The sequence below is a fragment of the Mesorhizobium sp. M2A.F.Ca.ET.046.03.2.1 genome, assembly GCF_003952425.1.
Lineage (GTDB): Bacteria > Pseudomonadota > Alphaproteobacteria > Rhizobiales > Rhizobiaceae > Mesorhizobium.
This window is the reverse complement of sequence record NZ_CP034449.1, coordinates 2,109,632-2,340,317: the sequence shown is the minus strand read 5'-3', so window position 1 is coordinate 2,340,317 and position 230,686 is coordinate 2,109,632. Positions and strand designations below refer to the sequence as shown.

The 230,686-nt window shown below is 62.2% G+C and carries 207 protein-coding genes, 1 tRNA gene and 5 pseudogenes (2 of these 213 cut by a window edge); 126 read left to right on the top strand and 87 right to left on the bottom strand.

Translation table 11 applies throughout. The features are described 5' to 3' along the window. Positions 1-189 precede the first annotated feature (189 nt). Positions 190-1,182: an adenosine kinase gene (locus EJ072_RS11110; protein ID WP_126079739.1), complete on the bottom strand. Its 993-nt coding sequence runs from the start codon at positions 1,180-1,182 to the stop codon at positions 190-192. Between the two features lie 270 nt (positions 1,183-1,452). Between EJ072_RS11110 and EJ072_RS11105 the strand changes: the two genes are divergently transcribed. Together EJ072_RS11105 and EJ072_RS11100 are read left to right on the top strand one after the other, a co-directional pair. After that, positions 1,453-2,364, top strand: a complete 912-nt coding sequence (locus tag EJ072_RS11105) for an EamA family transporter (RefSeq protein WP_126079738.1) — start codon at positions 1,453-1,455, stop codon at positions 2,362-2,364. 94 nt (positions 2,365-2,458) lie between these two features. Further along, positions 2,459-3,154, top strand: a complete 696-nt coding sequence (locus EJ072_RS11100; protein ID WP_126079737.1) for a sulfate transporter family protein — start codon at positions 2,459-2,461, stop codon at positions 3,152-3,154. Here EJ072_RS11100 and EJ072_RS11095 read toward each other — a convergent pair. The 5 genes from EJ072_RS11095 to EJ072_RS11075 form a co-directional block, all read right to left on the bottom strand. Next, positions 3,151-3,960, bottom strand: coding sequence for an oxaloacetate decarboxylase (locus EJ072_RS11095; protein ID WP_126079736.1), 810 nt, complete (start codon positions 3,958-3,960; stop codon positions 3,151-3,153). The two genes, EJ072_RS11100 and EJ072_RS11095, sit on opposite strands and share 4 nt — an antisense overlap. A 79-nt stretch (positions 3,961-4,039) precedes the next feature. Then, on the bottom strand, positions 4,040-4,894 hold the full coding sequence (locus EJ072_RS11090; RefSeq protein WP_126079735.1) for a hypothetical protein: 855 nt from the start codon (positions 4,892-4,894) through the stop codon (positions 4,040-4,042). Positions 4,895-4,948: 54 nt separating this feature from the next. Continuing rightward, complete coding sequence (locus EJ072_RS11085; RefSeq protein ID WP_126079734.1) at positions 4,949-5,608, bottom strand: HAD family phosphatase; 660 nt, start codon at positions 5,606-5,608, stop codon at positions 4,949-4,951. Further along, positions 5,608-6,093 carry a dUTP diphosphatase gene (dut, locus tag EJ072_RS11080; protein WP_126079733.1) on the bottom strand — a complete coding sequence of 162 codons (486 nt, stop codon included), beginning with the start codon at positions 6,091-6,093 and terminating at the stop codon, positions 5,608-5,610. The genes EJ072_RS11085 and dut overlap by 1 nt, the downstream gene beginning before the upstream one ends. Positions 6,094-6,414: 321 nt before the next feature. Then, entirely contained in the window at positions 6,415-6,885 is a 471-nt protein-coding gene (locus tag EJ072_RS11075) for an Lrp/AsnC family transcriptional regulator (protein WP_126079732.1), read from the bottom strand. Between the two features lie 115 nt (positions 6,886-7,000). Between EJ072_RS11075 and EJ072_RS11070 the strand changes: the two genes are divergently transcribed. From EJ072_RS11070 to EJ072_RS11060, 3 genes are all read left to right on the top strand, one after another. After that, positions 7,001-7,255, top strand: coding sequence for a DUF6356 family protein (locus EJ072_RS11070; RefSeq protein WP_126079731.1), 255 nt, complete (start codon positions 7,001-7,003; stop codon positions 7,253-7,255). Between the two features lie 15 nt (positions 7,256-7,270). Beyond that, positions 7,271-8,071 (top strand): class II glutamine amidotransferase, encoded by an 801-nt coding sequence (locus EJ072_RS11065; protein ID WP_126079730.1) that lies wholly within the window; start codon positions 7,271-7,273, stop codon positions 8,069-8,071. A gap of 151 nt (positions 8,072-8,222) precedes the next feature. Next, complete coding sequence (locus EJ072_RS11060) at positions 8,223-9,023, top strand: class II glutamine amidotransferase (RefSeq protein ID WP_126079729.1); 801 nt, start codon at positions 8,223-8,225, stop codon at positions 9,021-9,023. Between the two features lie 48 nt (positions 9,024-9,071). Here the strand turns inward: EJ072_RS11060 and EJ072_RS11055 are convergent, their stop codons facing one another. Both EJ072_RS11055 and EJ072_RS11050 read right to left on the bottom strand, forming a co-directional pair. Beyond that, the gene (locus EJ072_RS11055; protein WP_126079728.1) at positions 9,072-10,145 is read right to left on the bottom strand and encodes an FAD-binding oxidoreductase; all 1,074 of its coding nucleotides are present in this window, start codon (positions 10,143-10,145) and stop codon (positions 9,072-9,074) included. 67 nt (positions 10,146-10,212) lie between these two features. Further along, on the bottom strand, positions 10,213-12,027 hold the full coding sequence (locus EJ072_RS11050; RefSeq protein ID WP_126079727.1) for a winged helix-turn-helix domain-containing protein: 1,815 nt from the start codon (positions 12,025-12,027) through the stop codon (positions 10,213-10,215). 204 nt (positions 12,028-12,231) lie between these two features. On the opposite strand from EJ072_RS11050, the gene EJ072_RS11045 reads away from it, so the two are divergent. The 4 genes from EJ072_RS11045 to EJ072_RS11030 all read left to right on the top strand — a co-directional run bounded on the left by EJ072_RS11045 (position 12,232) and on the right by EJ072_RS11030 (position 15,074). Beyond that, the gene (locus tag EJ072_RS11045) at positions 12,232-12,513 is read left to right on the top strand and encodes a DUF4242 domain-containing protein (RefSeq protein ID WP_126079726.1); all 282 of its coding nucleotides are present in this window, start codon (positions 12,232-12,234) and stop codon (positions 12,511-12,513) included. Between the two features lie 16 nt (positions 12,514-12,529). Then, complete coding sequence (locus EJ072_RS11040; RefSeq protein WP_126079725.1) at positions 12,530-13,045, top strand: hypothetical protein; 516 nt, start codon at positions 12,530-12,532, stop codon at positions 13,043-13,045. Positions 13,046-13,124: 79 nt separating this feature from the next. Beyond that, complete coding sequence (locus tag EJ072_RS11035; RefSeq protein WP_126079724.1) at positions 13,125-13,361, top strand: DUF1127 domain-containing protein; 237 nt, start codon at positions 13,125-13,127, stop codon at positions 13,359-13,361. 120 nt (positions 13,362-13,481) lie between these two features. Further along, positions 13,482-15,074: a peptide chain release factor 3 gene (locus EJ072_RS11030; protein WP_126079723.1), complete on the top strand. Its 1,593-nt coding sequence runs from the start codon at positions 13,482-13,484 to the stop codon at positions 15,072-15,074. Positions 15,075-15,119: 45 nt separating this feature from the next. On the opposite strand, the gene EJ072_RS11025 is transcribed toward EJ072_RS11030, so the two are convergent. Then, positions 15,120-15,587, bottom strand: a complete 468-nt coding sequence (locus EJ072_RS11025) for a VOC family protein (RefSeq protein ID WP_126079722.1) — start codon at positions 15,585-15,587, stop codon at positions 15,120-15,122. A gap of 248 nt (positions 15,588-15,835) precedes the next feature. On the opposite strand from EJ072_RS11025, the gene ilvD reads away from it, so the two are divergent. Next, entirely contained in the window at positions 15,836-17,680 is a 1,845-nt protein-coding gene (gene ilvD, locus EJ072_RS11020) for a dihydroxy-acid dehydratase (RefSeq protein WP_126079721.1), read from the top strand. Positions 17,681-17,873: 193 nt separating this feature from the next. Here ilvD and EJ072_RS11015 read toward each other — a convergent pair whose 3' ends face one another. Then, positions 17,874-19,628, bottom strand: coding sequence for an ABC transporter ATP-binding protein (locus EJ072_RS11015; protein ID WP_126079720.1), 1,755 nt, complete (start codon positions 19,626-19,628; stop codon positions 17,874-17,876). A 176-nt stretch (positions 19,629-19,804) separates the two neighbouring features. On the opposite strand from EJ072_RS11015, the gene EJ072_RS11010 reads away from it, so the two are divergent. The 3 genes from EJ072_RS11010 (at position 19,805) to EJ072_RS11000 (ending at position 22,704) form a co-directional block, all read left to right on the top strand. After that, complete coding sequence (locus EJ072_RS11010) at positions 19,805-21,085, top strand: amidohydrolase family protein (protein WP_126079719.1); 1,281 nt, start codon at positions 19,805-19,807, stop codon at positions 21,083-21,085. Between the two features lie 81 nt (positions 21,086-21,166). Continuing rightward, the gene (locus EJ072_RS11005) at positions 21,167-22,090 is read left to right on the top strand and encodes a DMT family transporter (protein ID WP_126079718.1); all 924 of its coding nucleotides are present in this window, start codon (positions 21,167-21,169) and stop codon (positions 22,088-22,090) included. Between the two features lie 140 nt (positions 22,091-22,230). Continuing rightward, positions 22,231-22,704 carry a DUF805 domain-containing protein gene (locus EJ072_RS11000; protein WP_126079717.1) on the top strand — a complete coding sequence of 158 codons (474 nt, stop codon included), beginning with the start codon at positions 22,231-22,233 and terminating at the stop codon, positions 22,702-22,704. A 15-nt stretch (positions 22,705-22,719) separates the two neighbouring features. On the opposite strand, the gene EJ072_RS10995 is transcribed toward EJ072_RS11000, so the two are convergent. Then, on the bottom strand, positions 22,720-23,619 hold the full coding sequence (locus EJ072_RS10995; protein WP_126079716.1) for a phosphotransferase family protein: 900 nt from the start codon (positions 23,617-23,619) through the stop codon (positions 22,720-22,722). 100 nt (positions 23,620-23,719) lie between these two features. Between EJ072_RS10995 and EJ072_RS10990 the strand changes: the two genes are divergently transcribed. Then, positions 23,720-24,352, top strand: a complete 633-nt coding sequence (locus EJ072_RS10990) for a class I SAM-dependent methyltransferase (RefSeq protein WP_126079715.1) — start codon at positions 23,720-23,722, stop codon at positions 24,350-24,352. Positions 24,353-24,364: 12 nt separating this feature from the next. Here the strand turns inward: EJ072_RS10990 and EJ072_RS10985 are convergent, their stop codons facing one another. Both EJ072_RS10985 and EJ072_RS10980 read right to left on the bottom strand, forming a co-directional pair. Next, a complete protein-coding gene (locus EJ072_RS10985) occupies positions 24,365-26,818 on the bottom strand; it encodes an FAD-dependent oxidoreductase (protein WP_126079714.1) in 2,454 nt (817 codons plus the stop codon). Further along, entirely contained in the window at positions 26,815-27,699 is an 885-nt protein-coding gene (locus tag EJ072_RS10980; protein WP_126079713.1) for a phosphotransferase family protein, read from the bottom strand. The genes EJ072_RS10985 and EJ072_RS10980 overlap by 4 nt, the downstream gene beginning before the upstream one ends. 390 nt (positions 27,700-28,089) lie before the next feature. Between EJ072_RS10980 and EJ072_RS10975 the strand changes: the two genes are divergently transcribed. From EJ072_RS10975 to EJ072_RS10940, 7 genes are all read left to right on the top strand, one after another. Then, entirely contained in the window at positions 28,090-28,854 is a 765-nt protein-coding gene (locus tag EJ072_RS10975) for a DeoR/GlpR family DNA-binding transcription regulator (protein ID WP_126079712.1), read from the top strand. Between the two features lie 55 nt (positions 28,855-28,909). Next, a complete protein-coding gene (locus tag EJ072_RS10970; protein WP_126079711.1) occupies positions 28,910-29,821 on the top strand; it encodes a LysR substrate-binding domain-containing protein in 912 nt (303 codons plus the stop codon). Between the two features lie 259 nt (positions 29,822-30,080). Further along, positions 30,081-31,235: an ABC transporter substrate-binding protein gene (locus tag EJ072_RS10965; protein ID WP_126083593.1), complete on the top strand. Its 1,155-nt coding sequence runs from the start codon at positions 30,081-30,083 to the stop codon at positions 31,233-31,235. A 177-nt stretch (positions 31,236-31,412) separates the two neighbouring features. Further along, positions 31,413-32,411, top strand: coding sequence for an ABC transporter ATP-binding protein (locus EJ072_RS10960; RefSeq protein ID WP_126079710.1), 999 nt, complete (start codon positions 31,413-31,415; stop codon positions 32,409-32,411). A gap of 281 nt (positions 32,412-32,692) precedes the next feature. Further along, complete coding sequence (locus EJ072_RS10950) at positions 32,693-33,598, top strand: ABC transporter permease (RefSeq protein ID WP_189343344.1); 906 nt, start codon at positions 32,693-32,695, stop codon at positions 33,596-33,598. After that, the gene (locus tag EJ072_RS10945; protein WP_126079707.1) at positions 33,588-34,403 is read left to right on the top strand and encodes an ABC transporter permease; all 816 of its coding nucleotides are present in this window, start codon (positions 33,588-33,590) and stop codon (positions 34,401-34,403) included. Before EJ072_RS10950 ends, EJ072_RS10945 begins: the two co-directional genes overlap by 11 nt. Before the next feature lie 96 nt (positions 34,404-34,499). After that, positions 34,500-35,927: a gamma-aminobutyraldehyde dehydrogenase gene (locus EJ072_RS10940; RefSeq protein WP_126079706.1), complete on the top strand. Its 1,428-nt coding sequence runs from the start codon at positions 34,500-34,502 to the stop codon at positions 35,925-35,927. Between the two features lie 197 nt (positions 35,928-36,124). On the opposite strand, the gene EJ072_RS10930 is transcribed toward EJ072_RS10940, so the two are convergent. The 10 genes from EJ072_RS10930 to EJ072_RS10885 form a co-directional block, all read right to left on the bottom strand. Continuing rightward, positions 36,125-37,534: an FAD-binding oxidoreductase gene (locus tag EJ072_RS10930; RefSeq protein WP_126079705.1), complete on the bottom strand. Its 1,410-nt coding sequence runs from the start codon at positions 37,532-37,534 to the stop codon at positions 36,125-36,127. Positions 37,535-37,870: 336 nt separating this feature from the next. After that, positions 37,871-38,185, bottom strand: coding sequence for a hypothetical protein (locus EJ072_RS10925; RefSeq protein WP_040993821.1), 315 nt, complete (start codon positions 38,183-38,185; stop codon positions 37,871-37,873). 55 nt (positions 38,186-38,240) lie between these two features. After that, positions 38,241-38,603 (bottom strand): nuclear transport factor 2 family protein, encoded by a 363-nt coding sequence (locus EJ072_RS10920; RefSeq protein ID WP_126079704.1) that lies wholly within the window; start codon positions 38,601-38,603, stop codon positions 38,241-38,243. A gap of 102 nt (positions 38,604-38,705) precedes the next feature. Then, a complete protein-coding gene (locus EJ072_RS10915) occupies positions 38,706-40,259 on the bottom strand; it encodes an alpha/beta fold hydrolase (RefSeq protein WP_126079703.1) in 1,554 nt (517 codons plus the stop codon). A gap of 114 nt (positions 40,260-40,373) precedes the next feature. After that, the gene (locus EJ072_RS10910) at positions 40,374-40,685 is read right to left on the bottom strand and encodes a formate dehydrogenase subunit delta (RefSeq protein WP_126079702.1); all 312 of its coding nucleotides are present in this window, start codon (positions 40,683-40,685) and stop codon (positions 40,374-40,376) included. Continuing rightward, positions 40,675-41,505, bottom strand: coding sequence for a formate dehydrogenase accessory sulfurtransferase FdhD (gene fdhD / locus EJ072_RS10905; protein ID WP_126079701.1), 831 nt, complete (start codon positions 41,503-41,505; stop codon positions 40,675-40,677). The genes EJ072_RS10910 and fdhD overlap by 11 nt, the downstream gene beginning before the upstream one ends. 3 nt (positions 41,506-41,508) lie before the next feature. After that, a complete protein-coding gene (gene fdhF / locus EJ072_RS10900; RefSeq protein ID WP_126079700.1) occupies positions 41,509-44,421 on the bottom strand; it encodes a formate dehydrogenase subunit alpha in 2,913 nt (970 codons plus the stop codon). A 10-nt stretch (positions 44,422-44,431) separates the two neighbouring features. Then, positions 44,432-45,988 carry an NADH-quinone oxidoreductase subunit NuoF gene (locus EJ072_RS10895; protein WP_126079699.1) on the bottom strand — a complete coding sequence of 519 codons (1,557 nt, stop codon included), beginning with the start codon at positions 45,986-45,988 and terminating at the stop codon, positions 44,432-44,434. Then, the gene (locus tag EJ072_RS10890; RefSeq protein ID WP_126079698.1) at positions 45,985-46,464 is read right to left on the bottom strand and encodes a formate dehydrogenase subunit gamma; all 480 of its coding nucleotides are present in this window, start codon (positions 46,462-46,464) and stop codon (positions 45,985-45,987) included. Before EJ072_RS10890 ends, EJ072_RS10895 begins: the two co-directional genes overlap by 4 nt. Before the next feature lie 193 nt (positions 46,465-46,657). Continuing rightward, positions 46,658-47,557 carry a LysR family transcriptional regulator gene (locus EJ072_RS10885; protein WP_126079697.1) on the bottom strand — a complete coding sequence of 300 codons (900 nt, stop codon included), beginning with the start codon at positions 47,555-47,557 and terminating at the stop codon, positions 46,658-46,660. Between the two features lie 161 nt (positions 47,558-47,718). On the opposite strand from EJ072_RS10885, the gene EJ072_RS10880 reads away from it, so the two are divergent. Continuing rightward, positions 47,719-48,360, top strand: coding sequence for a DUF47 domain-containing protein (locus tag EJ072_RS10880; protein WP_126079696.1), 642 nt, complete (start codon positions 47,719-47,721; stop codon positions 48,358-48,360). A 3-nt stretch (positions 48,361-48,363) separates the two neighbouring features. After that, positions 48,364-49,368 (top strand): inorganic phosphate transporter, encoded by a 1,005-nt coding sequence (locus EJ072_RS10875; protein WP_126079695.1) that lies wholly within the window; start codon positions 48,364-48,366, stop codon positions 49,366-49,368. A 22-nt stretch (positions 49,369-49,390) separates the two neighbouring features. Here the strand turns inward: EJ072_RS10875 and EJ072_RS10870 are convergent, their stop codons facing one another. Beyond that, positions 49,391-49,768 carry a VOC family protein gene (locus tag EJ072_RS10870; RefSeq protein ID WP_126083591.1) on the bottom strand — a complete coding sequence of 126 codons (378 nt, stop codon included), beginning with the start codon at positions 49,766-49,768 and terminating at the stop codon, positions 49,391-49,393. Between the two features lie 201 nt (positions 49,769-49,969). Here EJ072_RS10870 and EJ072_RS10865 point away from each other — a divergent pair, with 201 nt between their 5' ends. Then, a complete protein-coding gene (locus EJ072_RS10865; RefSeq protein WP_126079694.1) occupies positions 49,970-51,142 on the top strand; it encodes an Mrp/NBP35 family ATP-binding protein in 1,173 nt (390 codons plus the stop codon). Positions 51,143-51,158: 16 nt separating this feature from the next. Here EJ072_RS10865 and EJ072_RS10860 read toward each other — a convergent pair whose 3' ends face one another. Continuing rightward, on the bottom strand, positions 51,159-51,608 hold the full coding sequence (locus tag EJ072_RS10860; RefSeq protein ID WP_042647051.1) for a carbon monoxide dehydrogenase subunit G: 450 nt from the start codon (positions 51,606-51,608) through the stop codon (positions 51,159-51,161). Between the two features lie 151 nt (positions 51,609-51,759). On the opposite strand from EJ072_RS10860, the gene EJ072_RS10855 reads away from it, so the two are divergent. Together EJ072_RS10855 and EJ072_RS10850 are read left to right on the top strand one after the other, a co-directional pair. Next, positions 51,760-53,565, top strand: coding sequence for an IlvD/Edd family dehydratase (locus EJ072_RS10855; RefSeq protein ID WP_126079693.1), 1,806 nt, complete (start codon positions 51,760-51,762; stop codon positions 53,563-53,565). 124 nt (positions 53,566-53,689) lie between these two features. After that, positions 53,690-54,088: a hypothetical protein gene (locus tag EJ072_RS10850; protein ID WP_126079692.1), complete on the top strand. Its 399-nt coding sequence runs from the start codon at positions 53,690-53,692 to the stop codon at positions 54,086-54,088. 59 nt (positions 54,089-54,147) lie between these two features. On the opposite strand, the gene EJ072_RS10845 is transcribed toward EJ072_RS10850, so the two are convergent. The 3 genes from EJ072_RS10845 to EJ072_RS10835 all read right to left on the bottom strand — a co-directional run bounded on the left by EJ072_RS10845 (position 54,148) and on the right by EJ072_RS10835 (position 57,786). Further along, positions 54,148-55,737, bottom strand: coding sequence for a trimethylamine methyltransferase family protein (locus tag EJ072_RS10845; protein WP_126079691.1), 1,590 nt, complete (start codon positions 55,735-55,737; stop codon positions 54,148-54,150). 222 nt (positions 55,738-55,959) lie between these two features. After that, positions 55,960-57,453 (bottom strand): PLP-dependent aminotransferase family protein, encoded by a 1,494-nt coding sequence (locus tag EJ072_RS10840; RefSeq protein WP_040986066.1) that lies wholly within the window; start codon positions 57,451-57,453, stop codon positions 55,960-55,962. 138 nt (positions 57,454-57,591) lie between these two features. Beyond that, a complete protein-coding gene (locus tag EJ072_RS10835) occupies positions 57,592-57,786 on the bottom strand; it encodes a hypothetical protein (protein WP_126079690.1) in 195 nt (64 codons plus the stop codon). Here EJ072_RS10835 and pgi point away from each other — a divergent pair. Beyond that, complete coding sequence (gene pgi / locus EJ072_RS10830) at positions 57,774-59,417, top strand: glucose-6-phosphate isomerase (RefSeq protein ID WP_126079689.1); 1,644 nt, start codon at positions 57,774-57,776, stop codon at positions 59,415-59,417. The two genes, EJ072_RS10835 and pgi, sit on opposite strands and share 13 nt — an antisense overlap. A gap of 5 nt (positions 59,418-59,422) precedes the next feature. Beyond that, positions 59,423-60,148, top strand: coding sequence for an HAD family hydrolase (locus tag EJ072_RS10825; RefSeq protein ID WP_126079688.1), 726 nt, complete (start codon positions 59,423-59,425; stop codon positions 60,146-60,148). Here EJ072_RS10825 and EJ072_RS10820 read toward each other — a convergent pair. Both EJ072_RS10820 and EJ072_RS10815 read right to left on the bottom strand, forming a co-directional pair. Beyond that, entirely contained in the window at positions 60,145-60,777 is a 633-nt protein-coding gene (locus EJ072_RS10820) for a 50S ribosomal protein L11 methyltransferase (protein WP_126083590.1), read from the bottom strand. The genes EJ072_RS10825 and EJ072_RS10820 overlap by 4 nt on opposite strands. A 71-nt stretch (positions 60,778-60,848) precedes the next feature. Then, on the bottom strand, positions 60,849-62,789 hold the full coding sequence (locus EJ072_RS10815) for a long-chain fatty acid--CoA ligase (protein ID WP_126079687.1): 1,941 nt from the start codon (positions 62,787-62,789) through the stop codon (positions 60,849-60,851). A 459-nt stretch (positions 62,790-63,248) separates the two neighbouring features. On the opposite strand from EJ072_RS10815, the gene EJ072_RS10810 reads away from it, so the two are divergent. The 5 genes from EJ072_RS10810 to EJ072_RS10790 are packed head-to-tail and all read left to right on the top strand — an operon-like array spanning position 63,249 to position 68,487. Beyond that, positions 63,249-64,847, top strand: coding sequence for an ABC transporter substrate-binding protein (locus EJ072_RS10810; RefSeq protein ID WP_126079686.1), 1,599 nt, complete (start codon positions 63,249-63,251; stop codon positions 64,845-64,847). Between the two features lie 51 nt (positions 64,848-64,898). Continuing rightward, positions 64,899-65,906: an ABC transporter permease subunit gene (locus EJ072_RS10805; protein ID WP_126079685.1), complete on the top strand. Its 1,008-nt coding sequence runs from the start codon at positions 64,899-64,901 to the stop codon at positions 65,904-65,906. After that, complete coding sequence (locus EJ072_RS10800; protein WP_126079684.1) at positions 65,907-66,815, top strand: ABC transporter permease subunit; 909 nt, start codon at positions 65,907-65,909, stop codon at positions 66,813-66,815. Next, on the top strand, positions 66,815-67,666 hold the full coding sequence (locus tag EJ072_RS10795; protein ID WP_126079683.1) for an ABC transporter ATP-binding protein: 852 nt from the start codon (positions 66,815-66,817) through the stop codon (positions 67,664-67,666). The genes EJ072_RS10800 and EJ072_RS10795 overlap by 1 nt, the downstream gene beginning before the upstream one ends. Further along, positions 67,663-68,487 carry a dipeptide ABC transporter ATP-binding protein gene (locus EJ072_RS10790; protein WP_126079682.1) on the top strand — a complete coding sequence of 275 codons (825 nt, stop codon included), beginning with the start codon at positions 67,663-67,665 and terminating at the stop codon, positions 68,485-68,487. Before EJ072_RS10795 ends, EJ072_RS10790 begins: the two co-directional genes overlap by 4 nt. 224 nt (positions 68,488-68,711) lie before the next feature. Here the strand turns inward: EJ072_RS10790 and EJ072_RS10785 are convergent, their stop codons facing one another. The 5 genes from EJ072_RS10785 to EJ072_RS10765 form a co-directional block, all read right to left on the bottom strand. Further along, on the bottom strand, positions 68,712-69,998 hold the full coding sequence (locus EJ072_RS10785; protein WP_126079681.1) for a cysteine desulfurase-like protein: 1,287 nt from the start codon (positions 69,996-69,998) through the stop codon (positions 68,712-68,714). Between the two features lie 51 nt (positions 69,999-70,049). Then, positions 70,050-70,724, bottom strand: a complete 675-nt coding sequence (locus tag EJ072_RS10780) for an amino acid ABC transporter permease (protein WP_126079680.1) — start codon at positions 70,722-70,724, stop codon at positions 70,050-70,052. Positions 70,725-70,884: 160 nt separating this feature from the next. Then, positions 70,885-71,682, bottom strand: a complete 798-nt coding sequence (locus EJ072_RS10775) for an ABC transporter substrate-binding protein (RefSeq protein WP_042647023.1) — start codon at positions 71,680-71,682, stop codon at positions 70,885-70,887. A gap of 88 nt (positions 71,683-71,770) precedes the next feature. After that, a complete protein-coding gene (locus tag EJ072_RS10770; RefSeq protein ID WP_245467354.1) occupies positions 71,771-72,961 on the bottom strand; it encodes a pyridoxal phosphate-dependent aminotransferase in 1,191 nt (396 codons plus the stop codon). A gap of 173 nt (positions 72,962-73,134) precedes the next feature. Continuing rightward, entirely contained in the window at positions 73,135-73,896 is a 762-nt protein-coding gene (locus EJ072_RS10765) for an HpcH/HpaI aldolase/citrate lyase family protein (protein WP_126079678.1), read from the bottom strand. A gap of 122 nt (positions 73,897-74,018) precedes the next feature. On the opposite strand from EJ072_RS10765, the gene EJ072_RS10760 reads away from it, so the two are divergent. Next, on the top strand, positions 74,019-75,110 hold the full coding sequence (locus EJ072_RS10760; protein WP_126079677.1) for an LLM class flavin-dependent oxidoreductase: 1,092 nt from the start codon (positions 74,019-74,021) through the stop codon (positions 75,108-75,110). On the opposite strand, the gene EJ072_RS10755 is transcribed toward EJ072_RS10760, so the two are convergent. The 13 genes from EJ072_RS10755 to EJ072_RS10690 all read right to left on the bottom strand — a co-directional run bounded on the left by EJ072_RS10755 (position 75,111) and on the right by EJ072_RS10690 (position 89,060). Then, positions 75,111-75,506, bottom strand: a complete 396-nt coding sequence (locus EJ072_RS10755; protein WP_126079676.1) for a RidA family protein — start codon at positions 75,504-75,506, stop codon at positions 75,111-75,113. A 35-nt stretch (positions 75,507-75,541) separates the two neighbouring features. Next, positions 75,542-76,690 carry an acyl-CoA dehydrogenase family protein gene (locus EJ072_RS10750; RefSeq protein ID WP_126079675.1) on the bottom strand — a complete coding sequence of 383 codons (1,149 nt, stop codon included), beginning with the start codon at positions 76,688-76,690 and terminating at the stop codon, positions 75,542-75,544. Positions 76,691-76,921: 231 nt separating this feature from the next. Continuing rightward, a complete protein-coding gene (locus EJ072_RS10740) occupies positions 76,922-77,734 on the bottom strand; it encodes an enoyl-CoA hydratase family protein (protein ID WP_126079674.1) in 813 nt (270 codons plus the stop codon). Next, entirely contained in the window at positions 77,731-78,195 is a 465-nt protein-coding gene (locus EJ072_RS10735; RefSeq protein WP_126079673.1) for a MarR family transcriptional regulator, read from the bottom strand. The genes EJ072_RS10740 and EJ072_RS10735 overlap by 4 nt, the downstream gene beginning before the upstream one ends. Further along, positions 78,189-78,962 (bottom strand): SDR family NAD(P)-dependent oxidoreductase, encoded by a 774-nt coding sequence (locus EJ072_RS10730; RefSeq protein ID WP_126079672.1) that lies wholly within the window; start codon positions 78,960-78,962, stop codon positions 78,189-78,191. The genes EJ072_RS10735 and EJ072_RS10730 overlap by 7 nt, the downstream gene beginning before the upstream one ends. Next, positions 78,959-81,253 (bottom strand): bifunctional salicylyl-CoA 5-hydroxylase/oxidoreductase, encoded by a 2,295-nt coding sequence (locus EJ072_RS10725; RefSeq protein ID WP_126079671.1) that lies wholly within the window; start codon positions 81,251-81,253, stop codon positions 78,959-78,961. The genes EJ072_RS10730 and EJ072_RS10725 overlap by 4 nt, the downstream gene beginning before the upstream one ends. A 196-nt stretch (positions 81,254-81,449) precedes the next feature. Next, a complete protein-coding gene (locus tag EJ072_RS10720) occupies positions 81,450-82,049 on the bottom strand; it encodes a VOC family protein (RefSeq protein WP_126079670.1) in 600 nt (199 codons plus the stop codon). An 80-nt stretch (positions 82,050-82,129) separates the two neighbouring features. Beyond that, the gene (locus tag EJ072_RS10715; RefSeq protein ID WP_126079669.1) at positions 82,130-82,954 is read right to left on the bottom strand and encodes an ATP-binding cassette domain-containing protein; all 825 of its coding nucleotides are present in this window, start codon (positions 82,952-82,954) and stop codon (positions 82,130-82,132) included. Further along, positions 82,947-83,825 (bottom strand): ABC transporter ATP-binding protein, encoded by an 879-nt coding sequence (locus EJ072_RS10710; RefSeq protein ID WP_126079668.1) that lies wholly within the window; start codon positions 83,823-83,825, stop codon positions 82,947-82,949. Before EJ072_RS10710 ends, EJ072_RS10715 begins: the two co-directional genes overlap by 8 nt. Beyond that, positions 83,822-84,670 carry an ABC transporter permease gene (locus tag EJ072_RS10705; protein ID WP_126079667.1) on the bottom strand — a complete coding sequence of 283 codons (849 nt, stop codon included), beginning with the start codon at positions 84,668-84,670 and terminating at the stop codon, positions 83,822-83,824. The genes EJ072_RS10710 and EJ072_RS10705 overlap by 4 nt, the downstream gene beginning before the upstream one ends. After that, positions 84,663-85,670, bottom strand: a complete 1,008-nt coding sequence (locus EJ072_RS10700; protein WP_126079666.1) for an ABC transporter permease — start codon at positions 85,668-85,670, stop codon at positions 84,663-84,665. The genes EJ072_RS10705 and EJ072_RS10700 overlap by 8 nt, the downstream gene beginning before the upstream one ends. A 190-nt stretch (positions 85,671-85,860) precedes the next feature. Then, entirely contained in the window at positions 85,861-87,390 is a 1,530-nt protein-coding gene (locus EJ072_RS10695; protein WP_126079665.1) for an ABC transporter substrate-binding protein, read from the bottom strand. 95 nt (positions 87,391-87,485) lie between these two features. Continuing rightward, positions 87,486-89,060 carry an NAD(P)/FAD-dependent oxidoreductase gene (locus EJ072_RS10690; protein WP_126079664.1) on the bottom strand — a complete coding sequence of 525 codons (1,575 nt, stop codon included), beginning with the start codon at positions 89,058-89,060 and terminating at the stop codon, positions 87,486-87,488. Between the two features lie 119 nt (positions 89,061-89,179). On the opposite strand from EJ072_RS10690, the gene EJ072_RS10685 reads away from it, so the two are divergent. The 5 genes from EJ072_RS10685 to EJ072_RS10660 all read left to right on the top strand — a co-directional run bounded on the left by EJ072_RS10685 (position 89,180) and on the right by EJ072_RS10660 (position 96,092). Beyond that, positions 89,180-89,971 carry a cyclase family protein gene (locus EJ072_RS10685; RefSeq protein WP_126079663.1) on the top strand — a complete coding sequence of 264 codons (792 nt, stop codon included), beginning with the start codon at positions 89,180-89,182 and terminating at the stop codon, positions 89,969-89,971. A 307-nt stretch (positions 89,972-90,278) separates the two neighbouring features. Next, on the top strand, positions 90,279-91,850 hold the full coding sequence (locus EJ072_RS10675; RefSeq protein WP_126079662.1) for an NAD(P)/FAD-dependent oxidoreductase: 1,572 nt from the start codon (positions 90,279-90,281) through the stop codon (positions 91,848-91,850). After that, positions 91,850-92,332, top strand: a complete 483-nt coding sequence (locus EJ072_RS10670; protein ID WP_126079661.1) for a MarR family transcriptional regulator — start codon at positions 91,850-91,852, stop codon at positions 92,330-92,332. Before EJ072_RS10675 ends, EJ072_RS10670 begins: the two co-directional genes overlap by 1 nt. A 45-nt stretch (positions 92,333-92,377) precedes the next feature. Then, positions 92,378-94,531, top strand: a complete 2,154-nt coding sequence (locus EJ072_RS10665) for an indolepyruvate ferredoxin oxidoreductase subunit alpha (RefSeq protein ID WP_126079660.1) — start codon at positions 92,378-92,380, stop codon at positions 94,529-94,531. Next, positions 94,524-96,092: an indolepyruvate oxidoreductase subunit beta family protein gene (locus tag EJ072_RS10660; RefSeq protein WP_126079659.1), complete on the top strand. Its 1,569-nt coding sequence runs from the start codon at positions 94,524-94,526 to the stop codon at positions 96,090-96,092. Before EJ072_RS10665 ends, EJ072_RS10660 begins: the two co-directional genes overlap by 8 nt. 96 nt (positions 96,093-96,188) lie before the next feature. Here EJ072_RS10660 and EJ072_RS10655 read toward each other — a convergent pair whose 3' ends face one another. Beyond that, positions 96,189-96,635, bottom strand: coding sequence for a pyridoxamine 5'-phosphate oxidase family protein (locus EJ072_RS10655; RefSeq protein WP_126079658.1), 447 nt, complete (start codon positions 96,633-96,635; stop codon positions 96,189-96,191). A gap of 290 nt (positions 96,636-96,925) precedes the next feature. Here EJ072_RS10655 and EJ072_RS10650 point away from each other — a divergent pair, with 290 nt between their 5' ends. Beyond that, positions 96,926-97,195, top strand: a complete 270-nt coding sequence (locus EJ072_RS10650) for a hypothetical protein (protein WP_126079657.1) — start codon at positions 96,926-96,928, stop codon at positions 97,193-97,195. Positions 97,196-97,544: 349 nt separating this feature from the next. Here the strand turns inward: EJ072_RS10650 and EJ072_RS10645 are convergent. The 8 genes and pseudogenes from EJ072_RS10645 to EJ072_RS10610 form a co-directional block, all read right to left on the bottom strand. Then, positions 97,545-98,773, bottom strand: a pseudogene (locus EJ072_RS10645) (DUF1501 domain-containing protein). Between the two features lie 19 nt (positions 98,774-98,792). After that, positions 98,793-100,249, bottom strand: a pseudogene (locus EJ072_RS10640) (DUF1800 family protein). A gap of 106 nt (positions 100,250-100,355) precedes the next feature. Beyond that, a complete protein-coding gene (locus tag EJ072_RS10635) occupies positions 100,356-100,646 on the bottom strand; it encodes a hypothetical protein (RefSeq protein WP_126079656.1) in 291 nt (96 codons plus the stop codon). Between the two features lie 112 nt (positions 100,647-100,758). Further along, a complete protein-coding gene (locus EJ072_RS10630; RefSeq protein ID WP_245467281.1) occupies positions 100,759-101,172 on the bottom strand; it encodes a periplasmic heavy metal sensor in 414 nt (137 codons plus the stop codon). Positions 101,173-101,198: 26 nt separating this feature from the next. Next, positions 101,199-101,648 (bottom strand): hypothetical protein, encoded by a 450-nt coding sequence (locus EJ072_RS10625; protein ID WP_126079654.1) that lies wholly within the window; start codon positions 101,646-101,648, stop codon positions 101,199-101,201. Positions 101,649-101,721: 73 nt separating this feature from the next. Beyond that, the gene (locus EJ072_RS10620) at positions 101,722-102,264 is read right to left on the bottom strand and encodes an RNA polymerase sigma factor (protein WP_126079653.1); all 543 of its coding nucleotides are present in this window, start codon (positions 102,262-102,264) and stop codon (positions 101,722-101,724) included. Positions 102,265-102,309: 45 nt separating this feature from the next. Continuing rightward, on the bottom strand, positions 102,310-102,738 hold the full coding sequence (locus tag EJ072_RS10615; protein WP_126079652.1) for an acid-shock protein: 429 nt from the start codon (positions 102,736-102,738) through the stop codon (positions 102,310-102,312). 149 nt (positions 102,739-102,887) lie between these two features. Next, positions 102,888-103,076, bottom strand: a complete 189-nt coding sequence (locus tag EJ072_RS10610; RefSeq protein ID WP_126079651.1) for a DUF2158 domain-containing protein — start codon at positions 103,074-103,076, stop codon at positions 102,888-102,890. Between the two features lie 1,077 nt (positions 103,077-104,153). Here EJ072_RS10610 and EJ072_RS10605 point away from each other — a divergent pair. Further along, a tRNA-Ile gene (locus EJ072_RS10605) sits at positions 104,154-104,229 on the top strand. A gap of 191 nt (positions 104,230-104,420) precedes the next feature. Here EJ072_RS10605 and EJ072_RS36705 read toward each other — a convergent pair. The 3 genes and pseudogenes from EJ072_RS36705 to EJ072_RS10590 form a co-directional block, all read right to left on the bottom strand. Next, positions 104,421-104,861, bottom strand: a pseudogene (locus tag EJ072_RS36705) (tyrosine-type recombinase/integrase); the annotation flags it as partial. A gap of 564 nt (positions 104,862-105,425) precedes the next feature. Next, positions 105,426-105,674, bottom strand: coding sequence for a hypothetical protein (locus EJ072_RS10595; RefSeq protein WP_126079650.1), 249 nt, complete (start codon positions 105,672-105,674; stop codon positions 105,426-105,428). A 239-nt stretch (positions 105,675-105,913) separates the two neighbouring features. Beyond that, positions 105,914-106,834, bottom strand: coding sequence for a LysR substrate-binding domain-containing protein (locus tag EJ072_RS10590; protein WP_126079649.1), 921 nt, complete (start codon positions 106,832-106,834; stop codon positions 105,914-105,916). A 222-nt stretch (positions 106,835-107,056) separates the two neighbouring features. Between EJ072_RS10590 and EJ072_RS10585 the strand changes: the two genes are divergently transcribed. The 10 genes from EJ072_RS10585 to EJ072_RS10545 all read left to right on the top strand — a co-directional run bounded on the left by EJ072_RS10585 (position 107,057) and on the right by EJ072_RS10545 (position 115,360). Next, a complete protein-coding gene (locus tag EJ072_RS10585) occupies positions 107,057-107,833 on the top strand; it encodes an ABC transporter ATP-binding protein (RefSeq protein ID WP_126079648.1) in 777 nt (258 codons plus the stop codon). After that, complete coding sequence (locus EJ072_RS10580) at positions 107,830-108,621, top strand: ABC transporter permease (protein ID WP_126079647.1); 792 nt, start codon at positions 107,830-107,832, stop codon at positions 108,619-108,621. The genes EJ072_RS10585 and EJ072_RS10580 overlap by 4 nt, the downstream gene beginning before the upstream one ends. Before the next feature lie 52 nt (positions 108,622-108,673). Continuing rightward, positions 108,674-109,651 (top strand): ABC transporter substrate-binding protein, encoded by a 978-nt coding sequence (locus tag EJ072_RS10575; protein WP_126079646.1) that lies wholly within the window; start codon positions 108,674-108,676, stop codon positions 109,649-109,651. A gap of 142 nt (positions 109,652-109,793) precedes the next feature. Next, positions 109,794-110,762: an ABC transporter substrate-binding protein gene (locus EJ072_RS10570; protein WP_126079645.1), complete on the top strand. Its 969-nt coding sequence runs from the start codon at positions 109,794-109,796 to the stop codon at positions 110,760-110,762. Positions 110,763-110,827: 65 nt separating this feature from the next. Then, entirely contained in the window at positions 110,828-111,745 is a 918-nt protein-coding gene (locus EJ072_RS10565; protein ID WP_126079644.1) for a nucleoside hydrolase, read from the top strand. A 265-nt stretch (positions 111,746-112,010) separates the two neighbouring features. Continuing rightward, positions 112,011-112,904: a ribokinase gene (locus EJ072_RS10560; protein WP_126079643.1), complete on the top strand. Its 894-nt coding sequence runs from the start codon at positions 112,011-112,013 to the stop codon at positions 112,902-112,904. A 157-nt stretch (positions 112,905-113,061) separates the two neighbouring features. Next, positions 113,062-113,790: a LuxR family transcriptional regulator gene (locus tag EJ072_RS10555; RefSeq protein ID WP_126079642.1), complete on the top strand. Its 729-nt coding sequence runs from the start codon at positions 113,062-113,064 to the stop codon at positions 113,788-113,790. Between the two features lie 93 nt (positions 113,791-113,883). Further along, on the top strand, positions 113,884-114,510 hold the full coding sequence (locus EJ072_RS10550; RefSeq protein WP_126079641.1) for an acyl-homoserine-lactone synthase: 627 nt from the start codon (positions 113,884-113,886) through the stop codon (positions 114,508-114,510). A gap of 39 nt (positions 114,511-114,549) precedes the next feature. Continuing rightward, positions 114,550-114,801 carry a DUF6499 domain-containing protein gene (locus tag EJ072_RS36700; protein ID WP_245467280.1) on the top strand — a complete coding sequence of 84 codons (252 nt, stop codon included), beginning with the start codon at positions 114,550-114,552 and terminating at the stop codon, positions 114,799-114,801. Beyond that, entirely contained in the window at positions 114,758-115,360 is a 603-nt protein-coding gene (locus EJ072_RS10545; protein ID WP_245467279.1) for a DUF2285 domain-containing protein, read from the top strand. The genes EJ072_RS36700 and EJ072_RS10545 overlap by 44 nt, the downstream gene beginning before the upstream one ends. A gap of 17 nt (positions 115,361-115,377) precedes the next feature. Here EJ072_RS10545 and EJ072_RS10540 read toward each other — a convergent pair whose 3' ends face one another. Next, a complete protein-coding gene (locus EJ072_RS10540) occupies positions 115,378-115,629 on the bottom strand; it encodes a DUF2285 domain-containing protein (RefSeq protein WP_126079639.1) in 252 nt (83 codons plus the stop codon). 124 nt (positions 115,630-115,753) lie between these two features. Here EJ072_RS10540 and EJ072_RS10535 point away from each other — a divergent pair, with 124 nt between their 5' ends. From EJ072_RS10535 to EJ072_RS10480, 12 genes are all read left to right on the top strand, one after another. Continuing rightward, positions 115,754-115,960, top strand: a complete 207-nt coding sequence (locus tag EJ072_RS10535) for a helix-turn-helix transcriptional regulator (RefSeq protein WP_126079638.1) — start codon at positions 115,754-115,756, stop codon at positions 115,958-115,960. A 407-nt stretch (positions 115,961-116,367) separates the two neighbouring features. Continuing rightward, on the top strand, positions 116,368-117,330 hold the full coding sequence (locus EJ072_RS10530) for a zincin-like metallopeptidase domain-containing protein (RefSeq protein WP_126079637.1): 963 nt from the start codon (positions 116,368-116,370) through the stop codon (positions 117,328-117,330). Next, a complete protein-coding gene (locus EJ072_RS10525; protein WP_126079636.1) occupies positions 117,327-117,548 on the top strand; it encodes a hypothetical protein in 222 nt (73 codons plus the stop codon). The genes EJ072_RS10530 and EJ072_RS10525 overlap by 4 nt, the downstream gene beginning before the upstream one ends. Continuing rightward, a complete protein-coding gene (locus tag EJ072_RS10520) occupies positions 117,545-117,964 on the top strand; it encodes a DUF2958 domain-containing protein (RefSeq protein ID WP_126079635.1) in 420 nt (139 codons plus the stop codon). Before EJ072_RS10525 ends, EJ072_RS10520 begins: the two co-directional genes overlap by 4 nt. 77 nt (positions 117,965-118,041) lie before the next feature. Next, on the top strand, positions 118,042-119,772 hold the full coding sequence (locus EJ072_RS10515; protein ID WP_126079634.1) for a ParB/RepB/Spo0J family partition protein: 1,731 nt from the start codon (positions 118,042-118,044) through the stop codon (positions 119,770-119,772). A gap of 540 nt (positions 119,773-120,312) precedes the next feature. Further along, on the top strand, positions 120,313-120,636 hold the full coding sequence (locus tag EJ072_RS10510) for a DUF736 domain-containing protein (RefSeq protein ID WP_126079633.1): 324 nt from the start codon (positions 120,313-120,315) through the stop codon (positions 120,634-120,636). Between the two features lie 181 nt (positions 120,637-120,817). Next, on the top strand, positions 120,818-121,057 hold the full coding sequence (locus EJ072_RS10505) for a helix-turn-helix domain-containing protein (protein ID WP_126079632.1): 240 nt from the start codon (positions 120,818-120,820) through the stop codon (positions 121,055-121,057). Continuing rightward, complete coding sequence (locus tag EJ072_RS10500) at positions 121,054-121,602, top strand: S26 family signal peptidase (protein WP_126079631.1); 549 nt, start codon at positions 121,054-121,056, stop codon at positions 121,600-121,602. Before EJ072_RS10505 ends, EJ072_RS10500 begins: the two co-directional genes overlap by 4 nt. After that, positions 121,590-122,276, top strand: coding sequence for a lytic transglycosylase domain-containing protein (locus EJ072_RS10495; RefSeq protein ID WP_126079630.1), 687 nt, complete (start codon positions 121,590-121,592; stop codon positions 122,274-122,276). Before EJ072_RS10500 ends, EJ072_RS10495 begins: the two co-directional genes overlap by 13 nt. Before the next feature lie 187 nt (positions 122,277-122,463). Further along, a complete protein-coding gene (gene rlxS / locus EJ072_RS10490; protein WP_126079629.1) occupies positions 122,464-124,431 on the top strand; it encodes a relaxase/mobilization nuclease RlxS in 1,968 nt (655 codons plus the stop codon). Between the two features lie 207 nt (positions 124,432-124,638). After that, the gene (locus EJ072_RS10485) at positions 124,639-126,228 is read left to right on the top strand and encodes a DUF6119 family protein (RefSeq protein ID WP_189343289.1); all 1,590 of its coding nucleotides are present in this window, start codon (positions 124,639-124,641) and stop codon (positions 126,226-126,228) included. Positions 126,229-126,800: 572 nt separating this feature from the next. Continuing rightward, complete coding sequence (locus EJ072_RS10480) at positions 126,801-127,619, top strand: HNH endonuclease signature motif containing protein (RefSeq protein WP_126079627.1); 819 nt, start codon at positions 126,801-126,803, stop codon at positions 127,617-127,619. 364 nt (positions 127,620-127,983) lie between these two features. Here EJ072_RS10480 and EJ072_RS10475 read toward each other — a convergent pair whose 3' ends face one another. The 3 genes from EJ072_RS10475 to EJ072_RS10465 all read right to left on the bottom strand — a co-directional run bounded on the left by EJ072_RS10475 (position 127,984) and on the right by EJ072_RS10465 (position 137,135). After that, the gene (locus EJ072_RS10475) at positions 127,984-131,274 is read right to left on the bottom strand and encodes a UvrD-helicase domain-containing protein (RefSeq protein WP_126079626.1); all 3,291 of its coding nucleotides are present in this window, start codon (positions 131,272-131,274) and stop codon (positions 127,984-127,986) included. Beyond that, positions 131,271-133,856 carry a PD-(D/E)XK nuclease family protein gene (locus tag EJ072_RS10470; protein WP_189343288.1) on the bottom strand — a complete coding sequence of 862 codons (2,586 nt, stop codon included), beginning with the start codon at positions 133,854-133,856 and terminating at the stop codon, positions 131,271-131,273. The genes EJ072_RS10475 and EJ072_RS10470 overlap by 4 nt, the downstream gene beginning before the upstream one ends. Positions 133,857-134,015: 159 nt before the next feature. Continuing rightward, positions 134,016-137,135: a hypothetical protein gene (locus EJ072_RS10465; protein WP_126079624.1), complete on the bottom strand. Its 3,120-nt coding sequence runs from the start codon at positions 137,133-137,135 to the stop codon at positions 134,016-134,018. 541 nt (positions 137,136-137,676) lie between these two features. On the opposite strand from EJ072_RS10465, the gene EJ072_RS10460 reads away from it, so the two are divergent. From EJ072_RS10460 to EJ072_RS10380, 17 genes are all read left to right on the top strand, one after another. Next, positions 137,677-139,269, top strand: a complete 1,593-nt coding sequence (locus EJ072_RS10460) for a hypothetical protein (protein ID WP_126079623.1) — start codon at positions 137,677-137,679, stop codon at positions 139,267-139,269. Beyond that, positions 139,253-140,464: a PAN domain-containing protein gene (locus tag EJ072_RS10455; RefSeq protein ID WP_126079622.1), complete on the top strand. Its 1,212-nt coding sequence runs from the start codon at positions 139,253-139,255 to the stop codon at positions 140,462-140,464. The genes EJ072_RS10460 and EJ072_RS10455 overlap by 17 nt, the downstream gene beginning before the upstream one ends. Positions 140,465-140,487: 23 nt before the next feature. Continuing rightward, a complete protein-coding gene (locus EJ072_RS10450) occupies positions 140,488-140,904 on the top strand; it encodes an excalibur calcium-binding domain-containing protein (RefSeq protein WP_245467278.1) in 417 nt (138 codons plus the stop codon). A 138-nt stretch (positions 140,905-141,042) separates the two neighbouring features. After that, entirely contained in the window at positions 141,043-141,744 is a 702-nt protein-coding gene (locus EJ072_RS10445; protein ID WP_245467277.1) for a thermonuclease family protein, read from the top strand. 632 nt (positions 141,745-142,376) lie between these two features. Then, positions 142,377-148,565 carry a hypothetical protein gene (locus tag EJ072_RS10440; RefSeq protein WP_126079621.1) on the top strand — a complete coding sequence of 2,063 codons (6,189 nt, stop codon included), beginning with the start codon at positions 142,377-142,379 and terminating at the stop codon, positions 148,563-148,565. A gap of 271 nt (positions 148,566-148,836) precedes the next feature. Further along, positions 148,837-150,867, top strand: coding sequence for a conjugal transfer protein TraG (locus EJ072_RS10435; RefSeq protein WP_126079620.1), 2,031 nt, complete (start codon positions 148,837-148,839; stop codon positions 150,865-150,867). A gap of 118 nt (positions 150,868-150,985) precedes the next feature. Further along, positions 150,986-151,399 (top strand): CopG family transcriptional regulator, encoded by a 414-nt coding sequence (locus tag EJ072_RS10430; protein WP_126079619.1) that lies wholly within the window; start codon positions 150,986-150,988, stop codon positions 151,397-151,399. Further along, a complete protein-coding gene (gene trbB / locus EJ072_RS10425) occupies positions 151,396-152,364 on the top strand; it encodes a P-type conjugative transfer ATPase TrbB (protein ID WP_126079618.1) in 969 nt (322 codons plus the stop codon). Before EJ072_RS10430 ends, trbB begins: the two co-directional genes overlap by 4 nt. A gap of 11 nt (positions 152,365-152,375) precedes the next feature. Next, complete coding sequence (locus tag EJ072_RS10420) at positions 152,376-152,684, top strand: TrbC/VirB2 family protein (RefSeq protein ID WP_126079617.1); 309 nt, start codon at positions 152,376-152,378, stop codon at positions 152,682-152,684. Next, positions 152,684-152,956, top strand: coding sequence for a VirB3 family type IV secretion system protein (locus tag EJ072_RS10415; protein ID WP_126079616.1), 273 nt, complete (start codon positions 152,684-152,686; stop codon positions 152,954-152,956). Before EJ072_RS10420 ends, EJ072_RS10415 begins: the two co-directional genes overlap by 1 nt. Continuing rightward, a complete protein-coding gene (gene trbE, locus EJ072_RS10410) occupies positions 152,950-155,400 on the top strand; it encodes a conjugal transfer protein TrbE (RefSeq protein ID WP_126079615.1) in 2,451 nt (816 codons plus the stop codon). The genes EJ072_RS10415 and trbE overlap by 7 nt, the downstream gene beginning before the upstream one ends. Next, positions 155,397-156,122: a P-type conjugative transfer protein TrbJ gene (gene trbJ / locus EJ072_RS10405; RefSeq protein WP_126079614.1), complete on the top strand. Its 726-nt coding sequence runs from the start codon at positions 155,397-155,399 to the stop codon at positions 156,120-156,122. The genes trbE and trbJ overlap by 4 nt, the downstream gene beginning before the upstream one ends. A 33-nt stretch (positions 156,123-156,155) precedes the next feature. Beyond that, positions 156,156-157,478: a P-type conjugative transfer protein TrbL gene (gene trbL, locus EJ072_RS10400; RefSeq protein ID WP_126079613.1), complete on the top strand. Its 1,323-nt coding sequence runs from the start codon at positions 156,156-156,158 to the stop codon at positions 157,476-157,478. Continuing rightward, entirely contained in the window at positions 157,479-158,201 is a 723-nt protein-coding gene (gene trbF, locus EJ072_RS10395; RefSeq protein ID WP_126079612.1) for a conjugal transfer protein TrbF, read from the top strand. Next, positions 158,201-159,229: a P-type conjugative transfer protein TrbG gene (gene trbG / locus EJ072_RS10390; RefSeq protein ID WP_126079611.1), complete on the top strand. Its 1,029-nt coding sequence runs from the start codon at positions 158,201-158,203 to the stop codon at positions 159,227-159,229. Before trbF ends, trbG begins: the two co-directional genes overlap by 1 nt. 11 nt (positions 159,230-159,240) lie before the next feature. Then, complete coding sequence (locus tag EJ072_RS10385) at positions 159,241-160,455, top strand: TrbI/VirB10 family protein (RefSeq protein ID WP_126079610.1); 1,215 nt, start codon at positions 159,241-159,243, stop codon at positions 160,453-160,455. Positions 160,456-160,467: 12 nt separating this feature from the next. Then, positions 160,468-160,737, top strand: a complete 270-nt coding sequence (locus EJ072_RS10380) for a DUF2274 domain-containing protein (protein WP_126079609.1) — start codon at positions 160,468-160,470, stop codon at positions 160,735-160,737. An 80-nt stretch (positions 160,738-160,817) separates the two neighbouring features. Here the strand turns inward: EJ072_RS10380 and EJ072_RS10375 are convergent, their stop codons facing one another. Next, complete coding sequence (locus tag EJ072_RS10375) at positions 160,818-161,255, bottom strand: MucR family transcriptional regulator (RefSeq protein ID WP_126079608.1); 438 nt, start codon at positions 161,253-161,255, stop codon at positions 160,818-160,820. A 310-nt stretch (positions 161,256-161,565) separates the two neighbouring features. Further along, a pseudogene (locus EJ072_RS36365) lies at positions 161,566-161,713 on the bottom strand (dihydrodipicolinate synthase family protein); the annotation flags it as partial. A gap of 93 nt (positions 161,714-161,806) precedes the next feature. On the opposite strand from EJ072_RS36365, the gene EJ072_RS10365 reads away from it, so the two are divergent. Continuing rightward, positions 161,807-162,214, top strand: a complete 408-nt coding sequence (locus tag EJ072_RS10365; RefSeq protein WP_126079607.1) for a hypothetical protein — start codon at positions 161,807-161,809, stop codon at positions 162,212-162,214. A gap of 65 nt (positions 162,215-162,279) precedes the next feature. Further along, positions 162,280-163,740 carry a hypothetical protein gene (locus EJ072_RS10360; protein ID WP_126079606.1) on the top strand — a complete coding sequence of 487 codons (1,461 nt, stop codon included), beginning with the start codon at positions 162,280-162,282 and terminating at the stop codon, positions 163,738-163,740. 167 nt (positions 163,741-163,907) lie between these two features. Here the strand turns inward: EJ072_RS10360 and EJ072_RS10355 are convergent, their stop codons facing one another. Continuing rightward, entirely contained in the window at positions 163,908-164,150 is a 243-nt protein-coding gene (locus EJ072_RS10355; protein WP_126079605.1) for a hypothetical protein, read from the bottom strand. Positions 164,151-164,565: 415 nt separating this feature from the next. Here EJ072_RS10355 and EJ072_RS10350 point away from each other — a divergent pair, with 415 nt between their 5' ends. The 5 genes from EJ072_RS10350 to EJ072_RS10330 all read left to right on the top strand — a co-directional run bounded on the left by EJ072_RS10350 (position 164,566) and on the right by EJ072_RS10330 (position 168,422). Then, positions 164,566-165,309 (top strand): aldo/keto reductase, encoded by a 744-nt coding sequence (locus tag EJ072_RS10350; protein WP_126079604.1) that lies wholly within the window; start codon positions 164,566-164,568, stop codon positions 165,307-165,309. Between the two features lie 126 nt (positions 165,310-165,435). Continuing rightward, positions 165,436-166,026: a TetR/AcrR family transcriptional regulator gene (locus tag EJ072_RS10345; protein WP_126079603.1), complete on the top strand. Its 591-nt coding sequence runs from the start codon at positions 165,436-165,438 to the stop codon at positions 166,024-166,026. 140 nt (positions 166,027-166,166) lie between these two features. Further along, entirely contained in the window at positions 166,167-167,186 is a 1,020-nt protein-coding gene (locus EJ072_RS10340; protein WP_245467275.1) for a sugar ABC transporter substrate-binding protein, read from the top strand. A gap of 138 nt (positions 167,187-167,324) precedes the next feature. Next, complete coding sequence (locus EJ072_RS10335) at positions 167,325-167,759, top strand: nuclear transport factor 2 family protein (protein ID WP_126079601.1); 435 nt, start codon at positions 167,325-167,327, stop codon at positions 167,757-167,759. A gap of 72 nt (positions 167,760-167,831) precedes the next feature. Further along, positions 167,832-168,422: a CGNR zinc finger domain-containing protein gene (locus tag EJ072_RS10330; protein ID WP_126079600.1), complete on the top strand. Its 591-nt coding sequence runs from the start codon at positions 167,832-167,834 to the stop codon at positions 168,420-168,422. 14 nt (positions 168,423-168,436) lie between these two features. Here the strand turns inward: EJ072_RS10330 and EJ072_RS10325 are convergent, their stop codons facing one another. Then, positions 168,437-169,090, bottom strand: coding sequence for a GntR family transcriptional regulator (locus tag EJ072_RS10325; protein ID WP_189343286.1), 654 nt, complete (start codon positions 169,088-169,090; stop codon positions 168,437-168,439). Between the two features lie 130 nt (positions 169,091-169,220). Between EJ072_RS10325 and EJ072_RS10320 the strand changes: the two genes are divergently transcribed. The 16 genes from EJ072_RS10320 to EJ072_RS10245 all read left to right on the top strand — a co-directional run bounded on the left by EJ072_RS10320 (position 169,221) and on the right by EJ072_RS10245 (position 184,772). Further along, complete coding sequence (locus EJ072_RS10320; protein ID WP_126079598.1) at positions 169,221-170,102, top strand: fumarylacetoacetate hydrolase family protein; 882 nt, start codon at positions 169,221-169,223, stop codon at positions 170,100-170,102. 29 nt (positions 170,103-170,131) lie between these two features. Continuing rightward, a complete protein-coding gene (locus EJ072_RS10315; RefSeq protein WP_126079597.1) occupies positions 170,132-171,094 on the top strand; it encodes a VOC family protein in 963 nt (320 codons plus the stop codon). Positions 171,095-171,096: 2 nt separating this feature from the next. Then, positions 171,097-171,858 (top strand): SDR family NAD(P)-dependent oxidoreductase, encoded by a 762-nt coding sequence (locus tag EJ072_RS10310; protein ID WP_126083587.1) that lies wholly within the window; start codon positions 171,097-171,099, stop codon positions 171,856-171,858. A 56-nt stretch (positions 171,859-171,914) separates the two neighbouring features. Then, positions 171,915-172,952: a sugar ABC transporter substrate-binding protein gene (locus tag EJ072_RS10305; protein WP_126079596.1), complete on the top strand. Its 1,038-nt coding sequence runs from the start codon at positions 171,915-171,917 to the stop codon at positions 172,950-172,952. Positions 172,953-172,985: 33 nt separating this feature from the next. Further along, a complete protein-coding gene (locus tag EJ072_RS10300; RefSeq protein ID WP_126079595.1) occupies positions 172,986-173,435 on the top strand; it encodes a nuclear transport factor 2 family protein in 450 nt (149 codons plus the stop codon). Beyond that, positions 173,425-174,222 (top strand): SDR family oxidoreductase, encoded by a 798-nt coding sequence (locus tag EJ072_RS10295; RefSeq protein WP_126079594.1) that lies wholly within the window; start codon positions 173,425-173,427, stop codon positions 174,220-174,222. Before EJ072_RS10300 ends, EJ072_RS10295 begins: the two co-directional genes overlap by 11 nt. Continuing rightward, positions 174,219-174,980, top strand: a complete 762-nt coding sequence (locus EJ072_RS10290; protein WP_126079593.1) for an SDR family oxidoreductase — start codon at positions 174,219-174,221, stop codon at positions 174,978-174,980. The genes EJ072_RS10295 and EJ072_RS10290 overlap by 4 nt, the downstream gene beginning before the upstream one ends. 21 nt (positions 174,981-175,001) lie before the next feature. Then, positions 175,002-176,063: a sugar ABC transporter substrate-binding protein gene (locus tag EJ072_RS10285; RefSeq protein WP_245467274.1), complete on the top strand. Its 1,062-nt coding sequence runs from the start codon at positions 175,002-175,004 to the stop codon at positions 176,061-176,063. 53 nt (positions 176,064-176,116) lie between these two features. Next, positions 176,117-177,154: a sugar ABC transporter substrate-binding protein gene (locus EJ072_RS10280; RefSeq protein WP_126079592.1), complete on the top strand. Its 1,038-nt coding sequence runs from the start codon at positions 176,117-176,119 to the stop codon at positions 177,152-177,154. 59 nt (positions 177,155-177,213) lie between these two features. Continuing rightward, the gene (locus EJ072_RS10275) at positions 177,214-178,740 is read left to right on the top strand and encodes a sugar ABC transporter ATP-binding protein (RefSeq protein WP_245467273.1); all 1,527 of its coding nucleotides are present in this window, start codon (positions 177,214-177,216) and stop codon (positions 178,738-178,740) included. Next, the gene (locus EJ072_RS10270; RefSeq protein WP_126079590.1) at positions 178,727-179,731 is read left to right on the top strand and encodes an ABC transporter permease; all 1,005 of its coding nucleotides are present in this window, start codon (positions 178,727-178,729) and stop codon (positions 179,729-179,731) included. Before EJ072_RS10275 ends, EJ072_RS10270 begins: the two co-directional genes overlap by 14 nt. Positions 179,732-179,743: 12 nt before the next feature. Next, positions 179,744-180,136, top strand: coding sequence for a VOC family protein (locus tag EJ072_RS10265; RefSeq protein ID WP_126079589.1), 393 nt, complete (start codon positions 179,744-179,746; stop codon positions 180,134-180,136). Between the two features lie 101 nt (positions 180,137-180,237). Continuing rightward, entirely contained in the window at positions 180,238-181,545 is a 1,308-nt protein-coding gene (hisD, locus tag EJ072_RS10260; RefSeq protein WP_126079588.1) for a histidinol dehydrogenase, read from the top strand. A gap of 152 nt (positions 181,546-181,697) precedes the next feature. Further along, positions 181,698-182,951, top strand: a complete 1,254-nt coding sequence (locus tag EJ072_RS10255; RefSeq protein WP_126079587.1) for a Re/Si-specific NAD(P)(+) transhydrogenase subunit alpha — start codon at positions 181,698-181,700, stop codon at positions 182,949-182,951. Beyond that, entirely contained in the window at positions 182,951-183,373 is a 423-nt protein-coding gene (locus EJ072_RS10250) for a proton-translocating transhydrogenase family protein (RefSeq protein WP_126079586.1), read from the top strand. The genes EJ072_RS10255 and EJ072_RS10250 overlap by 1 nt, the downstream gene beginning before the upstream one ends. A gap of 1 nt (position 183,374) precedes the next feature. Next, entirely contained in the window at positions 183,375-184,772 is a 1,398-nt protein-coding gene (locus EJ072_RS10245) for an NAD(P)(+) transhydrogenase (Re/Si-specific) subunit beta (RefSeq protein WP_126079585.1), read from the top strand. 137 nt (positions 184,773-184,909) lie between these two features. Here EJ072_RS10245 and EJ072_RS10240 read toward each other — a convergent pair whose 3' ends face one another. Together EJ072_RS10240 and EJ072_RS10235 are read right to left on the bottom strand one after the other, a co-directional pair. Then, positions 184,910-185,983: an Ldh family oxidoreductase gene (locus EJ072_RS10240; RefSeq protein WP_126079584.1), complete on the bottom strand. Its 1,074-nt coding sequence runs from the start codon at positions 185,981-185,983 to the stop codon at positions 184,910-184,912. Positions 185,984-186,172: 189 nt separating this feature from the next. Further along, complete coding sequence (locus EJ072_RS10235; protein ID WP_126079583.1) at positions 186,173-186,964, bottom strand: aspartate/glutamate racemase family protein; 792 nt, start codon at positions 186,962-186,964, stop codon at positions 186,173-186,175. Between the two features lie 290 nt (positions 186,965-187,254). Between EJ072_RS10235 and EJ072_RS10230 the strand changes: the two genes are divergently transcribed. The 6 genes from EJ072_RS10230 to EJ072_RS10205 all read left to right on the top strand — a co-directional run bounded on the left by EJ072_RS10230 (position 187,255) and on the right by EJ072_RS10205 (position 195,082). Continuing rightward, positions 187,255-188,217 (top strand): ABC transporter substrate-binding protein, encoded by a 963-nt coding sequence (locus tag EJ072_RS10230; protein WP_126079582.1) that lies wholly within the window; start codon positions 187,255-187,257, stop codon positions 188,215-188,217. After that, positions 188,214-189,281 (top strand): betaine/proline/choline family ABC transporter ATP-binding protein, encoded by a 1,068-nt coding sequence (locus tag EJ072_RS10225; RefSeq protein ID WP_126079581.1) that lies wholly within the window; start codon positions 188,214-188,216, stop codon positions 189,279-189,281. Before EJ072_RS10230 ends, EJ072_RS10225 begins: the two co-directional genes overlap by 4 nt. A gap of 140 nt (positions 189,282-189,421) precedes the next feature. After that, complete coding sequence (locus EJ072_RS10220) at positions 189,422-191,293, top strand: ABC transporter permease subunit (protein ID WP_189343285.1); 1,872 nt, start codon at positions 189,422-189,424, stop codon at positions 191,291-191,293. Continuing rightward, positions 191,294-192,907, top strand: a complete 1,614-nt coding sequence (locus tag EJ072_RS10215; RefSeq protein ID WP_126079579.1) for a GMC family oxidoreductase N-terminal domain-containing protein — start codon at positions 191,294-191,296, stop codon at positions 192,905-192,907. 158 nt (positions 192,908-193,065) lie between these two features. Next, positions 193,066-194,469 carry an amidase gene (locus EJ072_RS10210; protein ID WP_126079578.1) on the top strand — a complete coding sequence of 468 codons (1,404 nt, stop codon included), beginning with the start codon at positions 193,066-193,068 and terminating at the stop codon, positions 194,467-194,469. A gap of 55 nt (positions 194,470-194,524) precedes the next feature. Continuing rightward, positions 194,525-195,082, top strand: a complete 558-nt coding sequence (locus EJ072_RS10205; protein ID WP_189343284.1) for an ureidoglycolate lyase — start codon at positions 194,525-194,527, stop codon at positions 195,080-195,082. A 243-nt stretch (positions 195,083-195,325) separates the two neighbouring features. On the opposite strand, the gene speB (EJ072_RS10200) is transcribed toward EJ072_RS10205, so the two are convergent. Further along, positions 195,326-196,348 (bottom strand): agmatinase, encoded by a 1,023-nt coding sequence (speB, locus tag EJ072_RS10200; RefSeq protein ID WP_126079576.1) that lies wholly within the window; start codon positions 196,346-196,348, stop codon positions 195,326-195,328. Between the two features lie 2 nt (positions 196,349-196,350). Continuing rightward, complete coding sequence (locus EJ072_RS10195) at positions 196,351-197,130, bottom strand: creatininase (RefSeq protein WP_126079575.1); 780 nt, start codon at positions 197,128-197,130, stop codon at positions 196,351-196,353. 382 nt (positions 197,131-197,512) lie between these two features. Between EJ072_RS10195 and EJ072_RS10190 the strand changes: the two genes are divergently transcribed. The 5 genes from EJ072_RS10190 to EJ072_RS10170 are packed head-to-tail and all read left to right on the top strand — an operon-like array spanning position 197,513 to position 203,026. Next, complete coding sequence (locus EJ072_RS10190; RefSeq protein ID WP_245467272.1) at positions 197,513-198,751, top strand: branched-chain amino acid ABC transporter substrate-binding protein; 1,239 nt, start codon at positions 197,513-197,515, stop codon at positions 198,749-198,751. Next, a complete protein-coding gene (locus tag EJ072_RS10185; protein WP_245467271.1) occupies positions 198,751-199,893 on the top strand; it encodes a branched-chain amino acid ABC transporter permease in 1,143 nt (380 codons plus the stop codon). Before EJ072_RS10190 ends, EJ072_RS10185 begins: the two co-directional genes overlap by 1 nt. Positions 199,894-199,897: 4 nt before the next feature. After that, a complete protein-coding gene (locus EJ072_RS10180) occupies positions 199,898-201,511 on the top strand; it encodes a branched-chain amino acid ABC transporter permease (protein WP_126079574.1) in 1,614 nt (537 codons plus the stop codon). Beyond that, the gene (locus EJ072_RS10175; RefSeq protein WP_126079573.1) at positions 201,504-202,310 is read left to right on the top strand and encodes an ABC transporter ATP-binding protein; all 807 of its coding nucleotides are present in this window, start codon (positions 201,504-201,506) and stop codon (positions 202,308-202,310) included. The genes EJ072_RS10180 and EJ072_RS10175 overlap by 8 nt, the downstream gene beginning before the upstream one ends. After that, positions 202,307-203,026 (top strand): ABC transporter ATP-binding protein, encoded by a 720-nt coding sequence (locus EJ072_RS10170; protein WP_126079572.1) that lies wholly within the window; start codon positions 202,307-202,309, stop codon positions 203,024-203,026. Before EJ072_RS10175 ends, EJ072_RS10170 begins: the two co-directional genes overlap by 4 nt. 15 nt (positions 203,027-203,041) lie before the next feature. Here EJ072_RS10170 and EJ072_RS10165 read toward each other — a convergent pair whose 3' ends face one another. Then, on the bottom strand, positions 203,042-204,034 hold the full coding sequence (locus tag EJ072_RS10165; protein ID WP_126083583.1) for a LysR family transcriptional regulator: 993 nt from the start codon (positions 204,032-204,034) through the stop codon (positions 203,042-203,044). Between the two features lie 43 nt (positions 204,035-204,077). Between EJ072_RS10165 and EJ072_RS10160 the strand changes: the two genes are divergently transcribed. Next, complete coding sequence (locus EJ072_RS10160) at positions 204,078-204,293, top strand: hypothetical protein (RefSeq protein ID WP_126079571.1); 216 nt, start codon at positions 204,078-204,080, stop codon at positions 204,291-204,293. A 273-nt stretch (positions 204,294-204,566) separates the two neighbouring features. Here EJ072_RS10160 and EJ072_RS10155 read toward each other — a convergent pair whose 3' ends face one another. Next, positions 204,567-205,238: a DUF2848 family protein gene (locus EJ072_RS10155; RefSeq protein WP_126079570.1), complete on the bottom strand. Its 672-nt coding sequence runs from the start codon at positions 205,236-205,238 to the stop codon at positions 204,567-204,569. Between the two features lie 269 nt (positions 205,239-205,507). Between EJ072_RS10155 and speB (EJ072_RS10150) the strand changes: the two genes are divergently transcribed. The 3 genes from speB (EJ072_RS10150) to EJ072_RS10140 all read left to right on the top strand — a co-directional run bounded on the left by speB (EJ072_RS10150) (position 205,508) and on the right by EJ072_RS10140 (position 208,040). Continuing rightward, entirely contained in the window at positions 205,508-206,461 is a 954-nt protein-coding gene (speB, locus tag EJ072_RS10150) for an agmatinase (protein ID WP_126083582.1), read from the top strand. Between the two features lies 1 nt (position 206,462). After that, positions 206,463-207,401 carry a glyoxylate/hydroxypyruvate reductase A gene (locus EJ072_RS10145; RefSeq protein WP_126079569.1) on the top strand — a complete coding sequence of 313 codons (939 nt, stop codon included), beginning with the start codon at positions 206,463-206,465 and terminating at the stop codon, positions 207,399-207,401. Between the two features lie 162 nt (positions 207,402-207,563). Then, positions 207,564-208,040, top strand: a complete 477-nt coding sequence (locus tag EJ072_RS10140; protein WP_126083581.1) for an Lrp/AsnC family transcriptional regulator — start codon at positions 207,564-207,566, stop codon at positions 208,038-208,040. Positions 208,041-208,053: 13 nt separating this feature from the next. Here the strand turns inward: EJ072_RS10140 and EJ072_RS10135 are convergent, their stop codons facing one another. The 5 genes and pseudogenes from EJ072_RS10135 to EJ072_RS10115 form a co-directional block, all read right to left on the bottom strand. Further along, positions 208,054-209,430 carry an aspartate aminotransferase family protein gene (locus tag EJ072_RS10135; RefSeq protein WP_126079568.1) on the bottom strand — a complete coding sequence of 459 codons (1,377 nt, stop codon included), beginning with the start codon at positions 209,428-209,430 and terminating at the stop codon, positions 208,054-208,056. A gap of 235 nt (positions 209,431-209,665) precedes the next feature. After that, positions 209,666-211,123, bottom strand: coding sequence for an NAD-dependent succinate-semialdehyde dehydrogenase (locus EJ072_RS10130; RefSeq protein WP_126079567.1), 1,458 nt, complete (start codon positions 211,121-211,123; stop codon positions 209,666-209,668). A gap of 14 nt (positions 211,124-211,137) precedes the next feature. Further along, positions 211,138-212,181 (bottom strand): annotated as a pseudogene (locus EJ072_RS10125) (tartrate dehydrogenase). A 188-nt stretch (positions 212,182-212,369) separates the two neighbouring features. Further along, a complete protein-coding gene (locus EJ072_RS10120; RefSeq protein WP_126079566.1) occupies positions 212,370-213,614 on the bottom strand; it encodes a Zn-dependent hydrolase in 1,245 nt (414 codons plus the stop codon). A 1-nt stretch (position 213,615) separates the two neighbouring features. Further along, positions 213,616-214,899 (bottom strand): Xaa-Pro peptidase family protein, encoded by a 1,284-nt coding sequence (locus EJ072_RS10115; protein WP_126079565.1) that lies wholly within the window; start codon positions 214,897-214,899, stop codon positions 213,616-213,618. A 134-nt stretch (positions 214,900-215,033) separates the two neighbouring features. On the opposite strand from EJ072_RS10115, the gene EJ072_RS10110 reads away from it, so the two are divergent. Both EJ072_RS10110 and EJ072_RS10105 read left to right on the top strand, forming a co-directional pair. Then, complete coding sequence (locus EJ072_RS10110) at positions 215,034-215,936, top strand: LysR family transcriptional regulator (protein ID WP_189343283.1); 903 nt, start codon at positions 215,034-215,036, stop codon at positions 215,934-215,936. 173 nt (positions 215,937-216,109) lie between these two features. After that, positions 216,110-216,331 (top strand): hypothetical protein, encoded by a 222-nt coding sequence (locus tag EJ072_RS10105; RefSeq protein WP_126079563.1) that lies wholly within the window; start codon positions 216,110-216,112, stop codon positions 216,329-216,331. Between the two features lie 229 nt (positions 216,332-216,560). Here the strand turns inward: EJ072_RS10105 and EJ072_RS10100 are convergent, their stop codons facing one another. Further along, on the bottom strand, positions 216,561-217,232 hold the full coding sequence (locus EJ072_RS10100; protein WP_126079562.1) for an FCD domain-containing protein: 672 nt from the start codon (positions 217,230-217,232) through the stop codon (positions 216,561-216,563). A gap of 169 nt (positions 217,233-217,401) precedes the next feature. Between EJ072_RS10100 and EJ072_RS10095 the strand changes: the two genes are divergently transcribed. The 6 genes from EJ072_RS10095 (at position 217,402) to EJ072_RS10070 (ending at position 224,179) form a co-directional block, all read left to right on the top strand. Beyond that, positions 217,402-218,211 (top strand): ABC transporter substrate-binding protein, encoded by an 810-nt coding sequence (locus EJ072_RS10095; RefSeq protein WP_126079561.1) that lies wholly within the window; start codon positions 217,402-217,404, stop codon positions 218,209-218,211. Positions 218,212-218,220: 9 nt separating this feature from the next. After that, the gene (locus EJ072_RS10090; RefSeq protein WP_126079560.1) at positions 218,221-219,000 is read left to right on the top strand and encodes an amino acid ABC transporter permease; all 780 of its coding nucleotides are present in this window, start codon (positions 218,221-218,223) and stop codon (positions 218,998-219,000) included. Beyond that, positions 218,997-219,791, top strand: coding sequence for an amino acid ABC transporter ATP-binding protein (locus EJ072_RS10085; RefSeq protein WP_126079559.1), 795 nt, complete (start codon positions 218,997-218,999; stop codon positions 219,789-219,791). The genes EJ072_RS10090 and EJ072_RS10085 overlap by 4 nt, the downstream gene beginning before the upstream one ends. Positions 219,792-219,802: 11 nt before the next feature. Then, positions 219,803-221,311, top strand: a complete 1,509-nt coding sequence (locus tag EJ072_RS10080; protein ID WP_126079558.1) for an acyl--CoA ligase — start codon at positions 219,803-219,805, stop codon at positions 221,309-221,311. 201 nt (positions 221,312-221,512) lie between these two features. Continuing rightward, the gene (ggt, locus tag EJ072_RS10075; RefSeq protein ID WP_126079557.1) at positions 221,513-223,096 is read left to right on the top strand and encodes a gamma-glutamyltransferase; all 1,584 of its coding nucleotides are present in this window, start codon (positions 221,513-221,515) and stop codon (positions 223,094-223,096) included. 105 nt (positions 223,097-223,201) lie between these two features. After that, positions 223,202-224,179, top strand: a complete 978-nt coding sequence (locus tag EJ072_RS10070) for a 2-dehydropantoate 2-reductase (protein WP_126083580.1) — start codon at positions 223,202-223,204, stop codon at positions 224,177-224,179. A 116-nt stretch (positions 224,180-224,295) separates the two neighbouring features. On the opposite strand, the gene EJ072_RS10065 is transcribed toward EJ072_RS10070, so the two are convergent. Next, positions 224,296-224,661 carry a hypothetical protein gene (locus EJ072_RS10065; RefSeq protein WP_126079556.1) on the bottom strand — a complete coding sequence of 122 codons (366 nt, stop codon included), beginning with the start codon at positions 224,659-224,661 and terminating at the stop codon, positions 224,296-224,298. Positions 224,662-224,736: 75 nt separating this feature from the next. Then, entirely contained in the window at positions 224,737-225,231 is a 495-nt protein-coding gene (locus tag EJ072_RS10060; protein WP_126079555.1) for a VOC family protein, read from the bottom strand. 169 nt (positions 225,232-225,400) lie between these two features. Beyond that, positions 225,401-226,423 (bottom strand): histone deacetylase family protein, encoded by a 1,023-nt coding sequence (locus EJ072_RS10055; RefSeq protein ID WP_126079554.1) that lies wholly within the window; start codon positions 226,421-226,423, stop codon positions 225,401-225,403. 19 nt (positions 226,424-226,442) lie between these two features. Continuing rightward, on the bottom strand, positions 226,443-228,863 hold the full coding sequence (locus EJ072_RS10050; protein ID WP_126079553.1) for an aminotransferase class III-fold pyridoxal phosphate-dependent enzyme: 2,421 nt from the start codon (positions 228,861-228,863) through the stop codon (positions 226,443-226,445). A 36-nt stretch (positions 228,864-228,899) separates the two neighbouring features. Beyond that, positions 228,900-229,913: an ATP-binding cassette domain-containing protein gene (locus EJ072_RS10045; RefSeq protein ID WP_126079552.1), complete on the bottom strand. Its 1,014-nt coding sequence runs from the start codon at positions 229,911-229,913 to the stop codon at positions 228,900-228,902. Positions 229,914-229,930: 17 nt separating this feature from the next. After that, positions 229,931-230,686: the 3' portion of an SDR family oxidoreductase gene (locus tag EJ072_RS10040; RefSeq protein WP_126079551.1), read on the bottom strand. The gene runs 9 nt beyond the window's last position; only the last 756 of its 765 coding nucleotides appear in the window; its start codon lies off the right edge, out of view; the stop codon is at positions 229,931-229,933. After that, a protein-coding gene (locus EJ072_RS10035; RefSeq protein WP_189343282.1) for a GntR family transcriptional regulator crosses the window boundary here: on the bottom strand, positions 230,679-230,686 show its final stretch. 871 nt of this gene lie beyond the right edge of the window; the window shows 8 of its 879 coding nt (coding positions 872-879); its start codon lies off the right edge, out of view; it ends in the stop codon at positions 230,679-230,681. The genes EJ072_RS10040 and EJ072_RS10035 overlap by 17 nt, the downstream gene beginning before the upstream one ends.

Here is a 230,686-nt window from a genome sequence, read left to right as displayed (position 1 = left end):
GCGGCCCGGCAGGTTGCTGGCTTGCATCTTCACACCCCTAGTCTGGCGTGCCGAAATGTCAGTCGCGGAACGCTCTATCTTTGCGTGTAGGAGCGCTCTGTGACAGGGGCGCGACAGACAGGCCGGTTCCGAGCCTGTCCGCGATGACGCAACGGTACGGCGTTCTTATGCAATTTGCCTCGCCGGTGTTTAGAGCAGCCCCGCCTGCTCTGCCTCGCGGCGGAGATTCTGGCGCGGGCGCGGGCCGATCTGCTGGATCACCAAGCCGGCGGCCAGCGAGCCGAGGTCGCCGCAATCCTTGAGGCTGCGTCCGGTCGTGTAGCCATAAAGGAAGCCGGCGGCATAGAGGTCGCCGGCGCCGGTCGTATCGACCAGTTCCTTGATCTTCGTCGCCTCGATGGTGACGGTCTCGTCGCCCCGCACGATCACCGAGCCTTTCTCGGAACGGGTGACGGCAGCTATCTTGCAGTCCTTGCGGATGGCGTCGAGCGCCTCCTCGAAGGAAGCGGTCTGGTAGAGCGACTTGATCTCGTGGCTGTTGGCAAAGACGATGTCCACGGTACCCGAGCGCATCAACTCGAGGAACTCGTCGCGGTAGCGGTCGACGCAAAAGGAATCCGACAGCGTCATCGACACTTCGCGGCCCGCGGCATGCGCCAGCTTCGCCGTCTGGCGGATGGCCTCCTTGGCGCGCGGCGGATCCCACAGATAGCCCTCGAAATAGGTCACCCTGGCGCCGGACGCCTTGTCGGCCTCGACATCCTCGGGCCCAAGCTCGACGCAGGCGCCGAGATAGGTGTTCATCGAACGCTCGCCGTCCGGCGTGACGAAGATCATTGAGCGTGCGGTCGGCGGCTCGCCCGCGAGCGGCCTGGTGTCGAAGGCCACGCCCTGGGCGTGGATGTCGTGCGTGTAGATTTCGCCCAGCGCGTCGTTCGACACCTTGCCGAAGAAGGCGGCCCGTCCGCCGAGGCTGGCGACACCGGCCGCCGTGTTGCCGGCGCTGCCGCCTGAAGCCTCGATCGCCGGCCCCATGCGGCTGTAGAGCAGTTCGGCGCGCCTGGCGTCGATAAGGTTCATCGCGCCCTTGATGATGCCGTTGGTCTCGAGAAAAGCCTCGTCGCATTGCGCGATGATGTCGACAATGGCATTGCCGATGCAAAGCACGTCATATTCCGGCATCAAAATCTCCGCCAAGAACCCACCCGGCTATCTGGCATGCCGGCCGGGCGCGGGTCTAGCGAGTTGCCGCTGCTTTGCCTACCCCGAAAATCGCCATCGCCTTCCATGACGCCGAACTCGCCGCCGATTGTTCACCGGCTGCGGCAGCGTTCGCATCGAACTGGCTCATATCGGCCGCCGCCCTCGCCGCTATGGTTTCACAGCGATCGAAACATTTCCGCGCCGCTATCGGCTAGAAGCGGATTGTTTCCGCAGACGGAAGGCGCAGAAATGTCCGAAAAGACCGAAATGCCCACCGACCTCGCGCTGCTCGGCGCTCTGGCGGTGCTGTGGGGCGCTTCCTACACCTTCATCAAGATCGGCGTCGAGACGATCCCGCCTGTCACCTTCATCGCCGCTCGGACCATGATCGCCGGGGCCATTCTGCTCAGCGTCATCCGCTGGCGCGGCCTTGCCATGCCTGCCGACGCGGCAATGTGGCGCCGGTTCGCTTTCCAGGCCTGCCTCAACAGCGTCGTGCCCTTCACCCTGATCGCCGCCGCCGAACGATCGGTGGATGCCGGTCTTGCCACCATCCTCAACGCGACATCGCCTATCTTCACCTTCCTGCTGACGGCCTTGATCACGCGCCATGAGCCCGTCACGGCGCGCAAGCTCGTCGGCGTCGGGGCTGGCATCGTCGGCATCTGCCTCATCATCGGCACCGAGGCGCTTGGCGGGCTTGGCCGTCAAATGTGGGCGCAGCTTGCGATCGTCATCGCGACGGTCTCCTATGCCGGCGCGGCGATCTTCGGCCGCGGCTTCAAGGGCTTCGATCCGATGATACCCGCCGCGGGTTCGATGCTTTGCGGCGCGGTGATGCTTGTGCCGCTCAGCCTGATCGTCGACCGGCCATGGACGCTTGCGCCGTCGGCGGCTTCGATCCTGGCCCTGCTCGGCCTGTCGGTCTTCTCGACGGCGCTGGCCTTCGTCATCTATTTTCGCCTGATCCATACGCTGGGCTCGGTCGGCACCACCTCGCAGGCCTATCTGCGCGTGCCGATCGGCGTCGGCATCGGCGCCGTCTTCCTGGGCGAAAGCCTGGGGCCGGCCGCCTGGGTCGGCATGGGTTTTGTCGTCGCCGGCGTTGCGGCAATGACCATTCCGGCCGGCCGGGCGGGAGCGATCCCGGGAAAAGCGTGAACGGTCGGGCGACGATCTCGCCTTGCAGTTGCGCCGTTCTTCCTCGCCGCCTATCTCGGGGGCGTCGCTTCTCGATGAGGGGTCTGCACCCGCCGTGATCCTAGATGCTGCCCGCGCCGCCGCCAGCCGGCTGTTCTCGCCTGAATTCCGTTTCGTCTTCCTCAAGACGCTGGGGCTGACGCTGCTCGCTCTGCTGGCGCTGTGGGTCGGCGCCGAGAGCCTGCTCGAATGGCTGGCCTGGCCGTGGCTGCAGACGCTGCTGCCGGGCCTGCCGTCCTGGGCCGGGTGGCTGGGCGGCATCATCGCCGGCATTGTCCTGGCGGTGGGGATGGCCTTGCTCATCGCGCCTGTGACGGCGATCGTTGCCGGCCTGTTCCTCGACGATATCGCCGAAGTCGTCGAGCGCACCGACTATCCCGACGATCCGCCCGGCCGCGCCGTGCCGGCGCTGCATTCGCTGGCGCTGGCGATCAAATTCTTCGGCGTGGTGGTTCTCGGCAACATCGTCGCGTTGCTCTTGCTGCTGGTGCCGGGCGTCAACATTGCCGCCTTCTTCATCGTCAACGGCTATCTGCTCGGCCGCGAATTCTTCGAATTCGCCGCCATGCGTTTTCGCCCTGAAGCCGAGGCCAAGGCGCTGCGCCGCAAATATGCCGGCACGGTGTTTCTGGCCGGACTGGTCATTGCCCTGTTCCTCGCCGTGCCGCTGCTCAACCTTCTGACGCCGCTTTTCGCGGCCGCCATGATGGTGCATCTGCACAAGGCGGTTTCGGCGCGGGGCCCGGTCTAGTCCTGCTCCTTGCCCTCCCGGAACAGCGCCTGCAGCTTGCCGAACGGCATTGCCGCCCGGGTGAAGCCGAAAGTGCCGTCCTGTTGGATCTCGCGCGCCGCCGTCTCCAGCATGCCATAGGCGAAACTGGTCAGCCACGGCCCGAGCGAGATGCGCTTGACGCCGGCCATGGCGAGGTCGGCGACGGTGAAACCGGGGCGGGCCATCACATTGACCGGCCGGCTCACCGACGAGCAGATCGTGCGCACCATGTCGACGTCGCTGATGCCTGGCGCATAAAGCACATCGGCGCCGGCCTTCTCGAAGGCCTGCAGCCGCTTGATCGTGTCGTCGAGGTCCGTCTTGCCCCAGAGGAAATTCTCGGCCCGCGCGGTGAAGACGAAATCGTGCTTGAGCGCCCGGGCCGCCTCGACGGCGGCGGCGACGCGTTCGGTCGCATGAGAGAAATCGTAGATCGGGTTGGCGGGGTCGCCCGTGTGGTCCTCGATCGAGCAGCCGGCGAGCCCGGCGGCTTCCGCCGCGAAGATGGTTTCGGCGGCCTGCTCGGGGCTGTCGCCCTTGCCGCGTTCGAGATCGGCCGAAACCGGCAGGTCGGTTGCCGCGGTCACGTCGCGGCAATGGTGGATCATGGCTTCGAAGGTCACGGCGCCGTCCGGCAGGCCGCGCGAGAAGGCGAAGCCGGCGCTGGTGGTCGCCAGCGCTTTGAAACCGAAGGAAGCCAGAAGCTTGGTCGTGCCTATGTCCCACGGGTTGGGCATAACGAAGGTGGAGGCATGCAGATCGCGAAAAATCTTGCCCTTGTCCATGGCGGATCCTCAATCATGAGCGGGGTTATGCGGGGAATTTATCGCGGCCGTTCCCCCCGGGCAAACGAATGCGGCTGGCTCAGAAGCGTTTCTCGTTCTCTGCTGACAATTTCTCGAATGCGTCGGAATTCCGAACGTATCGCGATCCGGTCTTGTCCCAGTGATAGGTGACGGAAATGTCGTGCGAGACTGCCTTGGGCGCCGGCTCCTCGCAGCTTTCACCGCTGGGCTTGGTGGCGTCGGTCACGGTCACCCTGATCGCGGCATAGGGCTTTTCACTTCCGCGCGTCTGGAAGGAAAGGTCCTGGGTGCGTTTGTAGGCGCAGACATTCTCGTCGAATGTGTTGATCTGGTCGATCGGTTCGAACCGATCGTTGCGGACCAGGATCAGGATCGTGCCGACATAGCCCTGGTTCGAATTGAAATGCGTGCTCATGGTAATGAGCGCGTCGTCGCCGGGACCGATCGCGAGCTTTCCCGGATCGCGAAAATAAGTGCCCTGGTCGGTTCCGACATTGACGGCGTCGAGCAGCTTCGGCTTGCCGGTGAGGTCGTAGAGCGCCAGCACGGCAAATCCCTCGGCGCTGTCTTGCGCCTGGCCGAGGTCGAGAAGCATCGCCAGCCGCTCCTTGCCGCCGGCCTTGATGGCCAGCACCGCAGCATTCGGCAGGTTGATGGTTTCGGGCGCCGATCCGCCATCGTTGCCGCCGAGGATGTCACGCATCTCGATCGGTGCGCTGCCGTTATAGAAACCGTTATCGCCGGCCTGGAGGTCAGGCACGATCATTTTGGCAAGGTCGAAATAGGTGGCGTCCTGATGTCCGGGAATGGTGCTGCTGAGTTCCGGAAAACTGACGGCTTCGGCGCGCGCGACCGTCCATATGGAAGGCAGCAGCAGGCAGGCGAGCATGAGACGGGATAGAATGGAAATCATCGAAAAACACCCCCGGGCCGCACGCTAGCACGGAGTCCTGAAGTGTACAGCCGATCAGCGGATCGGCACCAGCTTTGCCAGTTCCCGCATGTCGTCGAATAATATGCCGCCGGCCGCCGCGAGGCCGTCACGGTCGGTGAACGGATCGGCGTGGTAGGAGAAAACGCGCATGCCGGCGGCTATGCCGGCTTGCGTTCCCGCGACGCTGTCCTCGATGACGATGCAGTCGACCGGCGCGAAGCCCGTCGTCTTGGCCGCATGCAGGAAGAGGTCCGGGAACGGCTTGCCGCGCCCGACCATGGTGGAGGAGAACATGGCGTGCGCGAACAGCGGCAAAAGCCCGGTTTGGCCGAGCGTGATATGCATTTTCGAGACCCGAGCCGAGGAGGCGACGCAATAGGCGATGCCGGCCGCGCGGACGGCTTCGACGAACTCACGCACATAAGGGATCGCCTCGACGCCGTGCGAAAAAAGATCCGGCAGGCCGGCATTCCAGCGCTCGACGAAGTCGGCGCCGAGTCTGACCTCGGTCGCCTCTTCGATCTCTTTTTGCACCGAGACCATGCTGCGGCCGGAGAAGTGCTTTCGGCAATATTCGAAGTTCGTCGCAAAGCCGGCGGCGCTCAGCCATTCGGCGAGGCGCCGATTGGCAAGGTTTTCCGTGTCGACCAGGATCCCGTCGCAGTCGAAAATGACCAGTTTTGGAACTTGCATTAGGCGGTGCCGGTCGACCCGAAACCGCCCGCGCCGCGCGTCGTGCCGCCGGCCAGCGCGCGCTCCTCGACCGTGACCTGGGTCACGGCGGCGAAGACGATCTGGGCGATGCGCATGCCGCGCGTCACCGCGAAATCCTCATCGCCGAGATTGACCAGCAGCACTTTCACCTCGCCGCGATAGTCGCTGTCGACGGTGCCGGGCGAGTTGAGGACCGTGAGGCCATGCTTGAAGGCAAGGCCCGAGCGCGGCCGCACCTGGCCTTCCATGCCTTCCGGAATTTCCAGGACGAGCCCGGTCGGCACCAAAGCGCGTTTTCCCGGTAGGATGAGCAGCGGCCGGTCTTCCGGCACCGCGGCCCGCAAATCCATGCCGGCGGCGCCCGCGCTCTCATAGGCCGGCAGAGGCAGGCCTTCGCCATGCGGAAGCCTGACGAAACCGACGGTGGGGCCGATGACGGAGGAAGGATGGACAGCCGTGCGCATGAGCCCATTCCTATGGGAGCGAATGCCGATTCGGTCAACTCGAGATCAGAGCCTATCAACGGCTTTCTTTCTGGCGTGACTATGACCTCGCCATTAACTTTGGCGATTGGCGAGAACGCCCATCACGTCGTCATCCACGGGCGGAGCGACGCGTAGCGGAGCGCAGACCCGAGGATCCATTCCGTTACCTCGACCGTGGAAAGCGGCGGAGCAGAATTCTGCACCGTAGCGGTGCGTCGAAGTCACGGAATGGATCCTCGGGTCTACGCGCGTCGCTTCGCTCCTTGCTCCGCCCGTGGATGACGAAGAGGCCTTGGCTACCTACCGCAGTTCCACCGGCACCACGGTCGTCTCCTTGATCTCCTCCATGACGAAGGAGGCCGAGACGTCCGACAATGCCACCTTGGCGATCAGCCGCTGGTAGAGGCGGTCATAGGCCTTCACGTCGGCGACGCGGGCTCTCAGCACATAATCGAGGTCGCCCGACATGCGGTAGACGCCGGTGATCTCGGGAAAGCCGGTCACGGCCGCGCGGAATTTCTGCAGCCAGTCCGGGTCATGATTGGAGGTGCGGATCAGGATGAAGACGGGGAGGCCGAGGCCCAGCTTCTCGGCATCGACCAGCGCGACCCGGCCGGTGATGATGCCGTCCTCCTCGAGCCGTTTGACGCGCCGCCAGCAGGCGTTGCGCGACAGCGCCACGCGCTCCGACAACTGGTCGACGGAAAGCGTGCCGTCGCGCTGCAGTTCAGCCAGCAATCTTCGATCGATTGCATCAAGTTCCATCGACATATTGGGATGAATGTCCCACAAAATAACAAAAAGCAAGGACGAAATGGGACAGATGAACCAAAGCCCCGTGGCACGATACTCATCATCGGGGCTCATCCCGGCAGGAGGGATCACCATGACGACCAGGCTTACGGCACTCTTCACCTCGCACCCGGCCAAGGTCGGCGAGAGCTATTTCGGCCACATGGCCTTTGCCGCCTGGTTCTGCTCGCGCCTGTCGATGGCCGCGTGCGCCGCGCTCGTTCACGCTTTCTTGCCATTTCTGTTCGAAACTACTGCGAGCCGAATCGTTCGCGAGCTCTATGAGCGCACGCACAACAGAGGTTCGCACGCGGTCAAGGAGCCCCAGGCTCTGATGGATCGCGCCTAGGAATGGTGGAAAGCGATGTGCCGGTGGGCGGCCTATCTGGGTGAAGCGGTCTTCCTCGAAGACATCATCACCGCGCCCTGTCATTCGCTGATCGCCCAGAGCCATTGCGCCCAGGAAGCCAAGTCGCCGACCAATGGCGACGGTTTTGGTCTCGCCTGGTATGGCGACCGGCCCGAGCCCGGGCTCTACCGCGACATCCTGCCGGCCTGGTCCGACCCCAATCTGAAGAGCCTTTGCCGGCAGATCAAATCCGGCCTGTTCCTCGCCCATGTCCGTGCTTCGACCGGCGGCGCCACCAGCCGCATGAACTGCCACCCGTTCATCTCCGGCCGCTGGTCGTTCATGCATAACGGCCAGATCGGCGGCTTCGAAAAGATCCGTCGCGCGCTGGAGAATTCGCTCTCCGACGAGGTCTTCGACCAGCGCGAGGGCACGACCGATTCCGAGCTCTTCTTTCTCCTGATGATCGACCAGGGGCTGGCGGCGGACCCGCAAGGCGCCGTGTCGCGGGCAACCGGTCGCGTCGTCGAAGCCTCGCGCCGTGCCGGCATCGAGCCGGCCCTAAAGCTGACGGCCGCCTTTTCCGATGGTGAAACGCTCTACGCCGTTCGCTATGCCACCGACAACCATGCGCCGACGCTCTATACCGGCGCCTTCGCCAGGCGCGCCGGCCATTGCATCGTCTCCGAACCCTTCGACCGCGACGGCGGCGACTGGCACGCGATCCCGCCCTCGAGCTTCGTCGCCATGACGAGGGACGGCACCAGCATCCGGCCGTTCGCGCCCGCACCGGCCAGGCTGGCATTGGTCGGCTGAAGCAGACCTGCCGAGACGCCCTCCGGGCAGAGATCAGCAAAACGTAAGCGCGGCGTAAGGACGCCAAAGCGCCATCCTGCCATCTGTGGCGCCAGACGAGCGCCGAATTCATCCGCGCGCCCGAAAACGCATCGACAAGGGATGACAGACAATGTGCAGGTGGGCAGCCTGTCTCGGCAACGCGATCTTCCTGGAGGACGTCATTGCGGCGCCCTCCCATTCGCTGGTCATTCAGAGCCGGCAGGCGCGGGAGGCGAAATCCCCGACCAATGCTGACGGCTTCGGAGTGGCTTGGTACGGCGATCGGCCAGAACCCGGCCTCTACCGCGACATTCTGCCGGCCTGGTCCGACCCCAATCTCAAAAGCCTTGGCCGCCAGATCAAGTCCGGCCTGTTCCTCGCCCATGTGCGCGCCTCGACCGGCGGCGCCACCAGCCGCATGAACTGCCATCCCTTCGTCTCGGGCCGCTGGTCGTTCATCCATAACGGCCAGATCGGCGGCTTCGAGAAGATCCGGCGCGCGCTCGAGAACTCGCTCGCCGACGACTTGTTCGATGAACTCGAGGGGAGCACCGATTCCGAATTGTTCTTTCGGCTGATGGTCGGCGATCGGCTCGCCGACGATCCGTATGGCGCGGTATCGCGGGCCGCCGGCCGCGTGCTCGAGGTTTCGCGCCGCGCCGGGATCGAACCGTCACTGAAGCTGACCGCCGCCTTCAGCGACGGCCAGGCACTTCACGCGGTGCGTTATGCCACCGACGACCAGGCGCCGACGCTCTACACCGGCGCTTTCGCCAAGGGGGTAGGTCGCTGCATCGTCTCCGAGCCGTTCGATCGCGACGGCCGCATCTGGCACGAGATACCGCAGTCGAGCTTCGTTACCATGACCCGCGGCGGCACCAGCATCAGGCCTTTCGCGCCGGCCGTCGCGCGTTTGGCGATGGCGGGTTAAGGCAATCGGTCCCTGCTGGTCCCGAGACTATTTTCGCCGACCTTCGGGCTACCGGGCGAAGCGCTCCAGCCCATAAGGCGTCAGCAGCACATCGCGCTCGCCCTCCAGGATCTCGCGGGCGGCAAACAATCCCAGGACTGGCGCCAGCGTGATGCCCGAATGCGTGACGGCGACATAGAGGCCGCCGGCGCCTTCCGCGCGGCCGACGATCGGAAAGCCGTCGACCGGGGTCGGCCGGTAGCCGACGGTGTGGAAATCGAGCTCCAGCCCGTCCGCGCCGCGCAGCATCGCTTTCATTGCCGCAAATAGCTCGCGCGCGGCTGTGTCCGGATGCTCGCCCGGATCGCCGCCGCCGAAATCGGAGCCGGCGATGATGCGGCCCTCGGCCGTCTGGCGCATATGCAGCCTGTCGGCCAGCACCAGCCCATTGAGCAGCTTGTCGTAAGGGCGCGAATGCACGATCAGGCCGGGTGGGGTCTCGATCGGCAGCTCGATACCGGCCGTTGCCGCGATCGCCGGAGCCCCGGCGCCGGCGGCGATCACCACGTCGTCCGCCCCGATGATTTCGCCCGAAACGACGACGCCCGTGACGTTCCCGTTGACCAGCGCCAGCCTGTCGACGGTTCCTGCGGCGATCCGCGCGCCTCGCCGTTCGGCATCGGCCAGCAGCGCCTTCGTGGTCGCCACAGGCTCGGCCACGCCCTCCTCGGCAACGCGAAGGGCAAAATCGGGAAGCTCGGCGAGGTTGGGCTCGATTTGCCCCGCCCGCCTAGCGTCGACGCGCTCGATGCCATAACCCCATGACGAGTGTTCGGCCGCATAGGCTTCGAGCCTGTCCGGCGGCAGGTCGAAGCAAAGGCCGCCGCACCAGACGAGCGGCAACCTGGGCAAATCGCTCGCCATACGCTTCCATTCGGCCATGGCGCGGATGCGCAGCTGGAAATAGATCTCGGGATTGCCCCAGCTTGCATTGATCCAGGCAAAGGAATTGGGGGTCGCGACACCGCCAGCGCCACTCTCGGAAACCACCGTCACCCGCGCGCCGGCTTTCGTCAGGTGCCAGGCGATAGAAGCGCCGATGATTCCGGCGCCGATCACGATGACTTGCTTTGGACTGCTCATGCTGGGCCTCGGGGAGAATTTTCCCCGTCATGCCACCGCGCCGTCCTGACCTCAAGCAAAGAAGCAGCTACGCGCTGTCCGCTATTGCCTTCTGGCCCCCGGCGAGCAGGCTCGCCAGCTCTTCACAGCGCCGCATGAGACGTGACGAATCGACCTTCTTCGCGACCGCCAGCGCCGTGCCGAGCTCCAACTCCGCGCCAGTACGATCGCCGAGTTGGATGAGAAGCGCCGCGAGCGAAAGCCTGGCGTCCGCGCAATTGGTCGGCGAACCGATCTCGGCCCAGCGCGAGCATGCGGTCTGCAGCTCCCGCACCGCTTCGGTGAAGCGATTTTCCCGCATCGACAGTTCCGCCTTGGCCTCGGCGGTCAATGCCCGGATCGAGGCCATCGGCCAGCGCTGCGGTTCGCTTTCCAGTTCGGCGATCACCGCTTTCGCGCGCTCCAGCCGATCGGTCCGCGCCGCTGCCTTGGCAAGCGTGGCGAGAACCATGCCCCGACGCTGCAGCGTCGGCCAGCCGTTCCCGACAAGCGACCGCTCAAGGGCGCTGAATGCGGCTTCCGCCTGGCCGAGCTCCATCTGCAGCAGCGCAAAGCCTGGCTGCGGATCCCAGCCAGCGGCATGGGACGCGCGATAGGCTGCATCCGCCTCGACGAAATCGCCTGCGGCGAGATGAATGTCGCCCAGCACACGTAAGGCATCGCCTTTCGCCCAGGGCGCATCGAGCGTAAGCTGATCGAGCGCCGCGCGCACCAGAGCCTCAGCCTCCCTCAGCGTGCCATGGACGCCGAGCACCTCGGCCCGATGCAGCCGACACGAGCCCGTAAGTTCCTCCAGCCCATGCCCTCTGCACCAGCCCTCGTAGCTGAGGCTCCATTGGTTGGCTCGCGCCCAGTCGCCGAAATTGCGGCAGGCCCAAAGGATGTTGCAGTAGAGGATGCCGCCGACGATCGGGTCGACATCGCTGGAGAGGCCGAGCGCGGCGGCAAAATCCTGGTCCTCCTGACCGGCTTTTGTTTCCCCAAGGCAAAGCTTGAAAAAGCCGCGATAGATAAGGCCGAGCGATTCCACGACTGGGTCTTCGAGATTTTTGCCGACCTCGAAAGCTTGCTCGGCAAGAGCGAGCGCATGCTCCGGCTCGGCCTCCGCGCCCTTGATGCGCGCGCCCATCCAGCACCAGAGGCCATGTTCCCTGCTCTCGGTTGCTTTGTCGATCAGCTGCGCGGCACGCTTGTGCCAGCCCTTGGCCGCAGCAAGCTCTCCTCTCTCGAGATGGATCATGGCAAGGGTGATTGCCGGGGAAGCCGCCCGCAGGCGTTCGCCGGCCATGCCGTATTCCGTTGCCGCGCGCGTCAGGAGCGGGATCGCTTCTGAGGGCCGCCCCATGCATTCCAGCGCCAGCGCCCATTCTTCGAGGTCGGCCGTCAGCAACTCGTCGGCGGCATCTGCTTCCCTGAAAGCGGCCGCGGCCTCGTGCCATTTTCGCGCCGCGACGGCCGCGCGTGCGGCCAGGATTTGCGTACCTGGGCTGGAACGCCTGCTGCCCGTATCGGCCGGCGCCGGCCCCTTTTCCGAAGCGGCTGCCTGGTCGAGGCAAATACGGTAGCCGAAGCGGGGCAGGTTGCGCAGCGCCGTCTCCATGCCGCCTTGGCGCAGAACGCTTCGGGCTAGGCTCGCGACACGCTGCAGCGAAGCCTCGGTCACCGTCACGCCCGGCCAGAGCGTTTCAAGCAACTCGTCCTTGCTCAAGGCGCGGTCCTGGTGGCGCAGCAGGATGGCGAGGAAATCGAAGACGAGGGGCTGCACCTCGATCTCGTTTCCGGCGAGACGAATGGCGCGGGAGCTCTCGTTAAGCTCGAAGTCGCCGAAGCAATGAATTCCCATCGGCAGCAATCCCGGTAACGGCAATAGGCAAAGGATCAGAACAAGATAAGGACGGCGTAAGGACTGTCGGCCGCCGGTTCCGTAATTCTCCGTCTGCCTGGCGGGCCAAGCGAGAGTTTACCTCAGCTGCCCCAGGGATGTCACCGGCACCGATTTGGTCGAGTGCCCGGCGGCATTTGAACCTCAGATGAAGGAGTTTGTGACATGCAGAAATACATCATCGAGCGCGAGATCCCGAAGGTCGGCACCTTCGAGCGCGAGCAGCTTCGCGATGCGTCCAAGGCCTCGAACGCAGTCCTTGCCGAGCTCGGCCCGGACATCCAGTGGGTGGAATCCTTCGTGGCGGACGACAAGACTTTCTGCGTCTACCTCGCCAAGGACGAAGCGATCATCCAGCGCCACGCCAAGATGAGCGGCTTCCCGGCGACCAAGATCACCCAGATCAAGCGCCTGTTCGATCCGACGACGGCCTACGCCGCCGCCTGATGGGAGGGGATCGATCGTGAAGCGCTTTACGGAAATCGTCCTTGCTGTCGGCGTCTCGGCGCTGCTTTGCGGCGCCGCGGTCGCCCATGACATGCCCGATCCGGTGCTCAACCGGTCTCGGGACATGGCGGCCAAGTACCTCGACATCAAGGTCGCCAAGGCGGACGGCTACCAGCAGCTGTTCGAATGCACGACGCATGACGAGCACGGCACGATGGGGGTCCATTTCATCCATCCTGGCCGCGCAGGCGACGGCAGGCTGGTGCTCGGCGAACCCGACGTGCTGACCTACGAGCCGGAAGCCGATGGCTCGATGCAGCTTGTCGGCATGGAATACATCGTCTTCGAGAAGGACTGGAAGGGCAAGGGCGTTCCTGAATTCCTCGGCCGCACGCTGCAGCGCAAGACGACGGTGGGTATTCACCCGGTGGATCCCTACTACGAGCTCCATGTCTGGCACTGGCGGCACAACCCGGCCGGCATGTTCGCCGACTGGAACCCGTATGTGAGCTGCGAACACGATCGGTCCTGACGACCCGTCGGCACAGCCTCCGGGAGGGCCGTGGACGGCCCTCCCGCTTTCATCATTCAACCGCAAGGGAGATACGACCATGTCCATCCTTGGGCAGGAATTGATCACCGACCGGACGGTTCTCAGGCGCCTCTTTGCCGCAGCCGTCGAAACCTGCCACTCCGGCATAGTGCTCGTGGCGCGCATCGTGCGCATTCGCAGGGACCGGGCCAGGCTGGACGAGCTGCCGGATTATCTGCTGCGCGACATCGGCGTCGGTCGCTCGGAGATACGATCGATCACCAGGTTCGGCCGCAGGGAGCATGGCGAGGCCTGACTATGTGCAGGGCCCTGCCGTGGCGGCGAACGCGCCCCCTGCGAACCGATCCGCCCGAAACTGTCGACAGGCCGGCCATGCGCTGCTAGAAGCCCGCGCCACAGACAGGATTCCAAAAAATTGGCAGAAGACATCGAACAGGCGGTATCGCGCCGCCGCACTTTCGCGATCATCGCCCACCCTGACGCCGGCAAGACCACGCTCACCGAAAAGCTGCTGCTGTTCGGCGGCGCCATCCAGCTTGCCGGCGAGGTCAAGGCCAAGAAGGACCGCATCCAGACGCGGTCCGACTGGATGAAGATCGAGCGCGAGCGCGGCATCTCGGTCGTCACCTCGGTGATGACCTTCGAATATGACGACAACGTCTTCAACCTGCTCGACACGCCCGGCCACGAGGATTTCGCCGACGACACCTACCGCACGCTGTCTGCGGTCGACTCCGCCGTCATGGTCATCGACGCCGCCAAGGGCATCGAGCCGCGCACGCTGAAACTGTTCGAGGTTTGCCGGCTGCGCGACATCCCGATCATCACCTTCGTCAACAAGATGGACCGCGAGAGCCGCGATCCGTTCGAGATTTTGGATGAGATCGAGCAGAAGCTGGCGCTCGACACCGCGCCCGTCACCTGGCCGATCGGCCGCGGCAAGACCTTCTCGGGCACCTATCATCTGGCGCAGAACGCGGTGCGCAGGAGCGACGACGAGAAGGAACGCACGCCCGTCAACGGTCCGGATTCCAACCGCGTCGCCGGGCTTTTGCCGGAGAACGAGCGCAACGACTTCATCGAGGAACTGGAGTTGGCGCGCGAGGCCTGCCGGCCGCTCGATATCGACGCTTTCCGCGAAGGTCATCTGACGCCCGTCTATTTCGGCTCGGCGCTGCGCAATTATGGCGTGCGCGACCTGATCGAGGCGCTCGGCGCCTATGGCCCGCCGCCGCGCGCTCAGGAGGCCGATGAGCGTACGGTCGAGGCGACGGAGGACAAGATGACGTCCTTCGTCTTCAAGATCCAGGCCAACATGGATCCAAACCACCGCGACCGCATCGCTTTCGTCCGCGTCTGCTCCGGCAAGCTGGAGCGCGGCATGAAGGCCAAGCTGGTGCGCACCGGCAAGCCGATGAGCCTGTCCGCGCCGCAATTCTTCTTCGCCCGCACCCGCGTCACCGCCGACGAGGCCTTTGCCGGCGACGTCGTCGGCATCCCCAACCACGGCACGCTGCGCATCGGCGATACGCTGACCGAGGGCGAGGAGATCCTGTTCCGCGGCGTGCCGAACTTCGCCCCGGAAATCCTGCGCCGCGTGCGCCTCGGCGACGCCATGAAGGCCAAGAAGCTGAAGGAAGCGCTGCACCAGATGGCCGAGGAGGGCGTGGTGCAGCTCTTCTCGCCGGAGGACGGTTCGCCGGCCATCGTCGGCGTCGTCGGCGCCCTGCAGCTTGACGTGCTGAAGGAACGGCTGAACATCGAATACACGCTGCCGGTGGATTTCGAGATGTCGCGCTTCTCGGTCTGCCGCTGGATCGCGGCCGACGACAAGGCGGAGGTGCAGCGTTTCATCGAATCGCATCGCGGCGACATCGCCCGCGACCTCGACAACGATCCGGTGTTTCTGGCCCAGCACGCCTTCTCGCTGAACTATGAGGCCGAGCGCTGGAAGGCGATCCGCTTCACCGCCGTCAAGGACTACCAGGTCCGCGATAAGGCGGCGTGAGCGCTGCCTTGCCTTCTCCCACAAGGGGAGAAGGGAAAGTCGCGCTCACCCCTTCGCCGCTTCCTCGATCTTGGCGATATCGATCTTGCCCATCTGCATCATCGCCGACATCACGCGCCCGGCCTTCGCTCTGTCCGGATCCAGAAGCAGTTTCGGCAACTGCTCCGGCACGACCTGCCAGGAGACGCCGAATTTGTCTTTCAGCCAGCTGCACTGGCCGGGCTCGCCGCCCTCGGTGAGCTTCTCCCAGAAATAGTCGACCTCTTCCTGCGTCTTGCAGTCGATCGACTGCGACATTGCCTCGTTGAACTTGAAGTAGGGACCGCCATTGAGCGCCTGGAACGGCACGCCATCGAGCTCGAACGTGGTCATCAGTACCTTGCCCTCATCGGGGTGACCCTCGGGCCAGCGCAAAACGCTCAGCACTTTCGAGTTCCTGAAGATGGATATGTAGTGGTTCATCGCCTCCTCGGCCTGGCCGTCGAACCACAGGCAGGTGGTGATCTTTTGCATGTCGTGCTCCTCGGACTTATGTTGCTTACATCGTCAACGGCGGGTCGGCGATTTGTGCCGTTCATACCGTCTGCCTCAAGGACGGATCGATATGGCGCGATCCGACAGCGATTTCAGATTTTCCTGAAGAATCCTGGCGCAGCGCAAAATTGTGGCAAGGCCGGATCATGGTCGCTATAACCGCTGCCGACCAAAATTTGAGCGCCGCCCGCCGCGCATCGGCGTGGCCAGCCAGCAAGGACAATGCAATGCCTGCCTATCGTTCCCGTACCACCACCCATGGCCGCAACATGGCCGGCGCCCGCGGCCTGTGGCGCGCCACCGGCATGAAGGACAGTGATTTCGGCAAACCGATCATCGCGGTGGTCAATTCCTTCACTCAGTTCGTGCCCGGCCACGTGCACCTGAAGGATCTCGGCCAGCTGGTCGCGCGCGAGATAGAGAAGGCAGGCGGCGTCGCCAAGGAGTTCAACACCATCGCCGTCGACGACGGCATCGCCATGGGCCATGACGGCATGCTCTATTCGCTGCCGTCGCGCGAGCTGATCGCCGATTCCGTCGAATACATGGTCAACGCGCATTGCGCCGACGCCATGGTCTGCATCTCCAATTGCGACAAGATCACCCCCGGCATGCTGATGGCCTCGCTACGCCTCAACATCCCGACCGTCTTTGTCTCCGGCGGCCCGATGGAGGCCGGCAAGGTGGTGTTGGCCGGCAAGGCGCAGGCGCTCGACCTTGTCGACGCCATGGTCGCTGCCGCCGACGACAAGATATCCGACGAGGACGTCAAGGTCATCGAGCGCTCGGCCTGCCCGACCTGCGGCTCGTGCTCGGGCATGTTCACCGCCAATTCGATGAACTGCCTGACCGAGGCGCTAGGCCTGTCGCTGCCGGGAAATGGCTCCACCTTGGCCACCCATGCCGATCGCAAGCGCCTATTCGTCGAGGCCGGCCATCTCGCCGTCGATCTCGCCCAGCGCTATTACGAGCAGGACGATGAAAGCGCGCTGCCGCGCAGCATCGCCTCCAAGGGCGCTTTCGAGAACGCCATGGCGCTCGACATCGCCATGGGCGGCTCGACGAACACGGTGCTCCACATCCTCGCCGCCGCGCATGAGGGCGAGGTCGACTTCACCATGGAAGACATCGACCGGCTGTCGCGGAAAGTGCCGGTGCTCTGCAAGGTGGCGCCGGCCAAGTCCGACGTGCATATGGAGGACGTCCACCGCGCCGGCGGCATCATGGCGATCCTCGGCCAGCTCGACCAGGCGGGCCTGATCAACCGCGACCTGCCGACGGTGCACACCGCTACGCTCGGCGAGGCGCTCGACCATTGGGACATCGCCCGCACTTCGGCCGAGAATGTCCGCGACTTCTTCCGCGCCGCCCCCGGCGGCGTGCCGACCCAGGTCGCCTTCAGCCAGGACCGCCGCTGGGACGAGCTCGACCTCGACCGGGAGAAGGGCGTGATCCGCTCGGCCAAGACGCCGTTCTCGAAGGATGGCGGCCTTGCTGTGCTGAAGGGAAATCTGGCGCTCGACGGCTGCATCGTGAAGACCGCCGGCGTCGACGAGTCGATCCTGAAATTTACCGGCCCGGCCCGCGTCTTCGAAAGCCAGGATGCGTCCGTCAAGGCGATCCTAGGCAACGAGATCAAGGCCGGCGACATCGTCGTCATCCGCTATGAGGGGCCGCGCGGCGGTCCAGGCATGCAGGAGATGCTCTACCCGACCAGCTACCTGAAGTCGAAAGGCCTCGGCAAAGCCTGCGCATTGATCACCGACGGCCGCTTCTCCGGCGGCACGTCGGGCCTGTCGATCGGCCACGTCTCGCCGGAAGCCGCCGAGGGCGGCGCGATCGGCCTGGTCCAGGAAGGCGATACGATCGAGATCGACATCCCCAACCGCACCATCCGGCTCGCCGTCAGCGATGCCGAGCTCGAAGCGCGCCGCGCGGCGATGAACGCCAAGGGCCCGGACGCCTGGAAGCCGGCCGAAAAGCGCAAGCGCAAGGTGACGACGGCCCTGCGCGCTTACGCCGCCTTCGCCACCAGCGCCGACAAGGGCGCGGTGCGGAAAGTGCCGGAGTGAGGAGCGCTTCTCCTTCTCCCCTTGCGGGAGAAGGTGGATCGGCGCGCAGCGCCGAGACGGATGAGGGGTGTTCCAGCGGAGTGAGACGCTGGCGAATTCCGACTGGATAAACGGCGCCGCCAAGCTGGAACACCCCTCATCCGGCCGCTTCGCGGCCAACTTCTCCCGCAAGGGGAGAAGGTGGGCGCCGCGCCTACGGCATCAGCTGATATTCATAAAGCTTCTGATAGAGCCCGCCTTGCTTGAGCAGGGTCTTGTGCGGGCCGCTCTCCTGCACCTTGCCCTTTTCCAGCACCACGATGGTGTCGGCCTGGTGCACCGTCGACAGCCGGTGCGCGATGACGATCGTCGTGCGTCCGACGGTCAGTTGCTGCAGCGCGTCGCGGAACAGCGCTTCCGATTCGGCGTCGAGCGCGCTGGTCGCCTCGTCGAGCAGCAGTATCTCGGCATTGCGCAGCATGGCGCGCGCAATCGAGATGCGCTGGCGCTGGCCGCCGGACAAAAGCGAACCGTTTTCGCCGACCTCCGTCTCGTAGCCCTTGGCCATGGCGCTGATGAAGTCATGCGCGTTGGCGGCCTTGGCTGCGGCGATCACCTCTTCATCGGTCGCGTCCTCGCGGCCGAGGCGGATATTGTGCATGATCGTGCCGGCGAACAGGAACGTGTCCTGGCTGACATAGGCGATCTTCTTCCGGAGCGAATCGAGCGTCGCGAAGGAGATGTCCTGGCCGTCGAACATCACCCTGCCGGTCTGCGGGTCGTACATGCGCATGATCAGGTTCAGGATCGTCGACTTGCCGCTGCCCGACGGCCCGACCAGCGCCGTCATCTTGCCGGCCGCGAGCGTCAGGTTGAAGCCCTCGAACACCGGCGGGCTTTCCGGATAGGCGAAGCTGACATCGTCGAAGCGGATTTCGCCCGGTCCAGGTTGCAGCGGCCTCGCGCCAGGCTTTTCCGCGAGCGTCAGCGGCCGGTCGGCGAGCTGGAACATCATGCGCACGCCGACGATGCCGGTCTCGAGCGAGATGCGAACGCGGGCCAGGCGCTTAGCCGGCTCATAGGCGAGCAGCAGCGATGCGATGAAGGCCATGATGTTGCCCGGCATCTGCCCGCCCTGCAGTACCAGGAATCCGCTGATGAAGACCGCGCCGGCGATTGCCAGGCCGGCAATGGTTTCCATCACCGGGCTGGTGGCCGCCTCCAGCGTGGCGATGTTGTTGGCGCGGTTCTCGACGTCGGAGACGGCCTGGTACATGCGTTTGCGCATCGCGCCTTCAAGGTTGAAGGATTTGACGACGCGTACGCCGATCGCCGTTTCCTGCATGACATGAACGATCTGCCCAAGCGAGCGGAACTCCATGGCGGCGATGTTGCGGACGCGCTTCAGGATGCGGTTGACGCCGTAGATCGCCACCGGCCCGACGACGAAGCAGATCAGCGACAGCGCCGGCTGTTGCCAGATCATGACACCGACGAGCACGGCCAGCGTCACCAGGTCGCGCACATAGGACGTTACGACGAGATCGAGCACGCTGCGCGCCGCCTGCGCGTTGTTGGTCATGCGGGCGATCAGATCGGCCGACGAGGTCGAATGGTAGAACTCGATGCCTTGCTCCAGGATGCGATCGTAGATCTTGCGCTGCCGGTCGGCGATGATGGCGTTGCCGACGCGGCTCATGAAATAGGCTTGGACGAAGGTGGCGAGGCCCTTCACCAGGAAGATCCCCGCGACCCCGGCAGCGATCAAATTGACGCGGTCGAGCCTCTTGAAGACGACGAATTCGTTGGTGATCTCACGCAGGATCCAGGCACTGGCGCCGGTCATGGCGGCCACCACCAGCATCGACACGATGGCGGCGCCATAGCCGAATTTGTGCTCTTGGAAGGATTCCCTCACGAGCCTCGCGACAAGGCGCTGGTTCTCCGTGGAGCGGAAGAAGCGAAACAACGGCCGATCCTGTGTCTGACTGGCAAAGAATTTCGGATTCGCCACGAGGGCGCGAGGCGGCTTATAGAGCGAGTTGCGGCGCGATGGAACCTTTCGGCTGCCGGGGAAAGAAAAGGCTGCGTAAGGCTGTCTTTTCGGCCACGATGATCGCCAGGTCTTGAGAGGGGTGACGACAGATGGATTTCGACCTCATCATGCGCGGCGGCACCCTGCCGGACGGCAGGATTGCCGATATCGGCATTGCCGGCGAAACCATCCGCGCGATCGAGCAGAAGCTGACAGGGTCGGCGCCGACCGAGATCGACGCGCGGGGCAATCTTGTTTCACCGCCCTTCGTCGATCCGCATTTCCACATGGACGCCACCCTCTCCTACGGCATTCCGCGCATCAACGCGTCTGGCACGCTGCTCGAGGGCATCGCGCTTTGGGGCGAGCTGAAGCCGCTGCTGACGCATGAGGCCGTGCGCGAGCGTGCGCTCGCCTATTGCGACTGGGCCGTGTCGATGGGCCTGCTCGCCATTCGCAGCCATGTCGATGTCTGCGACGACCGGCTGCTCGCGGTGGAAGCCCTGCTCGACGTCAAGAAAACCGTCGCGCCCTATATCGACCTGCAGCTGGTGGCGTTTCCGCAGGACGGCCTCTATCGCTCGCCGACGGCGCTCAAGAACACTGTCCGGGCGCTCGATATGGGCGTCGACATCGTCGGCGGCATTCCGCATTTCGAGCGCACCATGGCCGACGGCACGCGCTCGGTGACGGAGCTTTGCGAGATCGCGGCGAAACGCGGCCTGATGGTCGACATGCACTGCGACGAGACCGACGATCCGCTGTCGCGCCATATCGAGCAGCTCGCTTATGAAACGCAGCGTCTCGGCCTGCAGGGCAGGGTGGCCGGCTCGCATCTCACCTCCATGCATTCGATGGACAATTACTACGTCTCGAAGCTCCTGCCGCTGATCGCTGAAGCCGGTGTCTCTGCCATCCCCAACCCGCTGATCAACATCATGCTGCAGGGGCGTCATGACACTTTTCCGAAGCGGCGCGGCCTGACCAGGGTGAAGGAGATGCTGGCGCTCGGCATCCGCGTCGGCTGGGGGCAGGATTGCGTGCTTGACCCCTGGTATTCGCTGGGCACCGCCGACATGCTCGACGTCGCCTTCATGGGTCTGCATGTCGCGCAGATGTCGAGCCCGGCCGATATGGCGCGCTGCTTCGACATGGTCACCAGTGTCAACGCCGCGATCATGGGGCTCGACCACCTTGGCCTCGCCGTCGGCAAGCGGGCCAGCCTTGTCGTGCTCGACGCCGGCAACGTAATCGAGGCCGTTCGCCTGCGCCCCGAGCGCCTCTGCGTCATCGCCAGGGGCAAGGTCGTCGCTGAGCGGACCAGGCAGGAGACGCGGTTGTCGATTTCCGGACGTCCGGCGCAGGTGAACCGGCGGCACAAGGCGGGTTAGAACCAGCCGATTTCCGCCGCTGGTCTTACCGGCTGGCCGATTTTCCCTCGTCAAACCGGCGGCCTGCGGCTAGGGAGCGCCATGGCTCAGACCATCGCTCGCAATTTCACGATCCGGAACGTGTTGCTCGCCGGCATCCTTTTGATGCTGGCTGGCGACTTCATGTTCGCGCTGAACGATGCGATGGGCAAATGGCTGGTCGCCAGTTTTTCCGTCGGCCAGGTTGTGCTGATCCGCTCGATCGGCGCCTTCATCGTGCTGGGGCCGATGATCGCCAACCAGGGCGCGGGCAAGCTGTTCCAGATGGACAGGCCGGTGCTACAACTCTTGCGCGTCGTGGCGACGACGCTCGACACCGGACTTTTCTACGCCGCCGTCGTCCACCTGCCGCTCGCCGACGTCATGAGCTTCTACATGGCCGGGCCTATCTATGTCGCCGCGCTTTCGCACCTCTTGCTCGGTGAAAAGGTCGGCTGGCGCCGCTGGCTGGCGATCCTCGTCGGCTTCTGCGGCGTGCTGATCATCCTGAAGCCGTCCTCGGCGGCTTTCTCGCTGTCGTCGAGCTATGCGCTGATTGGCAGCGTGGCCTTCGGCTTCGCCATCATCCTTGGCCGGCTCCTCCGCGGCACCAGCGACACGACCTTGGTCACCTGGCAGACCATCGGCACGCTGATCGTCGGCGGCGCGCTGACCATCGGCGCATGGAATACGCCCTCGGCGCTCGACTTCGGCGCCATGCTCTTGCTTGGCGTCGTGTCCTGCGCGGCCCATCTGATGATCACAAGGGCGCTGAAGCTGGCGCCGGCCTCGACGCTGGCGCCGCTGCATTACAGCCTGCTTCTGTGGGCCATTGTCTTTGGCCTAGTTTTCTTCGGTGATGTGCCGAGCCCGCGCATCCTGGCCGGCTCGGCGATCGTCGTGCTTGCCGGCATCTTCATTTTCCATCGCCAGAAGGTGGTGGAAACCGCGGTGCCGCCCGAAAACGTGCCGAAGGGCGTGAATTAGACTCGGGCCACCTCGCCCTGCCCTTGCGGCCGGAAAGTATTTGCGGTGAAAACCGCCTATCGGGTGCAATCTCCAATTGATTCCGGCCCGACGGGCGGGATAATCATAGCTCCGAGGATTGGAGTATTGGGGGGAAAGTAATGGGCAGTTTCTCGATATGGCATTGGCTCATAATTCTGATCATTATCGGCTTGCCATTGTTGTTTGTCTTGAGGGCACCGCCGGCCGGCGTCAATCGCTTCGGTGACACGCCGCCGTCGATGAACTTTGGTGAAGCGATTGCAAGCTTTTTCCGAAATTATGTGAACTTTTCCGGCAGGGCCAGTCGCTCGGAGTTCTGGTATTCCTACCTCTTCATAATCATCGTCGCCGTTCTTATGGGGATAGTCGATATCTTTGTGGGAAACGAAGCCGTTTCGTCGCTTTGGAATCTTGCCGTTCTTCTGCCGACACTTGCCATGACCGCGCGCCGGCTGCATGACATCAACAGAAGCGGCTGGCATCAGCTGCTTGCGGGGTTCTTCCCCATCGGCACCATCGCGCTGCTCATCTGGTATTGCAAAAAGTCCGACGAAACAGGGTCGTTGAACGAGATACAAAGGGTTTTCAGGTAACTCGCTGGGATGGGTCTAGTCCAGGCGCACGGCGGCGAGGTGCCGCGAAAACTCCGCCGTCTCCATCAGCGCCTTGCAGCGGGCGAAGCGGCCGTCGGCATAGGCGCGGAAATCGTCGGCCGGATTGTCGTTGGCGAGCTGGATCAGGCCCCACAGCGTCCACAAAAGGTCGCACATCGCCTTGTAGATGACGACGCGGCCCCGCTCGGCCGGCCGCGCCTCGCCGCCGAAATAAGCGCGCATCAGTTCCTCGTCCTGCGCGGCATCGAACCTGCCCTCGACCGAGAGGTCGCCGAGGTCCCATAGCGGATCGTTCATGCCGGAATATTCCCAGTCGACGATCCACATCCGCTCGCCCGTATCGAGGAAGTTCTCGCACAGCGGATCGCAATGGCAGGCGGCAAGCGGGATGGCCTGCGCGGCAAGCGCCGCGCGCACCGCGCCTGCCTCGCGCACCACGTCGTGATAGCCGGCCGGCAGCGCCACGTCCTTGGTCGACAGGACCTTGAGATAGTCGTCGATCATCGCGAACAGCTCGAACCGGAAGGGAAACACCGCACCCGAAGAGTGGAGCTTTCGGAAGGCCTCGCCAGCCCGCGCCGGGCTGCCCGGCCGCGCCTTGAATTTTTCGGGCGACATCGTCTCGGCGCCGGCGATGAAGCGCGTCGCCATCACACCGGACGCCGGATCGGCATAAAGCACCAGCGGGCTGACGCCGGCGCTGGCCGCCTCACGCGCCGCCACCGCCTCGTTGGCGCGGTTGATGTACTCCTCGGTGCCCTTGCCGGGGATGCGCAGGCACACGTCACCCGCCCTGTAGACCCTGTTGGTCAGACCGCCGAGCCGCTCCAGCGGCCCATCATAGCTCGCCAGCACCGGAATGGCCGCCAGCGCAGCGCGCAGCTCGTCGGTCATGTCGTGTCCCCTTCACGCCATTGTTGTCGCTCGGACGGTTCCACAGTTTTGGCGGCTTGGCTATGATCCTTTGCACATGAATCGGCTTCGAGGGGCGACGATGACGGACGGCAAGCATAGCGGCTCGCTAAGCGCGGCCTACGCGGCGAAGCGGCCGGATGAGGTCGCCGCGATCTATGACCGCTGGTCCGAGACCTACGATGCCGACATGTCGGCCGCCGGCTATCGCCATCCGACGATCTGTCTGGCGCTGCTTGCCCGCCACCTGCCGCGCGGCGCCGAACCCTTGCTCGATGCCGGCGCCGGCACCGGCCTGATCGGCGAGTGGCTCGCCATCACCGGCTATCCGCGGGTCGAGGCGCTCGACATCTCGCAAGGCATGCTGGACAAGGCCGGCGCCAAGGGCGTCTACACGGCGCTGCATCGCCTGGCGATGGGCGACACGCTGCCTTTCGCCGACGGCGCCTATGCCGGCATCATTTCGGCGGGCGTCTTCACCTCGGGCCATGTCGGCGTCGAAGGCCTGGACGAGCTGATCCGCATCTGCCGTCCAGGTGGCGTCATCGTGCTGACCGTCAAGAACACGCTGTGGGATGCCGGCTTTGAGGAGCGCATCGCTGGGCTGGAAGCGCGCGGCACCCTAAGCCGCCTCGAAGAGACGCGGCCCTACGCCTCGATGCCTGGCGAAACCGATACCGTGCCGAGCCGGGGCTTGGTGCTGCGCGTCAACTGACCGGCCCGGCGGTCAAGCCTTTACCCTCTTCCCGGCCGGGTCGTACATCGCCTCGAGATGGATCTTTGCCGGCGTGCGTTCCATCGCCACCACCAGCTCGTAGTCGCCGGAGGCGAGGAACTCGTCGCCGACGCCGTCGGCATTGCGCACATAGCCGTAGCCGATGTTCTTCTCGACCGTGTAGCCGTAGCCGCCGCTGGTGAGGTAGCCGACAGCTTCGCCATTGCGCAGGATCGTCTCCCGCCCGACCAGCACGACCTCTGGCTCATCCACCGTGAAGCCGGCAAAGCGTTTCGTCGGCGGCTTGCCGGTCGCGTTCTCCAGCGCCTTGCGTCCGACGAAGTCGGTGTTCTTGCGAAGCTTCACCGCCCAGCCAAGCCCCGCCTCCAGCGGCGTGTCGTTCGGCGTGATGTCGGAACCCCAGGCGCGATAACCTTTTTCCAGTCGCAGCGACTCCAGCGCCCGGTAGCCGACCGGGCGAATGCCGTGTGCCTTGCCCGCCGCCATCAGTACATCAAAAACCTCGCCGGTGGCGGCGATCGGCACATGCAGCTCCCAGCCGAGCTCGCCGACATAGGTGATGCGCAGCGCCTTCACGGTGTGCCCGGCGATTGCGATCTCGCGGGCATGGCCGAAGGGGAAGGCGGCGTTCGAAACGTCGGCATCGGTCACCGCCGACAGCACGTCGCGGGCGCGCGGTCCCATCAGCGAGAGCGTGCCGTACTCCTCCGTGACGTCGGTCAGCCTGGCGTCGAGGCCGGAGCCGATATGGTCGCTTATCCAGGACAGGTCATGCGTGCGGAAGCCGGTGCCGGTGACGATGTAGAACCGCTCCTCGCCGAGCCGCGACACGGTGAGGTCGGCCTCGATGCCGCCGCGCGTGTTGAGAAGCTGCGTGTAGGTCAGCCGTCCGACCGGCTTGTTGACGTCGTTGGCGCAGATCCAGTCGAGCGCCTTCAGCGCGTCGCTTCCGGTCAGCTCGTATTTGGCAAAGGAGGATTGGTCGAAAAGGCCGACCTTCTCGCGCACATGCCGGTGCTCGTCGCCGACCGGGCCGAACCAGTTCTGGCGGCCCATCGAATAGACGTCCTCGGCGGCTGTGCCGTCGGGCGCAAACCAGTTCGGCCGCTCCCAGCCAAGCTTGGAGCCGAACACCGCGCGATGCGTCTTCAGCCGCTCATAGAGCGGCGAGACGATGCGTGGCCGTCCCGAGAGATACTCTTCGTGCGGGAAACCGATCGTGTAATGCTTGCCATAGGCCTCCAGCGTGCGGTCGCGGACCCAGTCGCGGTCGCGGTGCAGGCTGGAGAAACGTCTGATGTCGACCACCCACAAATCGAGCGGCGCCTCGCCGTCGACCACCCATTGCGCCAGCACCCAGCCGGCGCCGCCGCCCGACGCGATGCCGAAGGCGTTGAAGCCCGCGCCGACGAACATATTGGCGCATTCCGGCGCCACGCCGAGGATGAAGTTGCCGTCCGGCGTGAAGCTTTCCGGCCCGTTGATCATCTGTTTGACGCCGACATGGGCGAGCGCCGGCACGCGCTCGATTGCCTGGCTCATATGCTGTTCGAAATGATCGTAATCGTCGTCGAACAGGCGGAACTCCCAGTCGTTGGGCACGTCGCCGCCGGGAAGCCCGGTTGCCCAGGCCTGCGGGTTGGGCTCATAGCCGCCCATCACCAGTCCGCCGACCTCCTCCTTGAAATAGGTGCGGCGGTCGGGGTCGCGGATCGTCGGCGCGTCGTTCGCCAGCCCTTCGATCCTCTCGGTGATGATATACTGATGCTTGACCGGCTGCAGCGGCACGTTGATGCCGGCCATCGCGCCGACCTGCCTTGCCCACTGCCCGGCGCAGTTCACCACCTTGTCGCAGGCGATGTCGCCCTTGGAAGTCTTCACCGCCGTGATGCGGCCGTCCTTCATCGTAAAGCCGGTGACGCGCAGGTCCTCGAACAGTTTCGCGCCATGCATTCGCGCGCCCTTGGCGAGCGACTGGGCGATGTCGGAGGGGCTTGCCTGCCCGTCGGTTGGCAGCCACGAGGCGCCGACCAGGTCGCCCGTTTCCATCAGCGGCCACATGCGCTTCACTTCCGCCGGCGACAGAAGCTGCATGTCCATGCCGAAGCTTTTGGCCGTCGTTGCCAGCCGCTTGAACTCGGTCCAGCGGTCGGCATTGGTCGCGAGCCTCAGGCAGCCGGTCATCTTCCAGCCGGTCGCCAGGCCGGTCTCGGCCTCGAGGCCCTTGTAGAGCTCGACCGAATATTTGAGCACGCGCGTGATCGAGGCCGACGAGCGCAACTGCCCGACCAGGCCGGCGGCGTGCCAGGTCGAGCCCGAGGTCAGCTTGCCCTGCTCGAGCAGCACCACATCGGCCTTGTGGTCGCGCGCCAGATGATAGGCGGTGGAACAGCCGATGATGCCGCCGCCGATGACGACGATTTCGGCATGGCTGGGCAAGGTCATGGCTTGGTCCCGTATTTCGTCCGGTAGTTCTCCAGCGCGGCGTCGAGCCGGACGAGGTTTTCCTCGGTATAGGCGACATAGTCGATGCCGGGCGCGTCGAGATAAAGCTCGGAGACCATGCTCCACATCGCCTCGCGCAGCAGCGAGGCGCATTGCATGGCGGCGTGCGAGCGGCGGATCTCGCTGTCCGGCTCCTTCATGAAATAGGCGGTCAGGAAGGCGAAGGATTCATCGTCGCTCAGGCCGGCATTGGAGGCGGCGCCCGCGAGATCGAACATCGCCGTGTTGAAGCCGGCATATTCGAAATCGATTAGCCACAGCCGCTTGCCGTCGTCCAGGATATTGGCCGGCAAAAGATCGTTGTGGCCGAAGACGATCGGCAGCAGTTTTTGCGCCCGCTCGAGCTCGTCGGCCAGCGCTAGATAGCGCGGCAACTGATCCGTCTTGCGGCTGCCGCCTTCGTCAAGCGTGCGCGCATAGTCGCGGATGACGTGGAACACCCAGAACATGAAGCCGGCGCCGGAGACATGGCTCGGCATCTCGCGATGGAAGCCGCGCAGCAGCGCCGCCACGCGGCCAAGATTGGCCCGCACATCCTCGGCGAGAAAGGTCTTTGCCCCGAGAAACGCCGTCACCAGGATGCCGGGCTCGGCATAATGCACGGCCGGCGCGAATCCAGCAGCATGCGCGGCCCGCGCCGTCATCACCTCGCGCTCGCGAAAGACGTGGTGGAACGGAAAGTCCTGGCCGAAGCGCACGACATGCCGCCCCGCGGCATCCGTGACGACAAAATTGGCGTTGCTGAGGCCGCCCGGCAGCGGCTCGATCTCGATACTGCCGTTCCAGCACGGCAGGGCGCGGATGCGGTCTTCGGCGCTCACGGCTTCGCTCCGGCCTCAACCGGTCCCACGGAAAACGACGATGGGACAAAATAGAAAAGCCTCGTCGGTGCGAGACGCCAGGATCGGTATCCCGCACCGCACCGACGAGCCCCTTGGCCAGGTTCAGGATCCCGGCATCCGCCCCCGCGGATTCGATAAAAGCGCAAATCTGGCTGGTTCCAGATGAACTGGTCACTAAGTTGCGGCTCTGCCATCACCCTCCCTTAGCAGTTCCGAGCCCTTGTGACTTGCAACCACTCTCATGCCCAGGTGGCAGAGCTGTCAATCAAAAGCTGTGACTTTTTTTGGGTGTTTTGCCCGAAAATATAAGCAACTCCTTTCAAAGCGTTGTCAAAGCCTTAAATTCGGTCAAAATCTCGGGCATTCCACATGATCCACTCGAAACGGCATGGCGAAATCCTGCGGCTCCTCGGCGAGGAGGGCACGATCAGCATAGCCAGCCTTGCCGAACGACTCGGCGTCTCGCAGGAAACGGTGCGGCGCGACGTCAAGCCGCTCGCCGATGACGGGTCGGTGCTGAAGATGCACGGCGCCGTCGGCCTTGCCTCGATGGTGGGCGAGGCGCCGTTCGAGCGGCGCATGCGCGAGAATGCCGAAGCCAAGTGCCTGATCGCCAGGATGGTCGCAGCCACCATCCGCGATGGCGAGGCGATCATGCTCGACACCGGCACGACCACATCCTTCCTGGCGCGCGAGCTGCTCGGCCATCGCCGGTTGACGGTGGTCACCAATTCCTCCGACATTGCCCGCACGCTGGCGACGGTGAACGGCAACAAGGTCTATATGGCCGGCGGCGAGCTGCGCAGCGATTCAGGCGCTGCTTTCGGCATTTCGGCGATCGAGTTTGTCAGCCGCTTTTCGGTCGATCATGCGGTGATCTCGATCGGCGCCGTCGATGCTGAAGCCGGCCTCACCGACTATGAGCTGGAGGAGGCGGAGTTCGCCCGCATGGTGCTGTCGCGCGGCCAGCGCTCGCTGGTCGTCACCGACCATACCAAGTTCGGCCGCCAGGGGCTGGTCAGGGTGTGCGGCTTCGACGGCTTTTCCGAGCTTGCCACCGACCAGCCGCCGCCGCCCGACATAGCCGCCGCGCTGAGCCGGGCAGGGGCGCGGCTGACCATTGCGGCGGCCTGACCACCGCGGACAAAGCCCGCTTTCTTTCCCGCACGCGGCAGTGTTTAGTCCGGCCATGGCTTTCACAATCCGCCAGCTCCAGTTCTTTGTCGCCGTCGCCGAGCAGGGCACCGTCTCGGGCGCCGCGCAGAACCTGTCGATCTCGCAGTCCTCGGTCACCGAGGCGATCAAGGAGCTGGAGAGCGATCTCGGCGTCGAGCTCTTCGAGCGCCATCCGCGCGGCTTGAACATCACCCACAAGGGCCACCAGTTCCTGCGCCACGCGACCAAGATCCTGGCCGATGTCTCGGATGCGCGCCGTTCCTTCTCCAGCGAGCAGGCCGTCGCCGGCGGGCGCCTGCAGCTCGGCGTCACCTCGCTGGTCGCCGGCTATGTTTTGTCCGATCTGCTTGCCCGCTACCGCCGCGCCTATCCCGGCGTCGAGGTCTCCGCCATCGAGGACAATGGCGACTATCTCGAGCACCTTCTGGTCGGCGGCAAGCTCGATATCGCCGTCATGGTCACGTCCAACCTGCGCGACCGCACGGCGCTGCAGTCGGAAATCCTGGAAGTCTCGGCTTACCGGCTGTGGATCCCGCTCAGCCACAGGCTGGCCAGCGCCGACATCATCTCGATCGGCGACATCGCGTCCGAGCCGCTGATCATGCTCACCGTCGACGAGATCGAGGAGAACACCGGCAAGCTGCTGTCTGCGATCGGCGCGAGGCCCCATGTCGCCTTCCGCACGCGTTCGGTGGAAGCGGTGCGCAGCCTTGTCGCCACCGGCGCCGGCGTGGCGCTGCTGCCCGACCTCGTCTATCGGCCCTGGTCGCTGGAAGGCGACCGCATCGAATCGCGCGACATTTCCGGCTCGCTGCCGGTAGTCCAGGTCGGCACCGTCTGGCGCCGCGGCTCCGGCCTGCCGCAGGCCGCGCGCGATTTCATCGGCCTCGCCCAGTCGCAACGCATGGTGCGTCAGAGGCTTTGATCAGAGCAATTCCAGGAAAAGTGCGAAGCGGTTTTCCGTCCGGAGCGTCCAAAATAACTATCGGAAAAACCGATATCGGCTTTCTGATAAATGAATTTGCGAAACCGGATTTTTCACAGCACTTTTCGCTCAGGGAACAAAGCCGCGCCTTGAGAGCGCTGCCGTCGGAGCATGAAGCTCCGACCCTTGTAGTTTGCGCATGGTCCTTTCCGAAAGCCGAACTGGTTTCGGGGTCATGGGCCAAAATGGGAGATCGATGATGAATGCATTCCTGAAGTCGTGCACGGCGCTGACTGTCGCGCTGACTTTTTCCGCTCAGGCCATGGCCCAGGTCAAGGAACTCGGCAAGGGCGAGGGCGAGCTAAACATCGTTGCCTGGCCGGGCTATATCGAGCGCGGCGAGACCGACAAGGGTTATGACTGGGTGACGGCTTTCGAGAAGGAAAGCGGCTGCAAGGTTAACGTCAAGACCGCCAACACCTCCGACGAGATGGTCTCGCTGATGAACGAGGGCGGCTTCGATCTGGTCACCGCTTCGGGCGATGCCTCGCTGCGCCTCGTGGCCGGCAAGCGCGTGCAGCCGATCAACACCGATCTGATCCCGAGTTGGAAGACCGTCGACGACCGCCTGAAGGACGCGCCCTGGTTCACCGTCGACAAGGTGCATTACGGCGTTCCCTACCAGTGGGGCCCGAACATCCTGATGTACAACACCGATGTCTTCAAGGAAGCGCCCAAGAGCTGGAACGTCGTCTTCGAGGAAATGAAGCTGCCCGACGGCAAGTCGAACAAGGGCAGCGTCCAGGCCTATGACGGCCCGATCCACATCGCGGACGCCGCCAACTATCTGAAGTTCCACAAGCCTGAGCTCGGCATCAAGGATCCATACGAGCTGAACGAAGACCAGTACAAGGCGGCGCTCGACCTGTTGCGCACGCAGCGCACGCTGGTCGGCCGCTATTGGCACGATGCCGCGATCCAGGTCGACGACTTCCAGAACGAAGGCGTGGTCGCTTCCGGCTCCTGGCCCTATCAGGTCAACACGCTGGTCGCCGCCAAGAAACCGGTCGCCTCGACCGTGCCGGAGGAAGGCGTCACCGGCTGGGCCGACACCACCATGATGGAAGCCGACGCCGCCCATCCGAACTGCGCCTATATGTGGCTCGAGCATTCCCTGTCGCCCAAGGTCCAGGGCGACGTCTCGGCCTGGTTCGGCTCGCTGCCGGTCGTGCCCGCCGCCTGCAAGGGCAATGAGCTTTTGACCGACGAAGGCTGCAAGACCAACGGCTACGACAATTTCGACAAGATCAAGTTCTGGAAGACGCCGGTTTCGAAATGCGCCAGCCAGAACGACCAGTGCGTGCCCTATTACCGCTGGGTGTCGGACTATATCGGCGTCATCGGCGGACGGTAACGCTCTTTACCCTCCCCTTGTGGGGCGGGTCGACGCTTGAGCGTCAGGGTGGGGCTGTCTGATGGTTCGCGCTGTCACCCCCACCCGCGGCTTCGCCGCGACCTCCCCCATCGAAGGGGGAGGTAGAGCGCCGCGCGAACTCGCCTTCGTTCAACCGGAACTGAACTGACGGGGCCCATGACCTCTGCCGTTTCCTTCAAACAAGTCTCACGCCATTTCGGCAGCGTGCGCGCGGTCGATGCGGTCGATCTGGAGATCGCGCCGGGCGAGTTTTTCGCCATGCTCGGGCCGTCCGGTTCCGGCAAGACGACGTGTCTACGGCTGATCGCCGGTTTCGAGCAGCCGACGGCTGGCTCGATCTCCATCTTCGGCGAGCGCGCCGAAGGCGTTCCGCCCTATCGTCGCAACGTCAACACCGTCTTCCAGGACTATGCGCTGTTCCCGCATCTCAACGTGCTCGACAACGTCGCCTACGGCCTGATGGTCAAGGGCGTCGGCAAGGCCGAGCGGCTGAAGGCTGCGGAGGAAGCGCTGTCGCTGGTGCGCCTGCCGGGCTATGGCGCGCGCCGCCCAGGCCAGCTTTCCGGCGGCCAGCGCCAGCGCGTCGCGCTCGCCCGGGCGCTGGTCAACCAGCCCAAGGTGCTGTTGCTCGACGAGCCGCTCGGCGCGCTCGACCTCAAGCTGCGCGAGAACATGCAGGAGGAATTGAAGTCGCTGCAGAAGGCGCTCGGCATCACCTTCGTCTTCGTCACCCACGACCAGGGCGAAGCGCTGTCCATGGCCGACCGCGTCGCCGTCTTCAACGACGGCAGGATCATGCAGGTCGGCACGCCGGAAGATATCTATCAGCGGCCGAACACGCGCTTCGTCGCCGATTTCGTCGGCTCGTCCAACGTGCTGCCGCCGGATTTCGTTCAGCGCTATTCCGGCCAGCATCGCTGGGGGAGCCTGCGCCCGGAATCCATCCGCGTTTCAAGCGCGACCAGTGGCGACGGCGTCGCCGCGCGCCTGGTCGGCACCAACTATCTCGGCGCCACGACAAGGCTGGCGCTCGATGCCGAGGGGTTGAGGCTGCACGCGGTGGTGCCGGCGGGAACGGCGCTGCCGGCCGAAGGCGAGGCGGTGACGCTCACCTTCAACCGCGATAGCCTGCATCTGATGGATGAGCCGGCGTGATGAAGGCTTGTGCGAGGCCCCCTCTCTGTCCTGCCGGACATCTCCCCCTCAGGGGGGGAGATTGGCTGTCCCTTCGGGTTTCGCCAATCTCCAACGTGTCAGAATTGGCGAGGCCGAGAAACTGCTGATCTCCCCCTTGAGGGGGAGATGTCCGGCAGGACAGAGAGGGGGGCGAAGGATCGCGGCCTCTCCCACGATCGCCCTCAACACGCGGTGGCGCCATGACCATCGCCGCTGTTCAGTCCAACCCCACTCCCGCCATCCTGCCAGGCAGCGGCGGCATGCGCGGCGCGCTTTCCGACCTCTTCTGGCGCCGCCCGAAATTCCTGCTCACCCTGATACTCGCCCCGCCGCTTTTGTGGCTCGGCATCGTCTATATCGGCTCGCTCTTCGCCCTGCTGGCACAGAGCTTCTTCTCGATCGACGAGTTCTCCGGCCTCATCAACCGCGAGTTCACGCTAAAGACTTATGGCGATCTGCTGCAGGCCGCCAATCTCGACATCATCCTGCGTACGGTGACGATGGCGGCACTCGTCACGCTTGCCTCGGCGGTCATCGCCTTCCCCATCGCCTATTACGCGGCGCGCTATGCGCGCGGCCGCTGGAAGGCGCTGTTCTATCTCGGCGTCATGCTGCCGTTGTGGTCCAGCTACCTGGTCAAGATCTACGCCTGGAAGCTGATCCTCGCCAAGGAAGGCATCCTCACCTGGCTGCTCGCCAAGCTGAACCTGCTCTGGCTGCTCGACGCCTGGCTGTCGCTGCCGATCGTCGGCGGCAACTCGCTGTCGGTCTCCTTCACCGGCACCTTCATCGTCTTCGTCTATGTCTGGCTGCCCTTCATGATCCTCCCTGTGCAGGCCGCGCTCGAGCGCGTGCCCGGCAACCTGGTCGAGGCCTCGTCCGATCTCGGCGCCTCGCCCGGCCAGACCTTCCGCAACGTGCTGTTCCCGCTGGCGCTGCCCGGCATCGTCGCCGGCTCGATCTTCACCTTCTCGCTGACCTTGGGCGACTACATCATCCCGCAGATTATCGGCACGTCACGCCTCTTCATCGGCCAGGCCGTCTATTCGCAGCAGGGCACCGCCGGCAACATCCCGTTGGCCGCCGCCTTCACCGTGGTGCCCATCGTCATCATGGGCTTCTATCTCTGGGGCGCCAAGCGCATGGGGGCTTTCGATGCGCTCTGACCGTGGCCAACGTGCTCCGCTCGGCCTGAAGATCGCCGCCGCCTGCGGCCTGCTGTTCCTGCACCTGCCGATCCTGCTGATCTTCGTCTACGCCTTCACGACGGAAGAGAAGAGTTTCGTCTGGCCGCCGCCGGGGCTCACCACGCAATGGTTCGCCGTTACCTGGAACCGGCCGGACGTATGGGATGCGCTAACGCTGTCGGTCCGCGTCGCCGCCATCTCGACGGCGATCGCGCTGGTGCTCGGCACGCTCTGCGCCGCCGCCGTCTCGCAGACCCACTTCTTCGGCCGCGAGGCCATCTCGCTCTTGGTCATCCTGCCGATCGCGCTGCCCGGCATCATCACCGGCATCGCGCTGCGCTCGGCCTTTTCGCTGGCCGACATTCCCTTTTCGTTCTGGACGATCGTGCTCGGCCACGCCACCTTCTGCGTGGTCGTCGTCTACAACAACGCCGTCGCCCGCTTCCGCCGCACCTCGGGATCGATGATCGAAGCCTCGATGGATCTCGGCGCCGACGGTTTCCAGACCTTCCGGCATGTCGTGCTGCCGAACATCGCAACCGCCCTGCTCGCCGGCGGCATGCTTGCCTTCGCGCTCTCCTTCGACGAGGTCATCGTCACCACCTTCACCGCCGGCCAGCAGCAGACGGTGCCGATCTGGATGCTGGAGGAGCTGATCCGTCCGCGCCAGCGCCCGGTCACCAATGTCGTTGCTATGGTCGTCGTGCTGGTGACGCTGCTGCCGATCCTCGTTGCCTATTACCTGACCCGCGACGGCGACCAGATCGCGGGGAGTGGGAAATGAAAACAGCGAGTAGCGAATAGCGAGTAGCGAATAGGGTTCGGCTGTCGATCTCCCTATTCGCTACTCCCTATTCGCTCCTAATCAGGGAGAAACCCAATGGACACCCAGATGCTCATCGGCTCGAAATTCGAGAAGGGCACCGAAACCGAGGAGCCGATCCTCAATCCAAAGACCGGGGCAACCATCCTCAACCTGCCTGAAGCAAGCCCGGCGCAGATCGAAGCGGCCGTGACAGCCGCCGAGCGAGCGTTCGTCAGTTGGTCGCGTACCACGCCGGCGCAGCGCTCCGGCTATCTGCTTAAGATCGCCGATCGGATCGAGGCGGAAGCCAAGGAGTTCGCGGCGCTCGAGGCGCTGAATTGCGGCAAGCCGATCAATGCCGTGCTCAACGACGAGATCCCGGCGATCGTCGACTGCTACCGCTTCTTCGCCGGCGCGGTGCGCTCGATGCCCGGTCAGGTGGCCGGCGAATATATTGCTGGCCACACCTCGATGGTGCGGCGCGACCCTATCGGCATCGTCGCTTCGATCGCGCCCTGGAATTATCCGCTGATGATGATGGCGTGGAAGCTGGCGCCGGCGGTCGGCGGCGGCAACACGGTCGTCTTCAAACCTTCGGAGCAGACGCCGCTGACATCGCTGAAGCTGGCGAAGATCCTCGCCGAGATCCTGCCCGAAGGCGTCGTCAACGTCGTGCTCGGCCGTGGCGACAGCGTCGGCAACACGCTGATCAACCATCCGAAGGTCAACATGATCTCGATCACCGGCGACGTCGCCACCGGCAAGAAGGTGCTGCAGGCGGCCGCCAAATCGGTCAAGCGCACGCATCTGGAGCTTGGCGGCAAGGCGCCGGTTATCGTCTTCGACGACGCCGATCTTGGCGCCGTGGTCAATGGCCTGCGCGCCTTCGGCTATTACAATGCCGGTCAGGACTGCACCGCCGCCTGCCGCATCTATGCCGGCAAGAAGATCTACGACAAGCTGGTCGCCGATCTCTCTTCCGCTGTCTCGACCATCAAATACAACCAGCCTGACGACACTGAGAACGAGATCGGCCCGCTGATCTCGCGCCGCCAGCGCGACCGCGTGTCGAGCTTCGTCGAGCGCGCCTCGGAGCTGAAGCACATCGAGATCACCACCGGCGGCAAGCCGGGGGAGGGCTCCGGCTTCTACTACCAGCCGACGGTGGTCGCCGGCGCGCTGCAGGAAGACGAGATCGTGCGCCGCGAGGTGTTCGGCCCGGTCGTCTCGATCACCCGCTTCTCGGATGTCGACGAGGCGGTGAATTGGGCGAATGACAGCGACTACGGCCTTGCCTCGTCGGTGTGGACCAAGGACGTCGCGCGCGCCATGGCGACCGCCGCTCGTCTGCAATATGGCTGCACCTGGATCAACACGCACTTCATGCTGACCAACGAGATGCCGCATGGCGGCCTGAAACAGTCAGGCTACGGCAAGGACATGTCGCTCTACGCGCTGGAGGATTACACGGCTGTCCGCCACGTCATGGTGGCGCACGGCTAGTCCCTTGCGAGAGAGGCCGGATTGCCAATTGCCCGTAGCAAATCCGATGGCAATCCGGCCTCTATCCCCTACATGGGCGGAGGCGGCGTAAGAACTAATGCATGTCGCCCAGAAGTGTGCGCGGTTCTGGGACAACGACATGCATCAAAACAAAGACTTAAACCGCGTCGCCTGAGCCCGGCTCAGCGCGACGCGGTTTAAGCGGCCGTCCTCCCTTGCATCTCCGATGCTGCGGGCTTGATGTTCTGGTTGACTCTAAAGATGTTGAACGGGTCGTAGATGCGCTTCACCTGGCTAAGCCGCTCGTAGTTCGCGCCATAGCTCGCCTGCACGCGCGCTTCTCCTTCGTCCTCCATCATGAAATTCACGTAGCCGCCTTCGCCGTTATGGGGATGGATGCTCGCCCAGTAGGTCTTGGCCCATTTGGTGAGGTCGGCGGCCTTGGCCGGATCCGGATCGATGGCGGCGATGACCATCGACCAGGTCGCGTCGCGCGCATTCCATGCCGTCTCGTTCTTGCCGACGCGGCGAACGGCGCCGTCGATGGGGTAAAGATGCATGAGCGACAATTCGCTCGGCGCTGCGGCGGCCTGCGCGATATGGGTCGCGATGGCTTCGTCGGGAAGCGACTTGACGAAATCGCCCTTCCAGTACCATTGCAGGCCTTTCGGAAGCAGCGGGTCGAACATCGCCTGCAAGGCCGGGAACGGCATCACACCCATCCAGTTGAAGATAGGCGGCGGCAGATTGTCGAGCAGCGGCGCCATGGCCTTGCGCCCCTCCTCCTCGGTGCCGTTGTAGCAGGAGATGATGGCGCAGGCGCGCTTGCCCCAATATTCGCGCGGGAATGGGTCGGTCGACGGAATGGTCTTCAAGCCGACAAAGGTGCCGAGATCCTCCGGCGCCTCCGGCAGATAGTCGCGATAGGTCTGCATGACGGCCATGGCATCCTTGGCCTCCCAGAACACCGGGCCGCCGAAGATCATGTTCACGGGATGGGCCTGGAACAGGAAACTGGTCACGACGCCGAAATTGCCGCCACCGCCGCGGAGCGCCCAGAACAGGTCGGGGTTCTCGGCTTTGCTGGCGGTCACCACGCTGCCGTCGGCCAGCACCAGATCGGCTTCGACCAGATTGTCGATGGTGAGACCGTATCTGCGCGTGAGATAGCCTGTACCGCCGCCGAGGGTCAGGCCGGCAACGCCGGTGGTCGAGACGATGCCCGCCGGAACAGCGAGCCCGAAGGGATGGGTGGCATGGTCCACGTCGCCCGAATTGCAGCCGGGCCCGACCCTGACGGTGCGCGTTTTCGGATCGACATGGACACCCTTCATCATCGACAGGTCGATGACGAGACCGTTGTCGCAGATCCCCAATCCGGCGCCGTTGTGGCCTCCGCCGCGCACGGCGGCCAAAAGGTCGTTGTCGCGGGCGTATTTCACGGCGGTAATCACGTCGGCGACGTCGGCGCAGCGCGCAATCAGCAGCGGGCGTTTATCGATCATGCCGTTATAGACCTTGCGGGCCTCGTCATAGCCGGCATCGTCGCGCAGGATCACCTCCCCGCGCAGGCTTTCACGCAGTCTTGCATGGGCTTCGTCGGTCATTGGTTTGCTCCCTTGCTTGCGCCAGCGCCATGGCGCGCCGACGCGACGCATGTGTTGCTTCGTTTGCTCGCCTCATCGGGCGAATGCGTTGGATGTTGCAGGAAGAGCACATTGCACCAATCCGGCCCCTGCCGCTTCGCCCGAAAGGACCAGCGGGGCATGGCTCGGGAGAGCCATGACACGACAGCCAAAGCGGCTGCAGTGGATGGCCGAGCGGAGGGTGCCCGGTTACCGATTTGGGTCGATCCGGTGACGTCGAGTGGCCGCCTGCCTCGCAGCCACTCTTCCCGTCATGTTCGCCGCTGCCTCTTCGGCCTTCGGCTATTTCGCAATCAACTATTCCACGATCCGGAAGATTTGCCACTGGCTGGTGCCCGACACCACATAGGGCTCCAGTTCCTTGCCCCATTTGGCGTGCGCGTCGATCTTCGCGATCTTGGCAAAGAACGCTTCCAGCTGGGCCAGGCTTTCGACTTCGTGGTGGGATTCGATCGTCGCTTCGCGGGCGCCGATCGAACCCGTCATGAGCCGGAAATTCAGGTCGGCCAAACCGACCTGCGAGCCGATCTCGCGCTCCCATTTCCGCATCAGCTCAAGTGCGGTCTGCTTGTGGCCGAACTTCGCGTCGATCTGCCATCTGGCGCTGAACATCTCGATTCTCCCTCACCATTGCGGCCGAGGCCGCTGTTGATTTGTCCGCGGTTGATTATTCGTCCCAGGCCTGCACGACGGTCTGCCGCGCGATCAGGCCGTTCCTCAGCTCCAGCATCGCCGCGCAAACCACCTTGGTGCCGTCCGGATAGGCGCAGGCTTGCATGAAGGCGAGGTTGTCGCCCTCTGCGATGGTGGCGTCGACCTTGTGGGTCATCGCCCGGCTGCAGATATCGTCCCAGAAGATGCTGATCGCCGCGCGGCCGCGGATTTCGCGCGGCTTGCTCGGCGGGTTGTTGCGGTCGACGACGCGCACCAGCGCATCGTCGGTGTAGAAGCTCGACAGCAACTTACCGTCACGGCCCTCGATCGCCTTCTTGATCGCCGCGCCGTCCACCGTCTTTGTCTTGGTCAACATCTTGTCTCTCCATGGCCCCGCAGTGCCTTCCTGGCTGCCTGCATTGGGATAATTGATACCTCCTACGCGTCCCGACCGCTTCGCCCGAAAGCGCCATGGCTCTCATGGCCCGTCCGGGCCAGCATGCCTGGCCGAGAATGCCGCCGCCGCCGCCCGCGACGGCAGGTCGAGCTTGAGCAATATGTTGGCGACATGGCGCTTGACCGTGTGCTCGCTGAGGTCGAGCTCGGCTGCGATCGCGGCATTGCTCTTGCCGTCGGCGATCAGGCTCACCACCTCGCTCTCGCGAGCCGTCAGCGTTGCCGGTTCGGCCGGCTTGGGCTTGGGACGGCAGGCCGGCTCCAGATGCTGTTCGGCCGTCACCTGCACCAGCGCCAGCGGCTCGTCCAATTCGTCGAGGCTGATGCGGCCGGCATCGGTGAAATGCAGCCCGGAACCCGCGGCCAGGTCGGCGACCAGCCTTGAGCAGAGGATGTGCCCGCGCTCGGCATGGGCGGCAAGCTGCATGGCCACACGCGCTGTCAGCCCCGTCGGCGGTCCGCGTATTTCGATCTCGCCGACATGCACCCCTTGCGCGCTTGCCACGCCGATTTCCTGGGCCGCCTCGCGCAGCAGCGCCGCGCAGCGCACGGCACGCGCTGGGCCATCGAAGCGCGAGATCATCAGCTCGCCATGCGTGCCGGCGACGCGCCCGCCATGGCGGCCGACCAGCATGTGCCAGTTCTCCTGGAAGCGCAGGCTGCGTTCGCTCCACAAGCGGTCGCCGAGCCGCGCGGTGTCGTAGATGCGTGTCACCAGAAGTGCTGCGAGCACGCGTTCCACAACGGCCACCGTCGGCTCCCCGGTCAGGAATTCCTCGATCAGGTCGGCCACGCGGTCGACGTCGCCGGTCCAGATCGGGTGGTCGCGCCCCGAAATCTCGACCAGGCGGGCGCCTGGGATCTTTCTGGCCAGGAAGCGGCTGGCGTCGGGATCGACTCGGGCGTCGTTGCGGCGATGGATCAGGTAAGTAGGCACGCTGATCGTCCCGAGCATGTCGCGCACGTCTATGCCGGCATTCATGCGGGCAAGCGCCGTAGCGGCCGTCGGGCTGGCCGACAGCCGCTCGAACCGGCCCCACCACTGAGTGAAGTGGGTATCGTCGACCCGGCCCGGCGCGAAATTGGGCAAGGTCGCGCCGGTGCCCCAGGATGTTTCCGCCGTCTCGATGAATGCTTCCAGCCGTTCCGGCGGCATCACCCATTTGTGGAAATGCGCATAGCCGCCGTAGAGCACCAGCGCCCGCGTCCGCTCCGGATAGGTGGCGGCGAACAGCATCGCCATCGGCGCGCCTTCCGAGGCGCCGAGGATAGCGGCACGGCCGCTGCCTGTGGCGTCCATCACCGCTCGGACATCGTCCATGCGCGTCTCGAGGCTGGGCAGGTGGCGGGTGTCGACGCGGTCGGATAGCCCGGTGCCGCGCTTGTCGAACAGGATCAGCCGCGAGAAGGCGGAGAGCCGTTTCAAGAGGCGGCTGTAGCCCTCGTCTTCCCAATGCAGGTCGAGATTGGAGATGAAGCCCGGTACGAAGACGAGATCGAAAGAGCCCTGGCCGATCACCTGATAGGCGATCCGCACATCCCCGCTACGGGCGTATCTGGTCTCGATCGGCCTCACGCGAACTACCCCGCCCGGCCAGACGACTTTCTGCCGCCAACCATAGCAGAGCCGTGCCGATAGCGGCACCTTAAACTTTAGCGGAAAGGAATATAACGCCGTCCGGTCGCTACATCATTCCTGCGAAGCGGCGATATCGGCCGGAAAGGCTGTGACCCCAAGCTTCCTGTCGGCCTCCGCAGGGGAGATCGGCCGCTTGATCTTGTCCGAGGCCGCGATCACCAACGCGTCGAAATCCTCAGCGTCGCCGTCGAGCAGCTCGAAGAGCTGCCGCCGCATCCGGGGTTCCCAGAATTTGTTGATGTGCTCCGCCAGCCCGGCAATGCCTTCCTCGCGCGGCTTCGAGTGGAAGAAGGTGGCGATCTGGTTGGCCATGCGCACCAGCTTTTCCCTGGTGCTGGCGATGTGGTCTTCGTCATGCGACATGCTTGGCAACTCCGGAAGCCACCCGTTCGGGGTGGGTGAAAATATCGAAATCGTCGCCGCGCACCAGCGCCACCAGCGTCATGCCGGCGGCATCCGCCGTGCGGATGGCAAGCGCCGTCGGCGCCGAAACCGCCATGATGATCGAAGCGCCGATGGCAGCCGTCTTCTGCACCATCTCGACCGAGACGCGCGAGGTCACCACGACCGCGCCGCTTGCGCCATCGATGCCTGCCTTGGCCAGCGCGCCGGCGAGCTTGTCCAGCGCATTGTGCCGCCCGACATCCTCGCGCGCCATCACGACGCCCTTGCCGGGCACGTAGAAGCCGGCCGCATGCACCGCGCCGGTCTCGGCATGCAGCGGCTGAACCTTCGACAGCAACTGGACGGCGCTGGTGATGTCTTCTGCTTGAAGCGTAAGTTTTGACGCACCAACTGCCTCGACCGAGCGCATCGCCTCCTCGATGGACTCAATGCCACACAAGCCGCAGCCGACCGGTCCGGCCAGCCGGCGCCGCCGCGCCTGGAAGCGCGTGTTGGCCTGGTCCTTCAGCCTGATCTGGATGTCGATGCCGGCGCCGAGATCCTCGACCTCGATCGCCTCGATCTCTTTCTGATCGGCGATGATGCCCTCGGTCAGCGAGAAGCCGAGCGCGAAATCCTCGAAATCGGCTGGGCTTGCCATCATCACCGCATGCGTGGTGCCGGCAAAGGAGAACGCCACCGGCGTCTCTTCCGGCACCATGCGGTTCGCGGCCGCGGTGCCGCCGGCGCGATGCGCGAGCCGCGTAATTTGCGTCGTCGCTTTGCGGCGCGCGCCCAAGGACTACTCCGCTGCCGCCAGCGGGGCGATACGCCGGCTCTGCTTGGCCTGCTCGTTATAGTCCTTCTGCCAGTCGGTCGGGCCGTTGGACGGCGCCACCTGCACGGCGGTGACCTTGTATTCCGGACAGTTGGTCGCCCAGTCCGAGAAGTCGGTGGTGATCACGTTGGCCTGCGTGTCCGTATGGTGGAAGGTCGTGTAGACGACACCGGGCGAGACGCGGTCGGTGATCAGAGCGCGAAGCGTGGTTTCGCCGGAGCGGCTCGCCAGCCGCACCCAGTCGCCTTCGCGCACGCCGCGAACCTCGGCGTCATGCGGATGGATCTCCAGCCGGTCCTCGGCATGCCAAGCAACGTTCTCCGTGCGCCTGGTCTGCGCGCCGACATTGTACTGCGACAGGATGCGGCCGGTGGTGAGCAGCAGCGGATAGCGCGGGCCTGTCCGCTCGTCCGTCGCCACATATTCGGTGCGGATGAACTTGCCCTTGCCGCGCACGAAGCCGTCGACATGCATGATCGGCGTGCCGAGCGGCGCCTTCTCGTTGCAGGGCCACTGCACCGAGCCGACACGGTCAAGCAGCTCGAACGAGACGCCGGCGAAGCTCGGCGTCGTCTTGGCGATCTCGTCCATGATCTCAGACGGATGGGTATAGTTCCAGTCGAGCCCGATGGCGCGGGCAAGCTCCTGCGTCGCCTCCCAGTCGGCGTAGCGCGCCTTCGGCTCGATGACCTTGCGCACCATGTTGATGCGGCGCTCGGCATTGGTGAAGGTGCCGTCCTTCTCGAGGAAGGTCGAACCCGGCAGGAAGACATGCGCGTAGTTGGCCGTCTCGTTGAGGAAGAGGTCGTGCACCACGACGCATTCCATAGCGGCGAGACCGCCGGCGACATGCTTGGTGTCGGGATCGGACTGCAGGATGTCCTCGCCCTGGATGTAGATGCCCTTGAACGAGCCGTCGACGGCGGCGTCCAGCATGTTGGGGATACGCAGGCCGGGCTCGTCGTCCAGCTTCACACCCCACAGGCTCTCATAGATGTCGCGCACCGCTTCGCCCGAGATGTGGCGGTAGCCCGGCAGCTCATGCGGGAAGGAACCCATGTCGCAGGAGCCCTGCACATTGTTCTGGCCGCGCAGCGGATTCACGCCGACGCCCGGACGGCCGATATTGCCGGTTGCCATGGCGAGGTTGGCGATCGCCATCACCGTGGTCGAGCCCTGGCTGTGTTCGGTGACGCCGAGGCCGTAATAGATCGCGCCATTGCCCCCCTTGGCGTAAAGGCGCGCGGCACCCCGGATGGCTTCAGGGTCGACGCCGGACAGCTTGCCGACCGTCTCCGGGCTGTTCTCCGGCAGGGCGACGAAGGACGCCCAGTCCTGAAACTCGGCCCAGTCGCAGCGCTCGCGCACGAAGGCTTCGTTGTAGAGGCCCTCGGTGACTATGACATGCGCCAGCGCCGTCAGCACCGCCACATTGGTGCCGGGCTTCAGCGGCAGGTGATAGTCGGCCTCGATATGCGCCGATTTCACCATCTCGGTGCGGCGCGGATCGAGCACGATCAGCTTGGCGCCCTGGCGAAGCCGCTTCTTCAGCCGCGAGGCGAACACCGGATGGGCGGACGCCGGATTGGCGCCGATGATGACGGCGACGTCGGTGAACTCGACCGAATCGAAATCCTGCGTACCGGCCGAGGTGCCATAGGTCTGGCCGAGCCCGTAGCCGGTCGGCGAATGGCAGACGCGCGCGCAGGTGTCGACATTGTTGTTGCGGAAGCCCTGCCGCACCAGCTTCTGGACGAGATAGGTCTCCTCGTTGGTGCAGCGCGAGGAGGTGATGCCGCCGATCGCGGTGCGTCCATACTGATACTGGATGCGGCGGAATTCCTTCGCCGTGTGGGCGATCGCCTCTTCCCAGCTCACTTCGCGCCACGGATCGGTGATCTTCTCGCGGATCATCGGCGACAGGATGCGGTCCTTGTGCGTGGCGTAGCCATAGGCAAACCGGCCTTTCACGCAGGAATGGCCGTGGTTCGCCTTGCCGTCCTTGTAGGGCATCATGCGGATGACCTCGTCATCCTTCACTTCGGCCTTGAACGAGCAGCCGACGCCGCAATAGGCACAGGTGGTGACAGCCGAGCGCTCCGGCATGCCTTTTTCCAGCACCGTCTTCTCGCGCAGCGCATCGGTCGGGCAGGCCTGCACGCAGGCGCCGCAGGAGACGCATTCCGAAGCGATGAAATCCTCATGCATGCCGGCGACCATGCGCGATTCGAAGCCGCGGCCCTCGATGGTCAGCGCGAAGGTGCCCTGCACCTCTTCGCAGGCGCGCACGCAGCGCGAGCAGACGATGCACTGCGCCGGGTCATAGGTGAAATAGGGGTTGGATTCGTCACGCGCGATATAGTCCACCGCCAGCGAGCCATGGCCGGGCGCCACGCCGCCTTCTTCCTTGACGTGGTTGCGGCCTTCGACGCCGTAACGGTTCTCGGCGAGGCCGACCGACTTCGCCACCGCGTCGAACTCGCTGGCGCCGGTTCCGGCCTTCTCGTTCCAGCCCATCGGATGGTCGGAGACATAGAGTTCCATGACGCCGCGGCGGATGGCGTCGAGCCGGTCCGACTGCGTGCGCACCACCATGCCTTCGCCGACCGGCGTCGTGCAGGAGGCGGGCGTGCCGCCGCGGCCCTCGATCTCGACCAGGCAGACGCGGCAGGAGCCGAAGGAATCCAGCATGTCGGTGGCGCAAAGCTTCGGGATCTCGACCCCGCCTTCCATCGCCGCGCGCATGATCGAGGTGCCTTCCGGCACGGTGATGCTTTGCCCGTCGACGGTCAGGGTGACCTGCTTCGTCGCTTTCGACTCCGGCGTTCCGTAGTCGATCTCCTGGATGAGTGTCGGGAAGTCGGCCTTGATGTTCATCTGCCAGCTCCTATTCAGCCGCCACGCGCGCCGGCGCGGGCTTGAAATCCTCAGGGAAATGCGTGATAGAGCTCATCACCGGATAGGGCGTGAAGCCGCCCAGCGCGCAGAGCGATCCGAACTTCATCGTGTTGCAGAGGTCGGTGACCAGAGCGAGGTTCTTCTCCGCTTCGATGCCAGCCGCGACCTTGTCCAGAACCTCCACGCCGCGCGTCGAGCCGATGCGGCAGGGCGTGCACTTCCCGCAGCTTTCCACGGCGCAGAACTCCATGGCGAAGCGCGCCTGCTTCAGCATGTCGGCGGTGTCGTCGAAAACGGTGATGCCGGCATGGCCGATCAGGCCGTCGCGCTTGGCGAATTCCTCATAGTCGAACGGCGTGTCGAACAAAGTGCGCGGGAAATAGGCGCCGAGCGGTCCGCCGACCTGCACCGCCTTCACGGGACGCCCGGAAGCCGTGCCGCCGCCGATCTCGTCGACGATTTCGCCGAGCGTCAGGCCGAAGGCCGTCTCGAACAGGCCACCATGCTTGACGTTGCCGGCGATCTGGATCGGGATCGTGCCGCGCGAGCGGCCCATGCCGAAATCCTTGTAGAAGGCGGCGCCCTTGTCCATGATTACAGGCACCGAGGCCAGGCTGATCACGTTGTTGATCACCGTCGGCTTGCTGAACAAGCCTTGGATGGCCGGCAGCGGCGGCTTGGCGCGCACCACCCCGCGTTTGCCCTCCAGGCTGTTCAAGAGCGAGGTTTCCTCGCCGCAGACATAGGCGCCGGCGCCGACGCGGATCTCCATGTCGAAGGCGTTGGGCGAGCCCAGCACGTTGAGGCCCAGCACGCCGGCCTTGCGGGCGATCGCGACGGCCTTGTTCATCGTCGCCACCGCATGCGGATATTCCGAGCGGATATAAACGAAACCCTTGGTCGCGCCGGTGGCGATGCCGGCGATCGCCATGCCTTCGATCAGCACGAAGGGATCGCCTTCCATGATCATGCGGTCGGCGAAGGTGGCGCTGTCGCCTTCGTCGGCGTTGCAGACGATGTATTTCTGCGCGCCAGCCGTATCCAGCACCGTCTTCCACTTGATGCCGGTCGGGAAGCCGGCGCCGCCGCGGCCGCGCAGGCCCGACTCGGTAACCTGCTTGACGACGTCGGCCGGCGCCATGGCGACGGCGTTCTGCAGGCCGCGCAAGCCGCCTAGCGACTTGTAGGCATCGAGCGACAGCGGATCGTTGATGCCGCAGCGCGCGAAGGTCAGCCGCGTCTGCTTGGCGAAGAAGGGGATCTTGTCGGGCGCGCCTAGCCAGCGCTTGTGGTGGCCGCCGGTGAGGAAGCCGCTGTCGAACAGGCTCTTGACGTCGGACGGCTTGACCGGCCCGTATGCGACGCGACCCTTGTCGGTCGCCACTTCGACCATTGGCTCGAGGAAATAGGCGCCGCGCGAGCCGTTGCGCACGATCTTGGCCTCGACGCCGCGCTCCTTGAGCTCCTTCTCGATCGCCCTGGCGACCTTCTCGGCACCGAGCGCCAGCGCGCCGGAATCTGCGGGGATATAGATGCGCGGGATCATGAACGCACCTCCGCGACGATCTCTTCGATCTTCTCGTCATCGAGCCGGCCGATGACTTCGCCGTCGAGCATCGCCGACGGCGAGCAGGCGCAAAGCCCGAGGCAGTAGACCGGCTCCAGTGTAACCGATCCGTCGCGCGTGGTCTCGTGGAAATCGATGCCGAGCAGCTGCTTGACCTTGGCCGCGACCGCATCCGACCCCATCGACTGGCAGGCTTCCGCCTGGCAGAGCTTGAGCACATGCCGTCCGGCGGGCTTGGCGCGGAAATCGTGATAGAAGCTCACCACGCCATGCACTTCGGCGCGGGAAAGGTTCAGCCCGTCGGCGATCACCGGCAGCGCGTCCTTCGGAACGTATCCGAACTCTTCCTGTATGCTGTGCAGGATCGGCAGCAGCGGGCCCTCGAGGCCCTTCATCTCATCAATGATCGCCGCCGTGCGCGACGCGATCTCGGTACTTGCGGCCTGCATGGTCACGCAGCGCCCTCCCTGGTCGTGGCGGCCAATGTATGTCACCCCAGGATATAGAGCGTTTTCGGGGCAACGACATGCATAGGGCGCAATATCGCTAAGTCCTTACGAAATCAGAGGAAACCTCCGAAATCAATAAAGCGCTCCCGTCGATCGATAGAAATTTCCTATCGAACAGCGGTGGCCCGCATTCTCTAACCTAGCGATGACGGCGGAAATCGTCTGCCAGCGCCATCGCCTCGTCCAGCAGCGCCTGCACCAGAGGCGTGTGCGGCTCGCGGGGTGCTGCCACCAGACCGACCGTGTGACTGGCGTCCGGCTCGACGATCGGAATGGCCCGGATCGGCTCCGAAAAGCCGAACGTTTCCGCGAGGTTGAGCGGCATGATCGACGACCATTTGCCTGTACGGATATGCGAGAACAGCACGATCATCGAGTTGGATTCCAGCGTCGGCCGGACCTGCACGCCGGCCTCCGCCAGATGCTGGTCGATGATGCGGCGGTTCTGCATGTCAGGCGTCAGCAGGCAGAGCGGCAGCTGGCTGATCTCGGCCCACGTCACTTTGTCGCGATCGGAATAGGGGTTCCCGACCGCGGTGATCAACTGGTAGCGCTCGTCATAGAGCGGCACGCTGATGACGCGCCCGAGCGGCTCGTTGTCGAGATAGGTGATGCCGGCATCGACGTCGAAATTGCCGAGCAGCGACAGCACCTCGATCGAGGTCCGCGACAGGATGGAGAAGGTTACGCCCGGATGCTTTTCGCGAAACGGCGTCGTCAGCCGTGCCACCATTGCCAGCGCCGTCGGAACGGCGGCGATGCGGATACGGCCGGCAAGGCCGTGGCGCGCCGCCCGCATCTCCTCGCGCATCGTCCTTGTGTCGCCGACGATGCGTCGCGCCCAGCCCAGCACCTGCCTGCCTTCCGGCGTCAGGCCCTGGAAGCGCGAGCCGCGCAGCACCAGCATGACGCCGAGCTGCTCCTCGAGCTGCTTGATGCCGGCCGACAGCGTCGGCTGGGTGACGCCGCACACCTCCGCCGCCCGGCCGAAATGCTCCTCCTTGGCCAGCGCCAGGAAGAACTCCAGTTTGTCGATCATGCCATCCGATCCAACGCGGTTTAGCTCAAGGTCGGGGAAATCGCATCGCTCCGCAAGACGCACGCACAATCGGACGTCGTCCACATTTTTGAGCCGGCTATCTGTTTTCCCGCGCCGCACATGTGCGCTATGTGGGGGGTGGGCGGATTGAGGAGGACGACATGCTGGCCTGGTTTCGCAAGCTGTTGCCGCGCGAGGATCGCTTCTTCGATCTGTTCGAGCGGCATTCGCGCACTGTGGTCGGCGGCGCCGAAGCCCTTCAGCATCTTCTCAACGGCGAGGACATCGACGGCTGGTGCCAGACGATCGTCGATCTCGAAAACGAGGCCGACGGCATCACCGCCGAGGTCCTGCTTGCGGTCAGGCGCTCCTTCATCACCCCTTTCGATCGCGGCGACATCAAGGATCTGATCCAGTCGATGGATGACGCCATCGACATGATGCACAAGACCGTCAAGACGGTGAAGCTGTTCGAGGTGAGGGAGTTCGACCCGCTGATGCGGGAAATGGGCGGCGTCATCGTCCAGGCAGCCCGGCTGGTCGCGGAGGCGATCCCGCTGCTCGGCAAGGTCGGCGCCAACGCAGCGCGCCTCAACGCCATCGCCGAGGAGGTCATGCGCGTCGAAGGCCGCGCCGACGACCTGCACGAGCAGGGCCTCAAGGATCTGTTCAGGCATCACGGCCGCAGCGACCCGATGGCTTACCTGATCGGCTCGGAGATCTACGGCCAACTGGAAAAGGTGGTCGACCGCTTCGAGGACGTCGCCAACGAGATCAGCGGCATCGTGATCGAGAACGTTTAGGCGATGGAGGCCACGATCGCTTTTCCGCTGCTGATCGGCCTCGTCGCCGTGGCCCTGTTCTTCGATTTCCTGAACGGCCTGCACGACGCCGCCAATTCGATCGCCACCATCGTTTCCACCCGGGTGCTCAGGCCGCATTACGCAGTGTTCTGGGCGGCTTTCTTCAATTTCATCGCCTTCCTGTTCTTCGGCCTGCATGTGGCCGAGACGGTCGGGAAAGGCATTGTCGACGCCAGCATCGTCACGCCGGCGGTGATCTTCTCGGCACTTGTCGGCGCCATCGTCTGGAACATCGTCACCTGGGTCGCCGGCATTCCGTCGAGCAGTTCGCACGCGCTGATCGGCGGGCTGGTCGGCGCCGGCGTCGCCAAGGCCGGGACCGGCGCCATCGTCTGGTCCGGGCTCGGCAAGACGGTCGCGGCGATCGTGCTCTCGCCGGCGACCGGATTCGTGCTGGCGCTCGTCCTGGTTCTCGTCGTCTCCTGGCTGTTCGTGCGCCAGACGCCGTTTGCCGTCGACAACACGTTCCGCGTGCTGCAGTTCTTTTCCGCCTCGCTTTATTCGCTGGGGCATGGCGGCAACGACGCGCAAAAGACCATGGGCATCATCGCCGTGCTGCTCTATTCGCAAGGTATGCTCGGCCAGAGCTTCTACGTGCCGCTGTGGGTGGTCCTCACCTGCCAGTCGGCGCTGGCCCTGGGCACGCTGCTCGGCGGCTGGCGCATCGTGCACACGATGGGATCGAAGATCACGCGGCTGAACCCAATGCAGGGTTTTTGCGCTGAGACCGGCGGCGCCATCACGCTTTTCGCCGCCACCTGGCTCGGTGTTCCGGTCTCGACCACCCACACCATCACCGGCGCCATCATCGGCGTGGGCGCCGCCCGCCGCGTCTCTGCCGTGCGCTGGGGCATTGCCGGCAACATCGTCGTCGCCTGGGTGATCACCCTGCCGGCGACAGCGGCTATCTCGGCGTTGACCTACCTCGTCACACGGTTGGCCGGATGATCGGCCTCAACTCGTAGCGGGGCTACTTGTACACCAGGTTCAGGATGTTGCCATCAGGATCCCTGAACCAGGCGACTTTCATCCCGTAGCCGATATGGATGTCGCCCTCCAGCGTCAGCCCGGGCATATCGTAGTGCTCGAAGCTGACGCCTTTCGCCCGCAGCGACTTGACGATCGGCTCGATCCGGTCGCCGACCGTCCACGTCACCGCCGTTGCCTTGTTGGTGCCGGCAAATTGCGAATGGTAGACGTTGATGAGCGTGTCTCCGCTTTTATAGACGACGAGTTCGCCGCCCATGTCGTCGACCTGTTTGAGGCCGAGCATTCCCTCGTAGAACGCCTTGGCCTTTTCCAGGTCTTTCACCGCGAGATTGGCTGTCGCATTGCTGTTTTCGAGCATGACGATCTCCTTCACGCTTGTCGTGATGGCAAGGGAGATAGCGCGGGCGGCTCGTTTGGCCATGACAGGGCTCGAATGCCGATTGGCAGATCCGACATCATCCGTCGCTTTCCGGGGCACGCCGGCTGAGCGATTGCGCCACGGCTTGGTTCTGGCGGGAAACTGCACTATCTGGAACGCCAAAGTCCCGAGGAAAGATCAATGACCGTCACCAAGGAATCCGTCGTCGAGCGCCTGAAGACGGTGAACGGGCCGGACTTCACCGGCAACATCGTCGACCTGGGCATGGTTTCGGAGATCTTCATCGCCGATTCCAAAGTGTTCTTCTCGATCACCGTTCCCGCCGCCCGGGCCCAGGAGCTGGAGCCGCTGCGCGCCGCGGCCGAGCGCGCGGTAAAGGCCATCCCCGGCGTCGCCAGCGCCGTCGTCGCGCTCACGGCGGAGAAGAAGGGCGGCGGCATGGAAGCGCCGGTTCCGGCGCGCCCGGCAGCGCCGAGGCCCGCAGCCCCGCAGCCGTCACAGCGTCCCGCGCCACAGGCGCCGGCTTCGCACAGCCACGGCAGGCGCGGCGTGCCCGGCATCGACGCCATCATCGCCGTCGCTTCCGGCAAGGGCGGCGTCGGCAAGTCGACCACCGCCGTCAACCTGGCGCTTGGCCTCGCCGCCAATGGGCTGAAGGTCGGCGTGCTCGATGCCGATATCTACGGCCCGTCTATGCCCAGGCTGCTCAACATCCATGGCCGGCCGCAGACGGTCGACGGCAAGATCCTGAAGCCGATGCAGAATTATGGGCTGAAGGTCATGTCGATGGGCTTCCTCGTCGATGAGGAGACGCCGATGATCTGGCGCGGCCCGATGGTGATGTCGGCGCTGACGCAGATGCTGCGCGAGGTCGAATGGGGTCCGCTCGACGTGCTGGTGGTCGACATGCCGCCCGGCACCGGCGACGCCCAGCTCACCATGGCGCAGCAGGTGCCGCTTGCCGGCGCCGTCATCGTCTCCACTCCGCAGGACCTGGCGCTGATCGACGCGCGCAAGGGCCTCAACATGTTCAAGAAGGTCGACGTGCCGCTGCTCGGCATCGTCGAGAACATGAGCTACTTCCTCGCACCCGACACCGGCAAGCGCTACGACATTTTCGGCCATGGCGGGGCGCGCCGCGAGGCCGAGCGCCTCGGCGTCACCTTCCTCGGCGAGGTGCCTCTGGAAATGGGCATCCGCGAAAGCTCGGACGCCGGCGCGCCGGTGGTCGCCTCCAAGCCCGAGGGCGCCGAGGCGAAGATTTATCGCGACATCGCCTCGAAGGTCTGGGATCGGGTCCAGGAAGAGCGCGGCGCGGCCGAAGCCGCCGTGCCGAGCATCGTGTTCGAGTAGCCCTCCAGGGCAGGGGTCAGGCGCCGACCTTCTCGCCAAACGTCGAGAAGAACTGCCCCGCGAGCTTCTTCGATGTCGACTGGATCAGCCGGCTGCCGAGCTGCGCGATCTTGCCGCCGACCTCGGCCTTGGCGGCGTATTTGAGCACCGTCGCATCCGGCCCGTCCTCGGTCAGCGTCACGTCGGCGCCGCCCTTGGCGAAACCGGCAATGCCGCCCTTGCCTTCGCCCTGGATGGTGTAGGAATGCGGTGGCTTGAGGTTCTTCAGCGTCACTTCGCCGTTGAAGGTCGCCTTGATCGGCCCGATCTTCAGCACCACGGTCGCCGCCATCTCGGTGTCCGAATTCTTCTCGAGGCTCTGGCAGCCCGGAATGGCTTCTTTCAGGATCTCCGGGTCGTTGAGGGCTTCCCACACTTTTTTGACGGGTGCGGCGATCCGCTCCTCGCCTTCGATCACCAAAGCCATCAAACCCCTCCCGGATTGCTGTTATCGATTGGTCGTAGCGCGCGGCCCGTAACAAGTCTATCGCACCAAAGTCCGGGTCCCGGCTGCGTCTACCTCTTGCTTGCGCTCGCGCGTTGTCCTATCGATTTGTCATACAAATACGGAGACCACCATGGCAGGCGCCCCCACCAGGAAGAAGAAATTTCGCTCGCAGGAGTGGTTCGACAACCCCGACAATCCAGGCATGACGGCGCTCTATCTCGAGCGTTATCTGAACTATGGCCTGACCCGCGCCGAGCTGATGTCGGGCAAGCCGCTGATCGGCATCGCGCAGACCGGTTCTGATCTTTCGCCCTGCAACCGCCACCACCTCGAGCTTGCCAAGCGCGTGCGTGAAGGCATCGTCTCGATGGGCGGCATCCCCTTCGAGTTCCCGTGCCATCCGATCCAGGAGACCGGCAAGCGCCCGACCGCCGCGCTCGACCGCAACCTTGCCTATCTCAGCCTCGTCGAGGTTCTTTACGGCTATCCCCTCGACGGCGTCGTGCTCACCATCGGCTGCGACAAGACCACGCCGGCGTTGCTGATGGCGGCGGCCACCGTCAACATTCCGGCGATAGCGCTGTCGGTCGGTCCGATGCTCAATGGCTGGCACAAGGGCAAGCGCACCGGCTCCGGCACCATCGTCTGGGAGTCACGCCAGCGCCTGTCTGCCGGCGAGATCAACTATGACGAGTTCATGGACATCGTCGCCTCCTCGGCGCCGTCGACCGGCTATTGCAACACCATGGGCACCGCCACCACCATGAACTCGCTGGCCGAGGCGCTCGGCATGCAGCTCCCCGGTTCGGCCGCCATTCCGGCGCCCTATCGCGAGCGCGGCCAGATCGCCTACGAGACCGGCAAGCGCATCGTCGACATGGTGCATGAGGACCTGAAGCCCTCCGACATCATGACGCGCCAGGCCTTCGAAAACGCCATTGTCGTCAACTCGGCCATCGGCGGCTCCACCAATGCGCCGATCCACCTCAACGCGATCGCCCGCCATCTCGGCGTGCCGCTCGACAATGACGACTGGCAGAAGATCGGCCTCAACGTGCCGCTCCTCGTCAACCTGCAGCCGACCGGCGAATATCTTGGCGAAGACTATCACCATGCCGGCGGCGTGCCGGCGGTCGTCGCCGAATTGATGAAGGCGGGGCTCCTGCCGCATCCCGATGCGATCACCGCCAACGGCAAGTCGATGGGCGACAATTGCCGGGATGCCGTCAACGAGAACCACGAGGTCATCCGCAGCGCCGACCAGCCGCTCAAGGCCAATGCCGGCTTCATCAATCTCAAGGGCAATCTGTTCGATTCCGCCATCATGAAGACGAGCGGCATCTCGCCCGAGTTCCGTGAGCGTTATCTCTCCAATCCCAACGATCCGGAGGCTTTCGAGGGCAACGCCATGGTCTTCGACGGGCCGGAGGACTACCACGCCCGCATCGACGATCCGGCGCAGGGCATCGACGAGCACACGATCCTGTTCATGCGCGGCGCCGGTCCGGTCGGCTATCCGGGCGGCGCCGAGGTGGTCAACATGCAGCCGCCAGCCTACCTGATCAAGAAGGGCATCCATTCACTGGCCTGTATCGGTGACGGCCGCCAGTCCGGCACGTCCGGTTCGCCGTCGATCCTCAACGCCTCACCGGAAGCCGCGATCGGCGGCGGCCTCGCCCTGCTCAAGACCGGCGACCGCGTCCGCATCGACCTGAAGAAGGGCACGGCCAACATTCTCGTCAGCGACGAGGAGATCGCCAAGCGGCGCGCCGCGCTGCAGGCCAATGGCGGCTATCACTATCCCAAGCACCAGACGCCCTGGCAGGAGATCCAGCGCGGCATGGTCGACCAGTTCTCGGCCGGCATGGTGCTCAAGCCGGCGGTAAAGTACCAGGACGTCGCCCACACCAGCGGCGTGCCGCGCGACAATCACTGATTGTCGACTAAATCATGAGGACGGCTCGCCTCCGGCGAGTCGTCCTTTTTCGTGCCCTTGTTTCGGCCACGCCCAGCGCACAGATAAGGTTGATCTCGGCAGGCCGCGAAGGGGGGAGATTATCGTGGCAAGACGGCGTTCTTCCCTGGGCTTCCTCGGCATGTTCGGCCGCTCGGGCGACCTGCGGCAGCTGGATGAGGCGTTGCGCAAGGCCGACCTGCATCCGGCCCTGGTTCCCGAAGGCGTGAAACTCACCATCGTCAATCTGATGAACGACCGCTGGCCGGACGAGCCGCCGGCCGACGCGTATAGCTCGGTGGCGCAGCTTTGCGGCTATTGCGTCGCCGGGCCGGACGTGTTCGAGCAGGCCAACGGCCGGGAGCCGACCTTGGCGGTCGAGCGCCGCATCGAGGCGGCGCTGGAGGCCGGCGACAGTTTCGACGCTCAGATCGTGCTGATGACGCTGCACGCCAAGCTGATCAATCCAGAAGTGGTTGAGCGCTATGGACTCAGCGCGGAGTGATTTGGGTAGGACGCGTTGAGATTCCGGTCAGGCCGGCCTCACCTAAATATCAACGTGTCCTAGCCGCCCATGCCGCTGCGCGGCAGCTTGATCATCTCGCCGAAGCGGGCGCGCAATTTGTCGTCGAGCAGGCGCGAGACATGGCGCGGGAAACGCTCCGCAAGCACGCGCTTCTTCTCCGCGATCGCCCGCGACAGGATGTCGGGCCGGCCCTTTTCGTTCCATTCCTTGGGCGAGAAACGGTCGCCGACGGCGGGATAGAAATACTCGGTCTGCATCAGCTTCAATGTCTGATCGTTGCCGAGATAGTGCCCGGGGCCTTTGAGGCAGACCTCGGCGATGGTGTCGATCGACAGCGCATCGTCGGTCACCTCGATGCCGCGCACGCAGCGCAGGCAATGTCCCAGCATGTCGTTGTCGATGATCAGGCTTTCGAGGCAGAAGCCGAGCAGTGAGGCATGCATGCCGGCCGACTCATAGACCAGGTTGAGGCCGGACAGCCCCGCCATCACATTGGTGATGCCCTTCTCGTAACCGGCCTGTATGTCGGGCAGCTTGGAGTCCGACATGCCGGCGGCCGAGCCGCCGGGCAGGTCGTAATATTGCGCCATCTGCGCGCAGGCCGCGGTCAGCACCGCCTGCTCGGCCGAGCCGCCGGACATGGCGCCTGTCCTGAGGTCGGAGACGAACGGCCATGTGCCGAAAATCGCCGGATGCCCAGGCTTGATTGCGTTGACATAGACCAGGCCCATCAGCACTTCCGCCACTGCCTGGACCACGGCGCCGGCAATCGCGGCGGGTGCTGTGGCGCCGGCCTGACCGGCCGAAAGAAGAAGGATCGGAATACCGCCCTCGACGCAGGCCTCGAGCACGCCGCAGGCGTCCTCGGCGAACTTCATCGGCGGCACGACGAAGCAGTTCGAGTTCGACACGAAAGGTCGCGCCCGGAAATTTTCTTCGCCGCCGGCGATCGTATAGAGCATCTCCAGCGCCGGCTTGACGTTCTCGCGCACGGTGAACGAGGTGCCGACATGCTTCGATGTCCCCATCACGCAGGCATAGAGCGTGTTGAAATCCATATCGAGCGGGTCGGGAATATCGCGCGGCACCATGGTGCGCTGGAAGAAATGGATGTTGTCCAGCCCCTCGACGAGACGGGCGGCGTCATAGAGGTCCTGCAGCAGCGATTCGCGATATTCGCGCTTCTCGACATCGACCAAATGCACCGCCGCGCCCGCCGTGCCGAAATGCACGCGTTTGCCCTGGATCAGCATGTCGTGCTTGGGATCCTGGCCGTAGAGGATGAAGTTGCGCGCCGCCCTTTTGATCTTGTCCAGCACCAGCGCGCGCGGCAGCCGGATGCGGCCGTCGTCGCCATAAATGCCGCCGACCCGGGTCAGCGCTTCGATGCAGGACGGGATGGCATTGGCGAAGCCGACCGTCTCCAGCAGCGTCAGCACCGCTTCGTGGATGCGTTCCTGGTCGTTCCGGCTCAACGGCCCGTAGCTGCCGCCTTCAAGCCCCGGCCGCACCGGGCGGATGTCGTCGGCCAAGGGCGCCGCCCGCATCGCGCGGCGCGCTTCGCGCCCGCCGGAACGCCGCGAACGCTGGTCCGACGACGCTTCCTGCTTCTCGAGAGCCACTGACATGGAAGCACTCCACCTTTTGTCTTTATTTGCGACGCGGTCCGCGGCGGTTGGTCCACCATCGGCCTGCCTCGTCCCCTTATGTCCCCGACTATGCCGCCGGCATTGGTACAGCCTATGAGCCAAGCAATCCCGTCGAATATGCCAGAGTGATAAAGCGGCTAGCGTGCGCCCAAGCAAAAAGAGCCGGCGGCTGCCGGCTCTTTTTTGGAAAGTCCGTGGGGATCAGGCCGCCGCGGGCCTGCGCCCGGCAGCGGTGGCGAGTTCGCGGATGCCGGGCTCGATATGCTGCAGCGAGATCGAGGAGATGCCCAAGCGCATGAAACGCGAGGGCTTTTCGCTGCGGTCGAAGAACCGGTCGCCGGGCTCGATGATGACGCTGCGCGAAGCGGCGGCTTCGGCCAGGCCGCGCGAATCGGTGCCGCGCGGCCCTTCCAGCCAGAGCGATGTGCCGCCCGCCGAGTCGGTCGAGCGCCATTCTGGCAGGAAAGCGGAAATCGCATGGACCAGCCGCTTGCGCCGCTCGTCGAAGGCGGCGGAGAGCCTGCGCACCAGCGCCTCGTGATGGCCGAGCGACAGGAACAGCGCGACAGCGCGCTGGTTGTTCGCCGGCGGGTGCCTGAGCATGAAGCGGCGCAGCGCGCGAAGCTCGGCGATCAGCCCGGCCGAGGCCACGATGTAGCCAAGCCTGAGGCCCGGAGCCAGCGTCTTCGACATCGAGCCGACATAGATGACGCGGCCCGAGCGGTCGAGGCTCTTCAGCGCCTGCTGCGGCGCCTCGTCGAGCAGCTGGCTGTCATAGCCGTCCTCGATGATGATCTGGTTGTTGCGGTTGGCGCGCGCCAGAAGATCCTGCCGGCGTTCCGCCGACAGCGGCACCATGGTCGGGCAGTGATGGCTCGGCGTGACGAAGACGAAGCCGGAATCGCTGGGGATCGACGAGGTCACGATGCCCGACTGGTCGACCGGAACCGGCTGGATATCGGCACCGGCCAGCCGGAAGATCGAGCGGGCGTCGGGATAGCCTGGATCCTCCATCGCCACCTTCGAACCCTTGGTCATCAAGAGCGAGGCCAGCATATAGAGCGCGTTCTGCGCGCCCAGCGTCACGATGATCTCGTCCGGATTGGCAAAGATGCCGCGGCGCGGCAGCAGCCTGGCCTGGATCTGCTCGATCAGCAGCGGATCGTCGCGATCCACCATGTCGGACGCCCAATTGCGGATCTCGAGCACGGCCAGCGCCATGCGGTTGCACTCGCGCCATTCGGCGGTCGGGAACAGCGCCGGGTCGAACTGGCCGTAGACGAATGGATAGGAGGACTTGATCCAGTTGTCGTGCTTGGCCGGCGGCGGCATATCGCTTGCGGCGATCTGCCGGCGCGCCTTCCAGTCGATCTCGTTCTGCTGGTCGGGCGCCTTCTGATGCGGCTTGGCCGGGGTAGCCAGCACGTCAGGGTTGACGAAATGGCCGCGCCGCTCGCGCGCCACCAGGAAGCCCTGGTCGACCAGCTGCTGGAAGGCGAGCACCACCGTGCCACGGGCAACCCCGAGTTTTTCCGCCAGAATCCGGCAAGACGGCAGCGGCATCGAAGCGGCGATCTGTCGGTCGAGAATCGCCGCGACGATCGCCTGGCGGATCTGTGCCTGGAGGGTTTGGCCGGATTCAGCCGAAATCCGGAACAGGCCGGACCATATGGCCGTGTCATTGCGCTGTGGCATGGGAAATCATCCTCGGATGGCCAGCTGTTTTCACTTGGCTGGACCAGTGGAGTGTATGGGTGGCATAAGGGGTTGCGCCAATCAATTTTTCTGATCGCTGGGATTTATGCCAGTGATCTATCGGCCCGCGTTAGCGGTTCATTTAGCGATCGGTAAAACAATGCCGCAGTGCATCATAAAAGCGTGATGCACTGCGGCAATGCCGCGCTTGAATGAAATGGAAATCGGCTCAATAGAATGATGCGAAAATGACGCGACGACACGCGCCGGAAACATCCGGCCTGTTAAGATAAATCTAAAAACCCGCCAGGAGCCCGCCAGTGGATCAGTCATCTTTCGACAAGCAACTTGCCGAGCTGCGTGATCAGCGCGCGGCGGCCAAGGGCACGATGCGCGAGGCCTTCGCTGCCGATCCCAAACGTTTCGAGACGTTCTCCGCCACCGACGGCGACCTTCTCCTCGACTGGTCGAAATGCGCGGTCGACGCAAACACCATGACGATGCTGGAGAAGCTCGCCGGCGCCGCCGACCTCGCGGGACGCCGCGCGGCCATGTTCGAAGGCAAGAAGATCAACATCACCGAGAACCGCGCCGTTCTGCACACCGCGCTGCGCAACCTGACCGGCAAGAGCGTGATCGTCGATGGGCAGGATACCAAGGCTGATGTGATTGCCGTGCTCGATGCCATGGGCGCTTTCGCCGACGCCATCCGCTCCGGCAAGGCTGCGGGCGCCACCGGCAAGAAGATCACCGACATCGTCAACATCGGCATCGGCGGCTCGGACCTCGGCCCGGCGATGGTGACGCTGGCGCTGGCGCCCTACCATGACGGACCGCGTGCGCATTACGTCTCCAATGTCGACGGCGCCCATATCCACGACACGCTGAAGGGCCTGTCCGCCGAGACGACTTTGTTCATCGTCGCCTCCAAGACCTTCACCACGGTCGAGACGATGACGAATGCTGAGACGGCGCGCGACTGGGTGCAGAAGGCGCTTGGCAAGGAGGCGGTTGGCAAGAATTTCGCCGCCGTGTCGACCGCGCTCGACCTGGTGGCGAAGTTCGGCATAGAGCAGGACCGCGTCTTCGGCTTCTGGGACTGGGTCGGCGGCCGCTACTCGGTCTGGAGCGCCATCGGCCTGCCGGTGATGATTTCCGTCGGTCCGCGCAACTTCCGCGCCTTCCTCGACGGCGCGCATGAGATGGACGAGCATTTCCGCTCAGCACCCGTGCAGAAGAACCTGCCGGTGCTGCTGGGGCTGATCGGCTGGTGGCACCGGGTCGTCTGCAAATATCCGGCCCGCGCCGTCATCCCTTACGACCAGCGCCTGTCGCGATTGCCGGCTTATCTGCAGCAGCTCGACATGGAATCGAACGGCAAGAGCGTCACGCTGGACGGCACCGCGGTCGCCACGCCGACCGGCCCGCTGGTCTGGGGCGAACCCGGCACCAACGGCCAGCACGCCTTCTTCCAGCTTCTGCACCAGGGCACCGACTTCATCCCGGTCGAATTCCTTGCCGCTGCCGTCGGCCACGAGCCCGAACTGAAGCACCAGCACGACCTCCTGCTCGCCAACTGCCTGGCGCAATCGGAGGCCTTCATGAAGGGCCGCACGCTGGAAGAAGCGCGCGCGCAGATGCTGGCCAAGGGCATGAAACCGGCCGATGTCGACCGCATCGCGCCGCACCGCGTCTTCTCAGGCAACCGCCCCTCGCTCACCATCCTCTACCGCAAGCTCGATCCGCGCACGTTGGGCCGTATAATCGCGCTCTACGAGCATCGCGTCTTCGCCGAGGGCACGCTTTTCAACATCAATTCCTTCGATCAATGGGGCGTCGAGCTCGGCAAGGAACTGGCGACAGGCCTGCTGCCTGTCGTTGAGGGCAAGGAGACTGCCGCAAACCGCGACGCCTCGACTGCCGGTCTGGTGGGACACATCCACCACTTGCGCGGTTCGGAGTAAAAGGATTGGCAGACATCAAGGGAATTCTCTTCGACAAGGACGGCACGCTTGTCGACTTCAATGCAACCTGGCTCGGTGTCGCGGACTTCATGGCGATGGATGCCGCCGAAGGCGATCGCTGGAAGGCCGATCGCCTGCTCGCCGCCGCCGGCTTCGACTTCGTCACGAAACGCTTCAAGCCCGATTCGATCTTTGCCTCGGGTTCGAACATGGACGTCGTCGAACTGTGGTTTCCGCGCCTGTCCGACGAAGACCAGATGCATGCCGTTTCGCGCTTCAACGAGATCACCTCCGTGCAGGGCTCCTCGATGGCGGTGGCGCTTCCCGGCGTTCTCGATTCGCTGCGGGCGCTGCACACGCGATCCTACCGCATGGGCGTCGCCACCAATGATTCCACCAGCGGCGCCGAGAAGACACTCGCCACGCTCGGTGTCGCGCAGCTTTTCGACGCCGCCTTCGGCTATGATGCCGTGGCCAACCCGAAGCCGGCGCCGGACACCGTCATTGCCTTTTGCGATCTGACCGGGCTGAAGCCGGGCGAGATCGCCATGGTCGGCGACAATCGCCATGACCTGGAGATGGCGCGCGCCGGCGGCTGCGGCCTGGCGGTGGGCGTGCTTTCCGGCACCGGCACGCGCGACTCGTTGGCGCCGATGGCGGATGTCATCCTGGACTCGGTCGCCGACCTGCCGGATTTCCTTGCCGCGCGGATGAGCGTGCCTGCGGGCTAACCGGGTTCGGCCACAAGCGCGAACACCGCGCTTGGCTTCGGCTCGCCGCCGCCGTTTCCGCCGACATCCGGCACATGGTATTCGCCGAGCAGGCAGAGCCGCGACCTCGGCAGCCAGGCACGGCCGGGGTCACCGACCAGCACGTCGATGCCGGCGGCCAGGCAGCGTTCGAGGAACGGCATCATCCGCTGCCCCACATCCTGCGCGTAAAAGACATCGCCCGCGAGCACCAAGTCGACCGCCGGCGGCGGACCGTCGGTGACATCCCCCTCGCATATCTGGATGGCGACGCCATTGGCTTCCGCGTTGAGGCTCAGCGCCACGATCCCGTTGCGGTCGATCTCCGCTGCGATCACCGCGCGCGTCCCGGCTTTTGCCGCCGCGATGCCGACCAGCCCCGAGCCGGCGCCGAGATCGAGCACGCGTTTGCCGGCCACGATCGACGGGCGGTCCAGCACATAGCGGGCCAGAACCGCGCCGCCGGCCCAGGCGTAGGCCCAGTAGGGCGGCTGTGGCTCTGCCTCGCCTTCGTCACCGTCCTCCGGTTCGAGCAGCCGCCGCAGGCCGCTGCCCGGATGCGCCTGATAAAGCCGGACCTCCGGCACTGACGGCACCGGCGCCAGCCGCATGTTCGCCTTGATGAACTCCGCCCGATCGAGCGCTTTCGCCGGCTCTCGCCTCAGGCTGGCCGCACTATCGCTCAAGCCTGGTCCCGCAGCGCGCGACGCAGGATCTTGCCGACCGGCGTCTTCGGCAGTTCGGTGCGGAATTCGATGTATCTCGGCCGCTTGTAGCCGGTCAGGTTCTCGCGGCAATAAGCCATCAGCGCCTCGACGGTCAGCGCCGGATCCTTCTTGACCACGAACAATTTAGGCACTTCGCCGGAATGCTCGTCCGGCACGCCGATCGCGGCCGCTTCCAGCACGCCAGGGTGATGCGCCACCACCTCTTCCAGTTCGTTCGGATAGACGTTGAAGCCGGAGACCAGGATCATGTCCTTCTTGCGGTCGACGACCTTGGTGTAGCCGCGCTCGTCCATGAAGCCCATGTCGCCGGATTTGAAGAAGCCGTCCTTGGTCATCACCTTGGCGGTCTCGTCGGGCCGGTTCCAGTAGCCGGCCATCACCTGCGGGCCGCGGATGCATATCTCGCCCACCTCGCCAAGCGGCACATTGTTGCCGTCGTCATCGCGGATGGCGATCTCGGTCGAAGGCAGCGGCAGGCCGATCGTGCCGGTGAAGTCGCTGGAGCTGAATTTGTTGGCGGTGGCCACCGGCGATGTTTCGGACAGTCCGTAGCCTTCGCTCACCGGGCAGCCGGTCAGCGCCTTCCAGCGTTCGGCGACGCCCTTCTGCACCGCCATGCCGCCGCCCAGCGTCAGGATCAGCGGCTTGAAGTCCAGCTTGCGGAACTCCTCATTGTTGAGCAGCGCGTTGAACAGGGTGTTGAGGCCCGGGAAGATGTGCATCGGGTATTTCGCCAGTTCCTTGACGAAGCCCGGAATGTCGCGCGGGTTGGGGATCAGCACGTTCTGCGCGCCCTGCTGCATGCCCATCAGTGCATTCACCGTCAGCGCGAAGATATGATAAAGCGGCAGCGCGCAGATGAAGTTTTGATGCGCCGGCTTGGGCTTCACCGTATAGGCGTCCTCCACCCATAGCGAGTTCTGCGCGACGTTCGAAAGCACGTTGCGATGCAGCAGCACGGCGCCCTTCGAGACGCCGGTGGTGCCGCCCGTATATTGCAGGAAGGCGATGTCGTCGCCGGAGACCGTGGGCGGCTTGAAGGCGATGGTCGCGCCGGTCTTGAGCACGGCGTTGAACTTGACGTGGCCGGGCAGCGACCATGCCGGAACCATCTTCTTCACCCGCCGCACGACGAGGTTGACGATGGCGCCCTTGAGGCCGCCCAGCATGTCGCCCATCGATGCGACGATGACATGCTTCACAGGCGTCCTGGCGATGACCGCCTGCAGCGTGCCGGCGAAGTTTTCCAGGATGACGATCGCCTGCGCGCCGGAATCCTTCAACTGATGTTCCAGTTCGCGCGGCGTGTAGAGCGGGTTGATATTCACCACCGTGTAGCCGGCGCGGAGCACCGCCATCATCGCCACCGGATATTGCAGCACGTTCGGCATCATCAGCGCCACGCGCGCGCCCTTTTCCAGGCCTCTTGCCTGCAGGTAGGCGCCGAACGCGGCCGACAGCCGCTCGAGCTCCGCATAAGTGATTGACTTGCCCATGCACACGAAGGCCGGCTGCCTGGCGAATTGCTTGCAGGCGCCGACCAGGAACTCGCCGATGGACTTGTAGGGCAGGGCGCCGATCTCTGCCGGCATGTTCTTCGGATAGCTTTTCAACCACGGCTTCTCCGGCAGGCCAACCGTGAGTTCGGTGATCGCCTTCGGCAAGCCCTTCGAGGCAGATTTGGCGGTGGCCGGCTCTGTGGATTTCGCGGCTGCCGCCTTGGCCTTTGGCGCTGCGGGTTTGGCGGCGGCCGGCCTTGCCGCCTTGGCGGGCGCTGCCTTCGCGGCCGTCTTCACCTTCGGCGCGGCGGCAGCCTTGGCAGCCTTGGGCGCATCGCTTTCAGCGGCCTTGGCTTTTGCTTTCGCCGGCCCTGTCGTCTTGGCTGCTTTTGCCACCTGTCTCTCCCTGTCGCCTTCGATATGGGCGCCCGCTTCCGCAAGAAGCGTCCTCCACGCCGGTTCGGATTTTCCGGGAAATCCCGCCCATCATCTATGTATTGCCTCTATCTGCGACCGTGCAAGCCTTGCCCCAGCGGCAGGGCGGGGAAAGATTTGCCGTCGAAATCCGCTCCTCGATGGCCTCCCGCGTCAGCCTGGAGGGCAGGCGGACGTCCGGCGGCGCGGCCTCACGGGCTCGTTCCCCAAGACAGCCGATCAATAAAAAAATGCCGTCGTTAATAATGTTGTGAGCGGAAAAGAATGCTTATTTTTTCTATTATTGGAGCATAATCTAGATTCTTTTCCTGCTTCCCATGGGGTACGCACACGAGGTGTTCCAAAGGCGAAGAAACGGTGCTTATATGCGCCCTTCGCGAGCCTGATAGAGGGGCTTGAGAGAACATCAGGGAGTGCTCAATGAAAAAGACAATGACTTTTGCAGCCGCGTTGCTGGCTGCAAGCGTCCTCAGCGGCATGGCCAGTGCCAAGACGCTCGTTTATTGCTCGGAAGCGTCGCCGGCCAATTTCGACCCCGGCACGACGACCGGCGGCAACGACTTCGACGCTTCGTCGCGCACGGTCTATTCGCGACTGGTCGAGTTCAAGCATGGCGGCACGGAGATCGAGCCCGGTCTTGCCGACAAATGGGAAATTTCCGACGACGGCCTTGTCTACACTTTCCATCTGCATCCGGGTGTGAAGTTCCAGACCACCGATTATTTCAAGCCGACGCGCGACCTCAACGCCGATGACGTCGTCTTCTCCTTCGATCGCCAGTTCAACAAGCAGAACCCGTGGAACGGCGACAAGTATCTGCCGAACCTCACCTGGGACTATTACACCGGCATGGACATGCCGAAATATGTCGCCAAGTGGGAGAAGGTCGACGACCTCACCGTCAAGCTGACGCTGACCGAGCCGAACGCGCCGATGCTGGCCAATCTCGGCATGGACTTCGCCTCGATCGTGTCGAAGGAATATGCCGATCAGCTCGAGAAGGACGGCAAGATGGCCGACTTCTCGACCAAGCCGATCGGCACCGGTCCGTTTCAGTTCGTCGACTACCAGCTCGACGCCGTCATCCGCTATGCGGCCAATCCGGATTATTTCAAGGGCAAGGAAAAGATCGACGATCTGGTCTTCGCCATCACGCCTGACGCGACCGCCCGCATCCAGAAGGTGCTGGCCGGCGAGTGCGACGTGGCTCCGTATCCGAATCCGGCCGACATCGCCACCATCAAGGCCAACAAGGACGTGACCTTGATGGATCAGGCCGGCCTCAACATCGGCTATATGAGCTACAACACCACGATCCCGCCGCTCGACAAGCCGGAAGTGCGCCACGCGCTCAACCAGGCGATCGACCGGGAGGCGCTGATCAAGTCGCTGTTCCAGGATGCCGGCGCCACACCGGCCGAAAACCTCATCCCGCCGACCATGTGGTCGTGGGACAAGGACGTGAAGACCGACGCCTACAATCCGGATGAGGCCAAGAAGGTGCTCGAGGCTGCCGGCTTGAAGGAAATCCAGCTCTGGGCTTCCGACCGCGTTCGCCCGTATAACCCGAACTTCCAACGCGCCGCCGAGCTGATCCAGGCCGACTGGGCCAAGGTCGGCGTCAAGGCGACCATCGTCAACTACGAATGGACGAAGTATCGCGAGGAAGGCAAGAAGAAGGACCGTCCGGGCGCCTTCCAGATCGGCTGGACCGGCGACAATGGCGATCCGGACAACTTCTTCGCCACTCTCTTCGCCTGCTCCGCCGTCGGCGTCTCGAACTACTCCAGCTGGTGCGACAAGGACTTCGAGGACCTGATCCAGAAGGCCAAGAAGACCAGCGACCAGGCCGAGCGCACCAAGCTCTATGAGCAGGCGCAGGTGATCTTCGCCAAGCAGGCTCCGGCTTTCCTGCTGGCTCACAGCCAGGTCTACGCGGTCGTTCGCAACAATGTCAGCGGCTTTAAGATGGACCCGCTCGGCATTCACCGCTTCGACGGCGTTGACAAGGCCGAATAATATTGCGAACGGGGCGGCGCTAATTCCAGCGCCGCCCCGCTCCATTTGACGATGCTCCGATATCTTCTCAACAAAATCGCCCTCCTGATCCCGACTTTGGTCGGTATCACCATCTGTGCCTTCGCCTTTGTCCGGCTGCTGCCCGGCGATCCGATCCTGGCCATGGCCGGCGAGCATGGCGTCGCCCCCGCCCGCTATGAAGAGCTCAAGCAACAGTTCGGCTACAATCTGCCGATCTGGGAGCAGTATGCGCGCTATGTCGGTGAGGTCGCCACCGGCGATTTCGGCGTTTCCATCTCGTCCAAGCGCCCAGTGCTCGAGGAGTTCAAGACGCTCTTCCCGGCGACGCTGGAACTCTCCTTCTTCGCCATGATCTTCGCCATGGTGATCGGCATCCCCGCCGGCATCTTCGCCGCCGTCAAGCGCGGCTCATGGTTCGACCAGTCGCTGATGGGCACGGCCCTTGTCGGCTATTCGATGCCGATCTTTTGGTGGGGCCTTTTGCTCATCATCTTCTTTTCCGGCTATCTCGGCTGGACGCCGGTCTCGGGCCGCATCGGCCTGCAGTTTTTCTTCAAGCCGATCACCGGCTTCATGACCATCGACAGCCTGCTCCACGGCAAGTGGGACGCGTTCCGCTCCGCGCTTAGCCACCTCGTCCTGCCGGCGATCGTGCTCGGCACCATTCCGCTGGCGGTGATCGCGCGCCAGACGCGCTCGGCGATGCTCGAGGTGCTGGGCGAGGACTATGTCCGCACCGCCCGCGCCAAAGGCCTTTCGGGGGCGCGCGTCATCGGCGTGCATGCGCTGCGCAACGCGCTGATCCCGGTCGTCACCACCATCGGCCTGCAGGTCGGCACGCTGCTGGCCGGCGCCATCCTCACCGAGACCATCTTCGCCTGGCCGGGCATCGGCAAATGGATGGTCGATTCCATCTTCAAGCGCGACTATGTCGTCGTGCAGTCGGGCCTGCTTTTGATCGCGCTCATCGTCATGGCGGTGAACCTCATCGTCGATGTGCTCTATGCCGTCATCAACCCACGCATCAGGGCGGCATAAATGACCCAGACCGAAATCGCTCCGATGGCCGCCGGAAGTCCGGATCGCCTCACCGGGCTAAAAACCTTCTGGCACTATTTCTCGGTGAACCGCGGCGCCGTCATCGGCCTGTTCGTGTTCATCCTTTTGGTGCTGGCGGCCCTCTTCGCACCGCTGCTCGCGCCCTATGCGCCCGACGTGCAGGACAAGACCGCGTTCCTCAGGCCGCCCGCCTGGCAGGCAGGCGGCTCGACGCAATATCTGCTCGGCACCGATCCGGTCGGCCGCGACATCCTCTCGCGCCTGCTCTATGGCGCACGCTTCTCGCTGCTGATCGGCGCGGTGGTGGTCACGCTGGCGCTCACTGGCGGCATCACGCTCGGCCTGCTCGCCGGCTATTTCCGCGGCTGGGTCGACGTCGCGATCATGCGCGTCATGGACCTGATCCTGGCCTTCCCGTCGCTGCTGCTGGCGCTGGTGCTGGTGACGATCCTCGGGCCCGGCCTGTTCAACGCCATGCTGGCGATCGCGCTCGTCCTGCAGCCGCATTTCGCCCGCCTGGTGCGCGCCGCCGTGATGGCTGAGAAGAGCCGAGAATATGTCGTGGCGGCGAAAGTCGCCGGCGCCGGCCATCTCAGGCTGATGCTCGCCACCATATTGCCCAACTGCCTGGCGCCGCTGATCGTCCAGGGCACGCTGTCCTTCTCCAACGCCATCCTCGAAGCGGCCGCGCTCGGCTTCCTCGGTCTCGGCGCGCAGCCGCCGACGCCGGAATGGGGCACCATGCTTGCCTCGGCGCGCGAGTTCATCCTGCGCGCCTGGTGGGTGGTCACCTTCCCCGGCCTCGCCATCCTCATCACCGTGCTTGCCATCAACCTGATCGGCGACGGCCTGCGCGATGCGCTTGATCCCAAGCTCAGGAGGTCGTGATGGCGCTGCTCGACATCCAGAACCTCGTCGTCGAATTCCAGACCGCGTCGGGTCCGTTCCGCGCCGTCGACGGCGTCTCGCTCCATGTCGACGAGCGCGAGGTGCTCGCCATCGTCGGCGAATCCGGCTCCGGCAAATCGGTGTCGATGCTGGCCGTGATGGGCCTCCTACCATGGACGGCGACCGTCACCGCCGACCGCATGAATTTCAACGGCCGCGACCTGTTGAAGATCAGCCCGGCCGACCGCCGCAAGATCATCGGCAAGGACGTCGCCATGATCTTCCAGGAGCCGGTTGCCAGCCTCAATCCCTGCTTCACCGTCGGCTTCCAGATCGAGGAAGTGCTGCGCTTCCATATGGGCATGGACAAGGCCCAGCGCCGGGCACGCGCCATCGAGCTCTTCAAGCAGGTCGGCATCCCGGATCCCGCCGACCGGCTGAACTCCTTCCCGCACCAGATGTCGGGCGGCCAGTGCCAGCGCGTCATGATCGCGATGGCGATCGCCTGCAATCCGAAGCTCCTGATCGCCGACGAGCCGACCACCGCGCTCGACGTCACCATCCAGAAACAGATCCTCGATCTGCTGGTCTCGCTGCAGGCCAAATACAGCATGGGCCTGATCATGATTACTCACAATATGGGCGTGGTGGCCGAAACCGCCGACCGCGTCATCGTCCAGTACAAGGGCCGCAAGATGGAAGAGGCCGACGTGCTGTCGCTGTTTGAATCGCCGAAGAGCAACTACACGCGCGCGCTGCTCTCGGCGCTGCCGGAAAACGCCGTCGGCGACCGGCTGCCGACCGTCACGGACATGCTGTTCGAGGCCGCGCCTTCAGGAGCCGGCGCATGACCAAGGTCGTCGAGGGCAAGGACATCAAGCGCGACTACCATGTCGGCGGCGGCCTGTTCCGCGGCGCGCGCACCGTGCATGCGGTGAAGGGCGTTTCCTTCAGCGTCGAGAAGGGCAAGACGCTGGCGATCGTCGGCGAGAGCGGTTGCGGCAAGTCCACGCTCGCCCGCATCATCACGCTCATCGATCCGGCGACGTCAGGCGAGCTGTTCATCGACGGCAACAAGGTCGACATCGCCAGGGACGGGCTCACCAAGGAGATGCGCCGCAAGGTGCAGATCGTGTTCCAGAACCCTTACGGCTCGCTCAACCCGCGCCAGAAGATCGGCGACGTGCTTGGCGAGCCGCTCCTCATCAACACTGACAAGCCGGCCGAGGAACGGCGCGACCTGGCGATGAAAATGCTTAAGAAGGTCGGCCTCGGACCCGAGCACTACAACCGCTATCCGCACATGTTCTCGGGCGGCCAGCGCCAGCGCATCGCCATCGCCCGCGCGCTGATGCTGAACCCGAGCCTCCTGGTGCTGGACGAGCCGGTCTCGGCGCTCGACCTTTCAGTGCAGGCGCAGGTGCTCAACCTGCTCGCCGACCTGCAGGACGAGTTCCAACTGACCTACGTCTTCATCAGCCACGACCTCTCGGTGGTGCGCTACATCGCCGACGATGTGATGGTGATGTATTTCGGCGAAGCGGTCGAATACGGTCCGCGCGACGAGGTCTTCTCCGACCCCAAGCATGCCTATACCAAGACGCTGTTCGCCGCGACGCCCCGCGCCGACATCGCCAGCATCAAGGCGAGGCTTGCGAAGAAAGCGGCTTAGGGCCACAGGTCGCTGTCCCAGAGGGCGGTGACCCCAGAGGTCGTCATCCTAGGGCGGAGCGCTGCGAAGCAGCGCGCAGACCCTAGAATCCATGCCGTTACCCAGGTCACAAACGCAGCGGAGCAGAGTTCTGCACCGTGGCAACGCATCGACGTCACGGAATGGATCCTCGGGTCTGCGCGCGTCGCTTCGCTCCTTGGATGACGACGCGGAGGTGGTCGGGATCACGACAACTTCGCGATGATCGCCCGCAGCGCCTCACCGAATTTGTGCACTTCCTCCACCGTGTTGTAGTGCACAAGCGAGGCGCGGATCGCGCCGCTGTCCATCGACAGGTTGAGCCGCTTCATCAGCCGCGGCGCATACATGTGGCCGTCGCGGATGCCGATCTGCATGGCCGCCATCTCCTCGACGATCCGCTGCGGCGAAAGCTTGCCGATATTGAAGCAGAAGGTCGGCACGCGCTCGGTGATGCGCGCCTCGTCGGCGACGCCGTAGATCGTGGCATTGCCGTCCTTCAGCACCTTCATCATCTCGCGCGCCAGCACCAGCTCGTAGTCACGGATGGCGTTCATGCCGGCGACGATGTTGTCGCGGCGCGAGCGGTTGTTCTCGGGCAGGAAATTGCGGCCGATCGATTCCAGGTAGCGCACCGCCGCGTCCATGCCCGACACGTTCTCGTAGATGAAGGTGCCGGCCTCGACCTTGTAGGGCGGTTCGTCGGGAATGAAATCCTCGCGGAAGGTCGGCAGCCGCTTCAGCGTGTCGAAGTGGCCCCACAGGAAGCCCATATGCGGCGAGAAATTCTTGTAGCCGGAGCACACGAGATAGTCGCAGTCCCAGGCCTGCACGTCCATCAGCCCGTGCGGTCCGTAATGCACGCAGTCGAGGAACACTTCGGCGCCCGCCGCATGCGCGATCCTGGCCACCGAGGCGACGTCGACGATCGAGCCGATCGAATGCGCCGTCACCGTGCAGGCGACGAGGCGGGTGCGCTCCGACACCAGCGGCTTGAGGTCATCGACATGCAGATTGCCGTCCTCGCGCATGCGCCACCATTTGAACTTCGCGCCGGCCGGCTCCAGCGCCAACCAGGTGGCGATGTTGGCGTCGTGATCCATGTCGGTGACGATGATCTCGTCGCGTCCCCCATCCGCGTCCTTGGCGAGCATCTGGCCGATGCCGAGGCTGACCAGGCGGATGAACGAGGTCGCGTTCATGCCGAAGCAGATTTCGGACGGGCTGTAGGCGTTGATCAGGAGCGCGACGCTCTCGCGCGCCGTCGCGACCGACTGGTCGACGGTGACGCTGCGGCCATAGCGGCCGCCGCGCTGCACATTGTGCGACACCAGATGGTTGGTCACCGCATCGAGCACGCTTTGCGGGATCTGGGCGCCCGCGGCATTGTCCATGAAGATGAAATCGCCGGCCCGCTGCAAGGCGGGAAACATGGCGCGGATCTTTTCGACCGGGAAGGCGGCGCTGGTGCTGTCGGTCTGATGCTTGTTCACGGGGCAGGCTCCTGCGAGGGACTTGGGCGGGGGGACGGGTATCGATGGCGGTCAGCGCGCTTTCTCGTCCTTGAAGCGGCGCTCGAGCAGGCTGACGAGGCGCACCATCGGCCAGAGGAAGATGAGGTAGACCAACGCGGCCCCGATCAGCGGCGAGGGGTTGGCGTAGAGCGATTGCGCGTTGGTCGCTTCCTTCAGAAGTTCCGGCAGCGCCACCGTCGAGGCGAGCGAGGTATCCTTGAACATCGAGACGCAGTTGCTGGTCATCGGCGGGATGACCACGCGGATCGCCTGCGGCAGCACCACCTTGCGCAAGGTGAGCATGAAGGGGAGGCCGAGCGCCTGCGCCGCCTCGAACTGGCCCTTCGGAATGCTTTCGATGCCGGAGCGGAAAACCTCGGCCGAATAGGCCGACATGATGATGGCGAACGCAGTCACGGCCGATGCCCAGGATGACAGGCGGATGCCGAGGAAGGGCAGGGCGTAATAGATCAGGATCAGCACCACCAGCACCGGCAGGGCGCGGAAGATGTCGGTATAGCCGATGGCCAGCCACCGCAGCGGCTTCGGTCCGTAGAGCCGCAGCAGGCTGATCGCCAGCCCCACCGCGATGCCGATGACGATGCTCATGATCCCCAGCAGCAGCGTGTTGAGGAAGCCGCGCAGCAGCGCCGGCAAACTCGACGCAATGACCTCGGGATTGAAGAAGGTGTCGATCAGCGACATGGGAGCGTTCCCGGACCGTGTTGCGTCATGCGATGCCCTGACAGGACCCGGACTATCGAAATCGGATTGGCCGAAAGCGTGGTGGTCCGGGGACGTCACGCGTCAAACAAGACGTGCCGGCCTTTGGAGCCGGCACGTCGCTCGTTTTGCCGGTGGCCGCTCAGGCCTTGGGCAGCGGCATTTCCTTGACCGTCGAGGAATCGGCCGGCGCGTCGGTGCCGAACCACTTCTTGTGGATGGCGGCCAGCGTGCCGTCCTTCTTCATCGCCGTCAGCGCGTCGTTGAGCTTGCCGAGCAGCGGATGGTCCTTGCTCATCATCAAGCCGTACTGCTCGCCGGTCTTGATGCGTTCCTTGACGACGAGGTCCTTCATCTTCTGGAACGAATACTGCATGCCGGGGATGTCGCTGACGGCGGCATCGACGCGGCCGGCGCTGAGGTCGAGCAGCAGGTTCTGCTGCGTGTCGTAGCCCTTGACGTCGCTGAAGCCGTCGGCTGCCTGATGGTCCTTGACCCAGGTCTCGCCGGTCGAGCCGGAGAGCACGCCGACGACCTTGCCCTTGAGGTCGGCTTCCTTGCTGATCGCGCTGTCGGTCTTGGTGGCGATGCCCATGTCGGAATCATAGTAGGGCTGGGTGAAGGAGAGCGTCTTCAACCGCTCCGGTGTGATGGTGATCGACGAGATTGCGACATCGATGCGGTTGGAACTGACAGCCGCGAACAGCGCCTGGAAGCCGAGATCGGCGATATCGGTGGTCATGCCGATGCGCTTGGCCGCTTCGTTGACAATGTCGACCTCGAAGCCCTCGAAAGTGCCGCTCTCGTTCTTGTATTCGAAAGGCGGATTGGTCGGGTAGGCGCCTACATTGAGCACATCGGCGGCATAGGCGGTGGCGGGGCCGGCGGCGATGCCGATGGCGGCGGCCAGAACAAGCAGATTGCGACGCGTAAAGCTCATTGGTTTTCCCTCTGGGTCTTCCCTCTGTTGTCGATCGGGCGGGGCTCGCCCCGCACGGTTTGTTGCCGTCCCGCCTCCCAGCGGGGCGTCAATTCATGGCGGCGACCATGCGCTCGAGCGCCGTTTCTATCTGAACGCTGTCGCGGCACACACACATGCGCAGGAATGCCGCCGCCGAATTTCCAAACAGGTGACCGGGCGCCAGCCCGACGCGCGCCGTCTCCAGGATCCTGGCGCAGACCTGCCGCGCATCGGCTTCGCCCTCCATGGCGAAGAATGCGTACATGCCGCCGCGCGGTTTTCTCGGCAGGATGACGCCGGGGATCCGGGCCAGCCGGTCATAAGCGAGGTCGAGGCCGGTCCTGATCCGTTGCCTGATGTCTTCGACCAGCGGCTCGCCCTGGCGGATCGCCGCCACGGCGCCGGCCTGGATCGGCGCGGCGGTGCCGCTGTTGATGTATTGCGTCATGGCGCCGAGCTGGTCGGCCACGCCCGACGGATGCGCCAGCCAGCCTATGCGCCAGCCGGTCATCGCCCAGGCTTTCGAGAAACTGTTGACCGACAGCACCCGGTCGCCGTCCTCGGCGATCTGCAGGATCGAGGGCGCGACGTCGCCGTCGAAATAGAGCCGGCCATAGACCTCGTCGGAAATGATCCAGATGCCGGTGCGCCGGCTGAAGTCCAGCAGCGCCTGCATCTCCTCGCGTGACGCGGTCCAGCCGGTCGGGTTCGACGGCGTCGACAGGAAGATCGCGCGGGTGCGCGCGTCGCAGGTGGCGAACAGCCGGTCGAGGTCGAGCCGCCAATCATCCTTGAAGTCGAGGGCGAACGGCCGCGGCTCGCCGCCGATCAGGTGGATGGAGTTGTGGATGTTGGGCCATTGCGGCGCGACATAGACGACATTGGTGCCGGTATCGACGAGCAGCTCCAGGGCAAGATACAGCGCCTGCATGCCGCCCGGCGTTACCGTGGTGCGTGCGATCGGGATCGGGCGGCCATGGATGCGCGTCTGGTATTCCGACAGCGCTTCGTTCAGCGGGCCATGCCCGCGCATGTTGGGGACGTAGAAGGTCAGGCCTTCGTCGAAGGCCGCTTTTGCCGCGTCGCGGATGAAGGCCGGCGTCACCACATCGCCTTCGCCGTACCAGAGCGCGATGACGTCGCCGAGCTCCCGCGCGCGGACCGCGAGGTTGGCGATGTTTTCCGTGTGCAGGTCGCGAATCTGGGCGCGAACGCCATCGAAGGCATAGCGCGCACTGGACGACGACTGGGGCAACACAAACGACAAGGACTGAAACCCCTTCCACCCGGGCGGCGACGGACTGACAGGAAAACCTGCCGTGGCAGCCGCCATCAGGATGCTATCCAAAGTGCCGCGCTTTTCAAGGCAAAAGTTTTAAGCTTAAAAAATTTGGCGCCCCTGCTGCCCAACGGATGCGGGTCGCGTCCCTTTTACGCCAGCTCGTCGCGCGCCGCGGCAAAATTGGCCGCCGCGCCGGCGCCAAGAAACATCGTGTCGCTGGCCAGCATGAAGAAGCTCGCGCCGAGGGCGCCCCATCGGCCGACATTCTGCGGGCTGGCGCAGAATATGCCGGCGGTCCTGCCCTGTGCCAGCGCTGCGCCGATGATGCTCTTGATCGCCGCATTGAGCTTGTCTGTGCCGGCAGGCCCGACTGCGTCGATCGACACCGAGAGATCGCCCGCGCCGACGAAGATCAGGTCGATGCCGTCGACGGCCGCGATCGCCTCGATGCTGGCGAGACCTTCCGCTGTCTCGACCTGGACCGCGACGACGATCCGCCCATTGGCGACGGCAAGATATTCGGGGATGCGATAGCCATAGCCGGCGGCGCGTCCGGGGCCGACGCCGCGCTCGCCGAGCGGCGGATAGCGCGAGGCCTTGACGGCCATCGCCGCCTGCTCTGCGGTGGAGACACGCGGCACGAGCACGCCCTGCGCGCCGCTGTCCAGCGCCGCCTGGATCGCCTCCGGCGCATGGCCGGGAACGCGCACCATGGCCGGCACGCGATGCACGTCGGCCGCCCGCACCATGGCTTCGATCGTCTCGCGCGAAATCTGCGCATGTTCCCAGTCGATGCAGAGGAAATCGAGGCCGGACGATGCCATCACCTCGACGGCGACCGGATGGGGAATGGCGGCAAAGGACCCGACGAGGTTGGTCCTGCTGATGCATTTCTGGCGGAACTCGCTCATGCCGATCCCCTTTTCATGTTGCCCAATCCATATCCACAAACGACGACGAGGCGAAGCTATTTCATGCTTGAAATATTTTCACGCCGGCCTAGCGTGTGGCGTTCCGCCCGAGAGTTTCCAAGATGATCAAAGCGCATCCCCTGCATGGCCCGAACAGACTGAAGCTTGGCGTCTTCTCGACCAATGCGGATGGCGGGCTTGCCATTACCGACGTGCCGGAGCGCTGGACGGCAAGCTGGCAGGACAATCTGACGGCGGCCCAGATCGCCGACCGCGCCGGGTTGGAGTTCATGCTGCCGATCGCGCGCTGGCGTGGCTTCGGCGGCCGCAACAAGGTGCGCGAATTCTCCTTCGAGACCTTCACCTGGGCGGCAGCCCTTGCCGCGGCGACCGAGCAGATCGGCCTGTTCATGACGGTGCATGTGCCGCTGGTACACCCGCTCTACGCCGCCAAGGCGCTTGCCACCGTCGACCATATCAGCCAGGGCCGCGCGGGGCTCAACATCGTCTGCGGCTGGAACCCGAAGGAATTCGGGATGTTCGGCACGCCGCTGGTCGAGAAGGGGTACGACCAGGCGGCCGAATGGATCGAGATCCTGGAGCGGCTTTACGCTTCGAGCGAGCCGCTCGATTATGAGGGCGCCTACTATCGCCTGAAGGAGGCGGTGAGCCGGCCGGCCAGCCTGCAGGTGCCGCGTCCAGTGACCATGAATGCCGCTTTCGGAGGCCCCGGCCGCGACTTCGCCGCCGCCCGATGCGATTATCTGTTCACGACCTTCTCCGAGATGAGTGATGCCGGCAAGCATGTCACCGACATCAGCGAACGTGCCGACAAGGTCGGCCGCAACGTCGGCGTCTATACGGTCGCGCATGTCGTCTGCCGCCCGACGATGGAAGAGGCGCAGGCCTATTACACGCGCTATGCCGTCACGATGGCCGACCACGAGGCGGTCGACGCGCATATGACCGGCAAGAAGGAATTCTCGCAGTCGCATGACCAGCACGCCTATGACCGCTACCGCCAGCGCTTCGCCGGCGGCGCCGGAACCTACCCGCTGATCGGCACCCCTGAAACGATCGCCGCCGACATGGCTTCCATCGCCGCGCATGGCTATCAGGGCATCGCGCTGTCCTTCGTCAACTACATGCAGGAGCTGCCCTATTTCTGCGATCGCGTTCTGCCGCTCCTGAAGCAGGCCGGGCTGCGTCAGTAGTCAGTCAGGTATGACCGCGGTCGCCTGGATCTCGACCTTGGCGCGGTCCTCGACCAGCGCCACCACCTGCATGGCCGCCATCGCCGGAAAATGCCGGCCAATCAAGGCGCGATAGGCCTCGCCGATGCCTTTGAGGTTGCCGACATATTCGGCCTTGTCGGTGAAGTACCAGGTCATCGAGGTGATGTGCCGCGGCTCGCCGCCGGCTTCGGCCAGCACGGCGACGACGTTGGCGAGCGTCTGGCGCACCTGGCCGACGAAGTCGTCGGTCTCGAATTTGCACTCGGCGTTCCAGCCGACCTGGCCGCCGATAAAGACAAGCCGGCCACGCGCGGCCACGCCATTGGCATAGCCGACCGGTTTGGCCCAGCCCTCAGGCTGCAGGATGGTGTGCATGTCTCCCCCTATTTCAGATGCGGTTGGCAAAGGTTTCACGCCGCGCCCATGACCTGTCTGGCGATCACCACCTTCTGCACGTCCGAGGCGCCCTCATAGATGCGCAGCGCCCGGATCTCGCGATAGAGGCTCTCGACGATATGGCCCTTGCGCACGCCGTCGCCGCCATGCAGTTGCACCGCCTTGTCGATTACCTCCTGCGCCTTGTCGGTGGCGAAGAGCTTCGCCATGGCCGCCTCGCGCGTCACCCTCGCGGCGCCCATGTCCTTGGTCCATGCTGCGCGATAGATGAGCAGCGCGGCGGCGTCGACATCCAGCGCCATGTCGGCGATGTGGCCCTGCACCATCTGCAACTCCGCCATCGGCGCACCGAAGATTTTGCGTTCCGCGGCGCGCTTGACGCTCTCGTCCAGCGCGCGTCGCGCGAAGCCAAGCGCTGCCGCGCCAACAGTCGAGCGGAACACGTCGAGCACCGACATGGCGATGCGGAAACCGTCGCCGGCCTTGCCGATCAGGGCGGAAGTTGGGATGCGGACATTGTCGAAGGACAGCCGCGCCAGCGGGTGAGGGGCAATGACCTCGAGCCGTTCGGCGATGCCGAGACCCTTCGCGTCGCCAGGCACGATGAAGGCCGAAATCCCCTTGGCGCCCGGCGCGTCGCCGGTGCGGGCGAAGACGACAAAGAGGTCGGCGATGCCGCCGTTGGAGATCCAGGTCTTTTCGCCTGAAAGGATGTATTTGTCGCCGTCGCGCGTGGCGGTCATTTCCATGTTGGCGACGTCCGATCCCGAGCGCGGCTCCGACAGCGCGAAGGCCGAGATCGCCTCGCCGGCTCGCGTCTTTTCCAGCCAGCGCTGCTGCTCCGGCGTGCCGAACAGCGAGATCGCGCCGGTGCCCAGGCCCTGCATGGCGAAGGCGAAGTCGGCGAGGCCATCGTGGCGGGCGAGCGTCTCACGGGTGATGCAGAGCGTGCGCACGTCGAGCGGTCCGGGGTTGGCCAGGTCGAGCGCCGTCGGCTTCAGCCAGCCATCGCGGCCGAGCTTGGCGACGAGGTCGCGGCATGCGGCATCGACGTCGTGGTGATCGACCGGCAGGTTCTTCGCGCACCAGGCGTCGAGGGTTTCGGCGAGGTTCCGGTGGCGGTCCTCGAAGAAGGGCCAGTTGAGGAAGGAACGGTCAGGCATAGGTGCCTCCGCTGTGCTTCAATCGTCGAGCTCCACGGCGCCCCCCTCTGTCCTGCCGGACATCTCCCCCACAAGGGGGGAGATTGGCAGCTCGGGCGCCGGCGCCATCCTTGCAACGTTGAAAACTGGCGAAAGCGGACGCGACGGCTGATCTCCCCCCAAGTGGGGGAGATGTCCGGCAGGACAGAGGGGGGCGCTGTCCCGCCAGCGTTGCCAATAACGCACCCATCGCTAATTCCCCTCGAACACCGGCTTTTCCTTCGCCACGAACGCCTTGTAGGCCCGCTCGAAATCGCCGGTCTGCATGCAGATCGCCTGCGCTTGCGCTTCCGCCTCGATCGCCTGGTCGAGGCCAATCGACCATTCCTGGTTGAGCTGCGTCTTGGTGATGCCATGCGCGAAGGTCGGGCCGGAAACGATGCGCGCCGCCATGTCGAGCGCGTCGGCTTCGAGCGCTGCCGCGTCGACCAGCCGGTTGTAGAATCCCCAGCGCTCGCCCTCGGTGGCGCTCATGGTGCGGCCGGTGTAGAGCAGCTCGGCGGCGCGGCCCTGGCCGATGATGCGCGGCAGGATCGCGCAGGCGCCCATGTCGCAGCCGGCGAGCCCGACGCGGGTGAACAGGAAGGCGGTCTTTGCCTCCGGCGTCGCAATGCGGATGTCCGAGGCCATGGCGATGATCGCGCCGGCGCCGACAGCCACGCCGTCGACGGCGGAGATGATGGGTTTGCCGCAATTCAGCATCGCCTTGACGAAATCGCCCGTCATGCGCGTGAAGGCCAGCAGCTGCTTCATGTCCATCTTAATCAACGGTCCGATGATGTCGTGGACATCGCCGCCCGAGCAGAAATTACCGCCATTGGGCAGGAACACGACCGCATCGACATCCTCGGCATAGACCAGGTCGCGAAACGTGTCGCGCAGCTCGGCATAGCTGTCGAAGGTCAGCGGGTTCTTGCGCTCAGGGCGGTCGAGCCGGATTTTCGCGACTTTGCGTTCGACCTCCCAGAGAAAATGCTTCGGCTTGAGCTTTGCCATGGCGCTCATTCGCGTCCCTCCCAATTGCTGCGAAACGATTTCAGCATTCCGGTGAGCCGCTTCGCTTCTTCCTCGCTGACATCGCCGAGCAGCTCGCCGACCCAGCCCTCATGCACGGCCGCGATCCTCGCGAAAGCTTTGCTGCCTTCCTCGGTCAGCCGCACCATCGAGGTGCGGCGGTCGCCGTTGCGGCGCGCGCGCGTCACCAGCCCTTCCGAAACCAGCCGGTCGACGATGCCCGTCACATTGCCGTTCGAGACCAGAAGGAAGCGCGACAGGTCGCTCATCAGCATCCCTTCCGGCACGCGATAGAGCGCCGCCATCACGTCGAAGCGCGGCAGCGTGGTGTCGAATTCCTTCTTCAGCCGTTCGCGCAGCTCCGCCTCGATGGTGCGCGAGGCGCGCAGCAGTCGGATCCACAACCGCAGCCTCTCCTTGCCCGGCCCGGTGGAGGTCGGTCCCGCTACCATGTCTCGCCTCCGGAAATGGAGATTGCCTGTCCGGTGATCGATCGCGCCGCATCGCTGCACAGCCACAGCACCGTGTCTGCGACCTCGTCCGGCTGGATGAAGCGTCCCTGCGGGTTCGTCGCCGACAGGCTCTGCCTTGCTTCCGCTGCCGACCGCCCGGTCTTTTCGACGATGCGTTGGACGGATTCTTCCAGCATGTCGGTTTCGACAAAACCGGGACAGACGGCGTTGACCGTCATGCCCGACTTGGCGGTCTCGGCGGCCAAGGCGCGCATCAGCCCGACGACGCCATGCTTGGCGGCCACATAGGGCGCGACATAGGCATAGCCTTTCAGCCCGGCGGTCGAGGCGACGAAGACGATACGGCCTGCCTTCCGCGCGAGCATGCCGGCCAGCGCCGGCTTGACCGTCAGGAAGGCGCCAGTGAGGTTGACGTCGAGCGTGCGCTGCCAGCCGGCCAAAGACGTCTTGTGCGCCGGCGCGCTGCCGGCCATGCCCGCATTGGCGACGACGATGTCGAACGGTCCGCGCGTGGCTTGCGCCTTCTCGTGGAGGGCCGTCATCTCGGCTTCATTCGTGACATCCGCCACGATGGCGAAGATGCGGTCGCTTCCCTTCGAAACATCGGCCAGCGCCGCTTCGCGCCGGCCGCAGATGGTAACCGCCACACCGGCTTCCGCCAGCGCCAGCGCGATGGCTTTGCCGACGCCGGAGCCGCCGCCGGTGACCAGCGCGTGCTTGCCCTCGATTGCCCGCGCGGCGCTCATACCTTCAGCCCCGCTGCCGCTTCGCGCTCCGCCAGCCGGTAGATCTGGTCGCGTCCCGGCAGATAGGGATCGGGCCATTTGACGCCGCGGTCGCCGAGCGTCACCGCCGCATGCAGCGTCCAGTAGGGATCGGCAAGATGCGGCCTTGCCAGCGCCACAAGATCGGCGCGGCCGGCCATCAGGATCGAGTTGGCATGGTCCGGCTCGTAAATGTTGCCGACCGCCATCGTCGCCATGCCTACCTCGTTGCGGATGCGGTCGGAGAACGGCGTCTGGAACATGCGGCCATAGACCGGCTTGGCGGCGATGGACGTCTGTCCGGCCGAGACGTCGCAGAGATCGACGCCGGCTTCACGCAGCAGCTTTGCGATCTCGACGGCGTCCGCCGGCGTCACGCCTTCGATGCCGACCCAGTCATTGGCCGAGATGCGCATCGAGATCGGTTTTTCCGACGGCCACACCGCGCGCACCGCGCGGAAGATCTCCAGCGGATAGCGCATGCGGTTTTCCAGCGAGCCGCCATACTCGTCGGTGCGCCGATTGGTCAGCGGCGTGATGAAGGCCGACAGCAGATAGCCATGCGCGGCATGGATCTCCAGCATGTCGAAGCCGCAACGCCCGGCCATCTGAGCCGAAGCGACGAATTGGTCGCGGACCATGTCCATGTCGGCGCGGTCCATCGCCTTCGGCACCTGGTTCTGCGGCGACCATGCCACGGCCGACGGCGCCATCACCGGCCAGTTGCCGGAAGGCAACGGCACGTCGGTTCCTTCCCAGCCGACGCGGGTCGAGCCCTTGGCGCCGGAATGGCCGATCTGGGCGCAAATCTTGGCCTCCGTTTCGGCATGGACGAAATCGACCAGCCGTTTCCAGGCGACCTCATGCTCCGGCTTGTAGAAGCCCGGGCATCCAGGCGTGATGCGCCCTTCCGGGCTAACGCAGGTCATCTCGATATAGAGCAGCCCGGCGCCACCTTTGGCGCGCTCGGCATAGTGAGCAAAATGCCAGTCGGTCGGGCAGCCGTCGACCGCCTTGTACTGCGCCATCGGCGAAACAACGATGCGGTTGGCGAGCGTCATGTCGCGCAGTTTGAACGGCGCGAACATCGGCGCGCGGCGCAGCATGTTGCCGCCGGCGCCGGCCTTGCGCTGGAACCATTCCTCGGCGCCCGCCAGCCATTCGGCGTCGCGCATCCGAAGGTTCTCGTGGCTGATGCGCTGCGAGCGGGTGAGCAGCGAATAGTTGAACTGAACTGGATCCAAACCGAGATATCGTTCGACTTCCTCGAACCATTCGAGCGAGTTGCGCGCCGCCGATTGCAGCTTGAGCACTTCGGTGCGCCGCGCATCCTCATATTTGCGAAAGGCCGCTTCCAGGTCCGGCTCGGACTCGACATAGTCCGCCAGCGCCACGGCGCTTTCCAGCGCCAGCTTGGTGCCGGAGCCGATCGAGAAATGCGCCGACGCCGCTGCATCGCCCATCAGCGCCAGGTTCCTGTAAGACCAGCGCTCGCACAGCACGCGCGGGAAATTGATCCAGGCCGAACCACGGATGTGGTTGGCGTTGGTCATCAGCGGATGGCCGCCGAGATGCTTTGCAAAAATGCGTTTGCAGGCCGCGATCGATTCCTGCTGCGTCATCTGGCCGAAGCCGAAGGCGTTCCAGGTCTGCTCGCTACATTCGACGATGAAGGTCGCGGTCTCGCTGTCGAACTGGTAGGCATGCGCCCACACCCAGCCATGCTCCGTCTTCTCGAAGATGAAGGTGAAGGCATCGTCGAATTTCTGCGTCGTGCCCAGCCACACGAACTTGCATTTGCGTGTGTCGACGTCAGGCTTGAACACATCGGCGAAAGTGGCGCGGGATTTGGAGTTCAGCCCATCCGAAGCAACCACCAGGTCATGCGTTTCCATGAAGGGCCGGGGATCGGAAATCTCGGTCTCGAACTGCAGCTTGATGCCGAGCTCACGAGCGCGGCGCTGCAGGAGGATCAGCAGCCGCTTGCGGCCGATGCCGCAGAAGCCGTGGCCGGAGGAAACGGTGCGCACGCCGTCATGGATCACCGCGATGTCGTCCCAATAGGCGAAATGTTTCTTGATCCAGACGGCGCTGACCGGGTCGTTCCTGGTCAGGTTCTCCAGCGTCTCCGCCGACAGCACCACGCCCCACCCGAACGTGTCGTCCGGGCGGTTGCGCTCATAGACCGTCACCTCATGCGCGGCATCGCGCAGCTTCAGCGAGATGGCAAAGTAGAGGCCGGCCGGTCCGCCGCCGAGAACCGCAACCTTCATGTCTTGCGATCTCCTCTAGAGCAATTCCAGGAAAAGTGCGTAGCGGTTTTCCGTCCGGAATTGCGTGAACTCTATAAGATGTCCGGAACCGCCGGATGGGACCAGCGGTTCCGGCTGTCAGTATTGCGCCAGGGGCCAATTATTTCAAGCTTAAAGTTTTATAATTGAACCATGGTTTGGGCGCGGGCGGTTGAGGTCATTTGCTCGGATCCTTGGGGCTCCACAACACGGTCTCCGCCCCCTTCTCATAGGCCATGCCCTGCGGGTAGCTGATCGCTTCCAGCTGCAGGCCCCAGGGCGCCTGGAAATAGAGGATGGTCTGGCCGGCCGCGGGGCCTTCCTTCACCGGCAGCGGTCCCAGTCTGGTCTTCACGCCCTTGCCGTCGAGATAAGCCTTCGCGGCGGCGACGTCGTCGACATAGAAGGCGATGTGGAAGCCGCCGATATCGCTGTTCTTCGGCGTCAAATCCTTCTGGTCGGGCGCGGTGTATTTGAACAATTCGATGTTCGACCCGGTGCCGCAGCGCACCATGGTGATCTCCTCGATCACCGCCTTCGGATCGACGCCGAGCAGATCCTGCATGAAGGTGCCTTTGTCGTCGGCAAACGGTCCGAACGACATCGCCTTCTTGCAGCCGACGACATCGGTGAAGAAGTCGACGGCCTGTTTCATGTCGGGCACGGTGATGCCGGTATGGTCGTGCCCGCGCATGCCGGGGATCGTATCCGCCGATGCGGCTGCCATTGCGCCGGACAAGGAGGCCGCGAGGACCGCTGCCTGGACTGCGTATTTCATGTCACCCTCCATTGGCGAGCCTGCTTGTCCTAGCGCACATCCGAGGCCCGCTGGTCGGCGTGCGGATTTTAAAACTCAATTCATGCCGGCGCCTTGAGCCGCAGCCAGTCCGGATCGATCTCCGGCAGCGGAATGGCGGCGAGCAGGTCGCGCGTGTAGGTCTCCTTGGGATTGTCGAACAGCGCGTCGGTGGCGCTGGCTTCGACGATCCTTCCCTCGCGCATGACGACGACCTGCTGGCAGAGCCGCCGGATCACCGACAGATCATGGCTGATGAAAGCGACCGTCAGCCCCATCTCGGCCGCCAGCTTTTCCAGCAGCGTCAGGATCTGCGCTTGCGTCGAAACGTCAAGGCCGGAGACGATCTCGTCGGCCACCACGAATTTCGGCGAGAGAGCGAGCGCCCGTGCAATACCGACGCGCTGCCGCTGGCCTCCGGACAATTCGTGGCGGTAGCGGCTGGCAAAATTCTGCGGCAGGCCGACGCGCTGCAGCGCTTCCGCGACGCGTTCCTTCAGCCGGTCGCCGAGGCCGTTCTGCCTCAAGGGCGCCGCGATGATGTTGAAGATCGTGTGGCGCGGATTGAGCGACGACATCGGGTCCTGGAAGATCATCTGCAAGTCGCGGCGCAGCGGCCTGAGCTCAGCCTCCGAAAGTTGGCTGATGTCGCGCCCCTCGAAGCCGATCGAGCCGGCGCTGGGTTCGAGCAGTCTGACCAGCGCGCGCCCCAGCGTCGACTTGCCGGAGCCGGACTCGCCGACGATGCCGGTCACCGATCCCCTGGGCAGATCGAAGTCGAGCCCTTTCAGAATCTCGGCCAGCGGCGCTCGGCCGATCAATGGCTTGCGCGTCATGTCCAGCAGCGCCACTTTCAGCCCGCGCACGGAAAACAGCGGCTCAGCCATGGCTGGGCCTCCAATCCTTGTCGGCGGCTGCGATTTCGGCCGTTAGCCCGGCAAGCACGCTTTCATCCACTGGCTTCAGCGAGGCGTAGGGATCGGTGTAGCGCGGCGTCGCCGCGATCAGCGCCCGTGTGTAGGCGTGCTGCGGAGCGGCGAAGAGCTGCGCGGTCTCGGCCTCCTCCACCACCTTGCCGGCGTAGAGCACCGACACTTTCTGGCTGATCTTGGCAACGACGCCGAGATCGTGGGTGACGAACAGGATCGCGGTGCCATGGTCGCGCTGCAGCTGCGCGATCAGCCGCAGGATCTGCTTCTGCACGGTCACGTCCAGCGCCGTCGTCGGCTCGTCGGCAACGATCAGCCTGGGCTCCGCCGCGAAGGCCGCCGCGATCAGCACGCGCTGGCGCATGCCGCCGGACAATTCGTGCGGATAGCTTTTCAGCACGCGTTCAGGATCTCGGATCTGTACCTCGTCGAGCAACTGGCGGATACGCTTGTCGGCCCGCTCGCCGCTCCAGCCGAGGATGCGGACCAGCCGGTCGGTCATCTGCGCGCCGATGCGGCGCGAAGGGTTGAGCGCGGTCAGCGGATCCTGCGGGATCAGAGCCGTGCGCGCGCCGATCAGGGTCCGCCGCGCCTTGGCATCGAGGCGTCCGAGGTCCTCGCCCTCGATTAGCATCTCGCCTTCGACGATGCGCACGCTTTTCGGCAGCACGCCGAGCACCGCCTTGCCGATCATCGTCTTGCCGGCACCGCTCTCGCCGACCAGCGCGCGCACCTCGCCCGGCTGCACGGCGAGCGACACCGAGCGCAGCACGCGCTGGCCGTTGGGCAGCACGGCGCTCAAGGAGCGGATGTCCAGACACGCGCTCATCGCAGCACCGGATCGAAGCGCGCCTTCAGCGCTTCGCCGAACTGGCTGAAGGAAAGCACAGTGAGGATCAGCGTGATCAGCGGGAACACCAGCACCCACCACGCCTGGTGGATCGACAGACGGCCCTCGGCGATGATGCTCCCCCAGGTCGGGTCGTCGGTCGAGATCGACAGATTGACGAAGGACAGGATCGCCTCGACGATGACGGCGATGCCCATCTCCAGCGATAGCAACGCCACCACCGACGGCAGCACATTGGGCAGCACTTCGCGAAGCATGATGCCGATGCGGCCATAGCCGGCGATGCGCGCGCTCTCGACATAATCCATGCGCGCCTGGCTCATCGCCTCGGCGCGGATCACCCGGCAGAAGCGCGTCCAGTCGATGATGGCGATGGCGAGGATGACGGAGCTGAGCCCCGTGCCCAACACCGCCACCAGCAGGATCGCGAACAGCACCGGCGGGAACGCCATCCACACATCGACGATGCGCGAGATGATGCGGTCGGCCCAGTTGCCGAAATAGCCGGCGATCAGCCCCAGCGCCGAACCGATGAGGCAGGCGGATGTCGCTGCGGCGAAGGCGACGATGAAGGCGATGCGGCCGCCGAAGATCAGCCGCGACAACAGATCGCGTCCCAGGCTGTCAGTGCCCAGCCAATAGCCGGGCTCGGCGCCGTCCAGCCAGAAGGGCGGCAGGCGCTCCAGCATCAAATCCTGCGCCAGCGGGTCCTGCGGCGCGAGCAGCGGCGCGAAGATGGCCGCGAGCATCGCCAGCACAAGCCAACCGCCGGCCAGCCACAGCCTCGGGCTCAAACGGCGCCGGGCAACGCGCGCCTCATCCATGGCGCAGCCTCGGATTGAGCAGAGCATACATCATATCGACGGCGAGGTTGATCAGCACGAAGAGCAGCGCGAAGACCAGCACGATGCCCTGGATCAGTGGCAGGTCTCGGTTGATGACGGCGTCGATCGCCATATTGCCGAGACCTTCATAGGAAAACAGCCGCTCGACGATGACGGTGCCGCCGATGAGGAAGGTGAATTGCACGCCGACCAGCGTCAGCGTCGGCAGGGCCGCGTTCTTCAGCGCCTCGCGCAGGATGACCTGCGTCTCGGAAAAGCCTTTGACACGCGCCAGCACGACATAGTCGAGGTCGAGCACCTCCTTCAGCGACTGTTTGAGCAACTGCGCGATAATCGCCGCCAGCGGCAGCGCCAAGGCCACGGCCGGCATCAGCATGTGTTTCAGCAGGTCCCAGGTGAGGTCGAAGCGCAGCCTGAGAATGCTCTCGACCAGATAGAACTGGGTGACGAAAGGCAGATCGAGCTGCGGCGACACCCGGCCGGAAATGTCGAACACCGGCACCAGCACGCCGAACAAAAGGATCAGCACAAGGCCCCACAGGAAATCGGGAATGGAGAGCGTCGCGCCGCTCACGATGTCGATGCCGGCCTCGATGGCCGTGCCGCGCGAGCGCGCGCCGAGGATCGCGGCGGTGGCGCCGAGCGCGATCGCCATCAGCAGCGCCACGGTCGCCAGCTCCAGCGTCGCCGGCAGCCGGTCGAAGACCAGGCCGAGCACGTCCTGGCGCAGCGAGATCGAGGTGCCGAAATCGCCATGCAGCACGCCGCCGAGCCAGATGAAGAATTGCTGCACGATTGACTTGTCGAGCCCGTAGAGCGCGCGCAGCCGGGCGATGTCGTCATCGCTGGCGCCGGGCGGCAGCATCATGGCGATCGGATCGCCTGGCGCGACCCGGATGACGACGAAGACGACGATGGCGACGCCAAACAGCGTCACCAGCATCGTCAACAGACGAACGAGGAATCTCTGCAGCAGCATGCGTGCGTAATCACTCTGAACGGACTCCCCCTCATCCGGCCGCTTCGCGGCCACCTTCTCCCCGGTGGGGAGAAGAGGCTGGCTCAGCCGTCGGCGGCCTCTTCTCCCCTGGGGGAGAAGGTGGCCCGAAGGGCCGGATAAGGGGGCTGCGTCGTTGAAGGAGGCACGCTATCGCGCCTCCTCATTTCGATCAGGCGGCCGGGGTCATCAGCGCCGGCAGCAACGCGCCGGACACATGCTGCACGACATTGACCTTCTTCGAATGCACGATCGGCTGCGCATACTGGATCAGCGGCAGCACATAGGCCTGCTCGGCGATGTATTTGTCGACCGCCTTCCAGCCGGCGATGCGCTTGGCCTCGTCCTTCTCGCCCCAGAGCGGGTTGATCATGTCGATCAGGTCCTTGCTGTCCCAAACCGAATGCGGGCTCGGGCCGTACATGGCGAAGCCGGTCGAGGTGGTCGGGTCGCCGATGGAGTTGCCCCAATTGTAGAAGGCGGCCGGCGCCAGCTTGTCGGCGGCGCGCAGCTCGTAATGCTTGGCGATCTCATAGACCTCGATCTTGGCCTCGATGCCGACCTTGCGCCACATGCCGACGATCGCCTGGATCATCTCATAGTCCTTGGGCTTGAAGCCCTTGGTGGTCTGGATGGTGAACTTGACCGGCTTCTTGGTCGAATAGCCCGAGGCGGCTAGCAATTCCTTGGCTTTCTCCGGGTTGTGCTCGACCTTGATCGAGGGATCGAAGGCCGTGTATTCCGGCGTCTCCAGCGTCGCGATCGGCTGGCCGTAGCCGCGCAGCAGGCGCTTGACCAGAAGCTCCTTGTCGACCGCCATCACGGCCGCCTGGCGGACGTTCTTGTCCAGCATCGCCTCGATGTCGTTGAAGAAGATCATGCCGATGTCGGAGACGTTCTTGATCGAGCCGGCAAGCCCGTCCTTGGCGATCAGCCGGTCATACTCCTCATAGGGGATTTCGAGCGTCACCTGCGAGGAGCCCGACTCGATCTCGGCGACACGGCTCGCCGCATCGGTGACGAACTTGATCGTCACATTCTCGAAGGCCGGCTTCGTGCCCCAATAATGCGGATTGGCCTTCAGGCGCAGGAAGGCGTTGCGCTCGAACTTGTCGACCATATACGGCCCGGTGCCGATCGGGGCCTTCTCGAAGCCTTCGGCCCCGACCTTCTCGTAATAGGCTTTCGGCAGGATGTAGCCGGTCAGGAACGACATCCACTTGAAATAGACCGGATCGAACTGGACGACGTCGCCGGTGATCTTGTTGCCGTCGATCTTGAAATTGTTGACGTTCTTCCAGACGAACTGGATCGGGTTGCCGGTCTTCTCGTCGCCGGCCCGGGTCAGCGACCACACCACGTCTTCCGGCGTGAAGGGCGAGCCATCATGCCATTTGACGCCTTCGCGCACCGTCATCGTCACCTTGGTGCGGTCGTCGTTCCAGCCCCATTCGGTGAGCAGTCCCGGCGTGAAGGAGAGGTCCGGCTTCTGGCCGATGATCTGGTCGAACACCGACTGGTAGAGGCCCTGAATGGTCGGGTTCACCGCGGAAGGGCCGGTCGTCGGATCCCAGGAGGGCAGGTTGACGTTGTAGGCGATGGTGAGCTCGTCGGCCGCCTTGGCCGCCCTCGGCAGGCCAAGCGTCGCCGCGCCGATCGCGGCGGCGCCATATCCAAGCAAGTCGCGTCTGTTGATGGTCATGGTCGTTCCCCTTGTTGGTTGTCTTTAATTTGCGCGGCGTCATCGATCCGTCTGTTCAGGCACCCGGGCAACCGCGCGCTTCCCGTCCCGGAATTCTAGTTTCCTCCCAGCTGTTGGGCGAGCATGAAGCCGGAGGCCGCGCCCGTGCCGGCGCCGGGCCATGTCGCGGCTCCGGTGAGGTACAGGTTGGCGACGGGCGTGTTCCAGCGCGCGAAGCCGCGCGCCGGGCGGAAGAGGAAATTCTGCGCCAGATGGTGGCTGCCGCAGATCTGGTCGCCACCGACCAGGTTCGGGTTTTCGCGCTCGAGGTCGAGTGGCGAGAAAATCGCGCGGCAAAGGATTTTCTGTCGCAGGTCGGGCGCGTAGCTCTCGATGATGTCGAGCACGCGCTCGGCATAGGCGTCCTTGACGGCATCCCACTGCGCCGGCGCGATCTTGCCCGCGGCATCGCCGAGGATCTCCGCCGGCAGCATGCGCACCTGCACCCACAGCACATGCTTGCCTTGCGGCGCCCGCGAAGGGTCGACGGCCGTCGGCTGGCCGACCACGAGCACGGGCTGGTCGGGCAACTGGCCGGCGATCGCCTGCTGGTAGGTGCGCGACATGGCATCGAGCGACGGCGCCAGATGCACATAGGCGAACTGGCGAAGCTCGGCGCCGGCGCTCCAGTCCGGCAGATCGTCCATCGCCAGATGGATCATCATCGTGCCCGGCGCATGACGGAATGTCTGCATCGCAGCGTCAAAACCGGCGTCGCCCGAGCCATTGGGCAGCAGCTTGCCCGGCAGCGCTTTCGGTGCGACACCGGCAATGAGGGCCTTGGTCGCAACATGCGTTTCGCCGGATGCCAGCCGCACCCCGGTCGCCCTGCCGCCGGAAACCATGATCTCGGCGACATCGGCGCCGGTCGTGATCTGGCCACGGGCCGCCTTCACCATGCCGGCCAGGGCATGGATGATGGTGTCGGCACCGCCTTTGCCCAGCACCATGCCGAAACTCTGGTTGGCCATCGATTCCAGGTAGGGGAAGACGGCGCCCCCGGCGATGTCGGGCGCGAAGTCGAGATGCATGCCCCAGGCCGCGAGCGTGGTGCGGACATGCGGCGTCTCGAAATTTTCCTCCAGCCACCCGCGCGGCGATGAGAGCAGCAGCCGGCCGGTATCGAGCGCGCCGGCAAGACCCTTCTTGCGCCAGAGTTTCCAGCCCGTGCCGGCCAGCGCCCTTGCGCTCATCGGCGATCCGAGCAGCCGGAACAGATGCTCAGCTTCGCCCGGGAAGGCGCCTACCAGTTTCCGCCATGTGGCCGCGTCCGCCGCCGAGAAGGCGGCCAGCCGCGATGCGGTCTTTTCCAGGTCGTTGCTGACGCCGAACCATTTCCCATCGGGGAAGGCGCTGGCGAAACAATCGGCCACCGGCGCGAACTCCAGCCCGTGGCTATTCAATTCATTTGCATATTTCCGGTGAAAGGCGGAGCCTGCAAAGAGGCTCAAATTCATCGCGCCGAAATCGTGCCGGAAGCCGGGAAGCGTGTATTCGGCGGTCCGCACTGCCCCGCCGATCTTTTCGCTGCGTTCGAAAACCGCTATTTTCCAGCCTTTGAGCGCCAGATGCGCGGCGCATGCCAGACTGTTGTGGCCCGCCCCGACAAAGATGGCGTCGAACTCGCTCACGCCCCGCCCCAAAATGCTTTATGCTTAAAGATAATTGCAGATGCATATGTTTTCGTCTAGTAGGTATATTAAGGGCCGCAACGAGCCTTGATCATCAGAGACAAGAGGGAACAAAGACCATGGACACGCAGAAACTCCTCGGCGAGGTCGCCGGCCAGCTGCTCTCGGGCGCCATCAAGGTGGTCGACCTGACGGCGCCGCTCGGGCCGAACACGCCGCTGATCAAGCTGCCGCCGGAGCTCGCCGTCGACACGCCGAAGATCGAGATCCACGAGATTTCCAAATACGACAAGAACGGTCCGTGGTGGGCCTGGAACTGGCTGAAGCTCGGCGAGCATTCGGGCACGCATTTCGACGCGCCGCAGCACTGGATTACCGGCAAGGATTATCCGGACGGCGCCACCGACACCATTCCGGCGCAGAATTTCATCGGTCCGGTCAACGTCATCGACTGCTCAGTGGAAGCGGCTGAAGACCACGATTTCCTGCTCACCGTCGACCATATCAAGGCCTGGGAGGCCAAGCACGGCGCCATCAATCCCGGCGAGTGGGTGGTGATGCGCACCGACTGGTACAAGCGCAACGGCTCGGAAGCCGAGTTCCTCAATGCCAACGAGACCGGCCCTCACACGCCCGGCCCGACGGCCGAAGCCATCCAGTTCCTGATCAGCAAGGATATCAAGGGCTGGGGCTCGGAGACGATCGGTACCGATGCCGGCAAGGCCGGCGGCATGGAGCCGCCATTCCCGGCCCACACGCTGATGCACAAGGCCAACCGCTATGGCCTCGCCAGCCTCTGCAATCTCGACCAGCTGCCGCCGAAGGGCGCTATCCTGATCGCGGCCCCGCTCAAGATCGAGCGCGGCACCGGCAGCCCGATCCGCGCGCTGGCGCTGGTGCCAGGCAAATAGGGCGAGGCGGCGGTCTTCGGGAGAAGATCATGCTCGAGGGCAATGGAGTGATGGAGTCGATGTGGTCGTCTTGGAGCGTCAGCGCTCTACGGCGCCCCCCTCTGTCCTGCCGGACATCTCCCCCACAAGGGGGGAGATCAGACGTCACGCGTGCTTTCGCCAATCTCCAACGCCGCAGGATTGAGCAAGGCGCCGAGGCTGCCAATCTCCCCCCTTGTGGGGCAGATGTCCGGCAGGACAGAGGGGGGCGCGAAGGAACTCGGCTTTGCGCGATTGACGTCCATTTCTTGACCGCGAGCACCCCTCAATGACCGCCGCCGATCACACCATCGTCGGCAGCGGCATCAACGCCCTGGTCTGCGCGGCAATGCTTGGCGCCAAGGGCGCCAAGGTGCTGGTGCTCGAGCGCAACGACCGCATCGGCGGCTGCATGCGCACCGAGGAGATCACCGCGCCGGGCTTCGTCCATGACGTGATGGCGACGACCTTCGTGCTGTTCATCACCTCGCCGGCCTTTGCCGCGCTTGGCAAGGACCTTGCGCGGCATGGGCTGGAGTTCTGCCACACGGCGACTCCCACAGGCGTTCTCATGCCGGACGGCAGCCATGCCGTGCTCACCACCGACCGCGCCACCAACATCGCGGCGCTCAACCGGATCGCCGCCGGCGACGGCGACCGCCACGGCGGCGACGTCGGCGGCATCGAGCGCGATGCGGGGCTGCTGTTCGGTCTGCTCGGCGGCGCGCTCTGGTCCTATCCGACAACCAAGCTGCTGGCCGGCGAGGCCTGGCGGCGCGGCCCGCGCAACCTCGCCGCCTTCATGGGCGAGGCGCTGGTGCCCGCGCGCGGCTGGCTTGAGACGACCTACTCATCCGACACGGTCCGCGCGCTCTGGGCACCCTGGGTGCTGCATGCCGGGCTTGGGCCCGAAGACGCCTTCTCCGGCCAGATCGCCAAGGTCATCGCCTTCGCCCTGGAGGCCGCCGGCGCGCCGGTCGTCAAGGGCGGCGCGAAAAACCTGCTCGCCGCCTTCGAGGCGCTGATCAAGGAGCGCGGCGGCGAGATCCGCGTCGACGCCGATGTCGCCTCGATCGTCCAGAGCGGCGGCCGTGCCACCGGCGTGCGGCTCGCCTCCGGCGAGACGTTGAGCGCTGCGAAAGGCGTCATCTGCTCGGTCACGCCGACGCAGCTCTACGGCCGCCTGCTCGGCAAGGATGCGCCTGAGGCGGCAACCAAGGCCACGCAGGCCTATCGCTACGGCAAGGGCAATTTCCAGATCCACTATGCGCTGGACAAGCCGCCTGCATGGCGCGGCGGGGGCCTCGACAAGGTGGCGCTGCTGCATCTGACGCCGGGTTTGGACGGCGTTTCGAAAGCCTGCAACGAGGCGGTGCGCGGCCTGCTGCCGGAAGTGCCGACCATCTGCGTCGGCCAGCCGCACGCGCTCGATCCCTCGCGCTGTCCTGAAGGCAAGGCGATCCTCTGGCTGCAACTGCCCGAGGCGCCGCGCCACATCAAGGGCGATGCCGCCGGCAAGCTGAATGCCCCGGCTGACGGGCGCTGGACCGGGGCACTGCGCGAAGCCTATGCCGACCGCGTCGAGGCGATCCTCGCCAACCATATCGACGGGTTTCGCGAGACCGTCATTGCGCGCCGCGCCTATTCGCCGGCCGACCTCGAAGCGATGAACATCAACCTTGTCGGCGGAGATCCCTATGGTGGCTCGTCGACCATCGACCAGTCCTTCCTGTGGCGGCCGTTCAAGGCAAGCCGCAACCACGAGACCGGCGTCAAAGGCCTCTACCATATCGGCGCTTCGACCCATCCGGGAGCCGGCCTAGGCGGCGGCTCCGGCTTCCTTCTGGCGGGGAGGCTCTGATGGAACAAAAGCTCGCCGAAAAACGCCAGCGCATCTCGACCCTCGGCCAGATCGGGCTGCAGCAATTCGCGCCCTATCTGATGAACCGCATCATGGGCCGCTACAACGCCACTTTGCGCGAGGATTTCCGTAAGCAAGGTCTTACCATTCCGCAGGTGCGGACGCTCGCCGTGCTCTCGGTCACCGACGGCGTCACCGTCAACGACCTCTCGGTTTATACGGTGATCGAGCAGTCGACCTTGAGCCGCACGCTCGACACGCTGGAAAGCCAGGGCCTGGTACGGCGCGAGCAGGGCGTCACCGACAGCCGCATCCGCCATGTGTTCCTGACCGATGACGGACGCGCGCTGTTCACCCGCGCCTGGCCGGCCATGCATGACGCGTTCGAGGCGATGTTCGACGGTGTCGACGATGCCGAGTATGCCGCGCTGATCGCGATCCTGCAGAAGATGCTGAAGAACATCCGCAAGCACGACATCTGAGTTGACGAACGCGCCGCCTGGTTGCGGCAACGGAAGGAGGCAGACATGGCCGAACGGTCTTTTGCCAAGGAAGTCGAAAAGCTGAGGTTAGGGGCCGGCGAGGAATTCGCGGGCGAGGGCATCCTCGCAATCACCAAGGCGCTGTTGCAATGCGGCGTCGGCTATGTCGGCGGCTACCAGGGCGCGCCGATCAGCCACCTGATGGATGTGCTGGCCGATGCGCAGGACATCCTGGGCGAGCTCGGCGTGCATTTCGAGGCGAGCGCCTCGGAGGCGACCGCCACAGCCATGCTTGCCGCTTCGGTGCATTACCCGATCCGTGGTGCGGCCACCTTCAAGTCGACAGTCGGCACCAATGTCGCGTCCGACGCGCTCGCAAATCTGGCGTCCGGCGGCGTCACCGGCGGCGCGCTGATCATCGTCGGCGAGGATTATGGCGAAGGCTCCTCCATCATGCAGGAGCGCAGCCACGCCTTTGCCATGAAGAGCCAGGTCTGGCTGCTCGATCCGCGCCCGAACCTGCCCTCGATCGTCAAGGCGGTCGAGGACGGCTTCGAACTGTCCGAGACGTCGAACACACCCGTGATGCTGCAAGTGCGCATCCGCTGCTGCCATGTCCACGGCCATTTCATTGCCAAGGACAACAAGCGCCCGCCAATGTCGGTCGCCGACGCGCTGTCGGCGCCGCGCCGCGACACCGGCCGCATCGTGCTGCCGCCCGCTTCCTTCCTGCATGAAAAGGAGAAGGTCGCCAAGCGCTGGCCGGCGGCGGTCGATTTCATCAAGAGCCGCAAGATCAACGAGATGTTCGGGCCGGACCACGGCTCGGTCGGCATCGTCATGCAGGGCGGCATGTACAACTCCGTAATCCGCGCGCTGCAGCGGCTTGGGCTTGCCGACACCTATGGCGACACCGAAGTGCCGCTCTACGTGCTGAACGCCGTCTATCCGCTGGTGGACGACGAGTTCCTGTCCTTCTGCGAAGGCAAGCAGGCGGTGCTGGTCGTCGAGGAAGGCCAGCCCAACTATATCGAGCAGGCCTTTGCCGCGATGCTGCACAAGGCCGGGCGCGGCACCAGGCTGGTCGGTAAGGAGCATCTGCCGATGGCCGGCGAATATACTGGGCAGGTGATGCTCGACGGCATCGGCTCCTTCCTGCGCGCCAACGCCCCGCATCTTTTGCCGGGCGAGGTGCGCGCGCCGAACAAGCTGGGCGAAGGCATCGACACCGCCGATCTCATCAATGTCGTTCCGGGCCGGCCCCCGGGCTTCTGCGTCGGCTGCCCGGAGCGGCCGATCTTCGCCGCGACCAAGCTGGTCGAGCAGGAGCTCGGTAAGCACCACATCGCTTCCGACATCGGCTGCCATCTGTTCTCGATCATGCCGCCCTTCGAGCTCGGCGCCACCACCATGGGCTACGGGCTGGGGCCCGCCTCGGCCTCCGCCTTCAACTCGCCGGAAGCAAAACGCCGCTCAATTTCCTTCGTCGGCGACGGCGGGTTTTGGCACAACGGCCTCACCTCCTCGATCGGCAATGCCGTCTTCAACCGGAATGACGGCGTCATCGTCATCGTCGACAATTTCTACTCGGCCGCCACCGGGGGGCAGGACATCCTGTCGTCGCGCGCCAACAACCGCACCAAGTCGACGAAGCATCCGATCGACGAAGCGGTGAAGGGCATGGGGGTCAAATGGCTGCGCCACATCGACCGCACCTATGATGTCGGCAAGATGCGCGCCGCGCTGCGCGAGGCGCTGACCACCGAGGAGAAGGGGCCGAAGGTCATCGTCGCCTCGTCCGAATGCATGCTCAACCGCCAGCGCCGCGAGAAGCCGCTGGTCGACAAGGCGATCAAGGGCGGCGAGCGCGTGGTCAAGCCGAAATTCGGTGTCGACGAGGACATCTGCACCGGCGACCATGCCTGCATGCGCCTATCTGGCTGTCCATCGCTGTCGGTGAAGTCGCTCGACGATCCGTTGCGCGACGATCCCGTCGCCTCGATCGACCAGAATTGCGTCGGCTGCGGCAATTGCGGCGAGGTGGCGGACGCCGCCGTGCTTTGCCCCTCCTTCTACCGCGCCGACGTCGTCCACAATCCCGGCCGCTGGGACCGTTTCCTCGAAAGCGCGCGCCGCGCCGTGATCGGGCTGTTGCAGCGACGCCGCGAGAGCCGCCGTTTGATGTTTGCCGATGCTTGATCACAAAGCAGCGCTGCGCCCGAAATCGGGCGCCTTTGATGACGAGCGGGTGATAAAACTCGCCGTTCTCGCCGTCGGCGGCCAGGGCGGCGGCGTGCTGGCCGACTGGATCACCGATGTCGCCGAGCGCAACGGCTACATCGCGCAATCGACCTCGGTGGCCGGCGTCGCCCAACGCACCGGGGCGACCATATATTACATCGAGATGGCCCGCGACACCGGCCGGCTGCCGGTCTTTGCGCTGTCGCCCTCGCAGGGCGACGTCGATATCCTGATCGCAGCCGAGCTGATGGAAGCCGGCCGCGCCATCATCCGCGGCTTCGTCACGCCCGAGCGCACGACGCTGATCACCTCCTCGCACCGCATCGCCGCCGTGTCGGAAAAGATCGAGCCGGGCGACGGCCGCGCCTCGTCGGAAAAGGTGCACGCGACGGCTGAGGCCGCGGCCAAGCGCTTCATCGCCTTCGACATGGAAAAGATCGCCGCCGACAATGGCACCATGATCTCGGCCAGCCTGCTCGGCGCGCTGGCCGGCTCGGATGCGCTGCCCTTCACCCGCGAAAGCTATGAGCAGGCGATCGGCGCCGGCGGTCGTGGCGTCAAGGCAAGCCTTGCCGCCTTCGGCGCGGCTTGTGACCGCGCGCGCGGCACCGCGGCCGCGCCAACAAGCGAGAAGGTGGCGAAGCCTGCCGTCGAACCCAAATCGACGGCAAGGGTCAGCGGTCCGGAAACTCTTCTGAAGGGCTGGCAGCAGCTCGCCGCCCGCGTCGCGTCGCTGCCGCAGCCCCTGCACGACATGGCCGCACGCGGCCTGAAGAAGGTCGTCGACTACCAGGACGTCGCCTATGGCGGCGAATATCTTCACCGGCTGGACAAGGCGGTGGCGCTGGACAATGCGGAGCGCGGCTATGCTCTGTCCACCGCCGCGGCAAAGCATCTCGCCAACGCCATGTGCTATGACGACATGATCCGCGTCGCCGATCTCAAGACGCGCTCGACCCGCGACAAGCGCGTGCGCAAGGAGGTCGGGGTGAAGGAAGGTTCGGTCCTGCAGGTCACCGAATATTTCCATCCGCGCATCGAGGAATTCTGCGGCACTATGCCGGCAAGCCTTGGCAGCTATATCGAGAGCCGGCCGAAACTCGCCGCCTTCCTCGACCGCCGCATCAATCGCGGCCGCCACATCCGCACCGACAGCTTTACCGGCTTCGCCATGCTCTGGTTCATCGGCGGCCTGCGCCGCTGGCGCCGCCGCCTGCTGCGCCACAAGGTCGAAGTCGAGCATCTCGAGCGCTGGTACGAATTGGCGCTCAGCCATGCGCGGCAGGACTACGCTTTGGCCACCGAAATCCTGAACTGCCGGCGGCTGATCAAGGGCTACAGCGACACCCATGCCCGTGCCCAGTCGAAATTCGACCGGGTGCTTTCGGCGCTGCCGATGCTCAAGGGCCGCGAAGACGCCGCCGACTGGCTACGCCTCCTGCGCGAGGCGGCGCTGAAGGACGAGAAGGGCGACATGCTGGACGGCGCGCTGAAGACGGTGGCGACGCTGGGCGAATAGCCCGGCTGCTCCATCGGGTTGCCGTCACGAAGGATGTCGGCAGCGCGAATGCTGGCGATGACGCTTCGGGGCACGGCTCGCGCCGAATGGCGCAGTCTATTCGGTGGCTTCCCGTCCCGAAATCTGCTCGACGAGGATCCGGAAAAAGACGTGCGGCATGTTATCCGAGGTGGGAGGCGTGACGGGCTTGAGCGCGCCGGGCTCCCACCAGTCGGTGTGCTTGCTCAACACTGCCCTCGCATGGTCGCACTGAACCTTATGGCCGATCCGGTCCGGCAGTTCCTCATAGCGGCCGTCGACGACCACGCTTTTCCACCCGCGCCCCTGTGTGCGTTCCGCCACTTGTACGCACACCAGGGGATTGGCCCGCATCCAGTCGACCTTCTTGCCGAGCAGCGAAAACGCATAGAGGTGGCTGTCGGCATAGGCGTAATTGAAGGGCACGACATAGGGTTGTCCGTCCTTGACGCATGCCAGATGTCCAGTGCGGTTCGCCGCCAGCAATTTCGTGCATTCCAAAGTGGAGAGCGTGCGGATCATCATCGCTATGAACTCCTGGTCTCAACTCGCCTCGGCCGGTCTCCGCCGATCGGCCTCTATCAACCTGGAGCCTAGAGCGGAGGACCTCGTGGCTCCTTGATATGGATCAATTTGATACTGGGCGGCGGCCGCGGCAATCCCATTTCAACGGCGCAACCGCGAGGCGACGCGTGCCGAACCGCCGCGGGGCGGTACCGTCGAAGGAGCTAACGAAGATGTGATCCACACCGCTCCGACGGAAATCGGCCTATCCTCCGTTTCACGCACGTAGGGTCGAATTACGGAGACAACGCATGTTCGCAAAATACTTTCTGTCCATCGCCCTGGCCGCCGGCACATTGACGCTGTCCGCCGTTGGCTCTGAGGCTATGCCGCTCGTCAAGCCAAGCGCATCTCCGCTGCCGATCGAGACCGTCGGCTGGCGCTGCGGCCCCGGTTGGCACATGAACCGCTGGGGCAGATGCGTGCCGAACGGCCGGGTAATCATCCGCCCGATGCATGTGCGCCACTGGCATCCCGGCTTCTGGTATCACGGCCGCTGGCATCACGGTTTTTGGAGCTGATGATCGCTCCCGGATCGCCGTGGACGCCCGCGCCGGAAACGGCGCGGGCGGTTTGGCTAAGGTCTCCACGCACAGGTTCGAAACCTCCGCGCCAGCGTTCGTGATTGGCAGCGGGCCCTCAGCCTCGTCATCCACGGGCGGAGCAAGGAGCGAAGCGACGCAGCGCAGACCCGAGGATCCATTCCGTTACGTTGAGGCGTTGCGACGGTTCAGAATTCTGCTCCGCCGCGCCCTTCGGTGAAGGTAACGGAATGGATCCTCGGGTCTCCGCGTCCGCTTCGCTCCCGCTCCGCCCGTGGATGACGAACTGAGAGGGCGCCGAAGCCATCTCTGACCGGCAAACCCAGGCTCACGCCACCAGATCCCGCATCGGCTTCAGGGCCGCCGACTCCGGAAACACCTTGTCGCCAAGCACCGCCGCCGACAGCCCGAACTGATCCGCCAGCAGCCCCTTCAGCACCGCGCGCACATCGCTGGTCGGCGCGAGGTCGCGGCCTTCATAGAGCTGCGCCGGCTTCAGTCCCGGCCAGTCGGCGATGACGCGGCCGCCCTTGATCGCGCCGCCGGCGAGCAGCACCACCGTGCCGGTGCCGTGGTCGGTGCCGACCGTGCCGTTGATGCGCGCCGTACGGCCGAACTCGGTGATCGCGACGACCGCCGTGTCCTGCCAGCGCGCGCCGAGCCCTTTCTCGAATTCCTCGAAGGCGCCGTCGAGGCCGCCGAGCAGATTGGCGAGCCGCCCCGTCGCGCCGCCTTCGTTGACATGCGTGTCCCAGCCGTCGAAGGCTAAAGCCGCAATGCGCGGCCCGTCATCGGCCGCCATCAGCCTTGCAGCACCTTGCGCCGACTGGCGCATGCCGGCGGCATTGTCGAGGCCGCCCTTCGGCTTCATTGTCTTGCCGTCTAGCTGGTCGCCCATCGCCATGCGGTCGGCGTCGAGACCTTTCTGCAGGGCTGCGGCCAGCAGCGGGTCGCGAGGTCGAGCACGCGTTCGGCCAAGGCGTCGCCGGGCGTGGGCAGCGCCTGTGGCGCCCAGCCGAGCACGGGCGCTGCGCCACGGATCACCAGCGGCGTCGACGGCCCGACCGCGAGTCCGCCGGCCTTCGCGATCCTGTCACCCGCCGGCAGGCTGGCTAGAGCCCGGTTGAGCCAGCCGGTGGTGGCGTTGCCCGGACCGGGAAGGCCGCTTTCCAGCACGTCCTGGCCGTCGAAATGCGAGCGGTCGCGATAGCCGGTCGCAGCGGCGTGCACGACCGCCGCTTGGCCCGCCTTGAACAGGCGCGCAAACACCGGCATTGCCGGGCTGACGGCAAAGAAACCGTCGAGCGGCATTGCCGGGTTGGCGCCTGAAAGCGAAAGCGCGATATCGCCATGCAGGCCGGCATAGTCCGGATCGCCGATCGGCCCGACCGTCGACAGCCCATCCAGCGCGCCGCGCAGCACGATGACGATCAGGCGCGGGTCGCGGCTGTCGGCGGCGCGGGCAAAGCGCGGCAGATGGGCCCAGGCAAACAGCGCCCCGCCGGTCATCAGCATCGCGCGGCGGGACAGGCTTGGGGTTTCGCAAAGAAGGCTCATGGCCGCGTCTCCATACTGATCATCGGCGTTGGAACTCGGGCGCCGTCAACAGCAGCGCGAGGCCCTGCTGCCTTGATTCGGCGCGAGCGATCGCCTCTCGCGTCTCCGAAGAGACCGAGGCGCCGAGAAGGCTGGAAAGCATCTCGTCGGGATTGCCGATGTCGTCGGCCTGCCGCGCGGCTTGCCAGGCCATATCGAGACGCGTCTTCATGCCTTCGGCCGACGCCCAGGCGTCGGTGCTGTCGGAAAAGCCGTTCGGCCCCGGCGGCTGCCACAGCGGCTCGCCGAGCACGTTCAGCCAGCGCAGCGACCGCTGCGGTTCGTTGCCGGCGGTCGCGCCGACCGCCGTCGCAGCGCGACGACATAATCCAAGGGCGAGCGCAGCTTCGTGAGCGGCGTCGACCAGGCTTCGGGCATGTCGATCAGCGTCAACGCGATCGAGCGCAGGTCGCCGTCGGTCTTGGTGAAGACCGAGGCCAGGCGGGCGATCGCCGCCGCTGGCGGATCGTCGGCGATGAAATGGCGGGCAAGCTTGGTGGCGATGTGCCGCGCGGTGGCCGGATGGCGGGCAATGTCGTTGAGCGCGGCCTCCGCCTGGCCCATGCCGCAGTCGGGATAGGTCTTGCCGAGCAGCGCCGCCTTGCCCGGCTGATGCGCATTGGTGTTGAAGACGAAGCTTCCCGGTTCTCCCAGCCGCCCCTCGCGGCCCGCCATGGTCCAGCCGGTCAGCATGGCGGCGAAACTGGTGACGTCCGCCTGGGCATAGCCGCTGCCGACGCCGAGCGTATGCAGTTCCAGGATCTCGCGGGCGAGGTTCTCGTTGAGGCCGCGGCCGCGCCGCTTGCCGGCGCGCGAATCAGGCCCGATGGACTGTTGGTTGTCGAGATAGAACAGCATCGCCGGATGATGCTCGACAGCAAGCAGCATATCGGCGAAGCGGCCGAGCACGAAGGGGCGGATCGCCTCGCGCTCGAAGGCGCCGGCGCTTGCCCGGACGACCGGCGCCTTGGCGATTGAAACGCAGAAATGGTTCGACCAGAAGCCGACCAGCCGCTCCACGAAGCCCGGCGCCGCAGCAAGCGCCTTGTCGAACCGGGCTTGCGCCTCGTCGCGATAGATATCGGCCTCGAGGCGCGGCACCGCGGGTTTGGCTTTTGCATTGGCCGGGCCGGCTAGATCATCGGCCGCCATCGGCTGCATGACGGCCGGCGCCTTTTCACTCCGCGCCGCCTTGCGCTCCAGGGCCGCCGCCATGCTGGCCTGGATCGCCGCCGTGCTGTCCAGCAGCCCGGCATTCCTCGGATCGTCGGGGGAAATGAGCGCGATATCCTGCTGCTTGAGCTCGGCCTTGAGGTAGCTGCGCGGATCGGCGGCGATCTTGCCGAAATCGTCGCCCGGTCTTGCGCCGAGACCGAAGCGGTGGAGCGCGACCAGCGCCGGATCCGGTCGGACGGAATTGGAAACGGGTGCGGCCAATGAAGCCTCCGTCTGGAGTCGGCGTCGATCGTGCCGGCCGACATGTTCGATGGTTCGCAAGAGCGCTCACGACGCCGGCCGCAGCACCGGCGCCATGAGCGGGCCGTTACCAGCGGCGCCAGTGGTGCCAGCGGTGGTAAGGATGCCAGACCGGGCCGACATAGACGCGCGGTCCGCCCCAGTAATAATAGCCGGGGTAGATCACCCGGCGATTGGGGACGCAGCGGCCCCAATAATTGGGATGCCAACCCGGACCGCAACCCCAGGCGACATGCTCGATCATTGCCGGCGCGGCGGGCGCAACCGGCGCGATCGGCATGGCCGAAGCCGCGCTTGCCGCGGCCGTGCCGCCGATGGCGAGCGCGGCGGCGAGCGAATATTTCGTCAGACTGTTCATGGGATACTCCCGAAAGTTCCGAGGTTGAAGAGAACCTGCCCGCCGCCGAAGGCGCTCACAGGCTTGTCCCTCTTTCCCTTGAACGGAGCGCGCCCGCTTTTTCCGTCGCCGCCTATGGCGATTTTTTTGCGGGTGGCGGCTGTCGGCCGGCACGCCGAAGCAGTGCGTCGGCCAGCAGCTGGCGGTCTTCCGGCGAGCCCGATGCAGCGAATTCGACGATGCGCTGTTCCAGCCGCGCCCGCACGGTGACATCAGCGTTGCGCGCTCGCTCCAGGGCGGCGGCAAGCGCGTTGCTGTCGAGGGTCGGCTGCTGCAGCAGGTTCGCCGCCTCGCGCCGCGCGGCCTGGGCGTCGAGGATCACGTCGCGGGACTCTCGGCGCACCTCGCGCAGCGCCTGGCGGAAAATCTTGCGGTCGGCGGCGGGCAGCCGGCCGCCTGCCGATTCCAGCGAAAAGCCCGGATTGGATTTGCCGATCAGCCAGCCCGCCCCGCCGGCCACCGCGCCGATCAGAAAGACGTTGAGCACCAGGGATGCCGCGACAAGACGGGGGTTCATAGGTCCTCCTCCACCTGGTCGGCATCGGGTCCGGCGTCGCCGAACGACGTCGCGTTGGCGTCCATGACGTAATGGTCGGACTGGATATCCGGGCTGACGACGGTCACCAGCGCCAGCCCTGCCACGGCGCCAGCGAGCCCGACGCCCGCAAGCCCGAAGCCCAGCCACCAGAACCGCCGGCGCCGCTCCTGCCTAACCTCGGTCGTTGCCTGGGCGACGATGGCGCGATGCAGCGCCGGGCTGGGCGCCTCGGCCCGATGCCGGTCGAGCATGGCGTCGAGCCTGCCGGCGCGCGCCAGGATGGCGCGGCCTTGCTCGGTCTCGGCAAACAGTGTCGCAGCGGCCTGATCGGCCCGCGGCCAGCGGTGCAACGCGCCGCCATAGACGTCAGCCAACGCGGCGAAGCGCCCGGCATCCATCGGCCCGCTTGTGGTTTTCTCAGCCATATCGTTCCCCCTTCCACCGTTTTGACGTGGCCCCCACGCCCTCATCCGCCAAGCCGGCAACTCCCTTGCTTTCTCAGTCATCGCCATCATCTCCGATAAGCATCGCCTGCAGGGCGCGGCGACCCCGCGCGAGCAGGCTTTCCAGCGCATCGACGCTGACCTGCATGGCGCCGGCGGCCTCGATGTTGGACAGCTCCTGATAATAGACCAGCACGATCGCCTCGCGCTGGCGCGGCGCGAGGCGCTGCAGCGCCTGGTTGACCCTGCGCTCTTCGTCGCCCGGCATGGCATCGGGGAGCGGTGCGTCATCGGCCACCTCCGGCAGCTCGTCCGTTACCCATTCGCGCCGGCGCCGCAGCCGGTCGTAGCAGAGGTTGAGCGCGACGCGATGGATCCAGGTGTCGAATCGCGCGTGCCCCTGGCGCCAGCCTGAGGCGTGGCGCCAGATGCGCACGAAAGTCTCCTGCGCGACGTCCTCGGCCTCCGCCGCGTCGCCCAGCATCCGCGCGGCCAGAGCCAGGATGCGCGGTAGCTTGCGCGCCACCATCGCCTGCATTGCGGCGGGGTCGCCGGCGCCAATGCGGCGTACCAGTTCCTCGTCCGGATCGGCGCCCATCAACAGGGGCGCTCGCATGTGTCATTGCGCGGCATAACCTCTTGGTCATTGCTCCTGCTTGGGAGCGGATTTGTGGCTCGGCCGCTCGTCGGCGCCGAGCACCCCGTCGCCATTCTTGTCCAGCTTGGCGAAGCGCTTGGCGAGGAAAGCGTCGAGTTCGCCCTTGTCGACGAAGCCGTCCTTGTTGGCGTCCATGCGCGCGAAGGATTTGGCCGGATCGCCTTTTGCCTTGCGTTCGGTCTGGAAAGCGGTCCATTCGGCGAGGCTGACCTTGCCGTCATTGTCGGTGTCGGCCCGCATGAACGCCTTTTTCCGGCGCGCCTCGAACTTTTCCAGCGTCAGGCCGAACTTGGTTTGGTCAGGCTTGGCGGCAGCCCCAGTGTCCGGCGTCGTCTGGGCGGGGGCAGGCGTCGTCGTCTGGGCGACCGCGACAGTGGTCTGCAGGCCAAGGGCAAAGGCGAATAGGCGGATCATGCTCTCGTCTCCGGTTGGCGCGGCCATTGGCGGCCACGCTTCAGCCGTTGAACGCGGCGAGGAGCAAAATCCGTCGGTCCTTTTAGCCGGACGGCAATCCATCCGATACGGTTGCGCCGGACCGGAATGCGTCCGAACGGAAGCTGCGACTATCTCTGGTTGTCGACCACCACCAGCTGGTCCGGCTTGAAGCCGGCATGCTGCGGCGTCCAGACGTCGCCTTCGCGGTTGAACCAGTGGCACAGATACGTGCCGGAGGCCGCGCCGTCGCTGATAGTCATCTCCGGGCCTCCGGATTTCAGCCTGACGACGTCTCCGGTCTTGAAATTGTTGGGCATTTCGACCTCCCATGCTGACCGGCCGAGTTTCCCACCAACAGCTACTCCCGACAATGGTCGAGATGCGCCGATGACATGGTACAGGGTTGGGAAGATGTCGATGCCGCTTGGCTGGCACGCCGTGCAGCGCTCCATATGTGGCCGGATTATGTCGGGCTTCGCAGGCGAAGCGAGCGACCTGATCGCTCCGTGTCTTCAATCGCTGTCGTGCTGAGGGGCCGGCGGCTGCGCCGGCTGGCTGTCTTGTCCGGCCGGGCGGACGGTCATGGACCTTTCATTGGGCCACAATGCCTGTGCCTTCATAACCGCTGCCAGGAGATTCTCTGCTTCAACGCTTCCGATCTCGGTTAGAAGCGGGCTGTTGCCGCCTGCTGCGAAATCGACGTGATAGACAGTCCAACTCCTCATTGCATTTCCGGCAATTGCGTCTCGGCGCGGGCACGCGGATGGAAGCCCGGCTCGCTTTTGTGGTTAGGATTTTGAGGTCCGCGAGCCGGGCATGCGCCAACCGATGGGCGGGGGGCTTGGGGTTATCAGCCGGCGCGATGGCGAGACTGTCTGATTTGCCCCCTGGTCCACAATCGACCGAGGTCCATCCTGCCGGACGCATTGGTCCGAAAGGACAAAAGATATAGCCCCTTATTCCGTTGGGGCAGATTGCCTGTGCCGGTGATCTGTCAGCGCGGGCTTGGCAAAATCTGTCGGCGCCATCAGATACCTGTCTCAGGCCGCCGGCATTGGGCGCGGATCGAGTCCGGGTCAAAAGGCGACAAAGACGCCGCTCTGGAGAGCCGGCAACCCGCGCTGGATCACGTTTCTCCTGGATGGAGGCGAACCTCTTCCTCCGCAGGCAGCGTTTGCGGCTGAAGCAACTCGGAAGGCGAAAGTGGACCGCCTCAGGGCAAGGTCCACTGGCATCAGCGACCAAATCAAAGTTCGAAAGATCGGGTCGTCGCCATACCACCCGGTCATTTCATAGCGCTCCATCTCAGGGATACGGCCTGACCCTGGCGATCGAACCGGCGCATTCGGAGAGGCTTGTGCGGAAGAGCGAAAAACACTAAGCCAGCCCGCGTGGGGCCTGTAGCTCAATGGTTAGAGCCGGCGGCTCATAACCGCTTGGTTGGGGGTTCGAGTCCCTCCGGGCCCACCATTGTCGTTATTTATCAATGCTTTATAGGGTGGTTCGCCACGAGGTTCGCCAATAGGTTCGCCAAGCATCGGCTTGCGCGTGACTAGGCGTACGACTCGATCCATCCCCTGGACCGCCAGCCGAACCTGCGACGCCTCTCGCGAATAAAGCTCCGCATGATCGATGTCGTCATGACCGAGCACATCCATGAGCTGCCTGGTGGAAGCCTCTGCCTCGGCCAGATAGACGCCAAGCGATTTCCTTAGTCCATGCAGGGTCAGCCCCTTGGGCAGGCCGGCAAGCTTGCACCAATGTGCCATCATTCCAGTCAGCGACTTGGCGGAGAACGGCTCACCATAGCCGTTGACCAGAACGGTCTCGCCGCGCCTGTCGGCCGCATCCAGGATCTCAGACAGCATCGGTGTGATCGGCACGAAAAGCCGCTTGCCACCAGTTCGTCCCTTGTTCTTGGCCTGAACGATATCAAACCCATCGAAGTGACGCTCGATGCCATCGATGAACACACGACGAGTGACTCTCTGATCCCAGCGCAGGCCCGCGACGTCGCCGCGGCGGTTGCCGAGCCAAAGTGCCAACCCGTAGCAGGTGCGCGCTGCGGTGCCGAGCGACCAACGGTTTTCGAATTGCGCCATCGCTTCGCGCGACCAGGCTTTCCAGCCGACATAGGCGGGCCGCCATTCGACCGCTGTTGTGGGATCGATTTCGATCCAATCTTGCCGCAGCGCGACATACACCAGCTTGCGTATGCCCACCAGCAGATGCTTGGCCTTGTGGGGCGTGGCGATGAAGCGGCCAAGAAGCTCTTCGACATGGATGCGTCTAAGATTCTTAACCGGCACGTTCCGCCAGATGAGCGGGTGATCAGGGACCACCCGCAGTTCTAGAAACTCTTCGATCAGCCGCATGTTCTTGCGCTTGCTGGCTTCGTCAAGCGCCAGCCACTTGACCGAAATCTTCAACCGTTGAAAGGCGGCTCCGAATGTGCCGGGCAGGGCAGCTCCGGGCATTTGGACGACAGGGGCCTTGGGGACTTTCCGGCCCTCGACCGCTGCTTGGTAGGCGTCCTTGAAACCGGGTTGGTTTGGCGCCGGCAGACTGACAACACGCTCCTTCGTCCGATAGCGCCAGCGAAGTTTTCCGTGACGATCGGTGTAGGAGGAGAGGCCAGGATATTTGTCGGTCATGGCAGAACGAATCTATTCCCTGCGATGATTCCCTTGCAACAGAAAATCGACGATATTCTCTTCATCGTCTCCAGGTAGTTCGGCAAACGCGGCTTCGAGTTTCAGGCGATCCCAGATCACTCGACTGTCAACCTTCTTCGGCTTTGGCATACGGCCGTCAGCGACCATTTGGTCAAATTTGGTAATGCCCACGCCGACATACCGGGCGGCTTCTTCGCGTGAGAGACCGCGAGGCGGATAGGAGAGGGAGTCGCTTTTCATGAGGTCGCCCCCCTGGCATCTTCGCGCGACACAAGTGCGAACTTCCGTGCAGCAATCAGGATTTAGTCTGTGCGAGCGACGATCGAAAGATACGTCCTCGACCTCTTCGGCCAACTGCGGTCAAGGAGTGTGAACGGGATGGTCTGCGGGTCCTTGTGTGACCCACAGAGGTCGATCAAATCTGCTGCCGCCACCGCCGACAGGCGGCGCAACCCCCTGGACCTCAGATGATCACACCATTACCGTTCCGGCTGTCGGTTAAACTTTCGGGTTGCCCGAACCACGAAGTTCTTAAATTCGCTGCCGTGCGGCCGGTCTAGCGTTGCGGGGTTCCAAGCTAATGCATATGGCTCGGAGAGAGCCATCCAACAATCACACGCCACCACTAGCCTCCCACTCGCAATTTCACTGGCGACAAGCGAGGCCTGTCCCAAGACGAGACCAGCCCCATCAATCGCTGCGTCGATCGCAGTACTCGAGAGTGAGAATGAAATCCCGCAGGACGGCTCAAGTTGCGTCAAACCAAAGCGGATCGCCCAGTCGGACCACGATGGCGGTGACTGATAAGGGTTCTTCCATTCGATTCCAATGAGAGGCCACCTCATAACATCGGCCGGATTTTCAATTGGATGCGCTTCCAAGAATGATGGAGAACACACCGGTGCAACCCGATCAACGAACAAGTCGGTGAAATGCGCGTATTTAAGGCGAGCGGTTCCGTAGGAGATACGGAAATCAACCTGCTCATCCTCGAATACAGGTTCGTGATCATCGCCAAGTAGTCTTACGCTAACGCCGGGCGTTAGGTTTTGCCATTCTCCGAGCAATCTGCGCACCCATCGGATAGCTAGGGACGGCGGCGCGCTCATCACGATCTCGGATTTCAGCCGGGCGCGCTGCAGAACGTCATTTGCCGCACGCAGGTGGTCGAAACCGTCACGCACGCTGCGAAGGTAGATTTGCCCCCACGACGTCAAGGCCAGACTGCGTCCCTTCCTCTCGAAAAGGGCCACCCCGACCTCTTCCTCGAGCCTGCCGATGTGTTGGCTGACCGCTCCCGGCGTCAGGCCGAGATCACGCGCCGCGATTGCGACGCTTCCCGAGCGACCGACGGCCTCGAAGGCCTGCACTCCCCGGAGGCTCGGTAGGCGTAAGCTCATTGTGGCACCCTCCTCTTTTCTTTAGAAAAGCTAAATAGAAATGCACGTTTTGGCCAATTGACCCATAACAAGATCTGCATTCCTAATTAATCGGCGAAATGGTGCGCTGACAACGGCAAATGTCCGCCTCTTCGATGCGTTAGACCCCAAACCTGGAACGGCATCAGCGAAAGGTTCCCGATGCGAGAATTGCGCGCGCTTGCGCCTGTAGCGGACGCTCCGATGACATCCCCCTCAAAGCTTTCTATCGAACACCTCAGTGTGAAGTTCGGTCAAGTCGTAGCCCTGAACGACGTATCGCTGCAGGTCAACGAGGGCGAATTCGTATCGATTCTCGGCGCGTCGGGCTGCGGCAAGAGCACTCTTTTCAATGCCGTGTCCGGCCTCCTGCGCGCCACCTCCGGCAAGATCAAGCTCGACGGACGCGACGTCAGCAACAGGCCCGGCGAAGTCGGCTACATGCTGCAGAAGGATTTGATGCTGCCTTGGCGGACCGTAAGAGGCAACATCACGCTCGCCGCGTCGTTGACGCGCGGAGCGACCAAGGAAGACCAGGCCGAAGCCGAAAAGCTTGCGACCCGGTACGGCCTTGGTGAATTTCTCAATCACTATCCCCACGCGCTTTCTGGCGGCATGCGCCAGCGCGTGGCCATGATGCGAACCATTGCGGCCGGCCGTCAGGTTATGCTTCTTGACGAGCCGTTCGGCGCACTAGACGCCCAGACACGATTCAGCATGCAGCAGTGGTTGCTGCAGGTCTGGAAGGACCTTGGCCGGACTATCCTATTTGTCACGCACGATGTCGACGAGGCGATCTTTCTTGCCGACCGCATCGTCGTCATGACACCGCGCCCAGGCCGAATCGGGGAGGTCGTGCAGGTCGGCCTGCCAAGGCCGAGATCACTCGAGGACCTCACCACTGAGGCCTTCACGGCTCTAAAGCGCCAGATTATGGCGCGCCTCTATCACGACGAACAGACGGCGGGAGCGGCGAAATGAGAGAACGAATTTCTCGCGGCCTGGCGCCGCTGATCCTCTGGGTCGCGGCATTGATATTGATCGTCGTCGCCTGGCAATTGGTCATCGTCGTTTCCGGCCTGCCGCCATACGTAATTCCTTCCCCGGCACAGGCCTTTGGTACTCTGGCCGAGAAATGGCCGGAACTTAAGATCCTCACCGGCCAGACACTCTACGAAACAGGCATCGGCTATGTCGTCGGCGCGCTGATCGGATTCGTCCTTGCCCTAGTCATGGGGCAGATCGGCTTCGTCCGTCGGCTTATCATGCCGGCGCTAATCGTCTCGCAGGCGGTGCCGATCGTCGCAGTCGCAGCCCCCCTGGTTATCGTCTTCGGCTTCGGCTTGACGCCCAAGCTGATCATCGTGGCCTGGATCGTCTTCTTTCCCGTCGTAGTCAACGTCCTGGACGGTCTCGCGAGCATCGATCGCGACATGATCAATCTCGCCAGGTTGATGGGAGGAAGCCCTCTGCGTGTGTTCCTCATCGTCAAGCTCCCGGCTTGCGTAGGGCCGTTGTTTTCCGGCCTGAAGATCGGAGCGACCTACGCGGTCACCGGCGCGGTCATCGGCGAATGGACGGCTTCCGCGAACCAAGGGCTTGGCACCTTTCTGCTCAGCTCGAACGCAAGGATGGATACGGCCGGTGTCTATGCCGCAATGCTGCTTCTGACCGCCATCGGTGTCGGCTCATTCCTCATCGTTCTCGGCATGGAGATCGTCGCGACCCCGTGGCGGACACGATCTACCGCCCCCAAGTGGCTCCGCTGATCTCGATCGATTTAAAACTAGCACCAGTAACTCTAACAGAAGGGGAATAATAATGAGGTCGACACTCTTTAAGGCCGTTGCGATGGCAACGGTGGTATTTGCGGCCCAGCTATTGCCAGCCGCGGCTGAAGACCTGACGCCGGTGCGCTTCGTTTTCAACTGGTCCAGCGCCGACCATGCCATTACGCCGGTCGCGGTCGGCATCGAAAAGGGTTTCTACAAGGACGAGGGCCTGAAGGTCGACGTGATCCTGCCGCCCGACTCTCAAACCACCGCGCGGCTTCTGTCCGTCGGGCAAGCCGACATTGGATTTGAAGCAACCACCGACGTGGTCTTCGGGGCTGAGCAAGGGCTTCCCATAGTCTCGGTAGGTGTTTACGCGCAACACAACAATTGGGGCCTGTTCGGCCGCCCTGGCGAGCCGGTAAAGCTCGAGGAGCTCAAGGGCAAGTCAATCGGGATCTTCACCGACTCCTGGACGAAGGCCATGATGCCTTTCGTCTACAAGGCAGGTGGGATTACCGAAAATGACGTCAAACTGATCATTGCCCAGGACAGCGACACACCGCTGCTCCTAGCCGGAAAGATCGATATCGCAACTAATACGTCGAACTATCTCGTGCCCACCGTCCAGACCCAACTGCGGAAGGATCCGACCGCCCTGGTCGGCAAGGAAGCAGGCGTGCCCGACATCCCGATCTGGGCCTACACGGCCAGCACCGAATATCTGTCCAAGCATGGCGACAGCGCGAAGAAATGGATGAAGGCCACTGTCAAGGCGACCCAATGGGCCGCCGAACACCCGGACGAAGCGGCGCAGATCGTGACCAAGGCCTATCCGGACAGCGGGACGCTGGAATACAACACGCTTGGCTGGAAGGCGCTCGTCCCGATCCTGAGTGGCCCCGACGGCTACCTAGTCCAGAATGATCAGCACTGGCTGCCCCTGGCGCAGGCACTCAAGGATACGGGTCAACTGAAAGAAGTCCTTCCCGCGGACAAGTACTATACGAACGAACTCCTCAAATAGGCAGAGCCACGGTGCGGGAACAACGTTGGACGGCTGACCCTGTCCAACTCCGCTCCCGCCACTCCGATCAATGAATTGAACAACCACTATTCGATGCCGGCGCAGCCGGTGAGCGACCCGCCGCGAGCCAGGAGGAAAGATAATGGGTGTATTCAAAAGAATTGCCGTAGGGCTGCTGCTTGCGGGCCAAATCAGTGTCGCTCACGGAGCCGATCTCCAGACGGTGCGATTTGCCTGGGCTTGGCCGTCCCCGGATTTCACGATGATTCCCATCGTCGTTGCCAACGCCAAGGGCTTCTATCAGGCCGAGGGCGTGAAGACGGAAATCATCATGCCGCCGGACTCGCAGACAACCGGTCGCCTCCTGGCTGCCGGGCAAGCCGATATCGGCTTTGAGGCCACGACCGACGTGGTCTTTGGCGCCGACCAAGGCGTGCCCATCGTATCGGTTGGCGTATTCGCACAGCATAACAATTGGGGGCTATTCGGTCGCCCTGGCGAGCCCGTGTCGCTTGGCAATTTGAAGGGCAAATCGATCGGTGTGTTCGCCGATTCCTGGACGAAGGCGATGATGCCCTTCGTCTACAAGGCAGCGGGGATCACCGAAAATGACGTGCAGCTCATCACCGCGCAAGACAGCGACACACCGCTGCTTCTGGCTGGCAAGATCGATATCGCCACGAACGCATCCAACTTCATCGTTCCCACGATTAAGCTGCAGCTCAACAAGGAACCGACCAGCCTCATCGGCCCCGAATGCGGCGTCCCGGACGTGCCGCTGAGCGCCTACACCGCAAGTAAGGATTTCGTCGACCAGCACGCTGATCTCGGTAGGCGGTGGATGCGCGCGACCATGAAGGCGACCGAATGGGCCATGGAACATCTCGACGAGGCGGCAGACCTCTTTTCCCAGGCCTATCCCAATTCGGATTCCCGCGAATTCAACAAACTAGGCTGGGCGGCGACCATCCCACTGCTGTCAGGCCCCTCGGGCCTGATGGTCCAAACCGATCGCCACTGGCTTCCAATCGCCCAGGCGCTGAAGGACACCGGCCAGCTCAAGTCCATCCAGTCGGCGGACAAGTACTACACCAATGCGTTCCTGAACTAATCCTCCCTGACCAACCCCTCACACATGGCGCCGGGAGGCCTCTGGCCATCCGGCGAGGAGACAACATGCCCAAACATCGTATCGTTATTGACTGTGACCCCGGCGTCGACGACGCGGTGGCGATCCTGCTCGCATTCGCTTCGCCGGAGATCGAGGTCCTCGGCATAACGACGGTCGCCGGCAATGTTCCGTTGGAATACACCACGCGAAACGCCTTGCGGATCTGCGAACTCGCCGGACGGACTGACGTCCCAGTCTTTGCCGGCTGCCGGCACGCCATGTTCCCGACCCCTCCGCGCACATCTTCGGTCCATGGAGACGACGGCTTAGGCGATGTCGGTATTCTGGAGCCGTCGCGTCAAAAGCACCCTCTACACGCTGTCGACTTCATCGTAGAGACGATCTTGAAGAACCCGGGCGAGATCACGTTGTGCGCGATCGGGCCGCTAACGAACGTTGCGCTCGCCCTGGTCAAGGAGCCGGCGATTGCCTCGAAGCTCAAGCAGATCGTGTTCATGGGTGGGGCGGCTTTCTGCCCAGGAAACACTACGCCAGCGGCCGAATTCAACATCTGGTTCGATCCGCACGCCGGGCAGATCATTCTCAATTCGGGCGCACGTTTGGTGATGTTCGGTCTCGACGTCACCAATAAGGTCATCGTCACTTCGGATCGGGTCGGCGTCCTGCAGAACGGAGGATCCGAGATTGCGCGCCAGGCGGCGTCCATGATGGTCAACTATGGCGGCAAAGATCCCGCTCTCCATGATCCGTGCGTCACCGCTTTTCTGCTCGACCCTTCACTCTTCGATGGAGTTCACGCAAAGGTGGAGATCGATTACGCGTCGTCGCTCAATCGCGGCCGCACGGTCGCTGCAATTTCGGAGCGTCATCGGGAGAACGCACCCGCGAACTGCTACGTTGTTACAACCGCAGACGACGTGAAGTTATTCGACCTCCTGAACCAACGCCTACTCTCCCTATAGAGGTCATCGCGACGGAAACGGAGGCAACAAGATGATTGCTGTTGTGGGGCCAATCAATCTGGATTTCGTCGTCTGCCCAGTTCGGCAGCCGGTTTCCCACCGTCTGTTCCCGCCGCTTAAGAACCGCCTGGCTAGCTCAAGTGAGCGCTGGCCAGGAGGCGGCCCTGAAGAGATGCCCACCGTCCCTCCCACGGTCGGGTGTCTCTCAGGGTTGCGAATGGCTGTGACGCATGGCCCCAACCGTTCATGACAGAAGGACCCAGTGATGATCATCGTTCTTGGATCGATAAACGCAGACCAGATCGGTGTCGTCGACCGTCTTCCGATGCCTGGTGAGACCGTCCTGGGTAGCTCATTTCGTACGGAGCCTGGCGGCAAAGGAGCTAACCAAGCGCTGGCCGCGCGGCGAGCGGGGAGCGAGGTCGCGCTTTTTGCCGCAGTCGGTAACGACCCCTTTGCCGAAATAGCACTGACGTTGTTGCGCCGTGACCGGGTTGACTTGGCGGGAGTACGAATGGCACGCGTGAATACCGGCATTGCCATGATCGTGGTGGACGCTGCGGGAGAGAACCAGATTGCGGTACTCTCTGGCGCCAACGCAACAGTAGGGGAGCGCGAGATTCGACAAGCACTCGATAAATGTTCGGACGAGGACTTATTGTTGCTTCAACTGGAGATTCCGGTCGACGCGGCCCGACACGCGCTTGAACTAGCCAAGGAGAGGAGTCTTCGCTCAATCCTCAATGTTGCGCCGTACGTCCCGGAAACTGGGTCATTGGCAAAGTTGGCCTCCATAGTTGTGGCCAATCAGAGCGAGTTCGAACTGTTACTTGGCCTTAAGCCCGTGAATCTGGACGACGAGGTTCTGAAACTCGCCGCACAGAACGGTCAAGTCGTCGTGGTTACCCTCGGCAATATGGGTGCCGTTGTTAGCGCCGGCGACAAAGTCGTTCGTGTTTCCGCGCCCAGTGTCCAAGTGGTCGACACAGTCGGAGCCGGCGACACCTTCTGTGGGTACCTCGCGGCAGGTATTTGCGAGGGAGAGTCGCTCGATTTGGCGGTCCGGCGAGCGGTTGTAGCGGCGAGCATTGCTTGCACTTCTGCGGGAGCCCAGCCCGCTATCCCGCAGGCCGCTGAGGTCGAGTGTATGATGCGGTAGCGAAAGGTCATCTTGATGGCGTGTCCACCTGTGACACGCTTCTCAAGGAATAGCGCGGTTATTCTTGGCGACACGATAAAGATTTGAATGGCTTGACATTGGAGGCTTCACTGCCTGGGGCGAGGTTATCCTCAGCCTTCCGCAATGTAGATCAGGTATGCATGACGTTTTCCGCAGATTTGTTGAACAAATAACGGACAGCGCTGACGCAGTTGATCTCCGTAATGCCTTGGCCGATACGGCCTTGTCGCTCGATCTGCCATCATTTGCGTACCTCTCGCCGTCGTCCCGGCTGGATCGAGCGACAAATCTGCTGTCCACCTATCCACAGCCTTGGACATCTCACTACCTTCACAGGCGTTATGAAGAGGTGGATCCGGTGATCCATCAGGCGAGTAGTAGCCGGGAAACTTTCAGCTGGGGTGCAGACGACAGTGATACAGGATTGTCAGGGGTACAACGACAGTTGATGGACGAAGCCGCGCATTTCGGCATCCGTTGCGGCTTTACTGTTCCGGTCCATGATCATCGAGGTCTTTTTGCTGCGCTGACCTTCGCCTCCGATGAAAGGCAGCCATTGTTCTTCCGTGTGATCGAGCGATACGAACAGGCCCTCCAACTCATCGCTATCTTCTTCCACATTCAGGCGCGTCGCAGGCTGACGGCTGACCGGCTTGTGGACGGAGTTGCTTTGTCCAGGCGGCAAATTCAGTGCTTGCAATGGGCTGCTCGCGGCAAGTCGGATTGGGAGATCGGCCGCATTCTGGGAATTAGTCAACGCACCGCCGCCTTTCATCTCGACAATGCCAAGAAGAAGCTGGGCGTGCGAACCAAAACCCAGGCCGCGATCCGGTTCGCAGTATCGAGACCGACAGATCTGACCTGACGGCCTCATCAAGCTGTATGCATGCACAGGTTGTGGCGACAAGGACCTTCGCCTCCAATCGCGATCGATATTTATCGCGAGGAGAAGGTCACTATGATGCAGTTAATCACCCCTGATTGTTACGCGGATTTCGACGACGAGCTCAAGGAAATGCATCGCTTGCGTCATCGCGTTTTCAGGGATCGCCTGAATTGGGATGTGTCCGTCAGCGGTGGCTACGAAGTCGATCCCTTCGATGCGCTGGGACCCTGCTATCTGCTGCTGAGAGCATCGACCGGGCGCATAGACGGCTGTGTGCGCCTGCTGCCAACCACTGGTTCGACAATGTTGCGTGACAGCTTCTCCATTCTGCTTGGAGACAACCCAGCGCCGGAAGATCCTCACATCTGGGAAAGCAGCCGTTTCGCACTCGATATTCCGCCGTCCGCGCCGAAACAGGCCGGTATTGCGCTCGGTACCTACGAGCTGTTCGCCGGCATGATCGAGTTCGGTCTGTCGCGCGATCTGGGGAGCATCGTCACTGTGACGGACTTGCGCATCGAGCGGATCCTGCGTCGCGCCGGCTGGCCGCTCGAGCGTATCTCCGATCCGCAGACGATCGGCAATACGCGCGCCGTCGCAGGTCATCTCGACGTCTCGGCCGGGAGCCTGGATGCCATCTACCGCAATGGCGGGATCAAAGGTCCCGTTTTGTGGGCGCCCGTCAGAAAGATTGCCTGACTTCAGGATGCGATCCCGCTTTCACTTGGATGTGGTGCCATGAGTGAGACGAAATCTGGTCCAGCCTGGCCGGACTGGCAGGACGACCGTGCCTATGCCTATTCCCTGCACCTCACCAGCCGCGGCTGGGCCTGGGAGCTTCTGAGGCGCAATCCGGGTTTTCAGAATGATCTTCGCGCTGTCTTGCAGCGCGTTGATCTCTCGCGATCGGGGATTGTGGACATCATCAGGATCCCGGCAAGCGAAAGTGATCTCTCCGCTTGGGGGATTCTCTTTTGCAAGCTCGATTGAGAGTTCTGCGAACGTCTTTTGGTCTCCTCGTGAATGTCCGCATGTTCTTGCGGCTTCCGCGGAACCTGCATCGAGATTGCGCGACAATGACGCGTTTGATCTCTCCCGTGTCGCCAGTCAAATCTCCATCTTGGTGAGTGCGGACGAATGGCAGAACGTCCTTTTCACAGAGGGTTTCAGGAACCTTCAACTGGCAGTCGTCGGGCAAAACGTCCTCGAGCCAGCACGTCTAACCGCGAACGTGCTTTGGCCACCAGCGGAAGTGAAGCAACGTCTGGAGGGTCTTGAGTGTCTAAATGCCCTCCGATCGACGGGACGGCTTCCACCAAGGTTCTTTCCGGCCGAGCCACGTGGTGCGCGGCTGCGGTTGGTTTTACGTGCGCTTGACGGCTTTATCGCCGGCGCGTCGCATCGCGAGATCGGCATTGCCCTGTTAGGGAAGGCACGTGTCGAACGGGATTGGGCGGATCCCGGGGACCACCTTCGTGACATTGTGCGCCGTGCGATCAAACGCGGGCGCGCGCTCATGAACGGTGGGTACAGGAGGTTTCTCCTGTAGCTGTCGTCTTCCACGACTTAGCCCGGGAAAAGTTCCTTGTACCCGCTGCTGATCAGCCAGTGTGTCCGGTTCAGATGGCTTCTCACTGCCTTGCGGGCACGAGCTGGCTCTTGCCCGGGGTCGATCCCAAGTATGGCCTGGGCCATCTCTTCCTCGCTGGCGTTGTCGGCGCACGCCTCGATGAGCCTCAGGTAGATCGCGAAATGCTCTTCGTCGTACGCGGTGAGGGTGTCCGCCCAAGGAACTTTGTCCAGGATTTTTGCTTTCATTTTTCTATCGGCTCAGTTCCGAGCGTTCGACGTTCCACAGGGGACGCCATGACGAGAGGCCACTATAACGAATAGGAACGATCATTCCTAGAACGATAGTTCCCGTTCTGGTCCCTATCCAGCCATGGATCTCAAGGAGGTCATGGCGGTCAAAATGCGTCGCGTGCGCCATGATCAAGGGCTGACGCAAGAAGAGCTGGCGGCTCGTGCAGAGCTGAGCATGCGCTATGTGGGCTCGATTGAGCGTGGTCGGGTTTCAGCGAGTGTGACGGTCCTAGGCCGACTTGCGAAAGCCCTGAACGTTGATCCTTGCGAACTAATCAAGCCATAGCAACCTGATTGAACTCACTTGTTACCGGTCGAGAGCAGGCGCCTGCGCGCCTAGGCGCGCATCGGGTGCTCGTGAACCGAGCCCGCTTTTCTTCGACAGGCTCAGGCGGTCTCGGCCATCCGGCTTCGCCCCCTGGCGCATGCAGCCCTGGCGGGCTGTGACGGTCGCCGCCCTCTTGGGCGGCGCTGTCTTTTTGGGTTGGCCCTCCTGGCGGCGCGGGGTGGGCGGCTCTCCCTTCTAGGCCCGCCGCGGTGGTCCGCAACCCTGCGCTTCACTCCGGGTCCTCCACTTCGTTTCGGTCCTGCGGATGCCGACCACCTCTGACGGCGGGCCTTTCCCGGTCGTTTTCGCCGCCCACCCCGCTTCCGGGGAGGGCGCAGCAAAGATTGGCGAACGGAGATTTAGTCATGCGCAAGACCGGCAAACGCGGTGCCCGTGGAGACGTTGGCGGCAAGAAGGGCGAGCCGCTTAGGGCCAGCCTTTATTCCGAGATCACCGACCGGATCATCGCCGATCTGGAGCGGGGTTCGGTGCCTTGGGTCAAGCCTTGGGGGAGGGCGAAGGCCAGTCTTGGGCTGCCCCGCAACGCTGCCACCGGGCGCGGCTATTCCGGCATCAACATTCTGATCCTGTGGGGCGCGGTGATCGAGCGCTCTTACCCCTGCCAGAGCTGGCTCACCTTCCGGCAGGCGCTTTCGCTTGGCGGCAACGTCAGGAAAGGCGAGCACGGGACGACCATCGTTCACGCCGACCGCTTCATCCCGAAGGACGAGAAGGAGCGCGCGAAGCAAGAAGACGCTGAGCCGCAGGCGGTCCCCTTCCTCAAGCGCTTCACCGTCTTCAATGTCGCGCAGTGTGAAGGCTTGCCGGAGCACCTCTACGGTCAGCCTGAGCCGCTGCCGGAATGTGAGATCATCCCGCAAGCCGAAGCGCTGATGCACGCAAGCGGCGCGGATATCCGCATCGGTGGGGATCGCGCCTTCTACATGCCCGCAGCAGATTTCGTGCAGCTGCCGCCGCAGCCGGCATTTTTCGAGACGATCAATTACTACCGCACGGCCCTGCATGAACTGGGCCACTGGACCGGGCATTCGAGCCGGCTTGCCCGCGACTTCTCCGGCTCGTTCGGCACAAAAACCTATGCCCGCGAGGAACTGGTGGCCGAGCTTACGGCCGCCTTTACCTGCTCGAGCCTCGGCATCGAGCCGACCGTGCGCCATGCCGACTATGTCGCCTCTTGGCTCGAGGTGCTGCGCGAGGACAACCGCGCCATTTTCCGCGCCGCCAGCCTTGCCTCGAAAGCCGCCGATTTCCTGTTTGCCTTTCAGGCCGACGCGGCAAGCGAGGCGCATACGGAAATCGCGGCGTGAGCGCGCGCGATGCCGTCCCGCCGCAAAGTGAGCCGACGCCGCAAGGTGAGCAGATGCTCGTTCCCGGCGTCCGCCCGGTCACCACGCGCGACCGGCTGGGGCTCCTGATCGACGCGCCGATGCGTCCGCGCGCGGCGCAAAAGCCGCTCGATGTCGGCCTCTTCGATGAGGCCGCGCGCAACCAACTCGACCGTTTCCAACGAGGAGTTTTGCCATGATCCTGATCACGGAAGACCTGCGCGCCCGCCTCCTCGCCAACGCCGCAACCGAGGTAGAGGCCGACCATGTCCCGGTCCTGAAACTGTTCAATCCGGTCGGCGCGGCGACGTGGCTTCTGAGCCAACTCGACGCCGATGGCGACACGCTATTTGGCCTTTGCGATCTCGGTTTCGGCTTTCCGGAACTCGGCAGCGTCAGCCTTGCCGAGCTTCAAAGTGTAAAGGGACCGCTCGGCCTCGGCGTCGAGCGCGACCTCTTCTTCAAGGCGTCGTTTCCGCTCTCGGTCTACGCTGAGGTCGCGCGCCTTGCCGGCCATATCACCCAGGAAGAGCAGCCTTTGCGGCAAGCCGCCTCCCGCCTCGAAATCCCCACATCCGAGCTTCCGCCCGACGCGGCGGAACGACCGCGCCGCTAGGCGCAAAACCAGCCCGCCGCTCGGCCTTCGGCCTCGCGGGAAAGGGCAATTCCAACCAGTACAGAAGGAGAAAGACCATGCAGCTTGCCCATGTTTCCATCGACAGCTTGAGCGTTGCCGCGATCAACATGCGCCATTCCAGGCGCGCGCCCGACATTGCCGACATCCTGCCGTCCGTGCGGGCGCGCGGCGTGCTGGTGCCGCTTCTGGTGCGGCCCAACGGATCGCCGGATAGCTTCGAAATCGTCGCCGGACGGCGACGCTATTTCGCCGCGAAAACGGTCGCCGACGAACGCGGCAAGGCCGAACCGCTGCCATGCGCCATCATGGAGGACGGCGACGATGCCGACGCGCTCGAAGCCTCGCTGATCGAGAACATCGCCCGCCTCGATCCCGACGAGGTTTCGCAATGGGAGACCTTTACGCGGCTGATCAAGGAAGGTCGCGCAATTGCCGATATCACCGTCACCTTCGGCCTGACCGAGCAACTGGTGAAGCGCATTCTGGCGCTCGGCGATCTTCTGCCAAAAATACGCGAAGCCTATCGCCGCGAAGAGATCGACACCGAGACGGTGCGCCATCTGACCATGGCTTCGAAGGCGCAGCAGAAGGACTGGCTGGCGTTGTTTTGCGATCCCGACCAACATGCTCCGCGCGGCTGGCAGCTAAAACAATGGCTGTTCGGCGGCCAGTCGATTTCCACCAAGGTGGCGCTGTTCGCCATCGAGGACTATCCCGGCCTGATCGTCTCCGACCTGTTCGGCGAGGAAAGTTATTTCGCCGATGCCGATCTGTTCTGGCAGAAGCAGAACGAGGCAATTGCCGCCAAGCGTGAGGCCTATCTTGAGGCCGGTTGGCCCGAAGTCGTAGTGCTGGAGCCCGGCCAGTACTACCATTCATGGGACTACGAAAAGACGCCGAAGAAGAAGGGCGGCAAGGTCGTCACCACCGTCTCGCAGCGCGGCGAGGTCGAGTTTCATGAAGGTTATTTGTCGCGTAAGGAAGCCCGCCGCGCGCGCTCGAATGGCGAGGCTGATGAGGAGGCAGAACGGGCCGCAAAGCCGTCGCGGCCCGAATTAAGTGGCCCGATGCAGAACTATGTCGATCTGCATCGCCACGCCGCCGTGCGCGTCAGTCTGCTCGATCATGCCGGCGCAGCACTACGCCTGATGGTGGCGCATTCGATTGTCGGCTCGAGCCTGTGGCAGGTTCGTCCCGATCCGCAGCGAGCGGCCAACGAGACGGTGGCCGCGAACCTTGCCGGAAGCCGCGCTGAAATCGCGTTTGCCGACAAACGACGTGAGGTTTTGGCGCTGCTCGGATCGATCGATGAGGACGGTCCGGTCGCCGGCGGCAACGGCGACGACTTCGCTCTGGCGAGCGTCTTTGCCCGTCTGCTGGCGCTTTCGGACGATGACGTTCTGCGTATTCTGGCGCTCGTGATGGCCGAAACGCTTGCCGTCGGCAGCGCCATCATCGAGGCGCTCGGCAATCATTTTGGTATCAACATGCGCGACCATTGGCAACCGGACGACGCCTTCTTCGAGCTGCTGCGGGACAAGGAGGTTGCCAATCAAATGCTCGCCGATGTCGGCGGCGCACATGTCGCCGACGGCAATTCGTCGGAGAAGGTGAAGACGCAAAAGAAGATCATCCGCGACTTCCTTGCGGGCGAGAACGGCAGGGAGAAAGTCGAAACCTGGCTGCCGCGCTGGATGAAATTCCCGGTCGAAACCTACACGAACCGCGGCGGCTTCCGCACCGCCGATCAGTGGTCGAAGGTCCGGTCGCTGTTCGTGTCTGAATGATCGTTTCTGCAAGGCGGGTGGCGAGGTTTCGGGCGTCGCCGCTCGTCCGCCTGCCGGGCTGAATCGAGAGCTCGGCAAGTGCCTGCGGTGTCGCTGCGCCGCTCCAAGTCTCGCCCCGGCGCATCACTCTTGATCTTGCAGCGAGACCTTGGTTGCTGGTTGGATTCGGCGCTGGTTGCCTGGGCACGATTGCTTTGGCACGGTGCCGGGGCTGTCCGTGGTCTCATCGTTGCCTTGGCCTCTGCCTGGCTCCGTGACCGCGTCTCCAGTCCGTCTCCGTTGCTTGTCGCCAGGGACCATTCCCCTGCGGCTGGCTTGTTGACCTATGGGCGGATCCGGCCCGCCCGAAACCCTCGGCCGACAGCTTTTTTCCCCGCCGCCTTTGGCGGCTCCTCGCGCCCGCTTCGCTCCAAAAAAGCCGTTCGCTCGGGTCCTCCGCTGCCGCTTCGGCCTTGTCAGGTTCGGGCGGGCCGGACGCGCCCATCACGGTCCGCCATCGCAGGGGAATGGTCCCCGGCGAGCACCAAAAGGAGACTTCAAATGACCGCGATCGGATACGTCACCAAGCAGGAAAACGGCGGCTACAAGGGCCAGCTCAAGACGCTGAGCGTCCGCGCCGACATCGCCATCGTCCCCAATCAAGCCAAGAGCGCCGACAGCCATCCCGACTTCCGGGTACTGACGCAAGGGGTGGAAGTCGGCGCCGGCTGGGTCCGGACAGGCGAGGCCTCGGGCAAAGATTACGTCAGCCTGTCGATCGCCGCACCCGAGTTCGGACCGCGCAAGCTCTACGCCAATCTGGGCCGCGCCGCCGGACAGGACGATGACGACACCTACGCCATCATCTGGAACCCGGCCGACTGATCGGCAAGGCAAAAAGCCCTCGCGCCACCGGCGCGGGGGCTCTCGGCTGGACCGCGTTCCAGCCCGAACAGAGCCCGCCCAAGGGGCGGCGAAAACTCCTGCCCGACTCTTCGCCCGTCCCGCAAACGCTCTCGCTCGCCGATCCTTGGCTTTGCCTTCCATCGGCGAAACGAGGATCATCATGGACGACGAAAACGAACGCGCTGCTCGCGCCAAAAAGGGCAGTCCGTTCCTCAACACGGCGCAGGCTGCTTTCTATATCGGCCTTTCCCAACGGACGTTGGAAAAGATGCGGATCAAGGGCCACGGCCCAAAGTTCCGCAAGCACGGCCGCTTCGTCCGCTACCACATAGACGAGCTCGACGAGTGGTCGAAAGGCCGCCAGAACGAGACCGTTTCAGATGAGGGAGGCCGCTCATGAGCCGGCGGGCCTCCATCCATCTTATTGGCAACGGGTTGCGCCGAATTCGGGCACGCAAGGTGATCGTCAGCACTGCGATTGGCCTAGCGCTAATCGGCCTTTCCGTCTTCGCCAAACCTTCGCCTTGGCTCGTTTGGAACGCCTCGGCAAGTGCGCCGGTTGGCCTCTATCGCGTCCTCGCTGGAGACCCAGCGCGTGGCGATTTGGTGCTTGCCCGCCCCCCGGACTTCATCGCCGATCTTGCTGCTCAGCGCGGGTATCTGCCCCGCAATGTGCCGCTGGTGAAGCGCGTTGCAGCGCTGCCGCGCGAGCATGTCTGCGCCTTCAATGAGGCGATCATCATCGGCGGCAGGATCGTCGCTCGGCGGCTGGCGACCGACACGCAAGGCCTTACGCTGCCGTGGTGGAACGACTGCCGCGCGCTCTCGGGCAACGAGGTCTTCCTGCTTAATGGCGCGGCGACTCGTTCTTTCGACAGTCGATATTTCGGGCCGGTTCCGACCAAAAAAATCATCGGGAGGCTCGAGCCGCTATGGACCGAGTGACCCTGCTGATGCTTGGCATGATCGCTGTCACGCCATGCGCCTGTTCCGCCTCGACCGGCGCTGAGCCGGTCGCTATCTCCCTAAGTCCGCAGCTTGGAAAATGGCAGCAGTTCGTAGAGGAAGCAAGCCAACGTTTCCGTGTTCCCGAAAGCTGGATATATGCCGTCATGGACGCGGAGAGCAGCGGCAGAACCGTGCTCGATGGGCGACCGATTACCTCGCGCGCCGGCGCCATGGGCCTCATGCAAGTGATGCCCAAAACCTATCGTGACATGCGCGTCGAGCATGGTCTGGGCGCCGATCCCTACAATCCGCGCGACAATATCCTGGCGGGAACCGCCTACCTTCGCGCCATGTATGACCGCTTCGGATTCCCTGGCCTCTTCGCTGCCTACAACGCCGGACCGGAGCGATACGACGACCATTTGCAGCGCGGACGACCGCTGCCGTCCGAGACCGTCGATTATCTCAGAAAGCTCACTGCGGCCGGTGTTTCGGCCGCGGAGATGGACGAATTCAAGGCGAAATTCCGTCGTGAGAAAGCGTCGAAAATCTCCTCCGGGCGCGAGTTGTTTTTCCTGAAGAATGGCGTTTCCGCGAGCGGTTCGACCGGCGGAATTCTGGTGCCGCTTGGACCGGAGCAAGCAGGATCAGAGCGGCCGGTCAGCAAGTGAGAGCGGGCGTGCCATGCGGTTGCTGCGGGGCAGAACGAGGGATTCGCGGAAGGCAAGATAAAGGCACCGCCTCCATGAGGCGGTCAAGTCTTTGTCTGCACATCGTTTTCACAGGAGGCTGCCAGCGGCACCAGGAGGCTGGGGCGCACAAGTAACTGATTTTGCTGCGGCTATTTGGGAGGCTGGCGTGAAAGACGACGAATTCAGGCCGAAGCTTGGCAAAATCGGGGCGCGGGGCTCGAAGGCAGGCAAGCGGTTCGCCAATCAACTTCGTGCCTCGATCAACCGAGCCGGTGGCAGGTCGCGGCGCGGCGGTCGCTTTACTGGCAGCCGCGTTGGGCGCGGCGGGGCTGCGGCCGCCCTGCTGAAATCACGTGATCGCCATGCCGCCTTCCGCCAGCGACGGGTTGTGGTGAAGGCGCGGCTGGTAAAGCTGGCCGGCAAGGGTTCGGACGGAGCGCGTGCCCACCTGCGCTACCTCCAGCGTGACGGCGTCACCCGGCAAGGCGAGCCCGGCGAGCTCTACGGCCCTGAAAGCGATCGGGTCGATGGTAAGGACTTCATCGACCGGGCGGATGGCGACCGGCATCAGTTTCGCTTCATCGTCGCGGCCGAGGACGGCATTGAGTACGAAGACCTCAAGCCGTTGACTCGTCGCCTCATGGCGCAGATGCAAGAGGATCTCGGCACCAAGCTCGATTGGGTTGCTGTCGACCATTTCAACACCGGCCATCCTCATGCGCATATCATCGTCCGCGGCAAGGACGACCGCGGCGAGAATCTTGTCATCGTGCGCGACTATATCTCCTCTGGTTTGCGAGAGCGCGCGTCCGAGTTGGTGAGTCTCGATCTGGGTCCGCGCACGAATCGAGAGATCGAGCAGCGCCTGCGCCAGGAAATGGAGCAAGGACGCTTCACCAGCATTGACCGGCAGTTGCTTCGAATGCGCGACGGCGATGGATTTGTTACGCCGGACGGACGGGATGCTTTTCGACAGACGCTGCATCAAGGCCGGCTGCGCAAGCTCGAGCGCATGGGGCTTGCAGCGGAGATCGGCCCCGGTCGCTGGCGCCTGGACGACGAGTTCGAAGCAACGCTGCGTCGGTTGGGCGAGCGCGGCGATATCATCAGGACTATGCATCGCGAACTGGCCAGCAAGGGGCTCGCCCGCAGTGCAGCCGATTGTGTTGTACACGATGCTGGGGACAATACCGAGCCCGTCGTCGGCCGGGTCGTCGCGCGTGGGCTGTCGGACGAGATGAACGACCGACATTACCTCATCGTCGATGCTTTGGACGGCAAAAGCCATTACATCGACATCGGCAGAGGTGGGGCCACGGAACCTACGGCAGACGGCAGCATTGTGCGGGTCACGCCGCGGAGCACGCAGCTCAAGCAAGTCGATCACACAATCGCCGACATCGCGGCAGCGAATGGCGGGCGCTACAATGTCGATATTCATCTGAGGCTCGATCCTTCCGCCACCGAACGCTTTGCTGAGACGCATGTGCGGCGGCTGGAAGCGATCCGGCGAGCCACCGGCGGCTTGGAGCGCCAGCCGGACGGAACCTGGATCATCGCGCCGGATCATCTCGATCGGGTCGCCGACTATGAGCGCAAGCGGGTGAGGGCCGAGCCTTTCGTCGTTGAGAGGCTCTCTTCTATACCGCTGGACAAGCAGGTCGGCTTCGACGGCGCCACCTGGCTGGACCGGGAGTTGGTTTCCAATGAACCGGCGGCCTTACGCGACTCCGGCTTTGGCCGCGAGGTGCGGGAGGCACAAATCCAACGGCGGCAGTGGCTCATAGCTCAAGGACTCGCGCACGAGGAGCGGGACCGGATCGTCTATCGCGCCAACATGATTTCAATCTTGCGCCAGCGCGAGCTGAACCGCGTCGCCGGTCAGCTTTCAAGCGAGCTCGGGCTCACCTATTTCGAAGCAAAGCCTGGAGATCGCCTGGAAGGCAAGGTGGTCCGATCGATCGGACTCGCCAGCGGCAAGTATGCCGTGATCGAGAAGTCGCGCGAGTTCACTCTCGTGCCGTGGCGGCCAGTGCTTGACCGACATGTCGGGAAGGAGGGCTCCGGGATCATGAGCGGGGAGGGGATTTCCTGGACCATCGGCCGGCAAAGGAGCGCGCCTAGCCTCTCTTGAGGCGGTCGTCTGTTTCGCGCCGAATATCTGTCACTAGGGCCAGATCGTAAGCTTCGGGAAAGCAGTCGCTCGTGCGATGCGTCTATTAGCTTCAGCCTTGGGGCGCCCCGAAAGCCAGTGCTAAGTATACTGACTCCCACATTTTGTGCGTGAAGCAGTCGGCAACAACAGCTATCATAGTCAGCGTTACTTCTGGGGGAGTATGTTGTGACCAAAAGATCATACACGTTCCGGCTGCTGAAAGCACATGTTGCCGATCCAGCCGACGCGCTCAAAGGACAACATCGGCTGATTGAAAAGCCCCTTACTGATAATCCCGAAAACAAGCGTCTGTTCGCAGGTCAGGCATACAACTCTCCGCCCGGCTGGATATCTTTTTTCGCTCCCGCCGACCGGGCACAGTTCAACGGGCTCTACGGTGGGCAAGCGGCTGCGATCCTGTTTGTCGGTATTGTTCTCGCTGTCGAGGACGCCGACCCACAGCGCAGGTGGCTTGCCGTATGCTTCGGGATGGGCTTTCAGGAACTTCGCCCGGAAGCGCTGGAGAGCCAGTTCGGATTGAAGGTGGCGCTGAACCGGCTTGGCCGCGAGCGGATCAAGAGTATCGACACGCGTAGGCCCGAAGATTCAACCATTCAGACCCGCTCACAGAACAGCCGGATCGGCGAGATCTTCGATTTCGGCGTCGATACATCAAGCATCATTCTTCAGGCAATTACCGGCAAATCGGGAGATGAGGCGTTCGGGGGTACACTGACAGGAAGCGACGGGCTCAAGCTAAGCTGCGAGGTCGATTACGACGGAATCGACGATAAAGGTCTGACGATCATCAACTCATTCAATGATACGTCATACCAGGAACTGTTTCCTTGGTACGGCAAGATCACGCCCATCCGGGATCGTTCGCGCGTGGACCAACTCAATCAGAGCCTAGTCACCCGGTTACAGAATGGGCAGCTCGACCGCATCCATCTCGCACCACCGGAAATCATCGACTATCAGAATGTCGACCGGTTCAAATTCTCGGGCAGCTCACGGGCGGACGCGTTCGACGATCTTCGTCTGCCCGATTATCTGGCTCTCTTCGATCAGGAGCATGCCGTCACGCTTGCACATCTGAAATCGGACAAGGTTCGTGTCGCGAGCGACGACGGGCCGTTCCATGACCGATGGTCCGTGTTCAAATGTCTATGTGCAGAGGTCCAGTTCAACGACCAGCTCCACATCCTCGCATCGGACGAATGGTATGTCGTCAAGGACGATTTCATCGCCACCGTCAACGCAGCGATGGCGGAAATTCCGCTAGCTGCCCTCAAGCTCCCTTTCTACACCGTTGGCGAAAAGGAGGGCGACTACAACGCCCGCGCGGTCAATGCCCAAGCCGGGATGTATCTTTACGACAAAAGCCTCGTGAACTTCGAAGGAGAGCGTGGCCGGGTCGAGTTTTGTGACATTTTGACCGGTGGCCGGCAGCTCGTACATGTGAAGCGCCGTAGCAAGTCACAAACGCTGAGTCATCTGTTCCTGCAAGGACAGGTATCCGCCGAAGCATTTCTCGACCATCCACCGCTTAGAGCACAAATTCGGGAGGCAATGCCAGAGATCGTCGCCCTAATCCCGGCGGACAGGCCCAATCCGGCCGACTATGAAATCGTCTACGCGCTCTTACATGAGGGAAATCCGACGCTCCCCTTCTTCAGCAAAGTCGCATTGATGAGCATCTCGAAACAGCTTCGGCGAATGAACTACGGTGTAAGTCTTCTGTGGGTTGGACTCGCTCCAGTCAATCCGGTTTGAACTCTAGCAGTGCACCCGCTGTATATGCGGCACCCGTGACGCCGACTAGCCTATATGGTCACCACCGAACCCGTTGGGTGCCTACCAAATTGCCATTCAGCAGGGTCGAAGAGGAAGTAGTTCGCTATTGAGGTTCGGAATGGGATGGCTGCTTCTTGGCATTGTTCTGCCAATAGCGGACAGCCAGCTTGCGGCCCGTCCGAGACTCGTTGTCCACGACCGTGTTGCAAAATCGTGACTGTGCACAAAACCTGCACGCAAACCCGGATACTCTTTGCGGCCACGCAATGGCCTAGTGCCTCGCAACTGGCGTATCAAAAGCCGCACTTGTGGCGAGGTGGAGCCCTGGAAGTTGAACTTCGCGACAATCAAAGGGGTGTAACCAAGCATTGGTTGCCTGTACAAACGGCAGAGTAGCTCAGGTGGAATCAATCCTGGGGGTGACCCCGCCAAGCCCCTCTTCCAAGTAGGCACTCGTGACCACATTCCTTCTTAAACTGAATTGTGAACTTCATCTTGGCGGCGCGGTTCCTCGACCAATCGAGGCAACACAGTGGGAGGGAATACGAGTGATGATGCCGCATCCGTCGCGCATTTCTGGTGGCCCGGGAACCCACGTGTCGGATGGAGACACATTAGTCGTGTGGGCACACGAAGATCCCAATTTTGGCAGCGGGCTGGGTCTGACGGCAGAGGGGGTGGCACATGACGTCGTACGGGGAACAGATGGCACGACAGCAACTTTAACGGGTGTTCGCCTTTTGAAACCGCACTTTCAGCTTCGGGGCCGTGCGGAGATGGACACTGGCAGTCGGGTGATAGACCATTTGCGGCGCCTCCGTCACCTGCGAACATATGAACTGGAAAGTGAAGAGCTTGCCGAATTCAGGCGCGTCGTGACCGACTTCATTGGACGGCAGGTGGCGCTACTTTCTTCAATCAAGACACAATACCTGACCGATGAAGAAAAGGCATTGGAGCTGGATCAGGCGACGATACTCGATGGTTTTCACCGGCGTTTCACGAAGCAAGAGGCGCGGCCAGAGCAGTACAAATTTCGCGCTGATCTTCTCAGGCTCTATGGCAAGTGCCTCATTACAAACTGCCGCGTGGAGGCCGTCTTGCAAGCCGCTCACATCATCCCCTTCTCGGAGAGCGTCAGCTATCGCAATGATACGAGCAACGATCTCATTCTCCGCGCCGACATCCATGCGCTGTTTGACAAATTCCTTATAGCCATTCACCCGATGCGGAACGAAGTGGTTGTAGCGCCAGTACTTTGCGGAACGACCTACGAAAAGCTTGCAGGGCAAGCGGTCAAACACCGAGCGGCCGTCGACTTCGTTAGATACCACTACACGTTCTTCCGGGCGGCATTCCAACAAGGCTGAGGCAAAGTGGGCCCTTCCTGTTCCGGCGGGCTCGACTCGTAAATCCATTCCACGTGTTACAACTGACTGCAAGCTGCCGCTAGTTCGTCACCTTGCAAAGTCCCATTGGGCCATGTCCGGGACGCTAGAGGCTTCGACTTCAGCGTCCGCTACCCGCACGGCTGTTGCCACAAGCTGCCGATCTGCAATCGGCCCCACATATGACAGGCTGCTTCGCACCTTCATTTGGCCATTCCGCGAAACGATCGCCGTTTCAGAGTCTGCCGTACCCCCGTTTGTCGATGAGGCCTACACCAGCTCCATCGGAAGTTTCGGGCAGATTCAGGGGGTGGCCAAACTCTTCCCTATGAACACCCCGCTTGCATCATTCTGTCGGCGACACCCAGCTCACCTCGCCGCGGCTCAGGTAAACGAGGGCTCCGCGAGAGGCCCCAGTGGTGCGCAGGTATGCTGCGACCTGCGCAGAATAAGCCGCTCGCTCCGCGGCAGTGGGTGCCAAGTCGCTCTTCCAATCGAGAATGACTTCGATACGACCGTCCCGCAGCGCGAGCGCGTCGGCACGTCCTGATACCAGAACGCCGTCAGTGTCGATCGCGTAGATTGGCAGTTCCGCTTCCAGCATAGGCCAAAGCGCCGCGACCTCAGGCAGCGCCCGCGCACGAAGAGCGGTCTCGGCACATTCTGCGGGGTCAGGGTAGACAGCTTCGCCAGATTCAAGCGTGCGCAATTCAGCGGCAAGCACTGTCGCGCGCGCCTGTACGCTGGCCGGATCGCCAGCCAATTCGCCAGTGACCATCTCCTCCATGAGCTTATGGAGCAAGACGCCGCGCACTCGTCCGGCCCCGACGACCCGGGGCGCTTCAAGAATGTCCTCGATGACTTCGCCGATCTCCACCTCCTGAACATCAGCGCGATCGGGATCGTGATCACTGGGGCGGCGCCAGACGATGGGTGGTGCGGCGGCCGCCACGGCAGCCGCCTGCTGCGCGAAAATCTCACTCGTCTGCGAGTTAGCGTCGACGGCGGTCCGCGGCCGGGGCTGGACCGGTAGAGACGCAGGGTCTAGTTCCGGAAGAACACCCGCCCCCAAGTCCAGGATACGCGCCCAACTCGTTGCGTCGGCGCCATTCAACTCTGGAAGGATAAGCAAGTCTCGCGCCCGGGTGCAGGCGACATACCACAGCCGCGCGCGCTCTCTCGCGGCACTCTCGGCCTCTTCTGCCTGTGCCGCTTCCAGGTGAGGCGGTGTAAGGCCGCCCAATACCCAATGCAGCGTGTTATCCTTCTGACGATGGACGAACTGGTCCAACTGCCGCATCTGAGTACCGGTGTTGATTGGGATCACGACCGGCCATTCCAGGCCCTTGGCGCTGTGCATAGTTACAAGCGAGATGGCCTCTTCGCTCTCATCAATCCGGCCTTCCGTCACTGGGCGACCGGCCTTCCAGTCGGCGGTGAGGTCCGCGACGAAGGCGCTAAGGCCGCGGACACGGTAAGCTTTGGCCAGCGTCATCAAAGCGTCGAGGTTGGCAATTGCCCGACCGCCGCGGTCTCCCGTCCGTAACGCCAGTGCGACGCGTAAATTCAGCTTTTCTGCGGCTTCCCCTAGTAATGCTGCAGGGGTGGTTGAGCCGACCCGCCGGCGGAGCGCCTGCAATGCCTCTAGAACCCACCGCGCCTCAGTGTCGAAGACAGACGACGGGTCCGTCCTCAACGTGAATGCGCGCTGACGGTCATCTTCAGGAGCAGGCAGGGCCGCGGTGACGGCCAGAAGGCGCTCTTCGGTAAGACCGACCATCGGGCCGCGCAGGAACGCCCCGAACGCCAGCGTGTCTGCTGGATCGGCCAAAGTGCGCAGCAGCGCCAGGACGTCCTGTGTCTCCTGACGGCGCATCAGCGCCTTGCCGGCCTGTGATGCTACGGCAAGCCGCCGGTCCTCCAACGCCTGCTCATAGCGCCAAAGTTCCGAGCCAGTCGGAGCAAGCAGGGCGATGTCTCCTGGTCGCAGAGGCCGGTAGGTTCCATCGCGCCCTCGCACCTCAATGGACCCTACGAGACGTCGGCAGAGATCACTAACCTTCTGGGCTTCCAGTTCGCGCAGCCTGGCCGCTGACATCGCCTGCACGTCCAGAGTCAGCTTGCAGACGCCCGGCAAAGATCCCCGGGATGCGGGCAATGTAGTGTCGAGCTCTACGTAACCGGGCTGGCCTTCAATCGATAAGGGTGCCCGAAAGAAGCTGTTGACGTGCTCGAGGATTTCGGGCGCCGAGCGGAAGTTCGCGGTCAACCGGATTATCGCCGCCGGATCTCGGGTTTCGAAGGCCTCATAGACTGCAGCATAGGCCTCCACATCGGCCCCGCGGAATCGATAGATCGCCTGCTTGGGATCGCCGACCAGAAAGAGAGCTCCGGGGCGGGGGACCGCATCCGTCCATTTCGCCGGCAACTCTTCGGCCGCAATAGCGAAGATCACTTCGGCCTGGATCGGATCGGTATCTTGAAATTCGTCGACGAAGACGTGCTGGTACCGCCTGCCTAGCGCTCGGCGCACGTTGTCGTGTTCACGCACCAACGCCCGCGCCCTCAGCAACAGGTCGTCGAAGTCGAGGGCGGCGGCGGCGCGCTTGCGGGCCGCATAATCTGCCAGGAGTTCATCCAATTCGGTGGAGAGAAACGCAACGAGCGCTCCGCCCAGCTGTCCCATCAGATGACCGAAGGCACTGCGGCAGGCCTCGTAGTGTGCCTGGGCAGTTTCAAACAGGTTGACGCCTGCATCGCCGCCAGCCACGCGCCATGCGTTGCGAAAATTGTAGTTTCGCCACTTCAGGCCACGCGTCAGCATTGTGCTAATCCGTGGTGGCTTCGCGAGCCGCCACAGTGCTGCAAACCCGTAGGAACCCGCAAGCGCATCACTGAAAAACGCTTCCAGCACCTGAAGCTCGCGCACGAGGTCTGCCGTCCGGGGCTCAGGAGGCGCCGAGGCGCACCATCGCGCAAAGGCGTCCACCGCATCTCGGAACGCGAGATCTGGTCGAAGCGAAAGGTCTATGTCCGGTGGCTGAGCAGTGGGGTAGCGGCGGCGCAGCTTAGCGAGCTCGCGCACGGTGTCCACGACCTGAAGCGGATCGTCGCCCGCCAGAACGCCCACGGCCCCCGCAGCCGCTTCGTCCCGCGCCAAACGGCGGCGCAACCAGTCCGTGAACGCGCCCTCGAACATGACGTCGGCCTGCGGTCCGTCCATTACCGCAGCTCCTGGATCCAGGTCCGCCTCGACAGCGAAAGCGCGTATTATGGCCTGGCAGAACCCGTGGATCGTCGTCGCCGTCAGCTCGTCAAGCTGCGGATGGGCCGAGGCGAGGTTGCGCCGCTGGGCATCCGATAGGCCGTCTGGCAAGGCGAAAAGCAGTTCCTCGGGCGGGTCATTGCGCAGAAGCTGCTCCACCATCCGCCGAATACGCAGGGCCAGTTCGCCGGCGGCAAGTTCCGTGAAAGTGATCGCAGCGATGGTCTTCGGCGCCGTCCCCGCGGCAAGGAGCAACGCGCAGCGACCGGCCATTATGGCCGTCTTTCCCGTCCCGGCCGCCGCCTCCACCAAGAGAGATTCAGCATGGGCAGTCAGCGCGCGTCTGCGGGCATTCTGATCGATCAGCGTCACGTCGACCCCCACAGCACAGACAGTTCGCCGGCTGCAACCTCCAGCGCCTGGACTTTACGCCTGCGGTAACTTTCTAGATCGGCGGGCAGTGCCAAGCGGAGGTCGTTGTACGGTTCGTAGGCGTCCGGTCCAACTGGTGCCGAACCGTTCAAAAGCATGCCTGCGGCGGCTGCAACGAATCGGTCGGCCTCGCCGAGGGCACCATCGAGCTCATCGCCGGAGAGTGTCTGCGCCGACGGCCCATCCCGCAGGTACACGAGCCGGGAGACGACCTGGCGAACCTCGGACAGCCGCCGCATGGCTGCAGCGGAGTAAATGACCCGCTGCAGCTCGGACCCACCCGCCAGAGCGCCGGCCGACGTAGTCCGCGGCAACGCGCCGGTCTTGTAGTCCGTGACTCGCGCCGCTACGCCGTCGCCGCGTAGGTCCAGCCGGTCGATGCGTCCACCCACCGTCAGCCCTCCCAGGATCACATCAGCCGCGTTGTCCCATGGAAGGTCGGCGCGGGCTTGCTCAAGCTCCGCCCTGCCGAATGCCACCTCGCTCCAGCTGCGCGTCCCGTCCATTATTCCTTGGTCAAAGCAAAGGCCGGCCACAGCCAGTCGGACTGCCTCGTCAACAGTGCGGCGCCACAAGACCGGCGGGGGCGTAGGCCGCTCTGCCGGCCATCTAGTTGCCACCTCGTTGGCAGCGGCAGCCGCGGCGGCTTCGATTTCTTCTGGCGACGCACGGCCGACGCCGTAGGACGAGTTTAGGCGATGTGTGGTCCGCCGAAGAAGCTCGTGTACGAGGTCGCCGAAGCCGGGCCGGTCTAGCGCGAGAATGTCAATGTAGACCTCGACCGGCCACCAGCACAGGGCGTATTGCCACACAAAGCCCAAAGGGTCGCGGAGAAGTCGGCGGAGAGATGTAGCGGACTGCTCACGGCCGAGCGCGTCGCGCACGCTGGGATCGTCAGGCGCGAACCGACCATCCCATGGCGTTGAACGGAATGAAAGCCAAGCCGCCCACGCGGCTCGCCCGAGGGCCAAAGCAGGCTGTTCGCGAGCCTCCAATGGGCGAGCCAAAAGACGATCGGCCTCGTTGAAGGCGTGGATCGGCGTTCGCACCTTGGTAAGAACGACAGCCTCATCCTCGGGGAAAAGCCTGCTCGGCGCGAGCATCGCGCCCTCCGCGGAGCGGCGGCTGCGGGAAAGTACGAGATTGCCCTTGGCTTGAGCGCAAAGGGCTTCAAACAGGCGAACGTCCAGCTCTGGCCGCGGGACCGGCTCGAGCAAATTCCGGGAAATAATGTGATCAGGAAGCAGTGGGTCTTCCGACGTCGATCGTGGCCAAGCCCGACTCGTCAGGCCTAGCAGGCGGACGTGCGGGCGTGGCGCTCCAGCCAAGTGCGCGGCCGGCGCCCAAACAATATTGGCGCCGGGTGAGCGGCCATCGGTCACTCGCAATGTTTGCAGACTGATTTCGAGAGCCTCGGCAGGAGCTGCACGCAAGGCCTGGCGCCACAACGCCAAGGCGGGCTTATCCAAGAACTGCTCGCCAAGCTCAGCCGCAGCGGATATCCCCTGGGCGAGCGCTTCAATCCGAGGAAGAAGAATCTTCTCTACGACCGTTACTTTAGAAGGATCTTTGCGCGTCGCCACGAGCGCGACGCGCCAGTGCGCCGGCGAGAAGAGCCCTGCCGCCCGGCGAAGTCCCCGCGTCCAATCGGACGGCAGGCCCTCGCTTGCGCGTTCTGAACGCCGCAGAAGGCGGCGTACTCGCATCTGAGAAAGTCCCCGCAGAAGGATGTCCGCTAAGGCAGCGCATGCCTGTCCGGCTGGCCCCTCGAGAGCGGCGTGCCCGTGGGAGAAATGGACCGGCAATTTGGCATCGTGCGCGAGGACAAGCATGGCCTCGTCCCAAGGCTCACAGGCCGCTGACGCAATGGCAATGTCGACGGCCCTCACGCCGGAGGCCATAAGGCCGCGCGCCCACCGGAGTGCCTCCACTACCTCTGCACGGGGATCGGCGCAGATCACAGCCTCACGCGTCACCCTCGCTGCCTCCGGCGGCTCGCGAAGCGTGCCTGTGAACCAGCGTCGGTCACCGGCACACGGCGGGGTCCAGACGACACGCATGCGCTCAGTAAGTGCCAAGACTAGGGGCCGCCACACCGGATCGACGTCGACCAGTCCGACAAGTTCGACCGAGCCTAGTAAAGACGCGGCGTGGGAAAGCCGTTCAAGCGCCGCAGCGCGTAGGTCTTGAGGCGCGAGGACGCCCCCAGGCAGGCCAGCGCGGACCTGCCGATCTAACCTTGCCAAATCCGCCATTCGCGCGCCAAGGCCTGGATCCAGGATCAGGTCGGCGCGCCAGGCGGCCGTCAGCGTCCGCTGCACCGCGCGTACCATCCCTGGCAGGCCGCGCACGCCCTCTAGTTCCTTGAAGTCGCCAGCCTGCAGCGCGTGGCGAATCGCTGGTTGAAGCTCTTCTGCGGCTGCGGGCCGTTTAAACCCCCCGGCCAGCCGAGCGGCCATGAGGGGGAAGGTGGTGACTTCGACGCCGAGCGCGTTCGTCCGTGCCGCCTTCAGCCGCTCCATTCGGAGCGCTAGGGGCCCTGAGACGACGCGTGTGGTCCGCTGTATTGGGTGCGTCACTGGATCGACCTCGCCAGTCGGCGGCAAGCGAAGGGCCGCGTGGGAAGGAGGAAAGATACGCTTCATTGCCTGTGCCGAGTGTCGGTGTCTAGAACCAGGCCGTCAGCTTGGCGTAGTTTTGCGGCCGGCGGAGATTTTGAAGCCCTCGGGAGCGGGCTTGTAGCGGTCGTCCGACCTTGGCCAGCGGTGTACGCGGCTCTGCTGAGCCCTGAGCGACCCCGGGTTGATCTCGACCACCACCAAATGATCGTTCTTCCCGCCGCGGATTCGGCATAAATCGCGGGCGAAAGAGTCCTTTCGTGGTGCGCGGACCCGACTATCCCCAAACGCCCGGTTATTCACCAGCGCCACATAAGCATGCACATCTAGGCTGGCCGCCTCTACGAGGGCCGAGAAAGTCTCAAGGTCCCGGTTCCAAGACAGCACCGCCAGCAGGTCCACATCACCTTGGAGGCAGCGGCGGTGATCCATATTCTGGAGCTCGGAGCAAATCAGCACGCCGAAGTGGACGCCCGAGTGCACGTAAACTGGATGGTTGCGTCCCGCCCCCCAATCGACCCATGTGCGGCCGTAGGACTGCAGTAGGTGCTCAGCCTCGGCGGGCGCCCCTTCCAGTTTGGGCTGTCGGATTTGTACTGCCGATGCGAACCCTAGGCGCTCGTCGCGCAGGATCAGGGCAGCGGAACTGGATATTTGGTCAACGCCCTCAAGATTGTAGTCAAGTCCCGCGACCAGGCTGATGCCTGCCTCTAGGAGCACCGCGCTGATCGTATCCAACCAAGTCTCAGGGACGCTCAGTTCCGGGAGAAGGAGATGGGTGGGCCGCGGCCTCGCCTGCACCGCGAGGTTTACGATCGTGGCCAGCCGCGTGTAGCGTTCAGCCGAGCGGTCGGGTCGTCCTTCCGCGGCGAGCGCCCACGTATCCTGACTCGTCTCGAGGCTTGTGATCCCGAGCCGAACGGCCCCGCCCGGGGCGGTTCCGCCAAGATCGACGAGGGCACCGCTCCGTCTTGGAGGGATTGACCTGCCTGCGGGAAGGTCGGGCGCGACCTGGGGTGTTCCCCGCACTGCGCGACAGTAGAGCGCCCATGCCTGGGCCGGTGGCGTCACGCCGTCGCCGAAGACGCATTCTTCAGGGCGATAGAGCGCGATATCCTGTGCGCTATAGGGCCGCGTCGCCAGAATGTAGGGAAGCATTGAGGCCGGGAGTGCCGGCTCCGCCTTCAAAGCCGACGGGTTCACCCGCTGTACGCCCGTTGTCGGCTCCCGCCCGCGAGATCTGTCCAAAAACTCGGAGAGCTTTGCATGGTGGCGAAAGAGCTCCGGCAGAAGGTACTCCCCCTCGATTGCAGGCCGCTCTCGGTCCGCGTCAAGCCGCACATGCTCCCGATAGGAGCGTTTCGCCCAATCGGTCTCCCGCAATTCGCGGACTATTCGAAGCAGGATGTCAGGCGCGTGGGAGATGCCAAGTTCGGCGAGGAGGTCGAGCGCTGCTCGGGGCAACTGGAGCGGGCGGCCGGGATTAAATTGGATTGAGCGAAGGACTGCTTCACCGCAAGCACCTTGTACCCATTCCGCCAAACCCTTCCATACCCGGGCATTCAGACGCCGGGTTTGGCCATTGATCTTGCATACGCGACCTTGAAGCTCACGCTGAAGCCGCGCGAGTGCCTGTGTGGCGTAGCGATGCATCTTGGCTGCATCGGACCAGTCGGCGAGTGACACCGCAAGCGAGATGAGCCGAGCAAGGCCGTCGATGTGCTCAAGGATCTTGTCGGGTCGCACGATATGCGAACAGGCGAACTCGTAGAAGCGCTTTCGTTCCGAAGTCCAGGCTTTGCGGTCAAGATCGCGCGCTAGGATTTCCGCAGATCTTAGCTGCAGAGCCCAGCCCAATCTGCGCAGGGTCAGCCCATCGGCGCGTCGCAAAGAGTCCGGTTCCTCGGCGGTGCCGCTCGCCGCCGCCAAGGCCCGGGCGGACGCCATGTTGTCCATCTCCTCGGCCAAAGGCATAAGGCGCCGCTCGCTCGAGAGCGTATTTACCTGATGGGAAATGTTGCTCAGCAGGTCAAGCCCTGATTGGCCTCTCAGGAAGAAGACCTTTTGCTTCTCCTGCTTTAGCATCAGCCGCGAGCGCCCCTGGTAGCCCCCGGGGAGCGCGACCTCGATCACACCCGGTGTGGCTCCTTCTTGGAAAATGTCGCCGGCGCGCTGCCGGATGAAGTCCCAGAGTTCGGTTGTGCTGCGAATCCGACCCGAATCGCGGATGACCAGGAAAACGTCGTCGACGTACCGGCCATAGTAGACTGGCGCCAACGCATCGAGGATGCGCTCGTCGAACGCGTAGAGCAAGACGTTGGTCATGATACGCACCGCGGCGAGACCGATCGGCAGGCCGCCAACTTGGTCTTGTAACCGGCCGGCGCCCCCTCCAATGAAGCGTGCAGCCTCCTCGCCCCAAGCATGTAATGCTGCAACTAAAGCCTCAGTGAACTCGATCTCCCAGGGAGAGAGTTCCAGCCCGATTGTCGAAAGGAAGCTTGCGCTGGTAATAAATGACGCGTCAACATTGTGGTAGTAAGAGGAGAAATCCAGCGTAAGCGCGACGACTGGTTCACCTTCGTCTAGGGCGGACCGGATCGCGGCGATACCGCGGTCCCTCCACGCGCGGTAGGGTTGAAAATACGGCTCAAAGGATCCGACGGCGTCGTATTGATAGTCGCCACGGGGCCGATCCCTAAGCTCGGTGTGGCCGAAGCGTCGGACACGGGAGCCGAACGCATGACCACGGAGACGTTGGTCGTACTTGTGCCCGACAAGGTTGATCCAAAGCCCTGACAACACATGCATCTCGACGTCGAAGGCACCCACCAAGCGAAATTCTGGCGTGAGTTCGTGACTCTCCTGCAGCCGCTCGAAGGCCCGAGCTGCATCCGAGAAGAAGCACTGGGGCGTGTTTTCACGCCGTTGCTTCGTGCCCAAGCACTTGGCGAAGATCCGCGGCCGTCCACGTGACCGCTGGAGTACCTCCGCAGCACGGCCTTCATGGAGGTCTGCCAGCAGGCTCTCGAGATTGTCGAAGATGTTTTGTTCGTAGGTGGAAAAAATCTCGGCGCAGTAGATCGACCGCTCGAAGAAGCAGTCGGCCTTGGCCTTACGAAACGCGCCAAGAAGGTCGGCGAGATCGACATCCGCCCAAGATTTGTGTTGCTGAGTCTGCAAGAATGGCTCCCGGTTCAACCTACACACAGTGGCTGGGGTGCAACAAGCCCCTCGTATTGCAGACGGAGCAAGCCCAAGGTTTGCTACGAAGTTGCCGACCTAGTTTCAGCGCATGCGCGATTTGGTAACGGCAACTGTCGGAGATTCTCCCCAACGGCAGTCAGCCAACGGCCCATTTCCGGCATTCAGTCTCCGCATAGAACCGTCGTCTCCATCAGTGATCTGGGTCCGCAGGTCCAGGAAGCGAAAAAGTATCGCGCTGTACGGAAGCCCGGCCAAGATAATGCTGTTGTTGGCGATCGCTGCCGTGATCACTATGGCAGGTTTGGACTCGTGCATCTGCTCTGATCTGCTGTTGTGCGTTGCAGCCGTTCTACGGCTTGCACGCAGGTATGCAGATTAGCCCCGGAAAAAGGGACTAGCTGGGGTCTTAACTACGAGTCCCGATATTTGCCGCTTACGCATCAAGGACAGTTGCGAACATAGTTACTTTTCGGTGTAATGCCGGGAAATCCGCGAGTGGGTACGGGTGGGGTGTAAAATGCAAACGACGATGAGCCAAAAGCTCGCGACCTATGGGCAATGGACCTATAGGGGTGCGTGGGCGCTGGAGATAGCGGCAGCAACTATCGGCCTCACGACCGGCGTTGCGCTTGGTTATCAGGCCTTCGCAGCGAGCGAATCCGTCACTGCAATGGATCTGACATTGGCGAGTGCGCCATTTCTGATGGTTGCGATTGCCGAGCTGACGAAAATTCCGATTGCGACGCTCCTTTTCAGCGCGTCCTGGATCTGGAAGCCCATTGTGCTTGCCTTCCTCTTGATTCTGGCCGGTATCACCTTCGAGACCGTCTTCATGGGCATGGAGCGCGCAGGCGCGCTTCGTCAGCTCCGCTATGAGGATTTGGTCAACAAGATCGACGCACTTGAACAGGAGGCTTCGAAGCTCGCTTCTGCGGACGAGTTGGGACGCAAATCCGACCAGGTTGATCAGGCTCGCGCTGAGTTTGAGGAAATGACTGCTCTTGCGGAGAAATCCCGCGCCAGCTTCCAGAAACAGATTGCGGAAGTCGATACCGAATTGCAGGGGGCGACAGCTCTTACCCCGGAGGCCTCTCGTGTTCGCGACCAGATCGAAGAGAAAAACGCGGTTCGATCGTCGCTAATTGAGCAGCGCGATGCTGAGATCAAGGGCGCCGTCGACCAGTTTGAACGCCAGCGCGACAGTTTTGTTGAACGCATCAAGATGGCGCGAGACTCAGGCGATAGTGATTCAGCACGGAAATTGGAGGCTGAGGTCGCAAAGCTGGCAAATCCACGATCCAAGATCGGTGCCAAATTCGATGCCCAAATAGATCCGCTGGATCAGGAGATCGCGTCCCTGCGGTCCGATTTCGATCGGCTGCGCGCCAACAGTCCGCCGATGACGGCCGATCAGCGGCAAAAACTAACAGATCGGCGGTCGAATTTTGAGCAGACACGCGATGCGGACGCTGCGAGCTGGCAAAGAAGGCTCGACGAGGCGGGTAAGAGGTTAGCCGACGCCCAAAGCGCTGAGGCCAATAAAGCGACCGTTTCTGCGCAAAATCAGGTTAGGCAGGACCAAATTGCGAAGGAACTCGCGGCCCTGGAAAAGGAGCGCATTCCAATGGCGCGCACCGACCAAGTCCGAAGAATTGCGGCAAGGTGGTACGGTGTAAAGCCAGAGAAGGTGACACCTGAACAGGCAGGTGTGATCTCAGTCATTTGGTTTAGTTCGTTGGCGGTGATCGCGGCACTCGCAGGGCCAATCACAGCGATGGTGGCACTCGCATTGCAGCGGATCGCCGCTCGCGGAGAAATCCAGTCCCAAAGCCGTCTGTCGTCCCTCATTCGCCGCATGCTGTTGAGATGGCGGTGGCGCCGCGTTCGTACGATCGAAGTGCCGATCGAAAGAATCGTTGAGAAGGAAGTCGAGAAGCGCGTCGACGTACCCGTCGAGATTGAAAAGGTCGTCAAGGAAATCCTCTACGTTCCGCTGTTCACCGATGATCCTGAGGTCCTGCGAACGGCTTTGAACCAAGAGCTGCCGCCAGATGTTGCCGATCTGGTGAAGCTGTCGATGAAGGGGCAGGGCAATGCTCGTCCGGCATAATACGGCTCTTCTTGAGCAAGCCGTTGGCCTCGTCGTCAAGCGGTCCGCAATTCCAACGCTTCAGGCAGAGGCCGCTGCTCAGGAAAAGGTCGCCAAAGCCGCGGCGTTCAGGCGGATGGCAACCGGAGGCGCGATTGCGGTGGCGGCAATTGGAATTGGTCTGGGTCTAAAGCTGGGCCTTTGGCAAAAGCCCCAACTGCCCCCAACACCAATAGCAATTCCGCGGACAGAGATTCCTGAGCCGCCCGCGGAAAAGAAGGCGGATCGATCAACGGTACCGGTTCCCACTCCACGGCCAGCCCAGGTGCCGAGCCCACCTGCTCCACCAAAAGACCCTGACGTCGTGACCGTGGACTTTACGAAATTCGCAAACAAGACCGTCAATTTCCAAGGAGACAAATGGGAGTTGATTTCAGGCCATCATTTCAAGGACGAAAAAGACAGCTCTTGGGACACCGCCTGGTGTTATTCGCGCCGATCGGTTGGCGGCGTGGAGCTGAACGTTGAGCTCGTAAACCGACTAGGTGCAGATACTCAGCCGGTCTCGCCTGTCTCGACACCGGAGACATTGGCGCAGGCTGGTCTGACGGATGCCGCAGCAAAGCAGCTTGCAACGAATTGTGCTTGGCTCGACGGCCGGACTTTTGCAGCTGCGGATTTCGCAACTGACCCTCTTCGACAAACGGTTGGGTTGCGTCCGCAGCCACCAGCAATGCCAACTGGGCCGGACCCCGATGGTGGATTTGTTGTCGTGTCCGGATGGGACGCTATCGGGAACGACTTCCCCAATATGCCTATAAAAGGCATCAGCGCGGAGGAATGCCAGAGTGCCTGCGACCGCGATTTCAAGTGTCTGGCCGTAACCTACAATACTAAGTATCAGGCCTGCTTCATGAAAGGTGACGCTTCAATTCTCGTGAAAAGCGAAGACTCGGTTATGGCGGCCAAGAAAGTTGTCGAGAGCAACCTTCATTACTCGAACCTCGTGTTTGAAAAAAATACGGAGGTTTCGGGCAATCCTTACTGGTCGGGGCAGCTCAGGTACCCAGACTGCATTTTGCAGTGTGCGAGTGAAAATTCGTGTCGGGGGTTCAATTTCCGCAGTAAAGAGATGTCGTGCACGCTCCTTAGCAGCGTCTCGCAGTCGTCAGATAATTCTGCGGTCGCCTCCGGAATTAAGAGCGTCGGGAACTAACAAAGTTGTAGCGGGAGGGGCGAGTGGCAGTGGGGGCGCTTATCTATCTCGAGCAAAAGACCAACAATCGCAAGGCGGCGGTCACCTACTTTGCTAGAGTCCGTCTCGTGTTTGTGCTGGTCCTTTCGGGTTGCGGCGCGGACTACCTCAACAACTACGACACGATGACGCTCGCTTCAGGGGATGCTGGCAACACCAATCGCCTTTTGCAGACCATCGACCCGTTTAACCCCGCTAGCGACAACACGCATATCGAAGGTGATGGTGCGCGGGCGGTCATCGTGGTGCAGCGCTATCGCTCCGGACCATCTGGCGGTCGCGACATGGACTGCGCCGGCGGCACCGGAAACAATCCGGTGGTGCAAGGACCGGTAGCCACAGGTGAGTCAGATCCAAATCGGCTTGATCGCGACCATGACGGCATCGGCTGTGAGCGTTGAACTGTGAAGAAGCAATCGCGTTACGACAATAGATCTGACCAGTGGCGCAAGCGCGTTGGCACAAGGCGCTCACGTGCATTGCTTCGGGCGAGCATCCCGCGGCGTCTCATATTCGTAACGGTCGCAGCGGCAGGTGCGTTGGCTGCTCAGACCTTCATGCAGCACAGTGAACGCATTCCCGACATCAACATCTCGAATTTGCTTGGGCCGAAGCCTCAGCCAATCGCCGGCGTGGCATCCGTCATCGACGGTGACACTATCGAAGTTCACGGTCAGCGCATCCGCTTCAACGGCATCGATGCGCCTGAGAGCAAACAATATTGCGACGACGCCAAAGGCTTCGAGTACCCATGCGGCCGACGATCGGCGGAAGCGTTAGACAGCTTCTTAGCCGCCTCGCGCCCCGTTGAGTGCACATTCGTGACTTGGGACCGTTACCATCGTTACGTCGGCGATTGCCGGCGCGCCGACGGCACGCCAGTGGCGGCGTGGATGGTCGAACATGGCCAGGCGCTCGATTGGCCGCGTTACAGCCATGGGGCATACGCTTCGCAGCAGGCAAAAGCGGAAGCGGCAAAGGTCGGCTTGTGGGTCGGCAACTTCCGAACGCCCTGGGATTGGCGTGCGTTGCACGGCGACGGCACTGCACCTGCAAGCCAACCACTCCCTTTGGTCAACAGGAAGTTGGTTGCCCAGGGCGCCGCCTACTCATGTATGCCGCGGCGGTACTGCTCCCAGATAAGCTCTTGCGCTGAAGCGCAGTGGTATCTTCATAACTGCTCGTGGGGCCGAAAACTCGATCGCGATGGCGATGGAATTGCCTGCGAGACCCTTTGCTAGGCGCTAGGCCGCCACTTTCTTCCGACCGCTTTAGCATTTCAGACATTCAGTTCTCAGTATTCGGCTCATCGTCCGCTTCGACATCCAGCTCGGCGATGTCGGCCGCTACGAGATGCCTGCGCTCGTCGTCGGTTAATGTCGTTACGCGGGCCGACAGCAATCAGGTCGACGATGGCCACCTTGCGCATTGCAGAAAGCACTGGTTCGTTCGCATTCTCAGTGAGTTGGCGTCACCGTCTGATGCCGAACGGCGGTCATGCCGGAAACGGGTAATGAGAGGGGATCAGTTGCAGCGCTTCGATTGCTAGCGGCGACTTATCGGAGAACATCTCACCGCCGAGGCCGGTCAGTCGGCTCACGGGCCAATTCAGCCATTTGAGCGGAGGCCGTACCATTGTGAAAATGCCACTCACTCACGCCTGGCTAGTTGCGGAGCGACGGCAACTACTATCAACCTCCCACGAATTGGACTGAACAGCTTCGTAAACCAGGGCATCGACCGTTGCTGCAGTGAATTTTGCACCTTGACGGCAACATGTTCTCCGTCAATCGAGAATCAGGGTATCTGAGTCACTTTACTTGGCGCCGATTGGCATCGAGGTCGCCGGCAGAGATATGTGTAACGATTGAGGATGGCTCGAAAGAAAGCGAAAAACGAAAAGAGTCAGCCAAGCAACGAGCTTCGGTCATTGCCGCCTGCGCCAAATCAGCGGCGTCTGCCCCTCCACGAGATGCACGACGAAGATTTCGAGGAGATCCTTGCGGATGTCTCCGAAAAAGAACCGGGAATCATTCGCGCCGAGCTGAAGCGAACGTCGGGTGTTGAGCAATTCGGCGTGGATATTGAAGGCTTCTCGGATGACCAGAAACCCATGCTGGTCATTTCGTGCAAATGCTATCGGAGCATCCAGCCCGCTAAACTAAAGGGATGGAGCAACGACTTCCTCGACCACATCGGCGGGCATTGGAAGGAAAAGGGTGTCAAGCGGTTCGTCCTTGCCGTCTCGGTCGAACTCAACGATGACCGCCTAAACGCTCAAATTGCGGTCGAAAGCGCTCGGTTCAAGGCGCTAGGCATAGGCTACGAGGTTTGGGGGCTGAAAAAGCTCACCGACAAGCTCAGGCCAATACCGCATGCGATCGCGAAGTTCTTTCACCCCGGCTGGCTGGAGGCCATCGGTGCAGCTACGGCTATGGCGGCAAGGGCGAACTTGCCAAATCCTAGCGGGTCAACGGCCAATTCTACCGCAACCGCGCAGGCTGCCCAGTCGTTGAGTGGAGTCGCAGGTGCAGTGCGGCAGCGTTTGGGTGATGCGATAGCAAACCAATTAGAAGATGCTCTTCAGCGGCTCCGCGAAGGCATCAATAAGCCGCTGCGTGCCCTAGTCGATAACCTGAAGGCTGACCGGCTGTCCTGGGACATGCTGTCCCCGGACCTGAAAGCGAAGTTCCTTCGCGCGGAAGGGTCGCTGGCGGTCCGAAATAATGATCTTGCGCTCGCAAAGTCCTGTTATGGCGAGGCGGATGTCTATGCGCCTTCTTCGGACCGAACGCCCTCGGTGCTCGTTGCGCGATTGGAGGTGGATGCCGATTTCGCCCTGGCACTCGTTGGCAACCCCACTACCTCTGCTGAGGCCGGCGCCCGCGCGGGTCTCCTACTTGAGCTCGAAAGACCAGCCGAGGCTATTGCCGTCTTAGATGCCTGGCCAAACACCTCACCGACGGACGACGCCTACGAACCAGAGCGTCTCCGTTCGATCGCCCAGCTTTGGCACGACCGACATGCTGCCTTGGCGACCATTTCTGCAGTGGAACATTTGGCACCCCGTCAGTTTGCGGTTCAATGGGCGGCGGCGGTCGTACGCTTCAACTTCGCGCTCAGTGATAAAGTCGCACCGATACTGTCGACATTTCCTAATCCCATGCCAGCGGGGTTGTTTCGCGACACGCAGGACGCTCGCGACGCGCTCGATGGGGCGGAGCGCATCTTTGACATCTTGTCGCGTGCCGTAGACACGAGTGGGCAAGCTGCGGACCTTCAAGTCTGGCGGCTTGCTTGCCTGATTCTAAATCCAGCTCGATTCACAGAGGCCAGCCGCTTCGCGACAGTGCTTCTTTCCGGAAACAATCCGCACCCCGGCGCGGTGGTCTGGGCAACTTCCGCCGGCTTGTCGTTCGATCAAGAGGGGGTCGTGCGAGCTTTGAATGCCCGACTAAAGAGCGGCGGCGGAGATGCCTCGCATGCTGTCGCGGTCGCTCACCTGACTTTCACGCGAGGGGCCAAGTCCCGGGCTATTTCGGCGCTACGGCGACACCGAAAGCTCTTCACCGGAGAAGCTGATGTCAAACTCGTGGACTACTGGATCGAATTGCTGACTGGGAAGGGCAGTGACGGCCAGACCCAGAAGTTCAACGACGCGCTGGGCAAGATCAAGAGCGACGGGAACGCCAGCAGCCTGCTGGCGATGCTGGACACCGGTGCCCTAGTCGCCGACATGCAACTGGCTGCCTTCGAGACGCTGGCGCTCAATGGCAAGTGGCTCGAGGTCAACGAACGCCGCGCTTCTCTTCTGTCTTTCGGTACGTCGCATGCCGCCGAAATCGCACTGCGAGCTGCGTTCGCCCTGAATCTACATCAGGATGTTGTCGCTCTCGCGAACGACCAAGCCATCTGGTTCCATGATTCCCGGCTGCCCACCGCCTTGCGCGTTCTCGTTGCCAAGTCGAGGCTCTTGTTGGGGGATGCCAGCCTCGCGCTGCGGGCACTCGAAGAGATGCGTGCCGACGACAACAGCAACGAGCTTGCATTTGAAGTTGCATTGATGCGCCTACAGATCGGCGACGTGACTGGCGCGGCAGCGACCATTCGCGGCCGACAACCGCCGGCCGACAGTTCAGCCACGGCGTTGCTCAGGATCGCAGCCGAGCTCAAGTACGAAGACCCAGAGCTGGCGCGACGTCTGCTCGAGGGGATTTCCTTTGAACGTCTGAATCACCGACTGCTTCCTGACGCCCTCGCCCTCGTCAATCAGCTCGGTGTTCAGGCTGCGGCGCGAGCAATCATGCCTCGTCTGTTCGGACCCGATGCCGAGCCATCCGGAATCGTCGTCATCAACACCGTGGAAGAGGCTATCCAGTTTGCGCGCGAAAACGCCGATCGACTCCAGAAGGCCGATGCGAACCTGACGGAAAAATGGCTCAAGGCTGAAATACCACTGCACCTGGTTTTCGACGGACGGCCAGCTGAATTGGCCTCGTTCTTCCATAAGCCTTTCGCGGCACCACCGCGACTAGACGACGATGGCAAAGTCGAAGGCAAACCGTTCTTGCTTCGGAGCGGCACCCGTGGCGCGAAAGCCGAGGTTCCAAGGGATCAGTTGGTCCTCGACATTACGGCCCTGTTGTTGGGCAACGAGCTGGGGCTGTTGGAGCATCTTGAGCATGCTTGGGCCAGAATTCTGCTGCCCAATGAGACGCCTGAAATATTGCGGTCGATGGAAAGCGAGCTCGGGGGTCGGTTCGGGCAAGTGTCTGACGAGGCGCGAGACGTTCGGAAGCGGCTCGAAGACGGCCTTTTTGCCCCTGCTCCGACATATGCGTCTCTTCGGCGCTTGGTCGTCGAACCCGATGACGATCCGGCGTCGTCCGATGTGCCGCTTGCAAGTCTAATTGCGCAACTAGTTGCCCGCGGCATGGACTGCGTTCTCGGTGACAAAGCACTGGGAGAGCTATCGCTAGGGCCGGTAGAACCGGCGTCGCACCTAACCGACCCGCTGGAATTTGCCGTGTCGCCGGGAGACCTCGTCACGCTGCAGCGTGTTGGGCTTCTCGATCGGCTCATGCAGGATGTCGCGTTGGCGGTCGACCAGCAAAGCAAGACTCGATGGCTTGCAGGGTTCGACGAGCATGTCCAGGGACGAAAACTGGCCGACAAGATCACGGAGCTGCGGCAACTGGTGGCTCGTAAGGCTGACGCCGGCACCTGGCAGTTCCTGCCAGTCGATCACAGAGACCGCCAGGACCTCAAGAACTGTGGCGCTGGTGCGCATCTGTTCCTCAGCCTGATCCGAGCAGCGGAAGACGAGCCGTGCGATATCTGGGCAGAGGATCGGAAATTGTCGCTGGTCGGCAAGATCGGTAACGCCACGATTATCGATGTAGCGAATGTCCTCGATCGATTGTCCCGGAGTATTGGGGAGCCAGAGCGGGTTCACCTCACCAAACGGCTTCGACGAGCGGGTTACGGGTACACTTTGCCAAATGTAGACACCGTCGTCGATGCGCTGCTAGCGGCGCCAATGGACGGCCCCGGGCTCGTTGAAAGCGATGAACTCGCTGCCATTCGACGGGATTTCACCGTCCAGTTCGCGAACTCGTGCCACCTGATTGATAAAGCCGGCGGAACGACGCCCGGTGAACCGGAACTGTTCTTCCTATCCCGCCTCTTAGGGCTGGCCGGGAAAGTGTTTGCCGCACTGTGGAGCCGGCCCAACGTTGGTGAGGCAAGGCTTAATGCTACTGCCCATTGGACCTCTCGCCATCTTCGTGTCGAGCAGGCAAAGTTCCTGCCTCGCGAAAACCGGACCATAGAGGGTCGGGAGGAACTGCTGTTCCTCCAATACCTCTCGGTCCTTACCGCCATGTTCGACGTTCGAGGCAACTCCTTCCGCCAGGCGCGGGAACGTCGCACCAGGCTCATTCAATGGGTGATAGGAGCCATCGTCGAACCCGGGCTTGAGATCCGTCCGAAGTTTCGAGCACGGCTGGTGGATTTCCTTGCCGAGGCGTTGACCAGCCTCGGCAAGCTTGACAGTAGCCATCCGGATGTAACGGAGCAGATGCTCGTCGGCGTCATCCTAGACTATGTGAATTCATTCCCTCACGACTGGCGGCTGGATTTGCAGAGGCACAAGCTGCTGAGCGGTCTCGTCGGCTTGCGTGAGGTGGAGACCATCGGGTTCAGCAAAAACTTCAGGTTCGAGGCCGAGCAATTCTACGTGGCGATCGCCGAAGCCTACGCGACCGGCAAGTCGACAGTGCCCATGCTGAGTGGCAACCGGAAGGCCGTCATTACTATCATCCCGGACGCTATCCCGGCGCCCGATCGACCAACGGCCATCTTGGTCAAAAGCGGGAAAAAGTCGGCCAGTGTTGCGGACGATCGGCTAGAGCTCGAGTCCGGCGATGTCGAGCAGCGCCTGCGTGCCCTAAAACGCCATCCATCCTGGTTCGATCTAGGAGGTTCCGAGTTCGATGTGATCACTCGGCAGATTGCAGAGAATCCCGACGCCAAAACGCGGCGTGAGTTGCTGGGCTGCGCCCGGGCCAAGGCCATGACCTGCCGCTTGCGCCGACTGCAGGAACAAATCAGCAAGAACCGAAGCAGCGACAAGGAACTGCTCCTTCCTCCGCACCCCGATAGCATCCGCCAGTTCTTGCGTCTGTCATCCACCATCGATGTGTCGGCTGAGGGCTGGCTCAATCAGTCCTTCATCCAATTGCGAGATGAAATCGGCCCGTTCGGAGCCCTAGCACGCGTCGGCAGCATTCCTTTTGAACTCGGCACCAGCATCAATGGCGCCATCGTCTCGGCAGTCGACGAAATTGGTTTCGAGAAAGCGCTTGATCTGGCTGGTCCGACGCCGATGGTCCGCACAGCCTTGTTCGCGACGCTCTTCAAGGCGGGGCGGCAGAACCTCGATATCAGTAGTCTTGCCAAGCCATGGGAGGTCTACGGAGTCTTACATATAGCCTTGTTGCGGCTCGCCTTCCGCAGCGCGGCTCGACGTCAAGAATGGCAGCAGGTTCCGGAGCCCGAACGCTCGGTATTGCTCTGGGTGCACGCGAACGCCGTTCTAGAAATCCTAGAGAACCAAGGCGCCGCGCCCAAGGAGACGGCGCAGATCATCGACGGCTTCCTTAAGCAGCGCGTAGATGATGTCTTTCACCGATCGCAATCGTTCGGCGGTCGCCTTCTGGATCCCTTCGGTGGCACCTGGCGCGAGATTGCCGGCGCAGCCATAGCGCACGCCATCCGGGATATTGGGGGTCGCTTGAATAATGCCCAACGTGACGGGTTGCGCAGCATTCTAGCGAGGCAAGTTGGAAGCAGCTGGCTCCCGCACCCCGAACTCTGGCTTCCCGGTGGCGGTTCCGAACCGAAGAACTGTTGGCTCGACGTGGACCCGGCGGTGCTGGCGGCTGCAGCCGGCGTAGTTGAATTGCCTTCTCCGTTCAATGAACGCTCGCCACAGGCACTGGCCTTGTTGCTTATGCAAAAAATAGCAGATGCGGAGGTCGGTGAGGACGCAAGGGGATATTGGCCGCTGCTTTGGATGTTGGGCGTAAACGATATCGATGCCGAGGCCAGAGCAGGGCTGCGTTCGCTGATCGGTAGGCCCGACAGCTTGCCGGATTTTAAAACCGAAGATGGGACGGCCTGGGGTGCGGCGCTGCGCTACCGGGCTCAACTTTTCGGCAAGGATAGTGATTTTGATTCCTTCTGCCAGATGCTGCGTGCTGCGGCAACGGAAGCGCAGAACAACCACCCTGGCGAGCGCGTTTCCGAGTTGTCACTGAAGACGCCGGTGGTGTCGACGTTCCACCGCCTGACCGAAGCCATTTGGGAATTCTCGTCCGTCAGTTCGGATACGCTGGACGGCTGCATGGGCCGATTCGCCAAGCTTGCCGTCGTATTGGCGGATGCTTGGCCATCAAGCCTGTTGGCCTGTCTGACGTTGCTCGAGGCGATTGCAGCGCAATTGGAGACAGAGCCTGCCGGGTGGCTTTGGGATGCGATCAACCTGCTGCGCAGCCGTTAGTGGCTCCGCGTTCGCTCGGAGGCAGCTGTTCCTGGTTAAATTCAAGACTCCGCGCCCATCAAAGCGCAGCGTCTGGTATTTGCCTGCGACCCTGCCGGTAGCCGTCAGTCCACGGTCTACCACTCGAGACGCTCACCACATTGCCGCCAGGGCAAGCCACTCAGTTGGGGAACGCCCGTCGGATCGCATGGACGCGTACGTCGGGTATCTTCGATCCGTTGGAGCATCGCGCCATCCTGCTTCAGTCTACTAAAACAGCAGGGTTGCGACCGTGACGCCGACGAAGCTCCTTATCGGTCAGATAGCCGTTGTGTTCGCAATCGTCATTGTTGGCGTCTGGACGGCAACGCAATGGTGCGCCCATCAGCTTGGCTATCAGCCGCCACTCGGAGCGCCTTGGTTTATTTTGGCCGGCTGGCCGATCTACAAGCCTTGGAAACTGTTCGAATGGTGGTTCCATTTCGACGCCTATGCACCCGAGGTCTTCGACAAGGCCGGTGCGCTTGCTGGCGTCAGTGGCTTCTTGGGCTGCGCCGCCACAATTGCCGGTTCGCTCTGGAGGGCAAGACAGAGGGGACTGGTCACCACCTATGGCTCCTCGCGATGGGCTTTGGTTCGGGAGATCGAGAAGGCGGGGCTGCTTTATCCGGCGGGCGTTTTCCTCGGCAAGCTGAAGGACCGGTATCTGCGCCATAACGGCCCGGAACACGTCATGGCCTTTGCTCCGACCCGTTCGGGCAAAGGCGTCGGACTCGTTGTTCCAACGCTTCTCTCCTGGACTGGCTCGGCCGTCATTCACGATATCAAGGGCGAGAACTGGCAGCTGACTTCCGGCTGGCGATCGAAGTTCTCTTATTGTCTTTTGTTCAATCCGACCGATCCGAGGTCGGCGAGCTATAATCCGCTGCTGGAAGTGCGCAAAGGTCCAAACGAGGTCCGCGACGTCCAGAACATCGCCGACATCTTGGTCGATCCGGAAGGGGCGCTCGAGCGACGAAATCATTGGGAGAAGACAAGCCACTCGCTGTTGGTCGGCACCATCCTGCACGTGCTCTACGCCGAAGAGGAAAAGACACTCGCCCGGGTCGCCACCTTCCTTTCGGATCCGCAACGTTCGTTTGCCGCAACACTGCAGCGAATGATGACGACGAACCACTTAGGCCTTGCGGATAAGCCGCAGGTCCATCCGGTCGTGGCCTCGGCCGCCCGCGAGGTGCTGAACAAATCCGAGAACGAGCGTTCGGGCGTGCTTTCGACCGCCATGTCGTTTCTCGGTCTCTACCGCGATCCGACAGTGGCCGCGGTAACGTCGGCCTGCGACTGGCGCATTGTCGATCTCATGGACGCCGAGCGCCCAATGTCGCTCTATCTGGTGGTGCCGCCATCGGATATCTCCCGCACCAAGCCGCTGGTGCGACTGGTCCTCAACCAGATCGGCCGCAGGCTGACGGAGCGTCTGGAAGGCGATCCAAAGAAGAGCCGGAAGCATCAACTGCTCATGATGCTGGACGAATTCCCGGCGCTCGGCCGCCTCGACTTTTTCGAGACGGCACTGGCCTTCATGGCCGGTTACGGCATTCGTGCATATCTGATCGCGCAATCCCTGAACCAGATTTCGAAGGCCTATGGCGAGAACAACGCCATTCTCGACAACTGCCATGTGCGGATTGCCTTTTCCTCCAACGACGAGCGCACCGCCAAGCGCATCTCCGACGCGCTCGGTACGGCGACGGAACTCAGGTCGATGCGCAACTATGCCGGCCATCGGCTCGCGCCTTGGCTTTCGCACGTGATGGTAAGCCGTCAGGAAACGGCCCGACCGTTGCTGACGCCGGGCGAGGTGATGCAGCTGCCGGCATCGGACGAACTGGTGTTGGTTTCCGGGTTGCCGCCAATTCGTGCGAAGAAGCTACGCTACTACGAGGATCATAATTTCACCGAGCGGGTGCTGCCGGCGCCGGAGTTGCGCGACGGTCCTTACACCGATTGTCCTGCATCACGCCCGGATGATTGGACTGGACAAGTGCGCAGTGCCGATCACCGTCTTGCTGCTGACGATAACAGCGTCGGTGCGGCAATTGAAGACGAGGGCGGTGTTCAGCAACAGCGCCATCCGGGATTGCCTGAAGAACATATTGCCACCTCTCAGGAGCCTGAGCAGGACGATCTGTTCAAGCCCGCCGACGATGATAGCGAGGCGCTCGCGGACAAACGTGTGATGGACCGGATTTCCACCGCGGCGCGCGCTTACGGCATCAACGAGGGGAGGGAGGACGACAAGCACATCGTGCCCGGGTTCTGAACGCGGCCTAAAGCCAAAGCGTATCTGAGCGTAAATAACGACCATAAGCAATTTCTGGCAGGTGTCTCATGCTTGTTCTCATCGCCGGCGCAATGCCGGCCTGCCGAGAACAAGCCACATGAAGCCCCACCGCATTCGTCATCAGTTTCTGCTCGAGCCCGACCTCAGCGAGAAACTGGACAACCTCAGCCGCGATCCCTCGACGACTAAATCCGCGGTGGTGGCGAAGGCGATCGAAGCCTTTATCGAGCGGCGGGGCGAGAATGAGCTCGACCGGAGGTACGGTGTGAGGCTCGATCGTCTCTCCCGCGACCTTGCTCACGTCAGGCGCGATGCCGAGATGATCCTGGAGAGCCTGGCGCTCTTCATCCGCTTTTCGATCACGCTGCATGCCCACACGCCGGTCCCTGATCGAGCAACGCAGGCGATCGCCCAAGAACGCTTTGACAAATTCGTCGAACAGGTCGGCCGCCAGATCGCGTCTGGGAAACGGTCGCTTGATAAGGAGAATGGCGTCGGAGGGGGAGGATGAGCACTCATCCGGAAACCGACCATCGCCGCCACGCGATGCTCCGCACCGCCCTGGGGCCAGCGATCACCGAGGCCCTGGCCGATCCGCTGGTCATCGAGGTGATGGTCAATCCCGACGGCGCGCTGCGGCTCGACCGACTGGGAGACGGTCGCGTCGAAACCGACGTCCACATGCACCCCTCCGAGGCCGAACGCATCATCCGTCTGGTGGCATCCCACGTGCGCGCCGAGGCGCATGCCGACAATCCGATCGTCAGTGCCGAACTGCCATCCGGTGAGCGGTTTGAAGGCCTGCTGCCGCCTGTCGTGTTGGCGCCGTGCTTTGCGATCCGCAAGCCGGCGGCCAAGCTCTACACGCTGGCCAACTATGTCGCCGACCGGATCATGCAGCCCCAGCAGGCCGATGCGCTCAGGAAGGCGGTGCGCGAACGGCGCAACATCCTTGTGGCCGGTGGCACCTCGTCTGGCAAGACCACGCTTGCCAATGCGCTGCTGGCGGAAGTCGCCGAATGCGACGAGCGGGTGATCCTGATCGAGGACACACGCGAACTGCAATGCGCGGCAAAGGACTGCGTAGCGTTGAGGACGAGGCGGGGCTCGGTCACACTTGCCGATCTCGTACGCTCGACGCTCCGGCTCCGGCCCGACCGGATCATTGTCGGTGAGGTGAGGGGCGCCGAAGCGCTCGACATGCTGAAGGCATGGAACACCGGGCATCCAGGCGGCATCGCCACCGTCCACGCCAACTCGGCACGCTCTGCCCTTTATCGCATTGAGCAACTCGCGCAGGAAGCTGTCGTCACCGTCCCCCGGCGCCTCATCGCCGAAGCAATTGATCTGATTGTCTTCATCGCCGGCCGCGGAACTTCGCGCCGCATCGACGCGATTGCCGAGGTCACCGGTCTCGATGCCGGCGGCGACTACGCCGTCAACCAACTCACGCTTCCGCAACTCCAGCAGCTTTGAAAGGTCATTTCATGCGCAAGAAGCTTCGCTTTCTTTCGTCCGCCGCGCTCGCGTTTTGTCTCACGGCGCCGGCTTATGCTGCCGGCTCCGGCATGCCGTGGGAACAGCCGCTGCAGCAGATCCTGGAGTCAGTTCAGGGGCCGGTCGCCAAGATCGTTGCGGTGATAATCATCATCACCACGGGCTTGACCCTTGCTTTCGGCGACACGGCGGGGGGCTTCCGCAGGTTGATCCAGATCGTCTTCGGGCTGTCGATCGCCTTCGCCGCATCGAGCTTCTTCCTTTCCTTCTTCTCCTTCGGTGGCGGAGCGCTCGTCTGATGGCCGCTGGAGAGCAGCATATCGAAGGCTTCGAGGTCCCGGTCCACCGGGCATTGACGGAGCCGATCCTGCTCGGCGGTGCCCCGCGAGCGGTGGCGATCCTCAATGGCACGGTCGCCGCGGCGATAGGTCTTGGCCTGCAGCAGTGGATTGCCGGACTGGTGCTTTGGATCGCAGGCCACACACTCGCGGTCTTTGCTGCCCGCCGCGATCCGGACTTCGCCAGCGTGCTTGTTCGCCACCTTCGCCTGAGGGGGTGGCTGGCGTGCTGAACCTTTCGGAATATCGACACAAAGCCGATCGGCTTGCCGATCATCTGCCTTGGGCCGCATTGGTAGCGCCCGGTATTGTTCTCAACAAGGACGGCAGCTTTCAGCGGACGCTGCGGTTCCGCGGGCCTGACCTCGAGAGTGCGACGGAAGCCGAACTCGTCGGCATTTGCGCCCGTGCCAACAATGCGCTCAGACGCCTTGGCTCCGGCTGGGCATTGTTCTTCGAGGCTGAACGTATCGAAGCTTTGGGCTATCCAGCCTCGCGTTTTCCCGACGCGGCCTCATGGCTGGTCGACGAAGAACGCCGTGCAGCCTTCGAGGGCAAGGTCGCACATTTTGAAAGCCGCTATCACCTGACCTTGTTGTTCATGCCGCCAGCGGACGCCCAGGCGCGCGCGGAAAGCTCGCTCGTCGAGTCTCATCACTCAGAAGGCAAAAGAGACTGGCGCCAGGAGATGGCGCGTTTCCGTGACGAGACCGACCGCGTTCTGGATCTCCTGTCGGGCTTCATGCCCGAAGTGCGCGCGCTCGACGATGCCGAGACGCTGACTTATCTGCACGGGACCGTTTCGACTCGCCGACATCCGGTCGCCGTGCCGGAAACGCCGATCTATCTCGACGGCATTCTGGTCGATGCGCCGCTCACCGGCGGGTTGGAGCCGATGCTGGGCGACCAGCATCTGCGAACCCTCACCATCCTCGGATTCCCGAACCTCACCCGCCCCGGGATCCTCGACGCACTCAACCATCAGGATTTTGCCTATCGCTGGATGACGCGCTTCATTCCGCTCGACAAATCGGAAGCGACCAAGACGCTGACCCGATTGCGGCGGCAGTGGTTTGCCAAGCGCAAATCGATCGTTGCTGTCCTGCGGGAGGTTGTGACCAACGAGCCGGTGCCGTTGGTCGACAGCGATGCCGACAACAAGGCGCTCGATGCCGACGAAGCCCTTCAGGCATTGGGCGGTGATCATGTCGGCTTCGGCTATCTCACCACGACAGTGACGGTGTGGGACGAGGACCGCCAAGCCGCCGCCGAAAAACTTCGCGCCGTCGAGCGCGTCATCAATGGGCTGGGCTTCACCACGATCCGCGAAAGCGTCAATGCCGTCGAGGCGTGGCTCGGCTCGTTGCCCGGTCATGTCTACGCCAATGTTCGGCAGCCGCTCGTTCATACGCTGAACCTTGCCCAGCTCATGCCGCTGTCCTCGGTATGGGCCGGCCCGTCGGCGAACGAGCATCTCGCGAAAGTTACCCAGCTAGAGGCCCCGCCGCTTCTCTTCGCCGAAACCAGCGGGTCGACACCGTTTCGATTATCCACTCATGTCGACGACGTCGGTCACATGCTGATCGTCGGTCCGACCGGTGCCGGCAAGTCCGTGCTGCTCGCGCTGATCGCCATGCAGTTCCGACGCTATGGCCGAGCCCAGGTCTATGTTTTCGACAAAGGCAATTCCGCTCGTGCCGCAACACTTGCCATGGATGGAGAGCACCACGCATTGGGCGCGGACGGTTCGCTTGCCTTCCAGCCGCTTCGCAATATCGGCGACCAGGCTACCCGGAGTTGGGCAGCCGAATGGATCGCCGGCCTCGTCGCCCATGAGAACGTCACCGTCACGCCGGAGGTGAAGGAAGCAATTTGGTCTGCGCTCGGCAGCCTTGCCACCGCGCCGACGCAGGAACGCACGCTCACGGGCATGGCGATCCTGCTTCAGTCCAATGCGCTGAAGTCCGCCTTGATGCCCTACACACTCGACGGCCCGTACGGCCGGTTGCTCGATGCTGATGACGATCGGCTGGCCCTGTCGGATGTGCAGTGTTTCGAGACCGAGGAGCTGATGCACAGCCAAGGCGCTGTCCTGCCCGTGCTCACCTATCTCTTTCATCGTCTCGAAGAGCGGTTCGACGGACGGCCAACGCTGCTCATGCTTGATGAGGCCTGGGTCTATCTCGACAATCCGCTCTTCGCCGCGCGCATCCGCGAATGGCTGAAGGTGCTGCGCAAGAAGAATGTCTCGGTCATCTTCGCAACGCAGTCGCTTGCCGACATCGCCAACTCGGCGGTCGCGCCGGCAATCATTGAGAGCTGCCCGCAGCGCATTTTTCTCCCCAACGATCGTGCCGTGGAACCGCAGGCGCGAGCCGCTTACGAGCAGTTCGGTCTCAACGAACGCCAGATCGAGCTGGTCGCCCGCGCTACGCCAAGGCGGCACTACTATCTGCAGTCGCGGCGCGGCAACCGTCTCTTCGAGCTCGGCCTTGGCCCAATCGCTTTGGCGGTTTGCGGTGCCTCGGATCCTGCCAGTCAGGCCCTAATCGATAGCGTGCTGTCCCAGCACGGACACGGCAGCTTTGCCTCCCAGTTCCTGAATGCGCGCGGCCTCGACTGGGCCGCCGAGCTTCTCTTGCAGTTTCCCCAACCAGACAAGGAGCATTCGTCATGATGCGGCGCCGCTTTCTCTCCGGCCTGATCACCCTTTCGCTGATCGCCAAACCGTTGGCCGACTATGTGCAGCCAGCTTACGCCCTCATCGTTTTCGACCCGTCGAACTATACGCAGAACGTACTCTCGGCGGCACGAGCGTTGGAGCAAATCAACAACCAGATCCAGTCGCTGCAAAACCAGGCGACCATGCTGCAGAACATGGCGCGCAATCTTCAGAGCCTGGATTTCTCCTCGGTCGGCCAGCTTACCGGTTCGCTGCAACGGATCGACGGTTTGATGGACCAGGCAAGCGGTCTGAGCTTTGACCTCGGCAAGCTTCAGGACCAGTGGCGCCAGCAGTATCCGGAAAGCTATGATGCCACGATCAAGGTCAGCGACGTGGCAAGCGCCGCGCGCGAGCGTTGGCAGAGCGCGATGCAGGCGTTCCGCCAGACCATGGGTGTCCAGTCGCAGATCGTGGAAAATGTCCGCGGCGACGGCGACCTGCTTGCCGATCTCGTCAACCGCAGCCAAGGCGCGGCCGGTGCGCTTGAGGCAAGCCAGGCCACCAATCAGCTGATCGCGCTTTCGACCAAGCAGCAGATGCAGATCCAGACTCTGCTCGCAACGCAGTTTCGGGCCGAGGCTGAGGATGCCGCACGCAAGGCGCAATCCGAGGAAGCCGCCCGTCAGACGACAAAACGCTTCCTGGGTAGCGGCACGGCCTATCCCGGCAATTGATCACTGGCGCTTCAACATGAGGAAGGCGGGGGCATGAACGACCTGGGCGTCATCGATCGCTTCATGGAGACTTTTATCCGCTATATCGATAGCGGGTTCGGTCTGCTTTCGGGCGACGTCGCCTTCCTCACCACCACCCTGATCGGCATCGACATTACACTTGCCGGTCTCGCCTGGGCATTCGGCGGCGAGCCCAACACTCTCGGCCGGCTCATTCGCAAGGTGCTCTATGTCGGCGTCTTCGCCTTCATCCTGAACAATTTCAAGAGCCTCGCCGACATCATCTACCGCTCCTTTGCCGGCCTCGGCATCAACGCGTCTTCCGGCAATCTCTCCGCCGACAATCTGCTGCACCCGGGCCGCATCGCTGCCACCGGTTTCCAGGGCGCCTGGCCGCTGCTCGATCAAGCGAGCCAGCTTCTTGGCTTCCCGGAAATCTTCGGCAACGCGCTCACCATCTTCGTGCTGCTCGTGGCCTGGTTCCTGGTCATCATCGCCTTCTTCATTCTTTCCATCCAGCTCTTCATCACCATCCTGGAGTTCAAGCTCACCACGTTGGCCGGATTCGTTCTGGTGCCCTTCGCGCTCTGGAACCGATCGGCGTTTCTCGCTGAACGCGTGCTCGGCAATGTCATCTCATCCGGCATCAAGGTGATGGTGCTCGCCGTCATTGTCGGTATCGGATCAACGCTCTTCGGCGAGTTCGCTTCCGCACTCCAAGGCAAGGAGCCGGACTTGGCGGCGGCCATGTCGCAGGTGCTTGGCGCGCTGGCGCTGCTTGGGCTTGGCATTTTTGGTCCTGGGATCGCCTCAGGTCTTGTCTCCGGCGCGCCGCAGCTTGGTGCGGGCGCAGCACTGGGCACCACGGCGGCCGCTGCCGGATCGTCCCTCGTTGTCGCGGGCGCCGCCTTTGCCGGCGCGCGCATGGCAACCGGCGCTGGGCTTGCCGCCGTCCGAGCCGGCACGACCATGGGTTCGGCAGCTTCCTCGGCGTGGCAGTTGGGGCGGGCAACCTCGCCCGGGACCGGCCTGTCCGGTGTGGCTGCTGGAGTGCAGGGTGTGGCAAGCGCCGCCGGCGGCGCCGCGATGCGGCCAGGACGATCTGCCGCGGGAAACTTAAGACGCAGCGCTGATGCCGGACGCGAAGCCGCATGGACCGCGACCGGCGGTGCGCCGACCGCGTCAATGACCAGAGGTCCGGCCGGTTCTGGCCCCAACACCGCGCCCAATTGGGCGAGACGCATGCGTTCCGAACAGACCGCTCGTGCTCATCGCCACGCCGCCGTGCAGGCTGTCCGCGACGGCGACCAGGCTGGCGGCAGTGCCAATCCCTCTCTTAGCGACAAGGATGACTAAATGCTCTTCAAGCGACCCGTTCAACGTTACGGCAAGACGCCCGAGCCGGTCACGCCGTATCAGAAGGCCGGCCAGCTCTGGGATGAGCGCATCGGCTCATCGCGGGTACAGGCCCGGAATTGGCGGCTGATGGCCCTTGGCTGCCTCGCTTTGACAACCGGGCTTTCCGGCGGCCTTGTTTGGCAGTCGATGCAAAGTCGAGTCGTGCCTTACGTCGTCGAGGTCGACCGTTTTGGTGAGGCGCGCGCCGTCGCGCCGGCGATCCAGGATTACCAACCTTCCGATGCCCAGATCGCCTGGCAACTCGGCCGTTTCATTCAGAATGTCCGATCCGTCTCCATCGACCCGGTGCTGGTGCGACAGAACTGGTTGGCAGCCTACGACTTTGCCACCGACCGGGCAGCACTCTTCCTCAACGAGTACGCCAAGGCGAACGACCCATTTGGGCAGATCGGCACGCGCAGCGTGTCGGTGCAGGTGACCAGCGTCGTCAGGGCTTCCGACAGCTCGTTCCAGGTCAAATGGACCGAGCAGATTTTTGAGCGTGGCAGCCTGGCCAGCACGATGCGCTGGACCGCGATCCTCACCGTCGTGATCCGTCCGCCGAGCAACACCGAGCAGCTGCGCAACAACCCGCTCGGCGTCTTCATCAACGCCATCGACTGGTCGCGTGAACTCGACAGCGCCACCCCCAACATCCGTTTCCCCGAAGGAACCCGATAATGACAAATAGAGCCCCATCGCTCCGTGCCGCGTTGATCCTGTCAACGTCGGCAGCCATCCTTTCGGCTTGTGCATCGAAGCCGGTGCCGCCACCTGAGATTTCCTATGACGCGGTCGACTTCAAAGCAGCGGCAATCGAGAGGTCGCCGGAGAAACCGGTTAAGATCGTCGAGGTGCCAAAGCCGCTGCCTTTGCCCGGTCAGTTGCAGCCTGATCCAGGCAAGGTCGTCGAGGATAAACGTTCCCCTGAAGAACGTGTCGCGGACGCCAACAAGGCGGCAACGCAGCAGCCCACCAGATACGGCTATGTCAATGCGGTTCAGGTCTATCCCTTTGCCGATGGCGCGCTTTATCAGCTCTACGCAGCACCCGAGCGCGTCACCGATATCGCTCTGCAACCGGGCGAGAAGCTGACGTCGGTGTCCGCGGGCGACACGGTGCGCTGGGTCATTGGCGACACCGTGAGCGGCACCGGTGACAACCAGCGTACCCATGTGCTGGTAAAACCCTTCGCGCCGGGACTCAGCACCAATTTGGTGATCACCACCGAACGGCGGACGTACCATCTGCAGCTTCAAAGCACTGGCAAGACTGCAATGGCGGCAATCTCCTGGACCTATAGCGAGGACCAGATCATCGCTCTGCGCCAGCGCGACGCCCAAGCCGAGGCGGCCATGCCGGTCGCATCGAATGTGGCGCTCGAGAACATTCGCTTCCGCTATTCGATCACCGGCGACACACCGCCTTGGAGGCCGACGCGCGCCTTCGACGATGGTAGCAAGGTTTATATCGAATTTCCGCGCCGCATCGATCAGGGCGAGGCGCCGCCACTCTTCATCGTAGGAGCTGACGGCAGCAACCAGCTCGTCAACTATCGCATGCACGGCAACTACTACATCGTTGACCGCCTATTCGCCGCGGCCGAACTGCGCCTGGGCAGCAAGCAGCAGGAGGTGGTGCGCATCACCCGGACTGACGGGCGGCAACCGCCGCGGCGGATCTCGCTGTTTTCTCGTCTCGGCAGGTGAGGGGAGCGCATATGACCGACACGTCCCGTTCCGCCGCTCCGCCGAAACTCGATCCCGAGCAGCTGCAGTTGCGGGCTTCGCCCCGCCGTGCGGTGCGGTTCAGGCGCGGCGTAATCATCGCGATCGCCGCAGTCGGATCCGGTGCAATCTTCGGCATCACCATGATCGCGCTGAGGGGGCCAGCTCTGCGCATCCAAGGCTTGACGGAAGACCGCTATAACACCGAGCGCAAGCCGACAGCTGAGGGACTCGATAGCTTGCCCAAGGACTATTCCACGCTCAAGCCAAAGGCGCCCGTGCTCGGGCCACCACTACCGGGCGATCTGGGTCGTCCCATTCTTGAGCGGCAACGCCAGCTCGGTATCGCGCCGGGGCAGGAGACGTCCGCCGAGGAGCAGCGCCTCGCCCAGCAAGCCATCGAGGCACGCGAGTCGCAAGTCATGTTCGGGATCGACAACCGATCCAAGCAGACAGAAGTCGCGGGCGGCGGAAAGTCTGTCCAGCAGCCATTTGAAGCGCTCCCGCAAGCCGGGGCGACACCCGCATCAGCTTCGGTCGCACCAGCCGAGGGCGACCAGAACAACCAACAGCGCAAGCTGGATTTCATCAGCCAACGGAGCACAGGCGGGATCTACAATCCGCATGCGCTGCAGACGCCGGCTTCGCCCTATCAGATCATGGCCGGCAGCGTGATCGCCGCCAGCCTCATCACAGGGATCAATTCGGATTTGCCCGGTCTGGTCATTGCGCAGGTCACCGAGAATGTGCACGACACCGTAACCGGCAGCACCTTGCTCATTCCACAAGGCTCGCGCCTGATCGGCACCTACGACAGCGTCGTCGCATTTGGACAGAAGCGCGCACTGCTGGTCTGGCAGCGAATAATCCTGCCCGACGGCTCCTCGATCGAAATCGACAATCTGCCGGCGACAGACACCGCCGGTTATGCGGGGCTGGAGGACAAGGTGGATTTCCACACCTGCCAGTTGATCAAAGGCGTGGCTCTAGCAACCTTGCTGGGCGTCGGCACCGAATTGAGCTTTGGGGAAAATGAGAGCGACCTCGTCAAGGCAATCCGCCAATCCACTCAGCAGAACGTCAGCCAAGCAGGTCAGCGCATCACCGAAAAGAACCTCAATATTCAGCCGACAATCACGGTCCGTCCCGGTTGGCCGCTGCGCGTGATCGTACACAAGGACATCGTGCTTCAGCCGTACGCCGGCTGAAAAGGAGAGCTTATGGCAAACCTGAAATTAGGAAAGCTTCCCGATCGGACACCTTCGAAGATCACTATCACCGTTAGCGCTGACCTCAACCAGGCCCTGAGCGACTATGCGGCGCTTTATCGTCAGACCTATGGTGAGGCTGAGACCGTGGCTGAGCTCATTCCATTCATGCTGGCCGGATTTTTGGAGGGCGACCGAGCGTTTGCCAAGGCCAGAAAGGATGGTTTGCCGGCCGCCGGCGCTTCGGATAAACCGCGACGGCAATCGGCAGACCATGCGTAGCGCGGGCTGTACCGAGGAGGGCAGGCTTGAACCTGGTCACGCTGCCTTCAGCCTCTGCGATCGGTCCGTCAGAATACAGGTTAGGCTTTCGCCTTACGTTTCGAAGGAGGCTTCTTGACCGGAGCGGCCTTCCTTCCGAGGCCCAACGATTTCGCGAGCGCTGATCGGGTCGCCGAATAGTTTGGGGCGACCATGGGATAGTCCTTGGCCAGTCCCCACTTCGCCCGGTATTCATCGGGCGTCATGCCGTGCCGGGTTGCCAGATGGCGTTTTAGCGACTTGTATTTCTGCCCGTCTTCAAGACTGATGAGGTAGTCCGGGAACACGGATCGCTTCGGATTCACTGCCGGCTCTGGGGCAGGTGCTTCTTCCGGAGTGTTCCGGCCAATATTAGACAATGCCGAATTCACGCTCGCTATCAAATCGGGCAATCCAGACACTGGAATCGCGTTCTTCTGGACATAGGCGGAAACGATATCCGCAGTGAGCTCGATGAGATTATTGGCTTCTTCGGACATCGTTATGCTCCTAGTTTGAAAACCAGTCTGCTCATATCGCCCAAACCCGGGATGTGCAACCAACGCATTCAGCCGGTAAATGGGCTAGTCCGAAACTATCGCCCCACTTTTTGTTTGGTCTGACTCTTCTGCATGCCGCGGTATTATTGCAGCGAAAGCACGCGGCCGGATGACCAACGCCGGGGTGCAGGCGAGTCGTCAAAGGCCTCAAGCTGGAGATAGTGCCCCGCGTTGCCTAATGAGGCTGGCGGTGCCGGAGCTGGCAGCAGTCCGGCACCTCAAACTCCGACGCTATCTTACCGGTCCGGCGGCGCTGCGCCGTGGCCGAAGGTCCGCGCGTCAAGGCGCGCAGGATCATCATCAGACCACGTGCGTCGACCTTCTGGGCATGGGCGGCATGCGCTACGGCGTTGGGTGTTGACCGCGACGGTGTCGACGATCACCGGCACGCCAGCCTGCCAGTGAGCACTGACTAGTTGGGTAGCGTTTTTCGGCGGGACACTCTACTATCTGCTGGACGCAGCCAAGTGACATCTGCAGAGGGGGCTCCGATGAATCTAACGGTTCTTACCGACGATATGGATATTGGCGTTGCGTTGCTCGCCGCAGATTCTTCCGCCGAGAAGAAAGATACCCGTGAGATTGTGAAACTCAACGCTGATCTCAGCGTGAGTGCGGCTATAGCCTTCACCCTCAAGAGCGTTGCTGCCATGCCTGTACTCGCCAAGAAGCTCACTTCGGCGATTGCTTCGGTGACAGTTCCGAAGCCCAAGGCGCATGTTGTCCTCAAAGGACCATTTGGCGAGATTGCTCTTGAAATTGGAAATGTGAGTGAAGATAATTTAATCGGCGCAATGGAAAAAGTGTTCAATATATATAGGGAAAAAACAGATTCAACATCAAAGGATATGCGCAAGAAACACACTATAAAATCGAAAAGAACACGAACCGACAAATGACGAGTCATCGGGCTCCGTTGCACATTCTGCCAGACCCGGCATTCGTGCCGCCTGGTTACGTTAGCATGGATGTCCGCTCTGCTCTGGGGAGCTTTCATCCCGGTCCGGGGACTCTAAGTTTCCGCAGTAAGACAAAAGGTCAGTACCTGAACCTGCACCGGATGTTGCAGTTGTACGAAACGGGCAAGAGCCCGCATCTCTTTGGTGCCGGCCTCACCAGTGAGGACATTCTTACTCAGACCAGCGTCGGTCATGAACTGCGCCACTTTCACGATTGGCTGCTTTCCTTTTCCTATCTCGAGGCGGCACGAAGACGACTTTTCCTCGGGGTCAATGCCTTTGAGACGTTGCGCCATTTCCCGCGGTTTCCGGGTGGGCTGTTTCCGCTGCCCTTGCTCGATTGGGCAATCACAGATCCCAACAAGCGCCAGGTGAAGATCGAGGAGTTGGATGATTTCTTTGGCGCGGGAAAGCTCAAAATTTGCGACATACCTTATTTCTCCCTACCACGCCTCCAGGATTTGTCATCTTATAGCGACTCTCTGACAAATGGTTTTCTCGTCTGCACAAGAGCGGCGTTGTCCATCCGGATGTTGCTGAACGGATTTCTTCCCCCAGGACATCTCAGCCCCTCCGACGTGTTCGAATTAAGTGCAGTCGCCACACAGCTTCTCACAATCATTGACCGTTTTGGGTCCCGGACGGGCCAGGATATTTATGAGAGGAATATATTGAATACCCCGTACGACAGAGTGCTCGATCCTATCGATGCACTGGTGATGCGCGGCGGTGAAGGCGACATTTCGGGTCCAGCCGTGCTGCTGCTGGCATCAGCGATGGCACTGTGGGCGATCTGCTCCGGTCCGCCTAGTGCCGGACCAATGGATCCTGAGACCTGCCCGTCTCTGCGCTTTGCCAAGCTACGCGCCAAGCTCCTCGACAAGAAGGACGATCTGGAGGGACGCATCCATAGTTCAGACGGTCTCATAGCCTATTTCGATGGGCTTATGTGCGAGAAGCCGATCGCTGATCGAGTCGCCCTGGCAACGGCGTATTTCAAGACGGTAACGCGGGAAATGGAAGCGCAGGCGTGCCACTTCCCATCGGGTCATCCTATGGTAATGACACTGCGATATTGGCAAGAACTTCTGTCGATACGCGAGGAACTGCATGATGTGGTGTTCAAGGATCTCACCATGCATATGCGCGGCGCGTACGAAAGCAAATATGCCTACAAGCTTACACTCCCCGCGATCATGATAGACGGAACCGAGATCGAGCTCGATGACCTTTTCGATGATCCGCTGAGTGAGAGTTTCTTTGCCAATGTGGTTGGCAAGGAGCGCATAGTCAGGCTCTCTGACCGGATGAATCTTCTGGAAAAGGAGATAGGGTTCGTCAACATCGCAGACATGGTCATTTCGAAGATTTTTTTCGATCAGGATTTCGCTCTCTCCCAGGCGAGCAAGGCACGATTGAGCGACGCCGTCGAGTCGGTCGTAGGCCATCAATGTATTTCGCTCTGAATCACCGCATGCTGATTGCTTGTGGTCAACTTGCCTAGGCGTAAGCTCCAGATCCGGGCACACGGAGGTGGGATGATCGGTGATGACGTCCAGCCGGCTGTTCGCTTCTTTATCGGCAAGCGAGAGGCGCGCTACTTTGCCAGGATTCCTGCCGATCTCCTCCAATGTTAGGGATGGTACGAAGTTCTTGTCCATGTAGCGATCGCGTACTTCATTACGTTTGAGCGTCTCGGCTTTCCGGTCACGGTCTTGCCGGCCTTCGGCCACGCGGATTCCCAGAGCATCGCTAAGCCGATCGGGCCTTCGGTCATGACATCGGCGGTCTTTTCGGCAAACTGGCCCCAGAGGGCGCTGGAGGTGGCCTGGCTGGATTTGCCGCTGGCCGCGACGAAGGCCTCGAAGATCGTCATCGGCTCCAGAATGCCGGCGCAGCACTTCATGATCTCAAGCTGTGGCGATGGCTATATCTCGACAAGAGGTAGCGATGCGCGGCCTAGCGTTCTCAAATCGAAACGATCAGTGATTGTCGGTGTCGGTGGTTGCGTGTCCCCGCAACCAACCTACTTGCTGCTATATGCTCCGCGTCGTGCTGCGGCCGCCGTCTTAATCCAAGTGCCTAAAATGAGTTCGCCAGACCACACAAAATCATACGAGGACATGATTGGCGAACCACCCGCAAGCTATTGATTTTCTGTGGTAAGGGCCGTCCCTCAGCGACTAACATAATCGTTGTTCGCCAATGGGTTGCGTGGCAGTTCGCCGAACTCGATTCAAGAAGCCGAGTCAGACTGCTTGTTAAGCGGAAAGGTGGGCAGGCTGCTACGCGTGACCGCCCCGGATAAGCGTGAAGGGACCGGCCTTTGGCACGAGGTGCCCAACCGAGAAGTGACCTACGACTACACGTACGACGAGGATTCCCTCGAGCGCCTGGGGATCGATCGCTTTGACATCCTGATGGTCCACGATCTCGACATCTTCACACATGGATCGCGTGAGGCATTTCAAGTCAAGATCGCCCAATTCTTCGACGAGGGCGGCTATGAAGCGATGGTGAGGCTCCGCGAGCACGGAGTGGCCAAGGCCATAGGCAGCGGTCAGAACGACGTCGAATGCAGTCAGGCCGTGGCAAACCGTGGCGACTTCGACATCTTCCTTGTCCCCGGACGCTACACACTGTTTGAACAGGAGGCCCTCGATAGCTTCCTTCCGTTCTGCGATGCGCGCGGCATCGGCGTTGTCATCGGTGGACCCTACAATTCCGGGATTCTCGCAACCGGGCCAATTGAAGGCGCATACTACAACTACGCCAAAGCTCCGCCCGAAATACTCGATCGTGTCCGCAGGATCCAGGCCGTCTGCGAGCGACATGGCGTGCGACTGATAGGTGCAGCATTCCACTTCCCGCTACTTCATCCGCACATCATACCCGTCATTCCCGGTGGCGGCAGTGTCGAACAGATGAGGCAAAACGTTGCGATCTCTCAGGTGTCGGTTCCCGATGCGCTTCGGTCCGATCTCAAGGCGGCGGGCCTACTACACCAGGCTGCTCCGACCAGCCGACCCAACTGATACGAGCCAATTTTTGTGGCGCGCCTTAGTCCACTCTGCATCCCGGAAAATTATCTAAAAGTTCCTCGTAAAACGCTCGCCAACTCCCCCTTGACTGGACTGATCAGTCCAATGTAAATTGCATCGATGATTGAAGCTGAAACGACCCAAGAGCGAATTCTGCAAGCGACGCTTGACCTCATCTGGGCTCGCAGCGTCGGCAACGTGTCGACCGACATGGTTTGCAAGCGCGCCAAAGTAAGCAAGAGCAGTCTCTATCATTTCTTTCCATCGAAGTCGGATTTGGTGGTTGCTGCCTACGAGTTCCACTGGAAGCGCGTGGCGGCAGACTATGCGCAGGTGTTCAAGGAATCGATGACGGCCGAGGAGCAATTGAAGGCCTACGTCGCAATCACGACTGTCGACCTTGCCCGGCAGAAAGAGCTAACCGGCAAGATTCTAGGATGTCCTTATGTTCTGGGGGCCGCTGAGATGAGCACGCTCGACGAGAAGGTTCGCGCGGTCGTCGAAAGCGTATTCGACAGGATCATTGGCTTCCTGGAAAAGGCTGTTGCTGTTGGCGTGAGGGCAGGGAGTTTCAAGGTAGATGACGCTCGCGTCGCCGCGCAGGACTTGTACATGATGATGACAGGGGCCGTTCTGCAATCCAAGGTGCGCAATTCGCCCGATTTCATCGGTCATGTCTGGCCCATGATGTGCGCTCGTCTAGTCGGATAAATTTTTTTGACTATCATTGGACCGATCAGTCCAATAGGCCCGAGCGGCTGAAGCTGCTGCTGCCTCGGGGATCAAACTAGCAGCAACTCTGGGAGGAACATTTGACCGCGAATAGATCGAGATCAATTGCAGCAGGGGCGTTGCTTCTGCTTGCTGGACTTCAGCCGGTGCTGGCCGAGGAGACGCAAGTCGATGTCGGACTGGACAAGCCCATTACTGTGACAAAAGGCGGGCTGAAGAAGATTGCGCTGTTCATAGAGATCGGGACCAATTCGGCCGTACAATCCACCGTCACCGGCGCTAAGGAAGAAGCGGCCAAACACGGTATCGAGGTCGATGTGTTCGATGCACGCTTCGATATTGCCCGCCAAGTAAACCAGATGCAGAACGCCCTGCTAGCCGGTTATGACGCCTGGGTCGTCGCGGCAATCGAAGGCAACCAAGTATGCGACATGGCTGCCAAAGAGGCACCCAAGGCCGGCATACCAGTTGCGGTGGTTACGATGTCGATCTGTGGCCGCTCGGTAAACGAGCGCGAGCAACTGTGGTCGCCGGGCACGTTGACCTATATCGGCGGTAACGAAACGCCGTCGGCTTTCAAGAAAGTGATTATGCAGGCGGTCAAGGACAAGACCGGCCCGCAGAAAATCGCGCTTCTTACGGGGCAAGAGATTCATCCCATAACGCAGGCCTTTGACAAGGCGGTCGCCGAGGTCCTGAAGGAACACCCGGAGGTCCAAGTGGTGGCAACGCATAGGACCGACTATTCACCAGAGATGAACCAACAGAAGACCCAGAACATCCTTCAAGTGGCGCCTGACATTGATGCCATCGTTGGCGTTTACACCAATATGTCGAAGGGTGCTGCAGCGGCGCTGGAGACTGCCGGCCGCGCTGGTCAGGTCCGTCTGTACGAGGCAGGGGGAACGAAATGGTCGGTGGACGCGATCAAGTCGGGCACGATCTCGGCTACGACGGGTTACTATCGAGCAACGGCCGCCGCGACCGCTGTGCGGCTTCTCGTGGATGCCTTCGACGGCAAACCAGTACCCCATGTCGTCCTCAATGATGGACATGCCCTGCTTCCCGGCCAAACCCCCGGTGAAGTTGCGATCATCACGAAGACGAATGTGAACGGATACGTGCCTGAATCGCCCTGAGCAGTTCTGTACTCCACATAGCGCGGGTCCCGGCGCTAGGTCGCCTGGACCCTCCTGCGTTGATTATCCCATGCAACTGGCGCTGTGGGCCTTCTCGCTCGCGATCAGGACGACGCGCCTTCTTGTGAAAGAAAAACCATGGACAATCCAATTGATGTTCTCAATGCGTTTTATGATGCCGAACGTCGCTACATGGCCGCGGGCGGCGCGGCCGCAGGTGCGTCGTTCGACGAGATGGCATCCACACTGCATCCCGACGTCGAGTTGCATCAATCGCCGGATTTGCCTTGGGGGGGCGAGTATCGAGGGCATGCCGGATTCCGGGAATGGTCGCTAAAGATGAGCGACGCCTTCGACCAGTTATCGGTTGAGGACGCGCGGTTTCTTGTTGCCGAGGACAAAGTAGTGATCCTTTGCCGACTGGTCACCCGCGCAAGACGTAGCGGTGACGTGCTCAATGCGCCTATGGCTCAGGTCGTGACCGTTCAGAATGGCCGCATCACAGAGTTTCGTCCATTCTACTGGCACGTACCTGACTACGTCTCCGCCGCGGGACTCGCGCCCGGGACCTGAGGCCGGCTGGGCTGGCGTTGTGGACATCCTTGCGCGTATCGGCTAAAAGGGAACCATCTAAGCAGGTTACTCATGGCGCGCAAGATTTCCGCAGGCGATCTAGAATTCCGCTTCCGATCGAACCGGCTTGTGCTCGATTTCATCGCGACTGTGGGAGAGAGGGGACATCGCGACATCGAGCGGCTGGGCGCCCTCGACGATCTGGATAGGTGGATCGAGGCGGCTGGCTTCGCGGTAAAAGATATCGTTCTGAAAGACGAGGACCTTGCAGATGCAAAGGCTCTCCGCCACGTTATGGTCCACGTGCTATCCGATGTTGTCGCTGGACGCACACCCGATCGCGCGGATGTTCACGCGCTCAATCAGGCCGCCAAACGACCGCCCTTGCGTCCTGAATTGGGGGAAGGGGGAGCCAGCCTGACCTGGCATGCGGACGTCCTCGTGCCGTCTATACTCTCGACGCTTGCTCGTGACTTTCTGCAACTGGTTGGCGAAAGAACCGATCTCGACCGAGTGAAGCGGTGCGCGGATCCGACCTGCAACATGTATTTTCTCGACTTGAGTCGCGCGAATAACAGGATCTGGTGCGCGACCGATGGCAGGGGGTGCGGCAACAAGGCCAAGAAGCGGGCTTTCGTCGCGCGCCATCGCCACACAAGTTGACCAGATGCCGCCTGTCAGCCGGCGACGATGCGGTATGTTGCCTGAAGGTGCTGGCGCAGGAGCTCCACCGCGTGGTCGGTATCGCGTGCCAAAGCCGCCGCGACGATCGAGCGGTGCTCTTCGTCGACGTTGCGGGTGTTGCGCTCCATGGGCACAGAAAGCCGCCGGAACCGTTCGCTCTGGCGAAACAGCGCTCTCCTAGTATCGGCAAGCCACCTGTTTTCCATGCCGGACGCCAACTCCTCATGAAGGTGAGCATGCAGGTCACTCCAAGACTCGTTCATCTGTGGAGGCAATTCGTCCGTATATCTCTGCGTTGCGAGCAGCTGCCGCAAAGCCTCTTCAACTCGCCCCTCCCAGGCTCCGTCTCCGGATGCGATGGACAGGCGCAGGCAGATTGATTCGATCTCGATGCGGGCTTGGGTCAACTCCGCGAAATCCTGCGAGGAAAATTGGCTCACCTCGAACCCCTTCTTCGCCTTCAGTTCCACGAGCCCTTCACCTTGCAGGGCTGACAAGGCTTCTCGAACTGCGGGCAGAGTCACCTCGAGGCGCCCGCACAATTCGCTGATATTGAGCTTTTGACCCGGCAGAAGCCTGCCATGGAGGATTTCTAAGCGCAGTCGCTCCCTGACGAGGGACGCCTTGTTCGCCGGCTCCTGCTGCATCCGCGACTCCATTCCAAGCTTGAAAACGACCATATCCAACCTTTTACGCCAAAGATAATATATTATTGTTGACTCGCTGTCCTGTTCCAACTAGGTTCGCTTCAAGAGGATTTTCCCAGAGGAAATTAATATGCGGTTCAGGTCACTGCGGCGCTCCGGCGCTTTGGGCGTAGGTGTCTTTGTGGGCAACGCCTGGCGAGGAGCGTTTGAAAACGAAACAGGTTATGTAGGTTCTCTCGACCAATTGGTAGCGCGGGGCCGCGAAGGCCTTATCGAGGCCTTTCGGTCGCTTCGTGAGGCGCCGCTTCTTGATGATGCTGCGGTAGAGGTGCTGCCTCCACTGCGCACGCCCCCGAAGATCGTTTGCGTAGGGCTCAACTATTCCGACCACACCGCCGAAAGCGGATACAAGCAGCCGGAATATCCCACCTTCTTTCCCCGCTTTGCGTCGAGCCTGATGGGCCACGATGTTCCGATGGTGCGCCCCCGTGTCTCGGATACGCTCGATTTTGAGGGCGAGTTGGCCGTCGTTATTGGCGTCGGCGGACGACACATAGCGAAAGCGGACGCGCTTTCTCACGTGCTCGGATATTCAGTCTTCAACGACGGCTCGGTTCGGGAATATCAGTTCAAGACGCCGCAATGGACGATCGGAAAGAACTTCGATTCGACGGGCGCCTTTGGTCCGGATCTCGTTACGGCCGACGAGTTGCCAGAAGGTGCGGCGGGACTGCAAATCGAAACTCGCCTCAACGGTGAGGTCGTGCAATCGGCGTCGATCAATCAACTGATTTTCGACGTCGCCACGCTGATTGCCACGCTTTCGGAGGCGGTGACACTTGAGATTGGCGACGTGATCGTGACGGGCACCCCGTCCGGTATCGGGCACGCGCGCAACCCAAAGCTTTACATGAAGCCCGGGGACATTTGCGAGGTGGAGATAGAGCGTGTCGGGCTACTCCGGAACAGGATTCTCGATGAGGGCGAGGCTTCGGGTCTGCGCGCGGCGTAGAGACTTGGCAGGTCACTCGGGAGGACGACATGACAGCCTTAAGGGGATATATAGCAAGTGATGCCGAGGGTGGCGTTCTCGGTGTTCACTCACTCGACAGCTTCACATTCTCCGTTCCGGACCTCGCTCAGGCGGAAACGTTTCATGCGTCTTTCGGCCTGGATGTGCGGCAGGATGGGAACGGCCTTGCTCTTTGCACGTTCGGACACAGCCATACTTGGTGCCGCATTGCTGAGGGCCCGCACAAGTCGCTGGGCTACCTTTCCTTCGGGATTTTCGAACAAGACCTAGCGCGGTTTGCGCGACGGTTGGGCGACCTGGGCGTTCATCGTCTCGATCCGCCGCGAGGACTGGAATCCAACGGCATCTGGTTTCGCGATCCGGACGGCACATTGGTCGAACTCAAGGTCGCGGCAAAGTCTTCGCCGGACACCAAAGGCCATGGGCAGTTTCAGTCTTCTCCTCCGGGCGTTGCCGGTGCTCCTGCGCGAAGGAACGCGCCTGCCACGCGGCCTAACCGCATGTCGCATGTGCTGCTTTTCACGGCCGATGTCGATCGTGCCGTGAAGTTCTATGAAAGCGCTCTCGGTCTCGCGCTTTCTGACCGCACCGGCAATGAGATTGCCTTCCTGCACGGTCGTCATGGAAGCGACCACCATCTGGTGGCGTTCGTACGATCTACTGGACCGGGCATCCATCATACGAGTTGGGAAGTCGATAGCCTGAATGCGATTGGCCTCGGCGCGATGCAGATGGCCGACAAAGGCTTTTCCCGTGGATGGGGCCTTGGTCGACATGTCCTTGGATCCAACTACTTCCACTATGTGCGTGATCCCTGGGGCAGCTATGCCGAGTACTCCTGCGACATGGATTTCATTCCCAAGAACATGGAATGGCGGGCAGGGGATCACGACGCCGAAGATGCCTTCTATATCTGGGGACCGACACCGCCGGACGATTTCGCGGTGAACCATGAGCTGCGGGGGCGTTGACGGTGTCGACAGGGCCCCACCATTCGTCACTCGGCGGCAAGACCATACTTGTGGCGGGTGCATCCAGCGGCATCGGTAAAGCTACCGCGATACGTGTGGCTGAGGCAGGCGCCGCGGTCGTGTTGGTTGGCAGGCGATTATCGGAGTTGCATGCGATCGAAACGGCAATCGCGGCCGCCGGCGGCCAGGCCGTATCGGTGCAGCTCGACGTGACCGATACCACGGCCCTTGGTGCTGCGGTCGCATCGTTGCCGCGGCTAGACGTGTTGATCAACAGCGCCGGATTGAACATCCCGGAGCCGATCGCTGTCGTGACGGAGGAACATTACGACAGGCTGTTTGGGCTTAATCTGAAGGCAGCTTTTTTCCTCTCGCAGGCTGCGGCAGCCAAGATTGCTGCACATGGCAAGGGCGGCGCCATGATCCACATCACTTCGCAGATGGGGCACGTGGGCGCGGCGAACCGCACGGCTTACTGCGCATCAAAGCATGGGGTGGAAGGGCTGGTGAAGGCGCTGGCCATTGAACTGGCGCCAATGAATATTCGGGTTAACGCCATTGCGCCGACTTTCATCGAGACGCCGATGACCGCGCCGATGTTCGAAGATGGCGGCTTCCGCGCAGAGGTCATGTCGAAAATACCCCTGGGGAGGGTTGGAGTACCGCAAGACGTGGCGGAAGCCGCTGCATTTCTGGCGAGCGACGGCGCCGCGCTCGTCACGGGAACAAGCCTGAAAGTAGATGGCGGCTGGACCGCCCAGTGAGGCTGTTGTGGCCTGAACCGGGCAAGGACCAGGCATCTGTGTTGAGGGAGGATACAATGAAGCTGATTGCCTGTGCCTTGGCGCTCGGGATCTTTGGGGTTCAACCGCTCTATGCCGGGGAGACGGTCGACGTCGACGTGGGCGGCGGTATGGTTGTCAAGCTCGCCAAAGATCGGCCGCTGAAGATCGCTTTCTTTTCCGAAGGCACCAACAATTCCGCGATGACTGCAAGCATCGAGGGTGCCAAGGAAGCCGCGGCCAAGCATGGCTGGGCGATCGATGTTTTTGACGGGAGCTTCGATGCCGTCAAACAGAGCAACCAAATCGCGAACGCTCTGAACCGCGACTATGACGCTTTTATTGTCAAACCACTCGAAGGCAACACCATGTGTGAGCCCGCGTCGGTTACCGCGCCGCAGCGCAATATCCTTGTCGTCAACGCGGTGCTTCCGATCTGCGGACGTTCCGGAAAGGAAGGCGAGGCGCAGTGGTCCCCAGGAACGCTCGCCTATGTTGGTGGTACACAAACTCCGGACGCATTCCTGGAGGTGCTCCACAAAGTCCGCGAACTCGCGCCGGGGCCACAGAAGGTGGGCATCCTCACAGGCAACGACCTCAATCCCATTACGCTGAACTTCGAGGCCGCGCTGCAGCGGTTTCTCGCAGAAACTCCGGACTGGTCAGTGGTGGCCAAAGCGAGGACGGATTGGTCAACACCGGTAGCCTTCGAGAAGGCGCAGCCGATCGTGTCGGCTCATCCAGAGATCACACTGTATTTCTCGCACTACTCCAACATGACGCGCGGCATCGTTCAGGCACTAGAAGCGGCCGGCAAGCTGGGAAATGTGAAGGTGTTCGACGCTGGCGGCACGGCGTGGGCAAAACAAGCGGTCAAGGCCGGTACCATCGATTTCACGACCGCTCTCTATCTTCGTTCCAATGCCGCCGCTTCGATCGAGGCTATCGCCGCGGCGCAACGCGGGGAACCTGTCCCGCGAGTTATCCAAAACGAAGGCAAGCCGATCACCAAAGGTGCGCTGGTCCAATTCATCGATTCCTCAAACGTCGATGCCTACCAGCCAGAGGCCGACTGACCAAATGATGTCCGACAGGGAAGCGGCACGCCAATGAGCAATACAACGAACGCGGCTTTTGAAACGTTGATGCGTTTCTACGAGGCAGAAACGATCTACCTTTCCCCCAGCGGTGGTGATTTCGGCATTATCGCTGAAACCCTGGACGCGGAATGCGTGCTGCACCAGCCAGGCTCCCTGCCTTACGGCGGCGAATGGCGCGGGCCGGACGGCTTCAAGGGATGGATGGAGGCTTTCGGTCGCCAGTGGTCATCCCTGGAAGTGAAAAATCCGCAATTCTATCCGTCAGGTGAAGACGTCATCTTCAGCCGCTCGCATGTCTATGCGGTGTCGCGCCCGACGGGCCGGAAGGTCGACTGGCCACTGCTCCAGTTCTTCCGTGTACGAAACAACCGGATCCTGGAACTGCGGCCGTTCCATTGGGACACGGCGGCCATGTTGCCTGCGATGCGCGCAACCAGGGAGGACACGCATGCCCAATGAAATCGCAATCATCACTGGCGCGAGTTCAGGAATAGGCCGGGCGACAGCAGTACATCTGGCCAATCTCGGATATGACATCGGCATTACTTACGCAGGCAATGTCGACGGGGCGGAAGAGACCGCGCGCCGTGTGCGAGCCAGCGGCCGCAAAGCTGCAGTCCGACAGATGGAACAGACGGATCCCGCCTCGATCCGCACGGCGTTGGATGCGCTTGTGGCTGAGTTGAACGGCGTACATGTGTTCGTCAACAACGCCGGCACCCTCGCGTTTGATGACTTCTTGGAACTTAAATTGGACGATTGGAACCGGGTGCTCGCATGCAATCTCACCGGCGCTTTCGTTGCCGGCCAGATCATAGCCAATCACATGGTAGCCGCCGGCACGGCCGGTCGTATCGTCAATCTGTCGTCAGTGCACGAAGCCGTGCCCCTCAAGGGCGGAGCCGCGTACTGTGCGTCCAAAGCCGGCGTCGGTATGCTCACAAAGTGCATGGCACTTGATCTGGCGCCGCACGGTATCCGCGTGGCCGCCATCGGGCCGGGAGAAACGGCGACGCCGATGAGCGGCGCCAAGGAAGGTGAGGACGTAAGCGCACGCAAGCGTCCCGAACTTCCCGTTGGCCGGCCCGGCAAGCCCGAGGAAATGGCTGAAGCCATCGCCTATCTCGCCTCGCCGAACGCCAACTACACCACCGGAATAACGCTTTTCGTCGATGGCGGGCTCCTGCTCATGGCTGCAATCGGCAATCAGCGCACGATCATGGAATCGCTTGGAGCCCAAGGATGAAACGTCTGGCAGGTAGGATAGCAATCGTCACCGGTGGTGCGGGTGGGGTCGGTAGCGCGATCACCGCGCTCTTCGTGTCGGAGGGCGCCAAAGTCGCGATATTCGACAGCAAGGATACGGCCCCTGACGCGCTGGCGGCTCTCGGAGAAGCTGCTGTTCGCTACTGCAAGGTCGACATCACCGATGAAGGCGTCATCTCGGCAGCGATCTCCAACATTGCCGCTGAATGGGGCGTGCCGGATGTACTGATAAATGCCGCCGCCATCGCGGGTTCGGGAAAGCCTACCCATGAGGCAACGGTCGCAGACTTCGACGCGGTTTTCTCTGTCAACGTGAAGGGCACATTCCTTTGCACCAAGCACGTGATCGCCGGCCTTCTGGCGGCGGGCCAGCCAGGGAGCGTCGTCAATATCTCGTCGACCTACGGGGTCATCGGCAATGCCGACATCCCCCTCTACCACGGCACCAAGGCGGCTGTGCGGCTGCTTTCGAAGTGTGACGCCGTTACCTACGCGGGCAACGGCATCCGCTCGAACTCTGTCGTCCTTGGCTCGACGCGCACCGAGATGACGCAACGTGCAATGGAGGAAAGTGCGGAAGGGGCTGCCTATGTCCGTAACCTTATCGATGCTCACCCAATGAAGCGGCAAGCCGATCCAATCGAAATCGCACGCGTCGCGCTGTTTCTGGCCAGCGATGAATCAAGTTTCGTCACCGGAGCCGATATCGCAGCCGACGGCGGCTACACGGCTCAATGAACAAACCAAGGGAGGAAGGGAATGACTATACAAAAGATAAGGACGGCAGGTCTGGCTTTGGCACTTGCGGCAGCAATGGCCGCAAACTCCAGCCTGGCGCAGCCGGCAGCCGTGGATGTCGGCCAAGGTAAATCCGTTCAACTCGCCAACGACAGGCCGCTGAAGATCGCCTTCTTTTCGGAAGGCGCGAACAATAGCGCCATGCAGGCCAGCATTGACGGCGCAACGGAAGCGGCCAAGAAACTCGGATGGCAGATCGACGTCTTTGACGGCAAGTTCGATCCGGTGACCCAGCTCAATCAGTTGCAGAACGCCCTTGCGCGCGACTACGACGCCTGGGTGCTTAAGGCGGTCGAAGGCAACATCATGTGCGATGTCGCCACGAAAGATGCGCCGGCAAAGAACATCCTTGTCGTCACGGCCGTCCTGTCCATCTGTGGCCGCGGCGCGAACGAAGGTGCCGCGCTTTGGTCACCCGGAACCCTTGCCTATGTCGGCGGCGCAGAAACGCCACTCGCCTTCTTTCAGGTATTGGACCGGATGGGCAAGGAAAATCCAGGGCCCCAGAAACTTGGTGTGATCACCGGGCCTGAGCTCAATCCGATTACGAAAAACCATGAAGCCGCACTTGCGATGTTCAAGAAGAAGTATCCTGAAGTGAAGGTCGTGGCGATCGCCCGGACGGACTATTCGACGCCAAGCGCCCTGGAGAAGGCAGGGCCAATGGTCCAGGCAAACCCTGACATGACGCTCTACTATACCGCCTTCTCGAACCTCTCGAAGGGTCTTGTGCCAGTCCTGGAGGAGGCGGGAAAACTGGATAAGGTCAAGATCTACGACAACGGTGCGACTGCCTGGGCGGTAGAAGCCCTGAAAGAGGGCAAGATCGCGGTCTCCAGCGCCAACCGTCTGAAGTCCAACGCCTACAACGCGGTAATGGCAATCGCGAAGGCCCAGAACGGTGAGGCAGTAGCACGCGCGATCGGCGACCTCGGCGAGCCGCTGGTCGAAGGACAGCCTCCAACCAATCCGTATCTCATCGATAAAGGAAATGTCGACGCCTTCAAGCCGGAGGTGGAGTGATGTGGGCGCTCAACAGGCAATGGCAGCAGAGAGGCGAGGCCGTGAGGTCGACAATGAGGGTTCTGCTCATTGCAGGCATCGCCTCGACACCGGGAATGGCCTTCGCGAAAGAGGTGCAGGTTGACGTCGGACTGCCTAAACCGGTCGTCGTCAACACCGACCAGCCGTTGAAGCTTGCGCTTTTCATTGAGATCGGCACCAACAGCGCCGTCCAGTCTACGGTGACGGGGGTGCGCAACATGGCCAAGAAGTATGGCTTCGAGTTCGACGTGTTCGACGCTCGCTTCGACGTCGCCACCCAAGTCAACCAGATGCAGAATGCGCTGCTCAACGGCTACAACGCGTGGATCGTCGTGCCGGTGGAGGGCAGTCAGGTTTGCGAGTCTGTCACTAAGCTGGCGCCGGCGGCCAATGTCTTGGTGGCACAGGCTACAGGCACGGCTTGCGGACGCTCATCCAAAGAGGGCGATGAGCTTTGGTCACCGGGAACCCTCATCTACGTGGGCGGCAACGAAACGCCGAATGCGTTCGAGGCTGTGATGGAAAAGGCCGCGACTGATAATCCCGGCCCGCAAAAAGTTGGCATCCTGACCGGACCAAATCTGCATCCCATTACCGTCGCCTTCGACAAGGCACTCGAAGAGGTGAAAGCCAAGTATCCTGATTTCAAGGTCGTGGCTGTGCACCGGACGGACTACTCACCTCCTGATAATCAGATCAAGACGCAGACTATGCTGCAGGCAAATCCCGATCTTTCGATCATCGTCGGGGCCTATACCAACATGTCGAAAGGTGCCGTTCCCGCGCTCGAAGCGGCCGGCAAGCTTGGCACGGTCAAGGTCTACGAGGCTGGCGGCACGGCATGGTCGGTGGATGCGCTGAAGAAGGGTTGGATCAAGGCTACCACCGGGTTTTATCGGCAGACTGCGGCTGAGACAGCAGTCCAAGCGATTATCGAGGCTCGTGCCGGAAAGCCCGTGCCTCATGTGATCTTGAACGACGGTCATGCACCCATACCGGGTCAGAAGAGCGGCGAGGTTGGGATCGTAACGCTCGACAACGTCGGCGCGTATGAACCGCAATCACCCTGAATCGTTCCGCCGCGCGGCAGCGATGTCGCGCGGCCGAACACGCGATGGAGTTTAACCAGATGTCCATACCGGCTATTTCCCTTCTGGATGTGTCGAAGTCCTTTGGCCCTGTCGTGGCGTTGCAGCCGGTCAGTTTGGATATCGCCGCTGGGACGATCCACGCCTTCGTTGGCCAGAACGGCGCCGGCAAATCCACAACTCTCGGGGTGCTAGCCGGCCGCATCGAGCCGAGCTCGGGTCGCGTCTTGCTATTCGGCGAGGAAGCAAATCTAGGCAATCCTCGCGCCGCTCGCGCACAGGGCGTCTCTGCGATCTACCAGGAACTGACGATCGTTCCTGCGTTGAGCGCGGCAGCCAACGTCTTTCTCGGCCAGACTCTGGCCCACGGAGGTTTTCTCGAGGAGCGTGCCATGCATAGGCGCTTTTCTGATCTTTGCGCGCGCTTGGGGGTAAGTATCGATCCCGCGAGAGAGGCGCGCCAGCTTTCAGTTGCCGACCAGCAGATGCTCGAGATCATGCGTGCGCTGCAGGCTGATTCCAAGATCATCCTGTTCGACGAACCGACGACCGCACTCGCGCCTCCAGAGCGCGACGCGTTGTTCAACGTCATGCGCGAACTGCGCGATCAAGGCCACACCCTGATCTATGTATCCCACAATCTCGATGAAGTGCTTGGTATCAGCGAACAAATTTCTGTCTTTCGCAATGGCCGTTTGGTGCAGACGCAACCGAGAGCATCATGGACTAAGCAAGGCTTGGTCGCGTCAATGCTCGGCGAGGCGATGGGCGACATCTATCACCGACGAAATCGCACGCTCGCCAGTGTCGGCAGCCCGGTGCTCAAAGTTCGTGGATTGACGGTTCCGGGAGCGGTTACGGATCTTGCTCTAAGTGTATCAGCCGGGGAAATCCTTGGCATCGGCGGCCTGGTCGGAGCAGGTCGAACAACGTTCTTACGCGCCATTGCTGGGATGGAGCCCCGCGCACGCGGCAAGTTCGTGATTGCCGGACGCGAAGTCGCGTGGCCCACCGATCCGAGGACTGCACGTGATTACGGTATCGCCTTGGTTCCGGAGGACCGGAAGACTCAAGGCCTCGTCCTTGGAATGAGCTCAATGGATAATGTGGCAATGGCCAACTACGGCCGCGTCCGCAAGAGTGGGTTCGTGGACGCAGCGAGACTTAGAAGCCTCAGTCGAAAATCGACCGATCGCTTCGGTCTTGATCCGCGCCGGCTAGGCGATCCAGTCGGCAATTTGTCAGGCGGGAATCAGCAGAAGGTGCTGCTTTCCCGATGGGACTACGAACAGCCCAAGGTGCTCATGGTCGACGAGCCAACGCGGGGCATCGATGTCGGCGCTAAATCAGAAATACTAGACGCGCTACGCGATTTCGCCGAGCGCGGCATCGCAGTGATTATCGTGTCCTCTGAGCTTGAAGAAATCGTCGCGGTCGCCGACCGTGTCGTCGTCCTTTCAGAGGGCAGGCTCGTCGACGAACTCGACCACGCCCGCTCCCCGCTCTCCGTCCATGCCATCCTAAATAGCGCCTTCGGCGTAGAAGGAAGCCGTCATGCTCAGCACTAATTCAGCAACCAGCGCCAAGCCCATCTTGGGTGGCGCCACCGAAATCCGTAGGCCCCGTTTCTCATGGGCCGAACTCGCAATGAAGTACGGCCTGCTGGCTGTGTTGGCCGTTCTCGTTCTCGTATCGCAGGTTCTCTATCCTCGCTTCCTCGATCCGTTGAACATCCGCAACATTCTTAGCCAGAATGCGCCACTCGGCATCATCGCGGTGGGAATGACACTTGTTATGATCACCAGAGGCTTCGACCTGTCGGTAGGGTCGATGTACGCTGCCGGGGCAACCATCTTCGCTAGTCTCGCGGTCGCAGGTTGGTCCCTGCCGCTGGCGGCAGGATTGGTCATATTGGTCGGCTTGGTCGGGGGGCTGATCAACGGGTTGACGATAACGCGGCTCAACGTCAATCCGTTCGTTGCGACGCTCGGCACGACTTCGATCTTTTCTGGTCTGGCGCTGCTCTATTCGAACTCCTCACCTTTCGTCGTGACCGATCAGGCTTTCACCTGGCTTGGACGTGGTGCCGTGCTCGGGATTCCGGTCAGTGTTTGGCTCATGGTGCTCGTCTTCGGTATTGGTGAGGTCGTTCTCTCAAGAACCACCTATGGGCGTTCCCTTTACGCCATAGGCGGGAACGATGAAGCAGCACGGCTCGCCGGTTTGCGCACCGTGCTGATCCGGGCTTCCTCCTACGTCATCTGCAGCGGATGCGCTGCCGTTGCGGGTATGATCATAGCCTCGCGCCTCTCGATCGGTCAGGCGGACATCGGCTCGACGATGGCGCTAGACGCGATCGCCGTCGTGGTGATTGGGGGCACGTCCTTAATGGGCGGCGAAGGGGCTGTCTGGCGCAGCGCCATCGGATTGCTGATTGTCGCGGTGCTGACGAACCTGCTCGACTCGCTGGCCGTCGATTCCAACTACCAACTGGTGATCAAGGGCACGATCGTGGTCGCCGCCGTTGCCCTGGACGCCTACGCGCGCACTCGGCGATAAGGCGAAGCAACTGTGCACCATGTGGCCATCAGCGTACGCGATCTTGCCGCCAGCCTGGCTTTCTATGCAGGTTTCGGCTTCGAGAAGGACGCCCAGTGCCAGCTTTGGGATGGAGAACTCACGCTGACGGTGCTTGCCGGACCGCATGGGCGACTGGAGTTGTTCAGCTCCATTCGGCCCGTGATGGCGTCGGATCAAATGGCTTTGCTTCGGACGGATCTGCATCAAATCGGCGGGAAGCATTTCGCGTTGGAGGTCTCGGATCTTGCGTCCGAAATCCAAAGACTTCGCTCGCTAGGCGTGACCGTAGAGGGCGATGCTGCATCATCCGCGTTGGGCTTCGACTATGTGTTTGTCCGCGATCCGAGCGGAAACTGGATCGAACTGCTGGAAGTGCAAAAATAATATATTATTCTTTGACTTTGCTGCGCCGCCCGTTATAGACGCTTTTGCCAGAAAGAAGTGCAGCACTCTCCGCGCTAGGCGAAAACGAAAGAGGTTCGGAAATGGTACGCTACCTTAAATCAGCTCGGCCAGAAGCGGAGCGCAAGCAAGACGACGCCAAGGTGCGCGGCGCCGTTGAGGCCATTCTCGAAGACATCGAAATGCGCGGCGACACCGCGGTTCGAGAACTGTCGACCAAATTCGACAACTACGCCCCTACTTCCTTCCGTCTGTCGGAGCGCGAGATTGAGCTCTTGATGTCACAAGTGTCCTCGCGGGACATGGAAGATATCAAGTTCGCACAGCGACAGGTACGCAACTTTGCGCAGGTGCAGCGTGGTTCCATGAAAGATGTGGAAGTCGAGACAATACCAGGCGTAATCCTGGGCCACCGCAATATCCCGGTTCAGTCCGTCGGCTGCTACGTGCCGGGTGGTAAATTCCCGATGGTTGCGTCAGCACACATGTCGGTTGCCACGGCGAGCGTCGCCGGCGTGCCACGTATCGTGGCCGCGACTCCACCCTTCAAGGGTAAGCCAAATCCAGCTGTCATTGCTGCCATGAAGCTTGGCGGTGCTCACGAGATCTATGTTCTAGGTGGTATCCAAGCCGTCGGCGCTATGGCGATTGGCACGGAAACCATGCAGCCGGTTCATATGATTGTCGGTCCCGGTAATGCGTATGTCGCCGAAGCCAAGCGCCAACTCTTCGGCCGTGTCGGAATCGACCTTTTCGCCGGCCCGACGGAGACGATGGTGATCGCCGACGAGACGGTTGATGCTGAACTTTGCGCGACGGATCTCCTCGGCCAGGCTGAGCATGGCTACAATTCACCGGCGGTGTTGGTGACCAACTCCGAGCGGCTGGCGCGCGATACGCTTACCGAAATCGAACGGCTGTTGACGATTCTGCCGACGCAGGAGACAGCCCGTAAGAGCTGGAACGACTATGGTGAGATCATAATCTGCGGCAGCTATGAAGAGATGTTGTCCGTTGCAGATGAGATTGCGTCCGAACATGTTCAGGTCATGACCGATAGGGACGACTGGTTCCTCGAAAACATGCGCTGCTACGGGGCGCTGTTCTTAGGACCGCGGACGAACGTCGCGAATGGCGACAAGGTAATCGGGACCAACCATACCCTGCCGACAAAAAAGGCCGGACGCTATACGGGTGGTCTCTGGGTCGGCAAGTTCCTGAAGACCCATTCCTATCAGAAGGTACTGACTGACGAAGCTGCGACGCTTATCGGCGAGTACTGTTCGCGGCTCTGCATGCTTGAGGGGTTTGTCGGTCATGCCGAGCAGGCCAACATCCGCGTGAGGCGCTACGGCCGGCGAAACATTCCATACGGCGTTGCTGCCGAGTAAGCGTGGCGATCACCCGCCGCGACTTCGAAACGACCCCCATTCATCGGTGAGCCGGTGGTGCCTCCCAAGGCGAGAAGGCGGCTGTCGCCGATCTGCTCGGCGGCAGCCGCACAGCGCGGCATGATATCGAAATCTCCAATCTGGGACGTCCGGTGGCTCGAGCTATTTTCATACCAAGAGAATTGGATCCCAACGAGCCGCGCGTGGCGGCCTCGCCGGAAACGGTGAAGCGGCTTGTGGGTCTGGGCTTCGACGTCATCGTCGAGAAGGGCGCCGGTCTCGGCTCCCGCATCCTCGACCAGGATTTTGCCGCGGTGGGTGCCGCGATCGGCAAGGCTGCCGACGCGTCGAAGGCCGACGTCGTGCTGAAAGTGCGCCGTCCGACGGATGCCGAGCTGAAGGGCTACAAATCCGGCGCCGCCGTCATCGCCATCATGGACCCCTACGGCAACGATGCCGCGGTCGCGGCGCTTGCCAAGGCCGGAGTGACTGCCTTCTCCATGGAATTCATGCCGCGCATCACCCGCGCGCAGGTGATGGACGTGCTGTCCTCGCAGGCCAACCTTGCCGGCTACCAGGCGGTGATCGACGCGGCCGCCGAATACGATCGCGCATTGCCGATGATGATGACGGCGGCTGGCACCGTGCCGGCGGCCAAGGCCTTCATCATGGGCGTCGGCGTTGCCGGCCTGCAGGCGATTGCCACCGCGCGCCGCCTCGGCGCCGTCGTCACCGCCACCGATGTGCGCCCGGCTGTGAAGGAGCAGGTGCAGTCGCTTGGCGCGAAGTTCCTGGCGGTCGAGGACGAGGAGTTCAAGGCTGCCGAGACCGCCGGCGGCTACGCCAAGGAAATGTCGAAGGAATACCAGGCCAAGCAGGCGGCGCTGACGGCCGAGCACATCGCCAAGCAGGACATCGTCATCACCACGGCGCTGATCCCGGGACGGCCGGCGCCAAAGCTGGTCTCGGCGGCCATGGTCGCCTCGATGAAGCCGGGCTCGGTGATCGTCGACCTCGCGGTGGAGCGCGGCGGCAATGTCGAGGGCGCGGTTCCCGGCAAGGTCGTGACGACCGATAACGGCGTCAAGATCGTCGGCCATCTCAACGTGCCGGGCCGTGTCGCGGCCTCGGCCTCGCTGCTCTACGCCAAGAACCTTTACGCCTTCCTCGAGACGATGGTCGACAAGACGACCAAGACGCTCGCCATCAAGCGCGACGACGAACTGGTCAAGGCGACGATGCTGACCGACGGCGGTCGGGTCGTGCATCCGAACTTTGCCAGGGCCGCGGAGGAGCCGCGCACCGAGCCGGCGGCCGTTCCGGCGACGACCATGGTTGCCGAAGCCGCCGACGCGAAGCCGGCGGCGAAGAAGAAGGCCGCAGCTAAGCCTAAGGGGACCGCGTGATGGACGCCTTGCAGAAAGCCCTCGACCAACTCGACCAGGCGACCGCCGCCGTGCGGCTGGCGGTGCAGGACCTTGCCAACGCGCCTGCCGGCGCCGAGGCCGCGGGCAACGCCGCGCACGCGCTTTCGGGCGGCGCCATCGATCCCTTCGTCTTCCGTTTCGCCATCTTCGTGCTGGCGATCTTCGTCGGCTATTACGTCGTCTGGTCGGTGACGCCGGCGCTGCATACGCCGCTGATGGCCGTCACCAACGCCATCTCGTCGGTGATCGTCGTCGGTGCGCTGCTTGCCGTCGGCATCTCGGCCTCTGGCCTTGCCACCGGCTTTGGCTTCGTCGCGCTGATGCTGGTTTCCGTCAACATCTTCGGCGGCTTCCTGGTCACCCAGCGCATGCTCGCCATGTACAAGAAGAAGGACAAGTGACGTGAACGCCAACTTCGCTTCGTTCCTTTATCTTGTCTCGGGCATCCTGTTCATCCTGGCGCTGCGCGGCCTGTCGCACCCGACCACCAGCCGCCAGGGCAACCTCTACGGCATGATCGGCATGGGCATCGCCATCGCCACGACGCTGGCGCTGGCGGTGCCGTCGGCCGGCGGCTTCGGCCTGATCGTGCTGGGGCTCGCCATCGGCGGTGGCGTCGGTGCGGTCACCGCGCGCCGCATCGCCATGACCTCGATGCCGCAGCTGGTCGCCGCCTTCCATTCGCTCGTCGGCTTCGCCGCCGTGATGGTGGCGTCCGCCGCCATCTACGCGCCGGAAAGCTTCGGCATCGGCACGGTCGCCGACATCCATGCCCAGGCGCTGATTGAGATGAGCCTCGGCGTCGCCATCGGCGCCATCACCTTCACCGGCTCGGTCATCGCCTTCCTCAAGCTCGACGGCCGCATGTCGGGCAAGCCGATCATGATCGGTGGCCGTCACCTCATCAACATCGCGCTCGGTGTCGCGCTGGTGGTGCTGATTGTGCTGCTGGTCACCACCGAATCGAAGCTGGTCTTCTGGCTGATCGTCGCTGCCTCGCTGGTGCTCGGCGTGCTGTTGATCATCCCGATCGGCGGCGCCGACATGCCGGTCGTTGTGTCGATGCTGAACTCCTATTCCGGTTGGGCGGCGGCGGCGCTTGGCTTCACCCTCGGCAACCTTGCGCTGATCATCACCGGCGCGCTGGTCGGCTCGTCCGGCGCGATCCTGTCCTACATCATGTGCAAGGGCATGAACCGGAGCTTCATCTCGGTCATCCTCGGCGGCTTCGGCGGCGAGACGGCGGCCGCTGCCGATGATGGCATCGAGCGTACCGTCAAGCAGGGCTCGGCCGACGACGCCGCTTACCTGATGATGAACGCGCAGAAGGTCATCATCGTGCCCGGCTACGGCATGGCCGTCGCCCAGGCGCAGCACGCGCTGCGCGAAATGGCCGACAAGCTCAAGGCCAATGGCGTCGAGGTGAAATACGCCATCCACCCGGTCGCCGGCCGCATGCCCGGCCACATGAACGTCCTTTTGGCGGAGGCGAACGTCCCTTACGACGAGGTGTTCGAGCTCGACGACATCAACTCGGAGTTCGCGCAGGCCGACGTCGCCTATGTCATCGGCGCCAACGACGTCACCAACCCGTCCGCGCGCGACGACAAGAGCAGCCCCATCTACGGCATGCCGATCCTCGACGTCGACAAGGCCCGAACCTGCCTCTTCGTCAAGCGCTCGCTCGGCTCCGGCTATGCCGGCATCGACAACACGCTGTTCTATAAGGACGGCACCATGATGCTGCTCGGCGACGCCAAGAAGATGACCGAGGAAATCGTCAAAGCCATGGATCATTGACCGATAGTCTTAAACCGCCCGACAATCATCGGGAAGGCGGACGAAGTCGATTCAAGATGCCAAGCTACCCAATTCGCCGATCGCACGCTGTGCGAAAACAGCAAGCCATCTGCATTCCACTGCGTCTGGCTGTTTGCTCAGATTCCATGGAATTCAGCAGGAACCTCGATGCCGTATTTGTCGGCGAAGGGACGCAAATTTGTCCAACTCGCTGCGAGGACCTCCACGCTGGATCCGAGTTGCTGGCGCCTCCTTTGGAAGGCCCTTTCACCTGGAATGCGGATTCCATCCATATCTAGCGCCCGCGCGGAACTCCGGAGCAGATCAAGGTACCACGTAGCCCGCGATGAAATCCTGGCGGGTGAACCAAAGGCCTGAAGGTTGATCGCGATAAACAGATGCCCTTGGGTGTGTGTCTCGCCGCTAGCTTGCCAACCTCCTAGCTCAGGGCCGATCCCGCTATCGGTGAGCGGTCCGCACAATAATCCGAGACTGAGCGCGAGCCCAAAACCCTTGTGGCCGCAGAGTGGGCTGATCGCCCCTTGACGAATGAGAACCGGGTCGGTGGTTGGCGCCCCGTCCGGCCCCCGACCGCTTCCTGCAGGCAATTCAACACCCTCATAGGCCGCCTGTCGGACACGCCAACTTGCAACCGCGCTCGTTGCCATATCGAACACATAGGGATCAGGTCCGGAAGTCGGAAACCCGAACGCGATGGGATTGGTGCTCAACAGACGTTCGGTTCCGCCGTGAGGGTGAACGAGCGGCGGACCGGAAGTCATGACGATTCCGACATTGCCTGATCTCGCGAGCAGTTCAGCGTAATACCCGATCATAAAGATGTCCGTGGAGTTGCGCACCGCGACGGTGGCTGACCCGGCCGCGGCAGCGAGTTCAGCTGCCAGTCCAACGGCCGCTACTGCCGCGACCTGTCCAGGCCCGCGACGCCCGTCGATCACCGCGGCTGCCGGAGAGCGATGCACGATCTCGGGCTCGGCATGCCCGTCGATAAGGTTACGCTCCAAGCTGGCAAGCGTGTAAGGCAGATAGTCCAGCCCTTGGCCTCCAACCCCTCTGAGGTCGGCCTCGACGTGAATGTCGGCAGCGCACTCTGCGTTGGGAAGCGATGCCCCTGCGCCCACCATGAGATCCACCATGAACTGTTTCAGGCGGCGATGATCAAGCTTGATAGTGAGAGGCTCGTCGACCATTTCACGCTTCTCCACGGACTTCAATAGAGGTCAGGCGGCGAACGACGCCAGCACCTCACGGCATTTGCGCTTCGCCAACAAAGGCCTGACGAAATCGTTCGATGAGGCAGCTCGAAGCGATAACGCGGCAAAGCAAGCCGACCGGCTCAAACGCCTCGATAGTCCCGCCCGCCCTGATCGGCACATTCATCATCCGCTGACTTTGGCTGAGTGTGCCTGACCGAACAGACGGCCTTCTCCCCTGGAGAGGTTCCCAACCCTCGCGTTAGAAAGCGCATCCCAGGCGGTTGCCTGGTTGCTGGTAACGACAGGAACGCCCAGCGCCGCCTCAAGTTCGCCGACGATGCCTGCAGTCCTTAGGCCGGTACAGGAAATGAACAGAGCGTCGCTTTGCGGGTGGATCGCGTCCCGCGCCGCGGCCTTCAGCGATGCAGGCGACAGGCGGTTCATTTGCTGGTCGCCATCAAGGTCGAATGTCGAACAGCGGTCGAGCGCAAAGCCTTTGGCGACGAGGTGATCCGCGACCAGGTCGGCGGCTTCTTGATGGTAGGGCGCGAGTATCGAAATCCGCCGCGCCTCCAACGCCTTGAGCCCTTTGGCTGCGGCCTCGATAGGCGTCACGACCGGGATGCCCGGCTGGGCAGCCGATAGCGCCTCATGGACCCGCTCTATGCCGATCGCGGCGGTACCGGATGTGCACGAAAATGCCATGGCATCGAGGCGTCCGCTGGATGCCAGCAGTTGGGCTGCCTTTGTCAGGTGATCGCCCATGGCCGCGAGCGAGGCAGCGTCGGCCACCTTGTCCATTGGTACCCGCGTCACCAGCATCTCGACGCCCTCTACGAAGGAGAGCCAATTGCGTAGATCGGCAACGCTGGCGCGATCGACCGAAAGGCAGATAAGTCCGACGGCGGCTCGGAAGCCGATACCGGCGTCAAAGCTTGAGTCGTCGGTTTTGACAAGGTTCCAATTGCGCTGCATTGCGGGTACCTATCGATGAGAATGAGCTAGGCCCGCCCGCGGGTTCGATACATTCATATTGTGCAACGTTGATTTGGGTGGACGTCAACCAAACAGCATAAATCTTGAGAGTTGTGGCTTCTGTCCCCGAGAATTATGCGGGCTTCTAGGGGCTATATGCCCAGCCGACGACGAAGGGGAAAGTTTGAAAACCACGAATGTAAAAGCCCTCAGAATGATATGTGTGTGAGGGTCCCGGCGCCGTAGCTTGGCTCGAATATGGGTCATTCACACGGAAATCGGGGACCTCGATGCTCGGCAATCTCATAGCTTACGGGAAGAAAATAGTTGTGCCGATTACCATTGTGTCGGCACTCGCCTGTGGCCAGGTGGCGGCCCAGGATCAGTCAGGTCCCATCAAGATAGTCGTGACCGGCATTACCGATGCCGATTTCATAGCCAATGTGTATGGGGCTTTTCTCGAGAAGCAGGGTTTTAAAGTCGAGCGCGTCAAGGCCGATTACGCGGCCCAATTCGTCGGCCTTGAGGCAGGCGATCTCGATTTCTCGACAAGCATCTGGGAAACCAGTCGCGACATCTTCGACGCAGCGTTGGCCACGGGCGAAGTCGTGAATATGGGAGCGACCGGCGTCAAGGTCAGAGAAGGTTGGTGGTACCCGACATATGTCGAAAAGCTTTGCCCGGGGCTGCCGGATTGGAAGGCACTTCTTCAGCCCGATTGCGTGAAGGCGCTTTCGACGGTCGAGACGGCCCCTCTGGGTCGGTTCGTCGAGGCACCGGCGGACTGGACGACCAACAATATCGCGAGATTGAAGTCGCTCAAACTCCCCTATTCGCTGGAATCGACCGGCACGCCCGCTGCGCTCCATGCCGCCATGGTGGGACCGATGCAGCGTAAGGAGCCGGTGATCGGCTGGGGATTTTCGCCAGACTGGATGACCACCGAGTATGAGGGCAAGTTCGCGCAGTTCCCGGCCTTTGAGCCGGGTTGCATCGCCGACAAGACCTGGGGCGCAGATCCAAACGAGATCTGGGATTGCGACAACCCCGCTGGCTACGTCTGGAAGGTCGCGAACGTAAAGTCCGAGGCCAAGTTTCCCAAGGCGGCCCGTATACTTCGCCTCTTCCAGTTGAAGACCGAGGACGTGGCATGGGGAATCCGACGGGTCGATGTCGACGGCGTGGAGAGCATGGACGCGGCGGCTGAGTGGCTGTCCAAGCATGCGGACGTCGCAGCGGACTGGGCTCAATGACCGAGCCGGCGACGGTTTCAGGCGACGACATCTTATCCTGCGCGAACGTCTGGAAATTCTACGGGCCAAAAGCCCACCAGATAGAGGCGGGGCGGTCGCGCGGCATCTCCGCCGCGCAACTCTACGCCTCGCCCCGTCATTTGGCTGCAGTTCGGGACGTGAGCCTTTCCGTCAATCGCGGCGAGATCCTCGTTCTTATGGGTCTGTCGGGCTCGGGTAAGTCTACTCTTCTGCGCTGCATGACGAGGCTGGTGACACCAACCTACGGCAGCGTTTTTTTTGATGGGTTGGCGATGGGAGAACTCGACGCCCGCCGCTTGATGCAGGTGCGGCGCGAGAAGATGGGTATGGTGTTTCAGGGCTACGGCCTGCTGCCGCACATGACCGCGCTGCAGAATGTCAGCTTCCCGATGCGCATCAAGGGCGTGGAAAAGGCGCGTCGAGAAGAGAGGGCGCGCGAAATGCTTGCCCTGGTGGGTCTCGACGGGCGGGCAGATCACTATCCCGACCAACTGTCCGGAGGCCAGCAGCAGCGCGTCGGCATCGCCCGGTCTCTCACTCTGGAACCTGATATCTGGTTCCTGGACGAACCCTTCTCGGCTCTTGATCCGCTGGTGCGGCGGGAGATGCAGGACGAAGTGATGCGGTTGCAGACAATATTGCGGAAATCGATTGTCTTCGTGACACACGATTGCAGCGAGGCGATGCGGCTGGCCGACAGGATTGCCATCATGAAAGACGGTGAGATCGTCCAGCTATCGACACCGGAGCAACTCGTCCTTTCACCTGCCAACGACTATGTCGCGGCGTTTACGCGCGATGTTCGCCGGGCCGAAGTTCTGACAGTCGCGTCGGTCATGGATCACACGGCGTCCGCTGCTGGCCTTACTGGCCCCACCATACAGGCCCGCGACAAGATCGTGGACGTTGCCGGGCCTGTCCTGAGCGCAACAGATCCTGTGAGAGTGCTTGGCAGTGACGGCGCCGCGATTGGAGCGATCAGTCGCAACGCCGTGCTTGCAGTCCTGCTTTCCGGAACCGCATGGGCACATAATCACCCATGAGCCGCTCCGCGTCGGTCATGACGGGCCCTTTGACGCCTCTCGGTAGCGTGGAGCTTCCAAGCCGGCTCAGGGTGGTTTCCCCGACAGGTCTGCTCGCACGGGCATTGCTTGCCGTCGGTCTCTCGCTTTGCGTGGCTCCGTTGTTCGGTCTCGGCCTGCCCGCGGCGTTGTCGACGGTTCCAGATGCTCTGGTTCCGCCGTTCATGAAGTGGTCAGGCGCTGCGATAACCTATGTAGCTAAGGACGCGGCAATATTCGGTGTCGAGCTCAACCAGCTCACCCGAGCCTTCGCGACGATCTTTCTTTATCCCATGCGGTTTCTGCAAGATCTGCTGACCATGGGGATCACGGTCGGCGGCGTTGCATTGCCGCCTCTACCATGGCTTTCGGTGGTCCTCGCCGCGGCTCTCTTCGGGGCAAGGCTGGGGGGCTGGAAATTGGCCGTCTTGGTAGCAAGCGCATTGCTTTACGCGCTTCTCTTTGGTTTGTGGCAACCGACCATGCTGACCTTGGCGTCAGTACTTGTATCGGTCCTCGTTGGCACGGTTACCGGAACTCTTCTGGGAATAACTGTCTATCGTCACCCGGCGCTCGAGAAAGTCATGACGCCGGTCTACGATATCATGCAGACGGTTCCGGTTTTCGCCTATCTGGTGCCGATCCTCTATTTGTTCGGCTTCGGTCCAGTCGGCGCAATGATCGCAACGGTGATCTACGCGACGCCGCCGATGGCAAGGGTCGTGACACTGGCCCTCGAAGAAGTGCCACCGTCCATCCGGGAAGCAGCAGAAATGGCCGGCACGACCCGCCGGCAGTCTATGTGGCTCGTCCTGCTGCCCTCTTGCCGACAGAAACTCCTGGTAGGCCTCAACCAGCTGATCATGCTGTCACTTGCAACGGTCATCATCGCAAGCGTCATCGGTGCGGACGGCCTCGGCGCAGTAGTGCTCAAGGCTTTGCAGTCTTTGAAAATCGGCAAGGGGATAGAGGCCGGAGCGGCGATCGTGCTCCTGGCGATCGCGCTCGATCAACTCGGCAAGGCGGCCGCGTCCCCAGCACCTGCTGCCAGAGTCCCTGGATGGCTGGGGCGCGGGAGCTTCTTGAGCATACTCCTCGCGACGCTGATAGTTCCGTTTCTGCTGCAGCTTGCCATGCCTTGGCTCGGCCGTTTGCCGATGGGGTCTACCCTTTCGATGGCTTCATGGTGGGACAATCTCGTGCTGACCGTGAACGCGAACTGGTCCGTCCAATTGCGAGAGACCAAAACACTCGCCTTCATCTGGCTGCTCAAGCCGGCCAAGCTTTTCGCGCTCAGTATCCCCTGGTTCGGCGCCGTTATCGCCGTTGCTGCGGCGGGATACATCCTGCAGGGCTGGCGTCTGGCCGTGACCTGTCTCCTGATGATGCTGTTCGTTGCCACGTCCGGCTTATGGATGCAGGCGCAGCTTACCAGCTATCTCCTCGTGGCAAGCGTGGTACCGGCTCTGCTGATCGGGATGCCGGTGGGGATCTTATGCGTGGCCTATCCCAAGTTCGACGCTGTCATGACCTGGATCATCGATACCATCCAGACCCTGCCCAGCTTTGTTTACCTCATTCCGATAATCATGTTCCTCGGGTCGGGGGACTTCGCCGCACTGATCGCCATCGTAGCCTACGCTTGGACACCGGCTGCCCGTTATACGGCCGCGGCGTTGCGCAATATCCCAGGCGCGGTCATTGAGGTCGCGGAGATGACCGGGGCCTCGGCCTGGCAACGCCTGTTCTTTGTGCGTCTGCCGGTAGCCCGTTCGGGCCTGCTGCTGGCAGTCAACCAGACCATCATGATGGCGTTTGGCGTGCTCGTCATAACCGCCCTGATCGGAACCAAGGGCCTCGAGGCGGACTGTCTCATGTCGCTCAGCAAAGCCGATCCGGGGCGAGGTATCGTTGCCGGAGCAGCCATGGTCTGTCTTGCGATTATGGCCGACCGTCTGCTTCGCGCCTCATTGATAAAAAAGGCGAGGACCTAGATGCTGAAGGATTCCTACGACTTCATCATCGTGGGCGCTGGTTCCGCAGGGTGTGTCCTGGCCGGCAGGCTGTCTGAAGATCCAAAGTGCCGTGTGCTCCTCGTGGAAGCGGGTGGTGGAGACCGAAACCCGGTCATCCGCCTCCCCACCGGCGAAGTCTTCACGGTTGGCAGCAAGATGGACTGGAAGTTCCGCAGCGAGCCGGAGCCCGGGATGGGCGGATTGTCCATCAGCCTGCCGCGCGGCAAGGTGATCGGGGGCTCGTCGTCAATCAACGGGCAAATCTACCTGCGCGGGCATCGCAGCGACTATGACGAGTGGGCCCACCTGGGAGCAGTGGGGTGGTCATTTGCCGATGTCCTGCCATATTTCAAGCGATCGGAAAACTGGAAAGGCGAGGACAAGTCTGGCCTGCGGGGAGGCTCAGGCCCGCTCAAAACCGCTTTCGGCAACTATCGCAATCCGCTTTTTGCGGCCTTCTTCGAAGCTGGCCGACAGTTGGGGTACGCCATAAATCCCGACCATAATGGTGCTGAGCAGGACGGTTTCGGCTGGTCGCAATTCACCCATACTCACGGATTTCCTCTCCGTTGCTCGTCGTCCAACGCCTATCTGGCGCCGGCGCGCCCGCGACCGAATCTGGCCGTTGAGACCAACGCTCAGGTCACCCGCCTCGAAATCGAGCATGGCCGGTGTCTCGGCATCACATATGTGAGGCGTGGCGGGCTGCCGCAGACCGTCCGATGCGGGCAAGAGGTCATATTGTCCGCGGGAGCCTACCAATCGCCACATCTGCTGATGTTGTCCGGCATTGGGCCTGCCGATGAAATTCGCCGGCACGGCTTGGCCGTGAAGCACGAATTGCCAGGCGTGGGTGAAAATCTGCAAGAACATATCGGGGGAATGGTGCAGCATTCCTGCCTTAAACCCATCACCTATTACAGCCTTCTCAACCCGTTGCGGGCAGCAGCGGCCGCAGCCGAACTGGTGGCGTTGCGCAGTGGACCGCTCTCGGTATTTCCAATGAATGCCCAGGCCTTTCTCCGCAGCAAGCCGGGCATCGATCGGCCGGATCTGCAATTCTATCTGTTCCCTGCCGCCATCGCGGAGCATAACTACCGCCCGGCATTTCATGGCTACAGTATACATTGGGGTGTCCTGCGTCCTAAGTCGCGCGGGCGCATATCGCTACGATCGGGCGATCCCTTCGACGCCCCGCGTATTCTCAACAATTTTATGACGGAGCCGGAAGACCGAGCCCTGAACCTGGCTGGCCTCAAGATAGCTCGTCAGATTCATGCTCAGCCTGCCTTCGATGGACTTAGGGGCAATGAAATCGCCCCGGGTGCTGCAATCGTCGACGACGACTCCCTTGACCGTTATCTCGGGAGCACATCCGTTCCTCACTATCATCCGGTCGGCACCTGCCGAATGGGTAGCGATGAGAATGCCGTTGTCGACCCGCAGTTGCGGGTCAGGGGCATGCCTGGGCTGCGCGTCATCGACGCCTCTGTCATGCCGAGGCTAATTGGCGGCAACACCAATGGGCCTACCATCATGATCGCTGAAAAGGGCGCCGACCATATCAGAGGTCTGGCATCATTGGCTGCCTGACAAACCAAAGACAAAAGGGTCGGAGGGCATCTTTGCAATGAGGTCGCTCGAAGAGGGTTCGATCTAAACCAAGGCCCCTTGCTCGGACGCGGGCCTCCCCCGGCAAAATGTTCACAGACAAATCATTCGCGCGGCCAGCCGCAGCTATTTGAGATGAGATGATGCAGTATCCAGACATGTGGTCGGCCGTGAATATCGCTGCGGCCGTTCAGTCCGGCACCGTCTCAGCAGTTGAAATTGCGCGTCTATCCCTGGACCGCATCGCCGAACATAACCAGACGTTTAACGCCTTTGCCCTGGTTCTGCCCGAGCAGTCGATCAAGCAGGCGCAGGATATCGATCGTCGGCGACGCGCGGGCGAGCCGCTTGGCTTGTTGGCCGGCGTCCCGGTCGCCATCAAGGATTTTACTCCGACAGCCGGGATCAGGACAACGTTTGGTTCCAGAGCGTTCGAAGATTTTGTACCGCTGCAGGACGCTGTAATAGTCCGGCGACTTCGCGAGGCCGACGCGATCCCTGTCGGCAAAACCACAACACCGGAATTCGCCAGTTCATGGTTTACCCGCAGTGATCTGTTCGGCGACACCCGCAATCCGTGGGATCCATCCCGCACGTCCGGTGGCTCTTCGGGAGGGGCTGCCGTCGCCGTCGCCACGCAGTGCGTGCCTTTGGCCGAGGGCTGCGACATGCTGGGCTCGGTGCGCGGGCCGGCATCGTTTTGCGGTGTCGTTGGGCTGAAGCCGTCCCTGGGTCGGATTCCCTTCGATGCACTTCGGTCAAAGTTCGACGACATCAGCCATTTTGGCCCATTGGCGCGAACAGTCGATGACGCCGCGCTGTTCCTGCGATCTACCGCAGGATCCCATCCGGTCGATCTTTTCTCCTATCTACCGCCGCTTCGCCTGGACTCCGAGATCTCAGGGCAACCCGAAACTTTGCGGATCGCGTTCTCGATGGATCTAGGGTATTGCGCGGTGCATCCGGAGATCCGCAGTGCTCTCGAAGCCACTGCCTTCGCTTTGAGTGCCGCCGGCGCCAGTGTCGAAGCGATCGACCTGGGAATGGATGCCGACGATGCCGAACTGGTATCCAATGCGTCGATGGTCTGGATGGCTGCGCACTATGGCGACCTTCGGGACCGAAAACCCGAGCAACTCTCCCAACTCACGCTAAGGATGATCGACATCGGCCGGACCTTCAATGCGGCGCACATCAAGCGCGTCGACTTCGTCCGAGCCAAGCTATGGCAGAAGCTGGCGGTCATATTTGCCAATTACGACGTGTTGCTCTGCCCGACGATGGCGCAGCCCGCGCCGGCCTTGAGCGGGGATGATTTCGATTTCGGCGGCCGCAACGAGCAAGGCCGGCTGGCCGCGCTCGATCTGACAAGCATCTTCAATCTGGTAGGCGCCTGTCCGGCAATTTCAGTGCCATGCGGGATGACGGCGGATGGCCTACCGGTTGGCGCTCAGTTTGTGGCACCGCCCCACAACGAGGGTCTGGTCCTGTCGGCAGCGCGCGCCGTCGAACGCGTCCGGCCGCAGCCCTCCTGGGGGCAATAGCAGTGATTTTGCAGGTGCCGCGGCAATTCCGTCGTTCTTAAGTGTGGAGATCCCGATGATCAAAAGCATTTCCGTTCCGATCGAACCGGTTTCAGAAGACAACTTTCGATCCTTCGGCCACATAATTGCTGCGCCGAAGAAGGACCCGCAATTCGTCGGACCGGGATATTCCACTTGGCGCTATCCGCTTGTTCTCGGAGGAACGGCAGACTTGACGATGTTACGTCACCCGTTCGGTCCTGTAGTTTGCAACCGGTTTGAAAAGCACCCTACCATTACCGAGTTGCGCGTGCCGCTCGATCCCGTCGTGTCCGTCGTCTTCGTCGCCAGCACGCTCGATATACCGCGGCCACAGGACATGAAGGGATTCCTGGTGGACGGTGAAACCGCCATGCTTATAGAACGAAACATCTGGCACTCCGCCTCCTTCCCGCTTGATCCGCGAGGGGCGCACTTCATTCTGATTTCAGATCGGGAAACCGAGGGCGAACTCGAGGAGGCCGGCATTGACGGGGTTCCCTCCGTCTATACGCAAATGGTAGACTGGACTGGGCAGTACGAATTGGTTCCAGACTATTCGGGACTGGGTGAATCTTACGACCGCCTAGCCTGAAGGTCAGCCATCGCGGCATCGACGCCTATGCCTTCAGGTTCGGCTCTGCGGCATGGCATGGCCAGCCACTTCCATTTGATTTTTTGGTCGACAGACGCGCCTTACTGCAGAAGTTCCTGGCCCAAGGCAGCCTGACGGCCTCCTGCGCGTCACCGGCTTCGGAACGGGAGCAGGCGGCCACAAAGCGGCCTTCGGTCTGTTCAACTATCGCGTCCGGGTTCCAAATGGTCTCGTCACGATCGGTCACGAATTCTGGCCAGATCCCCCCATTCTTTCGGCCGGCCGAATGGCAGTCGGCTCCCGTGTGGGTTGGCGATTCCGCTGCACTTGTCTTGCCAGCACACAAAGCAATTCGAACATGATCGTGGCGCCTGCGATCGCCGTCATCCCGGCAAGGTCGAAGGGCGGCGCAACCTCAACGACGTCAGCACCAATGAGGTTCAGGCCGTCGAGCTGCCGTACCAGGTGCTGTGCTTCCCTTGTCGTGAATCCGCCGATTTCCGGAGTACCCGTTCCGGGCGCCATCGAAGGATCGATTGAATCGATATCAAAAGTTACATAGGTCGGCGAAGTCCCGACGATGTCGCGAACCTCCGCCATCACGGCTTCCGGGCCCCGGCTGCTGAACTCCTCCATGTACACTATGCGGACGCCTTGCGCCTTCGCCCAATCGTGCTCTTGGGGAGAATACAGCGATCCGCGGATTCCGATTTGAACGACACGATGGGGATCCAGCAGATCCTCTTCGATCGCGCGACGAAACGGCGTTCCGTGAGTGAAACGATTGTCTCCGAAATAGGTGTCGTTCGTATCCGAATGCGCGTCGAAGTGTATGAGCCCGATCCGTTCCTTCCTGGCGACCGCGCGCAATACCGGCAAGGTCACAAGGTGGTCACCGCCGACAGAGAGCGGTAGGGCGTGAGCCGCGACAATCTCTGCGATACCGCTTTCGATTAGCCTGAGGCTATCTTGAAGATCGATCGGATTGACTGCCAGATCGCCGACATCCGCGACATTCGCTATTTTGAACGGCTCTGTCTTGAAGACATGGTGCGTGCTGCGCATCAAGCTGGAATAGTTGCGCACTTCGCGCGGCCCATGCCGGGCGCCAGCGCGGTTGGTTGTTCCGCCGTCCCATGGAATACCGACCAATGCGATGTCCAGCCCCTCGGCTGATCCGACCGCCGGCAATCGCATGAAGGTGGCAAGCCCGGCAAAGCGCGGAACGATGGCAGCATCAACCGGTTGATGAAATTTTCCTTCCATCCTCACTGTCCTAACTGAAATTCTTCTTTGATGATCTCAACCATCCGACTGACGCAATCCTCTAGAAGCCATTCGCCTTTTTCCGCGGACGCCCCTTCCGTCATCGAAAGAACGCCCGACGGCGGAACCTCAACCGGCGGTCTTGGGAATCGGTCGTATGGGCGAAACTTTGCTGGCCCGTCATGCAGAGAGCGGCCGAGATCCACCTGATTCGGGCGGATCGCAAGCATCAGCGATGTCTCGAGCACGCTCGCATGCTCGAGTTCTATGCCTGGGAAGCCGTTCGGAAAGATCTGGTCGATTGTCTGTGGTCGCACGAACTCCCAATGATCCATGCGCAGAATGCTCAGGCCACTCCCTTCGTCCCGTCCGACCGCATCGAGTGCAAGCTCGATGCCTTCAATCGACGGCCAAACATTTTCATAGTGACCATTGAGCACCACTATGCGGTGCACCTTCTGGCGATGGAGTTCGACAATAACGTCGCGCACGACCAGGGAGAAGGTGTGCGCGGAGAGGTTGATGGTTCCGGCAAAGGCGGGCCCGCCACCGGAACGCGGCTGAGAGCGGTTGCCGTAGGGCACGGTGGGTGCGACGAGTGCGCCGGTGGCTCTCGCAACGCGCTCGCCGATAAAGGTCGGGATAACAACGTCCACATTGAGCGGCATGTGGTGGCCATGTTGCTCCGTGGCGCCGAGCGGCAAAATCACTGGAGCGCCAGCGCCAATCCTGCATTCGGCCTCCGGCCAGGTCAGGTCTGCTAGAAAGACTGAATCATTCATCACCACTCCTTCCCGCAATGCCGCTCGATGGCAGAGACAGCGCGCAAAAAACAATGTCCGTCTCCCACGTGAGGCTAAACAGGGTTCAACGCGATGGCTCCCAGAACATTGTCATCCCAGCTTTCGGCCAACCAAGGTGCTACGCTGCCCATGACGGTAAAATCGAGTTATCTGCGACGTTGCATCTAGGATTCTCGATGTTTGATCTCTTCCCCACCGGTTCTCCGTCAAGGTGCCTCCGCAGAGGCGGGCGACCGATGTCGAGAGCCCACCGATGCTGGCTACATCACCTCTAATTCCGTTCAAGGTTACATTTGCAGATAGTAATGTTTTACCCCGCCGTCGCGTGCCCTCATGGCTCGTCATAAATGGGAGACGGCAAATGGCCTCACTTGCAATGATCAAGCATCCCGCAGCCATCGTTGCGCTGGCGCTGCTGACCGCGCTGCCGGCGCGCGCTGAAACCAAGGGACCTGTTACAGACGACAACGGCGTGGTTGAGATCCCCGAAGGCGAACCGCTTATGATCGGCAGCTTTTTGGCACTGACCGGCGCCGACGCCGCCCTGGGCATCGACGCCCGCCGCGGCATCGAAATCGCCCTCGATCGCGTCGGTGCCACCTACAAAGGGCATCCGATCGAGATATCTTTCGAGGACGAGACCTGCAGCCCGGAAGGAGGGCAGACCGCAGCCACGCGCCTCGCCTCAAACGATCAACTTGTCGCAATTCTTGGACCCAGTTGCTCCGGCGCCGCGAGAGCCGGCGTGCCAATTCTCTGGCAACACAAGTTCCCGGTTGTCGGTGTCGGCCCAACCTCGCCAACGCTAACCGACCCGGCTCGTGGCCCAGACTTCGTTGGGTTCGTCAGAGTTTCCTTCAATGATAACGCCACCGGCAAGTTCGCGGCGTCGTACGCTTTAAAGGGCGCCAAGACAGCAGCGACTCTGCATGACGGCAGCACCTATGGTCAACAAATCGTCCGCACCTTTGAGGCAGAGTTCAAGGCGCAAGGTGGAACCATCGTTGCCGAGGAGGCTGTCGGTCCCACCGACACTGACCTTCGCCCCGTTCTGACGAGGATCGGCACCAAAAAGCCGGACCTCCTTTTCGCGCCGCTCTATGTTGCCGCCGGTGCGTATCTTGTTCGACAGAGGGAGGAAGTGGACGGGCTCAAGAATACCAAGCTGTTGGCGACCGATCCGATCATGGCTCCGGCCTTTATGACTGCCGCCGGCAAGGCCGCGGTCGATGTTAAGATGGTCGGCATCGACTTCCGCCCGGAGACTTTGGGGCCAGCTTACCAGAAGTTCGTCGAGACCTATAAGTCGAAGTATGGAGAGGCTCCAATCGCCGGCTTTCATGCTTACGGCTATGACGCCCTCGGCGTGTTGATGGCGGCCATCGACAAGGTGGCGGTTGAGAAGGACGGCGAACTCTTCATTGGGCGGGATGCGCTCAACAAGGCGATCCACGCCACAGCCGGCTACGAGGGGCTCACAGGCAAGCTGACCTGCGACCATCTCGGAGACTGCGCTTCGCCGGTCTACGCGGTATGGCAATTCACATCCGGCGATGCGGCCAGCTACTCCCTTGGGACGAACCCGAAACGAGTGGACTGATGAACGACGACACAGTCATCGCCAGGAGGCAAAACGTCGACGGTTCGGGCCATGGCCCGAGCCGTTCGGGTAACCTTCTAAGTTGGTTATCGGATGCCATGTCGGAGTGGCGTCGGCGCTCGACCTGGGTAGATCACGTGATGCTGGGACTTCGCATCGCGCTGCTGATTATTGTTGTCGCCGGCCTGACCCGGTCGTTGACGAGCAACGAATATAGCGCTCGAGACTGGGCGTCGTTTGCGGTGTTCGGGTTGACACTTGGCAGCATCTACGCGCTGGTCTCGCTCGGCTACACAATGGTCTACGGCGTGCTGCGGATGATAAACTTCGCCCATGGCGATGTGTTCACTACCGGTGCCTTCGGTGGCTTGATCGTCGCCGGCCCTTTCATTGAGAGCGGGTCGACCGTCGGCCTCATCGGGGTGCTCGTCGCCGGCGCCTCGACCTCGGCGGCCATCGCAGTCCTCATCGAGCGGGTCGCCTATCGCGCTTTCAGCCGGAGTGGTTCCCCGGCTCCATTGATCTGCGCGATCGGGGCCTCTTTCGTCTTGCAGTATACAATTCGAGGGCTATTCGGAACTGGATCAAGGGCCTATCCCGACGTAGCTGCCCTCAATGGCGCCATAAGCCTCGGAATCGTGCAGATTCCATTGGTGCAATTGTTCGTCATCGCCGCCGCCCTGCTGGCAATGGCAGTCCTGCACGTCATCGTGCAACACACGACGCTGGGTACATCGATGCGAGCTGTGGCGGAAGATCGCGAGGCGGCGGCGCTGATGGGAATCAATTCCGACCGGGTCGTGACACTCACCTTTATGGTTGGCGGGACGATGGCCGGTGTCGCGGGTGTCCTCTACGCCCTGGTGTTCAAGCAGATACACGCGTTCATGGGCTTCACGCTCGGCGTCAAGGGCTTCGCCGCCGCTGTGCTCGGCGGTATCGGAAACATACCGGGTGCGATGGCAGGGGGCTTTTTGCTCGGCTTGTCGGAAAGCTTTGGCCCGGCGGCGCTTCTCAGCGGATTCGGGATACCTGCTCCTTATCAGCTCAAGGATGCGATCGCATACGGACTGCTGGTGATGATCCTGATCTTTCGACCAAGAGGCATATTCGGTGAGCGCCTCTCCGTGAAACGGATGTAATTCCATGTCCATTTCCCCTGGCCAATCTGGCTCGCCTTGGTGGCATTTGGCGCTCAAGGCAGGAGCGGTTTGCGGATTTACTGGCGTCTATATAGTCGGCGTAGGCGTGTTCAGCGCATTTGGCGCCCGCTCGGTGCTGGCGCACGCAGTGTCGCTAGGGCAGCTTTTGTTGTTGGCCGTCGCCTTCACGGGTGGCTGGTACGCGGTATCCAACAGGCAGCTGAAACCTTTCGAACGGTGGCTTGCCAGTGCCGGGACAGGCCTCCTGGCAGGCTTGTCTTATGCCGCCGTCCTTCTTGTGGCGCGCGGCGCCAACGTCCAGGGGTTGTTCGTGGCATTCAATCAACCGACTTTGTCAGCCGCGCTGCTTGGTCAGTCGGGTGCCGGGGCGATCGCAGCACTTGCCGGGCTGGCGTCCGTGACTGCTCTTGCCGGGGCCGCCATCCGCCAATGCCCATCGGCTGTTCGTCGTACAATTCTTGCCGCCGCGGTGGCGGTGCTTTTCGGAGCGCTCTTGCGCGACCTGTGGGTTAGCCTGTTTTCGACCCTGCTAAGGGGACGTTGGTGGGTTTCGACCATCTATGTGTCAAGCGGTGGGCTCACCTGGGTCGGCGCCGGCATCGCGGTGTTGGCCGGCGTTGCGTGGCAGATTGCGCATTATCTGATCGGACAACGCCGCACGCCAATGATCGACGTTGTCATCCTGATGGTCGCGGCCCTGCTCGTCCCTTTACTGACAAATGCATTCGTTGCCCAAGTCATGCTTCTCGTTGGCCTCTATGCGCTCATGGGCATGGGCCTGAACATAGAACTGGGGCTCGCCGGATTGCTCGATTTGGGTTTCGTCGCATTCTTTGCGATAGGCGCTTATGCCACCGCTCTGCTGACCTCGGATTCGCCGCTTGCATTGGCTCATCTAAGTTTCTGGGAGGCTCTGCCCGTCGCCATCCTTTGCGCGGCAGCGGGAGGCTTCATCTTCGGTCTGCCGGTTCTGCGCGTACGCGGGGACTATCTTGCTCTGGCAACGTTGGGCCTGGGCGAGATTGTGCGCATAATTGTCGTATCCGACATGGCCGCGCCGGCCATTGGCGGCGCACAGGGTATCGTCGGCATTCCGCGTCCCAAACTCATCGACCATCCGATGGTTTCGCAGCTCAGCCTCTACTATCTGACATTTGCGCTGGCGTGCCTTGTCGCGTTCGCGGCCTGGCGGCTGCAGCATTCACCGGTCGGCCGTGCCTGGACGGCTGCCCGCGATGACGAGGATGTCGCAGCCACGCTTGGTCTGGATCTCGTCAGGAGCAAACTGCGCGCCTATGTTCTGGGGGCCGCATTCGCTGGCGTGGCCGGGGCCCTGTTTGCCACCACCCTCGGCTCGGTTTTCCCGCAAAGCCTGCGGCTGGACGTCTCGATCAACGTTCTCGCCCTGCTGGTCATAGGCGGGCTGGGCAGTCTGCCCGGGGTCTTCGTCGGCAGCTTCATCCTGATTGGCCTGCCGGAATTCCTGCGCGAGTTCGGAGAATACCGCTATCTGTTCTACGGTTTCGTGCTCATCCTGGTGATGCGCGTTCGTCCCCAGGGTCTCTGGCCAGCTCCCCTTTCCGCGAGGCATGGCTGAGATGCTGCGATTGCTAAACGTGTCCATTCGGTATGGCGGTCTCCAAGCTCTCTCCGACATTTCCATGGAGGTCGACGCCGGGACCATCCACAGTGTGATCGGACCGAACGGCGCCGGCAAGACGACGCTTTTCAATGCCATCACGGGAGTTGCTCGTCTGTCATCCGGCACCATCCATCTGGACGGAAGCCGCATTGACGGTCAGCCGCCTCATGTCATTGCACGCCAAGGCATAGCCCGCACTTTTCAGAACGTTCGTCTGTTCGGCTCGGTGAGCGTGCTCGACAATGTTCTGATCGCCGAGGAGGCGCGCCCCGGTGTGGTTCGGGGGCTATTGCCGACATTACTTTGCCTTCCTTCCGCGCTTGGCGCGGAAAGGACCGCCCGCGAGGAAGCATTGCGACTGCTCGATGCCGTCGGGATAGCGCCGCACGCGCAAAGATTGGCCCGGACTCTCTCATATGGCGACCAGAGGCGGCTAGAGATTGCCCGCGCCCTGGCGACACGACCCAAATTGCTTCTGCTAGACGAGCCCGCCGCCGGCATGAACCCCCAGGAAACGGCGCGGCTGTCGGATTTCATTGCTGAACTGCCCTCGAAGTTTGGCGTCGGCATCCTTCTGATCGAACATCAAATGAGGCTGGTGATGGATATCTCCAATTATGTCACCGTCTTGGAGTACGGCCGCAAAATCGTCAGCGGAGAACCGTCGGAGGTACGGCAGAACCCCGAAGTTCTCAGGGCATATCTTGGAGGACGAACCGCGGAGCGCGCGCTTGGGACGGGAACGCACGCATGACGCTATTGTCTGTCGGTGGGGTCGACGTTCATTACGGCCAGATTGCAGCGGTGCGGGACGCCGCGTTGGAGATCGGTCAGGGGGAGGTGGTGACGCTAATCGGCGCCAATGGCGCCGGCAAGAGCAGCCTGATCAATTCGATCTGCCGCTTGCGTGGCTGCGGCAGGGGACAAATCGCATTCAACGGAGCGGACATTGTCCCGCTGCAGGCGCATCAACTGCCTGCGCTTGGGCTGGTACAAGTTCCGGAGGGCCGCAGGGTATTCGGACGTCTGACAGTCGTAGAAAATCTCAAGTTGGGAACATTTTGCCGAAAAATATCGCGCCAGGAACTCGAGCAGGATCTGGCGGGCGTGTTTGACCTGTTTCCCCGACTAGCCGAACGTCGGGATCAGGCGGCTGGTACGCTCTCTGGCGGCGAGCAGCAGATGCTGGCAATCGGCCGCGGACTGATGGCCAAACCGCGAATGCTTTTCCTCGATGAGCCGAGTATGGGCCTGGCACCCCGGATGATCGACGTCATCTACGGAGCGATCACCGCCATTGCCGGTCAAGGTGTTTCGCTGTTGATTGTCGAGCAGAATGCCTTCCTGGCGCTCGAACTGGCACAGAGGGCCTACGTCATGGAGGCTGGGTCAATAACCCTTTCCGGTTATTGCGCCGATCTCATCAGCGACGAACGGGTGCGCGACGCCTATCTCGGTCACGCGCACTGAGGTGCTCAGGCTAGCCTAGTTGAGGGCAACTACATGATCTTTCGCCTGCCGGCGGGGTTGCCACGACGCCAACGCCGGCAACTCGAACGATTCTGCCCTTTCTTCCCTGTGGCCGCCGACTGAAGTGTAAAGATCCTGAATGAACGCCTTCAAAGTTGGCGTTGTGCGGACGTCTTTGCGGGTAGCCATAGTGAACCGCACCGCATATGACGTCTTGTCTGGGAGCAGCGGGCGCAACAGCCCCTTGTCCACCCAGGTCTGGGCGTAGTGGGTCGGCAGGTAGGCAAGATACGCACCCGACAGCACCAGAATGAGCTGGGCTTCGACCTGCTCGACCGAGGCCGTGCTTTTGCACATTCCGATGCGTTCCAGATCCTGATTGCACCAATAGGACCGGCTGGCAAACGCGTAGTCGCGCAGCACATCCAAAGAGAGGTCGTCCTCGCTCACGTCGAACAGGGGATGTCCCTGGCCACAGAACAGCGTGCTCGTTTCTGCATAGAGGTTCTGGTAGCGCAGGTTGGACAGCCGTGGGACGAAACCGAAGATCGCAAGATCGATCTGCCTTTCCACCAGCCGTTTTTGAAGAGACGGAGGACTGTCCACAACAAGTTGCACATTCACATTGTTGGGTCTGGCGCAGAATCGTCGGAAAGCGGCCGAGACCGCCGAATGCGAATCCGTCACCGTGTTATCCACGACGCCAATTCGCAGACTGCCAGTCAGAACCGAATGAAGCGACTCCGTTTCGCAGCTGAATTCCTCAAGGGCTTCGAAAAGGCGCGTGGAAGCCTCAAAGACGGTTCGTCCATGATCGGTCAGTTCGAAGCCGGACCTCCCCCGTTGGCAGAGCTTGAGGCGAAGGCGCTCCTCCAGGGCGATCATGTGGTTGCTTATCGTCGACTGGCTGATGTTGAGCTCGGCCTGCGCCGCGGAAAAACCGTTGCATTTCACCACCGTGATGAAGACGCGAAGCAAGCGGAGATCGACGTTGGCGATGTTGACCATGTTCACCTCTTTTTTCCAAACCCGGGCTCGAAGAGGAGCCGGTATGACTAAGAGGGAACCGTTTCAGAGTGGATACACTGCCCCTTTCGGGCTTCCCACTCACTCGCTGACGCCGTTCTCTTGGCGGCTTTCAGCAGACCTTGCGAAGTCGATGAAGGATTTCGCCTCCGGGACATTTCCGCACCGCTTCAATGCGGCTGGCCCCTTCAACATTACCAAGGACCGGATCTCTATTTTTGCACCAGCCATTGTTGCATGATTATCGGCTGGCGCGTTTGGTTCCCCGACGGCAGTGAATGCTAACTCAGGATGTTCGTCAAGAAAATATTCGTTTAAAAACCGATGCTTAAAAGGTCGGCAGTTCCCGCCTAGCTCTTAGGCAGAAAATGGGAAGCGGCGCCCGCGAGGATGGCTCCATCGAGAGTACTACTGATTGGGGCGGTACATAGAGGTCGGCGGTGCTCCCGCCGCGCGGTGGCGACGTGGTTGACCCAGGGGCCGACAGGGTCTTGGCACTGGTTGCTGGGGTAGCTCAAAAGAACGGGAACGTAGGCTCTACAGTATAGCGATGGACGATCGCGCGCTCGAGCACAGGGTCATGGAGCTTTATGGTCATTTCGGCCCTCTCACGCGGGCAGCGACCATTCATCTCCAGCGTGCCTGAAAAGATCATTCGACCCTCGTGCTCGTGGCCGTCGTGTTCAGAAACGAACTCCTGCAGCTCGGCAGGCCTCATCATCTGCTCGACCTTGCCCTGCTGCATGAGCTTGCCGTCGCAGACAAGCGACAGCTCCAGACTGTCCCAGTGATCGAGGACCTCTTCCAGGGGCCAGGCGTCCGGCGCGATTGATTTCAGACACATGTTCTTCGCCATTGGCGCGTTCTGCGCCTCCATGACAGAATCGGTCTGGTCGCTGCCGACCGTGACATAGTCACGTCCGCCTTGGCGGAAAACGACATACTCGACCTCAGGCGACGTGTCTGAACCAAGAACCTGCGTCTCCGTCGATTGCGACAGCAGCCCCGGTATGATCGGAAACAGCATGGGTACATGTGGCGGCGCCGGAATGCCGATCTCCTTCAGTTCTTCAATGTGAGCTTCAACGAGGTGGCGCGTTCGCCCTGTGTAGCCTGCAGCGAGCACGTGCCGGATGGTCGCAGAGACCGGGCCAGCGGGCGTTTGAAAGGAAAGGACCACGGTCATATCGATACCTGCGATAGAGGTTGGGAGGTCAGAGATGGACGCAGGTTAGCGAGCCCCGGCATCGACACACACATCGGAGATTCAATGGTTAAGTTGATGAAACCGAATGATTGACGTGCCTCTCCTTACATTGACGCTCATCCAAGTGTTGTTGGGAAAGCTCCCCTTGAAGGTGACCCGCGTCCCGTCGAAGTTCAAGCCAATGCGGGGAGCCGCTGGCTCGTGGCTCGGCTGCCTGAGAATACGCGAAAGAAGACAGGGTGATTTTGATGAATGGGTCTTTAAACCAGCCGCTTAGCGGCAACGACATGCCGCGCTTTGGGGGCATCGCCACGATGATGCGTCTGCCATACGCCCGGACGGCATCCGGTCTGGACGCCTGCTTTGTCGGCGTGCCGCTCGATATCGGCACCAGCAACCGAAGCGGAACCCGTTTCGGTCCGAGGCAAATTCGCGCCGAATCGGTCCTGCTGCGCCCTTACAACATGGCCACGCGCGCTGCGCCATTCGACTCTCTTCGGGTTGCCGATGTGGGCGACATTGCGACGAACCCATATAACCTGCTCAAGTCGGTCGATGCGATCGAACGCGGCATCTCCGATATCCTTTCTCATGGGTGCAAGCCTCTTTCACTCGGCGGCGATCACACCATGACGCTACCCATCCTGCGTGCGATGGCCAAGAAACACGGTCCCCTCGGTCTCATTCATATCGATGCGCATGCCGACATCAACGACACCATGTTCGGCGAGGAGATCGCGCACGGGACACCTTTCCGCCGTGCTGTCGAGGAAGGTCTTATCAACGCGCGCCGCACCGTTCAAATTGGCCTGCGTGGTACCGGCTACGCCGCCGACGATTTCGACTGGTCACGCCAGCAAGGGTTCAAAGTCTACCAGGCCGATGAGCTTTGGCATCGCTCGCTCGTTCCGCTGATGGATGAAGTTCGCGTCCATATGGGCAGCGGGCCGGTCTACATCACCTTCGACATCGACTCGCTTGATCCATCATTCGCTCAAGGCACCGGCACGCCTGAAATCGGAGGCCTCACCAGCATGCAGGCGCTTGAGATCGTCCGCGGTTGTTGGGGGCTCGACATTGTCGGCTGCGACCTGGTCGAAGTGTCGCCGCCTTTCGACACTTCCGGCAATACGGCACTCACCGCCGCGAATTTGCTATTTGAACTTCTTTGCATCTTGCCCGGGGTGGAGCGGAGAAACTGACATGGCAAGGCGGACCATTCTTTTCGCCTCGAACATCGATGACCCGGCGCCCTGGAAAGCATTCTTCGCCAGGGAACGGCCCGACATCGAGTTTCGGATCTGGCCGGATATGGGCAATCCGCAGGATATCACGCACGCTTTGATCTGGCGCATTCCGAACGGCGTTTTGGCATCATTGAAGAACTTGAAAGCCATCTTCTCGCTCGGTGCCGGCATCGACCAGATCATTGTCGATCCCGAATTCCCAAAGGATATACCGCTATTTCGGCTGGTGGACGCCGGGCTGCGCGAGCAGATGACGGAATACGCCCTCTACGGTGTCCTTCACTGGCACCGCAGGATGGGCGACTACGCCAGGCAGCAAGGAGCCGCCGAATGGCGGATGCACCCGGCCGTTCATCCCTCCCAACGTTTGGTCGGCGTTATGGGGTTGGGCGTTTTCGGCACCGACATAGCTCGAAAGCTGGCGTCCATGGGCTTTCGAGTCTCGGGGTGGAGCCGCACCCGAAAGATCATCCATGGCGTCGACAGCTTCGTGGGCGAGAAGGAGTTCCGCACCTTCCTGGGCCAGAGCGAAATTCTCATCAACGTTTTGCCCCTTACCAGCGACACGCGTGGCATCCTGTCTTCGGAGCTCTTTGCTCACCTGCCGGGCGGAGGCGCTCTCGTCCATCTTGGAAGAGGGGGACATCTTGTGGAATCCGATTTGGTCGCCGCCTTGGATGAGGGGCAGCTCGACTGGGCCATGCTGGACGTGTTCCCCAATGAACCGCTGCCGCGGGATAGCCCGCTTTGGGCGCATCCGAAAGCGTTTGTAACACCGCATGTGGCCGCACAACCGGTGAGCGACGCCGCCGAGCGCCTGATGCTAGAGAACTTCAACAAGTTCGATCGTGGCGAGGAACCAACAGGCCGGGTTGACTTGCGCGTTGGATACTAGGTGCGGCGGACGAAGGTCGCACAGCTGCGCTTTGCGACCTTCAGCATCCGGGATCGCCGCCGAACCGAGCCACGCTGCGTCCTCGTCTCCGTTAGGGTGCAACAGATCAATCCGAGTATCTGAAACGATGAGGCCCCCAGCGCGAGTGGGCAAGAAATGGGCATAAAACTCGACCGGATCGACATCACGATCCTCCATGAACTACAGAAAAATGGCCGCGTCACAAATGTGGACTTGGCCGAGCTTGTGAACCTTACGCCGAGCCCCTGCCTGATGCGGGTGAAGAGATTGCAGGACAACGGCTACATAGAGGGGTATTCAGCCCTCATCAATGTAGCCAAGCTGGGGCAAACCCTCACGGTTTTCACCGAAGTCACGCTGAAGAACCATCGCCAGATCGATTTTGCAAAATTCTTGGTTGCGGTCGAAAAGATCGAGCAGCTGATCGAGTGCCATTTGGTGTCCGGCGGTTACGATTACCTGTTAAAATTTGTCACCGCTGGTATCAGCGAGTACCAGACCATCATGGAGCGGCTGACTGGCGTCGATGCCGGCATCGACAAGTACTTCAGTTTTGTCGTGCTCAAATCTCCCATCGCCAGGACCCATATTCCACTTCCAACACTTTTCCCAAAATGAGTCGCGGCAGGGCTCAGGCCATGGCTTGGCGAACATCCTTGTCAGCTAGGGTCTGATCGAGCGTTTTGCGCGTCGCCGCGACGATGGCGTCGATCTCGGCATCGGTGCAGCATAGCGGCGGGGCGTAGCCGAGTACGCCTTGGGGAAACGCACGGATGATCAGCCCGTTGTCCCAGGCCCTGTCGAAAATTCGCCGCGCCGGTTCGGCTGTGGCGGGGAGGGGGGTCTTGCGCTCCTTGTCGACGACAAGTTCCACGGCAGCGAGCATTCCTCGTCCGCGAACGTCTCCTACCAGGGGATGGTCTTTCAGGCCTTCCAAACCGGCCATGAGGCGGGCTCCCGCGCGCCTCCCATTATCCAGCAGCCCGCCTTCGTAGAGTCGCAGAGCCTCCAGACCGACGGCGGCGCAAACCGGATGCGCCGAATAGGTGTAACCATGACCGACGGCATTCTCGCCTGCGCGATCAGCAATGACGTCGTAGACCTTATGGCTCATGAACACCGCCCCCATCGGTACATACCCAGAGGTCAATCCCTTGGCCACCGTCATGAGGTCGGGGACGACGCCATCCTCCTCGCACGCAAACAGCGGTCCGGTGCGACCGAACCCGGTGATGACCTCGTCCGCTACGAAAAGGATATCTTTGTCCTGGCAGAGTTTCCGGACCGCCCTCAGCCAGCCGGCCGGCGGCACGAGCACACCCCCGGATCCCTGAATCGGTTCTGCAAAGAATGCGGCGACGCGTTCAGCCCCGCCCACCTCGGCAATCTTGGCCTCGAGCGCTTTCACCGAGGCTGCGATAATGGCGGAAGGATCCGTCCCAACTGGATTGCGATAGACATAGTGTGAAGGAATCTTGTGCTGCCAAGCGAAGGGCAGGCCGAACCCGGCGTGAAACGCCGGAAGCGCCGTCAGGCCGGCACCGACCGTGGAAGAGCCGTGATAGCCGTGCCCGAGCGAAATGAACTGATCCTTCTCCGGCTTCCCATTCGCGTTCCAATAGTAGCGGATGAACCGCACCGTGCTATCGACTGCGTCCGATCCACCGAGCGTAAAGTAGACGTGCTTGAGATCGCCCGGAGCACGTTCCGCCAATTCGGCCGCAAGTCGTATGGCAGGCTCGGATCCCAGGCTGAAATAGCCGGTCGCGTATGGCAGTTCGCTGAGCTGGCGCGTCGCCGCCTCGATGAGACTCTCCTGCCCGTAACCGGCGTTGACGCACCATAGGCCCGCGAAACCATCAATCAATCGGTGACCGGCAGCATCGGTTACGGTTGCGCCCTTGGCGTTTTTGAGGATCCGAACACCCATCCTTTCGTGGCCTCGATATGAGGCAACCGGATGCACCAGATGAGCACGGTCGAGTTCCACAAGTGAGTTGCTGAACATTCTGCATCTCCAGATAAGTACTTGGGGCGAAAACCTTCCCGAACTTTAGCGCGATCGACTTGGAACATCTTTTTGAACGGGGGCGTTTTTGCGCAATCTTGATCTCTCGAGTCGATCGACGCAGCATCTTGTTGGGTCGCCAGCCCCGCTCGCGAGCGGCATTGCCAGAGCAAAAAAGAAGGGGCTGCCGGGCAGCCCCTTTGAGGTGGGGAGTTTCCTGATGCCCGCCGATGAATCAGCTCAAGCCGCCGAAATGGAATGCTTTCGTTTCAAGGTATTCCTCGATGCCTGCCTGCGAGCCCTCGCGACCGAGACCCGATTGCTTGACGCCGCCGAAAGGTGCGACTTCGGTCGAGATCGCACCGGTGTTGAGACCGACCATGCCGAACTCGAGCGCCTCGCCGACGCGCCAGGCGCGCTTGAGGTTCTCAGTGTAGAAATAGGCGGCGAGCCCAAATGGCGTTGCGTTGGCAATTGCTATGGCATCCTCTTCTGTCTTGAAGCGGAAAAGTGGCGCGACCGGACCGAAGGTCTCCTCGCTGGCCAGCAGCATGCTGGTCTTCGCGCCGGTCAGCACGACCGGGGCGACATATTGCGATCCTTTCGGCAGGTCGTGCTCCTTGGTGATGACTTCGGCGCCCTTGGCCAGCGCGTCCTCGACGTGCTCCCGGATCTTGGCAACGGCGGCGTCGTTGATCATCGGGCCAATCGCGACCCCCGCTTCCGTGCCCGGACCGACTTTCATTGCGTTGACGCGCACCGCAAGCTTCTTCGCGAACACATCATAGACGCCGTCCTGTACCAGGAGGCGATTGGCGCAGACGCACGTCTGACCACCATTTCTGAATTTGGAGACGATCGCCCCTTCAATGGCAAGATCTAGGTCGGCATCATCGAAGACGATAAAGGGGGCGTTGCCGCCGAGTTCCAGTGAAAGACGCTTCACGGTATCGGATGCACCGCGCATTAGCAGCGATCCTATTCGGGTCGAGCCGGTAAATGAGATCTTGCGTACCGTCTCATTGGCCATGATCTCCTCACCGATCTCACCCGGTTGGCCTGTGACGACGTTGATCACGCCAGGAGGAATTCCTGCCCGCTCTGCCAGCACCGCGAGGGCGAGCGCGGAATAGGGCGTGTATTGCGCCGGTTTGACAACCACGGTGCATCCGGCCGCGAGCGCTGGCGCAACCTTGCGCGTGATCATCGCGTTCGGAAAGTTCCAGGGCGTGATGATGCCGCAAACGCCTACCGGCTCCTTGAGGACCACGATCCGGCGGCCGTGTGTAGGCGAGGGGATGGTGCAGCCGTTAATGCGGCGGGCCTCCTCCGCGAACCACTTCACAAACGATGCGCCGTAGCGAATCTCTTCCCTTGCTTCGTCCAGAGGCTTACCCTGCTCCGTGGTCAGGATCAGTCCAAGGTCGTCGAGATGTTCGATCATCAGTGCATGCCATGCCTCCAGCAGCGCGGCGCGCTCGGCATGCGTCGTCTTCCTCCACGCCTCGAAGGCAGAAGCGGCCGCCTCAATCGCCAGCTTGGTTTCCACACCGCCCATCGCGGGAACGGTGCCGATCACTACCTGCGTGGCCGGATCAGTGACGGGCAACGTTTTGCCCGAAACGGCAGGAACCCATGCGCCGGCAATCAGCCCAGCCTGTCGAAACAGTTCCTTGTCTTGCAAACCGTGCATAGCGGCCCCCTTGGTCAATCGAGCGCGGTGAGAACCGCGGCGGTGATAGCGTCAGTTCTGTCCTTGCCGTGGACGGTGGCGATGCCTCGCGCGGTCGTCGCTTCCAGGGCGCTCATGAGGCGCCTGGCCGCTCCTGCTTCTCCGAGATGGTCGAGCATCATCGCTCCGGACTAGATAGTCGCGATCGGGTTCGCGATGCCGAGATGGGCGATGTCCGGAGCGGAGCCGTGCACGGGCTCGAACATTGATGGCGCGGTGCGTTCCGGATTGATGTTAGCCGATGCCGCGAAGCCCAACCCGCCCTGAATGGCTGCCCCGAGGTCGGTGAGGATGTCGCCAAAGAGGTTGGAAGCCACTACGACATCGAGGCTTTCCGGGGCCATAACCATCCGCGCAGCCATTGCGTCGATATGATAGCTGGTCAGGGCAACATCGGGGTACTCGGAGCTGAGTTCCCTGGCGACATCGTCCCAAAACACCATCGAGAATTTCTGGGCGTTCGACTTTGTCACCGAGGCAAGCCTGCCTCTACGGGCTCGTGCCTGTTCAAACGCGAAACGCAGGATGCGTTCCACCCCGCGGCGCGTAAAGATGGACGTTTCCACGGCAACTTCCCCATCTGTGCCCTGATGGATACGTCCGCCCGCGCCGCTATACTCGCCCTCGGTATTCTCACGGATGCACAAAATATCGAAGTCTTGCGACCGCAACGGGCTAGTCACACCAGGCAACAGGCGATGCGGCCTGATGTTGGCATATTGCGAGAAGGCCTTGCGGATCGGCAACAACAGCCCGTGCAGCGAGACGGAATCCGGGACCAGCGCCGGCCAGCCCACGGCGCCAAGCAAAATAGCATCGAAAGCTCGCAGGATCTCGATGCCATCGTTTGGCATCATTGCTCCTGTTTCCTTGTAGAAGGCGCACGACCAAGCAAATTCCGTGCCTTGGAACTTGAAACCAGAATTGTCAGCGACCCTGCCGAGGACCTGCCAAGCTGCGGCTGTGACATCGCGGCCCACACCATCGCCAGGGATGAGTGCGATACGATAAGTCTTCATTTGGCTATCCCGCACAAGCAACTGGCGCCCCAGCGCCTTGACGTCTGATTGTCGCGAAGCAGGCCGAAAATGAGATGCTGAATCGGCTGTCGGGCCAGTCGAATCTGCTGCGCGATACTTTGCTCAGAGGTGAAAGTTCGGGCCCCGGCAAGCGGTTGTGATGAGCGCCGCACACATTGCGGTTCGCCTTACCGCGTCCCGCGAACCAGCAAGTCATGAACCGCGAGAAGCAGAAACTCGGCGCCCGCGCGGATCGCGGCCGGCGTCGAATGCTCGTCGCTGTGATGGCTGATACCGCCCTTGCTCTCGATGAATATCATCGCCGTCGGCACGTCACGGCTGGCGAAGACCTGGGCATCGTGACAAGCACCAGACGACAGCAGCGCGCACTGCAGATTGTTTTTGGCGGCGATGGCGAAGAGACGGTCGCGCAACCCCTTCGAGAGGGGAGCAGGTGGATCGATAACGTTACGACCTCTGACCGTCGTCAACCCGGCTTGGCCGGCTGCGTACCGAAAGGCCCTGTCGACGATGGATCTGAGGGCAGCGATGGTTTCGCGATCCTGGGCTCTTACCTCACTGTCTACGATCACCTGCCCTGGAAGGACGTTCGTTGACCCTGGACTGACGCGCAGATTGCCGAACGTCATGGTGCCGGCGTCAGCCAAACCTTCCTCAACCATTGCCGCAATGGCGCTGTGGATTGCCGAGGCTGCACAGACGAGCGCATCCTGGCGGTCGGCCATCGGTGTCGACCCCGAGTGCCTCGCCTTGCCTGTCAAGGTGTAGCTGGACAGATCCATGCCGACGATGGCGTCTACGATGCCGATGTCCAGCCCCAAGCGCTCGAGCACCGGGCCCTGCTCGATGTGCAGCTCCAAATAGGCCTCCACCTCGTCCAGCTTGCGCGCAGCTTTGCTTACTGCGCTGAAATCAAGACCGACTGCCAGCATGGCCATAGCCAAGGTGCCGCTGTCTTGAATGTCGGCCGGCTCCAGCGCTCCGGCCATCGCCTTGGAACCCAGCAAGCCGTGGTAAGCGCCTTCTTCATCCGCGAATGCGACGACCTCGAATCCGGCGGACGGCTGCAATCCGCTGGCGGCGATTGCGCGGGCACACTCCAGACCCGCCAGCACTCCGAGGGTCCCGTCGAGCGAGCCGCCGCCGCGCACGGTGTCGATATGGGACCCGCATATCAACGTTCTGCCGGTCTGTGGGCCCAGCCGACCGATGATGTTGCCGGCACCATCGCGGTGCGCCGTCATGCTGGCTTGGCACATGGCCTGCATCAGCCATTCTTCGGCATCGACAATCGCAGGTGAGAAAGCGGGACGATCAATCCCGCCTGCTTCCACGGCACCAAAACCCGCCAGCGTCCGAATGTCGCCCAAAAGACGGTCGAGGTTCAAGAAGGCGCGAATATCACCTGACATCCTAGGCCTTTATGACGATTTCCCTCGGAAGTTTCGAAAACCTCTCGCAGCCGCTTTCGGTCACCAGAATGCTTTCCGAGAACCCGATGCCGTACTCACGATACTTCAGGCAAAGTGGCGGCATATGGAAAGTCATGCCGGGCTGGAGCAAACGGGATTCATTCTGCTGCAGGGAAATGATCTCGCCTTCGCCCCAATCCGGCGGATAGCTAACGCCAATGCTGTAGCCCAGACGGTTGCGGTGGTAGGGCGCAAAGCCCGCCTTGGTGGTGACTGCGCGTGCGACAGTATCGGCATCGTGCGAGGAAACGCCTGGCCTGATAAACGCAAGCGCTGCGGACGTAGCGTCGATGCATGCCTGCGCGGCCCTTAGCCACTCATCCTTGGGCTTGCCAAGGAAGATCGTACGCATCAAGGCTGCCGTATATCGGCGATGCGAAGCGGAAATCTCAAAGTACATAAGATCGTCCCTACCCAGCGCATTTTTCCCGCCCGTCTGATGGGGCAGACAACTGCGTTCTCCAGCGAGCACGAAGGGAGGCAGACCCATGTATTCTCCGCCAGCCGCCAGCAGCGCTCTGTTTACCTCTCCGTTGATCTCGTCGCCGGTGGCGCCTGGGCGTGTTGCCTCATACCCCGCCTGCATTGCCACATCGACGAGCGCGGCCGATCTGCGCATCACCTCGACTTCTTCCGCTGATTTGATCATGCGGGCGTTCCACAGAACGTGGGTAGCATCTACATACTCGTTGGTTGGAGCTGCCCGGGCGAGCGTCTCGTGCTCGTCTACGGTGTAGAAAAAGCTCTGCTTTTCGACCCCTATGCGCTTGTTGCTTCCAAGACCGAGCTGGTCGAGGACATTGGCCGTGACGCTCGGTGCGTGATCCCAGTCGTATACCTTTACGAATTTCGTGGACCAGGCGAATTCCGGTGTGTTTATCCACTCGAAGTCCCGAACGAGAAAGACCGGCTCTCCGTCCTTCGGCACGACGATGCAGTGGTAACGGTAATAGCCGGGCGTTTCGTAGCCGGAGAAATAGGTAATGTTTTCCGGGCCACGCACGAGGAGCGCGTCCAGCCCCAGATCGTCCATTGAGGATTGGATCAGGTCATAGCGCCTGACGAATTCTTCCGGTGAGAAGGCGAGGCGGTCATGGGAGATCATTGGCAACTGATAGCCACGGGCCGTCGGTCGAACTGTCGGCTGGAAGGTGACATGCTCGGTGTGCTCGGCAACACTGAGGATCTTGTGATCGGCAATGTTTGGCTGTGCGACTATTCCCACGATCAATCTCCCTGTCTTGACACGTTGGAAGCACCAATCTCAGTTTGTCGTTTCGGAGAAAAGGTGAATGCTCTTGAGTTCGTTTGAGCGTTTTTCAATGTAACAACGTGGAGAGCCGGATGCCAACGAGGGTGATGGACCTGGATCTCAGGCTGCTGCGGGTGTTCGTTGCCGTAGTGGAGGCCGAAAGCTATACAGGCGCCCAGATTACGTTGAACGTGGGACACTCAACGATCAGCCTGCATATGTCCGACTTGGAAAAGCGGCTTGGTTTTCGTTTGTGTGAACGGGGCCGGAGCGGTTTTCGTCTTACCGAAAAAGGTCGCACAGCCTACGAGGAAACCAAGCGAATGCTTGCCCAGCTCGATGACTTCGCTGGCAGCATGGCAGGGCTTAAGAAACGGCTCGCTGGTCGGCTGGTGATCGGCATGGTTGATTGCCTCACGATGGATCCGCGCTTTCCGCTTGCACTGGCTCTTAGGGAGTTCAACGAGCTAGACCATGATGTCCATGTGGAGCTCGTCGTTTCAGATCGGCTTGACCTTGAGAGGGCAATCCTGTCGGGCCACATGCACGGCGCGATCGTACCCTATGTCCGCGACATTGGCGGTATTCACTTCAGGCCTCTCCTGGAAGAGACCCATCGCCTTTTTGTCGGCCGAGGTCATCCGCTGTTTTCCAAAACGGCCGAGGAGGTCTTGGAGGACGAGGTCTTGAAGTACCCCTTCGTGATGAGAGGATACCGGCAGCCGTTCGACGAGGAGTACTTTCCTGCCTTGCGCTACCACGCCACAATCAACAACATGGAAGCGATGTTGGTGATGCTACTTTCAGGAGGGTATGTGGGGTTCCTGCCTGAGCACTACGCAAGGTATTGGGTGGAACGAAGCGAACTGAAGCCGGTTGAATGTAAATCCCTCGTCTACCGATCCCGGCATCAATGGGCCACGTCGATTTCCAAAAGCGCTCCGAAGGCCCCGGCTTTTGCAGCTTTCTCCAAGGTTTTTGAGCGCTTCCTCGAACCTGATGCACGCTAACCACCAGCGCAAAGCAATTGGGATCGGCCGATACTCAGGTGGTTCTGGGAACGCGCGAAGCCCATAACCAAACACTTTGAATTTCGTCAATGTTTGCAGCGCAATCCTCGCATCGACCGCACCAGCGATGATCTCGTATGAATGCTCCTGTAGGGAACAGGAGTTGTCCTTATATGATCGCACGAGCAATTGGCTACGTTGTTGCCGGCCCATGGCACCAAACCGGCAAAGCTCCGGTGGAAGTGGACGAGGCAGCTCTGCGATGGCTCGCTGCCGCCAGCACCTTCGCCGCCTTTGTCGGTATTGTCGTGTTGGCGTTGTTACTTAATCTGACAAGCCCGATCGGCGACACAACAGATGAATCGCGCAGCCAAGACATCATCGGCCGGCACTGAGCAACTGGCATTGGGCTAACCGCAAGGCTCTGCCTTTGAATGCCTAAGCCTATGCTGCCTTGGCCACTCCCCTCGAGGGCACCTATCGATGCGCGGTCAAGGGCTCACGTTGCGCAAAAGATGGAAAGCACGTCTAGCCGTCGTGGAAGTTCCGATCGCGACTGACACTCGACCGGTAGGCAAGCTGGTCCAGCTGCTTTTTCGACGGCAGGTGAACCCGCATATTCGCTTACCCACGGGGATCGAGCAGACTGCGTGCTACGTCTTCTATATGCGCGCGCATAGCCAATTCAGCTTGCACAGCGTCGCGATCACTGATCGCATCGAGAATATTCTTGTGCTGTTGCGCATAATGCTCCCGCCGCTCCGGCGTGAGCACGGCCTGACGAAGCTGGTTCCATGTCCTTTGCCGTCGTATTGCGTTGAAGCTGTCGAAGATGGAAAGCAGGAGCCGATTGCCTGTGACGAGACACAGCGCCCGGTGGAACTGCCCGTCCCAGGACTCCCACGCAGCGGGATCTCCCGAGACCCTTCCCTTCTGAACAAGCACGAACATATCGGAGATCTGAAGTTCGCTCGCGCGCAACGCCGCCATTCGGGCGATCTGGGGTTCGATCGCCAGTCGTGCCTCGAGCGCCTCGGCCGGGCTCGTGTTTGCGGTAACGAACGACAGTTGTGTTGGTGCTTTTTCGGGACGCGGACCAACAAAAGTGCCTTGACCGACATGACGCCAGATTCGTCCTTCCGCCTCGAGCCGATCAAGCGCCACTCGCAGCCCCATACGACTGACGTCGAGCTGACGCGCCAGATCACGTTCCGGCGGAAGTCGACTCTGCGGCTGGAAGCGATTTTCCCGCAGCATTTCGTCAAGCTTCTGGTGAGCGTAGTCGGATCTCTTCATTTTAGACCATTCGATATTGGTTTATTTCGATCGGCAAGCGCCCACTATGTTGACAGGGCCTATACGTTGGGGAATAGATAGCGAAAATCATAACATAAGACTATCGGGATATAGACCAATACGCAATGGTCCAAATCGTTGGGCCGATAAAGAATGGGAAGGTTGTCAAATGTCTCGTGTTTCCAAAACTGCCGGTTGTGCCATCGCGCTCGGCTTCGCGGTTGGCGTTGCCCATGCATCGGAAGTGACACCGCCGGCGGATATCGCCAAGGCGGGCAAGATCACGTATTGCGCGGAATTCGGGAATCCGCCGCTCGGATTCTATGATGAAAATCAGGTTCTAGGTGGTCTGGATGTCGATATCGGCACCGAGATCGGGAAGCGGATGGGGGTGAAGGTCGAGTGGAAGGAAACTGCATTCAGCGCGATCATTCCGGCTCTCCTGGCGAAGCAGTGCGATGCCATTCTGTCGCAGCTTTTCGACAAGCCGCAGCGCCGCGAAGTCGTGGATTTCACGAACTACATGTATTCGAGCCAGTCGCTCTTGGTGCCGAAGGGAAATCCGAAGAACGTCAAGGGGCTTGAGGATCTTTCAGGCCTCAAGGCTGCTGTGGACAATGGCACGACGATCCAGAGCCTGCTGGAGGAACAGAACAAGAAATTCAAGGAGGCTGGGAAACCCGAGGTAACGGTCACGGTCTTCCCCAAGGATTCCGATGCCCGTCAGGCGCTGCAAATTGGCCAGGTGGATGTCTACGGAACCACCCTCGAAACGGCTGCTTTCTTCCTTCAGAAGGCTGGCCATATTTTCGATATTGGCGGTGAGCCGTTCGCCAAGATCAAGACCGGCATCGCCACCCGCAAGGGTGAGGCCGACATGCATGATGCCGTTCAGAAGGCCTTCGAATCGATGAAGGCCGACGGCACCTACAAGAAGTTGCTCGCGAAATGGGGACTCGAAGGGGACGCCATCGAGTAGGCGGTCACCATGAACTTCGAATGGAGCGTTTTTTGGGAATACCTGTTCCGGCCAAGTTCCGTCTATTTGCATGGGCTTTGGCTGACCTTAAGCATCAGCGTGATTTCCCAAGGCTTCGGAACGCTCCTGGGGCTTTTCATAGCCTTGGCCCGGATTTCGAAGCATCACATACTACAAGTGCCTGCACGGATCTTCGTGTGGGGTTTTCGCGGCACGCCATTGTTGGTGCAGATCGTGTTCATTTACACCGGTCTGGCTGCCGCGAACATTTTCCGTTTCGAGGATATTGATCTCGGTTTTGCGGTCCTTCCCGGCAATATGCAGGCGGGAATCCTTGCATTGACGCTGAACGAAGCTGCCTACATGGCGGAGATCATTCGCGCGGGAATCAATTCCGTCGCTATAGGCCAGACGGAAGCATCCAAGTCCCTGGGAATGACTTATGGCCTCTACATGCGCCGCATCATCCTGCCCCAGGCAGCGCGCGTGGTTGTTCCGCCACTGGGCAACGAGTTCAACAGCATGCTGAAAAACACAACGCTGCTGAGCGTGATCGGCGTTCCCGAACTGCTGCTCGCAACGCAGATGGTAACCTCTGTAACTTTCCGAGTTTTTGAGTTGTATATGGTGGTCGCCTGCTACTACCTGACGCTCACCACCCTCTGGGGCTTCGTACAGCAGCGCCTCGAGTCACGGTTTGGCGATCCTGCCTCGGCAGCGGCCCGGAAGCTTGCACCAAACGGATACAGGCGCCTTTTCGGTTTTGGCCAGATTGGAGAACCGCGATGAGCGATGATCCGGCGGCTGAGCCCGCGATTGTCACCGCGCGCGGGGTGGAAAAACACTTCGGCGATCTTCATGTGCTCAAGGGGATCGATCTTACCGTCCGTAAGGGAGAGGTGGTCGTCATTGTTGGCGCATCGGGCTCGGGCAAGACCACATTCATACGCTGCATCAACCATCTGGAGCGGATCCAGAAAGGTCGCATCGAGGTCAACGGCCATTTGATTGGCTACCGCGAACGCAACGGTCAGCTTGTGGAAGACAGCGAGCGCAACATTGCTCGCCAGCGCTGCGAGATCGGGATGGTCTTCCAGCTGTTCAATCTGTTCCCGCATCTGACGGCTCTCGAGAACATCATTGAAGCGCCGATCCACGTTCGCAAGATCCCGCGTGAGGAAGCGCTTCGAACCGGCCGCGCACTTCTGGCTCGTGTTGGCCTGGCCGACAAAGAGGACACCTATCCCTCGCAACTCTCCGGTGGCCAGCAGCAGCGTGTTGCCATCGCCCGCGCTCTGGCCATGCGTCCTGCGCTCATGCTGTTCGACGAGCCTACCAGCGCGCTCGATCCCGAGATGATTGGGGAAGTGCTGGACGTAATGAAGGAACTCGCCCGTGAGGGCATGACCATGATTGTGGTGAGCCACGAGATGGGCTTCGCGCGCGAGGTGGCAAACCGCGTGATCATGATGCATGGCGGCCGGATAATAGAGGACGCTCCTCCGGAGCAGTTCTTCACCGCGCCGGCTCATGAAAGAACCGCGGCGTTTTTGTCTCGGGTCATCAGCAGGAAAGAGTGAGAGCGGCAGGCATGAATACGATCCGCGATATTCTGAGTTCCGCGACCTCGGAGGGCCAAGCAATTGGCGCTCCTGCTCGCCCGGGTGTCGCCTTCGGAGAACTGCTGGCTCTTGTCGACCGGACGGTCCTATCGCTCAATAGTCTTGGCGTTGGGAGGGGTGACAAGCTCGCGATCGTTCTTGATAACGGCCCCGAGATGGTTGCCGCCTTCCTCGCCTGCGCAAGCGCCTGTACGACAGCTCCACTCAATCCAGCCTATCGCGAGGACGAGTTCTTCTTTTATCTGGACGATCTCAAGGCGAAGGCGCTTCTCGTCGCAGCCGGTAGCGATAGTCCGGCGTTGGCTGCGGCTGCGCGTGTCGGGGTACCGATAATCCACCTGCATGCGCGAACGGAGGGTCCAGCGGGGCTGTTTGATCTGTCGGGCACATCGTCGGCGGCCGCCACGCCGGGGCTGGCGCATTCGGAGGATGTCGCGCTGGTCCTGCATACTTCGGGTACGACCTCCAGACCTAAAATAGTACCGCTTAGTCACACGAACCTCCTGACTTCAGCGGCAAATATCGTACGGACGCTCAAGCTCGGGTCGTCGGACCGTTGCCTCAACATCATGCCGCTGTTCCATATTCACGGTTTGGTCGCGGCCGTGCTGGCAAGCCTTTCGGCTGGCGCCAGCGTCTTCTGCACGCCTGGATTCAACGCCCTGAAGTTCTTCGGCTGGATGAACGAGGCTAGGCCGACCTGGTATACGGCCGTGCCAACGATGCACCAGGCGATTCTCGCCCGCAGCAGTGGCAATGCGGAGATTATTGCCGCCAACCCTTTGCGATTCATCCGTTCGAGCTCGGCATCTTTGCCGGCACCCGTCTTCGCCGAAATGGAGCGGGTTTTCGGGTGTCCGGTAATCGAAGCATACTCGATGACTGAGAACGCCCATCAAATGACATCCAATCAGTTGCCGCCAGGCCAGCGCAAGCCAGGAAGTGTCGGGCTCGCCGCGGGACCCGAGGTTGCGATCATGGCCGAAGATGGAAGATTGCTTCCTCTGGGGCAGATCGGAGAAATTGTCACACGCGGCGCTAACGTGACCCGTGGTTATGAGAACAACCCAAAGGCCAACTCCGAGGCGTTCACCAACGGCTGGTTTCGCACCGGAGATCAGGGTGTGATGGACGATGACGGTTTTCTTCGCCTTACCGGTCGGCTCAAAGAGATCATCAACCGCGGTGGCGAAAAAATCGCCCCGCTTGAGGTGGATGAAGTCCTGATGGCCCACCCGGCGGTTCACCAGGCGGTGACCTTCGCCATACCGCATAACAAGCTCGGCGAGGACGTTGCCGCGGTCATTGTCCTGAGGGAGGGCGCCCAGGCCGGCGAGCGGGATATTCGCGAGTTCGCTGCTGGTCGGCTTGCCGACTTCAAAGTGCCAAGACGTGTGGTCTTTGTGCCCGAAATTCCGAAGGGCGCCACGGGCAAGATGCAGCGCATTGGCCTCGCGGCAAAACTTGGGCTGGCATAGGCATGACTAACAAAGTCTCACGCGCCAGGAGTGATTCCGAAGCCGCGCTCCCTCGCCTCGCGAAAGCGAGCTCGAGGCCCACAGGACGCGAAGCTCAGGGCCGTCGCGACATTTTTCAATTGTAACTGACAAGCAAATGGAATGACGGCGCGGCGTTGGGCTTGCCGTTTTCATTCTCGACGTTGCCGATAGGAGAACATTATGCGCGACTTCCAACTTCCTGGCCGCTCTCCGGCAATGGCCATGAATGGCATGGCGGCCACCCACAACCCCCATGCGGCGCGAGTGGCCATTGAGGTGCTGCAAAGTGGAGGCGCGGCAATCGATGCGGCAGTCGCCGCGGCCGCTGTGCTTGCAGTCGTGGAGCCGCAGCAAACCGGAATCGGCGGCGACTGCTTTGTCATCATGGCCAAGAATGGCACCGATCAGATCGTTGCCTACAACGGCTCCGGGCGAGCACCTTCCAGGCTTCCAGCTGACGAACTCGCCGTTGGCCATGGCCAACTTGAGGATTCAAGCCCGCATGCCGTTACTATCCCGGGCGCGATTGATGCGTGGACCCGGCTCGTGGCGGATCATGGACGCAAGGAGATCGGTGAGCTTCTTGCTCCGGCAATTGCCTTTGCGCGGGATGGATTTCCGGTTCACCCTCGGGTGGCGGAAGATTGGGCTTTGGAGGAACCGCGGTTGCGGCGCGACCCCAATGCAACCCGCGTTTTTCTTCCGCGTGGCCGGGCCGCTCGGGCAGGGGAGGTATTTCGCAACCCAGGCCTGGCTGACGCGCTCAGCCTGGTCGCCGCCAAAGGCAGAGATGGATTCTACAAAGGGCCCGTGGCTCAGGACATCGTGAGCTATCTGCGCTGTCTGGGTGGCCATCACACAATTGAAGATTTCGAGATCGCCGCAGGCGAATATGTCGAGCCGGTCCGGACGGATTACCGGGGCATGGAAGTCTGCCAGATTCCGCCCAACAACCAGGGCATCACCGCGCTCCTCATGCTCAACATCCTCGAGGGTTTTGATCTGGCGGCGCTCGAGCCCATGAGCGCTGAACGCCTCCACGTTGAAATCGAAGCGGGCAGACTGGCCTACCGTGATCGTGATGCTTTTGTCTGTGACACGCGGCATGCCGCATTCCCAGTGAATGAAATCCTGTCCAAGGATTACGCCGCACGCCTACGAAATGAGATCCGCCGCGATCGTGTGGCAGACCATCTGCCGCCGCCGCTGATGCGCAAATCGGACACTGTTTACCTGACGGTCGTCGACCGCGATCGCAACTGCGTCAGCTTCATCAACTCCGTCTATTGGGGCTTCGGATCAACCCGGGTCGCGCCGACCTATGGCATCACCCTTCAAAATCGAGGCATGGGCTTTTCGCTCGATCCCGCTCATCCCAACGCGATAGGGCCGGGCAAGCGCCCCCTCCACACGATCATGCCCGGCCTCGCCATGAAAGACGGTCGGCCATTCCTTTGTTACGGGGTCATGGGTGGGGACTATCAGCCATTTGGACACACACACGTGTTGACCGGCGTCGTCGACTTCGGGCTCGATCCGCAGGAGGCGATCGATCAACCCCGTGTCTTCCATTCGCTAGGCGAAACCCAGGTCGAGCGTGGCGTTCCGGTCGATACGGTCGAGGGACTCAGAAAACTCGGCCATCGCATCGTCCAGCCAATCGAGCCGCTCGGCGGCGGACAAATGATAAAGATCGACTGGTCCGAAGGAGTGCTTATCGGAGGCTCGGATCCGCGCATGGACGGATGCGCGCTTGGCTATTAGATCGCCGATCCAAGAGGCTCTCTTCCGGCCAACCTTTGAAGGATCATCGCGCGAGGTGGATCGGATGCTGCTGGATTGCTCGATCGTGCAACGGGGTATCCGATGATGCGGATCTGCGTGTTCGGCGCCGGAGCGATCGGAGGTCTCGTAGGCGCCAGGCTCGCCGCACAAGGCGATGCCGAAGTAAGTCTCATCGCCAGGGGCGCCCACCTTGCCGTGTTGCGCGACAAGGGTTTGACACTGAAGTCCGAAGAGGGCGAGACCACCGTCACCGTGCGCGCAACGGACCAGGCCGCGGACCTCGGCGCCCAGGACTACGTCTTCCTGGCTCTCAAGGCTCATTCACTTCCCGGCATCCTTGCCAGCCTGAAGCCGCTTCTGGGACCTGAAACGGCGGTCGTCACGGCGCAGAACGGCGTCCCCTGGTGGTACTTCTACAGGCACGGCGGCGTGCATGAAGGCCGCCGCATCGAGGCTGTCGATCCGAATGGTGTGCTGTGGGAGGCGATCGGACCTCAGCGCGTGATCGGCTGTGTCGTGCATCCGGCCGCCGAAATCGAGTCTCCCGGCGTCATTCGACATATCGAAGGCGATCGGCTGCCGCTTGGCGAACCTTCGGGCGAGAAGACCGAGCGGACCGCCAATCTGGCCGCTCTCCTCGCCTCGGCGGGATTCAGGGCGCCAGTCCGCCCGCAAATCCGCAATGAGATTTGGGTCAAGCTGTGGGGCAATCTCTCGCTTAATCCAGTCTCCGCTCTGACCGGCGGGAAGCTCGACGAAATCTGCGCCGATCCAGGCACGCGGGCGATCATTCGCGCAATGATGGTCGAAGCGCAGACGATCGGCGAGGCTCTGGGGGCAAGTTTCGGGATCGATGTCGATCGACGCATCGCCGGCGCCGCCGCGGTCGGCGCGCACAAGACATCAATGCTGCAGGATCTGGAACTTGGCCGGCCGATGGAGATCGACGCTCTCGTGACTGCCGTCCAGGAACTGGGCCGTCTCACCGGTCAGGCGACCCCGACGATCGATATCGTCGAGGCGCTCATTCGGCAGCGTGCGAGGCTCGCTGGCTGTCTTTGACAACGTCCGTCAATAGGTTGTTTGATCGGCGATCATTCTTGCTGCCGCCGGCCGGATCGCCCTCCGGATGAAAGCGCGATCGGCGCCAACCGCAGCGCACGGAGCGTTGCTCCCTTCTAATTGAAATCTATATTGCAGCCCCAGGTATTAATTACGTTAACCCAGATTTCCAGCTTAAGTGTATTCCCGAACTGTGCGTTCCACTTGCTCACGATGTGATCGCACAGAGATTGAAATTTTGGCTGAAATTCGTGATCGCTGGTTGAAATCTTTATCACGACATCTGGAACCGCGGAGGCCTGCACTGCTAGGGAGTTAAATGCAATTGCTGTGCACTGGTTCAATTCAACGATGATATCGTGGTCCGGAACGTTCAAGGTCTCCTTCGCCGCCGCATAAAGAATATCCATCACAGAAGTCCGGCGATCAGCCAATTCTTTCTGGGATTCGAGGGATTTAGGGAAAATTTCAATATAAGCCATTACAGTATATTCCCGCGAATTCCGTTGAATTTCGTAGTTTATGAAGGATGGTGCTACCAATAGTATCAGAGGAGATTATTTCTCCCGGAGTCTTACCTCCATCAGCTCTATGGGGAGCCCAATGGACGGGTCCATGTCCATCTTTACTTCTCTGGAATGTTCAGATGACAGCGTGTCGGTCACCTGCCATCCCAGTTTTGATAGCCGGGCCAATTCTGCGTCCATATCAGGGGTGAGGAAGCCGATTTCACTCAAGTGCCCAATTGGCGCACCGCACCCGGTGTCGTAGCCCAGCTTCTGTTTCTCGATCGGCTCCATCAGTTCAAGGTAGAAATCGTCATTCACCCAGGCGCCGCTGACAAAGGCCTCTCCCTTGAATAAATTTCCTTCAACGCGAGTAAAACCTTCTTTGCCGATACCAAAAGACTCGGTCAGCAACCTTTCCGTCCGGCCGATATCTTCAACCCGGATGCAGACGTGGTTCATGATGAGCCTCTGTTCCTGGTGGCACTTTTTAACCAGGCGCATCATTCGGCTCTCGAAACCTTCTTCTTTGCCATGATTTTCCATAACTAAATCCTCCGATTGTTTCGCCAAACAAAATTAGGAGATACCGACAAAGTTGGTCTCGAACGGCGATCAGTCTTGGCTGTCAACGCAAGCGGCAAGTCGCTCCATGAGGTCAGTCCCTTCCCCCCCCGGCAGGTCGCTCAAAGCATCCTGCGATGCAAAGCCGCGTCTAACCCCCTGGCGCGACAACATTCAGGACGCAGGGACCGATAGCTTCAAGGCAGTATCCCCCTTCGAGCACAAACATGTGGGGGTGGCCCAAGGATGCCACGGCTTCGCCAATCCGGTTGAAATCATCCAGCTCCAGGGCCAGACGCCCCGCCGGATCCTTGGCATAGGTGTCCACGCCAAGCGCCACCACCACGTAGTCTGGAGAATAGTCGCGCAGCCTCTCGAGCGCGGCCGTCAAAGCTTCGCGATAGCCCGACCAGTCGGTACCGGGCCGAAGTGGCAGGTTCAAATTGAAGCCTTCTCCAGCCTCGGCGCCGATCTCGTCGGCGTAGCCGGAGAAATATGGGTAGTCCACCGACGGATCGGTGTGGAGAGAGATGGTGAGGACGTCGGACCTGGTCCAGAAGATGTCTTGAGCACCGTTGCCATGGTGAGCGTCAACATCCAGGATCGCGACCCGAGCGCCATCTCGCGTCAGTTCCTGTGCGGCCAGCGCGGTGTGGTTGGTGTAACTCGTTCCTCCACCCATGTCGCGGCAGGCATGATGCCCCGGAGGACGAGCCAGGACCAGTCCCGTCGATCCCGAGAGGCGAAGATCCCTGGCACCCTGAAGGGAAGCTCCGGCTGCGCCAAGGGTGGCAGGCCACATCGCCGGCGTGATCGTGCTCACGCCATCGAACATGTAGTAGGCGATCTTGCCTTCTATCGCGCTTGGGCATCGAGGCGGCCGGTTGCGGTGCGGCCAGACGAAGCCGACGCCATCGAGTTCGGTTCCGAATGATCTCGACCATTCATCCCAAGCCGTGGCGAGGAAATCCAGGTAGTCTTCGGAATGAATGGTGCGAAGATCTTCCTTCAATGCGGGTGCACAATCCAAGACATCAATGTGGCCAGCCTGCCGTAAGGCGTCCAGAACGGCGCCTGTGCGCTTCGCCACGTCGAGCGTCGGGACGAACTTCCCAGGGTTGAGTTCGATTTTCGATTGATGCTCCAGGTGAGCATCGCATTTGTAGATTTTCATCTGCTCATTCCCGGTTGGCTCAGGCGCTGTTTGCGATCCGAAGATCCGGCGGCACCTCTGTCAGCGCGGTCTGAAGGGCTTCGAAGCACCGGTCGGCGTCGGCGGTGCTGAAGGCCAAGGGCGGCCTTATCTTGATGATGTTTCCCAAGGGGCCCGTCGAGGCAACCAGGACGCCCAGGCTCGTCATCCGCTCACGCACCCAGCGGGCCGCGAGTTTCGCGGGAGCGCGCGATGTCCGGTCGACGACAAGCTCGACGCCGTAGAAAAGGCCGCGCCCATGGATGTGGCCGACCAGCTCGTGCGTGCCGATCAGGCTGTCGAGAGATGCCTTGAGATGCGCGCCGACACGCTCGGCGTTGCCTTGCAGGTTCTCGCCCTGCAGCACGTCCAAGGTGGCGTTGGCGACAACCGTCGAAACGGTGTTGCCGCCGAAGGTGTTGAAGTAGCCAGTGCGACGCTGGAACTCCAGGGCGATGTCGCGACGCGTCACGAGCGCGGCGATAGGATGCCCGTTGCCCATCGGCTTTCCCATGGTGACCATGTCGGGACGAACACCGAAGGCTTCGAAACCCCACATATGCGTGCCCGATCGTCCGAAGCCCATTTGAACTTCGTCGGCGATGCACAACGCCCCTGCGCGGCCCGCTTTGTCGAAGGCAAGGCGCATGTAGTCCGGCGGCGGGACCAACGCCCCGTTGCCGTCAAAGATCGAGTCGATCAGCAACGCTGCCGCACCCGGTCCCCTTGCTTCGAGGCGCGACGCTGCCTCCGTTACGTGACCGGAGTATCGTTCCCCCAAATCGGCCTGTGCACCTCGATAGATGCCCCGGTAGACATTGGGAGGCGGCACCGCTTCGACCCAGCCCGGCTTGTCCTTGATGTCGTATTCCAGCAACGAGAGCGGCGCGACCACCGATGTGTTGCCGTGGTAACTGTTTTCCGTGATGATCACGCCTTCGTTGCCGGTAACCGACCGCGCAATGCGAACCGCCAGGTCGTTGGCTTCCGAGCCGGTACAGACAAAGATCCAGGTATCCAGGCCTTCTGGGAGGGTCGCCGTCAGCCGCTCTCCGAGCCGCAGGATCTCGCGATGAAGATAGCGGGAGTTGGTGTTGAGCGTGGCCGCCTGCCGGGCGAGCGCCTCAACCACATAGGGATGGCAATGCCCCACATTGGCGACGTTGTTGTAGCAATCCAGGTACTCCGTCCCGGAGGCGTCGAAGAGTTTTGTGCCGCGACCGCGCACGAGTTCGAGCGGCTCGTTGTAGAACGTATAGGTCTCGCCCAAGACGGATTGCCGGCGCGAGATCAGGGCTCCGATATCGCTCGAAGTCTGTTCCACCACGGGCGATGGGATCGGAGCGGGCACCACGGACGGTGTCATCGAGGCGACGAACGCGTCCTTGTCGATGGGGGCGAGGCGGGATATAGCCGCCGAATACAGCGATTGCAGGTCGTCGAGTTGCTGGTCATTCCGGCCGTTGACGACGACCTGGTAGCGGACGAGCCCGACTTGGAGGATTAGGCGGGCCAGCACCAGATCCTTGAGCACCGCAAGATCGGCGGCCTCCAGCGGCATATGCCTTTGGTAGCCGCGCACGACGGCTGCCGCGGCCGCCACTGGCTCCGGACTCCAGTGGATGAAAGACGCTACGGCAACCGCCAGGTCCTGTGCGATCGTCCCATAGACCATGTCGCCAAAATCGATAACACCCACAACTTCGAACGAAGGCTCCGCCCGGACCAGGACGTTGCTCTCGTGGAAATCATTGTAGATGACCTGGGATCGGAGGCGCGGGAGCGCCGCAAATGTTGATCCGGCGAAGTGCTCCAATGCCCGATCGACGTCCTGGCGGATTTCTTCCGGGATATAGTCCCGCAGCCAATCACCAAGGACCAGGCCATTTGCCAGGTCCCACGGCATCGGTCGAAGGGCGCCGCGATGATTGAACCCCTGGAGCGCGCGTGCCAGGCGGCCTTGGGCCGCGCCGAGGCTCAGGAGGTCGTCAGTGGACAGATTGAAGCCTCGCCGGCTCAACAGATCCATGACAGTTTCACCTGCGACGAACGAGAGGACCCGCAAAGCGTGCTTTCCTCCTTCTCCGTCCGAAATGCCGGAAAGCAGATCACCTTCAAGGGTCCTGCGAACCCGCGGGACCTGGATAGCTGGATCTACCTTCTCGATATGTTCAAGTGCTTTCGCCTGAAAGATGAGGCTTTCCTCATCCTCTTCGAGGGATGCGATCTTGACGACAAACCTTTCGCCTGCGGCGGTGACGAGACGATAATTCTGTTCTCTTTCCCCTCCCAGCTGATGCCATTCGCCTGACAGTCCGTAACGGTCGAGCACATGGTCCACGACCGGCTTCAGGTCCAGTTGCGGCGGCTTGATGCTGCGCAGGAGCGAGCGCGCTTCAGCCTCGGTGAGTGTCGTTTGCATGATCGAACTGGTACCTCGATTTCGACGCCCTGCCAGCTAAGCCGTCATGGCGGACGTGAGGGCGTCGCCCAGATCCTCGCGTCTCATGAAGCCAACCCGTTTGCCCGTGGAATTGCCGAAGGCGATCACGCTGGCCCCGCTCTGGAATGTTTCCGCGACTTTTCGGAGTGTCGCCTCAGCCGCGAGCTGCACGTCGAACGCGCCCGGCTCTCCACGCTGCATGAAGTTTTCCGCGGTCAGTATTCGACTACGCTCCGCGCTCGCGGTGAATGCTCTGACATAGGAATCCGCGGGGTTCAGGATCAGTTCCGCCGCGCTGCCGGTCTGGACGAGCTGGCCCTTGCGTAAAAGAGCGATGCGATCTCCAACGCGAGCAGCCTCGTTGAAGTCATGGGTCACGAATACGGCAGTCTTGGACAGCGTTTTCTGTAGCCTGAGAATTTCGTCCTGCATTTCTTCGCGAATGAGCGGATCGAGCGCTGAAAAGGGTTCGTCCAGCAGCCAAAGGCTCGGATTGGTTGACAAGCTGCGAGCAATGCCGACACGCTGCTGTTGGCCTCCGGATAGTTCATGCGGGTAGTGATCCTCTTTGCCGGACAGCCCGACAAGCCCAATCATATCGAGCGCCTTCTGCCTCCGATCAGCTGCGCGCACACCTTGGATTTCCAGTGGCAACTCCACATTGCCGACCACGGTACGGTGCGGAAGCAGCGCGAAATTCTGGAACACCATGCTCATGTGCGTACGACGCAGCAGTTGCAGGCTCTTGCCAGGCACAGCGCGCAGGTCCTGACCCTCGAAGCGCAACTCTCCGGCCGTCGGCTCCACCAGGCGCGTCAAGCATCTCAGCAGAGTAGACTTTCCGGATCCGGAAAGCCCCATGATGACCAGGATCTCGCCCTTCGCCACGGAGAGATCGATGTCGGCCAACGCCACGAAACCGCCGCGCTGCTCCACCGAGGAGATGTTCTCGGTAAGTGGCAAGCCGGGATCGATACTATGCGCCTTGGCCGATCCGTAAATCTTCCAAAGGTTCTTGCAGCTCAACATGGCTATCCCGCTCGTACTCAGCCCAGTTCCCTGGCTTCGTTCAACATGATCGCGTCAGAGGAGGTATAGCCGCCATCGACGGTGATGCTCGTGCCCGAGACGAAGCTGGCCCGGTCGGACAAAAGGAAGGCGACCACGCCAGCGACTTCCTCCGGCTTTCCGTCTCGCCCAAGCGGTGTGACCGACGCTGATCCCGAGGACGCCCCAGTCGTCATGTCGGTTTGGATCCATCCCGGCGAGACCGCGTTGGCGCGGATGTTTCGGGAGCCGAGATTGCATGCGAGGCTCTTGGCCAGATTCACCATCGCCGCCTTAGAGGCCGCGTAAGCCATACTTGCGTAGGAGCCGACGAACGCGTCAGTGGACGCGACCAGAACCACCGATCCTCCCGACACGATCTGCCTCTGCAGTCCAAGCGTCAGGCGCAACGCTGCATTCAGATTGACTTCGAAAGTGCGGTCCCAGATTGAAATGTCATATTCGGTAAATTTCTCGAACTTGACGATTCCCGCGTTGTGGACGATGCCCCGAAGTTGGACGCCGTTGAGGCGCCGCATTAACTCGTCCTGACTATGCCGCGCACCCGCATCGAAATGGTGAAGCGTGACTTTGCGCCCCAGCTTCTCGCCATACGAAACGAGGGTCTCTGCGGCAGCGGCATCGTTCAGGTAGGTGGCATGCACATCATAGCCGTCTCGAAGCAACATTTCTGCTGTCGCTCGCCCGATGCCGCGGGACGCGCCGGTTACCAGCGCAATCGGAGCTTCACTTGG

Excerpts from the sequence above, each read along its gene's own strand:
- EJ072_RS10705 (WP_126079667.1), bottom strand. The coding sequence starts at position 84,670 with ATGGATGAGGCGCGCGTTGCCCGGCGCCGTTTGAGCCCGAGGCTGTGG.
- EJ072_RS10300 (WP_126079595.1), top strand. The coding sequence starts at position 172,986 with ATGAGCAATACAACGAACGCGGCTTTTGAAACGTTGATGCGTTTCTAC.
- EJ072_RS10210 (WP_126079578.1), top strand. The coding sequence starts at position 193,066 with ATGATGCAGTATCCAGACATGTGGTCGGCCGTGAATATCGCTGCGGCC.
- EJ072_RS10940 (WP_126079706.1), top strand. The coding sequence starts at position 34,500 with ATGGACACCCAGATGCTCATCGGCTCGAAATTCGAGAAGGGCACCGAA.
- EJ072_RS11085 (WP_126079734.1), bottom strand. The coding sequence starts at position 5,608 with ATGCAAGTTCCAAAACTGGTCATTTTCGACTGCGACGGGATCCTGGTC.
- EJ072_RS10060 (WP_126079555.1), bottom strand. The coding sequence starts at position 225,231 with ATGGAAAATCATGGCAAAGAAGAAGGTTTCGAGAGCCGAATGATGCGC.
- trbB (WP_126079618.1), top strand. The coding sequence starts at position 151,396 with ATGAGCACTCATCCGGAAACCGACCATCGCCGCCACGCGATGCTCCGC.
- EJ072_RS10080 (WP_126079558.1), top strand. The coding sequence starts at position 219,803 with ATGAATACGATCCGCGATATTCTGAGTTCCGCGACCTCGGAGGGCCAA.
- EJ072_RS10270 (WP_126079590.1), top strand. The coding sequence starts at position 178,727 with ATGCTCAGCACTAATTCAGCAACCAGCGCCAAGCCCATCTTGGGTGGC.
- EJ072_RS10145 (WP_126079569.1), top strand. The coding sequence starts at position 206,463 with ATGGCAAGGCGGACCATTCTTTTCGCCTCGAACATCGATGACCCGGCG.
- EJ072_RS10165 (WP_126083583.1), bottom strand. The coding sequence starts at position 204,034 with ATGGTCAACATCGCCAACGTCGATCTCCGCTTGCTTCGCGTCTTCATC.
- EJ072_RS10105 (WP_126079563.1), top strand. The coding sequence starts at position 216,110 with ATGATCGCACGAGCAATTGGCTACGTTGTTGCCGGCCCATGGCACCAA.
- EJ072_RS11060 (WP_126079729.1), top strand. The coding sequence starts at position 8,223 with ATGTGCAGGTGGGCAGCCTGTCTCGGCAACGCGATCTTCCTGGAGGAC.
- EJ072_RS11025 (WP_126079722.1), bottom strand. The coding sequence starts at position 15,587 with ATGCAAAAGATCACCACCTGCCTGTGGTTCGACGGCCAGGCCGAGGAG.
- EJ072_RS10335 (WP_126079601.1), top strand. The coding sequence starts at position 167,325 with ATGGACAATCCAATTGATGTTCTCAATGCGTTTTATGATGCCGAACGT.
- EJ072_RS10185 (WP_245467271.1), top strand. The coding sequence starts at position 198,751 with ATGAACGACGACACAGTCATCGCCAGGAGGCAAAACGTCGACGGTTCG.
- EJ072_RS10170 (WP_126079572.1), top strand. The coding sequence starts at position 202,307 with ATGACGCTATTGTCTGTCGGTGGGGTCGACGTTCATTACGGCCAGATT.
- EJ072_RS10855 (WP_126079693.1), top strand. The coding sequence starts at position 51,760 with ATGGCAGGCGCCCCCACCAGGAAGAAGAAATTTCGCTCGCAGGAGTGG.
- EJ072_RS10585 (WP_126079648.1), top strand. The coding sequence starts at position 107,057 with ATGACATCCCCCTCAAAGCTTTCTATCGAACACCTCAGTGTGAAGTTC.
- EJ072_RS10505 (WP_126079632.1), top strand. The coding sequence starts at position 120,818 with ATGGACGACGAAAACGAACGCGCTGCTCGCGCCAAAAAGGGCAGTCCG.
- EJ072_RS10280 (WP_126079592.1), top strand. The coding sequence starts at position 176,117 with ATGAGGGTTCTGCTCATTGCAGGCATCGCCTCGACACCGGGAATGGCC.
- EJ072_RS10920 (WP_126079704.1), bottom strand. The coding sequence starts at position 38,603 with ATGTTGACCAAGACAAAGACGGTGGACGGCGCGGCGATCAAGAAGGCG.
- EJ072_RS10795 (WP_126079683.1), top strand. The coding sequence starts at position 66,815 with ATGGCGCTGCTCGACATCCAGAACCTCGTCGTCGAATTCCAGACCGCG.
- EJ072_RS10590 (WP_126079649.1), bottom strand. The coding sequence starts at position 106,834 with ATGAGCTTACGCCTACCGAGCCTCCGGGGAGTGCAGGCCTTCGAGGCC.
- EJ072_RS10750 (WP_126079675.1), bottom strand. The coding sequence starts at position 76,690 with ATGCCTGACCGTTCCTTCCTCAACTGGCCCTTCTTCGAGGACCGCCAC.
- EJ072_RS10625 (WP_126079654.1), bottom strand. The coding sequence starts at position 101,648 with ATGGCTGAGAAAACCACAAGCGGGCCGATGGATGCCGGGCGCTTCGCC.
- hisD (WP_126079588.1), top strand. The coding sequence starts at position 180,238 with ATGGTACGCTACCTTAAATCAGCTCGGCCAGAAGCGGAGCGCAAGCAA.
- EJ072_RS10820 (WP_126083590.1), bottom strand. The coding sequence starts at position 60,777 with ATGCGGCTGGCGCCGGTGCCGTCAGTGCCGGAGGTCCGGCTTTATCAG.
- EJ072_RS10945 (WP_126079707.1), top strand. The coding sequence starts at position 33,588 with ATGCGCTCTGACCGTGGCCAACGTGCTCCGCTCGGCCTGAAGATCGCC.
- trbF (WP_126079612.1), top strand. The coding sequence starts at position 157,479 with ATGCTCTTCAAGCGACCCGTTCAACGTTACGGCAAGACGCCCGAGCCG.
- EJ072_RS10440 (WP_126079621.1), top strand. The coding sequence starts at position 142,377 with ATGGCTCGAAAGAAAGCGAAAAACGAAAAGAGTCAGCCAAGCAACGAG.
- EJ072_RS10860 (WP_042647051.1), bottom strand. The coding sequence starts at position 51,608 with ATGGCTTTGGTGATCGAAGGCGAGGAGCGGATCGCCGCACCCGTCAAA.
- EJ072_RS10230 (WP_126079582.1), top strand. The coding sequence starts at position 187,255 with ATGCTCGGCAATCTCATAGCTTACGGGAAGAAAATAGTTGTGCCGATT.
- EJ072_RS11000 (WP_126079717.1), top strand. The coding sequence starts at position 22,231 with ATGGGCAGTTTCTCGATATGGCATTGGCTCATAATTCTGATCATTATC.
- EJ072_RS10990 (WP_126079715.1), top strand. The coding sequence starts at position 23,720 with ATGACGGACGGCAAGCATAGCGGCTCGCTAAGCGCGGCCTACGCGGCG.
- EJ072_RS10910 (WP_126079702.1), bottom strand. The coding sequence starts at position 40,685 with ATGTCGCATGACGAAGACCACATCGCCAGCACCAGGGAAAAGCTGGTG.
- EJ072_RS10180 (WP_126079574.1), top strand. The coding sequence starts at position 199,898 with ATGTCCATTTCCCCTGGCCAATCTGGCTCGCCTTGGTGGCATTTGGCG.
- EJ072_RS10610 (WP_126079651.1), bottom strand. The coding sequence starts at position 103,076 with ATGCCCAACAATTTCAAGACCGGAGACGTCGTCAGGCTGAAATCCGGA.
- EJ072_RS10670 (WP_126079661.1), top strand. The coding sequence starts at position 91,850 with ATGGAACAAAAGCTCGCCGAAAAACGCCAGCGCATCTCGACCCTCGGC.
- EJ072_RS10325 (WP_189343286.1), bottom strand. The coding sequence starts at position 169,090 with ATGCAGCAGGAGCCGGCGAACAAGGCGTCCCTCGTCAGGGAGCGACTG.
- EJ072_RS10275 (WP_245467273.1), top strand. The coding sequence starts at position 177,214 with ATGTCCATACCGGCTATTTCCCTTCTGGATGTGTCGAAGTCCTTTGGC.
- EJ072_RS10865 (WP_126079694.1), top strand. The coding sequence starts at position 49,970 with ATGACCGTCACCAAGGAATCCGTCGTCGAGCGCCTGAAGACGGTGAAC.
- EJ072_RS10760 (WP_126079677.1), top strand. The coding sequence starts at position 74,019 with ATGATCAAAGCGCATCCCCTGCATGGCCCGAACAGACTGAAGCTTGGC.
- EJ072_RS10090 (WP_126079560.1), top strand. The coding sequence starts at position 218,221 with ATGAACTTCGAATGGAGCGTTTTTTGGGAATACCTGTTCCGGCCAAGT.
- EJ072_RS11105 (WP_126079738.1), top strand. The coding sequence starts at position 1,453 with ATGTCCGAAAAGACCGAAATGCCCACCGACCTCGCGCTGCTCGGCGCT.
- EJ072_RS10685 (WP_126079663.1), top strand. The coding sequence starts at position 89,180 with ATGGACACGCAGAAACTCCTCGGCGAGGTCGCCGGCCAGCTGCTCTCG.
- EJ072_RS10755 (WP_126079676.1), bottom strand. The coding sequence starts at position 75,506 with ATGCACACCATCCTGCAGCCTGAGGGCTGGGCCAAACCGGTCGGCTAT.
- EJ072_RS10675 (WP_126079662.1), top strand. The coding sequence starts at position 90,279 with ATGACCGCCGCCGATCACACCATCGTCGGCAGCGGCATCAACGCCCTG.
- EJ072_RS10995 (WP_126079716.1), bottom strand. The coding sequence starts at position 23,619 with ATGACCGACGAGCTGCGCGCTGCGCTGGCGGCCATTCCGGTGCTGGCG.
- EJ072_RS10110 (WP_189343283.1), top strand. The coding sequence starts at position 215,034 with ATGGACCTGGATCTCAGGCTGCTGCGGGTGTTCGTTGCCGTAGTGGAG.
- EJ072_RS10875 (WP_126079695.1), top strand. The coding sequence starts at position 48,364 with ATGGAGGCCACGATCGCTTTTCCGCTGCTGATCGGCCTCGTCGCCGTG.
- EJ072_RS10205 (WP_189343284.1), top strand. The coding sequence starts at position 194,525 with ATGATCAAAAGCATTTCCGTTCCGATCGAACCGGTTTCAGAAGACAAC.
- EJ072_RS10480 (WP_126079627.1), top strand. The coding sequence starts at position 126,801 with ATGATGCCGCATCCGTCGCGCATTTCTGGTGGCCCGGGAACCCACGTG.
- EJ072_RS36700 (WP_245467280.1), top strand. The coding sequence starts at position 114,550 with ATGAGTGAGACGAAATCTGGTCCAGCCTGGCCGGACTGGCAGGACGAC.
- fdhF (WP_126079700.1), bottom strand. The coding sequence starts at position 44,421 with ATGAACATCAAGGCCGACTTCCCGACACTCATCCAGGAGATCGACTAC.
- trbJ (WP_126079614.1), top strand. The coding sequence starts at position 155,397 with ATGATGCGGCGCCGCTTTCTCTCCGGCCTGATCACCCTTTCGCTGATC.
- EJ072_RS10780 (WP_126079680.1), bottom strand. The coding sequence starts at position 70,724 with ATGTCGCTGATCGACACCTTCTTCAATCCCGAGGTCATTGCGTCGAGT.
- EJ072_RS10055 (WP_126079554.1), bottom strand. The coding sequence starts at position 226,423 with ATGAAAATCTACAAATGCGATGCTCACCTGGAGCATCAATCGAAAATC.
- EJ072_RS10385 (WP_126079610.1), top strand. The coding sequence starts at position 159,241 with ATGACCGACACGTCCCGTTCCGCCGCTCCGCCGAAACTCGATCCCGAG.
- dut (WP_126079733.1), bottom strand. The coding sequence starts at position 6,093 with ATGCGCACGGCTGTCCATCCTTCCTCCGTCATCGGCCCCACCGTCGGT.
- EJ072_RS11055 (WP_126079728.1), bottom strand. The coding sequence starts at position 10,145 with ATGAGCAGTCCAAAGCAAGTCATCGTGATCGGCGCCGGAATCATCGGC.
- EJ072_RS10195 (WP_126079575.1), bottom strand. The coding sequence starts at position 197,130 with ATGAATGATTCAGTCTTTCTAGCAGACCTGACCTGGCCGGAGGCCGAA.
- EJ072_RS10615 (WP_126079652.1), bottom strand. The coding sequence starts at position 102,738 with ATGATCCGCCTATTCGCCTTTGCCCTTGGCCTGCAGACCACTGTCGCG.
- EJ072_RS10065 (WP_126079556.1), bottom strand. The coding sequence starts at position 224,661 with ATGGCTTATATTGAAATTTTCCCTAAATCCCTCGAATCCCAGAAAGAA.
- EJ072_RS10985 (WP_126079714.1), bottom strand. The coding sequence starts at position 26,818 with ATGACCTTGCCCAGCCATGCCGAAATCGTCGTCATCGGCGGCGGCATC.
- EJ072_RS10720 (WP_126079670.1), bottom strand. The coding sequence starts at position 82,049 with ATGAAATACGCAGTCCAGGCAGCGGTCCTCGCGGCCTCCTTGTCCGGC.
- EJ072_RS10550 (WP_126079641.1), top strand. The coding sequence starts at position 113,884 with ATGATGCAGTTAATCACCCCTGATTGTTACGCGGATTTCGACGACGAG.
- EJ072_RS10085 (WP_126079559.1), top strand. The coding sequence starts at position 218,997 with ATGAGCGATGATCCGGCGGCTGAGCCCGCGATTGTCACCGCGCGCGGG.
- EJ072_RS10455 (WP_126079622.1), top strand. The coding sequence starts at position 139,253 with ATGCTCGTCCGGCATAATACGGCTCTTCTTGAGCAAGCCGTTGGCCTC.
- EJ072_RS10535 (WP_126079638.1), top strand. The coding sequence starts at position 115,754 with ATGGATCTCAAGGAGGTCATGGCGGTCAAAATGCGTCGCGTGCGCCAT.
- EJ072_RS10460 (WP_126079623.1), top strand. The coding sequence starts at position 137,677 with ATGCAAACGACGATGAGCCAAAAGCTCGCGACCTATGGGCAATGGACC.
- EJ072_RS10305 (WP_126079596.1), top strand. The coding sequence starts at position 171,915 with ATGAAGCTGATTGCCTGTGCCTTGGCGCTCGGGATCTTTGGGGTTCAA.
- EJ072_RS10840 (WP_040986066.1), bottom strand. The coding sequence starts at position 57,453 with ATGCCACAGCGCAATGACACGGCCATATGGTCCGGCCTGTTCCGGATT.
- EJ072_RS10470 (WP_189343288.1), bottom strand. The coding sequence starts at position 133,856 with ATGGAGCGGCTGAAGGCGGCACGGACGAACGCGCTCGGCGTCGAAGTC.
- EJ072_RS10835 (WP_126079690.1), bottom strand. The coding sequence starts at position 57,786 with ATGACTGATCCACTGGCGGGCTCCTGGCGGGTTTTTAGATTTATCTTA.
- EJ072_RS10700 (WP_126079666.1), bottom strand. The coding sequence starts at position 85,670 with ATGCTGCTGCAGAGATTCCTCGTTCGTCTGTTGACGATGCTGGTGACG.
- EJ072_RS10595 (WP_126079650.1), bottom strand. The coding sequence starts at position 105,674 with ATGAAAAGCGACTCCCTCTCCTATCCGCCTCGCGGTCTCTCACGCGAA.
- EJ072_RS10655 (WP_126079658.1), bottom strand. The coding sequence starts at position 96,635 with ATGATGATCCGCACGCTCTCCACTTTGGAATGCACGAAATTGCTGGCG.
- EJ072_RS10330 (WP_126079600.1), top strand. The coding sequence starts at position 167,832 with ATGGCGCGCAAGATTTCCGCAGGCGATCTAGAATTCCGCTTCCGATCG.
- EJ072_RS11005 (WP_126079718.1), top strand. The coding sequence starts at position 21,167 with ATGGCTCAGACCATCGCTCGCAATTTCACGATCCGGAACGTGTTGCTC.
- EJ072_RS11075 (WP_126079732.1), bottom strand. The coding sequence starts at position 6,885 with ATGTCGATGGAACTTGATGCAATCGATCGAAGATTGCTGGCTGAACTG.
- EJ072_RS10540 (WP_126079639.1), bottom strand. The coding sequence starts at position 115,629 with ATGAAAGCAAAAATCCTGGACAAAGTTCCTTGGGCGGACACCCTCACC.
- EJ072_RS10810 (WP_126079686.1), top strand. The coding sequence starts at position 63,249 with ATGAAAAAGACAATGACTTTTGCAGCCGCGTTGCTGGCTGCAAGCGTC.
- EJ072_RS10575 (WP_126079646.1), top strand. The coding sequence starts at position 108,674 with ATGAGGTCGACACTCTTTAAGGCCGTTGCGATGGCAACGGTGGTATTT.
- EJ072_RS10500 (WP_126079631.1), top strand. The coding sequence starts at position 121,054 with ATGAGCCGGCGGGCCTCCATCCATCTTATTGGCAACGGGTTGCGCCGA.
- EJ072_RS10510 (WP_126079633.1), top strand. The coding sequence starts at position 120,313 with ATGACCGCGATCGGATACGTCACCAAGCAGGAAAACGGCGGCTACAAG.
- EJ072_RS10315 (WP_126079597.1), top strand. The coding sequence starts at position 170,132 with ATGACAGCCTTAAGGGGATATATAGCAAGTGATGCCGAGGGTGGCGTT.
- EJ072_RS10420 (WP_126079617.1), top strand. The coding sequence starts at position 152,376 with ATGCGCAAGAAGCTTCGCTTTCTTTCGTCCGCCGCGCTCGCGTTTTGT.
- EJ072_RS10885 (WP_126079697.1), bottom strand. The coding sequence starts at position 47,557 with ATGATCGACAAACTGGAGTTCTTCCTGGCGCTGGCCAAGGAGGAGCAT.
- EJ072_RS10100 (WP_126079562.1), bottom strand. The coding sequence starts at position 217,232 with ATGAAGAGATCCGACTACGCTCACCAGAAGCTTGACGAAATGCTGCGG.
- EJ072_RS10950 (WP_189343344.1), top strand. The coding sequence starts at position 32,693 with ATGCGCGGCGCGCTTTCCGACCTCTTCTGGCGCCGCCCGAAATTCCTG.
- EJ072_RS10975 (WP_126079712.1), top strand. The coding sequence starts at position 28,090 with ATGATCCACTCGAAACGGCATGGCGAAATCCTGCGGCTCCTCGGCGAG.
- EJ072_RS10765 (WP_126079678.1), bottom strand. The coding sequence starts at position 73,896 with ATGAGCGAGTTCCGCCAGAAATGCATCAGCAGGACCAACCTCGTCGGG.
- ggt (WP_126079557.1), top strand. The coding sequence starts at position 221,513 with ATGCGCGACTTCCAACTTCCTGGCCGCTCTCCGGCAATGGCCATGAAT.
- EJ072_RS10375 (WP_126079608.1), bottom strand. The coding sequence starts at position 161,255 with ATGTCCGAAGAAGCCAATAATCTCATCGAGCTCACTGCGGATATCGTT.
- EJ072_RS10190 (WP_245467272.1), top strand. The coding sequence starts at position 197,513 with ATGGCCTCACTTGCAATGATCAAGCATCCCGCAGCCATCGTTGCGCTG.
- ilvD (WP_126079721.1), top strand. The coding sequence starts at position 15,836 with ATGCCTGCCTATCGTTCCCGTACCACCACCCATGGCCGCAACATGGCC.
- EJ072_RS10240 (WP_126079584.1), bottom strand. The coding sequence starts at position 185,983 with ATGGTCGACGAGCCTCTCACTATCAAGCTTGATCATCGCCGCCTGAAA.
- EJ072_RS10045 (WP_126079552.1), bottom strand. The coding sequence starts at position 229,913 with ATGTTGAGCTGCAAGAACCTTTGGAAGATTTACGGATCGGCCAAGGCG.
- EJ072_RS10580 (WP_126079647.1), top strand. The coding sequence starts at position 107,830 with ATGAGAGAACGAATTTCTCGCGGCCTGGCGCCGCTGATCCTCTGGGTC.
- EJ072_RS10665 (WP_126079660.1), top strand. The coding sequence starts at position 92,378 with ATGGCCGAACGGTCTTTTGCCAAGGAAGTCGAAAAGCTGAGGTTAGGG.
- EJ072_RS10735 (WP_126079673.1), bottom strand. The coding sequence starts at position 78,195 with ATGGTAGCGGGACCGACCTCCACCGGGCCGGGCAAGGAGAGGCTGCGG.
- EJ072_RS10515 (WP_126079634.1), top strand. The coding sequence starts at position 118,042 with ATGCAGCTTGCCCATGTTTCCATCGACAGCTTGAGCGTTGCCGCGATC.
- EJ072_RS10430 (WP_126079619.1), top strand. The coding sequence starts at position 150,986 with ATGAAGCCCCACCGCATTCGTCATCAGTTTCTGCTCGAGCCCGACCTC.
- EJ072_RS11050 (WP_126079727.1), bottom strand. The coding sequence starts at position 12,027 with ATGGGAATTCATTGCTTCGGCGACTTCGAGCTTAACGAGAGCTCCCGC.
- EJ072_RS10050 (WP_126079553.1), bottom strand. The coding sequence starts at position 228,863 with ATGCAAACGACACTCACCGAGGCTGAAGCGCGCTCGCTCCTGCGCAGC.
- EJ072_RS10565 (WP_126079644.1), top strand. The coding sequence starts at position 110,828 with ATGCCCAAACATCGTATCGTTATTGACTGTGACCCCGGCGTCGACGAC.
- EJ072_RS10695 (WP_126079665.1), bottom strand. The coding sequence starts at position 87,390 with ATGACCATCAACAGACGCGACTTGCTTGGATATGGCGCCGCCGCGATC.
- EJ072_RS10660 (WP_126079659.1), top strand. The coding sequence starts at position 94,524 with ATGCTTGATCACAAAGCAGCGCTGCGCCCGAAATCGGGCGCCTTTGAT.
- EJ072_RS10320 (WP_126079598.1), top strand. The coding sequence starts at position 169,221 with ATGCGGTTCAGGTCACTGCGGCGCTCCGGCGCTTTGGGCGTAGGTGTC.
- EJ072_RS10870 (WP_126083591.1), bottom strand. The coding sequence starts at position 49,768 with ATGCTCGAAAACAGCAATGCGACAGCCAATCTCGCGGTGAAAGACCTG.
- EJ072_RS11095 (WP_126079736.1), bottom strand. The coding sequence starts at position 3,960 with ATGGACAAGGGCAAGATTTTTCGCGATCTGCATGCCTCCACCTTCGTT.
- EJ072_RS10570 (WP_126079645.1), top strand. The coding sequence starts at position 109,794 with ATGGGTGTATTCAAAAGAATTGCCGTAGGGCTGCTGCTTGCGGGCCAA.
- EJ072_RS10360 (WP_126079606.1), top strand. The coding sequence starts at position 162,280 with ATGGATGTCCGCTCTGCTCTGGGGAGCTTTCATCCCGGTCCGGGGACT.
- EJ072_RS10710 (WP_126079668.1), bottom strand. The coding sequence starts at position 83,825 with ATGAGCGCGTGTCTGGACATCCGCTCCTTGAGCGCCGTGCTGCCCAAC.
- speB (WP_126079576.1), bottom strand. The coding sequence starts at position 196,348 with ATGGAAGGAAAATTTCATCAACCGGTTGATGCTGCCATCGTTCCGCGC.
- EJ072_RS11065 (WP_126079730.1), top strand. The coding sequence starts at position 7,271 with ATGTGCCGGTGGGCGGCCTATCTGGGTGAAGCGGTCTTCCTCGAAGAC.
- EJ072_RS10130 (WP_126079567.1), bottom strand. The coding sequence starts at position 211,123 with ATGCACGGTTTGCAAGACAAGGAACTGTTTCGACAGGCTGGGCTGATT.
- EJ072_RS10155 (WP_126079570.1), bottom strand. The coding sequence starts at position 205,238 with ATGACCGTGGTCCTTTCCTTTCAAACGCCCGCTGGCCCGGTCTCTGCG.
- EJ072_RS10845 (WP_126079691.1), bottom strand. The coding sequence starts at position 55,737 with ATGTCAGTGGCTCTCGAGAAGCAGGAAGCGTCGTCGGACCAGCGTTCG.
- EJ072_RS10345 (WP_126079603.1), top strand. The coding sequence starts at position 165,436 with ATGATTGAAGCTGAAACGACCCAAGAGCGAATTCTGCAAGCGACGCTT.
- EJ072_RS11110 (WP_126079739.1), bottom strand. The coding sequence starts at position 1,182 with ATGCCGGAATATGACGTGCTTTGCATCGGCAATGCCATTGTCGACATC.
- EJ072_RS10285 (WP_245467274.1), top strand. The coding sequence starts at position 175,002 with ATGACTATACAAAAGATAAGGACGGCAGGTCTGGCTTTGGCACTTGCG.
- EJ072_RS10725 (WP_126079671.1), bottom strand. The coding sequence starts at position 81,253 with ATGAAGGTTGCGGTTCTCGGCGGCGGACCGGCCGGCCTCTACTTTGCC.
- EJ072_RS10800 (WP_126079684.1), top strand. The coding sequence starts at position 65,907 with ATGACCCAGACCGAAATCGCTCCGATGGCCGCCGGAAGTCCGGATCGC.
- EJ072_RS10635 (WP_126079656.1), bottom strand. The coding sequence starts at position 100,646 with ATGAACAGTCTGACGAAATATTCGCTCGCCGCCGCGCTCGCCATCGGC.
- EJ072_RS10495 (WP_126079630.1), top strand. The coding sequence starts at position 121,590 with ATGGACCGAGTGACCCTGCTGATGCTTGGCATGATCGCTGTCACGCCA.
- EJ072_RS10295 (WP_126079594.1), top strand. The coding sequence starts at position 173,425 with ATGCCCAATGAAATCGCAATCATCACTGGCGCGAGTTCAGGAATAGGC.
- trbL (WP_126079613.1), top strand. The coding sequence starts at position 156,156 with ATGAACGACCTGGGCGTCATCGATCGCTTCATGGAGACTTTTATCCGC.
- EJ072_RS10775 (WP_042647023.1), bottom strand. The coding sequence starts at position 71,682 with ATGAGCTTTACGCGTCGCAATCTGCTTGTTCTGGCCGCCGCCATCGGC.
- EJ072_RS10415 (WP_126079616.1), top strand. The coding sequence starts at position 152,684 with ATGGCCGCTGGAGAGCAGCATATCGAAGGCTTCGAGGTCCCGGTCCAC.
- EJ072_RS10530 (WP_126079637.1), top strand. The coding sequence starts at position 116,368 with ATGCGCAAGACCGGCAAACGCGGTGCCCGTGGAGACGTTGGCGGCAAG.
- EJ072_RS10070 (WP_126083580.1), top strand. The coding sequence starts at position 223,202 with ATGCGGATCTGCGTGTTCGGCGCCGGAGCGATCGGAGGTCTCGTAGGC.
- EJ072_RS10365 (WP_126079607.1), top strand. The coding sequence starts at position 161,807 with ATGAATCTAACGGTTCTTACCGACGATATGGATATTGGCGTTGCGTTG.
- EJ072_RS10805 (WP_126079685.1), top strand. The coding sequence starts at position 64,899 with ATGCTCCGATATCTTCTCAACAAAATCGCCCTCCTGATCCCGACTTTG.
- EJ072_RS10895 (WP_126079699.1), bottom strand. The coding sequence starts at position 45,988 with ATGATCCCGCGCATCTATATCCCCGCAGATTCCGGCGCGCTGGCGCTC.
- EJ072_RS11070 (WP_126079731.1), top strand. The coding sequence starts at position 7,001 with ATGACGACCAGGCTTACGGCACTCTTCACCTCGCACCCGGCCAAGGTC.
- EJ072_RS10250 (WP_126079586.1), top strand. The coding sequence starts at position 182,951 with ATGGACGCCTTGCAGAAAGCCCTCGACCAACTCGACCAGGCGACCGCC.
- EJ072_RS10215 (WP_126079579.1), top strand. The coding sequence starts at position 191,294 with ATGCTGAAGGATTCCTACGACTTCATCATCGTGGGCGCTGGTTCCGCA.
- EJ072_RS10355 (WP_126079605.1), bottom strand. The coding sequence starts at position 164,150 with ATGACGATCTTCGAGGCCTTCGTCGCGGCCAGCGGCAAATCCAGCCAG.
- EJ072_RS10925 (WP_040993821.1), bottom strand. The coding sequence starts at position 38,185 with ATGTTCAGCGCCAGATGGCAGATCGACGCGAAGTTCGGCCACAAGCAG.
- EJ072_RS10740 (WP_126079674.1), bottom strand. The coding sequence starts at position 77,734 with ATGAGCGCCATGGCAAAGCTCAAGCCGAAGCATTTTCTCTGGGAGGTC.
- EJ072_RS10620 (WP_126079653.1), bottom strand. The coding sequence starts at position 102,264 with ATGGGCGCCGATCCGGACGAGGAACTGGTACGCCGCATTGGCGCCGGC.
- EJ072_RS10790 (WP_126079682.1), top strand. The coding sequence starts at position 67,663 with ATGACCAAGGTCGTCGAGGGCAAGGACATCAAGCGCGACTACCATGTC.
- EJ072_RS11035 (WP_126079724.1), top strand. The coding sequence starts at position 13,125 with ATGTCCATCCTTGGGCAGGAATTGATCACCGACCGGACGGTTCTCAGG.
- EJ072_RS10960 (WP_126079710.1), top strand. The coding sequence starts at position 31,413 with ATGACCTCTGCCGTTTCCTTCAAACAAGTCTCACGCCATTTCGGCAGC.
- EJ072_RS10290 (WP_126079593.1), top strand. The coding sequence starts at position 174,219 with ATGAAACGTCTGGCAGGTAGGATAGCAATCGTCACCGGTGGTGCGGGT.
- EJ072_RS10095 (WP_126079561.1), top strand. The coding sequence starts at position 217,402 with ATGTCTCGTGTTTCCAAAACTGCCGGTTGTGCCATCGCGCTCGGCTTC.
- EJ072_RS11010 (WP_126079719.1), top strand. The coding sequence starts at position 19,805 with ATGGATTTCGACCTCATCATGCGCGGCGGCACCCTGCCGGACGGCAGG.
- EJ072_RS11090 (WP_126079735.1), bottom strand. The coding sequence starts at position 4,894 with ATGATTTCCATTCTATCCCGTCTCATGCTCGCCTGCCTGCTGCTGCCT.
- EJ072_RS10120 (WP_126079566.1), bottom strand. The coding sequence starts at position 213,614 with ATGTCAGGTGATATTCGCGCCTTCTTGAACCTCGACCGTCTTTTGGGC.
- EJ072_RS10880 (WP_126079696.1), top strand. The coding sequence starts at position 47,719 with ATGCTGGCCTGGTTTCGCAAGCTGTTGCCGCGCGAGGATCGCTTCTTC.
- EJ072_RS10970 (WP_126079711.1), top strand. The coding sequence starts at position 28,910 with ATGGCTTTCACAATCCGCCAGCTCCAGTTCTTTGTCGCCGTCGCCGAG.
- speB (WP_126083582.1), top strand. The coding sequence starts at position 205,508 with ATGAATGGGTCTTTAAACCAGCCGCTTAGCGGCAACGACATGCCGCGC.
- EJ072_RS10560 (WP_126079643.1), top strand. The coding sequence starts at position 112,011 with ATGATCATCGTTCTTGGATCGATAAACGCAGACCAGATCGGTGTCGTC.
- EJ072_RS10730 (WP_126079672.1), bottom strand. The coding sequence starts at position 78,962 with ATGAGCGCCGCGCGGGCAATCGAGGGCAAGCACGCGCTGGTCACCGGC.
- EJ072_RS10235 (WP_126079583.1), bottom strand. The coding sequence starts at position 186,964 with ATGCAGCGCAATTGGAACCTTGTCAAAACCGACGACTCAAGCTTTGAC.
- EJ072_RS10965 (WP_126083593.1), top strand. The coding sequence starts at position 30,081 with ATGAATGCATTCCTGAAGTCGTGCACGGCGCTGACTGTCGCGCTGACT.
- EJ072_RS10225 (WP_126079581.1), top strand. The coding sequence starts at position 188,214 with ATGACCGAGCCGGCGACGGTTTCAGGCGACGACATCTTATCCTGCGCG.
- EJ072_RS10380 (WP_126079609.1), top strand. The coding sequence starts at position 160,468 with ATGGCAAACCTGAAATTAGGAAAGCTTCCCGATCGGACACCTTCGAAG.
- trbG (WP_126079611.1), top strand. The coding sequence starts at position 158,201 with ATGACAAATAGAGCCCCATCGCTCCGTGCCGCGTTGATCCTGTCAACG.
- EJ072_RS10555 (WP_126079642.1), top strand. The coding sequence starts at position 113,062 with ATGCATGACGTTTTCCGCAGATTTGTTGAACAAATAACGGACAGCGCT.
- EJ072_RS10135 (WP_126079568.1), bottom strand. The coding sequence starts at position 209,430 with ATGTTCAGCAACTCACTTGTGGAACTCGACCGTGCTCATCTGGTGCAT.
- EJ072_RS10930 (WP_126079705.1), bottom strand. The coding sequence starts at position 37,534 with ATGACCGACGAAGCCCATGCAAGACTGCGTGAAAGCCTGCGCGGGGAG.
- EJ072_RS10160 (WP_126079571.1), top strand. The coding sequence starts at position 204,078 with ATGACTAAGAGGGAACCGTTTCAGAGTGGATACACTGCCCCTTTCGGG.
- EJ072_RS10175 (WP_126079573.1), top strand. The coding sequence starts at position 201,504 with ATGGCTGAGATGCTGCGATTGCTAAACGTGTCCATTCGGTATGGCGGT.
- EJ072_RS10650 (WP_126079657.1), top strand. The coding sequence starts at position 96,926 with ATGTTCGCAAAATACTTTCTGTCCATCGCCCTGGCCGCCGGCACATTG.
- EJ072_RS10715 (WP_126079669.1), bottom strand. The coding sequence starts at position 82,954 with ATGGCTGAGCCGCTGTTTTCCGTGCGCGGGCTGAAAGTGGCGCTGCTG.
- EJ072_RS11045 (WP_126079726.1), top strand. The coding sequence starts at position 12,232 with ATGCAGAAATACATCATCGAGCGCGAGATCCCGAAGGTCGGCACCTTC.
- EJ072_RS10520 (WP_126079635.1), top strand. The coding sequence starts at position 117,545 with ATGATCCTGATCACGGAAGACCTGCGCGCCCGCCTCCTCGCCAACGCC.